Source organism: Pseudoxanthomonas daejeonensis (genome assembly GCF_022637495.1).
Classification (GTDB): Bacteria; Pseudomonadota; Gammaproteobacteria; order Xanthomonadales; family Xanthomonadaceae; genus Pseudoxanthomonas; species Pseudoxanthomonas daejeonensis.
On the sequence record NZ_CP093331.1, the window covers coordinates 1,647,493 to 1,878,178 of the forward strand.

188 protein-coding genes, 1 tRNA gene and 2 pseudogenes (2 of these 191 running past the window's edge) are annotated in these 230,686 nt (G+C 68.7%); 101 read left to right on the plus strand and 90 right to left on the minus strand.

Annotation, left to right across the window (positions count from 1 at the left end):
• The 16 genes from dtd to MNQ95_RS07505 form a co-directional block, all read left to right on the plus strand.
• A protein-coding gene (dtd, locus tag MNQ95_RS07435; RefSeq protein ID WP_162410381.1) for a D-aminoacyl-tRNA deacylase crosses the window boundary here: on the plus strand, positions 1–384 show its 3' portion. It extends 57 nt beyond the left edge of the window; only the last 384 of its 441 coding nucleotides appear in the window; its start codon lies beyond the left edge, outside the window; its stop codon occupies positions 382–384.
• A gap of 122 nt (positions 385–506) precedes the next feature.
• Positions 507–2,363, plus strand: a complete 1,857-nt coding sequence (gene rpoD / locus MNQ95_RS07440) for an RNA polymerase sigma factor RpoD (RefSeq protein WP_162410382.1) — start codon at positions 507–509, stop codon at positions 2,361–2,363.
• A 120-nt stretch (positions 2,364–2,483) separates the two neighbouring features.
• Positions 2,484–2,559, plus strand: a tRNA-Ile gene (locus tag MNQ95_RS07445).
• Positions 2,560–2,738: 179 nt separating this feature from the next.
• Positions 2,739–3,938 carry a tyrosine-type recombinase/integrase gene (locus tag MNQ95_RS07450; protein WP_241954265.1) on the plus strand — a complete coding sequence of 400 codons (1,200 nt, stop codon included), beginning with the start codon at positions 2,739–2,741 and terminating at the stop codon, positions 3,936–3,938.
• 54 nt (positions 3,939–3,992) lie between these two features.
• On the plus strand, positions 3,993–5,603 hold the full coding sequence (locus MNQ95_RS07455) for an ATP-binding protein (protein ID WP_241954266.1): 1,611 nt from the start codon (positions 3,993–3,995) through the stop codon (positions 5,601–5,603).
• Between the two features lie 128 nt (positions 5,604–5,731).
• Entirely contained in the window at positions 5,732–7,633 is a 1,902-nt protein-coding gene (locus MNQ95_RS07460; protein WP_241954267.1) for a Druantia anti-phage system protein DruA, read from the plus strand.
• Between the two features lie 946 nt (positions 7,634–8,579).
• Positions 8,580–9,326 (plus strand): hypothetical protein, encoded by a 747-nt coding sequence (locus MNQ95_RS07465; RefSeq protein ID WP_241954268.1) that lies wholly within the window; start codon positions 8,580–8,582, stop codon positions 9,324–9,326.
• A complete protein-coding gene (locus MNQ95_RS07470; protein ID WP_241954269.1) occupies positions 9,323–11,365 on the plus strand; it encodes a hypothetical protein in 2,043 nt (680 codons plus the stop codon). Before MNQ95_RS07465 ends, MNQ95_RS07470 begins: the two co-directional genes overlap by 4 nt.
• Complete coding sequence (locus MNQ95_RS07475; protein ID WP_241954270.1) at positions 11,365–12,378, plus strand: hypothetical protein; 1,014 nt, start codon at positions 11,365–11,367, stop codon at positions 12,376–12,378. The genes MNQ95_RS07470 and MNQ95_RS07475 overlap by 1 nt, the downstream gene beginning before the upstream one ends.
• Complete coding sequence (locus MNQ95_RS07480; protein ID WP_241954271.1) at positions 12,378–18,344, plus strand: DEAD/DEAH box helicase; 5,967 nt, start codon at positions 12,378–12,380, stop codon at positions 18,342–18,344. Before MNQ95_RS07475 ends, MNQ95_RS07480 begins: the two co-directional genes overlap by 1 nt.
• Positions 18,344–20,092, plus strand: coding sequence for a DNA/RNA helicase domain-containing protein (locus MNQ95_RS07485; protein WP_241954272.1), 1,749 nt, complete (start codon positions 18,344–18,346; stop codon positions 20,090–20,092). The genes MNQ95_RS07480 and MNQ95_RS07485 overlap by 1 nt, the downstream gene beginning before the upstream one ends.
• Before the next feature lie 511 nt (positions 20,093–20,603).
• Positions 20,604–21,560 (plus strand): DUF932 domain-containing protein, encoded by a 957-nt coding sequence (locus tag MNQ95_RS07490; RefSeq protein WP_338423337.1) that lies wholly within the window; start codon positions 20,604–20,606, stop codon positions 21,558–21,560.
• 81 nt (positions 21,561–21,641) lie between these two features.
• Positions 21,642–21,800: a hypothetical protein gene (locus tag MNQ95_RS07495; RefSeq protein WP_241954273.1), complete on the plus strand. Its 159-nt coding sequence runs from the start codon at positions 21,642–21,644 to the stop codon at positions 21,798–21,800.
• Positions 21,801–22,215: 415 nt separating this feature from the next.
• Positions 22,216–22,467, plus strand: a complete 252-nt coding sequence (locus MNQ95_RS15870; RefSeq protein WP_425605726.1) for a helix-turn-helix transcriptional regulator — start codon at positions 22,216–22,218, stop codon at positions 22,465–22,467.
• A complete protein-coding gene (locus tag MNQ95_RS07500) occupies positions 22,464–23,609 on the plus strand; it encodes a YagK/YfjJ domain-containing protein (RefSeq protein ID WP_241954274.1) in 1,146 nt (381 codons plus the stop codon). Before MNQ95_RS15870 ends, MNQ95_RS07500 begins: the two co-directional genes overlap by 4 nt.
• Positions 23,610–24,486: 877 nt before the next feature.
• Entirely contained in the window at positions 24,487–24,825 is a 339-nt protein-coding gene (locus MNQ95_RS07505) for an outer membrane lipoprotein (protein ID WP_241954275.1), read from the plus strand.
• A gap of 102 nt (positions 24,826–24,927) precedes the next feature.
• Here the strand turns inward: MNQ95_RS07505 and MNQ95_RS07510 are convergent, their stop codons facing one another.
• The 4 genes from MNQ95_RS07510 to MNQ95_RS07525 all read right to left on the minus strand — a co-directional run bounded on the left by MNQ95_RS07510 (position 24,928) and on the right by MNQ95_RS07525 (position 31,882).
• Positions 24,928–25,971 carry a copper resistance protein B gene (locus MNQ95_RS07510; RefSeq protein ID WP_241954276.1) on the minus strand — a complete coding sequence of 348 codons (1,044 nt, stop codon included), beginning with the start codon at positions 25,969–25,971 and terminating at the stop codon, positions 24,928–24,930.
• Entirely contained in the window at positions 25,968–27,770 is a 1,803-nt protein-coding gene (locus tag MNQ95_RS07515) for a copper resistance system multicopper oxidase (protein WP_241954277.1), read from the minus strand. Before MNQ95_RS07515 ends, MNQ95_RS07510 begins: the two co-directional genes overlap by 4 nt.
• Before the next feature lie 94 nt (positions 27,771–27,864).
• Positions 27,865–28,365, minus strand: a complete 501-nt coding sequence (locus tag MNQ95_RS07520; protein WP_241954278.1) for a hypothetical protein — start codon at positions 28,363–28,365, stop codon at positions 27,865–27,867.
• 64 nt (positions 28,366–28,429) lie between these two features.
• Complete coding sequence (locus tag MNQ95_RS07525) at positions 28,430–31,882, minus strand: hybrid sensor histidine kinase/response regulator (RefSeq protein ID WP_241954279.1); 3,453 nt, start codon at positions 31,880–31,882, stop codon at positions 28,430–28,432.
• Between the two features lie 186 nt (positions 31,883–32,068).
• On the opposite strand from MNQ95_RS07525, the gene MNQ95_RS07530 reads away from it, so the two are divergent.
• Genes MNQ95_RS07530 through MNQ95_RS07540 form a run of 3 tightly spaced genes read left to right on the plus strand, consistent with a single transcriptional unit; the run spans position 32,069 to position 36,350 of the window.
• Complete coding sequence (locus tag MNQ95_RS07530; protein WP_241954280.1) at positions 32,069–33,457, plus strand: MFS transporter; 1,389 nt, start codon at positions 32,069–32,071, stop codon at positions 33,455–33,457.
• Positions 33,454–35,826, plus strand: coding sequence for a GH36-type glycosyl hydrolase domain-containing protein (locus MNQ95_RS07535; protein ID WP_241954281.1), 2,373 nt, complete (start codon positions 33,454–33,456; stop codon positions 35,824–35,826). Before MNQ95_RS07530 ends, MNQ95_RS07535 begins: the two co-directional genes overlap by 4 nt.
• A 26-nt stretch (positions 35,827–35,852) precedes the next feature.
• Entirely contained in the window at positions 35,853–36,350 is a 498-nt protein-coding gene (locus tag MNQ95_RS07540) for a gluconokinase (protein ID WP_241954387.1), read from the plus strand.
• Here the strand turns inward: MNQ95_RS07540 and MNQ95_RS07545 are convergent.
• From MNQ95_RS07545 to MNQ95_RS07600, 12 genes are all read right to left on the minus strand, one after another.
• Positions 36,347–37,735 carry an FAD/NAD(P)-binding protein gene (locus MNQ95_RS07545; protein ID WP_241954282.1) on the minus strand — a complete coding sequence of 463 codons (1,389 nt, stop codon included), beginning with the start codon at positions 37,733–37,735 and terminating at the stop codon, positions 36,347–36,349. The genes MNQ95_RS07540 and MNQ95_RS07545 overlap by 4 nt on opposite strands.
• A gap of 38 nt (positions 37,736–37,773) precedes the next feature.
• Entirely contained in the window at positions 37,774–39,189 is a 1,416-nt protein-coding gene (gene cls, locus MNQ95_RS07550) for a cardiolipin synthase (RefSeq protein WP_162410391.1), read from the minus strand.
• Between the two features lie 141 nt (positions 39,190–39,330).
• Entirely contained in the window at positions 39,331–39,495 is a 165-nt protein-coding gene (gene rpmG, locus MNQ95_RS07555) for a 50S ribosomal protein L33 (protein ID WP_162410392.1), read from the minus strand.
• Between the two features lie 13 nt (positions 39,496–39,508).
• Positions 39,509–39,745, minus strand: coding sequence for a 50S ribosomal protein L28 (rpmB, locus tag MNQ95_RS07560; protein ID WP_162410393.1), 237 nt, complete (start codon positions 39,743–39,745; stop codon positions 39,509–39,511).
• 235 nt (positions 39,746–39,980) lie between these two features.
• The gene (locus MNQ95_RS07565) at positions 39,981–41,795 is read right to left on the minus strand and encodes a DUF885 domain-containing protein (RefSeq protein ID WP_241954283.1); all 1,815 of its coding nucleotides are present in this window, start codon (positions 41,793–41,795) and stop codon (positions 39,981–39,983) included.
• A gap of 114 nt (positions 41,796–41,909) precedes the next feature.
• Positions 41,910–42,251 carry a lipid-A-disaccharide synthase N-terminal domain-containing protein gene (locus tag MNQ95_RS07570; RefSeq protein ID WP_241954284.1) on the minus strand — a complete coding sequence of 114 codons (342 nt, stop codon included), beginning with the start codon at positions 42,249–42,251 and terminating at the stop codon, positions 41,910–41,912.
• 1 nt (position 42,252) lies between these two features.
• Entirely contained in the window at positions 42,253–42,975 is a 723-nt protein-coding gene (locus tag MNQ95_RS07575) for a glycosyltransferase family 2 protein (RefSeq protein WP_241954285.1), read from the minus strand.
• Positions 42,976–43,010: 35 nt separating this feature from the next.
• Positions 43,011–43,976, minus strand: coding sequence for an NAD-dependent epimerase/dehydratase family protein (locus MNQ95_RS07580; protein ID WP_241954286.1), 966 nt, complete (start codon positions 43,974–43,976; stop codon positions 43,011–43,013).
• A 133-nt stretch (positions 43,977–44,109) separates the two neighbouring features.
• Complete coding sequence (locus MNQ95_RS07585; RefSeq protein ID WP_241954287.1) at positions 44,110–45,027, minus strand: ParB/RepB/Spo0J family partition protein; 918 nt, start codon at positions 45,025–45,027, stop codon at positions 44,110–44,112.
• Positions 45,024–45,821: a ParA family protein gene (locus MNQ95_RS07590; protein ID WP_241954288.1), complete on the minus strand. Its 798-nt coding sequence runs from the start codon at positions 45,819–45,821 to the stop codon at positions 45,024–45,026. Before MNQ95_RS07590 ends, MNQ95_RS07585 begins: the two co-directional genes overlap by 4 nt.
• A 58-nt stretch (positions 45,822–45,879) precedes the next feature.
• Positions 45,880–46,518 carry a 16S rRNA (guanine(527)-N(7))-methyltransferase RsmG gene (gene rsmG / locus MNQ95_RS07595; protein ID WP_162410400.1) on the minus strand — a complete coding sequence of 213 codons (639 nt, stop codon included), beginning with the start codon at positions 46,516–46,518 and terminating at the stop codon, positions 45,880–45,882.
• Between the two features lie 69 nt (positions 46,519–46,587).
• Positions 46,588–47,184: a 4'-phosphopantetheinyl transferase family protein gene (locus MNQ95_RS07600; RefSeq protein ID WP_162410401.1), complete on the minus strand. Its 597-nt coding sequence runs from the start codon at positions 47,182–47,184 to the stop codon at positions 46,588–46,590.
• Positions 47,185–47,310: 126 nt separating this feature from the next.
• Here MNQ95_RS07600 and MNQ95_RS07605 point away from each other — a divergent pair, with 126 nt between their 5' ends.
• A complete protein-coding gene (locus tag MNQ95_RS07605) occupies positions 47,311–47,562 on the plus strand; it encodes a GlsB/YeaQ/YmgE family stress response membrane protein (RefSeq protein ID WP_162410402.1) in 252 nt (83 codons plus the stop codon).
• A 92-nt stretch (positions 47,563–47,654) separates the two neighbouring features.
• Here the strand turns inward: MNQ95_RS07605 and xth are convergent, their stop codons facing one another.
• Positions 47,655–48,425 (minus strand): exodeoxyribonuclease III, encoded by a 771-nt coding sequence (xth, locus tag MNQ95_RS07610; protein ID WP_162410403.1) that lies wholly within the window; start codon positions 48,423–48,425, stop codon positions 47,655–47,657.
• 75 nt (positions 48,426–48,500) lie between these two features.
• A complete protein-coding gene (locus tag MNQ95_RS07615) occupies positions 48,501–50,048 on the minus strand; it encodes a coniferyl aldehyde dehydrogenase (RefSeq protein ID WP_241954289.1) in 1,548 nt (515 codons plus the stop codon).
• 48 nt (positions 50,049–50,096) lie between these two features.
• On the opposite strand from MNQ95_RS07615, the gene MNQ95_RS07620 reads away from it, so the two are divergent.
• A complete protein-coding gene (locus MNQ95_RS07620) occupies positions 50,097–50,651 on the plus strand; it encodes a gamma carbonic anhydrase family protein (protein WP_162410405.1) in 555 nt (184 codons plus the stop codon).
• A 7-nt stretch (positions 50,652–50,658) separates the two neighbouring features.
• On the opposite strand, the gene MNQ95_RS07625 is transcribed toward MNQ95_RS07620, so the two are convergent.
• Positions 50,659–50,940, minus strand: a complete 282-nt coding sequence (locus MNQ95_RS07625; protein WP_241954290.1) for a YkgJ family cysteine cluster protein — start codon at positions 50,938–50,940, stop codon at positions 50,659–50,661.
• A 186-nt stretch (positions 50,941–51,126) separates the two neighbouring features.
• Between MNQ95_RS07625 and MNQ95_RS07630 the strand changes: the two genes are divergently transcribed.
• Genes MNQ95_RS07630 through MNQ95_RS07660 form a run of 7 tightly spaced genes read left to right on the plus strand, consistent with a single transcriptional unit; the run spans position 51,127 to position 58,096 of the window.
• On the plus strand, positions 51,127–51,807 hold the full coding sequence (locus tag MNQ95_RS07630; protein WP_241954388.1) for an RDD family protein: 681 nt from the start codon (positions 51,127–51,129) through the stop codon (positions 51,805–51,807).
• Between the two features lie 25 nt (positions 51,808–51,832).
• A complete protein-coding gene (locus MNQ95_RS07635) occupies positions 51,833–52,846 on the plus strand; it encodes a stage II sporulation protein M (protein ID WP_241954291.1) in 1,014 nt (337 codons plus the stop codon).
• A complete protein-coding gene (locus MNQ95_RS07640) occupies positions 52,836–54,353 on the plus strand; it encodes a DUF4129 domain-containing protein (RefSeq protein ID WP_241954292.1) in 1,518 nt (505 codons plus the stop codon). The genes MNQ95_RS07635 and MNQ95_RS07640 overlap by 11 nt, the downstream gene beginning before the upstream one ends.
• Entirely contained in the window at positions 54,350–55,504 is a 1,155-nt protein-coding gene (locus MNQ95_RS07645) for a DUF4350 domain-containing protein (protein ID WP_241954293.1), read from the plus strand. The genes MNQ95_RS07640 and MNQ95_RS07645 overlap by 4 nt, the downstream gene beginning before the upstream one ends.
• Positions 55,501–56,484 (plus strand): AAA family ATPase, encoded by a 984-nt coding sequence (locus MNQ95_RS07650; RefSeq protein WP_241954294.1) that lies wholly within the window; start codon positions 55,501–55,503, stop codon positions 56,482–56,484. The genes MNQ95_RS07645 and MNQ95_RS07650 overlap by 4 nt, the downstream gene beginning before the upstream one ends.
• Positions 56,485–56,524: 40 nt before the next feature.
• Positions 56,525–57,823, plus strand: a complete 1,299-nt coding sequence (locus tag MNQ95_RS07655) for a DUF58 domain-containing protein (RefSeq protein WP_241954295.1) — start codon at positions 56,525–56,527, stop codon at positions 57,821–57,823.
• A gap of 36 nt (positions 57,824–57,859) precedes the next feature.
• A complete protein-coding gene (locus MNQ95_RS07660) occupies positions 57,860–58,096 on the plus strand; it encodes a hypothetical protein (RefSeq protein ID WP_241954296.1) in 237 nt (78 codons plus the stop codon).
• Between the two features lie 23 nt (positions 58,097–58,119).
• Here the strand turns inward: MNQ95_RS07660 and MNQ95_RS07665 are convergent, their stop codons facing one another.
• From MNQ95_RS07665 to aroE, 4 genes are all read right to left on the minus strand, one after another.
• Entirely contained in the window at positions 58,120–58,905 is a 786-nt protein-coding gene (locus tag MNQ95_RS07665) for a ThuA domain-containing protein (protein WP_241954297.1), read from the minus strand.
• Positions 58,906–59,364: 459 nt separating this feature from the next.
• Entirely contained in the window at positions 59,365–60,531 is a 1,167-nt protein-coding gene (locus tag MNQ95_RS07670; RefSeq protein WP_162410414.1) for a P1 family peptidase, read from the minus strand.
• A gap of 98 nt (positions 60,532–60,629) precedes the next feature.
• On the minus strand, positions 60,630–61,070 hold the full coding sequence (locus MNQ95_RS07675) for an anti-virulence regulator CigR family protein (RefSeq protein ID WP_162410415.1): 441 nt from the start codon (positions 61,068–61,070) through the stop codon (positions 60,630–60,632).
• 145 nt (positions 61,071–61,215) lie between these two features.
• Complete coding sequence (aroE, locus tag MNQ95_RS07680) at positions 61,216–62,064, minus strand: shikimate dehydrogenase (protein ID WP_162410416.1); 849 nt, start codon at positions 62,062–62,064, stop codon at positions 61,216–61,218.
• 48 nt (positions 62,065–62,112) lie between these two features.
• Here aroE and MNQ95_RS07685 point away from each other — a divergent pair, with 48 nt between their 5' ends.
• Positions 62,113–63,006: a TolB family protein gene (locus tag MNQ95_RS07685; protein ID WP_162410417.1), complete on the plus strand. Its 894-nt coding sequence runs from the start codon at positions 62,113–62,115 to the stop codon at positions 63,004–63,006.
• Positions 63,007–63,012: 6 nt separating this feature from the next.
• Here the strand turns inward: MNQ95_RS07685 and hemB are convergent, their stop codons facing one another.
• Entirely contained in the window at positions 63,013–64,002 is a 990-nt protein-coding gene (hemB, locus tag MNQ95_RS07690; RefSeq protein ID WP_162410418.1) for a porphobilinogen synthase, read from the minus strand.
• 156 nt (positions 64,003–64,158) lie between these two features.
• On the opposite strand from hemB, the gene MNQ95_RS07695 reads away from it, so the two are divergent.
• Positions 64,159–64,665 carry a hypothetical protein gene (locus MNQ95_RS07695; protein WP_241954298.1) on the plus strand — a complete coding sequence of 169 codons (507 nt, stop codon included), beginning with the start codon at positions 64,159–64,161 and terminating at the stop codon, positions 64,663–64,665.
• Between the two features lie 97 nt (positions 64,666–64,762).
• Here the strand turns inward: MNQ95_RS07695 and MNQ95_RS07700 are convergent, their stop codons facing one another.
• A complete protein-coding gene (locus MNQ95_RS07700) occupies positions 64,763–67,009 on the minus strand; it encodes a S9 family peptidase (protein WP_241954299.1) in 2,247 nt (748 codons plus the stop codon).
• A 616-nt stretch (positions 67,010–67,625) separates the two neighbouring features.
• Here MNQ95_RS07700 and MNQ95_RS07705 point away from each other — a divergent pair.
• The 4 genes from MNQ95_RS07705 to MNQ95_RS07720 all read left to right on the plus strand — a co-directional run bounded on the left by MNQ95_RS07705 (position 67,626) and on the right by MNQ95_RS07720 (position 74,071).
• Positions 67,626–70,646: a TonB-dependent receptor gene (locus MNQ95_RS07705; RefSeq protein WP_241954300.1), complete on the plus strand. Its 3,021-nt coding sequence runs from the start codon at positions 67,626–67,628 to the stop codon at positions 70,644–70,646.
• A gap of 164 nt (positions 70,647–70,810) precedes the next feature.
• Positions 70,811–71,530, plus strand: coding sequence for a SapC family protein (locus MNQ95_RS07710; protein WP_241954301.1), 720 nt, complete (start codon positions 70,811–70,813; stop codon positions 71,528–71,530).
• Complete coding sequence (locus tag MNQ95_RS07715; protein WP_425605727.1) at positions 71,514–72,536, plus strand: cupin-like domain-containing protein; 1,023 nt, start codon at positions 71,514–71,516, stop codon at positions 72,534–72,536. The genes MNQ95_RS07710 and MNQ95_RS07715 overlap by 17 nt, the downstream gene beginning before the upstream one ends.
• An 8-nt stretch (positions 72,537–72,544) precedes the next feature.
• Complete coding sequence (locus MNQ95_RS07720; RefSeq protein ID WP_162410058.1) at positions 72,545–74,071, plus strand: tryptophan halogenase family protein; 1,527 nt, start codon at positions 72,545–72,547, stop codon at positions 74,069–74,071.
• Between the two features lie 139 nt (positions 74,072–74,210).
• Here MNQ95_RS07720 and MNQ95_RS07725 read toward each other — a convergent pair whose 3' ends face one another.
• Positions 74,211–74,897: a glutathione binding-like protein gene (locus tag MNQ95_RS07725; protein WP_241954302.1), complete on the minus strand. Its 687-nt coding sequence runs from the start codon at positions 74,895–74,897 to the stop codon at positions 74,211–74,213.
• Positions 74,898–75,086: 189 nt separating this feature from the next.
• Between MNQ95_RS07725 and MNQ95_RS07730 the strand changes: the two genes are divergently transcribed.
• The 3 genes from MNQ95_RS07730 to MNQ95_RS07740 all read left to right on the plus strand — a co-directional run bounded on the left by MNQ95_RS07730 (position 75,087) and on the right by MNQ95_RS07740 (position 78,574).
• Positions 75,087–75,707 (plus strand): TIGR00645 family protein, encoded by a 621-nt coding sequence (locus MNQ95_RS07730; protein WP_241954303.1) that lies wholly within the window; start codon positions 75,087–75,089, stop codon positions 75,705–75,707.
• A 64-nt stretch (positions 75,708–75,771) separates the two neighbouring features.
• Complete coding sequence (gene uvrD / locus MNQ95_RS07735; RefSeq protein WP_241954304.1) at positions 75,772–77,949, plus strand: DNA helicase II; 2,178 nt, start codon at positions 75,772–75,774, stop codon at positions 77,947–77,949.
• 178 nt (positions 77,950–78,127) lie between these two features.
• Complete coding sequence (locus tag MNQ95_RS07740) at positions 78,128–78,574, plus strand: universal stress protein (RefSeq protein WP_162410054.1); 447 nt, start codon at positions 78,128–78,130, stop codon at positions 78,572–78,574.
• A gap of 27 nt (positions 78,575–78,601) precedes the next feature.
• On the opposite strand, the gene MNQ95_RS07745 is transcribed toward MNQ95_RS07740, so the two are convergent.
• Positions 78,602–79,174: a manganese efflux pump MntP gene (locus tag MNQ95_RS07745; protein ID WP_241954305.1), complete on the minus strand. Its 573-nt coding sequence runs from the start codon at positions 79,172–79,174 to the stop codon at positions 78,602–78,604.
• 370 nt (positions 79,175–79,544) lie between these two features.
• Here MNQ95_RS07745 and MNQ95_RS07750 point away from each other — a divergent pair, with 370 nt between their 5' ends.
• Positions 79,545–80,486, plus strand: coding sequence for an aldo/keto reductase (locus tag MNQ95_RS07750; protein ID WP_241954306.1), 942 nt, complete (start codon positions 79,545–79,547; stop codon positions 80,484–80,486).
• Between the two features lie 10 nt (positions 80,487–80,496).
• Positions 80,497–81,807, plus strand: coding sequence for an NTP/NDP exchange transporter (locus tag MNQ95_RS07755; RefSeq protein WP_241954307.1), 1,311 nt, complete (start codon positions 80,497–80,499; stop codon positions 81,805–81,807).
• 388 nt (positions 81,808–82,195) lie between these two features.
• Here MNQ95_RS07755 and MNQ95_RS07760 read toward each other — a convergent pair whose 3' ends face one another.
• The 3 genes from MNQ95_RS07760 to MNQ95_RS07770 form a co-directional block, all read right to left on the minus strand.
• Entirely contained in the window at positions 82,196–84,052 is a 1,857-nt protein-coding gene (locus tag MNQ95_RS07760) for an ABC transporter ATP-binding protein (RefSeq protein WP_241954308.1), read from the minus strand.
• A gap of 107 nt (positions 84,053–84,159) precedes the next feature.
• Complete coding sequence (locus MNQ95_RS07765) at positions 84,160–84,594, minus strand: GNAT family N-acetyltransferase (RefSeq protein ID WP_241954309.1); 435 nt, start codon at positions 84,592–84,594, stop codon at positions 84,160–84,162.
• On the minus strand, positions 84,591–84,866 hold the full coding sequence (locus MNQ95_RS07770; protein ID WP_425605738.1) for a DUF2782 domain-containing protein: 276 nt from the start codon (positions 84,864–84,866) through the stop codon (positions 84,591–84,593). Before MNQ95_RS07770 ends, MNQ95_RS07765 begins: the two co-directional genes overlap by 4 nt.
• A 249-nt stretch (positions 84,867–85,115) precedes the next feature.
• On the opposite strand from MNQ95_RS07770, the gene polA reads away from it, so the two are divergent.
• Positions 85,116–87,929, plus strand: a complete 2,814-nt coding sequence (gene polA, locus MNQ95_RS07775) for a DNA polymerase I (RefSeq protein WP_241954311.1) — start codon at positions 85,116–85,118, stop codon at positions 87,927–87,929.
• A gap of 438 nt (positions 87,930–88,367) precedes the next feature.
• Here the strand turns inward: polA and hemF are convergent, their stop codons facing one another.
• The 4 genes from hemF to MNQ95_RS07795 form a co-directional block, all read right to left on the minus strand.
• The gene (gene hemF, locus MNQ95_RS07780; protein WP_162410047.1) at positions 88,368–89,282 is read right to left on the minus strand and encodes an oxygen-dependent coproporphyrinogen oxidase; all 915 of its coding nucleotides are present in this window, start codon (positions 89,280–89,282) and stop codon (positions 88,368–88,370) included.
• A 43-nt stretch (positions 89,283–89,325) separates the two neighbouring features.
• The gene (locus tag MNQ95_RS07785; RefSeq protein ID WP_162410046.1) at positions 89,326–89,898 is read right to left on the minus strand and encodes a hypothetical protein; all 573 of its coding nucleotides are present in this window, start codon (positions 89,896–89,898) and stop codon (positions 89,326–89,328) included.
• A gap of 195 nt (positions 89,899–90,093) precedes the next feature.
• Positions 90,094–90,519, minus strand: coding sequence for an NUDIX hydrolase (locus tag MNQ95_RS07790; RefSeq protein WP_241954312.1), 426 nt, complete (start codon positions 90,517–90,519; stop codon positions 90,094–90,096).
• On the minus strand, positions 90,516–92,951 hold the full coding sequence (locus MNQ95_RS07795; RefSeq protein ID WP_241954313.1) for a S9 family peptidase: 2,436 nt from the start codon (positions 92,949–92,951) through the stop codon (positions 90,516–90,518). The genes MNQ95_RS07790 and MNQ95_RS07795 overlap by 4 nt, the downstream gene beginning before the upstream one ends.
• Positions 92,952–93,198: 247 nt before the next feature.
• Between MNQ95_RS07795 and MNQ95_RS07800 the strand changes: the two genes are divergently transcribed.
• The gene (locus MNQ95_RS07800) at positions 93,199–94,527 is read left to right on the plus strand and encodes an AMP-binding protein (protein ID WP_277884378.1); all 1,329 of its coding nucleotides are present in this window, start codon (positions 93,199–93,201) and stop codon (positions 94,525–94,527) included.
• Positions 94,528–94,593: 66 nt separating this feature from the next.
• Positions 94,594–95,664, plus strand: coding sequence for a patatin-like phospholipase family protein (locus MNQ95_RS07805; RefSeq protein WP_241954390.1), 1,071 nt, complete (start codon positions 94,594–94,596; stop codon positions 95,662–95,664).
• Positions 95,665–95,668: 4 nt separating this feature from the next.
• Here the strand turns inward: MNQ95_RS07805 and MNQ95_RS07810 are convergent, their stop codons facing one another.
• The 3 genes from MNQ95_RS07810 to MNQ95_RS07820 all read right to left on the minus strand — a co-directional run bounded on the left by MNQ95_RS07810 (position 95,669) and on the right by MNQ95_RS07820 (position 99,548).
• A complete protein-coding gene (locus MNQ95_RS07810; RefSeq protein WP_241954315.1) occupies positions 95,669–96,961 on the minus strand; it encodes a serine hydrolase domain-containing protein in 1,293 nt (430 codons plus the stop codon).
• A 167-nt stretch (positions 96,962–97,128) separates the two neighbouring features.
• The gene (locus MNQ95_RS07815; protein WP_241954316.1) at positions 97,129–98,151 is read right to left on the minus strand and encodes a chorismate transformation FkbO/Hyg5 family protein; all 1,023 of its coding nucleotides are present in this window, start codon (positions 98,149–98,151) and stop codon (positions 97,129–97,131) included.
• Positions 98,148–99,548 (minus strand): NAD(P)/FAD-dependent oxidoreductase, encoded by a 1,401-nt coding sequence (locus MNQ95_RS07820; RefSeq protein WP_241954317.1) that lies wholly within the window; start codon positions 99,546–99,548, stop codon positions 98,148–98,150. Before MNQ95_RS07820 ends, MNQ95_RS07815 begins: the two co-directional genes overlap by 4 nt.
• 139 nt (positions 99,549–99,687) lie before the next feature.
• On the opposite strand from MNQ95_RS07820, the gene MNQ95_RS07825 reads away from it, so the two are divergent.
• The 8 genes from MNQ95_RS07825 to fabG all read left to right on the plus strand — a co-directional run bounded on the left by MNQ95_RS07825 (position 99,688) and on the right by fabG (position 106,251).
• Positions 99,688–99,957: a phosphopantetheine-binding protein gene (locus MNQ95_RS07825; RefSeq protein ID WP_162410041.1), complete on the plus strand. Its 270-nt coding sequence runs from the start codon at positions 99,688–99,690 to the stop codon at positions 99,955–99,957.
• Positions 99,958–100,057: 100 nt separating this feature from the next.
• Positions 100,058–100,753, plus strand: coding sequence for a COG4648 family protein (locus MNQ95_RS07830; protein WP_202922850.1), 696 nt, complete (start codon positions 100,058–100,060; stop codon positions 100,751–100,753).
• Between the two features lie 48 nt (positions 100,754–100,801).
• Positions 100,802–101,083 (plus strand): ApeI family dehydratase, encoded by a 282-nt coding sequence (locus MNQ95_RS07835; RefSeq protein WP_162410040.1) that lies wholly within the window; start codon positions 100,802–100,804, stop codon positions 101,081–101,083.
• Positions 101,076–102,089 carry a lysophospholipid acyltransferase family protein gene (locus MNQ95_RS07840; RefSeq protein WP_241954318.1) on the plus strand — a complete coding sequence of 338 codons (1,014 nt, stop codon included), beginning with the start codon at positions 101,076–101,078 and terminating at the stop codon, positions 102,087–102,089. Before MNQ95_RS07835 ends, MNQ95_RS07840 begins: the two co-directional genes overlap by 8 nt.
• The gene (locus MNQ95_RS07845) at positions 102,010–102,681 is read left to right on the plus strand and encodes a LolA-related protein (protein WP_241954319.1); all 672 of its coding nucleotides are present in this window, start codon (positions 102,010–102,012) and stop codon (positions 102,679–102,681) included. The genes MNQ95_RS07840 and MNQ95_RS07845 overlap by 80 nt, the downstream gene beginning before the upstream one ends.
• A complete protein-coding gene (locus MNQ95_RS07850) occupies positions 102,678–105,032 on the plus strand; it encodes an MMPL family transporter (protein ID WP_241954320.1) in 2,355 nt (784 codons plus the stop codon). The genes MNQ95_RS07845 and MNQ95_RS07850 overlap by 4 nt, the downstream gene beginning before the upstream one ends.
• A gap of 56 nt (positions 105,033–105,088) precedes the next feature.
• Positions 105,089–105,481, plus strand: coding sequence for a hotdog family protein (locus tag MNQ95_RS07855; protein WP_241954391.1), 393 nt, complete (start codon positions 105,089–105,091; stop codon positions 105,479–105,481).
• Between the two features lie 29 nt (positions 105,482–105,510).
• A complete protein-coding gene (fabG, locus tag MNQ95_RS07860) occupies positions 105,511–106,251 on the plus strand; it encodes a 3-oxoacyl-ACP reductase FabG (RefSeq protein WP_241954321.1) in 741 nt (246 codons plus the stop codon).
• On the opposite strand, the pseudogene MNQ95_RS07865 reads toward fabG, so the two are convergent.
• The 4 genes and pseudogenes from MNQ95_RS07865 to MNQ95_RS07880 form a co-directional block, all read right to left on the minus strand.
• Positions 106,206–107,508: pseudogene (locus MNQ95_RS07865) on the minus strand (cation:proton antiporter). The gene fabG and the pseudogene MNQ95_RS07865 overlap by 46 nt on opposite strands.
• A gap of 74 nt (positions 107,509–107,582) precedes the next feature.
• Positions 107,583–108,356, minus strand: coding sequence for a glycosyltransferase family 2 protein (locus MNQ95_RS07870; protein WP_241954323.1), 774 nt, complete (start codon positions 108,354–108,356; stop codon positions 107,583–107,585).
• Positions 108,349–109,119, minus strand: coding sequence for a beta-ketoacyl synthase chain length factor (locus tag MNQ95_RS07875; RefSeq protein WP_241954324.1), 771 nt, complete (start codon positions 109,117–109,119; stop codon positions 108,349–108,351). The genes MNQ95_RS07870 and MNQ95_RS07875 overlap by 8 nt, the downstream gene beginning before the upstream one ends.
• Entirely contained in the window at positions 109,116–110,318 is a 1,203-nt protein-coding gene (locus tag MNQ95_RS07880; RefSeq protein WP_241954325.1) for a beta-ketoacyl-[acyl-carrier-protein] synthase family protein, read from the minus strand. Before MNQ95_RS07880 ends, MNQ95_RS07875 begins: the two co-directional genes overlap by 4 nt.
• Positions 110,319–110,493: 175 nt before the next feature.
• Here MNQ95_RS07880 and MNQ95_RS07885 point away from each other — a divergent pair, with 175 nt between their 5' ends.
• Entirely contained in the window at positions 110,494–110,748 is a 255-nt protein-coding gene (locus tag MNQ95_RS07885) for a YcgL domain-containing protein (RefSeq protein ID WP_162410031.1), read from the plus strand.
• Positions 110,741–114,040 (plus strand): ankyrin repeat domain-containing protein, encoded by a 3,300-nt coding sequence (locus MNQ95_RS07890; RefSeq protein WP_241954326.1) that lies wholly within the window; start codon positions 110,741–110,743, stop codon positions 114,038–114,040. Before MNQ95_RS07885 ends, MNQ95_RS07890 begins: the two co-directional genes overlap by 8 nt.
• 102 nt (positions 114,041–114,142) lie before the next feature.
• Here the strand turns inward: MNQ95_RS07890 and MNQ95_RS07895 are convergent, their stop codons facing one another.
• The gene (locus tag MNQ95_RS07895; RefSeq protein WP_241952509.1) at positions 114,143–115,981 is read right to left on the minus strand and encodes a monovalent cation:proton antiporter-2 (CPA2) family protein; all 1,839 of its coding nucleotides are present in this window, start codon (positions 115,979–115,981) and stop codon (positions 114,143–114,145) included.
• A gap of 584 nt (positions 115,982–116,565) precedes the next feature.
• Between MNQ95_RS07895 and MNQ95_RS07900 the strand changes: the two genes are divergently transcribed.
• The 3 genes from MNQ95_RS07900 to MNQ95_RS07910 all read left to right on the plus strand — a co-directional run bounded on the left by MNQ95_RS07900 (position 116,566) and on the right by MNQ95_RS07910 (position 122,854).
• A complete protein-coding gene (locus tag MNQ95_RS07900; protein ID WP_162410027.1) occupies positions 116,566–119,595 on the plus strand; it encodes a TonB-dependent receptor in 3,030 nt (1,009 codons plus the stop codon).
• Between the two features lie 107 nt (positions 119,596–119,702).
• Positions 119,703–121,289, plus strand: a complete 1,587-nt coding sequence (locus MNQ95_RS07905) for a tetratricopeptide repeat-containing sulfotransferase family protein (RefSeq protein WP_241952510.1) — start codon at positions 119,703–119,705, stop codon at positions 121,287–121,289.
• A complete protein-coding gene (locus tag MNQ95_RS07910) occupies positions 121,286–122,854 on the plus strand; it encodes a tetratricopeptide repeat-containing sulfotransferase family protein (RefSeq protein WP_241952511.1) in 1,569 nt (522 codons plus the stop codon). Before MNQ95_RS07905 ends, MNQ95_RS07910 begins: the two co-directional genes overlap by 4 nt.
• A gap of 91 nt (positions 122,855–122,945) precedes the next feature.
• On the opposite strand, the gene MNQ95_RS07915 is transcribed toward MNQ95_RS07910, so the two are convergent.
• Positions 122,946–123,815, minus strand: coding sequence for a DUF2306 domain-containing protein (locus tag MNQ95_RS07915; protein ID WP_241952512.1), 870 nt, complete (start codon positions 123,813–123,815; stop codon positions 122,946–122,948).
• Between the two features lie 183 nt (positions 123,816–123,998).
• Between MNQ95_RS07915 and MNQ95_RS07920 the strand changes: the two genes are divergently transcribed.
• Positions 123,999–126,029: a winged helix-turn-helix domain-containing protein gene (locus tag MNQ95_RS07920; protein WP_241952513.1), complete on the plus strand. Its 2,031-nt coding sequence runs from the start codon at positions 123,999–124,001 to the stop codon at positions 126,027–126,029.
• 288 nt (positions 126,030–126,317) lie between these two features.
• Here MNQ95_RS07920 and MNQ95_RS07925 read toward each other — a convergent pair whose 3' ends face one another.
• From MNQ95_RS07925 to trxA, 3 genes are all read right to left on the minus strand, one after another.
• Positions 126,318–126,452: an entericidin A/B family lipoprotein gene (locus tag MNQ95_RS07925; protein WP_162410022.1), complete on the minus strand. Its 135-nt coding sequence runs from the start codon at positions 126,450–126,452 to the stop codon at positions 126,318–126,320.
• A 183-nt stretch (positions 126,453–126,635) separates the two neighbouring features.
• The gene (rho, locus tag MNQ95_RS07930; RefSeq protein WP_241952514.1) at positions 126,636–128,330 is read right to left on the minus strand and encodes a transcription termination factor Rho; all 1,695 of its coding nucleotides are present in this window, start codon (positions 128,328–128,330) and stop codon (positions 126,636–126,638) included.
• Between the two features lie 225 nt (positions 128,331–128,555).
• Positions 128,556–128,894 carry a thioredoxin TrxA gene (gene trxA / locus MNQ95_RS07935; RefSeq protein ID WP_162407554.1) on the minus strand — a complete coding sequence of 113 codons (339 nt, stop codon included), beginning with the start codon at positions 128,892–128,894 and terminating at the stop codon, positions 128,556–128,558.
• Positions 128,895–129,102: 208 nt separating this feature from the next.
• Between trxA and rhlB the strand changes: the two genes are divergently transcribed.
• From rhlB to rpoH, 8 genes and pseudogenes are all read left to right on the plus strand, one after another.
• On the plus strand, positions 129,103–130,821 hold the full coding sequence (rhlB, locus tag MNQ95_RS07940) for an ATP-dependent RNA helicase RhlB (protein ID WP_241952515.1): 1,719 nt from the start codon (positions 129,103–129,105) through the stop codon (positions 130,819–130,821).
• A gap of 133 nt (positions 130,822–130,954) precedes the next feature.
• Positions 130,955–131,641 (plus strand): cell division ATP-binding protein FtsE, encoded by a 687-nt coding sequence (gene ftsE / locus MNQ95_RS07945; protein WP_241952516.1) that lies wholly within the window; start codon positions 130,955–130,957, stop codon positions 131,639–131,641.
• A complete protein-coding gene (gene ftsX / locus MNQ95_RS07950) occupies positions 131,638–132,603 on the plus strand; it encodes a permease-like cell division protein FtsX (RefSeq protein ID WP_241952517.1) in 966 nt (321 codons plus the stop codon). Before ftsE ends, ftsX begins: the two co-directional genes overlap by 4 nt.
• Positions 132,603–133,442: a response regulator gene (locus MNQ95_RS07955; protein ID WP_241952518.1), complete on the plus strand. Its 840-nt coding sequence runs from the start codon at positions 132,603–132,605 to the stop codon at positions 133,440–133,442. The genes ftsX and MNQ95_RS07955 overlap by 1 nt, the downstream gene beginning before the upstream one ends.
• A gap of 4 nt (positions 133,443–133,446) precedes the next feature.
• Positions 133,447–134,139, plus strand: a pseudogene (gene ung, locus MNQ95_RS07960) (uracil-DNA glycosylase); the annotation flags it as partial.
• A 240-nt stretch (positions 134,140–134,379) separates the two neighbouring features.
• Positions 134,380–134,799 (plus strand): DoxX family protein, encoded by a 420-nt coding sequence (locus MNQ95_RS07965; protein WP_162410015.1) that lies wholly within the window; start codon positions 134,380–134,382, stop codon positions 134,797–134,799.
• On the plus strand, positions 134,796–135,509 hold the full coding sequence (locus tag MNQ95_RS07970) for a pirin family protein (protein WP_241952519.1): 714 nt from the start codon (positions 134,796–134,798) through the stop codon (positions 135,507–135,509). The genes MNQ95_RS07965 and MNQ95_RS07970 overlap by 4 nt, the downstream gene beginning before the upstream one ends.
• Before the next feature lie 243 nt (positions 135,510–135,752).
• Entirely contained in the window at positions 135,753–136,631 is an 879-nt protein-coding gene (gene rpoH, locus MNQ95_RS07975; RefSeq protein ID WP_241952520.1) for an RNA polymerase sigma factor RpoH, read from the plus strand.
• Positions 136,632–136,797: 166 nt separating this feature from the next.
• Here the strand turns inward: rpoH and MNQ95_RS07980 are convergent, their stop codons facing one another.
• The 3 genes from MNQ95_RS07980 to MNQ95_RS07990 form a co-directional block, all read right to left on the minus strand.
• Entirely contained in the window at positions 136,798–137,418 is a 621-nt protein-coding gene (locus MNQ95_RS07980; protein WP_241952521.1) for a trimeric intracellular cation channel family protein, read from the minus strand.
• A 121-nt stretch (positions 137,419–137,539) separates the two neighbouring features.
• Positions 137,540–138,832, minus strand: coding sequence for an NAD(P)/FAD-dependent oxidoreductase (locus tag MNQ95_RS07985; protein WP_241952522.1), 1,293 nt, complete (start codon positions 138,830–138,832; stop codon positions 137,540–137,542).
• Positions 138,833–138,852: 20 nt separating this feature from the next.
• The gene (locus tag MNQ95_RS07990; protein WP_241952523.1) at positions 138,853–140,166 is read right to left on the minus strand and encodes an MFS transporter; all 1,314 of its coding nucleotides are present in this window, start codon (positions 140,164–140,166) and stop codon (positions 138,853–138,855) included.
• An 88-nt stretch (positions 140,167–140,254) separates the two neighbouring features.
• Here MNQ95_RS07990 and MNQ95_RS07995 point away from each other — a divergent pair, with 88 nt between their 5' ends.
• On the plus strand, positions 140,255–141,013 hold the full coding sequence (locus MNQ95_RS07995) for an NYN domain-containing protein (protein WP_202922849.1): 759 nt from the start codon (positions 140,255–140,257) through the stop codon (positions 141,011–141,013).
• A gap of 72 nt (positions 141,014–141,085) precedes the next feature.
• Here MNQ95_RS07995 and MNQ95_RS08000 read toward each other — a convergent pair whose 3' ends face one another.
• On the minus strand, positions 141,086–143,323 hold the full coding sequence (locus tag MNQ95_RS08000) for a primosomal protein N' (RefSeq protein WP_241952524.1): 2,238 nt from the start codon (positions 143,321–143,323) through the stop codon (positions 141,086–141,088).
• A 435-nt stretch (positions 143,324–143,758) separates the two neighbouring features.
• Here MNQ95_RS08000 and MNQ95_RS08005 point away from each other — a divergent pair, with 435 nt between their 5' ends.
• Positions 143,759–145,150 (plus strand): hypothetical protein, encoded by a 1,392-nt coding sequence (locus MNQ95_RS08005; protein ID WP_241952525.1) that lies wholly within the window; start codon positions 143,759–143,761, stop codon positions 145,148–145,150.
• Between the two features lie 25 nt (positions 145,151–145,175).
• Here MNQ95_RS08005 and MNQ95_RS08010 read toward each other — a convergent pair whose 3' ends face one another.
• Positions 145,176–146,261, minus strand: coding sequence for a DUF3667 domain-containing protein (locus MNQ95_RS08010; RefSeq protein ID WP_241952526.1), 1,086 nt, complete (start codon positions 146,259–146,261; stop codon positions 145,176–145,178).
• A 98-nt stretch (positions 146,262–146,359) separates the two neighbouring features.
• Between MNQ95_RS08010 and MNQ95_RS08015 the strand changes: the two genes are divergently transcribed.
• Positions 146,360–147,745 carry an MATE family efflux transporter gene (locus MNQ95_RS08015; RefSeq protein ID WP_241952527.1) on the plus strand — a complete coding sequence of 462 codons (1,386 nt, stop codon included), beginning with the start codon at positions 146,360–146,362 and terminating at the stop codon, positions 147,743–147,745.
• 76 nt (positions 147,746–147,821) lie between these two features.
• Positions 147,822–149,723 (plus strand): signal peptide peptidase SppA, encoded by a 1,902-nt coding sequence (gene sppA, locus MNQ95_RS08020; protein WP_241952528.1) that lies wholly within the window; start codon positions 147,822–147,824, stop codon positions 149,721–149,723.
• Positions 149,724–149,884: 161 nt separating this feature from the next.
• Here sppA and MNQ95_RS08025 read toward each other — a convergent pair whose 3' ends face one another.
• On the minus strand, positions 149,885–150,139 hold the full coding sequence (locus tag MNQ95_RS08025) for a hypothetical protein (protein WP_425605658.1): 255 nt from the start codon (positions 150,137–150,139) through the stop codon (positions 149,885–149,887).
• Positions 150,140–150,179: 40 nt separating this feature from the next.
• On the opposite strand from MNQ95_RS08025, the gene MNQ95_RS08030 reads away from it, so the two are divergent.
• The 4 genes from MNQ95_RS08030 to MNQ95_RS08045 all read left to right on the plus strand — a co-directional run bounded on the left by MNQ95_RS08030 (position 150,180) and on the right by MNQ95_RS08045 (position 154,123).
• On the plus strand, positions 150,180–150,956 hold the full coding sequence (locus MNQ95_RS08030) for an SDR family oxidoreductase (protein ID WP_241952529.1): 777 nt from the start codon (positions 150,180–150,182) through the stop codon (positions 150,954–150,956).
• A gap of 100 nt (positions 150,957–151,056) precedes the next feature.
• Complete coding sequence (locus MNQ95_RS08035) at positions 151,057–152,106, plus strand: type 1 glutamine amidotransferase domain-containing protein (RefSeq protein ID WP_241952530.1); 1,050 nt, start codon at positions 151,057–151,059, stop codon at positions 152,104–152,106.
• Positions 152,107–152,214: 108 nt separating this feature from the next.
• On the plus strand, positions 152,215–152,928 hold the full coding sequence (locus tag MNQ95_RS08040) for a response regulator transcription factor (RefSeq protein ID WP_241952531.1): 714 nt from the start codon (positions 152,215–152,217) through the stop codon (positions 152,926–152,928).
• Entirely contained in the window at positions 152,912–154,123 is a 1,212-nt protein-coding gene (locus tag MNQ95_RS08045; RefSeq protein ID WP_241952532.1) for a sensor histidine kinase, read from the plus strand. The genes MNQ95_RS08040 and MNQ95_RS08045 overlap by 17 nt, the downstream gene beginning before the upstream one ends.
• Before the next feature lie 70 nt (positions 154,124–154,193).
• On the opposite strand, the gene MNQ95_RS08050 is transcribed toward MNQ95_RS08045, so the two are convergent.
• The 4 genes from MNQ95_RS08050 to MNQ95_RS08065 all read right to left on the minus strand — a co-directional run bounded on the left by MNQ95_RS08050 (position 154,194) and on the right by MNQ95_RS08065 (position 157,464).
• Positions 154,194–154,934 (minus strand): endonuclease/exonuclease/phosphatase family protein, encoded by a 741-nt coding sequence (locus tag MNQ95_RS08050; RefSeq protein ID WP_238390322.1) that lies wholly within the window; start codon positions 154,932–154,934, stop codon positions 154,194–154,196.
• A gap of 100 nt (positions 154,935–155,034) precedes the next feature.
• Positions 155,035–155,826: a thiol:disulfide interchange protein DsbA/DsbL gene (locus MNQ95_RS08055; RefSeq protein ID WP_241952533.1), complete on the minus strand. Its 792-nt coding sequence runs from the start codon at positions 155,824–155,826 to the stop codon at positions 155,035–155,037.
• Positions 155,827–155,897: 71 nt separating this feature from the next.
• Positions 155,898–156,548, minus strand: coding sequence for a thiol:disulfide interchange protein DsbA/DsbL (locus MNQ95_RS08060; RefSeq protein WP_162409998.1), 651 nt, complete (start codon positions 156,546–156,548; stop codon positions 155,898–155,900).
• 127 nt (positions 156,549–156,675) lie between these two features.
• Positions 156,676–157,464, minus strand: coding sequence for a c-type cytochrome (locus MNQ95_RS08065; RefSeq protein WP_162409997.1), 789 nt, complete (start codon positions 157,462–157,464; stop codon positions 156,676–156,678).
• A 160-nt stretch (positions 157,465–157,624) separates the two neighbouring features.
• Between MNQ95_RS08065 and yihA the strand changes: the two genes are divergently transcribed.
• Positions 157,625–158,230 carry a ribosome biogenesis GTP-binding protein YihA/YsxC gene (yihA, locus tag MNQ95_RS08070; protein WP_162409996.1) on the plus strand — a complete coding sequence of 202 codons (606 nt, stop codon included), beginning with the start codon at positions 157,625–157,627 and terminating at the stop codon, positions 158,228–158,230.
• Positions 158,231–158,279: 49 nt separating this feature from the next.
• Here the strand turns inward: yihA and MNQ95_RS08075 are convergent, their stop codons facing one another.
• Positions 158,280–158,993, minus strand: coding sequence for a VIT1/CCC1 transporter family protein (locus MNQ95_RS08075; RefSeq protein WP_241952534.1), 714 nt, complete (start codon positions 158,991–158,993; stop codon positions 158,280–158,282).
• A 173-nt stretch (positions 158,994–159,166) separates the two neighbouring features.
• Here MNQ95_RS08075 and MNQ95_RS08080 point away from each other — a divergent pair, with 173 nt between their 5' ends.
• Entirely contained in the window at positions 159,167–160,561 is a 1,395-nt protein-coding gene (locus tag MNQ95_RS08080) for a glutamate--cysteine ligase (protein WP_241952535.1), read from the plus strand.
• 40 nt (positions 160,562–160,601) lie between these two features.
• Here the strand turns inward: MNQ95_RS08080 and MNQ95_RS08085 are convergent, their stop codons facing one another.
• On the minus strand, positions 160,602–161,861 hold the full coding sequence (locus MNQ95_RS08085) for a hypothetical protein (protein WP_241952536.1): 1,260 nt from the start codon (positions 161,859–161,861) through the stop codon (positions 160,602–160,604).
• 168 nt (positions 161,862–162,029) lie between these two features.
• Between MNQ95_RS08085 and MNQ95_RS08090 the strand changes: the two genes are divergently transcribed.
• Positions 162,030–163,370 carry an amidohydrolase family protein gene (locus tag MNQ95_RS08090; RefSeq protein ID WP_241952537.1) on the plus strand — a complete coding sequence of 447 codons (1,341 nt, stop codon included), beginning with the start codon at positions 162,030–162,032 and terminating at the stop codon, positions 163,368–163,370.
• A 76-nt stretch (positions 163,371–163,446) separates the two neighbouring features.
• Here MNQ95_RS08090 and MNQ95_RS08095 read toward each other — a convergent pair whose 3' ends face one another.
• The gene (locus MNQ95_RS08095; protein WP_241952538.1) at positions 163,447–164,667 is read right to left on the minus strand and encodes an HD-GYP domain-containing protein; all 1,221 of its coding nucleotides are present in this window, start codon (positions 164,665–164,667) and stop codon (positions 163,447–163,449) included.
• A 172-nt stretch (positions 164,668–164,839) separates the two neighbouring features.
• Between MNQ95_RS08095 and MNQ95_RS08100 the strand changes: the two genes are divergently transcribed.
• From MNQ95_RS08100 to fghA, 3 genes are all read left to right on the plus strand, one after another.
• Positions 164,840–165,115 (plus strand): metal/formaldehyde-sensitive transcriptional repressor, encoded by a 276-nt coding sequence (locus tag MNQ95_RS08100; RefSeq protein WP_162409990.1) that lies wholly within the window; start codon positions 164,840–164,842, stop codon positions 165,113–165,115.
• A gap of 74 nt (positions 165,116–165,189) precedes the next feature.
• Positions 165,190–166,314: an S-(hydroxymethyl)glutathione dehydrogenase/class III alcohol dehydrogenase gene (locus MNQ95_RS08105; protein WP_241952539.1), complete on the plus strand. Its 1,125-nt coding sequence runs from the start codon at positions 165,190–165,192 to the stop codon at positions 166,312–166,314.
• A 154-nt stretch (positions 166,315–166,468) separates the two neighbouring features.
• Positions 166,469–167,359, plus strand: a complete 891-nt coding sequence (gene fghA, locus MNQ95_RS08110) for an S-formylglutathione hydrolase (protein WP_241952540.1) — start codon at positions 166,469–166,471, stop codon at positions 167,357–167,359.
• Positions 167,360–167,368: 9 nt separating this feature from the next.
• On the opposite strand, the gene MNQ95_RS08115 is transcribed toward fghA, so the two are convergent.
• The 7 genes from MNQ95_RS08115 to MNQ95_RS08145 form a co-directional block, all read right to left on the minus strand.
• Positions 167,369–168,043 (minus strand): Dph6-related ATP pyrophosphatase, encoded by a 675-nt coding sequence (locus MNQ95_RS08115; protein WP_241952541.1) that lies wholly within the window; start codon positions 168,041–168,043, stop codon positions 167,369–167,371.
• A gap of 19 nt (positions 168,044–168,062) precedes the next feature.
• The gene (locus tag MNQ95_RS08120) at positions 168,063–168,407 is read right to left on the minus strand and encodes a hypothetical protein (RefSeq protein WP_162409986.1); all 345 of its coding nucleotides are present in this window, start codon (positions 168,405–168,407) and stop codon (positions 168,063–168,065) included.
• An 87-nt stretch (positions 168,408–168,494) separates the two neighbouring features.
• Positions 168,495–169,436 carry a DegV family protein gene (locus MNQ95_RS08125; protein ID WP_162409985.1) on the minus strand — a complete coding sequence of 314 codons (942 nt, stop codon included), beginning with the start codon at positions 169,434–169,436 and terminating at the stop codon, positions 168,495–168,497.
• A gap of 82 nt (positions 169,437–169,518) precedes the next feature.
• Positions 169,519–170,142 carry a 2-hydroxychromene-2-carboxylate isomerase gene (locus tag MNQ95_RS08130; protein ID WP_241952542.1) on the minus strand — a complete coding sequence of 208 codons (624 nt, stop codon included), beginning with the start codon at positions 170,140–170,142 and terminating at the stop codon, positions 169,519–169,521.
• A gap of 55 nt (positions 170,143–170,197) precedes the next feature.
• Entirely contained in the window at positions 170,198–170,590 is a 393-nt protein-coding gene (locus MNQ95_RS08135) for a DUF1761 domain-containing protein (protein WP_241952543.1), read from the minus strand.
• Positions 170,591–170,651: 61 nt separating this feature from the next.
• On the minus strand, positions 170,652–171,950 hold the full coding sequence (locus MNQ95_RS08140) for an amidohydrolase family protein (RefSeq protein WP_425501324.1): 1,299 nt from the start codon (positions 171,948–171,950) through the stop codon (positions 170,652–170,654).
• On the minus strand, positions 171,947–173,389 hold the full coding sequence (locus MNQ95_RS08145; protein WP_162409983.1) for an amidohydrolase: 1,443 nt from the start codon (positions 173,387–173,389) through the stop codon (positions 171,947–171,949). Before MNQ95_RS08145 ends, MNQ95_RS08140 begins: the two co-directional genes overlap by 4 nt.
• 213 nt (positions 173,390–173,602) lie before the next feature.
• Between MNQ95_RS08145 and MNQ95_RS08150 the strand changes: the two genes are divergently transcribed.
• On the plus strand, positions 173,603–174,094 hold the full coding sequence (locus MNQ95_RS08150) for a DUF924 family protein (protein WP_238390320.1): 492 nt from the start codon (positions 173,603–173,605) through the stop codon (positions 174,092–174,094).
• A gap of 76 nt (positions 174,095–174,170) precedes the next feature.
• Here the strand turns inward: MNQ95_RS08150 and grxD are convergent, their stop codons facing one another.
• Positions 174,171–175,097 carry a Grx4 family monothiol glutaredoxin gene (grxD, locus tag MNQ95_RS08155; RefSeq protein WP_162409981.1) on the minus strand — a complete coding sequence of 309 codons (927 nt, stop codon included), beginning with the start codon at positions 175,095–175,097 and terminating at the stop codon, positions 174,171–174,173.
• A 60-nt stretch (positions 175,098–175,157) separates the two neighbouring features.
• Here grxD and MNQ95_RS08160 point away from each other — a divergent pair, with 60 nt between their 5' ends.
• Positions 175,158–175,937, plus strand: a complete 780-nt coding sequence (locus tag MNQ95_RS08160; RefSeq protein ID WP_162409980.1) for a polysaccharide deacetylase family protein — start codon at positions 175,158–175,160, stop codon at positions 175,935–175,937.
• 129 nt (positions 175,938–176,066) lie between these two features.
• Positions 176,067–176,720, plus strand: a complete 654-nt coding sequence (locus tag MNQ95_RS08165; protein WP_241954393.1) for a Rossmann-fold NAD(P)-binding domain-containing protein — start codon at positions 176,067–176,069, stop codon at positions 176,718–176,720.
• Between the two features lie 35 nt (positions 176,721–176,755).
• On the opposite strand, the gene MNQ95_RS08170 is transcribed toward MNQ95_RS08165, so the two are convergent.
• The 3 genes from MNQ95_RS08170 to MNQ95_RS08180 are packed head-to-tail and all read right to left on the minus strand — an operon-like array spanning position 176,756 to position 179,401.
• Positions 176,756–177,427: a methyltransferase domain-containing protein gene (locus MNQ95_RS08170; RefSeq protein WP_162410069.1), complete on the minus strand. Its 672-nt coding sequence runs from the start codon at positions 177,425–177,427 to the stop codon at positions 176,756–176,758.
• A gap of 17 nt (positions 177,428–177,444) precedes the next feature.
• Positions 177,445–178,116 (minus strand): SGNH/GDSL hydrolase family protein, encoded by a 672-nt coding sequence (locus MNQ95_RS08175; protein WP_162409978.1) that lies wholly within the window; start codon positions 178,114–178,116, stop codon positions 177,445–177,447.
• A gap of 7 nt (positions 178,117–178,123) precedes the next feature.
• On the minus strand, positions 178,124–179,401 hold the full coding sequence (locus MNQ95_RS08180) for an aminotransferase class I/II-fold pyridoxal phosphate-dependent enzyme (protein ID WP_162409977.1): 1,278 nt from the start codon (positions 179,399–179,401) through the stop codon (positions 178,124–178,126).
• Between the two features lie 249 nt (positions 179,402–179,650).
• Between MNQ95_RS08180 and rsgA the strand changes: the two genes are divergently transcribed.
• The gene (gene rsgA, locus MNQ95_RS08185; RefSeq protein ID WP_241952544.1) at positions 179,651–180,769 is read left to right on the plus strand and encodes a ribosome small subunit-dependent GTPase A; all 1,119 of its coding nucleotides are present in this window, start codon (positions 179,651–179,653) and stop codon (positions 180,767–180,769) included.
• Between the two features lie 94 nt (positions 180,770–180,863).
• A complete protein-coding gene (locus tag MNQ95_RS08190) occupies positions 180,864–182,159 on the plus strand; it encodes a flavohemoglobin expression-modulating QEGLA motif protein (RefSeq protein ID WP_241952545.1) in 1,296 nt (431 codons plus the stop codon).
• Positions 182,160–182,318: 159 nt separating this feature from the next.
• Here MNQ95_RS08190 and MNQ95_RS08195 read toward each other — a convergent pair whose 3' ends face one another.
• The 8 genes from MNQ95_RS08195 to MNQ95_RS08230 form a co-directional block, all read right to left on the minus strand.
• Entirely contained in the window at positions 182,319–182,714 is a 396-nt protein-coding gene (locus MNQ95_RS08195; RefSeq protein ID WP_162409974.1) for a RidA family protein, read from the minus strand.
• A gap of 41 nt (positions 182,715–182,755) precedes the next feature.
• Positions 182,756–184,249 carry an N-acyl-D-amino-acid deacylase family protein gene (locus tag MNQ95_RS08200; protein ID WP_241952546.1) on the minus strand — a complete coding sequence of 498 codons (1,494 nt, stop codon included), beginning with the start codon at positions 184,247–184,249 and terminating at the stop codon, positions 182,756–182,758.
• 1 nt (position 184,250) lies between these two features.
• Entirely contained in the window at positions 184,251–185,117 is an 867-nt protein-coding gene (locus MNQ95_RS08205; RefSeq protein ID WP_241952547.1) for a MurR/RpiR family transcriptional regulator, read from the minus strand.
• Between the two features lie 2 nt (positions 185,118–185,119).
• Positions 185,120–186,484, minus strand: coding sequence for a GntT/GntP/DsdX family permease (locus tag MNQ95_RS08210; RefSeq protein ID WP_162409971.1), 1,365 nt, complete (start codon positions 186,482–186,484; stop codon positions 185,120–185,122).
• Positions 186,485–186,515: 31 nt separating this feature from the next.
• A complete protein-coding gene (locus MNQ95_RS08215) occupies positions 186,516–187,784 on the minus strand; it encodes an amino acid deaminase (protein WP_241952548.1) in 1,269 nt (422 codons plus the stop codon).
• A 115-nt stretch (positions 187,785–187,899) separates the two neighbouring features.
• On the minus strand, positions 187,900–188,808 hold the full coding sequence (locus MNQ95_RS08220) for a LysR family transcriptional regulator (RefSeq protein ID WP_241952549.1): 909 nt from the start codon (positions 188,806–188,808) through the stop codon (positions 187,900–187,902).
• 45 nt (positions 188,809–188,853) lie between these two features.
• Positions 188,854–190,089 carry an FAD-dependent oxidoreductase gene (locus MNQ95_RS08225; protein ID WP_241952550.1) on the minus strand — a complete coding sequence of 412 codons (1,236 nt, stop codon included), beginning with the start codon at positions 190,087–190,089 and terminating at the stop codon, positions 188,854–188,856.
• 15 nt (positions 190,090–190,104) lie between these two features.
• Positions 190,105–191,748 (minus strand): gamma-glutamyltransferase family protein, encoded by a 1,644-nt coding sequence (locus tag MNQ95_RS08230; RefSeq protein WP_241952551.1) that lies wholly within the window; start codon positions 191,746–191,748, stop codon positions 190,105–190,107.
• 377 nt (positions 191,749–192,125) lie between these two features.
• Between MNQ95_RS08230 and MNQ95_RS08235 the strand changes: the two genes are divergently transcribed.
• Positions 192,126–194,885 carry a TonB-dependent receptor gene (locus MNQ95_RS08235; RefSeq protein WP_241952552.1) on the plus strand — a complete coding sequence of 920 codons (2,760 nt, stop codon included), beginning with the start codon at positions 192,126–192,128 and terminating at the stop codon, positions 194,883–194,885.
• Positions 194,886–194,971: 86 nt separating this feature from the next.
• Complete coding sequence (gene ggt / locus MNQ95_RS08240; protein WP_241952553.1) at positions 194,972–196,711, plus strand: gamma-glutamyltransferase; 1,740 nt, start codon at positions 194,972–194,974, stop codon at positions 196,709–196,711.
• Between the two features lie 195 nt (positions 196,712–196,906).
• On the opposite strand, the gene gltS is transcribed toward ggt, so the two are convergent.
• Both gltS and MNQ95_RS08250 read right to left on the minus strand, forming a co-directional pair.
• The gene (gltS, locus tag MNQ95_RS08245) at positions 196,907–198,130 is read right to left on the minus strand and encodes a sodium/glutamate symporter (protein WP_241952554.1); all 1,224 of its coding nucleotides are present in this window, start codon (positions 198,128–198,130) and stop codon (positions 196,907–196,909) included.
• 26 nt (positions 198,131–198,156) lie between these two features.
• A complete protein-coding gene (locus tag MNQ95_RS08250) occupies positions 198,157–199,767 on the minus strand; it encodes an N-acyl-D-amino-acid deacylase family protein (protein WP_241954394.1) in 1,611 nt (536 codons plus the stop codon).
• Positions 199,768–200,017: 250 nt separating this feature from the next.
• Here MNQ95_RS08250 and MNQ95_RS08255 point away from each other — a divergent pair, with 250 nt between their 5' ends.
• The 7 genes from MNQ95_RS08255 (at position 200,018) to MNQ95_RS08285 (ending at position 209,317) form a co-directional block, all read left to right on the plus strand.
• Entirely contained in the window at positions 200,018–202,312 is a 2,295-nt protein-coding gene (locus MNQ95_RS08255) for an NADP-dependent malic enzyme (RefSeq protein WP_162409963.1), read from the plus strand.
• 768 nt (positions 202,313–203,080) lie between these two features.
• Positions 203,081–205,231 carry a peptidase domain-containing ABC transporter gene (locus MNQ95_RS08260; RefSeq protein WP_241952555.1) on the plus strand — a complete coding sequence of 717 codons (2,151 nt, stop codon included), beginning with the start codon at positions 203,081–203,083 and terminating at the stop codon, positions 205,229–205,231.
• A complete protein-coding gene (locus tag MNQ95_RS08265; RefSeq protein ID WP_338015095.1) occupies positions 205,228–206,478 on the plus strand; it encodes an HlyD family secretion protein in 1,251 nt (416 codons plus the stop codon). The genes MNQ95_RS08260 and MNQ95_RS08265 overlap by 4 nt, the downstream gene beginning before the upstream one ends.
• A 193-nt stretch (positions 206,479–206,671) precedes the next feature.
• Positions 206,672–207,805, plus strand: a complete 1,134-nt coding sequence (locus MNQ95_RS08270) for an OprO/OprP family phosphate-selective porin (RefSeq protein ID WP_241952556.1) — start codon at positions 206,672–206,674, stop codon at positions 207,803–207,805.
• 291 nt (positions 207,806–208,096) lie between these two features.
• Positions 208,097–208,636 (plus strand): hypothetical protein, encoded by a 540-nt coding sequence (locus MNQ95_RS08275; RefSeq protein ID WP_241952557.1) that lies wholly within the window; start codon positions 208,097–208,099, stop codon positions 208,634–208,636.
• 36 nt (positions 208,637–208,672) lie between these two features.
• Complete coding sequence (locus tag MNQ95_RS08280) at positions 208,673–208,975, plus strand: hypothetical protein (protein WP_241952558.1); 303 nt, start codon at positions 208,673–208,675, stop codon at positions 208,973–208,975.
• A 9-nt stretch (positions 208,976–208,984) separates the two neighbouring features.
• Positions 208,985–209,317: a low molecular weight protein tyrosine phosphatase family protein gene (locus MNQ95_RS08285; RefSeq protein ID WP_241952559.1), complete on the plus strand. Its 333-nt coding sequence runs from the start codon at positions 208,985–208,987 to the stop codon at positions 209,315–209,317.
• A gap of 121 nt (positions 209,318–209,438) precedes the next feature.
• Here the strand turns inward: MNQ95_RS08285 and MNQ95_RS08290 are convergent, their stop codons facing one another.
• From MNQ95_RS08290 to MNQ95_RS08300, 3 genes are all read right to left on the minus strand, one after another.
• Complete coding sequence (locus MNQ95_RS08290; RefSeq protein ID WP_162409957.1) at positions 209,439–209,828, minus strand: STAS domain-containing protein; 390 nt, start codon at positions 209,826–209,828, stop codon at positions 209,439–209,441.
• On the minus strand, positions 209,825–212,242 hold the full coding sequence (locus tag MNQ95_RS08295; RefSeq protein ID WP_241952560.1) for a SpoIIE family protein phosphatase: 2,418 nt from the start codon (positions 212,240–212,242) through the stop codon (positions 209,825–209,827). The genes MNQ95_RS08290 and MNQ95_RS08295 overlap by 4 nt, the downstream gene beginning before the upstream one ends.
• Before the next feature lie 116 nt (positions 212,243–212,358).
• A complete protein-coding gene (locus tag MNQ95_RS08300) occupies positions 212,359–214,383 on the minus strand; it encodes a SpoIIE family protein phosphatase (RefSeq protein ID WP_241952561.1) in 2,025 nt (674 codons plus the stop codon).
• 260 nt (positions 214,384–214,643) lie between these two features.
• On the opposite strand from MNQ95_RS08300, the gene aceE reads away from it, so the two are divergent.
• Positions 214,644–217,334, plus strand: a complete 2,691-nt coding sequence (gene aceE, locus MNQ95_RS08305) for a pyruvate dehydrogenase (acetyl-transferring), homodimeric type (RefSeq protein ID WP_241952562.1) — start codon at positions 214,644–214,646, stop codon at positions 217,332–217,334.
• A gap of 50 nt (positions 217,335–217,384) precedes the next feature.
• On the opposite strand, the gene MNQ95_RS08310 is transcribed toward aceE, so the two are convergent.
• Together MNQ95_RS08310 and MNQ95_RS08315 are read right to left on the minus strand one after the other, a co-directional pair.
• A complete protein-coding gene (locus MNQ95_RS08310) occupies positions 217,385–218,350 on the minus strand; it encodes a retron St85 family RNA-directed DNA polymerase (RefSeq protein WP_241952563.1) in 966 nt (321 codons plus the stop codon).
• Complete coding sequence (locus tag MNQ95_RS08315; protein WP_241952564.1) at positions 218,337–219,275, minus strand: retron St85 family effector protein; 939 nt, start codon at positions 219,273–219,275, stop codon at positions 218,337–218,339. Before MNQ95_RS08315 ends, MNQ95_RS08310 begins: the two co-directional genes overlap by 14 nt.
• Positions 219,276–219,621: 346 nt before the next feature.
• On the opposite strand from MNQ95_RS08315, the gene MNQ95_RS08320 reads away from it, so the two are divergent.
• Positions 219,622–220,329, plus strand: a complete 708-nt coding sequence (locus MNQ95_RS08320; protein ID WP_241952565.1) for a class I SAM-dependent methyltransferase — start codon at positions 219,622–219,624, stop codon at positions 220,327–220,329.
• Positions 220,330–220,425: 96 nt separating this feature from the next.
• On the opposite strand, the gene MNQ95_RS08325 is transcribed toward MNQ95_RS08320, so the two are convergent.
• Together MNQ95_RS08325 and MNQ95_RS08330 are read right to left on the minus strand one after the other, a co-directional pair.
• Complete coding sequence (locus MNQ95_RS08325; protein WP_241952566.1) at positions 220,426–220,890, minus strand: addiction module antidote protein; 465 nt, start codon at positions 220,888–220,890, stop codon at positions 220,426–220,428.
• 57 nt (positions 220,891–220,947) lie between these two features.
• Positions 220,948–221,238, minus strand: a complete 291-nt coding sequence (locus MNQ95_RS08330) for a type II toxin-antitoxin system RelE/ParE family toxin (protein ID WP_241952567.1) — start codon at positions 221,236–221,238, stop codon at positions 220,948–220,950.
• 586 nt (positions 221,239–221,824) lie between these two features.
• Here MNQ95_RS08330 and MNQ95_RS08335 point away from each other — a divergent pair.
• Together MNQ95_RS08335 and MNQ95_RS08340 are read left to right on the plus strand one after the other, a co-directional pair.
• Positions 221,825–222,580 carry an SDR family NAD(P)-dependent oxidoreductase gene (locus MNQ95_RS08335; protein ID WP_241952568.1) on the plus strand — a complete coding sequence of 252 codons (756 nt, stop codon included), beginning with the start codon at positions 221,825–221,827 and terminating at the stop codon, positions 222,578–222,580.
• Positions 222,581–222,726: 146 nt separating this feature from the next.
• Positions 222,727–223,158 carry an alpha/beta fold hydrolase gene (locus tag MNQ95_RS08340; protein WP_241952569.1) on the plus strand — a complete coding sequence of 144 codons (432 nt, stop codon included), beginning with the start codon at positions 222,727–222,729 and terminating at the stop codon, positions 223,156–223,158.
• A gap of 132 nt (positions 223,159–223,290) precedes the next feature.
• On the opposite strand, the gene MNQ95_RS08345 is transcribed toward MNQ95_RS08340, so the two are convergent.
• The gene (locus tag MNQ95_RS08345; protein WP_241952570.1) at positions 223,291–224,139 is read right to left on the minus strand and encodes an alpha/beta fold hydrolase; all 849 of its coding nucleotides are present in this window, start codon (positions 224,137–224,139) and stop codon (positions 223,291–223,293) included.
• A gap of 167 nt (positions 224,140–224,306) precedes the next feature.
• On the minus strand, positions 224,307–224,480 hold the full coding sequence (locus MNQ95_RS08350) for a DUF1328 family protein (RefSeq protein ID WP_162409944.1): 174 nt from the start codon (positions 224,478–224,480) through the stop codon (positions 224,307–224,309).
• A gap of 262 nt (positions 224,481–224,742) precedes the next feature.
• Here MNQ95_RS08350 and MNQ95_RS08355 point away from each other — a divergent pair, with 262 nt between their 5' ends.
• The 5 genes from MNQ95_RS08355 (at position 224,743) to MNQ95_RS08375 (ending at position 229,553) form a co-directional block, all read left to right on the plus strand.
• Positions 224,743–225,228 carry a pyridoxamine 5'-phosphate oxidase family protein gene (locus tag MNQ95_RS08355; RefSeq protein ID WP_162409943.1) on the plus strand — a complete coding sequence of 162 codons (486 nt, stop codon included), beginning with the start codon at positions 224,743–224,745 and terminating at the stop codon, positions 225,226–225,228.
• Between the two features lie 127 nt (positions 225,229–225,355).
• Positions 225,356–226,372, plus strand: a complete 1,017-nt coding sequence (gene ahr, locus MNQ95_RS08360; RefSeq protein ID WP_241952571.1) for an NADPH-dependent aldehyde reductase Ahr — start codon at positions 225,356–225,358, stop codon at positions 226,370–226,372.
• 144 nt (positions 226,373–226,516) lie between these two features.
• The gene (locus MNQ95_RS08365) at positions 226,517–227,248 is read left to right on the plus strand and encodes a hypothetical protein (RefSeq protein ID WP_241952572.1); all 732 of its coding nucleotides are present in this window, start codon (positions 226,517–226,519) and stop codon (positions 227,246–227,248) included.
• 392 nt (positions 227,249–227,640) lie between these two features.
• On the plus strand, positions 227,641–228,918 hold the full coding sequence (locus MNQ95_RS08370) for a papain-like cysteine protease family protein (protein WP_241952573.1): 1,278 nt from the start codon (positions 227,641–227,643) through the stop codon (positions 228,916–228,918).
• Positions 228,919–228,938: 20 nt separating this feature from the next.
• Positions 228,939–229,553, plus strand: coding sequence for a hypothetical protein (locus tag MNQ95_RS08375; RefSeq protein WP_241952574.1), 615 nt, complete (start codon positions 228,939–228,941; stop codon positions 229,551–229,553).
• Between the two features lie 99 nt (positions 229,554–229,652).
• On the opposite strand, the gene MNQ95_RS08380 is transcribed toward MNQ95_RS08375, so the two are convergent.
• Positions 229,653–230,686, minus strand: the 3' portion of a protein-coding gene (locus MNQ95_RS08380) for a serine hydrolase domain-containing protein (protein ID WP_241952575.1). 199 nt of this gene lie beyond the right edge of the window; the window shows 1,034 of its 1,233 coding nt (coding positions 200–1,233); its start codon lies off the right edge, out of view; the stop codon is at positions 229,653–229,655.

The window sequence follows — 230,686 nt, forward strand, 5'->3', positions numbered from 1 at the left end:
GTCGGCCAGGTCGGGGATGGCCTGCTTGCCCTGGTCGGGGTCCAGCCCGGCGATGACGCGAGCAAGGTGAAGCGAATGACCGAAAGGCTGCTCGGTTATCGGGTTTTCGCCGACGATGCCGGCAAGATGAATCGTTCGCTGGCCGATACCGGCGGTGGACTGTTGCTGGTCAGCCAGTTCACCCTGGTCGCCGATACCGATGCCGGGATGCGCCCCAGCTTCAGTACCGCCGCGCCGCCCGATGCCGCTGAACGGGTTTTCAGCCAGCTGGTCGAAAGCTGTCGCAACCAGCATGCCGGCGGGGTGGAAACCGGGCGGTTCGGCGCCCATATGGTAGTCAGCCTGGTCAATGACGGCCCGGTCACCTTCCTGCTTCGGGCCTGAAGGCCGCTGAACGCGAGCCGCCCGCAAGTGGTTGACGCATAAGGAATGTCCGGCTTTCCGGCCGGCCCCCTGTTATAATGCTAGGTTCTCTTCACCAACCTGATCCCGGTGGCGCGCCGCACATGGCCAACGAACGTCCAGCCCAGCAATCCGAAATCAAACAGCTCATCAGCAAGGGCCTGGAACAGGGCTACCTGACCTATGCCGAGGTCAATGACCACCTGCCCGACGATATCGTCGACGCGGAGCAGATCGAAGACATCATCGGCATGATCAACGGCATGGGCATCGACGTCCATGAAGTCGCGCCCGATGCCGAAACGCTGCTCCTCAACGACGGCAACACCGGCAACCGCGAGATCGACGACACCGCCGCCGAGGAAGCCGCCGCCGCGCTGACCGCGCTGGATTCGGAAGGTGGCCGCACCACCGACCCGGTGCGCATGTACATGCGCGAGATGGGCACGGTCGAGCTGCTGACACGCGAAGGCGAAATCGCCATCGCCAAGCGCATCGAGGAAGGCCTGGGCCAGGTCCAGGCCGCGCTGGGCAGCTTCCCGTGGTCGATCGAGCTGCTGCTCGAGGAATACGAACTGCACAAGGCCGGCAAGAAGCGCCTGGCCGAAGTCGTGGTCGGCTTCAATGACCTTGTCGAAGAGGTGCCGGAACCGGTCGCGGCCGTGGCCGAAGACAGCGACGACGCCGAAGACGAGGAAGAAGAGGCGGCCGTGGCCGAGGACGACGAGGCCGAAGCCGGCCCGACCGGCCCGGACCCGGCCGAAGTGGCGCGCCGCATGGAAGCGCTGGCCGCCGATTACGCCAAGCTCAAGAAGGCCAACGCCAAGTCGGGCCCGCAGGCCAAGAACGTGGTGAAGATGCGCGCCGAGCTGGCCGACCAGTTCGTCACCCTGAAGTTCCCGCTGGCCCTGACCGACACCCTCGTGCGCAAGATGCGCGAGGTGATGGGCGAGATCAAGGACCACGAGCGTCGCGTGCTGCACCTGGCCACCGTCGTGGCGCACATGCCGCGCAAGGATTTCATCCGCGCGTGGGAAGGCAACCAGGTCAACCTGGAATGGGTCGACGAAGTCCTCAAGCGCAAGCAGAAGTGGTCTTCGGCGCTGCGCGAGGTCAAGGACCAGATCGTCGCCGAGCAGCAGGCCACCATCGCCATCGAGCAGGCGATGTACCTGGACCTGGCTGACATCCGCGAGATCGGCCGGCAGATGGCCTATGGCGAAGCCAAGGCGCGCAAGGCCAAGAAGGAAATGGTCGAGGCCAACCTGCGCCTGGTGATCTCCATCGCCAAGAAGTACACCAACCGCGGCCTGCAGTTCCTGGACCTCATCCAGGAGGGCAACATCGGCCTGATGAAGGCGGTCGACAAGTTCGAATACCGTCGTGGCTACAAGTTCTCGACGTATGCGACCTGGTGGATCCGCCAGGCGATCACCCGCTCGATCGCCGACCAGGCGCGCACCATCCGCATCCCGGTGCACATGATCGAGACGATCAACAAGCTCAACCGCATTTCCCGCCAGATGCTCCAGCAGTACGGCCGCGAGGCCACGCCGGAGGAGCTGGCCAAGGAAATGGACATGCCCGAGGACAAGATCCGCAAGGTCATGAAGATCGCCAAGGAGCCCATCTCGATGGAGACTCCCATCGGCGACGACGAGGACTCGCACCTGGGCGATTTCATCGAGGACACCAACGTGGAGTCCCCGATCGAGAACACCACCAACATCAACCTGTCGGAAACCGTCCGCGACGTGCTGGCCGGCCTGACTCCGCGCGAGGCCAAGGTCCTGCGCATGCGCTTCGGCATCGACATGAACACCGACCACACCCTCGAGGAAGTGGGCAAGCAGTTCGACGTCACCCGCGAGCGCATCCGCCAGATCGAGGCCAAGGCGCTGCGCAAGCTGCGCCATCCGTCGCGTTCGGAACAGCTGCGCAGCTTCCTCGACATCGATTGACCGGGCTGTTCGACGTCACGCGACACCGGAAGGCCCCGCATGCGGGGCCTTCCGCTTTTCCGGTCCGGGAGCCGGCGGCTGGGCGCGGATGCGTGCGCTCCACTACACTTTCCCTGCTACGGGCCTATAGCTCAACGGTTAGAGCAGGGGACTCATAATCCCTTGGTTCCAGGTTCGAATCCTGGTGGGCCCACCACGTTCAAGTCCGACAGAGTCCGGCGAAGTCCATCCATACGCCGGGATTGGCCTAAACAAAGGCTCTTCGGTGTCCAGACTCATCCGGCGGCGTTCATCTGCATCCGGCTGGCGTGTGAGTATCGGTGTGAGTAAGATCAGAGCGGACCCCGCCCTTACTCACATTTGCCTTACTCACACATGCTGACTGACACCAAGCTGCGCAGTCTTAAACCCAGGGAGGTGCTCTTCCGCCTTGCTGACACAAATGGGCTGTGCATTGAGGTTCGTCCCGCGGGGTCGAAGATCTGGCGCTACCGCTATCGTTTCGCTGGCAAGGCAAACATGCTTACCGTAGGCGAGTACCCCGCGGTATCGCTTTCAGCGGCCCGTGCGGAACGCGACAAGGCCCGCGCCCTCCTGAAAGCCGGCTCCGATCCGGCACAAGTCGCCCGCATCCAGCGGGCCGCCCAGGTCGAGCAGGCGGGCAACACATTCGCCGTGGTGGCGACGGAGTTGATGGCGAAGCGAGCCAAGAAGCTGACTCCAGGGTCCGTAGTTCGGGAGCGACGAATTCTCGAAAAGGATCTCGGCGCCTTCATCGGGGACCTCCCGATCCAAGACATCACTGCGCCGCTGCTACTGATGGCGCTCAGGAAGATCGAGGCCCGGGGGGCGATCGAGACGGCGCACCGGGCTCGCGCCGCCGCATCGTTGGTGTTCCGGTATGGAATTGCCACGGGTCGGGTCAAAAACAATCCCGCAGCTGACTTGGCCGGGGCACTGACATCGACGCAAACAAAGCACTTCGCGAGCCTCACCGAACCCGGCGAGGTCGCGAAGTTGCTCAAGTCGATTTATGGCTACCAAGGTTCGCCGATCGTGCTGGCAGCCCTCAAGCTGTCTGCCTTGTTTTTCGTGCGACCTGGCGAATTGCGTCACGCGCGCTGGGAGGACATCAATTTGGAGAAGCGCGAGTGGCGTTACGTCACCAGCAAAACCAAGACGCCGCACATCGTTCCGCTCGCCAAGCAGGCCGTAGAGGTCTTGCGCGGCGTCCAGCCGTACACGCGCCGGAATCAGTATGTTTTTCCGGGCGTCCGGAGCGCCTCCAAGCCCATCAGCGAGAACACGATTAATGCTGCCCTTAGGAACCTCGGCTTCGACAACACCATGATGACGGCTCACGGGTTCCGTGCCATGGCCAGAACACTGCTGGATGAAGTCCTTGGCTTCCGGCCAGACTTCATCGAACACCAGTTGGCGCATGCAGTGCGAGATCCGCTCGGCCGTGCTTACAACCGCACATCCCATTTGGAGGAGCGCGCGAAGATGATGCAGGCCTGGGCAGACTATTTGGATTCGCTGCGTTCATTGGACATAACCGCGATCGGGTCTTAGCAGTCATTCAAGAACACAGCAATTCTGGCTCTCCTGCTACCAGGTAAAAAGAACATGAGTACAGCCACGGACGCCAAGACCCAGGATTGCTCCATCATTGCGCTGGACAAGTTTATTCAGGCCACGCGCGACTCGGGCTACAAAAGTACCGCTGCCGCGCTGTCTGAGCTGGTGGATAACTCAATCCAAGCGGGCGCCACAAGGATTGCGATCAAAATCGCGATGACGGATGCAGAGAGTGGCAATGGAATTGAGGTTTCGGTTTTGGACAACGGTTGCGGCATGGACCCCTTCACGCTTCGACAGGCGCTGCGGTTTGGAGGTAGCACGCGCTTCGGAGATCGCAGTGGACTAGGGCGCTATGGCATGGGTCTTCCCAATGCCTCGCTCAGTCAGGCGCGCCGCGTAACCGTTTATGCCTGGCAGTCAATTGGGTCTGACGCAACTGCTGCGACAAGAATGACCACCTGCGGTGGGTTGGCTAAGCGTGTCTACATGTCCTACCTGGACGTAGACAAAATTGTGCAAGCCAAGATGGTTGAAATCCCGCGACCCATAGTTGTCAAAAGCGCGCCTCAAGAGTGTGTCGCCCCTTCAGGCACGTTCATCAGGTGGACGCATTGCGATCGGCTCGACAATCGGCGCGTTTCAACCATCGTGCGAAAAGTCGAAACAGAGCTTGCGCGCCGCTTCCGTCACTATCTGAGGAAGCGATTGAAGATCACGATCAATGGTGAGGCCATCAAGGCCTTCGATCCGCTACACCTCTATTCCGACGCAGAACTCAGTGGGGCCAGCCTCTTTGGTGAAGAGCTTCGGTACGAAGTTCCGGTAAATCCAAGTGACCCAAAGAATACGGGTTGGGTGAAAGTGCGTTTCTCAGAATTGCCAGTTCACGAGTGGCACAAGCTCTCGAACGATGAGAAGAGGCGCTTTGGAATCTCCCGCGGATCAGGCGTGTCAATCGTCCGTGCAGGCCGGGAGGTTGACTACGGGTGGTTCTTCATGGGCGGAAAGAGTCGTGAAAACTATGACGATTGGTGGCGGTGCGAGATCCAGTTCGATCCAGTGCTGGATGAGGCCTTTGGAATTACGCACACGAAGCAGCAGATTCGTCCCCTGGCCCACCTGATCGAGGCTATTACGCCGGATCTAGAGGCAACGGCCCGCGAATTGAGTAGACGAGTGCGCAGGGCTCATCAAAAGGTGAAGGCTGGAGACGACCGTTGCTCGGATTCGGAGCGCAAGGCTAGTGAGCGCGAACACTTATTGCGGCCATTGCCGCGCGAGGTAAGTTCTTCCGCCAAGACCCTGATGAGGGACTTGAAGAAATCTCACCCGCTCCTGCGGAGAAAGCACCTCCATTCAGTGCGACGGTACCGAATCATCGAGGCTCCCACTAAGGACAAGAGCTTCTTCTCCTACGCGCGTGACGGCGAGCAACTGATACTTGTCCTAAACCCGTACCACCCCTTCTACCGGGACATCTACAAGCCGCTGGCTGAAGGTGAGAGTCGCCGTGATCAGCAGTTGCGTGCAAGCGTAGAGCTGCTGTTGCTGGCAGCAGCCCGCAGCGAGGCGGCTGCTGGGTCGGATGGCGCGACGATCGCTAGGCAGCGCTTGGAATGGAGCCATGCGCTTGCCGCATTCTTGAACGACAAATGACCAATACGAATAGACCAGTTTGGACACCACTAAAGCCCCCGCTTCGCAGCGCGGCTTCACGTCAGTCTTTTGCCGCGCATGCTCGTTCTCTGGTTAGGGCACAGAGGGCTCAGGATAGCGGGGAGGCATTGAGTCGCAAGCGCACGGAGTTCGCAAAAGCCGCCCTTGCCTCGGGTTACATCGACAAGCAGGTGTTGCTTGCCGTCGGCCTCATCCTGTCGGACTTAGCGATCCAGGGTTGGCGAATCCGCGTACGCAGCCAAAGCGTTGCTGTTTGCCCGCCGTTGATCGAGTCCGAGAATCGCGGCGCGGAGAAGGCTCGCATTCGGAGGCAGGAACTGGTGAAGCGCGATGCGCAACTGCGTCAGCCTTCTGTGCAGGCGTTCCTGCGATCTATGGAGCGATCGCGGTTGTTTGACCACAACTTCGTTTCTATTTTCTCTTTGATGAGAGATGGGCGAGAGCTTGCAGACAAGTTGCGGGCGGCGCGTTTGCATCCGGCGAACGGGCGGGACGTTGCCTTGAGCGGAGTAGTCGATCCGTACATCGAATTTGTGAAGACGGAAGCCTCCAAGTGCGCGCATACGGGTATGCGCCTGATGGATATCTGGCGCTACTTCAGACACAACTGGAGCAATCAGTACACCAGCGTCCCGGGTCGAAGCATGCTGTTCATGGTTCGCGATAAGGCAGCGCCGCTTCACCCGGTTATCGGAATCGGGGCGCTGTGTAGCCCTATCATGCAACTGCGGGAACGCGACGAGTGGATTGGGTGGCAGCCAGAGGCATTTTTGGCGCACGTGCGGGCCAACCCTTCGCAGCGGCTGGCCAAGTGGTTTGTGGAGACACTTGACGGCGCCATATCCGAGGTCTACATCGACGACTTCATTGAAGACGGAATTCTTACCGCCCGCGATCTAACGGCGCCTGGAGAGGGTGCGATCGGTCGTCTCTTGGCAGAAGGGCTAGAGCAGCGCGAGTCTCACCACAGATTCGCGCGCCAGCGTGAACACAAGCGCTTCCACTCCAACGTTGAGGATAAATGGGTAGAACGTGCGCGTTCACACTTGTTCCGTAGCAAGCGAGCACTGGCCCTCGCATCCTACCTACGTATACGCGCTGTCCTAAAGGAAGCTGGTAAAGGTCCATTTACTGCAGAGCGGTTGGAAACCTTGGCCGGTTCCCCACGTGGTGTTGATGCCATCAAGAAGATTCTGCGCAAGGCAAAAGGCGATCGCGTCGGCATCTGTGTGGCGGACATTAGCGTTTGCGGTGCGGTCCAGCCTTACAACGCGATCTTGGGTGGCAAGTTGGTGGCCATGTTGGCAGCGAGCCCCGAAGTCGCCCTCGAGTACCGACATCGCTACAGTGATGCGCAAAGTGAAATTGCGTCGGCCATGGCTGGTCGGCCGATCCGGCGGGCGCCGCATCTCGTTCTCCTCGGGACGACATCGCTCTATGGAGTAGGCTCCAGCCAGTACAACCGCATCCGCGTGCCCTGTGATCGACTGGGCGGGGCTACCGATGAGAACTTGCGATACAAGGAGCTAGGCCACTCTGAGTCCTTCGGGACATCGCAGTACGCGGATGATACGGTCGAAGCTCTGACCGAGCTTGCACAACAGAGCGCTAATGGCTCGCGTGTCAACAGCATTTTTGGAGAGGGCGTAAGCCCAAAGCTGAGAAAGGTTCGGCGGGGCTTGGAACTGCTTGGGTTGCCGGCAGACGTCCTGCTAAGACACTACCGACACCGCATCGTCTACGGCGTCAGCCTTATACGAAACCTAAGAGACTATCTGTTGGGCCTCGATCCCGAGCCCAGCTACTTTGTGCCCGTCGACGCAAGTGCGTCTGCGACGGCGCAGATCGGAGCTTGGTGGCTTGAGCGCTGGCTGCGAAATCGCATTGAGTCCGACGAGGTATTGGCCGAGGTCGAGCGCCACACGCTGATAAGGCCTGTGCAGCATGGGGCGCGAGTGCCCGTTCTGCCAGAGGGGAATCAGGCTTCGCTGCTCTCGGTTTCCGAGTAAGGCCGGGGGCGGCGACACGGACTAAATATAGTCGTTAGAATCGAAAGAGGGGGAGGGGCATGTGGACGAAGCGAGGGACCTTTACAGCAGAAAAGTCGTAGCGGCTAAGGACGCTTCGCCGCTACGCTTTTACGAATGTCCCGGATGCGGTGGTCGAGTTTATCTGCCGGACGTGTCCAGTCAGCGTCCGCATTTTCGCCACTACCCTGGCGAAGGTACCCCCGCATGCGACCAGTACTTCCCGGGCGCTGGCAGTAATGGCGAAGGCCGTGCGCAAGTCGTTGTCGCCGTTGAAGAGGATCCGTCTCAGCTGGGCCTTCTTTTGGCCCAGTTTGATGGCTGTTGGGGTTTGGGCCTCCGCTTGCCAGAAATCCCACACGAAGAGTTGGGAGAGATCTCGCTGGGCGCGCTGCGATCAGGTTTTGTAGACGTCTATGCGGGAAGCGATCACCTCCGGCGAGTTAGTGCGTTAGACCTGCGGTCCGGGGTAGGCATGGCACGCGTCGATGTTATGCCGTGCCTACAGATGTTCCGCACCGAGCCGGCCGGTTCATGGCCGAGCACCATTGATACGCAGCGCTGGCACCTGAAGTCCGAAGGCCTGGAGGCCACGGGAACGCTTTTCCGCCTTCGCCGTGGAGAGTGGGTGCGCCTTCTCGCCGGCTCAGGAGTTCATCAAGAGGAGACGCTCCTCGTACTCGCCGACACGCGATGCTCGCTTCCTAGTTCAATCGTGTCCGAAACCCACGCCCAGATTCGCAGCAGGGGCCTGCATTGGGCCATCTGGGAGGTCCGGCTTCCGATTGAGCCCGTTGACAGCGTGACAACATGGCTTGCTCGACTTGGTCATGAGTTCGTTCCCAGGCCCTGGAGCGTAGAGCTCGCTACTCCGCCGCGCGCGCGCGGAGAACACGGCGAGCCCATTTTCTGGGTTGGGGACTCTCCAGTGCTTACGCTGGATGCTCCTCAAAGCGATGCGGAGGCTATGGTCTCCTTCAAATTCGCTACAAATTCTCAGAGCGCCAACGTCAAGGTCTCCGAGAGCCGATGCGCTCGTGTGGCGATCAAGTCGCAGGAAGCCGGACTCACGCGCTTTGCAGTCTCCGCTGAGCGAAGCGCGAACCTCGACGTCACGTTCGTGCAGCGACCCTCCCGCGTCACGTTGCTTGACGAGTTAAGAAAGACGCCAAGGCTCCGCGTCTGGATCGGCGAGCAGATCATCGAAGCCTGGCGGGGCTCGATGCACAAGGTTTTCGTAGCCTCGCGTTCCCTTCCGGAAGTTCGCGTCGACTTGGGAACGGACGGCGGGCGAATTCGCGTCACGCTGTTGGTACGCGGGAAGCATCGCTCCATCCGTGGCCTTGATGCTCGCAATGCGGCGAGAACCATCGAAGCCGCACTTTCTACCGCTTCGCGCATCGAACTTGATGCAGGAAATCTTGGGCGAGTGGAGATCATCCCCAAGCTCGAAGGTGCTGACGGTGCTCGAAAATGTCCCGCGAGCGACCGCTTGTCTTGGCACCACCACGTAGTGAGCCTTGAGACTCTCCCGAAAGAACTTACAACGCCAACGATCTATGCGCTGCCGAGCGACGGTTCATCGCTCGTCGCCAGATCAGTGGGTGCATCCGTACTTATTCCTACTCGACTAGCTCTACGGCGAAGCCGTAAAGATGGAGGTTCTCGTTCATGAAATTGGTTGGCGTCGTGCAGTGGAAGACACGAGATAAGACCGGAAACCCAATCGCAGGAGTGCGCCCCCTTGTCGAACTTCAGAAGGCCGACTGGCGGGCCGTTGATGCGGACGATGAATTTCCGTCGCAGGGCCAGGTCTTTTGGCCCAATGCGCAGTCCGCCGTAGAAGGGGCCCTGGTCATCTTCCGCGCCGAGCCGAACCTTGGTCAAAAGGACGAGTTTAAGGTTGTCGATCCGAAGTCCGTCTGCGAAGTGCTCGACTTGAGAAGTTACGGCACCGCGGTCGATGTCCGAGCAGCGCTGGCTTCTGGAATCAAAGTGTCTGTGCCCATGGGAACGACGGCCCGCGTTTTCGCATGGTGCAAACCCGACGAATTGGTCGGACCAATCGAATTGACCCTCGGGACAAATGGCTCCGTTAAGCTGAGTGGTGCAAATCTTCACCACCTGCCGGCGTCCTCTGGAGCCCATGTTAGATCGGTAATGGTTGATCGCAGCGAGCGTCTGTTGCGCGTCGACGATAGCGCTCCTTCGAGATACGTCGACTGGGACGACGATCATTTGGTTCTGCGTCGAGCACTTGAAGCTGCAGTTCGGGTGGAGAAGCAGGCAGGGCGCGAGAAAGTCCTGACGAAGAAGCAGATCGAGGATGCTGCTCGCGCGTTAGTCACGCAGGGCGTTGGTCCTGACGCGCAGTTGGACCGCTACCGCCTCGAACGGGCGCTCGCACTGCTCGAGGACACCGAACTAGTCACAAGTCAGGCTAGCGATCTGACAGAACTCCTGCGCGAACATCCGGCAATCAAACTGGCACTCGATGCGCTTAGCGCCAAGGTGCGAGCGGACGTAGAGCAGATCGCTCGCGATGACCTCGAGCAGCAACTTGCGCGCGAGCGAGCTGATCTCAAGACGACAACGGAGAGTCGCGATCGAGCAAAGGCGCAACTCGACGCGAGCGAACGGGAAGTCCGTAGTGCGGAAGAGCGGCTTACGGAGCTCCGGAGTCAGGTTGCAGTCGCCGGTAGCGAGATTGAGGCGGCGGTTGATGCGCGAGTTCTTGCAGCGCTTGATCGCCCACTGGAATTGCTCGCGGAGGTCGGAGTATTACGGCCGCTATTGGGTGCCGTCGGAAGCCGCATTTCGACCAACCCGACCGCGGGGGCGCCAACGAATATTCACTGGCCCAGTTCGCGAGGCGAGGACATCAAAGACAAAGCCATGCTTCGGCGAATGCTCACGAATGCAGCGCGCGTCCGAGGTGTCGAACCTTCGTTGATGCTGCAACTGCACGCGTCAGTCTCGGCGGCGTTAGTACCAATTACGCTCGGCCCTAGCTCGCTTTCGGCGCTTACGGCTTACGCGCAGGGAGCATGTGGCGGCCGACTTCTAGTCATCCATGTCTCGCCTACAGCACTACAGCCGCGAGATTTCGAAGAGGTTCCGGGCGGCGGTCTCCTGGCTGCCGCCAGAGCCGCAATGGACGTCGACGGGGTTTCTCTCGTTATCCTTGAAGGGGCAAATCGCTCGCCACTCGAGGCCTCGATGTTGCCGCTCCTCCAGATGTCAGAAGCTGGCCTCTCTCCGATTTCTTCCGCTCGCGGTCTTCGAATTGCCGCTACGCTGGTCGCTGGCGCAACAACGGTCCCCGTCACCTCGCAGTTGTGGAGTCACGCAACCGCCATATATCCAGAGCCCGGGTCCAACTCTGGGCAGTCTGCGATCTCGCCGGGGACTATCTCTCTGTCAAGCGAACTCTTCGCTCTTGGCGATGTGCCGACCGAAGTTGTCGATGCGCTCATCGACGTTTGGCCGGACTGCGGTGAATTGCGCCCTGTTCTCGGGCGCTTTGGCTCGGCGCTGAGCCGACTTTACGACGAGGAGCCACGCGTCACCGAAGCACTCTTACACGGCCTCATCCTGCCGTACGTCGCAACCTCGCTGAGTGCTGAAGAGCAGGTAGATGCGCTAGGCAGGGTGGAGGATAAGGATGGGGCTATCGCCCTTGCGCTACGGCGGCTGCGACGGAGACTCTGCTAGTGGGCTTTGATGTCCTTCGTACGCCGCAACAAGCTGCCCAAGAAATACAGCTCAACATTGGGTCCGAGAGCCGCTTCGAGGCCCTACGGGCAACAATTTGGGGCAACGCCGCCGCCGCGAGCAAGATCCATGTTAATCGCGTGCTCAACTCGGCTCTTCCGACGTGGCGAGTCCTCTCTCAGCGCGCGAGCCTGAGCGAGGAGGCGCTTCGTGCTGAACTACGCGATGCACTTTCAACACTGCAGGAGACGGGTGATCTGCTCGAGTTCAGCGGTGGCTACTGGGCACCGGCGACGGCGCGATTCGTTGAGCTTCCAGACGGAGCCGGGTATCTCTTAATTGGTGGAGTCCCATCAGCGTTTCTACCGATCGACCCAGAGACCATTCAGTACCACGGGCCACACCGTTATTTTTCAAAAATTCCCACTGAGTTGGCCACCGCCCTTCCCATAGAGGATCTCAAGGCCTGGTCGGGACTACCGAACTCCTCTCTTGAGCACTGGCACCGAGAGCTGATCGAGTCCATAGATCGCCAGCCATACGCACCGACTGTCGCCGATGTGTTCGAGTTCTACCTGCCGGAGAACGTCAAGCCCGGAGCCCCTCAGTTCACGCGTTGGTTCGAGAGTGCCGGTAGCACCAGTTCCACGCTGTTGGCACGTCGCGCCAGGATCTATGGCGCGCGCGAATACCGACTGGTGGACGTTCGCTCGGGTCGGATTATCAGCGCGTGCGAACTCCACGACATCGATGTCCGGCGTCTGATGTACGCGATTGACCTCGCCGCGAAGAATCCCGTCCGCGCACGTCCCGTGGATCACCAGACATGGTTGTTTATGAGCGAACTTCCGCGCGCTGAGCAACGCACGTTCGCCGCTTTCGGAACACTAACAATTCCCGAAGACCGACCTTTCGAAAGAAGGTGGACGTTCTTGCGAAACGAAGAAATCGCGCTCGACATGCTGCGTTCCCTTGGGATCGAGCTCGGGCAACAATACCGAGAGAATCGCTGATGAGTAAACAGATCGAGCTTGGCGTCAATGAGGTCGCGCAGAGAATCCACCTACGACTGCGCAGGTATCTCGAGGCCCAGTACCACATTCGGAACTCCGCGCTCATCGAAGAGCGGCGTCTGCTTCTCGAGGAGCCCGGCGGAATCTCGCAGCGACCGTTCATTGAGGTCACACCGTCGTACGCCGTGGCGGGAAGCTTCTCTGGGCTGAGTGCGCCTACGCTGATAACGGAACTCTTGCAGGAGTTGGTCGGGTGGGGGATAGGCGTCTATCCGCCGTACCGTCATCAGGCCGACGCCCTCGAGCAGTTCTTTGCGAAGGGAGCGGAGAGCGACGATCTTGTCGTAGCGACGGGCACGGGCTCCGGCAAGACAGAGACCTTCCTCTACGCCATCCTCGGCGCTCTCGCGCTCGAGGGCACGGAGCGGCGCTCGTCTTTCGCGCGGTATGGCACGCGCGCCTTGCTGTTGTATCCGATGAACGCCCTCGTCAGTGACCAGACCGCGCGCTTGCGTCGCCTCCTGGGCAACGAGCGGCTCGCAAGCATGATCGAAGAGCGTTGGGGACGACGCGCACGCTTCGGCATGTACACGAGTCGCACGCCGTATCCGGGCGTACGCTCCGGCACGAAGGATCAGCGCCACCTAGACGCCCTAATTGGCTACTACGAAGGGCTCGAGACGTCCCCGAACGCCGAGGAACAGGCGCTCGTTGCCGAGTTGAAGAAGCGCGGGCGCTGGCCCGCCAAGGATGTCGTGAGCTTCTATGGTCGGGACCTCGAGGAAACGGTCCTCGTAAAGAGCGGGAAGCGTGCCGGAAAGGAGAACACACTTCACCACTGGAATCAGCGCTTCCTGACGCAGCCCAACGACCGCGAGCTACTCACGCGGCACGAGATGCAGAAGCAAGCTCCCGACCTTCTCATCACCAACTACTCGATGCTCGAGTACATGCTGCTCAGGCCTATTGAGCGACCCATGTTCGAGCAGACGCGCGCATGGCTGGCTGCCGATCCGAGGAATCAGTTCCTCCTGGTTCTCGACGAAGCGCATATGTACCGTGGCGTCGGCGGCGCTGAGGTTGGACTCCTGATTCGCCGGCTCCTGTCGCGTCTTGGCATTGGGCGCGATCGGCTTCGCTGCATCCTTACGAGCGCCAGCCTTGGCACGGGCCCGGATGCAGAAGAGGCGGGGCGTAAGTTCGCCCGGGACCTCACTGGCGAGACAAGCAAGAAAGGCTTTGCCGTCATACGCGGCACGCGCGAAGCGCGATCCGGTGTTCGACCTGGCACCCGCGAAGAGGCGAGCGCCCTTGCAGCCGTGAGTCCGACGATCTTGGCAGCGGCGGGATTCGCTCCTGATGAGGCCAATGCAACGCTGGTTGAAGTGGCCGGGCGCCTTGGCTGGACTTCACCACCCACCATTCTGGAAAAGGATGATCTCGCGACGCGCCAACACGTATGTCGCTCGCTCACTGGCTTCGGCCCACTCGAACTACTACTGGAGTTAGCGTCAGGAAACGCGACCGCATTCGCGGAACTGGCCAGAACACTCTTTCCTCAGAGTGAATCTGCGGAGGCCGAGCGGGCCACTGACGGCCTACTTGCACTCGGCACCTTTTCTCGACGCACAGAACCAGGACGAGAGGAGCAGCCGCTCCTCCCGACGCGTGTTCACCTCCTCTTCCGCGGACTCCCACCGCTTTACGCCTGCATTAATTCAAATTGCACTGCGCGGCGCACCACGTCACAAGAGACGCTCCTTGGTCGCCTCTATGTCGAACCGCGCACGCAGTGCGAGTGTGGCAGCCGCGTGTTCGAAATCTTTACGCATCGCGATTGCGGGGCTGCCTACCTGCGCGTATTCGCAACTAGCCCCACGCCCGACTTCCTCTGGCATGAGCGAGGCGGAACATTGACCGAGTTTGGTCGCCCACTCCACGAACTTCATCTGTTCCTCGAAGAGCCACACCCAGATCAGCGAGGTTCGGTTGCCCCATTGGTTATCGACGTCCAAACCGGGCGAGTGCTTTCCACCGCGAATGCAGAGACCACCGGTACGCGACTTTGCTATCGAGCCCACACGCCCGCTGAAAAGGTCACGAACACAACGACGTTTGGTGTCTGTCCGGCGTGTACGCGGAGGACGCAGTCCGGTGGCTCCCTGAAAATTATGGACCTCGCGACGAAGGGCGAGCAGCCGTTTGCGAACCTCGTGAGGGAGCAGTTCGTCTCGCAACTCGCCACCAAGGAGTCGAGCGAGCAACATCCGAACGAAGGTCGTAAGGCACTCCTCTTCAGTGATGGACGGCAGAAGGCGGCTCGCCTTGCGCGCGACCTGCCGCGAGAAGTTGAGCGCGACTCGTTCCGCGAGGCGCTAGTCCTGGCTTGTCAGGAACTCGCCAAGCTCCCAACACCCCAACCTGCGATCCTCGACGAAAACCTGTACGCAGCGTTCGTAGCGGTTTGCGCCCGTCATCACCTTCACTTCTTCGATGGCCACAATCAGAAGGCATTGCTCGAGGAGTGCGCACGGTTCCGCAAGGACTACGACGATCTCGACATTGCCCTCGCCGACAAGTGGCGTCCGGCGCCGCCGACGCGGTTCCGCACCGCACTCCTTCGTCAGATCGGCGATCCGTACTACTCTCTCGTAGCGGCATGCGCGGCCGTAGTTGATGCCGCCCCCGGGAAGATCCGCGTCCTACAGAAGCGACTTGCCGGCGTTGCCAACACCTCGGTTATTGAAGAGGCCGCGAACGCATGGCTTCGCGAGATGCTTGGTCGCTACGCCTTCGACCCCGCCCTCGGTAAGGACGCGCGTCTTGATGAATTCGGCTACTTCCAACCGATTCGAGCCGCTGATGGTCTAAAGCAGTTCTTTGAGCGCCTTCGCGCGCGAGCCGCACTAAGCAGCAGTGCCGTGGACCGACTTCGTGAGGAGTTGTTCGAAGTCTTCACTCGAGAGGCCCCTTCCGGCGACGACTCGGGCCGTCTCGTCGTGACTGATGGAGTGATCCTTAGGCTTGCACTCGACGATGTTTGGCTGCAGTGCGCCATCTGCGGTCACCTTCAGGACAGGCCGTTTCTCGGTGCCTGTGGGAATTGCCAGGACAAGCGACTCGAGCAGCGCCCACCGGACCACGAGTACATGAGCTCTAGGAAAGATTTCTTCCGCGAGCCGCTACGCGCAGTTCTCCGTGGGGAGAGGCCGGTCCATATCACAGCCGAGGAGCACACCGCGCAGCTCTCCCAGCGGGACGCAGGTGTCGTCTACGCAACGACAGAGGAATTCGAGTTGCGCTTCCAAGACGTGCCGTTGGGACCCGACAAGCCGCCCGTCGACATCCTAAGCTGCACAACGACGATGGAGGTCGGCATTGATATCGGTTCGCTCACTGCCGTCGGGCTCCGAACGGTTCCCCCCCAACGCGAGAACTACCAGCAGCGCGCAGGCCGAGCTGGCCGTCGCGGCACCTCGGTCTCGTCTGTCCTGATGTTTGCGCAGGGCGGCGCCCACGACGCGCACTACTTCGCCAATCCTGAAGCGATTATCAGTGGGCCGCCGCGAGAACCTCGACTGAAGGCCGACAACCCCCGCCTGGCGCGTCGACACGTTAACTCGCACCTGCTGCAAACGTTCTTTCACTCGCGGCTGGATGAGCTCTCTGCAGAAGAACAGGCGGAAATTGCTGCGCACCGGCCCGGCATCATGAGCGCGTTCGGCGATGCCAGAGAGTTCTTCGATGGAGCTAGCGAGTTCTCTTTCTCGGAGTTCGAGCAGTGGATGCGAAAGAGTGTACTCACTCCGAGGAGCGCTGTAGTGGACGAGGTGGCGGACTGGCTTCCAGTTGCCATCTTCGAGACGGGGCTCCCTGAGGAGAAGCGGAAGTTCGTGCGAGAGGTGGCTGACACGCTGCTTCGTGCTCTAACGCAGATTCGCGACGAGCGTCTCGGATCGGCGAATGGCCAAGGGAACGTCAGCGGTGCTGATGCGAACGACGATGCCGAGGGGCTCCTCGACCTCTGCTTCGACCGCGGGCTTTTGCCGTCTTACGCGTTCCCCACGGACCTTGCTAGCTTCGTCATTCACGAGTGGGACAAAAGCAACTCGCGCTGGCGAGTCAATGTCGCCGAGCGGCCTCAACTCGCAAAGGCACAAGCGCTGAGCGAGTACGCACCCGGTCGCCTACTTGTGGTGAACAAGCGGACCTATCGCGTCGGGGGCATCTTCGTCGACGGACCACCGTCGGCCGCGCCTGCAGCTGCGCTGTTCGCACAGCCGCTAAGTCGCTACGTCGGATGCTCGCGCTGCTCCTTCATCTCAATCGAGGGGGGGAATGCTCCTGCTCGCACAATCGAGGGGTCGCCCTGCCCAGTGTGTCGGACGCCACTTTTCGTGCGCGACTACCTCGACCCGCCTTCGTTCTCGCCGGAGGATGGGCGCGCGTTGCGCGAGGGCGATCGTGAGCAGGACATCACCTTCGCGTCGACGGCGCAACTTCCCGAGATTACTGGACGCGAGGAGTTCGACTGGAGCGAGGGACCGGGCGTTAACCTGAGTCATGCGTACGGCGAGGATGTCCTACTCGTCGTCGCAAATAAGGGTAAGGATGCCGCGGGATTCAGCGTTTGCGAGAGCTGTGGCGGAGCGTGGATTGACGGCGACGAGCCAGAGGGTTCACACGCGCGTCCATTTCTCGTGCCAAGTCACATCCTCGAACGGGAGGGGGCGGGCAAGAAATGCAACGGAGACGTGCGACGTGGGCTATTCCTAGTACACGACTTCCGAACCGACTTGTTGCTGCTGCGCGGCGTATTCCGGCTGCCCTTAGCCTTTCAGCCGGAACAGCCCTGGCTCTACGATGGTCTTGCGACGCTAGCAGAGGCGCTTGCTCTCGGCGCCAGCCTCCATCTCGATATCGATCCCGGTGAGCTCTCGGCGGGGTTTCGATTGCTGCCGGCGCTTGTCGACGGAGACGAGGGGGTCGCCGAGCTCTATCTCTTCGACACAGCCTCCGGTGGCGCGGGCTATGCCGCGGATGCAGGCGAACAGTTGCGGCAGGTGCTCGACAGGACGGACCAGTTGCTGCGCGAATGTCCTGGGCACTGCGAGCGTTCCTGTACGAAGTGCCTCCGTCATTATGGCAACCGCTTCCTGCACGGCCGTCTAGACCGTCGCCTTGCACTTCAGTTGCTTCGGTACTTTCGCACAGGCACGGCCCCGCCATTTGCGGCTGCAGCGGAGCAGGCTCGTGTGCTGCGCCCTCTGGCGCGCTTCCTTGAGTTGGAAGGGTGGACGACATTAACGGACTCGAGCGGTGCCCTGCGCTGCGATGGACCGCGCTCGATGACTATCGGCGTCTACCCCGCGCTACTTGCGAGTGAAACTGCCGTTGCTTCTCTGGGAAACACTCTGAGTGTCATTCTGCCCGACTACCTCGTCGAGCACGATCTGCCTTCGGCATACCAGCGAGCCACGGGACTGAGCACCGCAGCGAGCAGTACAACGCAGCGTCCGGCGCCAACACTGGCGAAGGGACGTGTCGTGGAACTGCCGGTGAAGGATCTCAGGAGAGCGGACCAGGCAGTCACAGTTGGCAAGGTTCGACTCGTGGCTGACGTCGACCCAAATGAGGGAGCATTTGCCGTTCGCGTCCCAAATCCTGGACTCAAGAACGCGGGGTACAGCGGCGGAGGATGGCTCGTCGTTCGACCGGTCGCTCCAGCAGATTTGGGTCCAGCGTCGTGGCTAGTCGTCCTGAGGGCGCGCGGGAAGTTTTGTGCCACGGGTGCGGACTGGACGATCGCGCATGTCAAGGAACTGCCCGGTGATGAGACTACGCCGTCGCGCTTGCAGGTGTCCTATGGGAGTGCAACCGGTAAGGAGTTCCGCCCCGAGCGACTCGATCATGCGGAACTGTCACTTGCCGCCACGGTCGTGTGCCACGCCGATGAGGGCCACTGATGGCGCGCTTCATTCCTGACGTATCGAGTGAAGACATCCTTCACGATTCGGAGCGGGTTGTGTACGAGGCGCTGCGCGGGCTGCCGGCGGGTTTCGTGGTCCTGCACTCGTTTCCCTGGCTTCGCCAAGCACGTGACCTTGCGGGCGAGCCGCTGCGCGAAGGCGAGGCCGACTTCGTCATCCTGCACCCCGAGCGGGGTCTTCTGGTCCTCGAGGTAAAAGGTGGCAGACCTGAGTTGGCAGGACGCACCTGGTCGCGCGGAAGAAAACCGCTTCGAGATCCGTTTGACCAGGCGAGGCGTAACCGTTACGCGCTTCTCGACGCTATCGAAGAGCGAACTCGTAAGCGAGTCCACAGAGGGATGTTTGCGCACGGCGACGTAGTTGTGTTTCCCCACGCCAAGTTCACGGGAGATCTGCCCGTCAACAGCGATCCTCGAATTCTCGTAGATGCTTCAGACATCTCGAATCTTCCAGCGCGAATTGAGGAAGCGTTCAAGGCATGGGCCCGTTGCGAGACACACCTTGCCCCGCGCCAATTCACGGAAATGCTCGATGCCCTGATGCCAAAACTGCGCCTCATGCGGTGCGCCGGGGCGGACGTAAGTGCGGAGCGCCATCGGATCGTTCAGATCACGCTCGACCAACGCGCGACGCTGTTGGGGCTGCTTGAGAACGAGCGAGTGCTCGTGGAAGGAACCGCCGGCTCGGGTAAGACCCTTCTCGCCCTCGAGTTTGCCCTCACACTCGCTGACCGCGGCGAGCGCGTCCTGTTTCTCTGTTACAACCGACATCTCTGCACATGGCTACAGGAGCAGGCGAAGCAAGATCCGCGAGGTCAACGGAACGGCGGACGTCTCGAGATCTCGACGTTCCACTCTTGTGCACGGAGCTTTGCGAAACGCGCGCGCGTTGATTTCGATGTGCCGAGCACCAATGAGCAGGCGTTCTGGGATGATGAGGCGCCGCTAATCATGGAGCAGGCTCTAGAGGTCCTTCGCGCGCGAGGTCAGGCCGAGTCTTTTGATGCCATCGTCGTCGATGAGGCACAGGACTTTGCGCCCGACTGGTGGGTGACCATCGAGTCGCTGTCCCGAGCAGGACAAGCGGGGCGCCTCTATGCATTTCTCGACTTAAGCCAGAGCCTACGTGGCATTGGGAAACTGCCCCCGGTCCCCCTCCCGGCTCGCTTCCGGCTGGCGACAAACTGCAGGAACACTAAAGCCATTGCTCGAAGCGGGGCCTCGCTTGCCCGCGTCGATGTGCGCCTTCTACCTGGCTCACCTTCAGGAGAGGCACCCGGAATTCGGCGAGCGGCGTCGACCGCTGCCGAGGCTGGCCTCGTGCTGGCCGAGGTGCGCCAATTGCTGCAGCAAGACATCAAGCCCGAGCAACTCGCGCTCATCGGTCCTGCGTCCTACGCGAGGGGTTCCCTCGCGCGTCACGCTGAGGTGGACGACGTTCCGCTCATTGACGACGCCACCGATTGGAGGCGAGGAGCTGGAATCCTCGTGACGACCGCCCGCGCCTTCAAGGGGCTCGAGGCTGATGTCATTATCGTCTACGGCCTCGGTGACTTCGGTGCGCTGTTCACACCAACGGATCTCTACGTGGCGTGGACAAGAGCGCGACACCGCCTCGTCCTGGTGTGCCAGGCGGGCGATGTGCGCGCGGAAGCCGAAGCAGCACTGGCAGAGGCCGAGCGTCTAGCCCGCGCCGAGCAAATTTCGGATGAGGCGATGCGGTAGTCACTCGCGCGCTCTTGGCCGAGCATTCCAGCGATTCTCACAAGAGTTCGACGAACGATCAGGCCGCACCTCGAGACGCTATTCGTGCTTTGACACCCAGGTCTTCCGCCCAAGAGCGACTTTTTCCTCCCGCCGGTGAATATCGATGCGAGTCCGCGAGTTTCGCCCACGAGCGCAATTGGTGCTCCTCGTCGAAAGCCGTCGCCTGAACTGCCGGCAGGTCCGTTCCAAGTTTTTTCATCCACATATCACCCCAATGAAGCCGGAGGGACTGGCTTAGCGTTTGGACGCTCCGCGTCGACCGTCCATCAAGGGTGATGTTGAAATGAAGCATAAGGTTGAGGCGATCTACTGCGTCCTTGTCGTAAGCGCAGCCGTGCTGGTTGGTATCGTCAAGTGCGCCAACTGCGCAGGCCTCAAGGCCTCGTAAGCCATCCATCGCAGCTAGCCGCAATAGGCCCGGCATGTCCGGGTCTTCTGCGTTTATGCCGCCAAGAAAACGGAGTCGAAGATGCACTTAGTAGAAACGATGGCGTACACCGGCGAGAAGCCGTGGCATGGATTGGGGCAGAGGCTTGCAGCTAGCCAGTCGATTGATGTTTGGAGGAAGAGCGCAGGCATGGACTGGAGCATTCAGGAGTCCGAAGTCCGCTTTGTCACTGGGCAGAACGGTGTCGGCATGATCAATGCCTTCCCCGAGCAGAAGGTCTTGTATCGCTCGGACACCAAGAACCCTCTGGCTGTGGTTTCCAAGCGCTATCAGGTCGTCCAACCTGGCGAGATCCTTGAGTTCTATCGGGACCTTACCGAAGTGGGCGGCTTCGAACTGGAAACTGCCGGCGTGCTGCGCGAGGGGAGGAAGTTTTGGGCGCTGGCGAAGACTGGCCAAAGCACCACGCTCAAGGGCCGGGACAGAGTGGAGGGCTATCTGCTTCTGGCCACCGCCTGCGACGGCACACTCGCGACAACTGCCCAGTTCACGTCGGTTCGGGTCGTATGCAATAACACGCTGACGATCGCCTTGGCCGATAACAGTGGTGCCATCAAGGTGCCGCACCGGAGCCAGTTCGATGCCAATGCGGTCAAGCGTCAGCTCGGCATCACTGTCTCATCCTGGGATGGCTTCGTCGCGAGGATGAAGGCGCTGGTGGATCGCCCGGTCGATCCGGATTCCGTCGAGGGGCTGCTCCGGCGCGTTCTCACTTATCCGGCCCCGAACGGGAATAGCAACGTCGTCAATGAGAAGGCACTCAAGGTCGTCCGCTCATTGTACGAAGGCAGTGGGAAGGGCGCTGCGCTCGAATCCAGCCGCGGCACCGCTTGGGGGCTGCTCAACAGCGTCACCGAATACGTGGACCACCACCGTCGCGCCCGTAGCGACGACTATCGTCGAGATGCGGCGTGGTTCGGGCAGGGTGCGCAGATCAAGCAAAAAGCGTGGGACGAAGTGATCAGTCTCGTTGCTTGATCGCAGGTTTCGACCGGCCTGCGGGTCAGGGTGGACGTTTCGTTTTAAGACAGGGTTGGTTGCGATGAAGAGGAGTTCGACATGTTCAAAATGATTGGTGGCGGGGTTGTCTTCGGCTTCGCGCTGTATGGCTTGGTCAAATATCTGGATCGCGCGAAGTTCGATCTTGCTCCGAGGACGGACGACCAGGTAGCGACAAAGCAACGGGAGTCGTGCGAGGACGCGTCAGCACAGGCATGACGCGTTGTCAGCCAAGAGGCGCAAGGGAGGGGAGCCATGAGCTCCCCTCCCGCCGGGGAACCGATTTTTTTGTTGCATGGCCAGCAGCTCTAGTCATGAGCTGGCCGCGGTGGCTGGCGCCAGCTGGCTCCCTGATCGCCTGTCTAATCCAGGAAGAGCGACGTCCCCTGAGGTCTGACCGGGCGCCAGGCACCTGGAAAGTTAGGGCGCCCGGGTGAAAGTTAGGGCGTGTTCTTTGATTCATAAGGCGAGGGGGCTGGGCCGATTGAGAACCGGGCTCGGGAAACCGGCGCGCCAGCTCTCTAGTTCAAAGCCCGGCAAATAGCCCTATAACAAGTTATAGCGGCTAAATCACATATCTCCTTCCGGCGTTGGTCCGTAGCGTGGGGGCATCTCCCAAGCACGGCTTAGCGCCATGAGTTCTCCCGCTCCAGTCACCCTCCAGATCCTTCGGCGCCCAGAAGTTGAGGCGAAACTCGGTGTCAGCAGGTCGACCCTATATGCCATCCAGGGCCAAGACCCTACGTTCCCAGCGGTCGTCCGCCTTTCAGCGTCGGCATGCGGCTTCTTCGAGCACGAGGTGGATGCGTGGCTGCGCGCCCGCGCGGCGAAGGGGGTGAATCCCCGCACGAGCACTAACTCTCCCCTGGTGGGAGCTCGTCCTTGAACCCCGAGAATCGGGGTGTGGCCGCGGGAACTGCCCCGAAATATGCCGCTCGTTGGGCGCACCTTCGAGGTGGATCGTACGTTGTTGGTAAGCGTAAGCAGCAGAACAAGTGGGAAAAGAAGTACACGCTGCATGACGCTCTGGTCGAGCAGTCGCTCATCTGGCATGAGGGGAACCATCTCCGAACTGGCTCTGAGGAACCCGCCTTCGATGTTGTGCGTGTTGTTGACGTGATGGCGGCGGTGGTACGAACGCAAGAGCCCCTCTTCTCAGTCACGCAGGAGCGCGGGCGTCCACGCTTCAGCGAGACTGCATTGGGACAGGAACTTCGCTGGTGTCTTCGACATTGCAATGCAAGGCTCATCCGGAGCCAGTATCCCGATCATCGGTTCAATCCGATGTTCGATCTGTTCGAAATGTTTCTAGGCCTGACCGAAGCCGCCAGCAAGACAACTGCGCGCGAGGTCCCTCTGTTGAACGAGCGAGTTCGCGAGATTCGAAAGAGGGCCTCTGAAGAGGGAATTGCCCGCGTAATCCGAAACAATCGGCGGACGATGCTCAAGAATCGGCGTGCCCTTCTTGGGGATTTGAAGGCGCTCCGGCGTAAGTACTCTCGCATGGTCGCTGTGCGGATCGATTGCGGCTACACGTCTGAATACGTTCGAGCAAACTTCCGGGGGAAGGTTATTCGATACGAAGACGTTGCCGAGCATCGCGCCCAGTTCATTCGCTACCTGATGCGTGGCGGTTTCAGGAAGTCACTGCTGTGGTACGCATGGAAACAAGAAAGTGCATTCCAGAAGGGGCCACATACCCATTTCCTAGTCATGTTCGACGGCCGGCGGATCCGTAAGGACAGCGCTGTGGCATACCTCCTCGGCCGACATTGGGTGGACGTGATAGCTCCTGGTTTCGGTACTGCCTTCAACTGCAACGCGAACAAGAAGCAGCGCTACAGCAGGATCGCCATCGGACAGCTGCGTAGGGACGATGACAAGACTTGGAACGCCTTGAAGGAGATTGTGGTCACTTACATGACCAAGGTCGACGAGTACTTCCGGTTCGATGCCCCTGGGCGCGCGCGTTCCTTCGGGCGCAGTGCGCTGCCTAAGTCCTCCCTTTGGCGAGGTCCTTCACGCTGACGTACTTAGGTAGCGAATCGATGAAGATTTTGACATCTGGCCTTTCGTCAAACAGCTTTGTGCGTGCCCCGGCGATATCGAGCATCGAGTTCCTGGAAATCGCACCATCCAGTTCTTGTCGGGCCTCAGCTTGAGTCCGGAAGCTGTCTCGGCGAGCCATGAAGTCGTCTGCTGCCTTTGCGCGGCGCTGCCGGAAGTTGACACCTTTCCCGCGACCCCCTCTCTTCCCTATCGCTACCGGGTCTCTTTCGGGACGAGCCCAAGTGCCGCTCAGGCTCGCCGCAGCGGAGCCCGCGAATCTGGCTGCATGTATCAAGTGTCCCCATGCGGCCTCGGCGTCCCCCCGGGCGCGAACGGAACGGGCTACTCGCAATGCTGCAAGTCCACTCCGTGCTTCGAGCAAGACTTGGTCCCGGCTGTTACTCATTTCCTCTGCCTGCGCATCCTCCATGACACCGATAAGCTGTATCTCGATGTGAGCGCACGTGGCTTCGAAGGTGGGTACGCTGTTCTCTGGCGGCATGTGGGGCGTGTGCAAATGGGACAACCTCAGCTTAGCCGGGCGGCCCCGGCGCGGCCTATGCGGATAGATGGTTTGTGAGTAACAAAGTGAGTACGCGTTGCCAAGTCGAATTAGCTGATCATTTTAGATCAATAGCTTAGCTTCTGAATTTGGTTGATGGTGGGCCCATGTCCCGGCGCCAGCGCCTCACGCGCAGGTCTGCCCCGAAAAGGGGCTCGCCTTGCAGATGCATCCTGTCGTCGGCACTCCCGGTGGTACGTTAGGCACAACCCGCCGCGGATGCCGTCCTTCGTCCAGCCAGCGGGTCGGATGCAGTTCCGTCCCAACCCGGAAACGAACATCAGGAGTGGAACCATGAACAGCAGTTCCAGCAGGGCAGTACTGGTTTCGATCGTCGTGGCCGCCGCCGCGATTTCAGGATGTGCGAGCACGCCCAGGGACGCCGACACCTTCGGGCGCGGTGTCTCGGGCGAGGTGCAAAGCGTGGAGTGGGGCACCATCCAGGCGTTGCGCCCCGTGGCGATCGAGAGCGGCCGCAGGCTCACCAGCGATACCAGTGCGGTCGAATTCACCGTGCGCCTGGAGTCGGGGAATTCCATCGTGGTCGTGCAGCCGGGCACGGTCGGGGACTACCGGGTCGGCGACCGCGTCCGCGTCACCAACGACGGCACGCAGACCCGCGTCGCGCGCTGAGTCCCGCCCGCTCCGACGGTGGTGCGGTTACCGGGCGCGTGGCTGGCTTTCGCAGCCGGCCACGCGCTTGTCCGTTTCCGTGCAAGGCGACGCGCGCAACCGCTAGAACCACCAGCGCACGCCGGCGACCCAGCGCGTTTCATGTGCCGCCTCGCCCGCGCCTCGACGGTGATCGGCGGTGCCGCCATAAGTGCGCTCGTACGCGAGCCCGACATACGGGGCGAACTGGCGGTCGACCTCGTAACGCAGCCGTAATCCGGCTTCGACCGAGGACAGGCCCGAGCCGGTACCACGCTCCGGATCGGCACGGCCCATGAACTCCACTTCCACCAGCGGCTGCAGGATGAGGCGGCTGGTGAACAGCAGTTCGTACTCGATCTCGGCGGTAAACATGCTTTGCCCGCCCGCGCCGAGGTATGCGGTGGCCGCGACTTCGAACTTGTATGGGGCCATGCCCTGCACGCCGACCGCCGCCCAGGTCTGCGAGGGCCCAGGATTGAAGTCGTGGCGTACGCCGGCCAGGAAGTCCCACCACGGGCTGATGCCGCGCCCGTAGAGCGCTTCCAGGTCGGCAGATGCGGTGCGGCCGTGCTCGCGCTCGCCTTCGCTGCGCAGCCACAGGCGCTGGACGTCGCCGCCGATCCAGGCCTTGCCTTCCCACGCCTGGCCGGTGCCGGGATCGGCATCCCATGCCTCGAAGCGGTTGAAGCGCACCAGGCTGTGGATGTCGCCGCCGTGCGCGTGGCCATGCTGCAGCGGAGCGAAGGCGGCGGCGCGGTCGGCTTCGGTAGGGGTGGGAATGGGCTCGCGTGGTGCCTGCTCCCGCACCTGCGCGCGCGGGCTGCGTGGCGTGCAATGCCCCATCGCGGCGTGTTCGGGAGGGCAGGCCGGGTCGTTCGCATCGAATGCCGCGGAGCCGGCCTGTGGACGCGTGCAGTGACCCATGGCGGCATGCTCTGCCGTGCAGTCGTCGACGGCTTGTGCAGAAGGCGCCTTGGCTGGAACTGCGGCGGGCACCGGCGCGGACGCGGGCAACGTGCAGTGGCCCATCGCCGCATGCTCCGCCGTGCAGCCGGCCTGCGCCTGCGCGAACGCGGGCGCGCCGAGGGCCAGCGCCATGGCGATGCGGAGTGTCGCGCGGCTCATGCGCTTTCCTCCACGCGCACTTCGCGCATCATCCCGGCTTCCATGTGGTAGAGCAGGTGGCAGTGGTAAGCCCAGCGGCCGAGAACGTCGGCGCGCACGCGGTAGCTGCGACGCGTGCCGGGCGGCATGTCGACGGTGTGCTTGCGCACCTGGAACGCACCATCGGCATCTTCCAGGTCGCTCCACATTCCGTGCAGGTGGATCGGGTGCTGCATCATCGTGTCGTTGACCAGCACGATGCGCAGGCGCTCGCCGTAGTTGAGTCGGAGCGGTTCGGCGCCGGCAAACGGAATGCCGTCGAAGGACCAGGCGAACTTCTCCATGTGCCCGGTGAGGTGAAGCTCGACTTCGCGTCCAGGTTCGCGGCCGTCGGGATCGTCGAAGACACTTTTCAGGTCGGCGTAGGCGAGCACGCGGCGGCCGTTGTCGCGCAGGCCGATGCCCGGGTCGTCCAGTCGCGGGCCGCTGGGCGAGGACTGCATGTCCACCAGCGGATTGCCGCGTTCGCTGTCCGGATGGGTGACGGATGCAGCCGCGTGGCCGTCGTGACCGCCGCCGTGCATGGTCGCGCCGCAACCGCCCTCGGTGCCGTGCCGCATCATCGCGCCGCAGCCGCCTTCGACAGGCGCCACCGCACCGCCGTGCGCACCGTGGCCCATGTCATCCATGGTCAGCAGCGGTCGCGGGTCGTTGCCGGGGACCGGCGCGGCCAGGCCGTGGCGAACGGCCAGCGTGCCGCGGGCGAAGCCGGTGCGGCCCATGTCCTGGGCGAAGATGGTGTACGCGTCCTGGCCCGCGGGCTCGACGATGACGTCATAGGTTTCGGCAGCGGCGATGCGTAGCTCGTCCACCGTCACCGGGTGCACGTACTGGCCGTCGGCCGCGACCACGGTCATCTTCAGGCCCGGGATGCGCACGTCGAAATAGGTCATCGCTCCGGCGTTGACCAGTCGCAGCAACACCTTCTCGCCGGGCTGGAACAGCCCGGTCCAATTGCCCGCCGGTGGCAGGCCGTTGAGCAGGTAGGTGTAGGTGTGGCCATTGACGTCGGACAGGTCGCTGGGTGTCATCCGCATCCGCCCCCACATGCCGCGGTCGGCGAGCGTGGCGCGCAGGCCGCCTTCGCCGGCATCGCGGGCGAAGTCGCCGACGGTGCGCTTGTAGTGGTTGTCGTAGGACGGGGCCTTCTTCAGCCGGCGGAACAGCGCGTCCGGCGCCAGGTCGGTCCAGTCCGAGAGCAGCAGCACGTGTTCGCGGTCGTAGTGGAACGGCGGCGGCTGCGAAGGCTCGACGATAATCGCGCCGTAGAGGCCGGCCTGTTCCTGGAACATCGAGTGGCTGTGGTACCAGTAGGTGCCGGACTGCCTGAGGGTGAAGCGGTACAGCCAGCTCTCGCCGGGCGCGATGCCGTCGAAGCTCATGCCCGGCACGCCATCCATGTTGGCCGGCAGCAGGATGCCGTGCCAGTGGATGGAGGTCGGTGCGTCGGCGAGGCGGTTGGCGACGCGTACGGTGACCGTGTCGCCCTCGCGCCAGCGCAGCAACGGGGCGGGCAGGCTGCCGTTGACGGTGATCGCCTGGCGCGCGCGGCCGGTGATGTTGACCTCGCGGGCACCGATGGCCAGGTCGAACGTGGTGCCGCGCAGCACCTGCGGTGACGTGCCGGGCGCGGCGAGCGCCGGCGTGCGAAGCAGGCCGCTGCCGCCGGCGAGGCCGGCGAAGGCGAGGCCCTGGACGAAACGGCGACGCGGCAGCGAAGCCACGCCGGGAGAGTGGGGGAAGCGGGTATGACGGCTCATCTGGATTCCAGCGGAGGTCGAAGCCGCAAGCCGCGGCATCGATACAGGCAGGCACTGCGCGCAGACATCGCGCGACGCGGAGGATTGCGTCCCCTCAGCCGATCGGGGGGCGCCTGGGCGGTCCTTCGGCGAAGCGGTCACGGCCTTGAAACCCTACGGCCTGCCACCGCTGCTGCAACATCGGGTCCGATGCGCTGGAGGACGAAAGCGGCAGCGCCGCGAGCGCCGTCGGGCATGGACAGGCACCCGAGCAGCTGTCCTTGGCGTCGGCATCGCCGCAGCATTCACCGGCGTGCGTCGCACCGCTGGCGGGCCCGGGGTGATGGCCCGCGTCCACTGTGTCGGTAGACGGCGGCATGGACATCGCCTGGTGACAATCGCCGGTCGCTACCGTCGACGAAATCGCAACAGCATCACGCACCGACGTCGATGACATCTGCGCCTGCAGCGTCGCCCCCGGCAACAGGGCCAGGGCGAGCAGGCAAAGCGAAAGGCGGCGGATCAGGGTCATCGTGCGGATATCGGCAGGCATCGCCACGTTAAGCGACGAATGGCGGCGGTTCAACGGATGGTGGATGAACGCCGGGTGCGGCACGTGATTGCACACCCTGGAGTCAGCCCAGGGTCAAGTCATGCCATTACCGGGCCAAGGGGGAGTCCTAGGGCTCGGCACGCTCGGCCGCCGGCACCTGCGCGGCCAGCCAGGCGCGCAACGAAGCCGGCTTCACCGGCTTGGTCAGCAGGCGGTAGCCGCGCTGGCGCGCCAGCCGCTTGAGTTCGTCGCGGCCATCGGCGGTGAGCAGCGCGCCGGGAATCCGCCCGCCCGCATCGCGCAAAGCATCGAGCGTGTCCAGGCCATCGAGGCGATCGTGCAGGTGGTAGTCGACCAGCATCGCCTGCGGCGCGCTGTCGGCCATCCGCGCCAGGGCATCGTCCACGGTGCTGGCGGTGATCGCGGTCGCCTGCCAGCGCGTGAGCAGCACGCGCATGCCGTCGAGGATCTCCTGGTCGTTGTCCACGCACAGCACGCGCAGGCCGGCCAGCGAACCGGAGTCGGGCAGGAAGGTGGCTGGCCGTTCGATCGGCGTCGGCAAGGCCGCGGCGCGCGGCACGGTGATCGAGAACATGCTGCCGCGACCGACCGAGCTGCGCGCATCCAGCCCATGGTCGAGCAGGCGCGAGATGCGCTGGCAGATCGACAGGCCCAGGCCCAGGCCGCGCTCGCCCCAGTCGAACGGCTGCTGGTAGCGATGGAACTCGTCGTAGATCTGGCGCATGTGCTGGAGCGGGATGCCCGGGCCGGTGTCCCACACCTGCAGCGCAACGGCGTCGCCGTGCGCGCGCATGCCCAGCACGATCCGCCCCTGCCGGGTGTAGCGCAGCGCGTTGGCGAGGAAGTTCTGCAGCACCCGGCGCAGCAGGCGGCGGTCGCTGCGTACCGGCCACGGGCGCGCGTACACCCGCAGGTCCAGGCCGCGGCCGGCTGCCACCGGGGCGTACTGCGCGGCGAGTTCGCGCAGCAGTTCGCCCGCATCGAACTCGCGGACATCGGCCTGCAGGGCGCCGGTATCCAGCCGCGAGACGTCGAGCAGTCCGTCGAGCAGTTCTTCGGCCGCGCGCAGCGACGCATCCACGCGTTCGGCCAAGTGCTGCTGTTCCTGCGGTTCGCCGCTGTCGCGCAGGGCCGAGGCGAACAGCCGCGCGGCATTGAGCGGCTGCAGCACGTCATGGCTGATCGCCGCCAGGAAACGGGTGCGCGACTGCTGCGCTTCCTCCGCCTCGCGGGTGCGCTCGGCCACGCGTTGCTCCAGCGTCTCGTTGGCTTCCCGCAAAGCCTGCTCGGCATGCTTGTAGGCGGTGATGTCGTTGTAGCTGGTGACGTAGCCGCCGCCGGGCAGGGCTTGCCCGCGCATCTCGATCACGCTGCCGTCGGCGCGCACGCGCTCGAACACATGCGGGTTGCCGGCGCGCATGTGTTCGATGCGCTTGCCGACCTGTTCGTCGGTGTTGCCGTCGCCCAGTTCGCCGCGCTCGGCGTTGTAGCGGATCAGGTCGGCGACCGGACGGCCGACATAGAGCATGCCGGCCGGATAGCCGAACATCTTCTGGTAGCGGCGGTTCCAAGCGACCAGGCGCATGTCCGGGTCGACCACGCTGACCCCGGCGCTGATGTTTTCCAGCGTGGTGGAAAGGATGCCGCGATTGAAGCGCAGCTCCTGTCCCGCTTCGTCCAGCAGCGCCATGACCTCGCTCAGGTGCATGCCCGAGCCGCGCAGCACGCTGGTCAGCACCAGTCGCGCGGACGCCGCGCCGATCGAGGCGGCCAGCAGGCGCTCGGTGAACTGGATCCAGGCGCGGTCCGCCGCCGCGGCCGGCTGCAGTTCGCGACCCAGCGAGATGGCCTGCTCGGAGAACGCGCGCCGTGCATGGCGCTCGCCGACGATGCGCACCGCGAGCGCGAGCAGGTCGCCGACACTGACATTGCCCGGCCACTCGCCCTGCGCCAGGGTCTGGCGCTCCGCGTACGGGTCCAGGAACGGGGCGATGCGCAGGCGCTCGTCCACGCCCGGCCGCCAGCGCGCCGAGACCAGCATCATCACCGAGCCGTTGAGCAGCAAGGACCAGAACGTGCCATGGGTGAGCGAATCCCAGCCGCTGAGGCCGAACAGCTGCTGTGGCCGCAGCCAGTGCAGGCCGAACGGGCCCTCGTGCATCCACGCCGGATCGAAATGCCCGGAACTGGACAGTGCCGGCAGCAGCAGCGTGTAGATCCAGGTGACGAAACCGACCAGCAGGCCGATCTCCACGCCGCGGCGGCTGGCCCCGCGCCAGTACAGGCCGCCGATCAGGCCGGGCGCGAACTGCGCGACCGCGACGAAGGCCATCAGCCCGTAGGCGGCCAGTGTGGTGTCGCCGCCGATCCAGCGGTAGTAGGTGTAGGCGGCCAGCGCCAGCAGCAGGATCGCTACGCGGCGCACCCACAGCACCATCGAGGCCACGTCGGCCGCCGCGTGACGCTCGCCCCAGCCGCGTCGCAGCAGCACCGGCATCACCAGGTCGTTGCTGACCATCGTCGCCAGCGCGATGCTGGCCACGATGACCATGCCGGTAGCCGCGGAGAAGCCGCCCACGTAAGCGGCCAGCGCGAGCGCGTCGCGGCCCTCGGCCAGCGGCAGGGCCAGCACGAAGGTGTCGCTGGCCACGTCGCCCGAGGTCCCGAACAAGGCCACGCCGGCGCCGGCGATCGGCACCACCATCACCGAGATCACCAGCAGGTAGGCGCCGAACAGCCAGCGCGCCTTGCGGATGTCGGCCACGTCGCCGCACTCGACCACCGCCACCTGGAACTGGCGCGGCAGGCAGACGATGGCCAGGAAGCCGAGCAGGGTCTGGGCCACGAAGCCCATCGGCGGCGATGCCTGGAACAGGGTCCGCGCCGAGTCGGCGATGCGGATCTGGTGCCCGCCCAGCCAGGCCCACGCGAACACGCCCACGGCGATCATCGCCACCAGCTTGACCAGCGATTCCAGCGCGATGGCGAGCATCATGCCGTGGTGGTGCTCGGTGGCATCGACCTGGCGGGTGCCGAACAGCGCCGCGAACAGGGCCATCAGCAGCGCCACGTACAGCGCCGGATCGGCCATCACCCCGACCTGCCCGGCGTCCTGTCCGGACAGCACGGTCAGGCTCATCGCCACCGCCTTGTATTGCAGGGCCACGTACGGCACCACGCCCACCAGCGCGATCACCGTGACCAGCGCGGCCAGCCTGCGCGAACGGCCGTAGCGCGCCGAGATGAAGTCGGCGATTGAAACCGTGTTCTGGCTGCGCGCGATCAACGCCAGGCGCTCGATGATCCGCCAGCCGAACAGGAACAGCAGCAAGGGGCCCAGGTAGATCGGCAGGTAGCCGATACCGTTGCGCACCGCGCTGCCGACGGCGCCATAGAACGTCCACGACGAGCAGTACACGGCCAGCGCCAGGCTGTACACGGCCGGGCGCAGCCACGGACGGTCGGGATACATCGGACGGCGGTCGCCCCACCACGCCACCGCGAACAGCAGTGCGGCGTAGCCGACCGATACCAGTAGCAGGATCCAGCTCGGGACCAAGGCGGCCCTCCTCATCCGGAGGCGGCCAGTGTACTGCGACGCATGGTCTGGCCGCGTCCGCCGCATGCGCTGCGCGCTTGCCTGCGCGGCCCCATGCCGGCAAGCTCGACAACGCTGTCAACCAGGCGCCGGGCCGGGTGTGGCCCGGTGGCCACGCGCGCTTGCGCCCCATCTCGAGGCGAAGGCATGCAGCACTCCGTACAGGCCGGTCATCCAGGTGCGCGCGAGGCCGATGCGCGACTGCCACTCCGCGAAAAGGTCGGCTACGGCATCGGCGATTTCGGCTTCAACCTCTACTGGGCCAATATCTCGGCGTTCCTGCTGATCTTCTACACCGACGTGATGGGCCTGGCGGCGGGCGCAGTCGGGACCATGATGCTGGTGACCAAGCTGGTCGACGCGGCGACAGATCCGTTCATGGGCGCGGTCGCCGATCGCACGCGCAGCCGCTGGGGACGCTTCCGCCCGTGGATGCTGTGGGGCGCTTTGCCGCTGGCCTTCGCCGGCGTGCTGACCTGGACGGTGCCCGACCTGGATGGCGGCGGCAAGCTGCTGTGGGCCTATGCCACCTTCACCCTGATGATGCTCGCCTACACCGTGCTGAGCATGCCGTATTCGGCGCTGTCGGGCGTCATGACCGCCGACAGCCAGCAGCGCACCACGCTGATCAGCTTCCGCTTCATCGCCGCCTTCGCCGGCACCACGGTGGTCAACTGGTTCACCCTGGACCTGGTGCGCTGGCTCGGCCGCGGCGACGAGCCGCTGGGCTGGCAGCTGACCCTGGGCCTGTACGGCATCGTCGCGGTCGCCTGCTTCGCGGTCGTGTTCGCGACCACGCGCGAGCGCATCCAGCCGCAACTCCAGCACCAGGGCACGATGCGCCAGGACGTGGCCGACCTGCTGGACAACCGCCCGTGGCTGGTGCTGTTCGCACTGGCGCTGATCATCATGGTCACGATCGTGATGCGCAGCGGTTCGCTGGTGTACTACCTCAAGTACTACGTTGCGCGTCCTGAACTGACGGGGCTGTTCCTGGGCAGCTACTCGGTGGCACTGGCGGTGGGTGCGGCATCGACCCCGCTGCTGACCCGGTTCGTGGAGAAGAAGCGCCTGCTGATGTGGCTGATGGCGGCGGTCGGCGTGCTCAGCTGCGCGATGTACTTCATCCCGCGCGAGCAGATCTGGACCATGCTCGCGCTGAACATCCTCATCGGACTTCTGCTCGGACCCAAGTCGCCGCTGGCGTTCTCGATGTACGCGGACTGCGCCGACTACACCGAGTGGAAGACCGGGCGCCGCGCCACCGCGATGACCTTCGCCGCCGCGGCCTTCTCGCAGAAGTTCGGTGGTGCGCTGGCCTCGGCGGCGATCGCCTGGATGCTGGCCGGAATGGGCTACGTGGCCAACCAGGCCCAGTCCGACGCGTCGCAGCTGGGGATCGTGCTGCTGCTGACGGTCATTCCCGGCGTAGTGGCGTTGCTTGCCGCCTGGGTGATGCGCTTCTATCCGCTCGATGATGCGGCCCTGGGCCAAGTGCAGGCCGAACTGCAGGCGCGCCGCGAGGCCGTGGCATGAGCCAGGCCTGCTGGGGTTTCGAGGAGCAGGGGCGTCGCTTCGTCCTGCACAGCCCGCTTGCCATGCCACAGGCGTCGACGTTCCTGTGGAACCGCAAGCTGCTGCTCCAGCTCAACTGCCGCGGCTACGCCACCGCCCAGTTCATGCAGCCGGAGCCGGCGAAATACGCGCATGCGCCGACGCTGGAGGCCAGGACCTTCATGCAACCGGAGCAGCCGTACTACGCGCACCACCCGGGTCGCTTCTGCTACGTGAAGGACGAGGAGAGCGGCCTGCTCTTCTCCGCCCCGCACGCGCCGGTGAACCATGCGCCGGATGAATTCGCCTTCTCGGTCGGCCGGGGTGACGTGGCCTGGACGGTGTGCCGCGACGGCATCGAAGTCCAGTGGCAGGTATCGCTGCCGCTCGATGACGCCGCCGAGCTGTGGACGCTGCGCGTACGCAACCGCTCGGGCCGCGAACGCAGGGTCAGCCTGTATCCGTACTTCCCGGTCGGCTACATGTCGTGGATGAACCAGTCCGGCGCCTGGCGCGCCGACCTGGGCGGGATCGTGTGCGACAGCGTCACGCCCTATCAGAAGGTGCAGGACTACTTCCGCAACCGCGAATTCAAGGATCGCACCGTGCTGCTGCACGAACGCGAGCCGCATGCCTGGGAGGCGAACCAGGCTGCGTTCGAGGGCGAGGGTGGCCTGCAGGCGCCGGACGCGATCGTGGGTCGTGAGCGGCTTGCATGCGGCGAAGCGCTTTACGAGATGCCGGTCGCCGCGCTGCAGTACCGCGCCACCCTCGCCGCCGATGCGGTCGAGGAATACCGCTTCGTGTTCGCTCCGGCGCGCGACGATGCGGAGGTACTGGCCCTGCGCGCACGGCTGCTCTCCGCCACCGGCTTCGCGATGGCGCGCACGGACTATGCCGCCTATCTCGACGAGGGGGGTGGCTGCCTCCGGATCCAGACGCCGGATCCGTGGCTGGACGATTTCGCCAACCACTGGCTGCCGCGGCAGGTCTACTACCACGGCGACTCCAACCGCCTGACCACCGATCCGCAGACGCGCAATTACCTGCAGGACCACATGGGCATGGCCTACCTGCGGCCGGCGACGGCACGCGCAGCGTTCCTGCATGCGCTGTCGCAGCAGGAAGCCAGCGGCGCGATGCCCGACGGCATCCTGCTGCTGGAGGGCGCGGAACTGAAGTACATCAACCAGGTGCCGCACACCGACCATTGCGTGTGGCTCCCGGTGTGCCTGCAGGCCTACCTGGACGAGACTGGCGACGACGCACTGCTCGACGTCCAGGTCGGCGACCGCGAGGGCGTGCGCGCCAGCGTCGCCGAACGCATCGATCGCGCGATGGAATGGCTGCTGGCGCAACGCGACGGACGCGGCCTGAGCTACATCGCCCAGGGCGATTGGTGCGATCCGATGAACATGGTCGGGTGGCAGGGGCGCGGCGTATCGGGCTGGCTGTCGCTGGCCAGCGCGCATGCGCTGTCGTTGTGGGCCGGAATCTGCGAGCGCCGGGGCCGGGCGCGGCAGGCGTCCGCCTTCCGCGAAGGCGCCGCGGCTTTCAACGACGCGGTCAACCGGCACCTGTGGGATGGCGACTGGTACGGCCGCGGCATCACCGACGATGGCGTCGTGTTCGGCGTGCGTGCCGACGGCGAGGGTCGCATCTATCTCAATCCGCAGAGCTGGTCGATGCTCAGTGGCGCCGCCGATGCGGACCGGCGCGACAGGCTGCTTGCATCGATCGATGCGCAGCTGGTCTCGCCCTCCGGCGTGGCCATGCTCGATCCCCCGTACACCGGCATGCGCGAGGACGTCGGCCGTCTGACCCAGAAGTTCCCCGGTTCGGCCGAGAACGGCGCGGTCTACAACCATGCCGCCGCGTTCTACCTGCACAGCCTGTATGCGGTGGGCGAGTCGGACCGCGCCTGGCAGGTCATGCGCGCGATGCTGACCGGCCCCGATCCTGCGGACGGCCTGCAGCGCGGCCAGCTGCCGGTGTTCGTGCCCAACTACTACCGCGGGGCCTGGCGGTCGCACCCGCGCACCGCTGGCCGGTCCAGCCAGCTGTTCAACACCGGCACCGCGGCCTGGCTGTATCGCTGCATGGTCGAGTCCCTGTTCGGCCTGCGCGGAGACGGCGACGGACTTCGCATCGCGCCGCAGCTGCCTTCGCACTGGCCGCGCGCATGCGCATCGCGGCAGTTCCGCGGCGCGGTGTTCGAGGTGGGGATCGAGCGTGTCGAAGGACTCCGTGAGCGCCGCATCCTGGTGGACGGGATGCCGCTGCAGGGCGAGGTGATCGCCGCGGTCGAGGCCGGGCGCCACTACCAGGTACGCGTGGAGTTGCCGGCGTGAATGGCGGCGTCCGCGTCGCCGTGGTGATGGGCGTGTCCGGCAGCGGCAAGACCACGCTCGCACGCGCGTTGGCCGATACCTGGCCGGCGACCTTCCTCGATGCCGACGACTTCCACAGCACCGAGGCGAAGGCGCACATGGCCAGCGGGCAACCGCTCACCGATGCGATGCGCCAGCCGTGGGTGGAACGCATCGCGAGCGACCTGGTGCGCCGCGTGGAGGCGGGCGAACGCATCGCCCTGGCGTTCTCCGGCCTGCGCCGGCGGCATCGCGATGCGCTGCGCGTCACGGGGCTGCCGCTGCGCTTCGTCTACCTGCAGGGCGAGGCTCGCCTCATCGCCGCCCGGATGCACGCGCGCAGCGGCCATTACATGCCGGTGTCGCTGCTGGACAGCCAGTTCGCCACCCTCGAGGATCCACGCGGTGAGCCGGACGTTGTCGCACTGCCGGTCGATCTCGCGCCGGAGGCGCAACTGCAGAGGGCCCTGGCCGCGCTGGTGCCGGGAGCGCGGGCCGACGCCTAGGGCGATGCGTGCGCGCCGTCGCCGAGCCAGTCGCCGGCGATGGCTTCGGCCTGGACCCGCAGTTCCGGCACCGCGATGCTTTCCCAGGCTTCACCGATGCGCAGGCTGCCGATCACGCGCAGCGCATCCTGCGCATGGCCGCTCGCATCGACCAGGCGGCCCGAGGCATCGGTAGCCACCCCGATGCCGTGCGCGCCCGGGCCTGCGAGGCCGTCGCCCAGCAACTGCACGAGCAGCGCACTGCGCATGGCCTGCACGCGCATCTCCACGCCGGTGGCATTGACCACGTGGTCGACGTCCAGGGCGAGGATGCGCTGGTCGTGGGTCCGCGCGGTCAGTTGCACGCAGCGCTGGCCGGCGGTGGCCATGTCCAGACGGGCGCGGTGCACGTGCAGGCGCCCGCTGTCGCGCAGGTCCTGCAGCACGTCCCGCACCGCGGGGGCGATGCGATGCCGGTGGATATCCCAGTGCCGCACGGCGTGGCGCAGGAACCGACGCTGCTCGATGGTGGGCATCGAACGCCAGAGGGCCTGCACGTGCGGGCGCAGCCTTTCCATCACCGCTTGCCACGGCAGGCCGCGCGCCGCCGCGTCGCGCGCCTGCCGGCGCAGCTGTCGCAACCGTGCGCGCACGCCCAGCACCTTCAGGCCGTCGACATCGAGCTGGTCGTCCACCTGGTGGACGGGCTCATGCGCCAACGGCAGCAGCGCATGCCGCGACAGCAGGTGGATCCGACCCCGGTGGCCGTTGGCCTCCAGGGTCAGTACCGCATCGACCATGCTCAGGCCCGTGCCTACGATGCATACGTCGGCTTCCGGCCCGATCGCCGCCACGCCCGCATAGTCCCAGGCGTCGACCAGGCGCGGTCGGGTCAGCGCACCGGAACCGCGCAGCGGCAGGGGCCGTGGCGCGTTGCCGACCGCCAGCAGCACGCGTCGTGCGCGTGCCTGTCCGTCGTTCCAGGAAAGGCGCCAGACGTCGCCGTCGCGTGCCAGCGCATCGATCCGCTGCGGCACCACGTCCAGCGTCGCCACGCTGCCTGCGCGCGCCTGCTCCAGGCGATCGCGAAGGTAGTGCGCGTACTCGCGGCGCGGCGCATAACTGCGCGCCAGCGCTTCGCGTGCGGTGTCGCGGTGGCCGTCCCGAAGCGCAAGCCAGTCCAGGAAATCAGCGGGACTTCCCGGCAACGCGCTCATGCGGCCGGTCGGAACGTTGAGCAGGTGCTCGGGGCGGTCGGTCGCGTAGGCCACGCCTTCGGCCAGGCGCGGCGCCGGCTCGAACAGGGCGATCCGCACGGGCTCGCGCGCCTGGCGCAGGCACTGGATCGCCGCCAGCGTGCCGGCGGCGCCGCCGCCGATGATCGCGATGTCGAAGCGGGACTGCATGGATGCGATTCTACCCGGCCGCCGTTGCCGGGCCGCGCTCACATGAACGAATCGGCCAGTCGCGACAGGCCTTCCAGGCTGCGCCGCCACGAGGGTCGCCGCTGCCATTGCTCCAGGGACAGCATCTGCGAATGGGCGAGGTAGTCGGTTTCGATCTCGTGCATGCGCGCCACCACGTCGCGGTCGTAGCACAGCAGGCCGATCTCGGCGTTGAGCGCGAAGGAGCGGATGTCCAGGTTGATCGAACTTACCAGCGCGACCGAATCGTCCACGCTCAGGTGCTTGGCGTGCATGAAGTGCGGCTGGTACAGCGCGATCTTGACTCCGGCCTGGAGCAGTTCCTCGTAGTAGGACTGCTGGGCCAGCAGCAGCACGCGCTTGTTGTTGGTCGCCGACAGGACCAGCTGCACGTCCACGCCCGACAGCGCGGCGATGCGCAGCGCGCTCATGGTCGCGTCGTCGGGCACGAAGTAGGGCGTGGTCAGCACCAGCCGGTGCTGGGCCAGGTGGATCAGCGAGTTGACCGTCTCGCCGGCGTTTCCGAACGGATACGCCGGACCGCTGGGCAGCAGCTGCGCGGCCACGTCCTCGTCGTGCACCGGCCGCGCCGGCGAGACCTCCAGCATCTGCCCGGTTTCCAGGTACCAGTCGCTGGCGAACACCGCTTCCATGTGCGAAACGATCGGCCCGCGCACGCGCGCGACCAGTTCGCGGTTGGGGTGGCCGCGCACGAAGACCGCGTCGGCCAGGTTCTGCGAACCGACGTACCCGACGTGGTCGTCGATCACAGCGATCTTGCGGTGGTTGCGCAGGTCCATGCGGCTGCTGCGGCGCCAGCGCAGTCCACCAGGCATCATCCGCTGGACCTCGACCCCGGCGGCACGCAGCGGGCCGGCGAAGCGCCGGTAGCCGCGCTTGGCGCCGACCGCGTCCAGCAGCAGCCGGCAGCGCACGCCGCGTCCGGCCGCGCGCACGAGCGCAGCCGCGACCGCCTGGCCCACGGCGTCGTCGAACATCAGGTAGTACAGCAGGTGCACGCGTTCGCGTGCGGAATCGATGTCGGCGATGAGGGCGGCGATGGATCCGTCGTAGTCGTCGAGCAGCTCGACCGCGTTGCCGCGCACCGGCATGAAGTCGCCCATCCGCTCCACCAGCGGCACGGTCTCGGCGGCAGGGCCGATGGGCGGCGGCTGCCAGCGCAGCGCGCTCTGCGGGATCTGGCCTTCGCGGACGGCGAGCGAGGCCCGGTCCTGGCGCCGCCGCCGCTGGCCGGAGATCCATGGCTGGCCGACCAGCAGGTACAGCGGCAGCCCCAGCAGCGGCAGGAAGAACACCAGCAGCAGCCAGCTGCGCGCGGCGGCCGGCACCGAGCGGCTGGGGATCCACCACAGGGCGGCCAGCCGGATCGTCCAGTCCAGGGCCAGCAGGGTGGTGCCGATCGTCCAGTAGTCCATGGCGCTGCCGGGTCCGTTCGCTGAACCGGATTCTGCACGGTTTCCGCATGGCGCCGGCGCCACAACGCAAAAGCCCGCCGGAAGGCGGGCTCTGCGGATCTTCGTCCTTGCATCCCGGGGCGGACCCCGGAGGCGGAAGGCTTACTTGATCTTGCCTTCCTTGTAGATCACGTGCTTGCGGATGGTGGGATCGTACTTCTTGATCTCCATCTTGGCAGGCGTGTTCTTCTTGTTCTTGTCGGTGGTGTAGAAGTGGCCGGTACCGGCCGAGGAGATCAGGCGGATCTTGTCGCGCTTGGAAGCCATGGTCGATTACTCCTCAGATCTTTTCGCCGCGTGCACGCAGCTCGGCCAGGACGGTATCGATACCGTTCTTGTCGATGGTGCGCAGCGCAGCAGCGGAAACACGCAGCTTCACCCAACGGTTCTCGGAGGCCACCCAGAAGCGGCGCTCGTGCAGGTTGGGGAGGAAACGGCGGCGGGTCTTGTTGTTCGCGTGCGAGACGTTGTTGCCGCTCTGCACGCCCTTGCCGGTTACTTGGCAAACTCGGGACATACGCACCTCGAAAGGTCTGGTGTCGCCCATAGCCCGGGAGACGGCGGCCCCGCGGCCTTTCCATGTGGACGGGCCGTACGCGATGCGGGAAGGGATTCGACCGCGAAGGCAGCCCCGGATCGCGCTCCCGGGCTACCGATCCGGACATGCCGGACGCAGCGAGCCGCGCATTATGCCGGGGCAAGTAGCTGATTGCAACCGGGTTTGACCCTTCAGGGTGGGCGTCCGCCCCCGCTCAGGGCGCCCGGGAAGCCCCGCCTGCCGGGCCGGCGGCCCTGGCCGCGTCGATGAACGCCCCGATCCGGGCCTCCAGCACCGGCAGCGGCACCGAGCCCTCGGCCAGGACCGCGTCATGGAAGGCGCGGATGTCGAAGCGGTCGCCCAGCTCGGCCTCGGCCCGGCCGCGCAGGCCGACGATGGCGATCTCGCCCAGCTTGTAGCTCAACGCCTGGCCCGGCCAGGAGATGTAGCGGTCGACCTCGGTGGTGATCTCGTGCTCGGACAGGGCGGTGCGCTCGCGCAGGTAGGCCAGCGCCCGGTCGCGGCTCCAGCCGTAGTGGTGCAGGCCGGTGTCGATGACCAGCCGGCTGGCCCGCCACATCTCGTAGGTCAGCCGGCCAAAGTCCTCGTACGGCGTCTCGTAGACGCCCATCTCCTTGCCCAGCTTCTCGGTGTACAGCGCCCAGCCCTCGCCATAGGCGGAGATGTAGCTGTCGCGGCGGAACGCCGGCAGCGCCTTCTGCTCCTGGCTCAGTGCCGCCTGCACGGCATGGCCGGGCGAGGATTCGTGCAGGGTCAGCGCCGGCAGGTTGTACAGCGGCCGCGAGGGCAGGTCGTACGTGTTGACCCAGTAGGTGCCCAGCCCGCCACGGCCGGCGGTCCAGAACGGGGCGATGTCGTCGGGCACCGGCACGATGGTGAAGCGGCCGCGCGGCAGGGTACCGATGTAGCGGCCGATCTGTCCGTCCACGCGCTTGGAGATCCAGGCGGCGCGGTCGAGCAGCTGCTGCGGTTCGGTGACGTAGAACTGCGGATCGGTGCGCAGGAAATGCAGGAAGTCCTGGAACCGGGTCTGCTCGCTTTCGCCCTTGAAGCCGACCCGGTCGATGATCGCGTCCATCTCGCCCTGGATCCGCGCCACCTCGGCCAGGCCGATCCGATGGATCTCCTGCGGGGTCAGGTCCAGCGTGGTGTAGCGGCGGATCTGCTGGCGGTAGTAGGCCTTGCCATCGGGCATCGCGCTGGCGGCCAGCGTGGTCCGTGCCTGCGGTACGTACTCGTCGCGGAAGAACCCCTGCAGCCGGGCGAACGCGGGGATCACCGCATCGCCGATCGCTGCCTGCGCCGCTTGGCGCAACGCCTGCTGCTCGGTGGCCGGAATCTGCGTCGGCATGACCTTGAACGGGGCGTAGAGCGCCGACGCAGTCGGATCCTCAAGGCCAGCGACGGCGGCGATCGAGCCTTCGCGTCCTTCCAGTACTGCGCGCGGCACGCTGAAGCCCCGCGCCAGGCCCGCGCGCATGTTGTCGGTCTGCTGGTCGAAGTAGCGCGGCACGTCGTTCAATCGCGCGATGTAGGCGCGATAGGCGGCGGCGGTGTGCATCGGCCGCCGCGCCATGAAGTTGAGGTTGGCCCAGAACGAGCTGTCGGAATTGAACGGCATCTCGTAGCCGCGCAGCCGGGTCTCGTCGGCCAGGTCCTGGACCTGGGCGCGATAGATCGCCAGGTTGACCTGGTTGGCGGCGGACAGCTGCGCCGGATCCAGCGCGTCGAGCTGGCGCAGCACGTCGGTCCAGGCCGCGAGCCGGGCCTGTTGCGCGGCCGGCGATACGTCGGGCAGGTCCGGATTGAGGTTGCCTTCCGTGGCGGCGCTGTCCTCGTCGCCCAGCCCGTTCTGTGCCTGCCGCCAGGTCCATTCCTTCTCGTAGATCGCCTGGAAACGCTTGTCCGCGTCACTGGCGACGGCCACCGGAGCGGTATCGGCGAATGCCGCGCCGGCGATGGGCAGGGACAGGGCGAGCAGCAGGGCGACGGAAAGTGGACGACTCATGCGGGGCCGGGATGCTCGGGGGAAACGCCGATCATCCCATCCCGGCGCGCCCGGTCCATGTCCCGGAAGTCGGGTCGGCCCGTGACGACGGTCGCGGCGCCGCGCCGAACGTCGTCAGTGCGTGGCCCGGTCGCGTCGCCAGCCGCGGTGGCGGATGTCCAGCACCAGGTTGTAGAGCGCGACGAAGGTCGGGAACAGGTTCTGCAGCACGCCCACCGAATCCTGCTTGGCCGAGAACAGGAAGTAGCTCAGCGTCATCAGGCTGCCGACCACGCTCATGTACCAGAACAGGCGCGGGATCACCGGCCTGCCGGCGCGACGCGTGGCCACGAACTGGACCAGCCAGCGGCCGCCGAACATCAGCGCGCCGGTATACCCGATCAGCTTCCAGCCGGTGACGTGCAGGCCGGTCCAGGCCAGCCACTCCAGCTGCTGGTTGAGCTCGAAGAATTCCATCTCAGCGCTCCTCGACCGCCGTCCGGCGGCTGCGGGTGATCAGCCAGGCCACCCCGCGCAGGTCGCGGATGCCGACCAGCGCGCGGCCCAGGTTGTTGTACTTGGACACGCCCGCGGTGCGTGGCCGGTGCGCGACCGGCACGCTGACCGTCTGCCAGCCCGCGCGCTGGACCAGCGCCGGCAGGTAGCGGTGCATGTGGTCGAAGTAGGGCAGGTCGAGGAACACGGCGCGCTCGAACAGCTTGATCCCGCAGCCGGTATCGGGGGTGTCGTCGCGCAGCATCCGGGCGCGGATCGCGTTGGCCCAGCGGCTGGCCCAGCGCTTGGAACCGGAGTCGCGCCGGTCCACGCGCCAGCCGGCGAACAGCTTCACCTCCGGTGCGGCCGCATCGCGCGCGGCCAGCAGCTTCGGGATGTCGGCCGGGTCGTTCTGGCCGTCGCCGTCGAGGGTGGCGATCCACGCCCCGCGCGCCGCCTTGACCCCGTTGCGCACCGCGGTGCTCTGCCCGCTCTGGGTCACGTGGCGCAGCACGCGCAGTTCCGGCACCTGCGCCTTGAGCGATTGCAGGACCGCCAGCGAGTCGTCGCGCGACTGGTCGTCGACGTAGACGATCTCGAACGGCGTGCGGCCACGCAGCGCGGCGACGATCTCGCCGACCAGCGGGGGAATGTTGTCGCGTTCGTTGAAGACCGGGACGACGACGGAAAGCTCGGGTGGGGTCATGGCGTCGTTCGCAAGGGGAGGTGGGAATCAGGGGGTCAGGCCGCGTCCCCGAAATAGTCGCGGCACCAGTGCACCACCGGCGGCAGTCCGGTTTCGATCGGAGTGTGCGGCTCGAAGCCGAATGCCGCCTTCGCCCGCCCGGTATCGGCCATCGTCTCGACCATGTCGCCCGGCTGCATCGGCCGGTACTGCCTGCGCGCCGGCTGGCCGGCGGCCTGCTCGATGACCGCGATGAAATGCTCGAGTTCGACCGGGGTGTGGTTGCCCAGGTTGAAGACCCGGTGCGGCACCGTCCCGGCCGGCGGATGGTCGAGCGCGCCGAGGATGCCGGACACGATGTCGGAAACATGTGTGAAATCGCGGCGCATGCGGCCCTGGTTGAACACCTCGATCTCGCGCCCGGCCAGCACCGCGCGCGCGAACAGCAGCGGCGCCATGTCCGGGCGGCCCCACGGGCCGTACACGGTGAAGAAGCGCAGGCCGGTCGCGGGCAGCCCGTACAGCTGGGCGTAGGTGTAGGCCATCAGTTCGTTGGCGGCCTTGGTCGCGGCGTACAGCGAGCGCGGCTTGTCGATGCGCTGGTCTTCGGAGAACGGTGGCGTCGCCGAGTCGCCATACACCGAGCTGCTCGAGGCGTAGACCAGGTGGCCGATGCCGCGATGCCGGCACAACTCGAGCATATTGACGAAGCCATCAAGGTTGCTGGCGACATAGGCGTGCGGATTCTGCAGGGAGTAGCGCACGCCGGCCTGCGCGGCGAGGTGGACGACGCGATCAGGCTTCACCTCGTCGAACAGCGCGGCCAGTCCGTCGCGATCCACCAGGTCCAGCGCGCGGATGTCGATGCCCGGGCACAGCGCGGCTACGCGGTCGCGCTTGATCGCCGGGTCGTAATAGGCGTTGTAGTTGTCCAGGCCGACGACGCGTTCGCCGCGAGCGGCCAGCGCCTGGCAGGTGTAGGCACCGATGAAGCCAGCGGCGCCGGTGACGAGGACGGTCATGGGGGAGCCCGTGTCAGCTGGCGGCATTGTCGCAAGCGCCGGGTGAACAGGGAATCGCCGCCCGGCACGCCGTCGTCGACCGGCCTGGGCCATCTCGCGTTGGCCGGCATGCGTCGCCGGCCGCGGCCCGATACTAGGACGGACGGACCCGCAGCCGCTCCAGCACGCCTTCCAGCGAGTCCAGGTCGGCGTAATGGATCACCAGCTTGCCCTTGCCGCCCTTGCCGTGGGCGATGGCGACCTTGGCGCCGAGCGACTCGGACAGTTCGGTTTCCAGCGAGGCGATGTCAGGCTGCTGCGCGCGCGCGGCGGTGGCCTTGCGCGCGGCATTGCCGCTGGCCGGCACCTTGCCGGCGGCGAACTGCTGGGCGCGGTGTTCGACCTCGCGCACCGACCAGCCATGTTCGGCGGCCTCGTAGGCCAGCTTGCTGGCCAGCTCCGGCGACAGGGTCAGCAGCGCGCGGGCGTGGCCCATTTCCAGCCGGCGCGACTCGAGCAGCGCGCGTATCGCGGGTGGCAGGTCGAGCAGGCGCAGCAGGTTGGACACCGCCGCGCGCGAACGCCCGACCGCGGCGGCGGCCTCGGCGTGGGTCAGCGAGAACTCGTCGATCAGCCGCTGCAGCGCCTGCGCTTCTTCCAGCGGGTTGAGGTCTTCGCGCTGGATGTTCTCGATCAGCGCCATGGCGATGACGGTGCGGTCGTCCAGCTCGCGCAGGACCACCGGCACTTCGCTCAGGCCGGCCAGTTGCGAGGCGCGCCAGCGGCGCTCGCCGGCGACGATCTCGTACTGCCCGGGTGCCAGTTCGCGCACGACGATCGGCTGGATCACGCCCTGCGCCTGGATCGAGGCCGACAGCTCCTCGAGCTTGGCCGGGTCCATGTCGCGCCGCGGCTGGTACTTGCCCGGCTGCAGCTGGCCCACCGGCAGGGTGCGCATCACGTCGCCCGGCTGCGGCTGGTCGGCCTGCTCGGGCGGGGTGGCCGCCGCGCCCTTGGGGCCGAGCAGGGCTTCCAGGCCGCGGCCCAGGCCGCGCTTCTTCGCCGTGCTCATGCGGCCTCCACCGGGCGCAGGCCGCGTTCGCGTTCGTGCTGGCGCCGGATCACTTCGCCGGCCAGGCCCAGGTAGGCGACGCCGCCGCGCGAGGCGGCATCGTAGCCGACGATGCTCTGGCCATGGCTGGGCGCCTCGGCCAGGCGCACGTTGCGCGGCACGATGGTCCGGAACACGCGGTCGCCGAAGTGCTCGGTCAGTTCGGCCGACACCGCATTGGCCAGGTTGTTGCGCACGTCGAACATGGTCCGCAGCACCCCTTCGATCTCCAGTCCCGGGTTCAGGCGCTGGCGCAGCGCCTCGATGGTTTCCACCAGCGCGCTCAGGCCTTCCAGCGCGTAGTACTCGCACTGCATCGGCACGATCACCGAGTCGGCCGCGGTCAGCGCGTTGAGGGTCAGCAGCGACAGCGCCGGCGGGCAGTCGATGATGATGAAGTCGTACTCGCCGCGCAGCGGTTCCAGCGCGATCTTCAGCTTCTGCTCGCGGCCGTCGACGTCCATCAGCTGGATCTCGGCGGCGGTCAGGTCGATGTTGCCCGGCAGCAGGTCGAAACCTTCGGCGGTGGTGTGCAGGATCGAGCGCGCATCGCGCTCGCCCAGCAGCATGTCGCAGGTCGATGCCTCCAGCTCGCGCTTGTCCACGCCGCTGCCCATGGTCGCGTTGCCCTGCGCATCCAGGTCCACCAGCAGCACGCGCTTGGGAGTACGCGCCAGCGCGGCGGCCAGGTTGACCGCCGTGGTGGTCTTGCCCACGCCTCCCTTCTGGTTGGCGACGGCGATGATGCGAGCCATGCGGGAACTGCCTTGGTTGCGGGACGCCGAGGGTCCGGAACGGGCCATTATGCGTATTTCAAGTCGCCCGGCCCACCTCGACCAGGTGCCGCTCCGCGTCCAGTCCCGGCACGGCGAGCGGGTGTACTGCCAGCGAGGTCCAGCCAGCCGGCAGCGCGGCGATTTCCTCGACCGGGTTCACGCCTTTCATCGCCAGCAGGCGGCCGTGCGGGGCGAGCAGGTGGCCCCCGACCTCGAGGATCCCGGCCAGGGTATCGAGCGCGCGGGCGGTGATCTGGGCATAGGCACCCGGTTCGGCGACCGCCTCGGCGCGTGATTCGGCCACCCGCGCGTTGCCCAGCTTGAGCTGGCGCACGGCCTCGCGCAGGAAGCGCGCCTTCTTGCCGTTGCTCTCGACCAGGGTCACCTGCAGGTCCGGGCGCACGATCGCCAGCGGGATGCCGGGCAGCCCCGGCCCGGTACCCAGGTCGGCCAGCGCGCCGGGCTGCACGAACGGGTGCATGGCCAGCGAATCGAGCAGGTGGCGCACCACCATCTCGTCGGGATCGCGGATCGCGGTGAGGTTGTAGGTCCGGTTCCAGCGCAGCAGCAGGGCCAGGTAGTCGAGCAGGGGCCTGGCCAGGGCGCGGTCCAGGTCGAGCGTGGCCAGGCCGTCGTCCAGGCGCTGGCGCAGGGCGGGGGAGAAGGGAGTGTCCATGGGCAAAGTATCGCCGATGGTGCGTCCTCGCCCGCGATCCGTTTCCAGGAACGCCGGGGCGACCGCAGCCTATGTGCCGCGCGGGTACCAGGCCACTGCGGCGTGGTAGCCGGGTTCGGGGGTCCATTCGCGCAGCTGCCATTCCGCGGCGATGCCCAGTGCCGGATCGCAGGCGAGCAGGCGCACCGGCGCGCCGTCTTCGTCGATGCCGAACTCCAGGCGGTCCAGGCCGAAGGCCAGGCCACGTCCATGCGCCTTGAGCAGCGCCTCCTTGGCGCACCACAGGCGCAGGAACGTCGCTTCGCGCTGCGCCGGTGCGGTCGCGCGCAGGCGCGCGGCTTCAGCCGGGGCGAAGTAGCGTTCCGCCAGCTCCAATGCACGCGGTCGTGGCCGCAACCGCTCCAGGTCCACGCCCAGGGTGATATCGCGGCCCATCGCCAGCAGCAGGCGTTCGCCGCTGTGGCTCCAGCCGGCATCGCGATCCTCGTAGGGCGCCAGCAGGCGCGGCCGCCCCCACGCATCGCGGGCCAGGATCGTCGCGGCATCGGTTTCGCCGAGCCAACCGGCGAGCAGTCCACGGACCTGGGGTTCGCCGCGCAGCCCCGGCACATGCGGCAACGCCTGCACCTGGACCGGGCCGAACTGCCAGCGCACGGGCGTGCTCATGGTGCCCGTCGGGTGGGTCGCGCGACGGCCGCGAGGTATACGGCCGCTTCACGCCATGGCGGGTCTGATGGCCCGGCCCACCCCGGGTATGGGGGTGACAATCGTGGACCTGAGGAGACACAGAGCATGGGCATCATCATCTGGTTGATCGTGGGCGGCATCGTCGGCTGGCTGGCCAGCCTGATCATGAGGCGCGACGGACAGCAGGGCATCCTGTTGAACATCATCGTCGGCATCGTCGGCGCGCTGCTGGCCGGCTGGATCTTCGGCGGCGGCATCAATGAAGCCATCACCATCCGTACCTTCCTGTTCTCGATCATCGGTGCAGTGATCCTGCTTGCGATCGTGAATCTGTTCACCCGCGGCCGGGTGCGCTGACGCGCCCCGGAAGCGCCGTGCGACGAGGAGACGGGGCCCGGCCATCGCCGGGCCTTCGTCTTTCCGGCAGTCGCTGCGGAGCAGCACGCGACTCAGGGCGCCAGTTCGATCCATGCCGGCGCATGGTCGCTCGGCCGTTCCCAGGTGCGCGGTTCGCGATCGATGCCGGCCGCGACCGTGCGCGCGCGCAACGCCTCCGAGACCAAGGTCAGGTCGATGCGCAGGCCGAGGTTGCGCCGGAACGCGGCCTGCCGGTAGTCCCACCAGCTGAATTGCCCGCCTTCCTCGTGCAGCAGGCGATAGCCGTCGTGCAGGCCGAGCGCGAGCAGGTCGCGCAGCGCGGCGCGCTCGGGGGCCGAGGTCAGGATGTGGGTGTCGTTCCACACGGCCGGGTCGTGCACGTCGCGCTCGTCGGGGGCGATGTTGAAGTCGCCCAGCACCACCAGGTGCGGATGCGCGCGCGCTTCCTCGCGCAGCCATTCGTGCACCGCGGCCAGCCATTGCAGCTTGAGCTCGTACTTGTCGGTGCCGACATCCTGGCCGTTGACCACGTACAGGTTGATGATGCGCGTGCCACCGATCGTGGCGCTGATCGCGCGCCGGTGCTCGTGCTCGAAGCCGGGCACGCCGACCAGCACGTCGCGCGGCTCCTCGCGCGCAAGGATCGCCACGCCGTTGTAGGTCTTCTGGCCGGAGAACACGCTGCGGTAGCCGAGCCCGGCCAGGGCCGTGTCCGGGAACTTGTGGTCCTCGAGCTTGGTTTCCTGCAGGCCGACCACGTCCGGGCCGAACGCGCGCAGCCACTGTTCCAGGTGCGGCAGGCGCACGTTGAGCGAGTTGACGTTCCAGCTGGCGATCTTCATCGGGCGGTCTTGATGGGAAGCGGTGCGCCGGGTGACGGCCGCATAGCATAGCCCCGCGCCGGCGCAGCGCCCCGGTCAACGCAGCAGCAGGTCGATCACCCGGCGGATGCGCGGATACGGCGGATGCAGCAGGTCGGTCGCGCTGCGCCGCGCCTGCCACAGCACCGGCAATGGCTTGGAAAGCGCGTCGAATCCGGCGCGGCCGTGGTAGGCGCCCATGCCGCTGGCACCGACGCCGCCGAACGGCAGGTTCTCGGCCGCGAAATGCAGCAGCGTGTCGTTGACGGTGACGCCACCGGCCAGGGTGGAGCGCAGGATCGTCTCGACCTGGCCGCGCTCGTGGCTGAAGGGGTACAGCGCCAGCGGCCGCGAACGCGCGTTGACGAAGGCGATCGCCTGTTCCAGCGAATCCACGCAGACCAGCGGCAGGATCGGGCCGAAGATCTCCTCGCGCATCAGCGCCAGGTCATCCGGTGGATCCAGCACGAGGACCGGCGCGAACAGGCGCTGCGCCGGATCATGCGTGGGCGCCAGCGGCAGCACTTCGCAGCCGCGCGCGCGCGCTTCGTCGAGCCAGCCCTGCAGCCGGTCGAACTGCGCGTCGTTGACGATGCGGCTGTAGTCCGGCGCGCCGTCGCCCAGGTCGCCGTAACGGGCCGCCACTTCCGTGCGCAGCGCCTGCACCAGCGCATCGCGTCGCGCGCGGCCGACCAGCAGCAGGTAGTCCGGGGCCACGCAGGTCTGGCCGGCGTTGAACCACTTGCCGGTGGCCAGGCGCGCGGCGGCGCGCTCGATCGGATAGTCGGCGCAGACGATCGCCGGCGACTTGCCGCCCAGCTCCAGGGTCAGCGGGGTGAGGTTGGCCGCGGCGGCCGCCATGACCTTGCGTCCGACCGCGGTCGATCCGGTGAATACCAGGTGGTCGAACGGCAGCGCGGCGAAAGCGCCGGCCAGTTCGGCGCCGCCATCGGCCACCGCCACGCGCGAGGCGGGGAACACCTCGGCCAGCAGTTCCTGCAGGAAGCGCGTGGTCCTGGGCGTGTGTTCGGAGGGCTTGAGGAAGACGTGGTTGCCGGCGGCGATCGCGGTGGCCAGCGGGATCAGCGCCAGGTTCACCGGGTAGTTCCACGGCGCGATCACCCCGACCACGCCCAGCGGCACGTGGCGCAGCTGCGCGCGCGCCGGCCACAGGCGCCAGCCGGCGCCGACGTTGCGCGGCTTCATCCAGCCGCGCAGGTGGCGCAGCAGGTGGTCGATGCCGGCCAGCACGGTCATGCCGTCGGCCAGCAGGCTTTCATCGTGCGAGCGGTGGCCGAAATCGGCGGCGATGGTGCGGGCCATTTCCGGGAGCCGGCGCTTCAGGGCCGCACGCAGCCGCAGCAGGTCGGCGCGCCGCTGTTCATAACCGGGCGGCTGCGCCTGCCAGGCTTCGCGCAGGCGGTGCAGGGTCGGGGCCAGGGCGGCGACGGTGGTCGCGGCCTCGTGCGCCGTGTCGTTGCCGGGGCCTTCGCCGGCGGATTCCGCCGTGGCCGTGGCCGCGGCGATCGCGGCATTGGCGGCAGTGATCGTCGCGGTCGCGGCGGTGGTGGCCGCCGTGGCGGAAGTGGTCGCTGGAGTGGTCATCGCCGCAGTCTACGGCCAGGTATGGAGGGGAATTCAATACAATGGGCCATGACCGGATTTCCCCCCTTGCTGCGCCCCTACCTCGACCAGGCTCCCCGCCTGGGCGAGCGCGTCTATGTCGATCCGGCCGCCACCGTCATCGGCGATGTCGAACTGGCCGACGATGCCTCGGTCTGGCCCGGCTGCGTGCTGCGTGGCGACGTCAACTACATCCGCGTCGGCGCGCGCACCAACGTGCAGGACGGCACCATCGTCCATGTCAGCCACCACAGCCCGTTCAACAAGGCCGGCTATCCGACCCTGATCGGCGCGGACGTGACCATCGGCCACGGCACGATCATCCACGCCTGCACGATCGAGGACCTGTGCCTGATCGGCATGGGTGCGTGCATCCTCGATGGCGCCACGGTGAGGAAGTACGGCTTCCTCGGCGCCGGCGCCGTGCTCGGGCCGGGCAAGGTCGTCGGCGAGGCGGAGCTGTGGCTGGGCAACCCGGCGCGTTTCGCCCGCAAGCTGACCGATCGCGAGATCGAGAGCCTGCATTACTCGGCCGCGCACTACGTGCGCTTGAAGGACCAGTACCTGGGCATGGCCGGCGCCTGACGGGCGCTCAAGGCGCGGTCGCCGATTCGAGCGTGGCCAGGATCGCCATCGCCTCGGCGCGACTGGCCCCGCACATCTCCGGGCCCGGCTTGAGCGAGGCGCAGAACGGCGGCCGTTCGGGTTTTCCGAACAGGCGGCAGCGCAGCGTGTCGTCCAGCTGCACGCAGGGCACGCCGGCGGGTTTGCCATGGGGCATGCCCGGGATCGGCGAGGTGATCGACGGGGCCGTGCAGCAGGCAGCGCAGCCGGCGCGGCAGGCGAATGGGCGATGGTCGGAACGTGCATCCATGCGCGCAGTCTAGGCCCCGCCTCCCGGCTGTGGTTGCGCTGCTGCAGGCGCCGCGCGCGCTGGGCAAGCGCGGGCACGGCCGCTACAGTCGGCGCGGGGAAATACCACGAGGACCGCATGCCGCCACGGGAGGTTGCCTGGCAGGAACGCCAGTCGCGCGCCGCCACGGATGCACCGGCGGCGGGGATGCTCGACACCTATCGCGAAGTGCTGACGCCGGAGGGCGTGGCCCTGCACCTGCCGGCCGCCGGTCCGGTGCCGCGCGCGCTGGCCTGGCTGCTGGACCTGGTCGTGCGCCTGGGGGTGCTGCTGGCGCTGGCGATGGTGCTCGGGATGCTCGGTGGCCTGGGCGAGGGCCTGTACAGCGTCGGCCTGTTCCTGGTGTTCTGGGCTTACCCGATCGTGCTGGAGGCGGCCTGGAACGGGCAGACGCCCGGCAAGCGCGCGCTCGGCCTGCGCGTGGTGGCCGGCGACGGCGCGCCGGTGGGCTGGTTGCCCGCGGTGGTGCGCAATCTCATGCGGGCGGTGGACATGCTGCCGTTCGGCTACGCGACCGGGCTGGCCAGCTGCCTGTACGACCGCCACAGCCGTCGCCTCGGCGACTTGGTCGCCGACACCGTCGTGGTGCACGTGCTGCCGCGGCAACTCGATCCGCAACTGCCGCCGGCCACTCCCCTGGCCCCGGCGCAGGCGCTGCTGCCGGACGAGCAGGCCGCGATCGTCGCCTTCGGCGAACGCGCGCCGCGGCTGTCGGCCGGGCGCCAGGCCGAACTCGCCGCGCTGGCGCATCCGCTGACCGGCAGCACCGGAGGCGAAGGCGTGCGCAGGCTGTACGGCATGGCCAACTGGCTGCTGGGGCGGCGCTGATGTCGCGTCGGAGCGGGGCGCACCGATGAAGCAGGAGCAGTTCGTCGCCCGCCACCAGGCCGAATGGGATGCGTTCGAGCTGTGGCTGAAGGCATGCGGCGGCGTGCGCGTGACGGCGCGCATGAAGGCCGCGCCGATCGGCCTGGACGACGGCGACGTGCCGGCCCGCTATCGCCGGCTGTGCCAGCAGCTGGCCCTGGCGCGGCGCCGCGGCTACAGCACGCCGCTGCTGCAGCGCTTGCAGGCGCTGATGCAGCAGGGCCATGCGGTGCTCTACCGCGCGCCACCGCCGCGCTGGCACCGGGCCGCCGAATTCCTGGTCGCCGGCTTCCCACAGCTGGTGCGCAGCCAGGCCGGCTGCATGGCTGCCGCGCTGGTGCTGTTCGCGTTGCCTTTGGTCACCCTGTTCGTGCTGCTGCAGTTACGCCCGGAGCTGGTCCACCAGATCCTTGACCCGGGCCAGATCGCGCAGATGGAGGCGATGTACGACCCAGCCGATCCGCGCCAGGCGCTCGGACGCGACAGCGGCAGCGACTGGCAGATGTTCGGCCACTACGTGATGAACAACATCAGCATCGGCCTGCGCACCTTCGCCGGCGGCTTGCTCGCCGGCGTCGGCACGATCCTGGTGCTGGTCTTCAACGGCGTGAGCATCGGCGCGGTGGCCGGGCACCTGCACGCGATCGGATACGGCGAGACGTTCTGGCGCTTCGTTGCCGGCCATGCGCCGCTGGAGCTGACCGCGATCGTCATCGCCGGTGGCGCCGGATTGCGCCTGGGCCTGGACCTGATCGCGCCGGGCCGGTACCGGCGCCGCGATGCGCTGGTCCGCGCCGGCCGCATCGGCGCACGACTGTGCCTGGGCGTGGTGGTGATGCTGCTGCTGGCGGCCTTCGTCGAGGCGTTCTGGTCGTCCACCCATTCGATCCCGGCGTGGGCCAAGTACACGTTCTCGGCCGCGATGTGGACGCTGGTGCTGGGCTGGTTGTGGCGCGGCGGCCGCGGTGCCGCGGGCGCGGAGGGCGACGATGCGTCCTGAAGACCTGGACGTCGCCCTGCGCCCGCGCTCGTCGTGGGAAGCGATGGAGCTGGGCACCGCCCTGCTGCGCCGCCATGCCGGCGCGGTGTGGCGACCGTGGCTGCTGGCGACGCTGCCGGTGCTGGTCGTGCTCAATGCCGCCGCGTGGATGCTCGACCGGGTGTGGCTGGCGGCGCTGCTGATGTGGTGGCTCAAGCCGCTGTTCGACCGGATCCCGCTGTACGTGCTTTCGCGCGGCGTTTTCGGCCACACGCCGGGCACCGTGGAAACCCTGCGCGCGCAGTGGAGCTTCGGCCGCGGTGCGATGGCGGCCCACCTGCTCTGGCGCCGCCTGTCGCCGGCGCGCTCCCTGCTGATGCCGGTGGACCTGCTCGAAGGCTCCGCCGCGGCGCAACGCCGCGCGCGTCGTCGCGTGGTCGGCGGTCCGGCCTACGGGCAAGCGGCGCTGCTGACCTGGACCTGCTGGCACTTCGAGCTGGCGCTGGCGCTGGGCGTGGTCGCGGCGGTGTTCCTGGCGGTCCCGCCGGAGCTGCTGCCCGATTCGCTCAATTCGTTCTGGATGCTGCTGCGCGCCGGGCCGCCGCCGTGGCTGGAGCTGGCGTTCAACGCAGTCGCATGGCTGGCGGTGTCGGTGGTCGGACCGTTCTACGTGGCCGCCGGCTTCGGCCTCTACCTCAACCGCCGTACCGAAACCGAAGCCTGGGACGTGGAGCTGGCGTTCCGGCGCCTGCGCGAACGCCTGCTCGCCCAGGCCGCCGCGCCACTGGCCCTGCTGTTGCTGGCATGCACGCTGCTGTCGCCCGCGGAGGTGCTCGCGCAACAGCAGGGCGCAGACGACGCGAAGCCGGCAACACTGGAACAGGTGTTCGGCCAGGACCATGCCGATGACGCGCGCTTTCGCGATGCGGTCGCGCGCACCTATCGCGATCCGCTGCTGGGCGGCGAACGCACCGTAGTGGAATGGCGGCCCAAGTCGCCGCCCCGGGAAAAGACCGGCGACGCGCCGGACCTGTCCGTCCTGGCCGTGCTGCTGTCGCGCATCGGCGAATGGATGCTGTGGATCGCGGTCGCCGTGCTGGTCGTGCTGGTCCTGGTGACCGCGCCGCGCTGGCTGCCGTGGCTGGGAGGCTCTGCACGTCGCAAACGCGCCGAAGCACCGGTCGTGGCGTCCACGCCGCTGGCCATGCCCGAGGCATTGCCCGAGGACATCGCCGCCGCGGCGCGCCGCCTCTGGCAGTCCGGACACCCGCGCGAGGCCCTGGCCCTGGTCTACCGCGGCAGCGTCGAGGCGATGGCCCGCGACGCGCAGGTCGAACTCCCGCCAGGTGCGACCGAAGCCCAGTGCCTTCGCGCGTCACGCAAGCTGCCGCTGCCGGCTGCCCGCGAACTGTTCGCGCAGGTGGTGCGGGTGTGGCAGTACGCCGCCTATGCCGGGCGCCTGCCCGCCGAGAGCGAGTTCGACAGCCTGCTGGACTCGGCGCGGATGCAGTGGGCGTGGCGCGGATGAAGCCCAGGGCACGCACCGGGTTGCTTGCCGCGCTGGTCGCGCTTGCGGCATGCGCGGTGGTCGCCGCGCTGGTCGCGTGGTTCCTGCACACCCACGAACGGATCGAGCACAAGCAGCCGCTGCCGCCGCAGGGCGAAGCGGCGTGGAACCCGCTGTATGCACTGCGTGAGAGCCTGCGCGCGGACAAGGTGCCCGCACAGACGCGGCAGCGGCTGGAGCCGGCGCTGTTCGTATCCGCACCGGGCGACACCGTGCTGCTCGACGGCGATCCGGCGCGGCTGCGCGCCGCCGAGGTGGACGCGCTGCTGGACTGGGTCGCAAGCGGTGGCCACCTGCTGCTGCGCACGCCGCTGGCGTCCGTCCCCGGCGATGACGACGCCGACGGCGCACCGGAGGTCCCGCCGCTGCTGCTGCGGCTCGGCGTGGAAGCCCTGCTGCCGCCGGCGTGCGTGCAGCTGCAGGTGCGCGGCGAGGAGTCCCACGTGGAATTCTGCGACGGCTGGCGCGTGCAGCTGGAGCGTGGCGTTTCGCCGCGGCGTGCATGGGGCGACGCGGAACCCGGCTACGCCTTCGTCCGCCTCGCCCACGGCCGCGGCACCGTGGACGTGGCCAGCGACTACGACATCTTCGGCAACGACCAGCTCGACGAGGCGACCCACCAGGCCCTGGCCCGGCAGCTGCTGGCGCCCAACTACGGCCGCGGCACCGTGCACCTGGTCTACGCGACGCGCATCGAATCGTTGTGGTGGCGCCTGCTGCGCGATGGCTGGATGTTGTGGTCGCCGCTGGCCTTGCTGCTGGCCGGCTGGCTGTGGCGTCGCGCGCAGCGCTTCGGCCCGTGGCTGCCGTCGCCGGTGGCCTCGCGCCGATCGCTGCGCGAGCACGTGCGCGCCAGCGGCGCTTTGCTGTTGCGGCGGGGCCAGGCGCCCTTGCTGTACGACGCCACGCGCGAGGCCTTCCTCGCCCGCCTGCGCCGGCGCGACCCCGCCAGTGCCGCCCTGGCCGGCGAGGCGCGCGTGCAGGCGATCGCCGCGCGCCTGCAGCTGCCGCACTACCTGGTCCGCGAAGCCCTCACCCGCCAGGGGGTGCAGGACCGCCATGTCTTTTTCGCGCGCGTGCGCACCCTGATCCAGATGAGGAACCGGCTATGAACGACACCGCTGCCGATGCGATTACCGGCGAAGCTCTCAGCACGCGCGTGGAGGCGATCCGCGCCGAAGTGGGCAAGGCCTTCATCGGCCAGGAGGAGGCACTGGACCAGGTCCTGGTCGCCTTGCTGGCCGGCGGCCACGTGCTGATCGAAGGCGTGCCTGGCTTGGGCAAGACCCTGCTGGTGCGCGCGCTGGGCCAGGCACTGGAGCTGGACTGGGCACGCGTGCAGTTCACCCCGGACCTGATGCCCAGCGACATCAGCGGCCATGCGGTCTACGACCCGAAGACCGAGAGTTTCAAGATCCGCCGCGGCCCGGTGTTCACCCACCTGCTGCTGGCCGACGAGATCAACCGCGCCCCGGCCAAGACCCAGTCGGCGTTGCTGGAAGTGATGCAGGAAGGGCAGGTGACGATCGAAGGCCGCTCGTTCGCGCTGGCGCCGCCGTTCATGGCCCTGGCCACGCAGAACCCGGTCGAGCAGGAGGGCACCTATCCGCTGCCGGAAGCGCAGCTGGACCGCTTCCTGCTCAAGGTGCTGATCGGCTATCCGAAGCTCGAGGACGAGAAGCGCCTGGTGGAAGCGACCACCGGCGGGCGCAGCGGCGGCGACTTCGACCTGTCGCAGGTGCGACGCGTGCTCGATGCCGGCGAGGTGCTGGCGATGCAGCAGGGCACCGCGCAGGTCGCGGTGGATCCGGCGGTACTCGACTACGCGGTACGGATCGTCGCCGCCACCCGCAAGTCGCCGGGTATCGCGCTGGGCGCGGGTCCGCGCGGCAGCATCGCCCTGGTCCGCGCGGCGCGCGCGCAGGCCGTGCTCGGCGGCCGCGACTTCGCCACGCCCGACGACGTGCGCGCGATCGCCATGCCGGCGCTGCGCCACCGCATCACCCTGGCGCCGGAGCTGCAGATCGACGGGCAGTCGGTCGACGACGTGCTGCAGGCGTTGCTGGCCCGGGTCGAGGCGCCGCGGCAGTGAGCCAGGCGCGCCCGCCGTTCCCGCAACCACGGATGCGCCGATGAGGCCGGCCCCGGCATTGCTGGTGCTGCTGGCGGCATGGGCCGTGGTCGGTGCCGCGGTGCTGGCCGGCCAGGTGCCGGCTGCCGCGTGGTGGGCAACGGGCGCCAGCCTGGTCGCGTTCGCGCTGCTTGATGGGCTGCTGCTGCGTGCGCGACCGACGCCGGACGTGCAGCGCGTGCTGCCCGAGGCCCTGCCGGTCGGCCACCGGCGCGAGGTCGAACTGAAGATCGTCGCCCCGCGCCGGCAGCGGCTGGACCTGTTCGACCTGCATCCTTCCGGCTGGCCGGTCGAGGGCCTGCCGCAGCGCCTGCGCGTCGTACCCGGGCAGGAAATCTCGGTGCGCTACCGGCTCACCGCCGCCGCGCGTGGCCTGCACGTGTTTCCCGGCACGCAGCTGCGACTGCACTCGCCCTTGCGCCTGTGGACGCAGTCGCGCCTGGCCGGCGAACCGCGGCAGGTGCGCGTGTATCCGGACTTCGCGCCGCTGGCGCGGCTGGCCCTGCTGAGCGCCGAACAGGCCTCGCGCGTGGTCGGTGCGCATGTGCGCCGCCGGCGCGGCGAAGGCACCGACTTCCAGCAGATGCGCGAGTACCGCATCGGCGACAGCCTGCGCCGGATCGACTGGAAGGCGACCGCACGCGCGCGCAAGCTGGTCTCGCGCGAGTACCAGGAAGAACGCAACCAGCAGGTCCTGCTGGTGGTCGACACCGGCCGGCGGATGCTGGCCAGCGAAGGCGGACTGACCCATTTCGACCACGCGCTCAACGCCGCGCTGGTCGTGGCCTGGCTGGGCCTGCGCCAGGGCGATGCGGTGGGACTGATGGCCGCCGGCGGCGAAGCCCGCTGGGTGCCGCCGCACCGCGGCATGGGCGCACTGGATGCCTTGCTGCGCGCCAGCTACGACCTGCAGCCCGCACCGGTGGCCACCGACTACCTGGCGCTGGCCGGCGAACTGGCGCGGCGCCAGCCGCGGCGCGCGCAGGTGATGCTGGTGACCAACGTCCGCGAGGAGGACAGCGGGGAACTGCTGGCGGCCGTGCGCCTGCTGCAGCGCCGCCACCTGGTCTGCGTGGCGAGCCTGCGCGAACAGGTGCTGGATGCGACGCTGGATGCGGACGTGGCGGACCTGGATGGCGCGGTGACCGCCGGCGCGGTCGCCCATTACCTGCAGCAGCGCGCCGCCGCGCACGAGGCGCTGCGCCAGCACGGCGTCATGACCCTGGACGTGGCCCCGGCCGACCTGTCGGCGGCACTGGTCGAGCGCTACCTGGCGGTCAAGCGCGACGGACTGCTGTAGCCTGTGGTCCACATCCACGAAATGGCGGGAAAGGCGATGGCCCAGGGATCGACCGGCAACGTGATTGCCGCACTGTGCAGCTTCTTCGTGCCCGGGCTTGGCCAGCTGATCCAGGGCCGCCTGCTCTCGGCGATCCTGTGGTTCGCGGTGGCCTGCATCGCGTTCGTGGTGACCTGGCTGATCACGCTTTCGCTGTTGCCGTTCGGCTGGTTCGTGGTCAGCGTCTTCTCGTGCATCAACGCCGCCGTCTACAAGGGCGCGCGCAGCGCCTGAGCGCGTAACACCGGCCGGCGTCCTCAGCGGCTGTCGCGCGCGGCCGCTTCGATGCCCTTGCCGGTCGCGGCCCACCACAGGCCGCCGTACAGGTGTTCCAGGTACAGGCGATCCTCGTACAGCGCGGGCGTATGCCCCAATGCGGTGGCGAACACGCGCCCGCCGTCGTAGGCGTGGTACCAGGCCACCGGATGATCGGCGCCCATGCCGCGCGCGGTCTGTCCCGGCCAGATGCGGGTCGGTTCGTAGCTGCGTTCGTCCACCGACAGCACGGTGCGCAGGCCCGGCACCAGCGCTTCGTTGAACTCGTACCACTCGTCGGTCCAGATCCAGCGCGCCGGCAGGCCGAACGCGGCCGGAAACGCCGGATCGTCCACGCGCACGGTCGCCGTCTGCACCATCGGATGGATGCGGAACGTGCGCCCGACCAGCTTCTCGAACCACGGCCAGTCGCCGGGCGGATTGAAGATCAGCGCGCGGTGCACGGCGACCACGCCGCCGCCGGCGCGCACGTAGGCTTCCAGCTTCGTACGCTGCGCACCCTTGAGCTCGTCGCCGGGGGTGTTGAGCAGGACGATCGCGGCGTACTTCGACAGGTCGCCGTCGAACGGCGAGGTGTTCCAGCTCCAGTCCATGTCGAAAGCGTGGCGCTGCGCCATCTGCTCGAATTGCGGCCGGGCCACCACCGCGTAATCGTGGTGGTAGCGGTTGGGAATGGCGACGACCAGCACCTTGAACTGGCCCTCGGCGAAGGCGGGCGCGGCGAAGGTCGCGGCGAGCAGCAGGCAGGCGAGCAGGAAGCGTTTCATGCGCCGATCGTAGCCGCACGCCCGTCGTGGCGGAGGCCGCCGGCTATTCCGATTGTTCCCGGGCCGATGCCGGCGCGCGATGCGCACGCCATCGGCAACGGGGTTTGCCGCGACCGATGGCGAAGTCGCGCGCCGTCAGTGCCGCGGTTCGGTACCGCCCGGTGGGCGCTGCTGCGGGGCGCGATGAGCGGCGTCGGCTGCCCATCGCATCCACTTGCCACGCGCAGCGCGGATGCCAGGCTTCGGCTTCCGGAGGCGCGGCTGCACGGCGCGCGCACCAGGAAGACCCGCGTTGGCCGGGAAACCACTATGCCCGGGCACGGAGCGTGCCAATCGCAAGCCTAGAAGCCTTGCGATCCGGGCGCCAAGCTCCGGCCGTCGGGATGGAGGCCGGGCGATCCGCGCCGGCGTTCCGCATGCAGACCCGCCAGCCAGGGATGCGCCCCTGGCGACATCCCGCTACGGCGTGGCTGTGCGCGCGCCGGCGGCGTCCAGCGCCTGCAGCAGCGGCGCCAGCGGCAGCTCCGGGGCCGTGCCCTGGTGGCCGCGCACGGTGTGGGCGCGCAGCAGCGAGTTGAGGATCGCCTCCTCGGTCGCTTCGGCAGTGGCCTGGAACAGCGGGGTCATGGCGTCGTTGGCGACGCTGGCGGCCGGCTGCACGGCCACATCGCGCCGACGCCGGTTCTGCTTCGCGGTCGAGAAGGCGATGACGTAGTCGCCCGAACCATTGGACATGTCCGAGCCGGTGCGGGCCAGGCCGGTCAACGCGCGGCTGGCCAGGCGGCGCAGCGCGGCCGGGTCCAGCGGCGCGTCGGTGGCGATGACGATCATGATGCTGCCGTCGCCGGTCGAGGGCGCCGGCTGCAGCGCGCGCGCCACCTGCGCCGGATCCGGAAGCGACTTCCACACCGGGACGCCGGCCACGGTCAGGTGGCCGCCGAAATTGCTCTGCACCAGCACGCCGACGGTATGCCCGCCCTGCGTGGCCTCGAGCCGGCGCGAACTGGTGCCGATGCCGCCTTTCCAGCCGAACGCGACGGTGCCGGCGCCCGCACCGACGGCGCCTTCCTCGACTCCGGCATACGACAGCCGGGCGAGCGCCTGCTCGACCTGCGCGGGCCCGACCGGTCGCGCACGGATGTCGCTGAGGTAGCCGTCGTTGGTCTCACCGACGACCGGGTTGATCGAGCGCACCTGGGCCATGCCCGGCTGCGCGAGCAGGTGCGTGGTCAATGCGTCGGCCACCTTCCACACGCCCAGCGTGCCGGTCAGCAGCACCGGTGATTCCAGTTCGCCCAGTTCCTGCACCTGGGTGACCCCGAGCAGCTTGCCGAAGCCGTTGCCGACCACGATCGCCGCCGGCACCCGTTCCAGGTAGGTGTTGCCGCGATGCGGGACGATCGCGGTCACGCCGGTGTTGAAGCGCGTGCCCTGGGCCAGCGTGGCATGGCCGACGCCGACGCCATCGACGTCGGTGATCGCGTTGTGCGCACCGGTCGGCAGCGTGCCGATGACGATGCCGGCATCGCGTGCGCGCGGTCGCGCGGCCGGCGTGTCCGCGGCGTAGGTGCTGGCGGTGGTGGCGGAGAGGCAGGTGAGCAGCAGCAGGATCGGCAGGGGTTTCATGCCGCCATGCTAGCCCGGCGCAGCGCGGATGCGTGCCGCCGCCGGCGGACGTGCCGCCGCCGGCGGAAAGGTCCTCCCGGGGCGGCGGCCGGCGCCGGTCAGCGGAAGATGTCGCCCATGACCTCGACGATGAGGCCGTTGCCCAGCGACACGAGGATCAGGTCGTCGCCGGCGACGCGCCATTCGTGGCCGGAATAGACCGGGAGCTCGCGCAGCATCGGAGCGGGCACCATTTTCTTGGCGATGCCCGGCGGCAGCGGCTTGCCGCGCGCGAGGTTCTTGCGGATGCCCGGAGGCAGGGCGGAATAGCCCACGTATCCGTGGCGCTCGGCGATGCGCCGCGCGTCACCGGTGCTGATGGAGATCGACCCCAGGCCACCGATGCCTGCGTCGACATGGACGCCGCTGGGCTCGCTGTAACTGTGCGTGTGGCCGTCCTTGTCCTTCTTGTGCCCCTTGCCTTCCGGCGGCGCGGCGAGCGCCGGCAGGGCCAGCAGGCTGGCCAGGACGAGGGACGGAATCGTGATGGCGCGATGCATGGTGGTGCTCCGGTTGGCGGTTGGCGACGGACGGCCGTCGCTGCGTACGCGCTGATATACCGCGCATCACCGCGCAGTGCAGTGAACGGAGTCGAAGAATCCACGCCCCGCTGCGGGACGGTTCAGGCTGCGGCGATGGCGCGGCTCAGTCGGCGGTGACCAGCACCGGATCGCGTTCGCGCAGCGCGGCGTAGACCGCATCGGTCTGCGGCCGCACGCCGTGCCACTGCTCGAAGGCCTCGGCGGCCTGTTCGACCAGCATGCCCAGGCCATCGACCACGTTGTGGCATCCGGCCGAACGGGCCCAGGCCAGGAACGGGATCGCGACCTCGCCGTAGTTCAGGTCCACGGCCAGGGTGCGGCTGTTGACCAGCGACAGGGGTGCGCTGAACGTGGCATCCGCATCGCGGCCGGCGGAGGTGGCGTTGACGATCAGTTCGAAATCGCCGAGCTCGCGCAGGTCCTGCCAGTAGCGCGAGTGCGCGCGGGCCGGTTCGCCCAGGGCGTCGGCCAGCGCATCGGCGCGCTCGGGCGTGCGGTTGACCACGACCAGCTCCTCGATGCCCGCGTCCAGCAGCGCCGGGGCGACTCCGCGCGCCGCGCCGCCGGCGCCGATCAGCAACGCGCGTCGCGCGCGCAGGTCCAGCGCGTGGCGCCCGGTGAGGTCGCGGACCAGGCCGGCACCGTCGGTGTTGTCGCCCTGCCACTGGCCATCGTTGAGGGTCAGCGTGTTGACCGCGCCGGCCCGGCGCGCGCGGTCGCTGACCTGCGAGCAGAGCGCGAACGCGGCTTCCTTCAGCGGCAGGGTCACGTTGGCGCCGCGTCCGCCGCCGCCGGCGAAGCGTGCGAGCGCCGCCACGAACTCCTGCGGCGGCGCGTCGATGGCGGTGTATTCCAGCGCGATGCCGCACTGGCGGGCGAAAGCGGCGTGGATGCGGGGCGAGAGCGAGTGTGCGATCGGATGGCCGAAGACGGCGTATCGGGCGATGGACATGGCGTGGTATCAATCCGCGGGTTAGTGAACCTGCCTGGAGCGAACACCATGAAGCGTGCACTGGGCGTCGCCATCGTCGCCAGTCTACTCTGCGGCCCGGCCTGGGCGCAGCTGGCCGAGTACGGCATCGAGGGCATCTGGACCGTGTCCACCCGCGACGCCGAACTGCGCGGCAGCGTCGCGCCGGACGGCAAGCGGATCGTGTGGGGCAGCGATCGTGCCGGTGGCGCCGGCGGTGGCGACCTGTGGCAGGCCCGCAACGAGGGCGGCCGCTGGCTCGATCCGCAGCCGTTGGCGATCAACACGCCAGCGTTGGAAGCCGAGCCGACCTTCAGCGCCGACGGGCGTTGGCTGTACTTCGTGTCCGACCGCGCCGGTGGGGCCGGGGGGCGCGACCTGTACCGCGTGGCGGTGCGCGAAGACGGCTACGGCCAGCCGGAGTGGCTGGGCGCGGCGGTCAACACCGATGCCGACGAAGGTTCGCCCCTGCCGGGCGCCGACGGCCAGTGGCTGCTGTTCGCCAGCAACGGCGGCCAGGGCCAGGGGGGTTACGACCTCAAGCTCGCGCGCCGCTCGGGTGCGGAATGGGTCCTGCAGGGGCCCGTGCCCGGGGTGAACAGCGGCCACGACGAATTCGATGCGGCCTGGCTCGATGGCGGGCGGGCGCTGGCGTTCGCGCGCGGCGATGCGCAGGCCGGAACCGCCCGCGTATACGTGGCCACCTGCGATGGCCGGCAGTACGCCAACGCGACGCCATGGACGCTGTCGTTCAATACCGAGGGCGGCTACACCCGTGCGGTCGTCGCCGATCCCTCGCGCCCGGGCGAAGGCACGGTCACCGGCACGGCGCGTTCGCCCAAGGCCGGCAAGTCCGACCTGTACCGGATCGTGCTGCCGACCGTGCGCGGCCAGGACGGGTGCCTGGCCGGGCAGGGCGGCTGAGCGCGCTCAGCCCTCGCGCAGCCAGCGCGCCGCATCGAGCGCGTAGTAGGTCAGCACGCCGTCGGCGCCTGCCCGCTTGAACGCCAGCAGCGCTTCCATCGCGCAGGCCTTCTCGTCGATCCAGCCGTTGGCCGAGGCGGCCTTGAGCATCGCGTACTCGCCACTCACCTGGTAGGCGAAGGTCGGCACGCCGAACGCGTCCTTCACCCGGCGGATCACGTCCAGGTAGGGCAGGCCCGGCTTGACCATGACCATGTCCGCGCCCTCGGCGATGTCCAGCTCGACCTCGCGCAGCGCTTCGTCGGCGTTGGCCGGATCCATCTGGTAGGTGAACTTGTTGCCCTTGCCCAGGTTGCCGGCGCTGCCGACCGCGCTGCGGAACGGGCCATAGAAAGCCGAGGCGTACTTGGCCGCGTACGACATGATCCGGGTGTTGATGAAGCCGGCCGATTCCAGCGCTTCGCGGATCGCGCCGATGCGCCCGTCCATCATGTCGCTGGGCGAAAGGATGTCCGCGCCCGCGGCGGCATGGGCCAGCGACTGCTTCACCAGCGCTTCGATGGTGGCGTCGTTGAGGATGTAGCCGGTCTCGTCGATCAGTCCGTCCTGGCCGTGCGTGGTGTAAGGATCCAGCGCCTGGTCGGTCATCACGCCCAGCTCGGGGAAGCGCGACTTCAGCGCGCGGATCGCGCGCGGGATGATCCCGCCTTCGTCCCAGGCGATGCGGCCGTCGGCGGTCTTGGCCGCGGCATCGGGCACGCCGAACAGGTCCAGCACCGGCACGCCCAGCTCCAGCGCCTGCTCGCCCACGCGCAGCAGCTCGTCGATCGACAGCCGCTCCACGCCCGGCATCGACGGCACCGGCGCCCTGCCGGCAGCCTCGTGCACGAACACCGGGTAGATCAGGTCGTTCGTGGTCAGCACGTGCTCGCGCATGAGCCGGCGGGAAAAGTCGTCGCGGCGCATGCGCCGCAGGCGGACGTGGGGAAAGCTCATCGTCGACTCCAGGAAAAACAGGCGTCCATGATACGCCCCGGTCTCCGGCCGCCTGAGCCGTTCAGCGCCTTGCCGCGGCGCCCGGGCCGGGTTAGTGGCCGATTCACGCCCGGCGGAGGATGATGCGGCCATATCGCCAATACCCGGGGGACCGCCATGCGCCTGCAGATCGCCGCGTTGACTGCCGTACTGCTTCTGTCCGGTTGTGCCGGATCGTCCAAGGTGATGGTCGGCCAGGCGCGGCCCCCGATCGATCCTGCGCAGGTCCAGATCTACACCGTGGTCCCGGCCGGTGCGCAGGAGATCGCCCAGATCGAATCCAGCAGCGCGATCGGTTTTGGCACCCAGGGCCAGACCGATTCGGCGGTGGCGCGGCTCAAGGCCGAGGCCGCGGCATTGGGGGCCAACGGCGTGGTGCTGATGGGCGTGGGCTCGTCCGGCTCGTCGGGCGGCGGCGTCTCGGTCGGTGGCGGCAGCTGGGGCAGCAGTTCCTACGGCGGCGTCGGCGTCGGCATCCCGACCCAGCAGAAGAAGGCGGTCGGCATGGCGATCTGGGTGCCCGCCGGCGCGGTGCCGGTGATGCCGTCCACGATCCCGGTGCCGGCCCCGGCCCCGAGCTCGGCCCCGACTCCCGCGCCGTCCCCGACAAACCCGCCCCTGTAGGAGCGGGCACGACCGCGACACCTGGGGCGCCGCAGCCACGAGGCCGTCACCCGGGCCGCCGTCGCCGGTGTCCCGGCCATCCCCGCTCCCGTAGGTTTCAGTGCCCCGGCTTGAGGCAGCGCGCGAAGAAGTCTTCGGCCAGCCGATAGCGGTGCAGCGCATCCTTGCCCGCCAGGCCATGCTTGGCGCCCGGGTAGGCCATCATCTCGAACGGCTGGCCGTGCTTCTGCAACGCCGACATCACCACGGTGGAATTGGTGAACAGCACGTTGTCGTCGGCCATGCCGTGGACCAGCAGCAGCTTCGGTGCGTTCTCGCCGACCAGGCCGTCGATGTGGGTCAGCACGCGCGCATCGCGGTAGCCGTCCGGATTGGTCGCGGGCAGGTCCATGTAGCGTTCGGTGTAGTGGGTGTCGTACAGCCCCCAGTCGCTGACCGGCGCGCCGGCCACGCCGCAGGCATACGCGTCGGTGCGCGCGAGCAGCATCAGGGTCATGTAGCCGCCGTTGGACCAGCCGTGCACGCCGATCCGCGCCGGGTCCACCCACGATTGCGACTTCAGCCAGTCGACACCGCGCAGCTGGTCGTCCACTTCCACCGTGCCCTGCCTGGCGTACAGCGCGCCGCCGAAATCGCGGCCGCGGCGCGGCGTGCCGCGGTTGTCCAGCGAGAACACCACGTAGCCCTGCTGGGCCAGGTACTGGTTGAACAGCGCGTCGTTGCGGGCCGGCCATGCGCGGGCCACGGTCTGGGTCGCCGGGCCGCCGTAGACGAAGACGACCACCGGGTACTTCTTCTTCGGATCGAAGTCCGCCGGCTTGACCAGGCTGTAATGCAGCGGCGTGGTGCCATCGGCGGCGGTGAGCGTGCCGAATTCGACCGGGCGCTGGGCGTCGCGGTACTTCGCGTATGGATGCTGCGGATCGGCCAGCTCGTTGCGCAGCAGCGTCGCCAGTTTCGTGCCGTCGTTGCGGAACAGTTCGATCTGCGGAGGCGTGCCCGGCGCCGACCAGCTGTCCACGTAGACGCTGGCATTGCGGGCGAAGCTGGCCGCGTGCATGCCGGCGGCCTGCGAGAGCTTCTCCACCGTGCCGCCGGCCAGGGGCACGCGGTAGAGGTGCTTCTCCAGCGCCGAATCCTGCGTGCCGGTGAACCAGACGTAGCCCGCCTTCGGATCCACCGCCACCAGTTCATCGACGATCCACTCGCCGGACGTGAGCGGAGCCAACGTGGCGCCGTCCTCCGAAGCCAGGTACAGGTGCTGGAAGCCGCTGCGCTCGGACGACCACAGGAAGCGGCCGTCCGCCAGGAAGCGCAGGCTGTTGTGCAGCGGCACCCAGGTCTTCGAGGTTTCCGTGGCGAGGACGCGCTGCGCGCCGGTGGCCAGCGTCGCTTCGACCAGTTCGAGGGTCTTCTGGTCGCGTGACTGGCGCTGGAAGGTGAGGCGCTGCGGATCGCGCCAGTCGACGCGGGCCAGGTAGATGTCCTGCTCCGGACCCAGGTCGACCCAGTGAGGCTTGGCGCCGACCCGCGGAGCAATGACGCCGAGCTGGATCGCCACGTTGCGGTCGCCCGCCGCCGGATAGCGTTGCTCGACCACGTCCGTGCGGTCGGCATAGACCTCGTAGCGCTGCTGCACCGGCACCGGCGATTCATCGATGCGGGCAAACGCGATCGCGCTGTCGTCCGATGCCCACCAGTAGCCGGTGTGGCGATCCATCTCTTCGTCGGCGACGAACTCGGCCACGCCGTTGCCGATGGTGGCGCCGCCGTCGAAGGTCAGCTGGACTTCCTTGCCCGTGGCCAGTTCGACCACCCACAGGTTGCGCGCACGGATGAAACTTGCGAAACCGCCCTTCGGCGATAGCCGCGCATCGGTGGCGAACCCGTTGCCGCTGGTGAGCTTGCGCACCGCATCGGCGCCGCTGCGGTCGAGGTCATGGAAATAGAGCTCGCCGCCGAGCGGGAACAGCAGTGCGCGTCCATTGGGTGCCCACTGGTACTCGACGATGCCCGAATAGGCGGCGATGCGCTGCCGTTCGCGGCGCGCCTTCTCTTCGTCGCTGAGCGTTTCGTTGCCCGGCAGGACCACGCTGGAATCGACGAGGACGCGGGTCTGGCCGCTGGCGACCTCGTATTCCCACAGGTCCAGGCGGTTGCGGTCGCTGTCCTTGCCGCGCAGGAACGTCACACGGGTGCCGTCCGGCGAGACCTGCGGCTTCATCAGCGTCGGGCCGGACAGCGGCGCGGGGCCGGTGATCGCCTCCAGGGTGAGTTTCGCGGCGTGGGCGGGGGCGGTGGCGAGGATCGTCATCAGCAGGACCGGTAGGGCGAACAAGCGCATGCGGGTGTTCCGGGGTGAGGCTCGAACAGGAGGCGGATTGTAGGGGGCGCAGGAGAGTGACCGGATCGGCCATCAGGCAGGGGGTGGACGTCATGGCCGGGTCATTGGATGTCCCGAGTCATGTCCGACCGGGTCCTGATGCATGACAGCGTTGTCTCGCTGGCCTGCACCGAAATGATGCAATGTCTCTATTTGCGTCGTTATGTAGATATGTTCGCCAATCGTCAGCAATCGCGAAACTGGTCCGGCGCGCAGCACACTGCGTGGGCAGAGCCATCAGGGGGTACGACTGGCGCCAGGGACCGACATGGAACGTGCCGCGAGAAAAATGCGGTTTCGACAATGACCTTTGTGCGGGACCTCGGGAAATCAGTAAGTTAGCGCTAACATTACGGCATACCCCCGTGCCGTTTTGCGCATGACAGCGCTGTTCTTTGTTGCCGCGCAACATCGAATTCCGGCGGTTCTTGTAGTTTTCCGGCGTTTTAGTGCCGCCCGCGCGCTCCTGTTTGACAACGCTGTCAAGCGGATCCCTAATCCGCCGCGTCGACGCTGTCCGGGGACAGCGGCTGGCCACAACTCAATCAAATTCGTGTGATTCCGGGAGGGAAGATCCATGAAGCACGTGCAAGCCATGCCCAAGAAGCGGCTGCTCGCGTCGGCCCTGTTGCTGGCGCTGGCGCCGGCGGGCCACGTCATAGCGCAGGAACAACCCGCGCAGGCCGCGCAGACCGCCAACTCCAACGCCGATGCGGACCCCACCGAGCTCGATACGGTGGTGGTAACCGGCATCCGGGCCAGCCTTACCTCGTCGATGAACCTCAAGCGCGACGCGCAGGGCATCGTCGACGGCATCGTCGCCGAGGACATCGGCAAGTTCCCCGACACCAACCTTGCCGAGGCGCTGCAGCGCATCTCCGGCGTGTCGATCGACCGCACGTCCAGCGGCGAGGGCTCCAAGGTCACCGTCCGCGGCGTCGGCCCTGACTTCAACCTGGTCCTGCTCAACGGCCGCCAGATGCCGGCGTCCAATCTGGGCCCGGGTGGCGGTGGCACCTCCAACTCGCGTTCCTTCGACTTCGCCAATATCGCAGCCGAGGCGATCGCCGCCATCGAAGTGCACAAGACCGGCCGCGCCGAACTGCCCGCCGGCGGCATCGGCGCGACGATCAACGTCAAGACCGCGCGTCCGCTGGAGATCGGCGAGCCGCTGGCCAGCATCGGCTTCAAGGCGGTGCACGACACTTCGGCGCGCAACCTGCCGCAGAGCTATCCGGGCGCGATCGTCACCCCCGAAGTCTCCGGCATCTTCAGCAACACCTACGCCGACGGCACCTTCGGCATCATGCTCAGCGGCAGCTACCAGGAGCGCGAGTCGGGCTACAGCCAGGCCAGCGTTGCCGACGGTTGGATCACTTTCCCGGGCGACTCCAACAGCTGGAACGCGCTGCCGCAGCCTGGCCAGGGCTATTCCGACCGCATCACCAACATCCCGACGCCGGACAACATCTACGCGCGTCCGCAGAACACCGCGTACAGCGTCAACGGCGTGCAGCGCCAGCGCACCAACGGCCAGCTGACCATGCAGTGGGCGCCCAACGACAGCGTCACCGCGACGCTGGACTACGCCTACATGGAGAACAAGGTCCAGCAGCAGCGCAGCGAACTGTCGGTGTGGTTCAGCCAGACCGCCGGCGACAGCTCGTGGACGGACGGCCCGGTTTCCGCGCCGATCATCTACGAAGAGGAATACAACAACGCCGACCTGTCGATGGGCGGCATGCAGCTGGCGACCAAGAACAGCGGCGATTCGCTGGGTTTCAACGTCGCGTGGGAAGTCAACGACGCGCTGAGCCTGTCGTTCGACTACCACAACTCCACTGCCGAATCGCGTCCCGACAGCCACCTCGGCTCGGCCGGCGTACTGGGCGTGGCTGCCTACGTGCGTGGCAACACCACGGTCGACTACAGCGGCGAGATTCCGATCATCAACGTGGTCCTGCCGCCGGGCATGACTTCGGTGCCGCCGTCCACTGCGCTGGTCACCGGCTCGGTCTTCCAGAACAGCTACAACAAGTCCGAGGTCGAGCAGTTCCAGGCCGACGGCCGCTTCAAGTTCGGCGACTACTCGGGCCTGGATTTCGGCGTGGCCGCGACCGAGGTCAACAACCGCACCGCCGCGGCGGTGATGCAGCGCGACACGTGGGGCGGCGTGGGCACGCCGGCAGACTACGACGACAGCATCTTCACCCCGGACAACATGTCGCGCTACTTCGACAGCTTCAGCAAGCCGGGCAACATCGAGTGGACCGACAGCTTCCTCGTGTTCGACTTCGAGCGTCTGCGCCAGGCCGCCATCGCCGCCTCCGGTTGCGCGACCTGCTACGAGATGCCGACCCAGTTCACCGACGACCTGCGCACCACCGAGAAGTCCAAGAGCGCGTACGTGCAGTGGACGACCAGCTTCGACTGGTCGATGCCGCTGGACGTGGCGGTCGGCGTCCGCTACGAGCAGACCGACGTCGACTCCTCGGCGCTGGTCCGCATCGCCAACGGCATCTCCTGGGATTCGGCCAACGAGCTGTATGTGACCTACCAGCCGGGCCAGGGCTTCACCGAGCTGGAAGGCGACTACGACTACTTCCTGCCCAACGTGGACCTGGCGTGGCACCTCAACGAGGACATCGTCGCGCGTGCCAGCTACAGCGAGACGATCGGACGGCCGGGCTGGCAGCAGATCCAGGGCGGACAGCGCCTGGCCAACATCGTCCGCGTCGACGGCGGTGACGGCAGCGCCGGCAACCCAGCGCTGGAGCCGCTGCTCTCGAAGAACTTCGACCTCTCGGTCGAGTGGTACTACGGCGAAGCGAGCTATGTGTCGGCGGGCTACTTCCGCAAGAACATCGACAACTTCATCAGCGACACGATCGTGCGTGACACGCCGTTCGAGCTGCATACCCCGGTGGGCGGTGCGTACTGGAACGCGGCCCTTTCCGCCGGCGGTTGCGCGGCCGGCGACATGGTCTGCATCCGCAACTACATCTTCACCAACTACGCGGGCTCGCCCGGCGTGACCGTGACCGGCACCGATTCGACCGGCGCACTGACCGGCAGCATCGTCGGCCAGCCGGGCGACCCGGTCGCCGGGTTCGACATCACCACCCCGGCCAACCAGCGCTCCGACCATCTCGACGGCTTCGAGATCAACGTCCAGCACGTGTTCGGCGAGTCCGGCTTCGGCTTGGCTGCCAACTACACCAAGGTGGACTCGGGCCTGACCTTCGACAACGCCGACCTGGGTACCCAGTACCCGATGATCGGCCTGAGCGACTCCGCCAACCTGGTGGGCTTCTACGACAAGAACGCCTGGCAGGTGCGCGTGGCCTACAACTGGCGCGACGAGTTCCTCAACGGCATCGGTGGTGGCGGCACGCCGCCGAACCCGAACTGGACGGAGGCCTATGGCCAGGTCGACGCGATCGTCAGCTACGAGGTCATGGAGAACCTGACCCTGAGCCTGGAAGGCATCAACCTCACCGACGAGACGCAGCGCATCCACGCCCGTCACGAGAACATGGTGCGGTTCGCCACCCAGACCGGTCCGCGCTACATGTTCGGGGTCCGCTACCGGTTCTGACGCACCTGGTGTGTGGGGTTCGCGCGATGCCTCCCAGGTCGCGCGAACGGGGAGCCGCCGGGAAACCGGCGGCTCCTTCTTCTCCCTGCGCCTGCTTTCTTCAAGCCAATGGATCGGGCACGATGCCGCAGGACGCGGCGTCCCGCCCTGGTGACCGAGAGTCGATGAGCAACAACGTCCTGCTGAACAACGTCGACCACCGCGACCTGCGGGTGGATCCGCGCCGCGGCGCTGCCTTCGGCGACGACGTGATGTACGCGCCGACCTTTCCGGACGAGTTCCGCAACGTCCAGGCGCATTACCCGATCGTGTTCCATCGCGATGCCTCCGGTGGCTTCCATCCGCTGGCCCTGTTCGGGCTGCAGGAGGGCGCCAACCTGTTCCTCGAGGCGAACGGCGAGGGCGAACGCTGGGACGCGACCTATGTCCCCCTTTCGATACAGCGGCAGCCGTTCCTGATCGGCATGGCCGGCGAGGAGCGCCTAGTCCACGTCGACCTCGACCACCCGCGCGTGCGCGCAGGTACCGGCGAGGTGCTGTTCCAGGATCCGGGTATCGCCACCGAATTCCTGGAGCGCGCGCGCTCGATCCTGCTCGCGCTGCACGATGGCATCGTCGCCACGTCGCCGTTCATCGAGGCGCTGCTGCGCCACGAACTTCTCGAATCCTTCGTCCTGGATATCCAGCTTGACGACGGATCGCTCAACCGCCTGGCCGGCTTCCACACCATCGACGAGGCGCGCCTGCAGGCACTCGATGGCGCCGCGCTGGAGCGGCTGGCCCGCGACGGACACCTGCTGCCCATCTACATGGTGCTGGCCTCGCTGTCGCGTTTCCGCGACCTGATCGAGCGGACGAACCGCCGCCGTGCTGCCGGTCGCTGAGTCCATCCGCGAAGTCACCGGACTGGTGCCGGAGGCACTGCCGGAAGACGTGCTGCGTTCCCCCGAACCGCTGGTCCTGCGCGGCGTGGTCGGGCAGTGGCCGATGGTGCGCGCCGCGCGCGAATCCGCTGCGGCCGCCATCGCCTACCTGAAGCGCTTCGACCACCGCGGCATGCCGGTGGTGGCGACGGTGGCGCCGCCCGAAGCGGCCGGCCGCGTGTTCTACGCCGAGGACATCAGCGGCTTCAACTTCCGCCGCGAGAAGATCCCGCTCGCGGTGGCGCTCGACACGTTGCGCAAGTACCTGGACGACCCGGCGCCGCCCTCCATCTACGTCGCCTCGACCACGATCGACACGTTCCTGCCGGGGTTCCGCGACGAAAACGCCATCGACTTCGGTGCGCGCGATCCGCTGGCCAGCATCTGGATCGGCAATCGCAGTCGCATCCCGGCCCACCAGGACGTGCCCGACAACCTGGCCTGCGTGGTCGCCGGCCGGCGCCGGGTCACGCTGTTTCCGCCCGACCAGCTGGAGAACCTCTACATCGGCCCGCTGGACCACACCCCCGCCGGGCAGGCGGTCAGCCTGGTGGACTTCCACGCGCCCGACCATGCGCGCTTCCCGAAATTCGCCGAAGCAATGCGCCACGCGCGCGGCGCGGTGCTGGAACCGGGCGATGCGGTCCTCATCCCGAGCATGTGGTGGCACCACATGGAAGGGCTGGACGGCTTCAACGTGCTGGTCAACTACTGGTGGCGCCAGGTACCGGCGTGGATGGATACGCCGATGAACGCGCTGATGCTGGCGATCATGTGCGTGCGCGACCTGCCGCCGGCCGAACGCGCCATCTGGAAGGACGTGTTCGACCACTACGTCTTCGATTACGACGAGGCCGGCGTCGCCGGCCACATTCCCGAGGCTGCGCGCCGCGTGCTTTCCTCGCCGCTGGACGAGGCGCGTGTCCGCCACCTCCGCACGCTGCTGCTGCAGCGCCTGAACCGATGAGTATCCCGATGCAAAACCCTGCTTCCTCCATCACCCCCCGTCCGGTCAAGCGCGTGGTCATCGCAGGCGGCGGCACCGCCGGCTGGATGGCGGCCGCCGCGCTGTCCAAGACCCTGGGCAAGGCCGTGGACATCGTACTGGTCGAATCGGAGGAGATCGGCACCGTCGGCGTCGGCGAGGCCACGATCCCGACCCTGGTCACCTTCCATCGCCTGCTCGACATCAAGGAGCAGGAGTACATGGCCGCCGTGCAGGGCACGGTCAAGCTCGGCATCTCCTTCGAAAACTGGAAGGACGTCGGCCACCGCTACATCCACTCCTTCGGCATCAGCGGCAAGGACCACTGGTCGGCGGGCTTCCAGAACTTCTGGCTGCGCGGGCGCGCCGAGGGCGTGGCCACCGACTACAGCGACTACTGCATCGAACTCCAGGCCGCATTGCAGGACCGTTTCTCGCACCTGCCGCGCTACCACGTGAATTACGCCTACCACATGGATGCCGCGCTCTATGCCCGCTACCTGCGCGGCTTCAGCGAGCAGCACGGCTGCAGGCGGATCGAGGGCAAGATCGTCGACGTGGCCACCGACGCGGAAGGCTGCATCACGTCGCTGAAGCTCGAGCGCGGCGAGGTCATCGAGGGCGACCTGTTCATCGACTGCACCGGCTTCCGCGCGCTGCTGATCGGCAAGACCCTGGGCGTGGGCTTCACCGACTGGTCGCACTGGCTGTTCAACGACAGCGCGCTGGCCACCCAGACCACCGCGGTGCGCGACGCGGTGCCCTACACGCGCGCGATCGCCGGCAAGTCCGGCTGGCAGTGGCGGATCCCGCTGCAGCACCGGGTCGGCAACGGCATCGTCTATTCCAGCCGGCACATGGGCGACGACGAGGCGCGCGAGGAATTCCTCGGCAGCCTCGAGGGCGAGGTGATCAAGCAGCCGTGGCCGGTGCGCTTCCAGCCGGGCCAGCGCCAGCAGTGCTGGGCGAAGAACGTGGTGGCGCTGGGCCTGGCCGGCAGCTTCATCGAGCCACTGGAATCGACCACGATCCACCTGATCCAGCGCGGCATCGTGCGCCTGGTGCAGGGGTTCCCGCACACCATCACCCAGCCGGCGATCGACGAATACAACGCACGGCTCAACGAAGAACTGCAGCACGTGCGCGACTTCGTGGTCATGCACTACCACATCAGCGACCGCCGCGATTCGCCGTACTGGCAGGAGATCGCGGAGATGAAGATCCCCGACACGCTGCGGCACCGGATCGAGCTGTTCCGCGAGACCGGCAACGTGTTCCACGTGCCCGGCGAGCTGTTCGGCGAGAACTCCTGGGTCCAGGTCATGCTGGGGCAGGGCATCGAGCCCAGGCGCTACCACCCCACCGCCGATGTGATGACGCAGGCCGACCTGGTCCGCTTCCTCGGTGACATCCGCAACAACGTGCTCGGCACGGTGCGGCAGATGCCCACGCACATGGATTACATGCGCAGCTACGCACCGGCACCGGTACCCGAGGCGGTGCGCAAGGCGGGGTGAGGGCAGGGACGCAGCGCCTTGAGTGGTGAAGCGTCCGGGGGCACGCGTCGTTGCGGGTGCCCCCGGCACCGGCCTGCCGGCGACTCTTCCACCGCTTCGCCGCATCAGGCCACGCGGCGAACCCTCCGGGTGACCGCGCTCAGCGGCCGAACAGCTGCTTGCGCTCTTCTTCGGTCAGCGGCTTGCCCGCGTCCGGGTTGACCTGTGCCGTCAGCGCGTAGGCGCGCTGGGTGGCAGGGCGCGCGGCGATAGCGGCATGCCAGCGACGCACTTCGGGGTAAGGCTCCAGGTCCAGCGGTGCCTTGGTGTACGGATTGATCCATGGATACGCCGCCATGTCGGCGATGGTGTAGTCGTCGCCGGCGATGAACGCGCGACCGGCCAGGCGCTTGTCGAGCACGCCGAGCAGGCGCTGTACTTCACGCGTGTAGCGGTCGATCGCGTAGTCGATCTTTTCCGGCGCGTACACGGTGAAGTGCCCGTACTGGCCGGTCATCGGCCCCAACCCGGCCGTCTGCCACATCAGCCACTGGTTGACCTCGACCTTCTGGCGGACGTCGTCGCCGAAGAAGCGGCCGGTCTTGTTGGCCAGGTACAGCAGGATCGCGCCGGACTCGAACACGCTGACCGGCTCGCCCAGGTCGTTGGGCGCGTGGTCGATGATCGCCGGCATCTTGTTGTTGGGCGAGAAGGCGAGGAAGTCCGGCTGGAACTGGTCGCCCTTGCCGATGTTCACCGGCTTGATGGTGTAGGGCAGCCCCGATTCCTCCAGGAACAGGGTGATCTTGTGGCCGTTGGGCGTGGGCCAGTAGTACAGGTCGATCATGCTCGCGGCTCCGGGGGCTGGATGGGGGAAGCGCCTGGCAGTGTAGATCCGCACCTGTAGCGGGCGCGGCGCAGTGCTGGATCGCTGCGTTGCAGGAGGCCGCCAGCGTCGCCCCGTGGCCACTCCGCCGTGCTTGGCAGCCTGCTGGCGGCCCGTTACCCTGCGCCGTCCCCCATTCCCGGCCCGCCCATGTCTGCCCCCCCGCCCCCCCGCCTGGGCCTGCTGCCCACCCTGATCTTCGCCTCGCGCTGGCTGCAGCTTCCGCTGTACCTGGGCCTGATCGTGGCCCAGTGCGTGTACGTGTTCCTGTTCGGCAAGGAGCTGTGGCACCTGATCCACCGCGCCCCGGCGCTGGGCGAGCAGGAAATCATGCTGATCGTGCTGGGCCTGATCGACGTGGTGATGATTTCCAACCTGCTGATGATGGTGATCGTCGGCGGCTACGAGACCTTCGTCTCACGCCTGCGCCTGGAGGGCCACCCGGACCAGCCGGAATGGCTCAGCCACGTGAACGCGTCGATGCTCAAGGTGAAGCTGGCGATGGCGATCATCGGCATCTCCTCGATCCACCTGCTCAAGACCTTCATCGCCGCCGGCTCGCTGAAGGGCCTGCCGTTCTGCACGCCCGAGCAGCTGGCGCTGATGAAGGCCGAGATGGCGATCACCAGCACCCAGTGCACGCAGATGACGCCCGACGGCGTGCTCTGGCAGACCATCATCCATTGCGTCTTCATCCTGTCGGCCATTGGCATCGCCTGGACCGACCGGCTGATGACCCATGTCAGCAAGCCCGGCCACGCTTCGCACTGAACGTGACGGCCCGGCGCCACGCCGATCTCAAGGTGTGAGCGTCGCCGCCGCGTAGAATGGCGGCATGGATGTCTCACACCTTCTCGATGGCCTCAACGGCGCCCAGCGCGAGGCCGTATCGGCCGCGCCGGGGCACTACCTGGTCCTGGCCGGCGCCGGTTCCGGCAAGACCCGGGTCCTGACCCACCGCATCGCCTGGCTCAATGAGGTCCTTGGCGTTCCGGCGCACGGGATCCTCGCGGTCACCTTCACCAACAAGGCGGCGGGCGAAATGCGCGCGCGCGCCGACCTGCAGCTGCGCCACGGCTCGCGCGGGATGTGGATCGGCACGTTCCACGGCATCGCCCACCGTCTGCTGCGCCTGCACTGGAACGAGGCGCGCCTGCCCGAATCCTTCCAGGTGCTCGACAGCGACGACCAGCTGCGCCTGGTCAAGCGCGTGGCCCAGCAGCTGGAACTGGACGACGGCCGCTTCCCGCCGCGGCAGATCGTGTGGTGGATCAACGCACAGAAGGACGAGGGCCGCCGCCCGCAGCACATCCAGCCCGGTGACGATCCGTGGACCGATGCGCTGCGCCGCGCTTATGCGCTATACCAGGAGCGCTGCGACCGCGCCGGCCTGGTCGACTTCGCCGAACTGCTGCTGCGCGCGCATGAATTGCTGCGCGACAACCCGGCGCTGCTGGGCCACTACCGCGCGCGCTTCCGCGACCTGCTGGTCGACGAGTTCCAGGATACCAACGCGATCCAGTACGCCTTCATCCGCGTGCTGGCCGGCGACAGCGGCCGGGTGTTCGTGGTCGGCGACGACGACCAGGCCATCTACGGCTGGCGCGGGGCCAAGGTCGAGAACGTGCAGCAGTTCCTGCGCGACTTCCCGGGTGCGAAAACGATCCGCCTGGAACAGAACTACCGCTCCAGCGCCAACATCCTCAACGCCGCCAACGCGGTGATCTCGCACAACCCGGACCGCATCGGCAAGCAGCTGTGGACCGACAGCGGCGAGGGCGAGCCGGTGGACGTGTACGCGGCCTACAACGAGATGGACGAGGCCCGGTTCGTGGTCGAGCGCATCCGCCAGTGGATGCGCGACGGTGGCAGCTGGCGCGAGGCGGCGGTGCTCTACCGCAGCAACGCGCAATCACGCGCGCTGGAGGAAGTGCTGCTGGCCGAGCAGGTGCCGTACCGGGTGTACGGCGGCATGCGCTTCTTCGAGCGCGCGGAGGTCAAGGACACGCTGGCCTACCTGCGCCTGGTCGCCAACCGCGCCGATGACGCCGCGTTCGAGCGCACGGTCAACACGCCGGCGCGCGGGATCGGCGATCGCACCCTGGACGAGGTGCGGCGCCGTGCGCGCGAGGCTTCGGTCTCGCTGTGGCAGGCCGCCACCGCCCTGGTTTCGGAGAATGCGCTGGCCGCCCGCGCGCGCAATGCGGTGGCCGGTTTCCTGGGCCTGATCGAGGCGCTGGACGCGGAGACCACCGACCTGGCGCTGAAGGACCGGGTCGACCATGTGCTGGGCCGGTCCGCTTTGCGCGAGCACTGGTCCAGCGAGGCGCGTGGCCAGCTCGATGCCGAGTCGCGGCTGGAGAACCTGGACGAACTGGTCTCGGTCGCGTCGCGGTTCTCCCGCGCCGAACTCGAAGACGACCAGGAAAGCATGAGCGAGCTGGTCGCCTTCCTGTCGTACGCGGCACTTGAAGCCGGCGAAGGCCAGGCCCAGGCCGACGAGGACGGCGTGCAGCTGATGACCCTGCACTCGGCCAAGGGACTGGAATTCCCGCTGGTGTTCCTGGTGGGCGTGGAGGAGGGCGTATTCCCCAGCAGCAAGTCGCTGGAGGAGAGCGGCCGGCTCGAGGAAGAACGGCGCCTGGCCTACGTCGGCATCACCCGCGCACGGCAGAAGCTGGTGCTGACCTACGCCGAGAGCCGGCGCATCCACGGCATGGACATGTACGGCATGCCGTCGCGCTTCCTGCGCGAGATTCCCGGTCACCTGCTCAATGAGGTTCGTCCGCGCGTGCAGGTGGCCCGGCCGATGGCCGCGCCGCCGCGCGCGGCGCATCCGGTGCTGGAGACGCCATCCCTGAGGCTGGGCCAGGGCGTGGCGCATGCCAGCTTCGGCCGCGGCGTGGTCACCGACTACGAGGGCAGTGGCGCGCATGCGCGCGTGCAGGTCAACTTCGATGACGCCGGCAGCAAGTGGCTGGTGCTGGCCTTCGCCAACCTCAAGCCGCTTTGAAACGCCGCGCGGGCCGGCATCGCGCCGGTTCGTGCTCCCGCAGGACTTGGATCGCTCCGCTGTTCTTCGCCACCCGCCGAAGGGAACCGGGCAGCCCTGTTCCACGAGGGCGGGTCCTGGCATTGCCCCGGCGCGCGCGCGGGTGTGCAATGGGCATGGACAGTCCGAGGAGTGCGCCATGTACGACCGCATCCTGATCGCCACCGATGGTTCCGAACTGGCTGCCAAGGGGCTCAGCCATGGCCTGGCGCTCGCCGCCAGGCTGCACGTGCCGGTGGTGGTGGTAACCGTGACCGAGCCCTGGATGCCGGCCTTCGACGACGCGCTGGCGCTGTCGGCCGATCCGGCCATGCAACAGGAGTATCGCGAAGGCTGCGCCCATTCGGCGCAGCGGATCCTCACCGATGCGGTGGCGCAGGCCACGACGGCCGGCGTCGCCTGCGAAACCGTGCACGTGCCCGATGGCTATCCCTCCGAGGCGATCGTGAAGGCCGCTGCCGATCACCACGTCGGGCTGGTGGTGATGGCCTCGCATGGCCGACGGGGCCTGGGCCGGGTGTTGCTCGGCAGCCAGACCCAGGCGGTGCTGGCGAAAGCGGCGGTGCCGGTGCTGGTGGTGCGCTGACCGCGCCGTCGCGGGCGGGTGCGGCGCCTATGCCGCGCCGGTCAGGTGCTCGTGCAGGATCGCCGTACCGATCACGATCATGATTACGCCACCGACGATCTCCGCGCGCTTGCCGGCCAGTGCGCCAAGGACGCGGCCGAGCATGATCCCCGCGGTGACCATCACCAGCGTGCACAGGCCGATCACCGCCGCGACGAGCATGATCGGCGCGTCGAGGAAGGCCAGGCTCACGCCCACCGCCATCGCGTCGATGCTGGTCCCCAGGCCGGTGGCGGCCAGGCTCCAGAAACCGTGGTGGCGGGGCGGTTCGTCGCCGTCGCCGGCGTCGGGCTTGAAGCCGTTCCAGATCATGTGCAGGCCGAGCAGGCCGAGCACGGTGAAGGCGATCCAGTGGTCCCACGCGGTGATGTAGCGCGCCGCGGCGTGACCAAGCAGCCAGCCGATGATCGGGGTGACCGCTTCGATCGCACCGAAGATCAGGCCGGCGCGCAGGGCCTGGGAAAAGCGAGGCCGCTGCATCGCGGCGCCCTTGCCGACCGCCGCGGCGAAGGCATCGGTCGACATCGCGACGCCGATCAGCAGTATCGAAAACGGGTTCATCGGGTGCACCGGGCTGGAAGGGCGGACACGACCCGCCAGCGTCCAACCACGGATGCACCGACAGGCCGTTGGTCTCGCCAGTCCCGGCGGCGTCCGGATCGAGGTTCCAGACCGCGGGTTGCCCACGCCACGGCCGCACGGGGCCGAGTATGTTGACGTGGACGCTGCGCGCGGAGTGCGCGGAGCAGGCTACTCCCCAAGGGGGATGCGCAGGATACCACGCCGTCTCCCGGGCCCCTGCCGCGCCACGGAGGGTCCAGGCGGATGTGCGTGTGAGGGTTCATGTGCCGATGTGCACATGCGCGCCGGGACGGGGGCGTTAGGATCGGAACCCGGCCGCTCCGCGCCGCCAGTCCACGGAGTCACGACCATGCACTCGCCTTCGCGCCGCCGTTTCCTGGATTCCGCCCTCGCCACCTCCATCGTCGCCGGCCTCGGCGCCACGGCAGGCATGGGCCCGCTCTTTGCAGCGCCCGCCGCGGGCGGCACGTTGCTGACCCGCCCCATCCCCTCCAGCGGCGAGCGCCTGCCGGTGATCGGGGCCGGTACTTCGGGCAGCTACGACGTGGCCCTGGATTCGCCCGAATACGCGCAGCTGCAGCAGGTGGTGAAGATCTTCTTCGACGGCGGTGGCCGCCTGATCGACACCTCGCCCAACTACGGCGCGTCCGACACGGTGGTGGGCAGCCTGCTGCACGACGGCGGCTGGCGCGACAAGGCCTTCATCGCCACCAAGATCGCCGCCGACAGCCGCGAAGCCGCCGAGGCGCAGTGGGCCGAGTCGCTGCGTCGCCTGCGCACGGACAAGGTCGAGCTGCTGCAGGTCCACAACCTGCGCGACTGGCAGAGGCAGCTGGCCTATGCGCGCGAACTCAAGGCGCAGGGCAGGACGAAGTACGTCGGCGTGACCCACTACACCGATGCCGGCCTGCCGGAGCTCGAGAAGATCCTGCGTGGCGAGAAGCTCGACTTCATCCAGATCCACTACTCGGTCAACTCCACCGGCGCGGCGCAGACCGTGCTGCCGCTCGCGCAGGACAGGGGCGTGGCGGTGATCGTCAACCGCGCCTTCGACGACGGAAAACTGTTCGCCAAGGTCAAGGACGTGCCGCTGCCGGCGTGGGCTGCGGAAGCCGGCGTCACGTCCTGGGCGCAGATGTTCCTCAAGTTCGCGATCAGCCATCCGGCAGTGACCGTGGTGATCCCGGCGACTGGCAAGCCCGAACGCCAGCTCGACCAGCTCAAGGCCGGGCGCGGTCCGATGCTGAGCCAGCCGCAGCAGCAGGAACTGGTCCGGCAGTTCGCGGCCTGAGGAAGGACGGATGAGCGCACCGCAGCCGTCGCCTGCCATGGGTCCGGCGCACTGGCTTTCGCGCGTGTTCGGCCTGCGCACGCACGAAGCGCCGGCAGTCATCGCCGGCCTGGCCATGTTCTTCCTGCTGTTCACCGGCTACTTCATGCTGCGGCCGGTGCGCGAGACGATGGGCGTGGCCGGTGGCGTGGACAACCTGCAATGGCTGTTCACCGGCACCTTCGTGGTGACCCTGGCGGTGCTGCCGCTGTACGGCTGGATCGCATCGAAGGTCGCGCGGCGCAGGATCGTGCCGTGGGTGTTCGGCCTGGTGGTGGCCAGCCTGCTGGGCTTCGCCGCCAGCCTGGCCCTGCAGCCGGACAACGTCTGGGCCGGGCGCGCGTTCTACATCTGGGTCTCGGTTATCAACCTGCTGCTGATCTCGCTGGCCTGGAGCGTGCTGGCCGACGTGTTCGCCAGCGCCGAGGCCAAGCGCCTGTTCGCGCTGATCGCCGCGGGCGCCAGCGCCGGTGGCCTGCTCGGACCGCTGCTGGCGACCGTGCTGGTGGGAACCCTGGGCCATGGCGGCTTGCTGGTGCTGTCCTCGCTGTTCATCGCCGGCAGCTCGGCGATGGCGCTGTGGATGCACCGCTGGCGCGACCTGCACCCGTTCGACAGCGAGGAGACCCCGATCCAGCGCCGCCAGCCGCTGGGTGGAAATCCCTTCGCCGGTGCGACCGCGGTATTCCGCTCGCCTTACCTGCTCGGCATCGCCCTGTTCGTGGTGCTGCTGGCAACGGTCACGACATTCCTGTACTTCGAACAGGCGCGGTTCGTCGCCGAGCTCTTTCCCGAACGCGAGCGGCAGACCCAGGTCTTCGGCCTGATCGACACGGTGGTGCAGGCGCTGGCGATCCTTACCCAGCTGCTCGTCACCGGGCGCCTCGCGCAGAAGCTCGGCGTGGGCGTGCTGCTGGTCGGCGTGCCGCTGGTGATGGCGTTCGGCTTCCTGTGGCTCGCCCTGGCGCCGGTGTTCGCCGTGTTCGTGGTGGTGATGGTCGCGCGCCGCGCCGGCGAGTACGCGTTCGTGCGGCCGGGCCGGGAGATGCTCTACACCGTCGTGCCCGCCGAGCAGAAGTACAAGGCGAAGAACTTCATCGACACGGTGGTGTACCGCGGCGGCGACGCGCTCAGTGCCTGGGTGAAGCGGCTGCTGGACCTGATCGGCGAGCACCCGGCGCTGGCCATGTTCATCGGCGCGGGCGTGGCGTTGGCGTGGGCGGGAACCGGCTTCGCCCTGGGTCGCGCGGAGCGGAGGCGGGAGACCGCGTCGCGCTCGTAGGGCTTGCCGGAACCACCCCCGCGGGCGATTGCGCATGCCGGGCCGGGGATGAGTCGCGTCCGCCGGTGTCGTCGGTGTCGCGGTCGTGCCCGCTCCTGCAACGTCCCCGTCGCGTGCGAAACCCATCCGAAACCAGCACCCGCTTTTGTAGGAGCGGGCATGACCGCGACACCGAGGTCGTCACAACCACCGGGTGTCACCATGCCCACGGTATCCACGCCGGGCCGAACGCCGTCCCCACAGAACCAGCCCACGTGCATCTGCGGGGCGGGCACCACGACGACACCGACGCCATAGCAGCCCACCAGCACCGCTCCCGCGCCTACCTCACCCCGTCACGTTCCGCAATCCGTCCCGCAAGACCTGCGAGGCCGGTTGCGCGATGCCATCACTCCGCCGCAGGCTCCAGCTGTTCCGCTTCCAGCTCCAGGAACCCGCCCGACTGCCGCTGCCACAGCTTCGCGTAAAGCCCGCCATGCGCCAGCAGCTCCTCGTGCGAACCCTGTTCGACGATCCGGCCCTGGTCCATCACCACCAGCCGGTCCATCGCCGCGATGGTGGACAGGCGGTGCGCGATCGCGATCACCGTCTTGCCCTGCATCAGGCGGTACAGGTTCTCCTGGATCACCGCTTCCACTTCCGAGTCCAACGCCGAAGTGGCTTCGTCCAGCACCAGGATCGGCGCGTTCTTCAGCAGCACCCGGGCGATGGCGATGCGCTGGCGCTGGCCGCCTGAAAGCTTGACCCCGCGCTCGCCCACCTGGGCGTCATAGCCGTGCCGGCCCTTGCCGTCGACCAGTTCCTGGATGAATCCGTCGGCGTTGGCCTGGCGCGCCGCTTCGACCATCTCCGCTTCGGTCGCGTCGGGGCGTCCGTACAGGAGGTTGTCGCGCACCGGACGGTGCAGCAGCGAGGTGTCCTGGGTGACGACGCCGATCGAGGCGCGCAGCGAATCCTGGGTCACCGTGGCGATGTCGGTGCCATCGATCCGGATCGCCCCGCCTTCGCGGTCGTAGAAGCGCAGCAGCAGGTTCACCAGCGTCGACTTGCCCGCGCCCGACCGGCCGACCAGTCCGACCTTCTCGCCCGGGCGCACGTGCAGGTCCAGGCCTTCGATCACGCCGCCCTGCTTGCCGTAGTGGAAGGTGACGTGGTCGAAGCGGATGTCGCCGCGGACCGGACCGATGTCCTGCGCACCCGGCGCATCGTCGACGGTGGCCGGCAGCGCGATCGAGTTGATCCCGTCCTGCACGGTGCCGATGTTCTCGAACAACGCCGACATCTCCCACATGATCCACTGCGACATGCCCATCAGCCGCAGCACGAAGGCGATGGCCACGGCGATCGCACCGACGCTGACCGCATCGTTCATCCAGAGGTTGATGCCGGTGGCCGCCACCGCGAACAGCAGCAGCATGTTCAGTGCGTCGTTGCTGACGTTGACGATCGTGGCCAGGCGCATCTGCCGGTGCACGGTGCCGAGGAACTGGTCCATCGAATCGCGCGCGTAGTCCTCCTCGCGGTGCGAATGCGAGAACAGCTTGACCGTGGCGATGTTGGTGTAGCTGTCGACGATGCGCCCGGTCATGGTCGAGCGGGCATCGGCCTGTTGCTGGGCGACCTTGTTCAGGCGCGGGATCGCATAGCGCAGCAGGAACGCATAGGCCACGATCCAGCCCGCGAACGGCAGCATCAGCCGCCAGTCGGCCGCGGCGGCCACGATCAGGGCGCCGCCGAAATAGACGATGACGTAGTTGCCCACGTCCAGCAGCTTGATCACCGTCTCGCGCACCGCCAGCGAGGTCTGCATCAGCTTGGTGGAGATGCGCCCGGCGAACTCGTCCTGGAAGTACCCCATCGACTGCCGCAGCAGGTAGCGGTGCACCTGCCAGCGGATCCGCATCGGGAAGTTGCCGAGCAGGGTCTGGTGGATGACCAGCGCGCTGAGCAGGTTCAGCGCCGGCATCACTACCAGCACCACCAGCGCCATCATCACGAAGTTCCAGCCTTCGGCCTGCAGGAAGGTGGCCGGCGTGTGGCTGGACAGGCGATCGACGATCGACCCGGTGAACGCGTACAGCGACACTTCGGTGACCGCGATGGCCGTGGTCAGCACCGCCATCAACGCCAGCCAGGGCTCGGTGCCGCGCGTGTAGTGGCGGCAGAACGCATACAGCGAACGCGGTGGCTGGGTGGCGGGGGCGGCCGGATACGGGTCCAGCCGGGTTTCGAACCAGCGCAACATCGGGAAGATCCTGTCCAGGGGCATGGGCTGCCGGGCCACGCGGCCAGCCATTGTCGTGCAATCGCAAGGTGGCGGCATCGCGACCGGCGGGACGCAGTGGTTCAGGCCTAAAGGTCGGCCTTGAAGTGGAACGAGGTGATCCGCAAGCGTTCACGCAGGTAGAAGGCATGCGCATCGATGCGCTGGGTGCCCGAATCCAGTTGCAGGCTGGTGCAGTCCAGGCGCCGCGCCTGTTCCTTCAGCCAGTCCAGCAGTGCTTTGCCGTGGCCGGCGCTACGGGTGCGCGCATCGGTCACCAAGTCGTCGATGTACAGGAAGCGGCCGTGGGCCAGCATTTCCTGAACGCGCCAACCCGCGAACGCGCGCGGCACGCCGGCGTCGTACAAGACTGTGGCCTTCCATCCTTCCGCCTGCTGGCGCACCGCGGCGGCGACGAAGGATTCTTCATCCAGGTGCGGACGCAACTGCGCCACCACCGGCCAGGCGGCGCGCAGGGTGGCTTCGTCGGTGGCCTCGCGAATGTCGGGCGCGGCAGTTTTCACCACGAAAACAGTTTCCAGTACGTCTGCGGCACCTTGTCGGCATCGTCGCGGTCGAGTGCGCCGTCACCATCCCGGTCGTACAGGTAGTACGGCGCGCCGCGCAGCGGAGTGATCTTGACCATCCGCAGCTGGCCGGCGACCCGGTACTCCTCGAAGGTGTCGCCGTTCTCGAGCGTGCGCGTGGCGACGTCGGCACCGTTGACGTCCACGGGCGCGCCCGTGCTGGCGCAGCCGCCCATGAAGAGGGCCGCAGCCACTGCCGCGGCGGTCAGGATCGGGTGCATGTCGGCTCCTTGTCTTGCGTGCCCGCATTATGCGCCGGCAGCGCGCACGTGGCGTGGCACGTCAAATCGCACCCCACCCGATGGGCATGCCCCGCGCCTCCATGCCCGAGTGCCCGCCGGCGAGCCGACGCCGCGCGCAGGTACCGCGTTGGCGGGATCCACTGGCAGGCACGGGATTCCGGCGCCTCCTCCGCAGCGCGCCCGCGGCCCCGGCACCTGTGGACGTAGAATGCCGGCATGACACGCCTCGTACTCATCGACGGTTCCAGCTACCTGTACCGCGCCTTCCACGCGCTGCCGCCCCTTACGAACGCCGCCGGCGAGCCGACCGGCGCGCTGTTCGGCGTGGTCAACATGCTGCGCGCCACGCTGAAGGAAAAGCCCGACCACGTCGCCTTCGTGGTCGACGCGCCCGGCAAGACCTTCCGCGATGACCTGTATCCGGCCTACAAGGCCAACCGCCCGCCGATGCCGGACGAACTGCGCGCGCAGGTGCAGCCGATGTGCGAGATCGTGCACGCGCTGGGCATCGACATCCTGCGGATCGACGGCGTGGAGGCCGACGACGTGATCGGCACGCTCGCCGTGCAGGGTGCCGGCGCCGGCATGGACGTCACCATCTCCACCGGCGACAAGGACTTCGCCCAGCTGGTGCGCGCGCCGGGCGTCGGCGCGGGCTCGATCGCGCTGGTCAACACGATGAGCGGCAGCCGCATGGATTCGGACGCGGCGGTGATGGAAAAGTTCGGCGTGAAGGCGGGGCAGATCGTCGACCTGCTGGCGCTGATGGGCGATGCCATCGACAACGTGCCCGGCGTGGAGAAATGCGGGCCCAAGACCGCGGCCAAGTGGCTCGGTGAATACGGATCCCTGGATGGCGTCATCGCCCAGGCCGCCACGATCAAGGGCAAGATCGGCGACAACCTGCGCGCGGCGCTGCCGCGGCTGCCGCTGAATCGCGAGCTGGTGACGATCAAGACCGACGTCGCCCTGGAACAGGCGCCGGAGACGCTGCGCTTGCGCGAGCCGCATGTGGATACGCTGCGCGGGCTGTACGCGCGCTATGGCTTCAACCAGGCGCTGAAGGACCTGGAAGCCGGTGCGGTTGCCGGTGGCGGCAGCGGCCCGGCCGGTGCGGTCGCCGAGAAGGAGCCGGGGCGCGCCCGCAGCGGGGGTTTCGCCGCGCCCGCCCAGGCGGCTGCGATCGACCTGGATCCGGCCCTGGCCGCACCAGGCGAATACGAGACCATCACCACCGTCGAACGGCTGCAGGCCTGGATCGCCGAATTGCGCGACGCCGGCCAGTTCGCCTTCGACACCGAGACCGACAGCCTTGATCCGATGCGCGCCAACCTGGTCGGGCTGAGTTTCGCCGCGGTGCCGGGCAAGGCCGCCTACGTGCCGCTGGCGCACGATTATCCTGGTGCGCCCGTGCAGCTGGAACGCGGCCTCGCGCTGGACCTGCTGCGTCCTTTGCTGGCCGATGCCACGGTGCGCAAGCTCGGCCAGCACGGCAAATACGACCTGCACGTCCTGCGGCGGCATGGCATCGAACTGGCCGGCTACGACGACGACACGATGCTGGAGAGCTTCGTGCTCGATTCCGGCAACGCCCGCCACGACATGGACAGCCTCGCGCGCCGGCACCTGGGCTACGAGACGGTCAAGTACGAGGACGTCTGCGGCAAGGGCGCCAAGCAGATCGCGTTCTCGCAGGTCGCGATCGACGACGCCACCCGCTACGCCGCCGAGGACGCCGACATCACCCTGCGCCTGCATCGCGTGCTGGCGCAACGCCTGGTTGCCGAGCCGGCGCTCACGCGTGTCTATCGCGAGATCGAGATGCCGCTGGTGCCGGTGCTGGAGCGGATCGAGGCCAACGGCGTGAAAGTCGACATGGACGAGCTGCGCCGGCAGAGCGCGGACCTGTCCAAGCGCATGCTCGCCGCGCAGCAGAAAGCCACCGGCCTGGCCGGGCGCGCGTTCAACCTGGATTCGCCCAAGCAGCTTTGCGCGCTGCTGTTCGAGGAACTCAAGCTGCCGGCGCTGGTGAAGACGCCCAAGGGCCAGCCTTCGACCAACGAGGAAGCGCTGGAGGCCATTGCCGACCAGCACGAACTGCCGCGGGTGATCCTCGAGTACCGCGGCCTGGCGAAACTGCGCAGCACCTATACCGACAAGCTGCCGGAGATGATCAACCCGGACACCGGGCGCGTGCACACCAGCTACCACCAGGCCGGTGCGGCCACCGGGCGGCTGTCGTCGTCCGATCCCAACCTGCAGAACATCCCGATCCGCACCGACGACGGCCGCCGTATCCGCCGCGCCTTCGTCGCGCCGCCGGGACGCAAGCTGGTGGCCTGCGATTACTCGCAGATCGAGTTGCGGATCATGGCCCACCTGTCGCAGGACCCGGGCCTGGTGCGCGCGTTCGAATCCGGCGCCGACGTGCATCGCGCCACCGCGGCGGAAGTGTTCGGCCGCACGCTCGAAGAGGTCACCGGCAACGAGCGGCGCGCCGCCAAGGCGATCAACTTCGGCCTGATGTACGGCATGAGCGCGTTCGGCCTGGCCCGGCAACTGGGCATCGGCCGTGGCGAGGCGCAGGACTACATCGCGCTGTACTTCAGCCGCTACCCGGGCGTGCGCGACTACATGGAGCGCACCCGCGAACAGGCGCGCGAGCAGGGTTACGTGGAGACGGTGTTCGGCCGCCGCCTGTACCTGGAGTACATCCGCGCCGGCAACCAGGCCCAGCGCGCCGGTGCCGAGCGCGCGGCGATCAACGCGCCGATGCAGGGCACGGCGGCGGACATCATCAAGCGGGCGATGATCGCCGTGGACGGCTGGCTGGCCGGGCAGGGCAAGCCGGGCGAGGGCCCGGCCCTGATGATCCTGCAGGTCCACGACGAACTGGTATTCGAGGCCGACGAGGCCTTCGTCCCGACCCTGGTCGAAACCGCCGGCCGGCTGATGGCCTCGGCTGCGGAACTGAGCGTCCCGCTGGTGGTGGAGACGGGCATCGGCGACAACTGGGACGAGGCGCACTGACCGCGATTCAGGCACTTGGCGCGCTTAGCCGCGCAGGCCGCTCGCGTTACATTTTGTTCCATCGCGCGCGGATGAATCCGTGCTAAATCCAAGCTTTTTTTAACCTTATTCTTCACGAACCATCAATGTGCAGGGTGGTGTTATAGGTCCCGACAGGTGCAACGCCTGTCGCGGATCTCTCCCTTCCCCTGGAGCAGATCTACCGGAACGGGGCTACTCCCCAAGTCTCCGTTCCCAGCCCCGTCGACCTCCCCCTGGTCGGCGGGGCTTTTTATTTGTGCTCACCGCACGCTGGCGCGAGTGCGACCTGAATGGGCGGCCCGTCGCCGGGCTCGACCCGACCCGATCCAGTACTCGCGCGCTTGCGACCGCCGGCGGCGCGACCCCGCGCTGGCAGGCGCGGGTCCGGGCGCGGCAAGGGCGCGTGTTCGCCTGCGGCTACGCCCAGTCGCGCGGGACGAGGTAGTCCTGCAGGCGGGCTTCCGGGCTGTCCGGCTCGGGCTGGTAGCCGTACTCCCAGCGGACCCGGGGCGGCAGGCTCATCAGGATCGACTCGGTCCGTCCGCCGCTCTGCAGGCCGAACAGGGTGCCGCGGTCGTAGACCAGGTTGAATTCCACGTAGCGACCGCGCCGGTACTGCTGGAACTCGCGCTCGCGCTCGCCGTAAGGGGTGTCCTTGCGGCGGTCGACGATCGGCAGGTAGCCGTCGAGGAACCCCTCGCCGACCGCGCGCAGGTAGCTGAAATCCCGCTCGAAGTCGCCGTGCAGGTCGTCGAAGAACAGCCCGCCCACGCCCCGGGTCTCGTTGCGGTGGCGCAGGAAGAAATACTCGTCGCACCAGCGCTTGTGCTCGGCGTAGCGGTCCGGCCCGAAGGGCGCGCACAGGTTCTTCGCGACCCGGTGCCAATGGACGATGTCCGCATCGAACGGATAGAACGGGGTCAGGTCGAAGCCGCCGCCGAACCACGAGGCCACGGTCTGGCCATCGCGCTCGGCGCGGAAGTGGCGGACGTTGGCATGGGTGGTGGGCAGGTAGGGGTTGCGCGGGTGGAACACCAGCGAGACGCCGCAGGCGCGCCAGGAGGCGCCGGCCAGTTCGGGGCGGGCGGCGGAGGCCGACGGCGGCAGGCGGGTGCCGGATACGTCGGAGAAGCCGATCCCGGCCTGCTCGAACACGGCGCCCTCGCGCAGCACCCGGGTGCGGCCGCCACCGGCGTGGCCGCCGCCCTCCGGATTCCGGCTCCAGGCGTCCTCGGCGAACGTGGCCTGGCCATCGGCCGCCTCGATGGCGGCGCAGATCCGGTCCTGCAGTCCGGTCAGGTAGGTGCGTACGACGTCGAAATTCGGGTCCATGGACGCATTCTAGCCGCGCCTCCCCGGCTGCCCTTGATCGCGATCAAGCCCGGTCGGCGCTTCGGCCGCCGAATTCGGCGCGGACCGCCGCCGTGCACAGCTTCCAGGCGATCCAGCCATGCAGGCCGGCGAAGACCACCGCGCCGGCCAGGCTGCTGGCGAACGTGAGCTGGCGGTTGAAGTGCATCTGCGCCACCAGATCCCGCCCGTCGGGCGTGTCCAGCATCTGCGCCGGGAACATGCCCAGGAGACCTTCGAAGAACGGGCCGATCAGGGCCAGCCCGGCGAAATTCATCGCCGCACCCGCGACCAGCAGGCCGATGAAGGCCAGGCGCGCCCACTCGCGCCGCTTCAGCAGCCCCCACGCCACCGCCAGGCACAGCAGCGAAAGCAGCAGCAGGGCCAGCGACAGCACGTGCCGGCGTTCGAGCGTCCAGACCAGCCCGGCCGGCACTCCGGGTTGGGCTGCGATCCGGAGCACCGCCGCATCGGGCATGAGCAGGGCCAGGACCATCTGGGCCAGTGACCAGGCCAGGCCCAGTGCGGCCAGGACGAAGGAAATCCGGGCCAGGACGGTGACGAAGCCGGAAGCGGGCAGCGGGGGCGGAGCGCTCATGGGTGGCCTGATGGAGGTCTGCGGCCATTGTGCCGGTGGCGGACGCTTGCGGAGGGTCCCTTCGCTATCCGGTGCAACAACGGGAGGCGCCCTGCGTCACGGCTCCTGCGGGAACGGGCATGAAGCGCCACAGGCGGGCCGGAACCGCGTGCACTGCCGGCTGCCTGGGCGCCGTCGCGCACGGGAGTCCGCTCCCTACCCTGACGGGAGGGCGGGCAGGATGTGGCCGGCGCTGAGCGGGGCGACGGTGACCGGGAACGGCGGCCGCGGCACGATCCACGCCAGTTCGGCGATCTCGGCGCGCGCCTGGGGTACGCCCTCGACTTCCACCGCGAAGGCCTCGGCCCTGACCCGGCGCCCCGGTTCGTTCACCGCCGCGTCCTCGAATTCGCCCAGCCGCCGCGCGCTGCCTGCGAGCAGCCGCACGCCCAGTTCCTCGTCCAGCTCGCGCGCCAGGGTAGCCAGCGCGTCCTCGCCCGGCTCGCGCTTGCCACCGGGCTGGATGAACGTCGACGACCCGTGCTTGCGCACCAGCAGCACGCGGCCGTCGCCGTCGCGGATCACCGCCGCCACCGTGCGGATCGGTTCGGCCGCTGCGGTGGCATCGGTGCCGCGCGTCACTTCAGCGTGCGCTCGAACAGCTTGAGGATGCGCTTGTACTCGTCCAGCCAGGAATCGGCGCGGGTGAAGCCGTGCCGCTCGAGCGGATAGGGCGCGATCTCCCAGTCGTCCTTGCGCAGCTCGATCAGGCGCTGGGTCAGCACCACCGAATCGCGGAAGAAAACGTTGTCGTCGATCATGCCGTGGGCGATCAGCAGCTCGTCCTGCAGGCCCTGCGCGTACTCGATCGGCGAGGACTTTTTATAGGCCTCCGGGTCGAGCTCGGGCGTGTTGAGGATGTTGGACGTGTACTCGTGGTTGTACTGGGTCCAGTCGACCACCGGGCGCAGCGCGGCGCCGGCCTTGAACGTGCCCGGCGAACGGAACAGCGCCATGAAGGTCATGAAGCCGCCGTAGCTGCCGCCGTAGATGCCGGCATGGTCGCGGTCGCCCTGGTGGTTGGCCACGACCCAGTCCAGGCCATCCAGGTAATCCTCCAGCTCCGGGTGGCCCATCTGCCGGTAGATCGCGGTGCGCCAGTCGCGGCCGTAGCCTTCGCTGCCGCGGTAGTCCAGGTCCAGCACCACGTAGCCGCGCTCGACCAGCAACTGGTGGAACATCTGCTCGCGGAAGTAGTTCGGATAGCGCGCCGAGACGTTCTGCAGGTAGCCGGCGCCGTGCACGAACATCGCCACCGGGTATTTGCGGCCGGGCTCGTAGGTCTTCGGGCCGTAGAACTTGCCCCAGACGGTGCCGGCGCCATGCTTCGAAGGCACCTGCACGTACTGCGGCTGGATCCACTCGCGCGCCTTGAACGCGGCATTGCGGGTGTCGGTGAGCACGCGCGCCTCGCCGCCCGTCGATGGCACCACCGCCAGTTGCGGTGGCAGGTAGCTGCCCGAGTAGCGCACCAGCACCTGGCGTCCGTCGGGCGAGAGGCTGAAATCCTCGACGCCGTCGAGCGCGGAGATTTCCTTCACCTGGCCGCCGGCCAGGTCGAGCGCGCAGACCTCGTAGTCGCCCGGCCTCGCGCGGTTGCACAGGAACAGGAAGCCGCTGCCATCGGCGGTGGGAACCGGCGAGGAAGCTTCCCACTGGCCAGAGGTGCGCTGGCGCGGGCGTTCGCCGCCGGCCTGCGTGTACAGGTGCGAATACCCCGATTCCTCCGACAGCAGCCACAGCGTGCGGTTGTCCGGCAGGAAGCCGAAGTCGTTGAAGTTCCAGTTGATCCAGGCCGGGTCGGTGAGGCGGTGGCGCGACTGCAGCTTCGCGCTGTCGAGGTCGACACCGGCAATCCAGCGGTCCTTGTTGTCGATCGCGCGCAGCATCACCGCGGCCTGGCGGCCGTCGCCGCTCCACTGGATGCGCGGGCCGTCGCCGTTGTCGCCGCTGGTGGTCACCTGGACGCCACGAAGTCCCTTCAGCGGATCCTTGCCGGCGGCGCGGCGCATCGCGGCGAGCGGATCGACGCCGATGCCGGGCAGCGGGTCGAACTTGAGTTCGCGCACGCTGCCGTCGCGCGCATCGACCAGCCACAGCGCGTGCGGCAGTGGATCATTGCGGCCGACGCGGGTGCGGACGTCCTCGAATTCCTCATAGCCGGACTCGGTGACGTACATCGGCATCTTGCCGTCGCGGCCGGCATCGGCGCCCTTCTTCTTCGTCACCACCAGCAGGTGGCGCGCATCCGGCGAAAGGCTGCTGTCGACGATCTCGACCTCGTCGCCAAGGAAGGCGGGCGCGGGCGCACGGGTCGAGTCGGCCTTGCGCCAGGTTTCCTCCTGCGCGCGCTGTGCGTCGCGCTGCTCCTTGTCGCGACGCAGGGTGTCGATCGTGCGCAACTGCTGCTCGCGCAAAGCGTCGGCCTTGGGCGGCGCGGCCGGATCCTTCTCGGCCTTGAGCGAAGCGACCTGCGCGGCCCCGGCGCCGGAGGTCCACTTGAACCAGTCGTTTCCGGCGCGCCAGATCACCCCGCCATCGGCGGCGAAACGCGGCTGCGATTCGGCGGCGGCACTACGGGTGAGCTGGCTCAGCGCGCCGCTGGACAGGTCGCGCAGGAACACGTCGCCGTTGCGGATGAAGGCCATGCGCCGGCGCAGTGCGTCGTAGACCGGGTTGGCCGCGTCCAGGCCGGCGCGTTCGGCATCGCCCACCTTCTGCAGAGCGCCGCCGGCCACCGGCTGGCGCCAGGTGTCGCGGATGGCGCCGCCTTCGCGCCGCAGCTGCAGTTGCGCCTCGCGGCCGTCCCAGCTCCACCACGCGCGTTCGACCGGCGGGCCGATCCAGTCCGGATCGGCCATGGCCTGTTCGATCGTCAGCGGGGCCGTCGGCGCGATCAGCGGCGCGCTCGTGGACGCGGCCGGCTTCGGCGCCTGTGCGGCGGCCGGCAACGCCAGGACCAGGGCCGAGGCGAGCATGACGAGGGGCAGGGCAAGGGGCAGCGATCGGGTCATGTCGAGGCGGTAGCGGGAGTGAAGCGGGGCAGGTTAGCAGCCCGGTCCGCCCCGGCCACTGTGGAAGGTCATGCCCGGGCGGACCTGCGGCACGCATCGGCGGCGCAGGCGGTCCGGCTTGCCTGCCCGTGCCGCCGCGGCCATGCTGGCCGGATCGCAGGGCGGGCAGCGGGCCGGCCGCAGGAGCAGGTCAGTACCGATGTCGGCCGTCGTCCAATCGCATTCCCCGGCACCGGGACGCCTGGCGCTGGCCGTCGGCGATCCGGAACGGGTGCTGGTATTCGGCGCCGGCACCCCGGTCACCCTCGGGGCGTTCCTTGCCCAGGCCCGTGCACTGGCTGCGACGCTCCCCGACGCCCGCCACGTGGTCCACCTGGCCGAGGACCGGCACCGTTTCCTGCTCGGGTTCTGCGCGGCCGCGCTGCGCGGCCAGGTCGCCCTGCTGCCGCCCTCGGGGGCGCCGGGAACCGTGGCCGAGATCCTTGCCCAGCATGCCGGCGGCGGTGCCTATCGCCTGGAGCCGGTGGACATGCCGCTTGTCGCCGATGCCGGAGAGGCGCCGCCGGCATGCGTCGAAGCCGCGGCGTTGGCCGCGATCGGCTACACCTCCGGCAGCACCGGGCGCCCGCAGGCGCACGCCAAGAGCTGGGCCGCATTCGCAGCCGGCACCGCGCAGAACCTGGCCGCCCTGCAGGACCTGTGGGGCGCGGCGCAGCCGCAGATCGTGGCGACGGTCCCGCCGCAGCACATGTACGGGATGGAGCTGTCGGTGCTGCTGCCCTTGCTGGGCGGTGCGGCCGTGCATGCCGGCCGGCCGCTGTTGCCGGCGGACGTGGCGCGCGCGCTGCAGCAGGCGCAGGCACCGCGCCTGCTGGTCACCACGCCGGTGCACCTGCGCGCTCTGCTGCAGTCCGGGGTCGAGCTGCCGCCGCTGGCAGGGATCGTCTCGGCCACCGCGCCGCTGTCGCAGGAACTGGCGGCCGAGGCCGAAGCCCGCTACCGCACCGAGGTGCGCGAGGTGTTCGGCTCGACCGAGACCTGCGTGTTCGCGCGCCGCCGTACCGCACAGGAGGCGTCCTGGACGTTGTTGCCGGGCGTGCGCCTGGTGCCGCAGCCGGACGGCACGCTGGTGCATGCACCGCACCTGCCGGCTCCCGTCGCGCTGGCCGACCTGGTCGAACTGGAGGCCGACGGACGCTTCCGCCTGTGCGGCCGCCAGTCCGACCTGCTGGAGATCGCCGGCAAGCGCGCCTCGCTCGGCGACCTCACCCGCCGCCTCCTGGCCGTGCCGGGCGTGGAGGACGGCGTGGTGCTGCAGCTGGCACCGGACCACGCCGGCGGGGTAGGCCGCATCGCCGCGCTGGTGGTGGCGCCGGGAATGTCGGCGGTGGACGTGGTGGATGCCCTGCGGGGTTCGGTCGACCCGGTGTTCCTGCCGCGCCGCCTGCGCCTGCTGGACCGGCTGCCGCGCAACGAGACCGGCAAGCTGCGCCGCGACGCACTGCTGGCCTTGCTGGACGGGCCGGCGCAGGCGCATTCATCCGCCATGCCGGAACGCGGCCGGGACGCACCCTAGAATCACGCCGCCGCCTCCGCGGTTCCGCCGCCGCTCCGGTTCCCCGTGAAATCACGCTTCTCCTTCCTGGTATCCCCGATGTCTTCGCGCTCCCTGCTGCCTGCCCTGGCCGGTTTCCTCGTGGCCGCGACGGTCGCCGCCTGCGGCGGTACGCGTCCGGAAGCGCCTCCGGAAGTAGCGGTGGCTCCGCCGCCGGCACGCGTCGACCCGATCGTTCCGCCGGTGAAGATCGGCCTGGCGCTCGGTGGCGGCGCGGCCAAGGGTTTCGCCCACATCGGCGTGATCAAGATGCTGGAGGCGAACGGCTTCAAGCCCGAAGTGGTCGCCGGCACCAGCGCCGGCAGCGTGGTCGGCGCGCTGTACGCCAGCGGCCTGGACCCGTTCCAGCTGCAGGAAAAGGCGGTCGCGCTCGACGAGGCCAGCATCCGCGACGTGCGCCTGTTCTCCGGCGGACTGGTGCAGGGCCTGAAGCTGCAGGATTACGTGAACCAGAGCGTGGACAACAAGCCGATCGAGCGCATGCGCAAACCATTCGCCGCGGTCGCCACGCGCCTGGAAACCGGCGAGCGCACGGTGTTCATCCGCGGCAACACCGGCCAGGCGGTGCGCGCGTCCAGCAGCGTGCCGGGCGTGTTCGAGCCGGTGACGATCGGCAACTACCAGTACGTCGATGGCGGCGTGGTCAGCCCCGTCCCGGTGGATGCGGCGCGCCAGCTCGGCGCCGATTTCGTCATCGCCGTGGACATCTCCAGCAAGGCCAGCGGCAAGCGCCCGGACGGCATGCTCGGCATCGTCAACCAGTCGATCGCGATCATGGGCCAGCGCCTGGGCGAGCAGGAACTGGCGCGCGCCGACGTGGTGATCCGGCCCGACGTGCTCGACTACGGCTCGGCCGACTTCACCCGCCGCAACCAGGCGATCCTGCAGGGCGAGAAGGCCGCGCTGGCGGCGCTGCCGCAGATCCGCGCGGCCGTGCAGAAGCTGCAGGCGCAGCGCCTGGCCGATGCGCGCGCCGCCGCGGCGCGGCGCGAGGCCGCGCTGGCGCCGGCACCGTCCCCACAGCTCGCGTGCAAGGACGAGGGCTCGCGCTGGAATCCGCTGCGGCGCAAGGATCCGGCCTGCACCGCGTCGAACTGACGGGTCAGTCGCGCGGCGCCGCGGCCGAGCTGTCGTCGAGGTAGACCGCGTCGCGGAACGCCTTGTGCAGCGGCACCTTGCCGAACGGCAGCCACTGCGCGAACAGCACGGCCGCGATCCGGTTGGTCGGATCCACCCAGAACAGGGTGTTGGCCGCGCCGTCCCAGAAGAATTCGCCGACTTCGCCCGAAGCCTCGTCGCTGCGCGACGGCGACGCGGTGCGTACCGCGAAATCGATGCCGAAGCCGACCTGGCCCTTGCCCGGCAGCCATGACCGGTCCGTGGTCCTGGCCGGCATCGCGTCGCTGGCCATCAGCCGGAGGGTGGCGGGCTGCAGGATGCGCGCGCCGTCCAGCTCGCCGCCATCGAGCAGCATCCGCGCGAAGCGCATGTAGTCGTCCAGGCTGGAGACCAGGCCCCAGCTGCCAGGGGTCATCGCCGTATCGCGGCCGTTGAGCTTCCACGCCTCGTGGTCGTCGCGCGTCATCACCCCGTCGTCGCTGCGTCGGTACAAAGCCGCCACGCGCCCGCGATCGCCGTCGGCCACGCGGTAGCGGGTGTCGCGCATCTTCAGCGGACCGAGCACGTGCTGGTCCAGGTAATGCTTGAAGGATTGCCCGGACAGCACTTCGACCAGTCGCGCCTGGATCTCCACCGCCGGCGAATACACCCAGCGCGTGCCGGGCTGGTAGAGCAGGGGCACGCTGGCGATGCGCCGCGACTGCTCGGCCAGGGTGTTGTCGTAGCTTTCCGGGGCGGCCTGCCGGTAGAGCGCGCCGACCGGTCCCGGCGCGCCTTCGCCGTCGACGAAGCCTGCGGTGTGGCGCATCAGGTCACGGATGCTAATAGGGCGCGCCGGCGCTTCCAGCAGGGGCTGGCCGTGCACGTCCGTGCCGGCGTAGACGCGCACGCCGGCGAACTCGGGCAGGTAACGCGACACCGGGTCGTCGAGCTGGAACTTCCCCTGCTCGTACAGCTGCATCAGCGCCACGCCGGTCACCGGCTTGGTCATCGAGTAGATGCGCACCAGGGTGTCGCGCGTCATCGGCTGGCCGGCTTCGCGGTCGGCCAGGCCGAACGCGCCGGCGTAGGCCTCGCGCCCGTCCTGGTAGACCAGGGCCGATACGCCGATGACCTGGCCGGAATCGACGAAGCCGCGCAGGGCCTGGTCCAGGCGCGCGCGATCGATGCGGGCGACGCCGGCATGGCGATCGGTGGGATCGGTCGCTGTCGACGCCATCGTGGGCACGGCGAAGGCGCAGGACAGCAGTACCGCAAGACGCAGGCGATGGCGCATCGGAACTCCCCGGTATTCGTGGCGGCGCACGGGTCGCGTGCCGCCGTGCAAGCGGCTGGTCGCCGACGGCGTTGCAGTATGGCAGCGCGCGCCGGTGGCTCGACGACCCTTGCGGGGGAAATCGACTCGGACTTCAGCAGTGCGCCCGAAGCGTCACGCCGCGCGCTTCAGGCCGACGCCGCACCGTGCACGCCGTCGATCTCCACCAGCAGTTCACGCCGGCACACCTGCGCGTGCAGCAGCAGGCGCGGCACCGACGGATCCAGGCTCGCATCGAGCCGGGCCGCGACCGCTTCGGCGTCCGACGGGTCGCGCACATAGACCTTCAGCGGACTGCCGGCGCCCAGGACCGCGGGCAGCTCGGGCGACTGCCGGCGCGCGGTATCGACCAGGCTGGCGAGGTTGGCGAGGGTTTCGTCGACCTGCGCCTGCACCGACCCGGAATGCTGCGAGGCGTGGCCGACGATCGCGGCGGTACCCGACAGCAGCAGCGGCATCGAGGCCCCCGCGGGCGGCAGCATCGCCCGGGCGAAGCTGGGCGCCTGCGGCCCGTACTGGCGCGGGTAGCGGTAGGCGCTCACTTGCCGCGGGTTCTCTACCGGCCGGCCGGGTTCGCGGGCGGCCAGCCAGTACACCTGCAGCCGGCGCACGCCATCGTGACGGCCGATCGCGGTGGCGGCGGGCAGGCGTGCCGCATCGAAGGCTTCCATGCCGGCCACGCGGCCGACGCAGAAGCGGCGGTAGCGCTCGGCGTCTTCCTCGCCGAGCGTGATCGCATCCATGTAGTTCCAGATGCGCAGCAGGTGCGGCATGTCGCCACCGGCGAGGAACGCGCCCAGGCGCGCGTAGGCGCGGCGCGCGGCGGCTTCCAGGCCGTCGTCCAGTTCGTCGATTTCCAGTGCGCCGAACAGCAGGTTGCCGTCGGTGGACCACGCCACGTCGCCGTCGCGGCCGCTGCGCACCGGCGCGGCGCTGCGCCAGACTTCGATCGGCGCGGCCTGCGCGCCCAGCGGCTGCAGCGGTACGCGCAGCCAGCGTGGATCGTCGAGCACGGGTGCGTGCGCGCCGAAGCCGAATACCGCCAGCACGTGCGGGTCGGCCAGTTGCCGCGCCCGCGTATCGGCGGGGGCGTAGCCGAACTCAAGTCCGGGAAGCGTCGCCGCGCCGGCGAACGGTTGCGGGCGGCTCACGGATTGCCACCCTGCAGCGTGTCGCCGCTGAAGCCTTCGCCGACCTGGCGGCGGCGGCGCAACCAGCCGGCCAGCGCGCGCGGCGCCATGCTGACGGCCGTAAGCGCATAGACCAGGCGGAACACGCGCAGCCGCCAGCGCACGCCGCGGTTGTCGAACACGTCGCCGGCCAGCATCGAGATCACCGCCTGCTCGAGCTGCAGGTGGTTGCGCGGTTCGGCGAACAGCGCCTCCATCACCGGCGTGGTGAACCGGTAGATGAACCAGGAGAAGTAGCGCAGGCCGCGGCGCAGGCGCTTGTCCATCGCGCGCTGCTCGGCGGCCTCGCGCGACGGGTCGCGCAGGATCGCGTCGACGGTCTTGGCCGCCTGCTCGCCGCCGTTCATGCCCAGGTAGACCCCGGAGGAGAAGACCGGGTCGATGAAGGCGAACGCATCGCCGGCCATCACCCAGCCCGGGCCATGCATGCGCGAGCAGGTGTAGGAATAGTTGCCGGTGGCGTGGACCGGGGCGATGCGCTCGGCATCGGCCATGCGCACCCAGACCGAGGGCGTGGCGCGCAGGGTGTCCATCAGGAACGACTCGTTGTCGCCCTTGCGGGTCTTGAGGTATTCGGGGAAGCACACCGCGCCGACGCTCATCACGTCGTCGCGCAGCGGGATCAGCCACATCCAGCCGTGGGAGAAGCGCTCGACGGTGATGTTGCCGGCCTCCTCGCCCGGGCGCCGGGTGACGCCGCGGAAATGGCTGAAGATCGCCGCCGACTGGTGCGCCGGGTTCTTCTTCTTGAGCTTCAGCTTGCTGCCGAGGAAGGTGTCGCGACCGCTGGCATCGACCAGGTAGCGCGGGCGGAAGACCAGCGCGTTGCCATCGGCGTCGCGGGCGCGGACCTGCGCCGGGCGTTCGCCGGCATCGAAGTCGACGCGTTCGACCGTGACCCGCTGGCGCGCATCCACGCCATTGGCCAGCGCGTTGTCGAACAGCAGCGTGTCGAACTCGGCGCGCTTGACCTGGTAGGCATAGCCGAACTTCGCGTCCAGCGCCCGGTCGAAGCGGAACACGTTGACGCTGTCGCCGTCGCCGCGCATCGGGAAGTCCGCACCGGGCTTGTGCACGCCGATCTGCCTGACCTGCTCGAGCACGCCCAGGCGCTCGAGGATCGGCAGGTTCATCGGCAGCAGCGACTCGCCGATGTGGAAGCGCGGATGGACGTCCTTCTCGAGCAGGGTCACCTTCCAGCCACGCCGGGCCAGGAAGGTCGCCGCGGTGGTGCCGGCCGGGCCGCCGCCGATCACAAGGACGTCCACGTCGGCGCTGGCCGCTCCGGCCGCCACGTCCGTCGCCTGCCGCAGCGCGTCGGGCGCGTACGGTGGATTCGGCGGATCTGTGCGGGTCATGCGGAGGTGGCCGGCCGGTCGCGTGGAGGGACATGAATGATAGCCCGGGCGCTCGCGGCCGGGTTCACGGTGCAATGGACTTGCGCGGCGGCGGCCGATGCCGGATCGTGGCCGGCCTTGCGCAGTCCCGGAACCAAAGATGTCGCAGCAGACCGACGCCGAACGCGAACTGGCCCAGCTCCTGGTGGAAAGCCTGAACCTGGAGGGCGTGGACCCGCACGCGATCGACCCGGAAGCGGCACTGTTCAACGACGGCCTGGGCCTGGATTCGATCGACGCGCTCGAGCTGTCGCTGGCGGTGGCCAAGCGCTACGGCGTGCAGTTGCGCTCGGAGGGCGAGGACAACCGGCGCATCTTCGCTTCGCTGCGCGCGCTGTCGGCGCACGTCCAGTCCCAGCGCGCGAGCTGACGTGAAGGCAGGACCGGCGGCGTCTGACAGGCGCGACCCTGACAGGCCCGACCCCGACAACCGCGAGCCCGATTCGCGCGGCGCTGCCGCTCCCGCCGAGCTGGCCGACAAGGCCGCCCTCCCGGTCCAGCTGGTGCTGGGCGTGGCCTATCCGTTCCTGGCGCATCTGGCCGGCACCCGCGGAGGCGCCTGGACGGCGCTGGCGCTGGCAGACCTGGCCGTGCTGATGCTCGCCGCCCCGCTGTTGCGCCGGCGCTGGTGGGCGTTGGCCCTGCTGGCCGCGGTGCTGGCGGGCCTGTCATGGTGGGTCGGAACGCTGTGGCTGGATCTGCTGCTGCTGGCGCCCCCCGTGCTGTTCACGGCCTGGCTCGCCTGGTGGTTCGCGCGCAGTCTCGTGGCGACTCGCACGCCGCTGGTCACGCGGATCGTCTGCGCTTTGTATGCGCAGGCCGGCTGGGAGACGCCGCCCGGACTGCTGGCCTACGCACGCCGGCTGACCGCGGCCTGGGCGCTGCTGCTGGCGTTCCTGGCCGTGGCCAACGCATTGCTGGCGCTGTGGGCGGTGCCCGGCGGGGTGCTGGATGCGTTCGGCCGCACGCCCTGGATCGCGGTACCGCATTGGGCCTGGTCCTGGTTCGCAAACCTGCTCAACTACGGCCTGGTCGGCGGTTTCATGGTCGCCGAGTTCAATTACCGCAAGCGCCATTTCCCGGTGAGGCCGTACCGCAACGGCGTCGATTTCGCGCGGAAGATGGCCGCGCTGGGCCCGGCGTTCTGGCGCGACCTGCTGAACTGAGCGGCTCCTCCACACCCGGCGGCGCGACCGGCCGATTATCCTTGGCCGATGCATTTCTCCATTTCCCCCGACGATCCCTGCCTGGACGGGCATTTCCCCGGCCGGCCGCTGGTGCCCGGCGTGGTGGTGCTGGAGCGTGTCCTGGCCGCGGTGGAGGCCACGCACGGGGCGACCGGCCCGCTACGCCTGCCCCAGGTGAAATTCCTGCGTCCGCTGCTGCCGGGTCGCGAGGCACGCATCCTCCTGGAAGGCGCCGCACCACGCTGGCGCTTCGAGGTACACGGCGACGAGGGCGTGCTGGCGCGTGGCGAGATCGTGGCGCATGACTGAGTCGCGTACGCAGGCAGCTGCCTGGAAACACCGTCCGGAAGGCGGCACGCGCCACTCGCTGGCGCTGATCGTGGGCATCGCCCGGCATGGCGGACGCGCGCTGGCGCGCCTGTGCCTGTACCCGATCACGCTGTACTTCCTGCTCGTGCGCGGACCCGAGCGCGAGGCTTCGCGCGCCTGGCTGTCGCGGTCGCGCGGACGCCAGGCAGGCACGTGGGCCGTGGCGCGGCACATCCACACCTTCGCCTCGACCATCCTGGACCGCGTGTACCTGCTGGGTGGGCAGACTTGGCGCTTCGACATCCGCGTGCACGGCCTGGAGCCGCTGGTCGAACTGGTCGACCAGGGCCAGGGCGTGCTGCTGTTCGGCTCGCACCTGGGCAGTTTTGATGCGCTGCGGATCCTGTCGCGGCGCCGGCCGGGCCTGAAGGTGCGGATCGTGCTCGACCGCACCCAGAACCCGGTGCTGACTGAAATCTTCGACACGCTCGATCCCTCGCTGGCGCGCGGCGTGATCGACGGCAGCCAGCCGGGTGCGGCCATCGCGCTGGAGATCCAGCACGCGCTGCAGTCCGGCGAGCTGGTCGCGTTGCTGGTGGATCGCGCGCAGGCGCATGAGGACACCGCGACGGCGCCCTTCCTCGGGCATCCGGCGCGGTTTCCGCTCACGCCGTGGCGCCTGGCGGCGGCGCTGCATGCGCCGGTGCTGCTGTGCTTCGGCCTGTATGCAGGCGGCAACCGCTACGACCTGCACTTCGAGCGATTCCTGGATCCGGCCGATGGGAGTTCGCCGTTACCACCGCGCGGCGAACGTGGCCGCTGGCTGCAGCAGTGCGTGGCCCATTACGCGGTCCGCCTGGAGCACCATGCGCGCCTGGCGCCGTTCAACTGGTTCAACTTCTTCGATTTCTGGAGCGACAGCCCCGATGAATCCACGCACGACCTCGCGCCTGCGCCTGGCGACCCTGCTGTGCGCGGTCGCGCTGCCCTGCGCCGCGGCGCCTGAGCCGGCCCCCGTCGCGCTGGATGCCGGCTGGGTGCTGCAGGCGGTGGCGCGCCCCGCGCCCAGCCACACGCCGTTCGTCGAACTGCGCGATTCGCCGATGCTCAAGAAGCCCCTGCGGCTGGAAGGCGAGTACCGGCGCCAGGTGGACGGCAGCCTGGTGCGGCAGGTGAACGCACCCTATGTCGAGACCACCACGCTGGCGGCCGGGGAAGCGGTGGTCGAGCGCCAGGGCCGAGCGCCACGACGCATCGCCCTGCAGCAGGCGCCGGAGCTGGCCGCGATCCAGGCCGGGTTCGGCGCTTTGCTGGCCGGTGATCGCGACCTGCTGCAGAAGACCTACACGGTGCAGGCCGGTGGCGCGCGCGAACAGTGGACGCTGCGGCTGGTGCCGCGCGATCCACGCCTGGCCACGTCGCTGCGGCACATCGACCTCTACGGCCGCGGCATCGAGCTGCGTTGCGTGGAGAGCCACCCGGCCAAGGGCGAGCCGCAGCGCACGCTGATGGCCGGTGCGGCCGCCGCGGCGACCGGCATCGACGATGCGGCCGCGCTGGCCGCGCTGTGCCACGGCACGGGCGGCGCGAAGCGATGACCGACGCCGGGACGCGCACCCGCTCCCGCCTGGCTTTGCTGGTGGCCTGGCTGCTGGTGCTGGCGGTGGCCGGCTGGCTGCTCGGCCGCGGGCTGAAGGTCGAGGAAGACCTGCGTCGCTTCCTGCCCACGCCACGCACGCCGGCCCAGGTGCTGCTGGTGGACGAACTGGGCGAGGGCCCGGGTTCGCGCGTGCTGCTCCTGGCACTTTCCGGCGCCGAACCCGAAGCGCTGGCCGCACGCTCCCAGGCAATGCGCGGCGCACTGGCGACGTACACGGAGATCGCGCTTGCGGCCAACGGCGACAGTGGTGGCCTCGACGCGGTGCCCGTGCACCTGCGTCCCTACCGCTACCTGCTTTCGCCGACGTTGGACACCCAGCCGCTGGATGCGGCGTTCCTGCGCGACGAGCTGGAGCAGCGCGTGCAGGACCTCGGCTCACCGGCCGCCGACCTGGTCGAGCCACTGCTTGCGTCCGATCCGACCCTGGAAACCCTGCGCCTGGCCGAACGGTGGCAACCGGCGAATGCGCCGCAGCGGCGCCACGGCGTCTGGTTCGATCGCGACGGCAGCCAGGCTTTGCTGCTGGTGCAGACGCAGGCCGCCGGTTTCGACAGCGCCGGCCAGCAGGCGGCGGTGGCGGCGATCCAGGCCGCGTTCCGCGCCAGCGCGCAGGACGCCCCGGAAAGCGATCACGCCCGCCTCGAAATGTCCGGCCCGGGTGCCTTCGCCGTCGCGATCCGCGACCGCACCGAGCGCGAGATGCGCTGGATCGGCACCGCCGACACGATCGGCCTGCTGCTGCTGCTCGGGCTGGCCTACCGGCGCTGGAGCATCCCGCTGCTCGGCGCGCTGCCGCTGGCCAGCGGCGGCCTGGCCGGGTTGGGCGCGGTGGCCCTGCTGTTCGACGGCGTACACGGGATCACGATCGCCTTCGGCTTCACCCTCATTGGCGTGGCCCAGGATTATCCGATCCATTTCTTCAGCCACCTGCGCCCGGGCCAGTCGCCGCGGGCCAGCGTGCGTGCGTTGTGGCCGACGCTGGTGACCGGGGTGCTGTCCACCTGCATTGCCTACGCGACCTTCCTGTTCTCGGGCGTGGAAGGACTCAAGCAGCTGGCGGTGTTCACCATCGCCGGCCTCGCGGTCGCGGCCGCCAGCACGCGCTGGCTGCTGCCGCGGCTGGTGACGCCTGCGCGGCGCGATCCGGCGCATTCGCTGCTGCTCGCGCGGCTGTGGCGAGGCGTGGAGCGGCTGCCGCGCCCGCGCGTGGCGCTGGCGGTGATCGCCGCGCTGGCATTGGCCGTGATCGCCTTCGCGCCGGGCACGTTCTGGCAGAACGACCTGTCGAAACTCACCCCGGTGCCGCCGGCCGACCTGGCGCGCGACGCGCAACTGCGCGCCGAACTGGGCGCGCCCGACGTGCGCTTCATGCTGGCGATGCAGGGCGCCGATGCCGAGGCGGTGCTGCAGGCATCCGAGCGCCTGGCGCCGATGCTGGCGCGCCTGCAGGAGGACGGCGTGCTCGATGGCTACGACCTGGCCGCGCGCTACCTGCCCAGCGTGGCGACCCAGCGTGCGCGCCAGGCCGCATTGCCCGATACGCCGGAGCTGCAGCGCTCGCTCGACACGGCGCTGCTGGACCTGCCGTTCCGCGGCGATGCCTTCGCGCCGTTCGTGGAGGACGTGGCCATCGCCCGCGCGGCCGAACCGCTCACCGCGAACGACCTGGCTGGAACGCCGCTGGAGCTGGCCGTATCCGGCCTGCTGCTGCAAGGACCTGAGCATGCGACTGCGCTGGTCTCGCTGACCGGCCTGCACGATCCGGCCGCGCTCGCCGCGGCGGTGGCCCCCGCCGGCGCGCAGCTGCTCGACCTCAAGCAGGCATCCGAATCGCTGGTGGCGCAGTGGCGGGTGCGCCTGCTGGCCGCGCTGGCGGTGGCGGCCCTGCTGCTGGCCGGCACGGTCTGGCTCGCGTTGCGCGCTCCGCGCCGGGTGCTGCGCGTGCTGGCGCCGATGGCGCTGAGCACCTTGTTGATCCTGGCGGTGCTGCGGGTGATGGGCGTCGAGCTCAACCTGTTCCACCTGGTCTCGCTGATCCTCGCCGCCGGCCTGGGCCTGGACTACGCGCTGTTCTTCGACCACGCCGGCGATGATCGCGACGAGCAGCTGCGTACGCTGCATGCGGTGATCGTGTGCAGCCTGACCACGCTGCTGGTGTTCAGCCTGCTCGCGCTGTCCTCGATCCCGGTGCTGCGCGCGATCGGCGGCACCGTGGCGCTGGGCGTGCTGTTCAATTTCGTGCTGGCGCTGCTGGTGGCGCGCGCACCGGCCAGCAGGCCGGCACCGTGACCGCGCCGGTGCTCGATCGCGCGGGCATCCTCGCCCTGGTGCCGCACCAGGGCCGCATGTGCCTGTGGGACGAGGTCACGGAGTGGGATGCGCAGGGCATCCGCCTGCGGGCCTGGAACCACGCCAGCCCGACCCATCCCCTGCGCGCGCGCGGACGCCTGCATGCGCTGGCACTGTGCGAGTACGGCGCCCAGGCGATGGCGGTGCACGGCGGCCTGCTGGCAGCCGGGGAGGGTGGCCGTGCCGCAGCGGGCGTGCTGGTCGCGCTGCGCGACGTGGTGCTCGCGGTCAGCCGCATCGACGACCTCGCCGGCGTGCTGGAGGGGGAGGCCGAACTCGTCGCCGCCTCCGAAAGCAGCCAGCAGTACGCGTTCCGCATCCACCACGATGGCCGCCTGCTGGCCAGCGGCCGCGCCGCGGCGATGCTGGGCGGCGACCTGTTGCGCTGAGGCCGGCAAGGCGCTGGCACAATAGGTCGATGGAATCCGCGCAGACCTCTTCCCGACGCGCGCTGGTCACCGGCGGCAGCGGTGACATCGGCGGCGCGATCTGCCATGCCCTGGCCGACGCCGGCATGGACGTCGTCGTGCATGCACACGGCAACCTGGCACGCGCCGAAGCGGTGGCCGAGGCCATCCGTGCACGCGGCGGCCGGGCCACGGCGGTGGCCTTCGACGTCGCCGACGGTGCGGCGGTGGCCACGGCGCTGGAGGCGCTGCTGGGCGAGGTCCGCATCGACGTGGTCGTGAACAACGCCGGCGTCCACGACGATGCACCGATGGCCGGCATGACCGACGCGCAATGGCAGCGCGTGATCGACGTTTCCCTGCACGGTTTCTTCCACGTCACCCGGCCTTTGCTGCTGCCGATGGCGCGTGCGCGCTGGGGCCGGATCGTCAGCGTGTCCTCGGTGGCGGCGGTACTGGGCAACCGTGGCCAGGCCAACTACGCCGCGGCCAAGGCCGGACTGCATGGGGCCAGCAAGTCGCTGGCCCGGGAAATGGCCAGCCGCGGCATCACCGTCAATGTCATCGCGCCCGGCGTGATCGAAGGCACGATGGCCGATGCACAGTTCCCCGCCGAAACGCTGAAGCAGCTGGTGCCGGCCGCGCGCGCCGGCCGGCCTGAGGAAGTGGCCGCGCTGGTCGCGTTCCTGTGCTCGGATGCCGCCGGCTACATCAATGGCCAGGTGATCGGCATCAACGGCGGCATGGCCTGACTACGCGCGTCAGCGTTCGCCGCCCGGATCGCGCCCGGCGTGCGGTGTCGAGCCGCGGCCCAGCAGGCTCAGCAGCGGCCCGGTCATCAACGTGGTGGTCAGCGCCAGCAGCAACAGCAGGGTGAACATCTCCGGCCCGATCAGGCCGGCGTCCAGGCCGACCTTCATCACGATCAGTTCGATCATCCCGCGTGCGTTCATCAGCGAACCCACCGCCAGGCTGTCGCGGGTGCCGTAACCGGACAGCCGCGCACCGAGGCCGCCGCCGGCGACTTTGCCGACCACCGCCACCAGCAGGATCAGCACGAACGCACCCAGCCCGGCCAAGGTGAAGGCGTCGGCGGTGGTGCCCATGCCCGCCAGGGCGAAGAACACCGGCATCAGCAGCACCAGGGCCAGGTGCTCGATGCGCTCGACCAGGCTGTGCACCAGCCGGTCGTCGCGCGGCAGGCAGGTGCCGAACACGAATGCGCCGAACACCGCATGCAGGTGCAGCCACTCGGTCGCCGCCGCGCAGGCGAACAGGCCGACCAGCAACGCGGCCAGCACGGTGCCCGACGGGCGGCCATCGCTGGCGTGGTGTCGCAGCAGCCACGCATACAGCGGCCTGAGCCCGGCGTAGACGACCACCAGCAGCAAGGCAAGTCCGGACAGCGTGCGCACCAGCGTGGACCAGCCGCCATCGCCGGTGAGCGCGACCAGCAGCGCCAGGACGATCCACGCGCCCACGTCCAGCAAAGCCGCCGCCGACAGCGCGAGCCGCCCGATCGGGCTCTGCTGCAGGCCACGGTCCTTGAGGATCCGCGCCAGCACCGGGAATGCGGTGACCGACAGCGCTACCGCCAGGTACAGCGCGAACGGCCAGAAGCCGACACCTGCCGGTGCGAGGTTGCCGTGCAACAGGGGCGCGACCAGCAGGGCCAGTCCGAATGGCAGCAGCGCCGACAGGCTGGCCACGCGCGTGGCGGCCAGCACCTGCGCGCGGGCGCCTTCCGGTGCACGCAACTCGGCGCCGATCACGAACATGAAAAGCACGATGCCCAGCGTCGCCAGGCCCGACAGGGCCGGCTGCGACGCGACCGGGAACAGCGCCGCATGCACGTCCGGCAATGCCGCGCCGAACACGACCTGGCCGAGCAGCACGCCGGCGGCCATCTCGCCGATCACTGGCGGCTGGCCGAAGCGGGCCAGCAGCAGTCCGCACAGGCGTGCGGCGACCAGGATCACGGCGATCTGCAACAGCAACAGGCCGGTCATGCGTCCCCTCCCCAGGGAATCCAAGGAAAAACCTCTACCGCGACATCGAGCCCGCAGCCGGTGCGGTGCCCACCTCAGCCACCCGCATCCAGGCGTGGCGCCTGCGCGCGCACGCGCCGATATTCGTTCCACACGTCGCCGTGCGCCAGCACCTGGCGCACCACGTGCGAAGTGATCCGGTACAGGTCGCGCAGCGGACGGAAGTGGCTGCGCCGCAAAGGCCCGCCATCGTCGCCGCGGTAGCGCGTCTCCACCGGCACCGACACGCAGTGCACGCCGAGCCGGCGCGCCGCGGTGATCAGCAGTTGCGCCTCGAACACGAAATCCTCGCCGGGCACGTCGCCCAGCGCGATGACGCTGGCCGGGTAGTAGCGCTGCCCGCTCTGGGTGTCGGCGATGCGGTGGCCCGCGGCCCAGGCCACGCCCCAGTCGCCGAAGGCGTTGGCCATGCGCCGGTGCGGCGGCGCGGCGGCGCGATGGCGCAGGCGCGCGCCGATCACGATGCAGCGCGGATGCCGCGCCGCGGCTTCGAGCAGGCGTGGCAGGTCGGCCGGGTCGTGCTGGCCGTCGCCGTCGAGGGTCAGCACGCCGCGCGCGCCACGGGCATGCGCCTCGGCGAAGCCGCTGCGCAGCGCAGCGCCCTTGCCGCGCCGTTGCGGATGGCGCAGCACGGTCACCGGCAGGTCGCGCAGCTGCTCGCCGGTGCCGTCGTCGGAGCCGTCGTCGACCACGATCACCCAGGGGCAATGGCGCAACGTCTGCTCGACCACTTCGCGGATCCGCAATGCTTCGTTGAGCGCCGGGATCACCACCGCGACCTCACCGGTGCGCATGCCGTGTTCAGCCATGGACCAGCTCCACGTGCAGCACGCGCCCGTCCCCGGCCGGCAGGATCGCGTGGCCGGCGCCACGGGCCAGAGCCTCGAAAAGCGCGAGCATCGGCGCCATGGCATTGCCCGGCGCAATGGGCGTGACGGGGGCGGGTGCTTCGCCATCGGCAAGCGATACGCTCAATCGCGGGCGGCCGGCGGCGGGCGGTCCCAGCACCAGCGCCGCGCCAAGCAGCCCCTCGGTCGGCGCCACTTGGCGCAACAGGCCGGGGGCACTGCCGTCGTAGCCGACCAGCAGCACGCCGGGCGCGCCGGTCGCGAGCTGCGCCACCGCTTCGAGGAGGCCCATCGAGAATTCGGCGCTGATCGCGGTGGCCGGCGCCATCGCGCCACTGGCGATCGTCCAGTAGCCGGCCGCGGCGTTGTGCACCGAGTTGTGGAAACGGGTCGGCGACAGTTCCAGCGGTGCGCGGGCCAGGGTCTGGCAGAGGTTCTCGGTGATCGCCAGGTCGCCATAGGTGGACACGAACACCGAAGGCAGCGTCGCCGGATCGCGCCCGGCATCGATGCAGGCCGCCTGTGCGGCTTCGAGCGCGACCAGCACCGTATCCGGGGCGCGCCGACGCTCGTTCGGTGGCAGCAGCGCCGGTGCCGGCCGCGAGCCGGCTTCGTCGGCCAACGGCGCGCCGTGCAGCACGGCGCGATACGCCGCCCACGAAGGCGCCTGCGCGGCCCACAGGCCGATGCCTTCGATCCCGACGCTGGGCGGCGTGCGGTTCATGCGCGGCCGAACACCAGGGAACAGTTGTTGCCGCCGAAGCCGAACGCGTTGTTCATCGCATACCCGATGGTTTGCTGCACGGTCTGGAACCGCACCTGTGGACCGCAGGCCGGATCAGGCTCGCGGCTGTTGAGCGTGCCCGGCAGCAGGCCGTCTTCCAGTGCGAGCAGCGCGATCACCGATTCGACGATCCCTGCCGCGCCCAGCGTGTGTCCGGTCCAGCCCTTGGTCGAACTGGCATGCAGCGTCTCGGGGAACAACGCGGCGATCGCCTGTGCCTCGACGGTGTCGTTGGCCGGCGTGGCCGTGCCGTGCAGGTTGAGATAGCCGATCGCGTCCGGCTCGAGCCCGGCGCGGGCCAGGGCATCGGCCATCGCCCGCCGCGCGCCCAGGCCCTGCGGATGCGGTGCGGACATGTGGTGGGCGTCGCTGGATTCGCCGTAGCCGCACAGCCAGGCGCGCGCGTCGCCGGCGTGTTCGAGCAGGGCGAAACCGCCGGCCTCGCCCAGCGAAAGCCCGTCGCGCCGCGCGTCGAACGGCCGGCAAGGCTCGGGCGAGACCAGCTGCAGGGCGTTGAAGCCGTAAAGCACGCTGCCGCACAGGGTGTCCACGCCGCCCACGATCGCCGCGTCGGCCAGCCCGGCGTGCAGCAGCCGTGCGGCGAGTGCGAAGACCTTCGCGCTGGAGGAGCATGCGGTGGCCACGGTCATGCACGGACCGCGCGCGCCGGTGGCCAGTGCGACGAAATCGCCAAGCGCGTGTGGTGAGTGCACCAGCAGGCGCACCAGCGCGTCGGGGATGCGGCCATCGATCTGCTGCGCGTACGCCGCTTCGGTTTCGCCGATGCTGGAAGTGGAGGTGCCCATCAGCACCGCCACGCGGGTGGCGCCGTGGCGCGCGACCGCGGCGGTGGCCGCGTCGAGGAAGCCATCCTGGTGCAGCGCGTGCCAGGCCAGGCGATGGTTGCGCGATTCCCACTCGCCGAACGCGGCGGGCAGCGCGACCTGCTCCAGGCCGTCGACCCGGCCGATCCAGCAGTCCAGGCGCGGTTCGGGGCCGAAGTCGTTGCGGCGCAATCCGCTGCGACCGGCGCGCAGGGCCTCGCGTTGCGCACGCAAGCCCGCCCCGAGCGCGGTGGTCGCGGTATGGGCGGTGATGGCGAGTGGAGCGCCGCTTCGCGGTGGAAGGACTGGTTGCAAGCGGGACGGGCTGGCGGACTGGCCGGCGAGTATAGCCACAGCCCCGCGTGCGTCCGGTGTGGAGGAACATGAACGGTCGCAGTGCGAGAAGCAGCGGTCGCGCGCTTCCGCGCCTGCCGCATTTAATCCACAATCCCCGGGTTCCTCCACACAGGGCAGGGCGCGGCACGCGCGCATGCAAGCCTACGTCTACAAGAGCCTCCGCAAAGCCGACACCTATGTGTTCCTCGCCACCCGCGACGACTTCACACGGGTGCCCGAGCCGGTGCGCGCGCAGCTGGGCGAACTGGGCTTCGTGCTCGAGGTCATGCTGACTCCCGGGCGCCGTCTCGCCCAGGCCGATGCGGCGGTGGTCCGCACCAATCTCGCCGCACGCGGGTTCCACATCCAGTTCCCACCGGGCACGCCGCCGGTGCGTGACGATGGCTGAGGCCCTTCCACGCTCGCGGCGTTTCGCGCTGGGCGCCGGTGTCGCCGGCATCGCGCTGGGCGTGCTGGCCGGTATCGAGGGACCGGTGTCGCTGTTGCCCGGACTGCTGGCCCAGCTGCTGCTGGCGCTTGCGGTGTCCTGGTGGACCGGCACCCGGCCCGTGCCTGCGGACCTGCGCGCGCTGAAGCCGGCGCTGTCCGGCCTGTCGCTGCTGTGGGGATTGGGCCTGCTGTTCACCCTTGTGCTGCTGGCCTGGCCACTGCAGGCCCTGCGCCAGAGCGGCGGCCTCGGTGCCGCGCTGGGCGCCAGCGCGATGGGCGCGATGGTGCTGCTCGGCCTGTGGCGGACCTGGCCGGTCTGGCAGGCCCTGGAGCGCGAGGCCGTGCACCTTGGCACCGCGTGGCGGCGGCTGGCGCAGCAGGAGACCGGCACCTGGGCCGGGCTCGGCGCCGCCGGCGCCGTGGCCGCGATCCTGGGTGGCCTGCTGCTGTTGGGCTGGCCGGGCCTGCTCGACTCCCCTGCACGCTGGGCCGTGGCCGCGGTGCTCGCCCTGGCGCAGCCGGCCCTGCACCTGGTCCTGCAGCGGGCGCCCGCGCCGCGCACCCTGGCCGGGCCCCTCGAATTCCTTGCCGCGGCCGACGCGCCGCCGGCCGAATCCCTGCCCGAGGTCCTCACGGGTGATCCGGGTGCGCTGGCCGCCGAACTGCATGCCGCCGCCCGCACCGGGCGCGTCGATCGCGCCCTGCAGCTGCTGGATGCCGGCGCCGACGCGCATGCCGCGCCCCCGGCCGGCGAGCGCGACCAGCGCAGCCTGGCTGCGCTGGCGGCGGTACTGCCGGACCTGCGCCTGCTGCGCGCGCTGATCGTGCGTGGCGTGGACCTCAACAGTGGCAGTGCGGGCATGACCCCGCTGCTGGCCGCGACCCGCGACAGCTGGCATGGCCGTCCCGAGGCGGTGATGACCCTGCTGGCCAACGGCGCCGATCCGCGGGCCGCCGACACCGAGGGCAATACCCCGCTGCACCACGCCGCGCGCAGCACCGATCCGGGCGTGGCCGCCTTGCTGCGCGACGCCGCTGCCGAGATCGATGCGCTCAACCACGAAGGCTTCTCGCCGCTGGGCGTGGCCTGTGCCAGCGGCAACTGGCGGCTGGCCAGGTTCCTGCTCGAACGCGGCGCCAGGCCCGAACCGGTGGACGGCCAGCCGGCCCTGCTGGCCGCCGCGGCGACCGAAGAAGACGACACGGCCGGCGTGCAGCTGCTGCTGAAGTTCAAGGCGAAAGTCGCCATGCCCGGCCGCAACGGCCGCACCGCGCTGCACGAAGCCGCGCTGGCCGGGCATGCGGACATCGTCGCCGCCTTGCTGGCCGCCGGCGCCGACCCGCAGGTCCGCGACGCCGCCGGGCGCACGCCCTGGCTGGAGGCGGCACGCGCGCTGCGCGGGGGCGTGGTCGAACATCTCGCCGCGCAGCGGATCGACGTGGCCGCCACCGATGCCGAGGGACGCAACGCCCTGGCCCTCGCCGCCGGCGCCGAACAGGCTTCGCTGGCGCTGGTGCGGCGCCTGCTCGAGCTGGGCGTGGATCCGGCGCAGGCCGACCACGGTGGACGTCGCGCGATCGATATCGCCGCAGAATCCGGACGCTGGTCGATCGTCGCCGCGCTCGATCCGGCCTATCCGCTGCCCGCGGCGGTGGCCGAGGCCGCGGCGGAAAATCCGGTCGACGAGCGGCCGCCGCTGGCGCTGCTGCGCGATGGCCTGCAGGCGGGACGCATGGAAGGGCTGGCGGCGCTGGCCCGGCTGTGCGCGCCGTCCGAACTGGGCGGCCTGCTGCACGACCCGACCTTGCGTACGCACGCGGGGATGGTCGAGTGGCTGCTGGCGCACGGCGCCGACCCGGAAGTGGCCATCGACGGCGAGACCGCGTTGACCGCGCTGCTCGGTGAGGGAGGCGATGCCGCCGCCGCGATCCAGGTCCTGCTCGGCCATGGCGCCTCGCCGGCCGGTGCCGGCGGACTGGCGCGCCTGCTCGCCGCGTGCGTGCAGCGCGACCAGGCCCAGCGCAGCCACGAGCAGCTGGCGCTCGACCTGTTCGCGCAGGGTGCCGATCCGTTCGCGCCTTCCGCCGGTGGCGACCCCGCGCTGTCGCTGGCGGTGCGCCTGGGCTGGCTGCGCCTGCTCGATGCCCTGCTCGACGCCGGCGTGGACCGCGAGGTCCGCGACAGCCACGGCATGACCGCGCTGCACCTGGCCGCGGCATTGGGCCGCGAATCCGCGTTGCGCCGGCTGGTTGCCCAGGGCGCCTCGCCCGATGCGCGCGCCGCCGACGGGCAGACGCCGCTGGGCGTCGCCCTGGCCAGCGGCCGCCGCGATCTTGCCGACTGGCTCGACTGGCGCGTATGGCCGCTGCCAAAGCGGCCCTTGCGCGAAGCCGACGTGGTGTCGGCGGCGATGGCCGGCGATGCCGACGCGGTGCGGCGCTTGCTCGAGCTCGGTTTCCCGGTCGATGCGGTCGATGCGCAGGGCTGCACCGGCCTGCTGCGTGCAGCCGGCGGTGGCCATGCCGCGGCGGTCGACCTGCTGCTGGCACGCGGCGCCGACCCGCAGCACGCCGCGCACAGTGGCGCCACGCCGCTGTCGGCCGCGGTGAGCATGCGCCAGACCGCGATCGTGACCGCGTTGCTGGATGCCGGCGCCGATCTCGAACACCGCCTGCCCGGCGGCGTGACCGTGCTGATGCTCGCTTCGGCGCTGGGCCTGGCCGACATCACCGCGCGCCTGCTCACCGCCGGCGCCAACATCGATGCAGGCGACAGCCAGGGCCTGGCACCGCTGCACTGTGCCGCGCTCTACGGATTCACCGGCCGCGACCGCACCCGCCTGCTCGCATTGTTCGACACCCTGCTGCTGGCCGGCGCCGAGGCGGACATGCCGGCCGCCGGCGGCGTGACGCCCCTGCTGCTGCTGCTGGGTGCGCGTGCCGAACCCGGCGGTGCCTGCGACGAGAACGTGGTCCTGGCCGGCCTGGAACGGCTGCTGGAGGAGGGCGTGTCGCTGGAAGTGCAGGATCCGCGTGGCTTCGGTCCGTTGCACCTGGCCGCACTGCATGGCCTGCGCGGCGTGGTCCAGCGCCTGCTGCGCGCCGGCGCCGACCCGGACCTGCGCGATACGCTCAACCGCAGTCCGCGCGAGATCGCGGTGATGCGCGGCTTCGTCGATGTAGCCGGCGAATTCGCACCGGCCCAGACCGGCGTTTCCATGGCCAGGTTCCTGCGCGAACCACGCGGCTGAGGCGCCCCTGCGGAGCGCTGCCTGCGCTTCCTCCTTGCGCGAAACGCCTGCCTGGGCGGGAGGCTGCCGGATCGCCGCGTGCGACGCGGTCGAGCCGTATGGCTACCGGGTCGGATCGGTGCTTTCCGGCGAATCGCCGGAATCCGGCGCCAACCCCGGGCCATCGCCCGAATCGGCCTCGAACAGCCGCTGCAGGTCCCTGCGTGCCTCGCGTGCGTTCTGCACCACCGCCGCGTCGTCGTCGTACACCAGGTACTGGTCGCGCAGCAGCGTCTCGTCGTGTTCGCGGAAGCGCTGCACATGATCAGCGGCGACATCCGCCGGCACGCCCAGTTCCAGCAGCACGCGCTCGCCCACTTCCAGGCTGGTCCCGAGCAGTTCGCGGAAGGGCTCGGCGCCGAGGTCCATCAATCGCCATACATGCTGGCGGTTGCGCGCCCGCGCCAGGATCTTCGCGTGCGGGTAGAGGCGGCGGATCAGGCGCACCGCGCGCAGGTTGCTGTCCGGATCGTCGGTGCAGATCACGAACAGCCGCGCATGGTCGGCGCCTGCCGCGCGCAGCAGGTCCGGTCGGGTCGGATCGCCGTAGAAGATGCGGCCACCGCTGCGGCGCACGTCTTCGACCTGTTCGGCGCTGCTGTCCAGGGCCACGTAAGGAATGCGCTGGGCGGCCAGCAGCCGCGCCACGATCTGGCCGAAACGGCCGACACCGGCGATCACCACTTCCGGCGGGTGCGAGGCCGCGTCCGGGACGTCGAAATGCCGGGGTTCGGGTTGCGGATGGTGGGCCTCGAGGCGACGCATGCGTCCGTCAAGCGCCAGCAGCAGCAGCGGCATCAGCGCCATCGACACACCGACCACCGCCACCAGCCGGTCGTGGTTCTCGGTCGACACCAGCCCCACGCGCAAAGCCTCCTGGAACACGACGAACGCGAACTCGCCGCCCAGCCACAAGGTGCCGCCCAGCATCAGTGCATGGCTGGCCGACAGGCCGGCGGCGCGGCCCACGCCGAACAGCACGGTGAACTTCACCAGCAACAGCAGGGCCACGCCACTGGCGACCAGGCCGGGCTCGGCGGCGATCCGGTCCAGGTCGATGCCCATGCCCACGGCGATGAAGAACAGTCCCAGCAGCAGGCCCTTGAACGGCTGGATCTGCGATTCGAGTTCGTGCCGGTATTCGGAATCGGCCAGCAGCACGCCGGCGATGAAGGCGCCCAGGCCCGGGCTCAGCCCGGCCTGCTGCATGATCCAGGCGCTACCCAGCACCGCCAGCAGGGCGGTGGCGGTGAACACTTCCGGCGCCTGCGTACCGGCCACGATCCGCAAGGCACGATGCATCAGCAGGCGGCCGCCGAAGTAGACCAGCGCCAGCGCGCCGAGCGCATGGCCGACCATCGTCCAGGTCAGCGTCTCGTTCTTCACCCCGCCCAGCAGTGGGATCACGGCCAACAGGGGAATCGCGATCAGGTCCTGGAACAGGAGGATCGCGAACGCCAGCCGGCCGAAGTCGCTGGCCAGCTGCTTGCGCTCGGCCAGCAGCTGCAGGCCCACGGCGGTGGAAGACAGGGCCAGCCCGATCCCGGCGACCAGCGCGCCCTTCCAGTGCACGTGGTAGGCGAGCAGCCCGGCACCCAGCAGCAGCGCCGACAGCAGCACCTGCGTAGTTCCGGCACCGAACACCTGCCGCCGCATCAGCGCCAGCCGTTTGGGCGACAGCTCCAGCCCGATCACGAACAGCAGCATGACCACGCCGATCTCCGACGCCGCCAGGATCCGGTCCGGCTCGCTGACCACCCCGATCCCGTCCGGCCCCAGCAGCACGCCGGTGGCCAGGTAGGCCAGCACCGCGACCAGCCCCAGCTTGCGGAACAGCGGCACCGCGATGATCGCGGCGAGCAGCAGGACCAGCGCCAGTTCCAGGCTAAGGGAGGAGGTCATCGAGGTGTCCATCGCCCGGGATTATGGGGCGCGGCGCCGTGCACACCATGGGTGGGCCGGGTCCATTCCCGCGCGGCCCACGCCGGCCTGGCCACACCCGGCTATGGCGGCCCCGGCCGCCCCGCAGGCAGGGTCGCCCCCCGGGTCCGCACTCGTGGCCCGCGGCGCGCTAACGGAGGCTCCTCCTCGGGGTGTGCGGCGGCGTTCGAACCAGCGATCAGGTCTGGGTGGCGAAGATGCGCAGCCAGGCCGGGCACTGGATGGTCAGCACCGTGATGCGCACCGTCGCCATCGATGCCGGGATGTCACACCACCGCGCTTTTCCATACCGTTGCGTCCGGAATGGTCTGGTTCCGGGCCTGTAATTCCCAAAAATCATAAGGGCTCATTCCTCCGGATCTCAGATGGACGGCTTGAATCGTTTGATTTTTGTTAATCAAGGCGTACATTTTCATTAAATTCGTGACTTAAGTCACGATTTAAACAAATATGTAACGTGAACCTTCCCTGACTATTGACCATGACCCCTGCCATAAGTCACGGTCTGGAACGCCCTTCCGGGCCACTTCTTATTCGGGGAAAACATGAAACGCTCATCTCTGAACCGCAACTTGCGGCGCAGCGCGCTGACCGTGGCGCTGGGTTTGTGCTTCACCTCGGCAGTACATGCACAGCAGGCCACCGGCGCGTTGTTCGGCCAGGCGGCGTCCGGCGAAACGGTCGTCATCGAGAATCCGGCCACCGGCTTCCGGCGCGAGCTCGTGGTCGGTGCCGATGGCGGATACCGGGTGCCTTCGATCCAGCCCGGCAGCTACCGCGTCACCCTCAAGCGCGCCGATGGCAGCACCGCGGTGCGCGACGTCACCGTCAGCGTGGGTACCGGTACGCCGGTCAATTTCGCGGCGGGCGGCGGAACCACTCAACTGGACGGGGTAACCGTGGTGGGTACGCGCGCGGTCAACCCGATCGACGTGTCCTCGGTCGCTTCCACCAGCATCCTCACCGCCGAGCAGATGGCCAAGATCCCCGTGTTGCGCGATGCGACCTCGGTCGCGCTGCTGGCGCCCGGCACGGTCCGTGGCGACACAGCCTTCGGCAACCTGGCCTCGTTCGGCGGCTCCTCGGTCGCCGAGAACCAGTACTACGTCAACGGCTTCAACATCACCAACTCGTACCGCAGCCTGAACTTCGCCCAGGTGCCGTTCGAGGCGATCGCCGAACAGCAGACCATGACCGGCGGCTACGGATCGGAGTTCGGCCGCTCGCTCGGTGGCGTGGTCAACCAGGTGACCAAGCGCGGCACCAACGACTTCCAGGCCGGCGGCAACATCTTCTGGTCGCCCGATTCGCTGCGTTCGGAGGTGGCAAACACGTACTACTCCAACCCGCTCGTGCCCGGCGACCTGGGCAAGCTGCGGCAGGACAACTCCAACGACACGCTGGGCGGGATGCAGGCTGCGGTCTGGGCCGGCGGCGCGCTGGTCAAGGACAAGCTGTTCGCCTATGGCGTCCTGACCTACAGCAAGGTCGACCGGGAGGACTGGGGTACGGTGCTTTCGCGCACCAATACCGATGAGTCGGAGAAGGGCGATCCCACCTGGCTGGTCAAGCTGGACTGGAACATCACCGACGACCACCACCTCGAATTCACCGGCCTGTCGGACAAGCGCACCACCACCACCAAGACCTACCTCAACACGGTGGGCGAGCTGGATCGCGGCAACCTCGTGGGCACCTCATACGCCGAGTCGGGCGGCGAGAACTACGTCTTCCGCTACACCGGCTACCTCACCGAGGCTTTCACGGTGTCCGCGCTGTACGGCACCAGCGACTACTCCCGCTCGCGGCGCCTGGTCACGGCGGACGGACAGCAAGTGGAATACGGTGGCGACCTCAACCAGCCGGCGACCGGTTGCCCGGTCATCACGGATATCCGTCCCGGCTATCGCCAGGCGATCACCGGTGCCTACTCCAGCTCGTGCAACATCACCGGCACTTCGATCGACCGTGTCGACTCCAAGGACACCCGCGACCAGTTCCGCCTGGACTTCGACTGGGAGATTGGCGACCACCGCGTCGGCTTCGGCTACGACACCGACGACTTCGAGTCGGTGGCCGGCACGTCGCTCGAGGGCGGTCGCATCTGGCGCTATTCGACCAACAACGGCCCGGACGGGCTGGCCAATACCGGCGACGAGTTCGACATCGTCCGTGAGCAGATCGTCAACCAGGGCTCGACGGTGCGAGTCGAGCAGCACGCCTACTACCTCGAGGACAACTGGCAGGTGACCGACACCTTCCAGGCCTATATCGGCCTGCGCTGGGACACCTTCGAGAACTTCAACGGCGAAGGCGATGCCTACGTCAAGATCGAGAACCAGTTCGCCCCGCGCCTGGGCTTCTCCTGGGACGTCAACGGCGACTCCAGCTGGAAGGTCTACGGCACCGCGGGTCGCTACGCGCTGCCGCTGACCTCCAGCGTGGCCGTGCGCGGCGCCAGCGCCTCGCTGTTCACCCGCCAGAACTTCAACTTCACCGGCGTCGACCCTGTGACCGGCGCACCGATCGGGCTGACGCCGCGCGCTGCGCTGAGCTACATCAACGGCGAATTCGGCGAGCCGAAGAACGCGGCGACCATCGCCTCGAAGAACCTGGATCCGATGTACCAGGACGAGTACATCCTGGGCACCCAGTACCAGCTGACCGAGCACCAGTCCGTCGGCGTGAAGGGCACCTACCGCAAGCTGAAGGCGGCCATCGACGACAACTGCGACTACACGCCGATCTTCGACATGGCCGTGGCAGATGGCCTGGATCCGGTTCTGCCGAGCAGCGGCTTCCCGTACTGCCGCATGTTCAACCCGGGCGCCGATTCGGTCTTCGTGACCGACATCGAGAACAACGGCGTGATGACCGAGTACACCATCCCGGGCGAACTGCTGTCTCCGCCGGCCAAGCGCAGCTACGAGGCGCTGGAGCTGTTCTGGGACGGCAGCTGGGACAAGTGGTTCGCCAGCGCGTCGTACACGATGGCCTGGAACAAGGGCAACACCGAGGGCGGCGTGAAGTCGGACATCGGCCAGTCCGATACCAGCGTCACCCAGGACTTCGACTACAAGGAACTGGCCGTCGATTCGTACGGCTACCTGCCCAACGACCGCCGCCACAGCCTGAAGGTATTCGGCAACTACCAGATCAACGACGAGTGGTCGGCGGGTGGCAACCTGCTGGTGCAATCCGGCCGTCCGATCAACTGCCTCGGCGTGCTGTACCCGTACCACGGCGGCATCCATCCGTACGGCGCTTCGTTCTTCCGTTGCGGCACCACCGAGGCTGGCGGCGTCAACGGTCCGTCCGAGCCGGTGCCGCGCGGTACCGCCGGGCGCCTTCCCTGGACCAACTCGATCGACCTCAACATCGCCTATTTCCCGAAGTGGGCGAGCGGCCTGGCGTTCAAGATCGACGTGTTCAACGTGTTCGACAGCCAGAAGGTCACGTCGGTCACCGAAGTGGCCGAGGACGGCACCACGGGCGTGCCGCTCAACACCTACCTGGTGCCGCGCAGCTTCCAGGCGCCGCGCTCCGTCCGCTTCATGGTCCAGTACGACTTCTGATCCAGAAAAAAACCACTTAGCGGTACTTACTCTCCAGGCCGCCGCAAGGCGGCCTTTTTTTTGTTGGTATAGCGCCCGGTGCCGCGCGATCGCCCATGGAGCCGGCTATGCTTGGGCATCCAATCCAGATGGGCGCCATGCAGTCGGTCACCGAATCCTGGCAGGCGGCCCAGCGGCTGGAGGCGGCCGCTGCGTGGCAACAGGCCCAGCCCTTGTATGCGTCGATCCTGGCCCAGGAGCCGGACCACGTTCCGGCGCGTTTGCGCATGTCCCGACTGGAGCAGTTCGCCGACCGCTACGGACCGGCGCGCGCCCATGCGCTGCATGCGGCCGGGGCCGTCCGCCGCGGTATCGGCGTGCGCAATATCGGCTATGTCAGCGGCCGGTTGCTGGACTTCGCCGAGGAAGGCGAAGTCGCCTTGCTGATCATGTCCGCGGACTGGCGCGACCCGGAGGTGATCCGACATTCGCCGGCGCTGGCCCAGCACCTGTGGCTGTCCGGCCGCTACGCCGACGCATTGCGCCTGCTCGACGCGATCGAGCCGTTGATCACGCCGCATCCGCTGTTGCACCTCACCCGCGCCAACGTGCTGCGCTACCTGGGTGACATGCCGGCCGCCGAACGCCACTACGAGGCCTGCCTCGCCCTGTCGCCCGGAATGGCCGACGCACATTGGGCGCTGGCAACGCATTCGCGCGCGAATCCGCCGCTGTCGCGCCTGCCACGGCTGCAGCGTGCGTTGCAGGACGCCAGTGATGACGCCGCCCGCGCGCACCTGCTCTATGCCCGGTTCCGCGAGCATGATGACGCCGGCGACACCGCCGCGGCGTGGGACGCCCTGTCGAGCGGCGCGGCCCTCATGCACCGCCGCGATGCCTTCTGCGCGCGCCTCGAAGCCGAGATGCTCGAGACCCTGATGGATGCCCCTGTGGCGTCGCCCGGATCCGGCGACGCAACCGGGCCGCGCCCGGTATTCGTGGTCGGCATGCCTCGCACCGGCACCACCTTGCTGGACCGCGTCCTCGGCAACCATCCACAGGTGCATTCGCTGGGCGAACGCAACGACCTGGCCGCGGCCATTTCCGAGGCGAGCGGACACTTCTTCCATCCCGCATTGCGCAGCGGCGTGCCGGAGTTGATGGAAATGGCCGCGCGCGCGGACGTGGGCGAGCGCTACCTGCGACGTGTGCGTCGCGACGCGCCGTCCGTCAGTCACCTGGTCGACAAGAATCCGCTCAACCTGTTCTGCATCCCGGCGATCCTGCGCGCGCTGCCACGGGCGCGCGTGCTCGTCCTGCGCCGCGAGCCGATGGACGCCTGCTTTTCCAACCTCAAGGAGCTGTTCCAGGGGGGCGCCTACCCCTACAGCTACGCGCTGGAAGACCTGGCCGGTCACTGTCGCAACGTGCGGCGCTGGACGGCGCATTGGGCGCGCGTCGCTCCGGAGTCGGTCCGCGTGGTCGACTACGAAGCGCTGGTACGCGATCCAGCTTCGGTGGCCGCCTCGTTGTTGCCGTTCCTCGACCTGCCAGCGCACGCCAGCCTGCATGACATCGCGGGCAACACCGCGCCCGTCTCCACCGCCAGCAGCAGCCAGGTCCGCGAAGGCGTGCACCAGCGTGCGGTCGGCGCGTGGCGTCGCTACGAGGCGCAGCTGCAGCCCTTGCGCGAAATGCTGGGCGAGCACGCATGACGTTTCCCGCGCCGCCCGAGCTGTGGGCGCTGCTTTCGACTGCCGAGCAGCGCGCGTCGGGCCAGGATTGGCAGGGTGCGATCGCCGCCTACCAGCAGGCGCTGGACCGGGTCCCCGGCGACGCCTACACCCTGGTCCAGCTGTCCTACGTGCATTCGCTGGCGGGGCACTACCGCCTGGCGCAGGAGCATGCGCTGGCGTCGGCGCGAAGCGGCGCCAGCGATCCGGCATTGCTGATGGAGTTGCTGCCGCGGCTGCGCACCTTCAACCAGATGCAGGCGATGCTGGCCTGCATCGAACGGCTGCTGCCGATGTCGCGCATGCCGATCCCCTTGCTGATCGCCGTGGCCGCGCAGCTGAGTTACGCGAACCTTCCGGACCGGGCCATCGGGTTCCTGGACGAAGCGCGCCGCGCCGATCCCGATTTCCCGCCCACGCTGCTGTCGCGCGCCCAGGTGCTGACCTACCTGGGCCGATTCGACGAAGCCGGTGATGACCTGCAGCGGGCGCTGCGGCGCGCGCCGGAGATCGCGCAGGGCTACTGGCTGCAGGCCTGGATCGGCCGCCAGACCGCCGGGCGGAACCACGTCGATGCGATCCGGCGCGAACTGGCACGGCCGGGGCGCAAGCCCGAGGACGTGGCGTTGCTGGGTTTCGCCCTGCACAAGGAACTGGACGATCTCGGGCAACACGAAGAGGCATGGCAGGCGCTGGTGCTGGCCTGCCGCGCCAAGCGCTCGAGACTGGTGTACGACACCGCGTCGACTACCGTGTTGTTCGGCGCGCTCGCGCGCTTCCGCCCGAAAAGAGAGAGTGCGGGGACGTCGGATGCGGCGACCGGGCGCTGTCCGGTCTTCATCGTCGGCATGCACCGCTCCGGAACCACGCTGCTGGAGCAGTTGCTCGACCGCCATCCGGACGTGCAGGGACTGGGCGAGCTCTACGATTTCACCAGCGCCATGCGCCATGCGACCGACCATCATTGCAAGGGCGTGATCGATCCCGTCGTGGTCCAGCGTGCAGGCGATGCGGACCTGGCCCAGGCAGGGCAACGCTACCTGGATGGCCTGGAGTGGCGGCTCGGGCCGGCGCGCTGCTTCGTCGACAAGCTCCCGTCCAATTTCCTCAACGTCGGTTTCATCCTCGAGGCCTTGCCGCACGCGCGCATCCTGCACATGGCCCGCGATCCGGTCGAAACCTGCTTCTCCAACCTGCGCGAGCTGTTCTCCGAGGCCAATGCCTACAGCTACGACCCGATCGAACTGGCCGACTACCATCGCCTGCAGGCGTCGCTGATGGCGCAGTGGCGCAGCCGCCATCCCGACCGCATCCTCGAGGTGGACTACGGTCGCCTCACCCGCGATCCCGCGGGCGAGATGCAGCGGGTCGCGGCGTTCTGTGGAATCCCGTACGACGCGGCGATGCTCCTTCCGGGCTCGGGACGTGCGGTGGTCACCGCCAGCGCGGTGCAGGTGCGCGACGGAATCCAGGTACGCGAGCAGCCCAAGTGGGCACCCTACGAGCGCTGGCTCACGCCCATGATCGAAAGGCTGCACGCGCCCTGAGGGACGATGTGAGGCCATCGCGGATCGGAACGCCAGCAGGCCATGGTGCCGATGGCGGGTCGATCCAGCCGGAGTGCGTGGATAGATCCCGTCAGCCCACCACGGCCTGCAGCAGGTGCTTGCCGAACTTCCCGCTCGCGGTCGCGCTGACCATGACGATCGCATAGGCGAAAACCACGCCCATCGCGCCGAGCGCGGCCACCAGCGGCCATCGCAGGGTGCGTGGGAGCGCGAGCCGCTTGTGCTTGTTGCGGATGAAGAACTCGGCGACCAGCAGGTTCGGGACGAAGAACAGGTACAGGATCGCGTAGTCGAACAGGCCGAAGACGTTGCCCCTGCCCACGCCGATGCCGCCGGTGATGTCGTTCCATGCGCGGATCTCGAGGTCGAACACCCACGAGCCCAGCACCATCGCGAACAGGCGGATGGCCCATGCCCGGTGCAGGTCGAATCGCTTCGCCCGGGCGTGGACGTAGGCCATGACGGCGCTCGAAGCCAGTACTGATCCCCATACGGCGAACGCGATCGACGCGGCCGGCGCATACGCGCCGCGGGTGAGGATGAACGACATGCCGCCGACCCCGGCGAGGAAGCCTGCGGTCACATAGACCCGGCCCGTCCAGCGGTGCACGGCGCGATGGCGCGCGCGGATCCGGGCCGAAAGCAGGATCGGCCAGGCCAGCACCAGGATCGTGCCCATGACGAAATGCAGGCCGATGCCGATGTTGGCGATCCAGTCCGACGCGCTCGGCATCGGCAGGCCCGCCGCCAGCTCGTGCCACTGTTCGAAGTTGCGGTGCGTGGCGCCGGCGGCGCGCAGCACGATGTAGATGCCGAACGTTCCCAGTCCCAGCACGGTCGCCCCGTAGAAGAACCGGCCGAGCCAATGCAGCGGCTCCTGGTCGGCTGTCGCCGGCCGCGACCGGGGCTGGCCCAGGGCCAGCCTGCTCTGCTCGTTCATGGCATCCATCCCTTCGTGGCGGGCGCCGGATCGTGCCGGCGTTACCAGCTTCGCGCCGCCGCGCGACGCAGTCCTGAGGGCAGTCGCAGGCTTGGCGCAGGCCGGGCGGGAAAGCTTGGGACAGGCTTAGGCGATGGCCGGGCGCGCCTATACTCGATGGAGGTGAACGATCGCCGGGGGCGTATGTCGCAGCCTGTTCCAAGCAACCTCGTCCTGGACGGCCTGGTCATCGACTTCTCCGGCCGCCGCCTGGTGCGCGACGGCGAAACGCTTGCGTTGGAACCCAAGGCGTTCGCCGTACTCGCATTGCTGGCCGGCTCGCCCGGCCGGGTATTCACCCGCGACGAAATCCTGGACACGGTCTGGGGCCATCGTCACGTCACCCAGGGCGTGCTGAACCGGATCATGAGCCTGCTGCGCCATGCGCTCGGCGAAGATGCGATGCATCCGCGCCTGCTGCACACGGTGTACGGGATCGGCTACCGCTTCGACCTGCCCGTCGTGGAGGCGGTCTCCGCCACAGCGGCAGGAAGCGAGGTCGACGCGCCTGCGGCCGCTACGGCGAACGGGATGTCGGGAATGTCGACGGCGGCCACGCAGCCGCCACCGCGACGTGCCTGGCCCATCGTGGCCTTCGTCGCGTTGCTGCTGGCGGTCGCGGCGGTCTGGCTGGCAGGAAGGGAAGGGCGAATCCAGCCGCCAGCGGAGGCAAGGGTTTCGGCCGTCGGCGAGCCGTCACTGGCCGTGCTGCCGTTCGCCGATCTTTCCCGCGCCCGCGACCAGGAGTACCTCGCCGACGGCCTGGCCGAGGACATCCTCAACCAGCTTGCCCGGTCGCAGTCGTTGCGGGTGGTGGGGCGCACGTCGAGCTTCTCGTTCAAGGGCAGGCACGAAGACCTGCGTTCCATCGGCCACAAGCTCGGCGTCGACCACCTGCTGGAAGGCAGCGTCCGCCGCGACGGCGACCAGCTCCGCGTCACCGCGCAGCTGGTACGCGCCGATGACGGCACCCACCTGTGGTCGAAGACCTACGCGCGAGAACTGCGCGATGTCTTCGCGGTGCAGGAGGAAATCGCGCGCGACGTGGCGCAGGCGCTGAGCGTGAAGCTGGACGTGGCCCCTTTCAATCGGGAACAGGGCGGCACCACCAGCGTGGATGCCTACGACCGGTTGCTGCGCTGGCGCAGCATCGTGATGCGCGGACAACTGGACTTCGAGCACGATCGCGAACGCCTGCAGCTGGCGCGCGAGATGGTGGCGCTGGACCCGCGATGCATCCTGTGCCGGGACCTGCTGGCGCGTTCGCTGGATTCCATGGCGCTGGAGCTGGGCGATGCGCGCGGCGGGCCGCTGCGGGACGAGGCGCTCCAGGTTCGCACGGAGATCGCACGCATCGCACCGGACAGCTGGGTCGGCAAGCTGGTTCGCGCCAATGCGCTGTGGCGCGGGGGCAGGCGCGCCGAAGCCATCGACCTGGCCAGGCAGGTCGTGGATTCCGGGCCGCCGACCAAGGAGCGGGTCTGGGACTACGCCTACATGATCTACGCGATGGGCCACCTGGAAGAGTCCATCGCGCTGGTCGAGCAGGTGCGTGCGGTCGAGCCCATGGCCTTGTACCTGTCGCGCGACCTGCAGTACGACTACACCGCCGCGCGCCGCTACGAGGATGCCGAGGCCGAGTACCGGCGCGCCCGCGCCCTGGAGGGCAGCCAGCTGTCGCCGGATTCCCTGGCCTTGTTCCGCCAGCTGGCGGGCAAGCGGCCCGGTGCGCCGGAAGACCTGCGTGAACTGCACTCGCGCCTGCTGCGGCAGGGTCGCGAGTTCGACACGCCGTTCTTCCGCGACCTGGGGGCGGTGCTGGACGACCGCGAGGCGATGCTCGCCCTGGTGCGCAGGGCACTCGCCGACGAGGCCTACGGCGGTGGCAGTGGTGTCGCCTACCTGTGGACCAGCGTGGCCGACGCGCTGGGCGATGCCGACCTGGCCGTGGCCGCGATGCGCCGGGACCTGGCCGGCTGGGAAGGATTCCAGCAAGGCGCCATGGCGCCGCCGCCGTATGTCGCGCTCTGGAACGCGCCGTATTCGAACGTGCGCGCGCATCCGGACTTCAAGAAGCTGCTGGCGGAAACCGGCGTGGTCGACTACTGGCGGCAGACCGGTCGTTGGGGTGACGGCTGCGGTCCGCTGGGCGAAGACGACTTCCAGTGCCGGTGAGTGGGCGGGCAGGGACGACAGTGCCGGCAGTCCCGTGGACGTCCTTGCCAGTCCGGACCGTGGCCCAGCGCCAGGGCGTGTGATCCGCCCCCGGATCCGCGCTGCGAAAGGGTCCATCCAGCGAATGACGACCCGGGCGGGTTGTGCCTGGTTACGCCGCCGGCAGCGGGCAGCCGAAACCGTTGCGGCGCGTACGACGGTCGGGTGCCGCACCGGGACTGCGTCCGGGAATAAAGAAGAAGGCCGGCAGGCCGGCCTTCGTCATGCGTGATCGGGCGGTCCCGACCCTCAGTTGCTGGCCTTCTCCTCGACCTTCTGGCCGAGCTTCTTCACGTCCTTGCCCAGGCCTTCCATGGTGTTGCAGGCGGAGAGCGTGGCGAGCGAGAACATGGCGAGCAGCAACAGGGCAACGGAACGCTTCATATGTCTCTCCTGGAGACGAGGTCGGTCATGGCGCAAGGATCGCATGCCGGGCCGTCCGTCGCGACCATGGAGACCGCCGGCAGGGCGTGACGCCAGCCGCGGTTCACGAGCGTGGCGCGGCATCCGGCGGGCAAAAAAAAGCCCCGCGATGCGGGGCTTTTCTCAGGATGGCCGTTGCGGGGCTCAGCGCTTCATCGAGCTGAAGAACTCGTCGTTGGACTTGGTGTTCTTCATCTTGTCGAGCATGAACTCCATCGCGCCGATCTCGTCCATCGGGTGCAGCAGCTTGCGCAGGATCCAGATCTTCTGCAGCAGTTCCGGCTCGATCAGCAGGTCTTCGCGGCGGGTGCCAGAGCGGTTGATGTCGATGGCCGGGAACACGCGCTTCTCGGAGATGCGACGCGACAGGTGCACCTCGGAGTTGCCGGTGCCCTTGAACTCCTCGTAGATCACCTCGTCCATCTTGCTGCCGGTGTCGATCAGCGCCGTGGCAATGATCGACAGCGAGCCGCCTTCCTCCACGTTGCGCGCCGCGCCGAAGAAACGCTTCGGGCGGTGCAGCGCGTTGGCGTCCACGCCGCCGGTCAGCACCTTGCCGGAGCTGGGCACGACGTTGTTGTAGGCGCGCGCCAGGCGGGTGATCGAGTCGAGCAGGATGACCACGTCCTTCTTGTGCTCGACCAGGCGCTTGGCCCGCTCGATCACCATCTCGGCGACCTGCACGTGGCGCGCGGCCGGCTCGTCGAAGGTGGAGGAGATGACCTCGCCGCGCACGGTGCGCTGCATTTCGGTCACTTCTTCCGGGCGCTCGTCGATCAGCAGCACGATCAGGTGCACGTCCGGGTGGTTGGTCGTGATCGCCGTGGCGATCTGCTGCATCATCATCGTCTTGCCCGCCTTGGGCTGGGAGACGATCAGCGCGCGCTGGCCTTTGCCCTGCGGCGCCATCAGGTCGAGGATGCGGCCGGTGATGTCCTCGGTCGAGCCGTCGCCGCGTTCCAAGCGGAAGCGCTTGCGCGGGAACAGGGGCGTGAGGTTCTCGAACAGGTTCTTGTTCTTGGACGCTTCCAGCGGCTCGCCGTTGATGGTGTCGACCACCGACAGGGCGAAGTAGCGCTCGCCGTCCTTGGGCCAGCGGATGCGGCCACTCAGGTGGTCGCCCGTGCGCAGGTTGAAGCGGCGGATCTGGCTGGGCGAGATGTAGGTGTCGTCCGGGCCGGCCAGGTAGCTGGCCTCGGCCGCGCGCAGGAAGCCGAAGCCGTCGGGCAGGATTTCCAGCACGCCGTCGGCGGCCACGCCTTCGCCATGGCGGGTCAGCACCTTGAGCAGGGCGAAGATCACGTCCTGCTTGCGGGCACGGGCCACGCCTTCGTGGATCTGCAGCTGCTCGGCGATCTCCATCAGCTTGTGCGCCGGCATCCGCTTCAGGTCGCCCAGCGAATACTGCGGGAAGCCTTCCGGCACGCTCGGATGCGGCCGCGGCGGATGCGGCATCTGGTTGTTGTTGTTGTCGTCCTGCATGCCGCCGTCGTCGCGCGGGCGGTTGCGATCGCGGTCGCGGCGGTTGCGGAAGCGGTCGCGGCGGTTGTTGCGGCCGCCCTCGCGGGCTTCATCGCCGCCGTGCTGCGGGTTGTTCTGGCCATGCTGGCCGCCGGCGTTGTCGCCTGGCGCATGGGTTGACGGGGCGTCGCCGCCGGACGGGGCCGGGGCGGAGGCCTGGGGAGCCTGGGGCGGTGGCGGGGCCGGAGCGGCGGGCGGCGGTGCAGCGGCAGCCTCGCTGGCGCCGGCGTCGGCCGGCTTGCTCACGCGCTTGCGTGCACGCTTCTCGGCGGGTGCGTCATCGCTCCCGGGCGTTTCAGGCAGGGTGTTCTCGGACAAGATTGCGATTCCTCGCTGGTAGGCGCGAGCGCCCGGTGCGGGCGTTGGATCCTGGTGGGATGGGTGGTCCGGCGATAGCCCCGGACAGGACGCGACCACGGATCTGTGGCCGGTCTTGGAGACACTAACACCGCTCCCGGGGCGCCGGCAAGCAGGCCGCCGCGAGGGTTCAGGTCAGGGTTCAGCGCAGGCGGGAGGGCCGTTCCGGCGCCCCCGCCCGACCACTCAGGCCGCGGCGCCGAGGGTTTTGTCGATCATCTGGGTCAGCTGGCCCTTGCCGACGGCGCCGACCTGGGTGGCCTGGATCTGGCCATCCTTGAACAGCAGCAGCATCGGGATCGAGCGGACGTGGTACTTGATCGCGGTCGCGCGGTTCTGGTCGATATTGACCTTGGCCACTTTCATCCGGCCATCGTAGGCCTGGGCCAGTTCATCGACGATCGGCGAAATCATCTTGCACGGACCGCACCATTCGGCCCAGAAATCGACCAGGACCGGTTCCTGGGACTGCAGCACGGCGCTGTCGAAATCGGCGTCGCCGACGTGCATCACCTTGTCGTTCACTTGGTATCTCCGTGGATTGCCGGCGCCGGCCCGGCAGGCCGGATGGCGCCTTTAGGTTAAACTGGGGCGTTCCGCGGAGAAGTCAAGGGGTCAATCGCCCCCCCGACGCCCGCGTGATGCGACGCCGCGGCGCAGTGTGCGTCGCACTGGAAACCGATGCAAGACCGCCGCGCGCCACGCAGTGTGCCGGCCTCATGAAGACTGGATGATGAGCGACAAACCGCTGACCGATGTAGCTTTTTCCTCTTTCGACCTGCACCCCTCGCTGCTTGCGGGACTGGAAGCCGCAGGTTTCACCCGTTGCACTCCGATCCAGGCGCTGACCCTGCCGGTCGCGTTGCCCGGCCGCGACGTCGCCGGACAGGCGCAGACAGGCACGGGCAAGACGCTCGCGTTCCTGGTCGCGGTGATGAACCGCCTGCTGACGCGGCCCGCGCTGGCCGAACGCAAGCCCGAGGATCCGCGCGCGCTGATCCTCGCGCCGACCCGCGAACTGGCGATCCAGATCCACAAGGACGCGGTCAAGTTCGGCGACGAACTGGGGCTGCGCTTCGCCCTGGTCTACGGCGGCGTGGACTACGACAAGCAGCGCGAGCTGCTGCAGAAGGGCGTGGACGTGATCATCGCCACCCCGGGCCGGCTGATCGACTACGTGAAGCAGCACAAGGTCGTGTCGCTGCACGCCTGCGAGATCTGCGTGCTGGACGAAGCCGACCGGATGTTCGACCTGGGCTTCATCAAGGACATCCGATTCCTGCTGCGGCGGATGCCGATCCGCACCGAGCGCCAGACCCTGCTGTTCTCGGCCACCCTTAGCCATCGCGTGCTGGAGCTGGCGTATGAGCACATGAACGAGCCGGAAAAGCTCGTCGTGGAAACCGAGTTCATCACTGCCGCGCGCGTGCGCCAGAAGATGTATTTCCCCGCCGACGACGAGAAGGTGCCGCTGCTGCTGGGCCTGCTGTCGCGCAGCGAGGGCGCGCGGACCATGGTGTTCGTCAACACCAAGGCGTTCGTCGAGCGCGTCGCGCGTGCGCTGGAGCGCGGCGGCTACCGGGTCGGCGTGCTGTCGGGCGATGTCCCGCAGAAGAAGCGCGAGAGCCTGCTCAACCGCTTCCAGAAGGGCCAGCTTGAAATCCTGGTCGCCACCGACGTGGCCGCGCGCGGCCTGCACATCGACGGTGTCAGCCACGTCTACAACTACGACCTGCCGTTCGACGCGGAGGACTATGTCCACCGCATCGGCCGCACCGCGCGCCTGGGCGCCGAGGGTGACGCGATCAGCTTCGCCTGCGAGCGCTATGCGATGGGCCTGCCGGACATCGAGGCCTATATCGAGCAGAAGATCCCGACCGAGCCGGTGACCCGCGAACTGATGACCCCGCTTCCGCGGGCACCGCGCGAGCGGGTCGAAGGCGAGGACGCGGGCGAGGAGAACGAGAGCATCGGCTCGATCTTCCGCGAGGCACGCGAGCAGCGCGCCGCCGACGAGGAGCGTCGTGGTGGCGGGCGTCCTTCTTCGCGTGGCGGCCCGGGTGGCAGCCGCGGTGGCGGCGAGCGTCGCGAAGGCGAGCGCAAGCCACGTCGCAAGCCGGCGGCCGCGGTCTCCACCGGGGAAGCGGTAGTGGCCAGCGGCGCGGCCGGCGAGAGTCCGCAACCGGCCGCCGACACGCGTCCGCCGCGCTCGCCCCAGGGCGCCAGGCCGGCAGGCGAGGCGCAGGCCGAAGGCGATCGTGGTCCGCGCAAGCGCCGTCGCCGGCGCAATGGCAAGCCGGTCGATGGCGTAGCGCCTGCCGGCGGAGCGGACACCGCACCGTCGCAGGTACCTGCCACGCACCAGGCGCCGGTTGCCGCGCCTGCCGGCAAGAAGGATTCGTTCCTGACCCGCATCGGCCGCAAGCTGCGCTCGCTCGTACCGGGCGGCTGATCCGCGCCACCATGGAGGCCGGCCTTGATACCGCCGGCCTTTCCGGTCCCTGCAGCGCACGCATGCCTGCGGGGAACCGGTTCGCAGGGAGCAGCCCCTGTCGCGCAGGAAGGCGCTCCGACATAATCGCCGCATGAGCGTCCTGCGATTCGAGAACGTCAGCAAGCAATATCCCGGCGGCCACCAGGCGCTGGTCGATGTCAGTTTCGACGTGGCCGAAGGCGAGATGCTGTTCGTCACCGGACATTCCGGAGCGGGCAAGAGCACGCTGCTCAAGCTTATCCACCTGTCCGAGCGGCCCAGCCGCGGCGCCGTGCTGTTCGGCGATCGCAACCTGCAACGCACCCGCGGCGGCAAGGTGGCCCTGCACCGGCGCGACGTCGGCGTGGTCTACCAGGACCATCGCCTGCTCACCGACCGCACGATCGGCGAGAACGTCGCCCTGCCGTTGATCCTGCGCGGTACCCGTCGCGCCGAGATTGGCAAGCGGGTGCGTTCGGTCCTCGAGCGCATGGGCCTGGGCCATCGCGAGAAGGCACTGCCGTCGCAGCTGTCCGCCGGCGAGCAGCAGCGCGTGGGCATTGCCCGGGCGATCATCGCCGAGCCGCAACTGCTGGTGGCCGACGAACCCACCGGCAACCTCGACCCGACCCTGTCGGCCGAAATCATGGAGCTGTTCGCAGGCTTGCCCGAGCGCGGCACCAGCGTACTGGTGGTCAGCCACGACCTGCCGCTGCTGCGGCGCATGCGGCGGCGCGTGCTGGTGCTGGACCATGGCCGCCTGGTCGACGACATCTCGCCACAGGACCTGGCCGAATGAGCGCGGGCACGACGAAAGCGGTTCCCGCACCGGCGTCGCCATCGCGCCCGAGGGTCTGGTTCGACCAGCACCTGCATGGCCTGGCCTTCAGCCTCGGCCGCGTGCTGCGCAAGCCGTGGGCCACGCTGCTGACGATCGCGGTAATGGGGGTGGCGCTGGCGCTGCCGCTGGGCCTGTCGATCGTCATGGACAACCTTCGCCATTTCGCCGGCAGCGTGCAGCAGTCGCGCGAGATCAACGTGTTCCTCAAGGTGGACGTGGATGCGGGCGCCGCGACGAAGCTCGCGGGCACGCTGCGCGACCGTGGCGACGTGGCCGCGGTGGAAATCCGCACGCCCGAACAGGCAGTCGCCGGGTTCCGCGAAAGCAGCGGGCTGGGCGAGGCCCTCGATGCGCTCGGCGAGAACCCGCTGCCGACGCTGCTGATCGTGACCCCGAAGGGCGACGACAGCAGCGGCGATACACGCCTGGCGGCCGCCCTCGAGGCGCTGCCCCAGGCCGACCTGGTCCAGCACGATGCGGTCTGGCGGCAACGCCTGGACAACTGGCTGGGCTTCGGCCAGCGCGTGGTCCAGGTGCTTTCGGTCGTGCTGGGCCTGGGGGCGCTGCTGGTGGTCGGCAACACGGTGCGACTGGACATCCAGTCGCGGCGCGAGGAGATCGGCGTGCTGCAGCTGCTCGGCGCCAGCGACGGCTTCATCCGCCGCCCGTTCCTCTACCTGGGGGTGTGGTACGGGTTCGGCGCCGGAGTGCTCGCGCTGGGCCTGATCGCCGCCGCCGGATGGGCGCTGCGCGAGCCGCTGGCCGCCCTCAGTGCCAGCTATGGGAGCCAGTTCGCACTCAAGGGTCTGGATGCGCTGCACTCGGCAGTGGTATTGCTGGCGACTGTCCTGCTGGGGTGGCTGGGGGCCCGGGTGGTAACCGGACACTTCCTGCGCCAGACCCGGCCCACGGAGACCTGATGGCCGCCCAAGAACTCAAGCACCTGATCAGCGAAGCGCCGCGGGTGATGGTCGCCGACGGCTCCAAGCTGGTGCGCAAGCTCATTGCCGACGTGCTCGCGCGCGAACTGCCGGGCGTGCAGGTGGTCGGCTGCGCGAGCATCGCCGAGGCGCGTGCGGCGCTGGAGGCCGGCTCGGTCGACCTGGTCACCACCGCGCTTTCGCTGCCTGACGGCGACGGCCTGGAATTGGCCCGCAGCGTGCGCGAGGCGGCCGGGCAGGCCTACGTGCCGGTGATCGTGGTGTCCGGTGACGCGCAGCAGCACCTGGTCGAACGCCGCTTCACCGAGTTCGTCACCGATTATTTCGACAAGTCGCTGGGCCACGACGCGCTCGCCGAATTCATCCGCGGCTACGTGCAGCCGCAACCGATCGTCGGCGCCACGGTGCTGTACATCGAGGACAGCCGGGTTGTCGCCGAGGCGACCAAGCGCATGCTCGAGCGCCAGCAGCTCAAGGTCATCCACGTGATCACCGCCGAGGAGGCGTTCGGGCTGCTGACTGCCGAATCGCTGGGTCGCCTTCCGGACCGGATCGACCTGGTACTGACCGACGTGACCCTGAAGGGCGAGCTGAGCGGGCGCGACGTGGTCGAGCGGGTCCGTATCGACTTCGCCTACGGCAAGCGCCGCCTGCCGGTGCTGGTGATGACCGGCGACAGCAACCGGCACAACCAGTCCGAGCTGCTCAAGGCCGGCGCCAACGACCTGGTGCAGAAGCCCATCGAGGAACGGCTGCTGGTGACCAAGGTGCTGTTCCAGCTGCGCGTGGCGCGACTGGACGGCAGCCGTTCGAACTGATCCCGTGACCGGCGCGGATCGCGTCCGGCTCGAGCCTTCGTGGAAGGCGCGCCTCGGTGACTGGCTGTCGCGGCCGGAGATGCAGGCGTTGTCGGACTTCCTGCGCGAGCGCAAGGCCGCCGGGGCCCGCGTGTATCCGCCGGGCCCGCAGATCTTCGCCGCCTTCGATGCCACTCCGTTCGACGCGGTGAAAGTCGTGATCCTGGGCCAGGACCCCTACCACGGCCCCGGCCAGGCGCATGGACTGTGCTTTTCGGTGCTGCCGGGCGTGCCGGTGCCACCGTCGCTGGTCAACATCTTCAAGGAGATCGAGGCCGAGCTGGGCCTGCCGCGACCGGGCCACGGCTGCCTGCTGCCGTGGGCACGGCAGGGCGTGCTGCTGCTCAATGCGGTGCTGACCGTGGAGGACGGCCGTGCTGGCGCGCACCAGGGCAAGGGCTGGGAGGGCTTTACCGACCACGCCATCGAAGCCCTGGCCAGCGAGCGCGAAGGTCTGGTGTTCATGCTGTGGGGCAGCTACGCCCAGGCCAAGGGCAAGGTGATCGATCCACGCCGGCACCGGGTGCTGAAGGCACCGCATCCGTCGCCGCTGTCCGCGCACCGCGGCTTTTTCGGCTGCGGGCACTTCGCTGCCGCCAACGAGTACCTGGCCCGGCGCGGGCAGGCGCCTATCGACTGGTCGCTGCCGCCGCGGGCCGAGGTCCGACCGGGATCCGGCGTCGCCGGCCCGCAGTCCGGTCGAACCTTCATAACCAATAGCGACGATGCCAGCCGCGAGTCACCAGAGTCCGGAAGTGCGCTTTAATTTCATTAATAGAACAATCAATGGATAGATAGCCTGTTTATTCCATAATTGTGCAGGTTCATCCTGTCGGCCAATCGCAGGGCTTACCCGATCCGCATTCCGCGCATCCGCCCGGCGTCCCTTGAGGCCACCATGAACCACCTTTTTGCGCTGTTGGGCCGCATCGGCCTGTCCCTGATCTTTGTCGTCTCCGGCTGGAGCAAGCTGGACGCCTACGCCGGCACCCAGCAGTACATGGAGGCGATGGGCGTGCCCGGCGCGCTGCTGCCGCTGGTGATCGCGCTGGAAATCGGCGGCGGCCTGGCCGTGATCGCTGGCGTCTTCACCCGCAGCACCGCGCTCACCCTGGCCCTGTTCTCGCTGGCGGCGGGCGTGCTGTTCCATGCCGACCTGGGCGACCAGAACCAGTTCATCCACCTGATGAAGAATGTCGCCCTGGGCGGCGGCTTCCTGATGCTGGCCGCCAATGGCGCCGGCGCCTTCAGTGTCGATGCCTGGCGTCGCGACCGCCAGCAGTCCATTCCCACCCTCAGCACCGGAGGTGCCCTGTGATCACCCTGCGTCCCGCTGCCGAGCGCGGCCATGCCAACCACGGCTGGCTCGATTCCTGGCACAGCTTCTCCTTCGCCGAATACTTCGATGCGGACCACGTGCACTGGGGCCCGTTGCGGGTGATCAACGAGGACCGCGTGGCCGCCGGCCAGGGCTTCGGCACCCACGGCCACCGCGACATGGAAATCATCAGCTACGTGCTGGAAGGCGCGCTGGGCCACAAGGATTCGATGGGCAACATCGAAACCATCACCCCGGGCGAGGTGCAGCGCATGAGCGCCGGCACCGGCGTGACCCACTCCGAGTTCAACTACGACAGCACCGGTACGACGCATTTCCTGCAGATCTGGATCCTCCCCGAGCGCAACGGGATCGCCCCCGGCTACGAGCAGAAACGCTTTGACGACAGCGAGAAGCGCGGCCGCCTGCGGCTGGTGGTCAGTCCGGATGGCGCCGACGGTTCGGTGAGCATCCACCAGGACGCGCGGATGTACGCGGGGCTGTTCGAGGGCCAGGAGGCCGAGACCCTGGCCATCCAGCCGGGACGCCTGGCCTACGTGCACCTGGTCCGCGGCACCGCCACGGTCAATGGCCGCGTGCTGGTCGCCGGCGACGCGCTGCTGTACCGGGACGAGGCCCAGGTGCGGATCGAGGCCGGGCAGGGCGCCGAGGTACTGGTGTTCGACCTGCCCGAGCTGGCCCGCCACTGAGGCCCGGAAGGGCCGCGACCCAAGGTCGCGGCCCCCCTTGAGAACCTGTCATCCCGACCTCACACCCCTGTAGTGGCCGGTGCGGCACGATCGCGTTCCGCTGCTTGGTTTGCGTTCAGTTCGTGCGTCGCAAGTGATTGATTTGAAAAGTGCTTGAGGGCACTTTTGTTGTTGCACGGATGCAATGCTGGGAACCATGTCCGGCGTTAGCAGTCCAATCTCCCGATTGCTAAGATGACAGCCATGACCCAGACCCTGCGCTCCACCAGTCTCGTTCCCAACAACCTCCCGATCCCCAGCCCGCTGGGGTCGCTGGATGCCTATATCGGCGCGGTGCACCAGATCCCGGTGCTGAGCGTCGAGGACGAGCAGTCCCTGTCCCGCCGCTTCCGCGAGGGCGAAGACCTGGACGCCGCCCGTGAGCTCGTGCATTCGCACCTGCGCTTCGTGGTGCACGTGGCCCGTGGCTACAGCGGTTACGGCCTGCAACTGGGCGACCTGATCCAGGAAGGCAACATCGGCCTGATGAAGGCGGTCAAGCGCTTCGACCCGGACATGGGCGTGCGCCTGGTGAGCTTCGCCGTGCACTGGATCCGTGCCGAGATGCACGAGTTCATCCTCAAGAACTGGCGCATCGTGAAGGTCGCCACGACCAAGGCCCAGCGCAAGCTGTTCTTCAACCTGCGCAAGGCCAAGACCCGCCTGGGCTGGATGAACGCGGCCGAGGTCAGCGCCGTGGCCCGGGACCTCAATGTCTCCGAGCGCGAAGTGCTGGAGATGGAAGCGCGCCTTTCGGGCCGCGACGTCGGCTTCGACGCGCCGGCCGACGAGGACAACGAACACGCGCCGCCGTCGCCGGCTGCCTACCTGCGGGCCGCAGAGGAAGATCCGTCGCAGGCCTACGAGCGTGCCGACAGCGAGGACAACCAGCTGCAGCTGCTGCGCGAAGGCCTGGCGGTGCTGGATGCACGCTCGCGCGACATCATTGCCCGCCGCTGGCTCGATGCCGACAGCAAGGTCACGCTGCAGGAGCTGGCTGACGAATACGGCGTGTCGGCCGAACGCATCCGCCAGATCGAGGCGAACGCGATGAAGAAGATGAAGGCGCTGCTCGCCGCCTGAGCGGTCGCGTCAACCAGAAAGTGCAACGGTCCGGGCCAAAAGCCCGGGCCGTTTGCGTTGGGGAGGATGCATCCGATGCGGTGCGGCCGGTCGGATGAAAGTGCCACCCGTGTCGAACGCGTCAGCAGTGCATGCGCGCCGATACGCGCGGAGAAGCGGTGGAGTTTCAGGGCTCTTCTGGCACCCGCGCCACCGGCAGGTGCCAGCCGTGGCGGATTGCCATGTAGCGCAAGCCGAAGCAGGCCAGCGCACCGGCCGCCATTGCCGGGTACTGCGGCAAGCCGGTGACGTGCGCGAGCGCGACCACGCCACTGCCGAGCAGCGCGGCGACCGCGTACAGCTCGGCCTGCAGGACCACCGGCGTGCGTGCGACCAGCAGGTCGCGGGCGATGCCGCCGCCGATGCCGCTCATCATCCCGAGCAGGGTCGCGGCGAAGGGGGAAAGCCCGAAGGCCAAGGCCTTGCTCGTACCCAGCACGGCGAACAGCGCCAGCCCGGCCGCATCGAACAGCTGCACCGGATTGCGCAGGCGCTCGATCACGGCGCTCCAGTAGAAGGTGGCCACGCCGGCCAGCATGGCGACCGCCAGGTAGCTCCAGTCGGCCAGTGCCGCGGGCGGTTGCGCACCGATCAGCACGTCGCGCGCGATGCCACCGGAGACCGCCGCCGCGCAGGACAGCACCAGCACGCCGAACAGGTCCAGCCGCTGGCGCACCGCCAGGGTGGCGCCGCTGAGCGCGAACACGAACGTGCCGAGCAGGTCGAATACGAGCAAGAGGAAGGACACGGCCGTCGCGTTCGCTGGATGACGGGGAAAGGATCGCAGCGCCGGCGCCGATTGTCATTCAGCCCGGGCCACAGAGCGGCTCGCCGCGAGGACGTGGCGAGGTGGGCGGCGAGCGCGTCGCCTACCCCGGGGCGTCACCCGAGGGCTCACCCTCCCTCCGGCCCCCGAGGATGATCCGCGCCGCGCGCTGGTAGCTCCAGTAGGCCCAGGCCCAGTTGAGCAGCACCACCAGCCGGTTGCGGAAGCCGATCAGGAAGAATACGTGCGCCGCCAGCCAGAACCACCATGCGAGCAGCCCCGAGAGCTTGAAGCCGTGCACGTCGACCACCGCGGCCATGCGGCCGATGGTCGCCAGGTTGCCGAAGTCGCGGTAACGGAACGGACGGGCCGGCGCACCCGCCAGCCGTGCCCGGAGCGATGCCGCCACGTGCCGTCCCATCTGCTTGGCCGCCGGCGCCACGCCCGGCACCGGCGGTCCGTCCGCGCGCTGTACCGCGGCCAGATCGCCGGCGACGAAGACGTGCGGATGCCCGGGCACGCTCAGGTCCGCCTCGACGGATACACGGCCGGCGCGGTCCAGCGGTACGCCCAGCGAACGCGCCAGCGGAGAAGCCGCCACGCCTGCCGCCCAGACCACGGTGCGCGCGGGCACGTAGTCCTCACCCAGGCGATAACCGCCGTCGTCGATCGCGGTCACCGGCACGCCGGTCGAGACTTCCACGCCGAGGCGTTCAAGCTGCCGCCGCGCCTTGTCAGACAACTCCTCTGGAAACGACGCCAGCACGCGCGGCCCGGCCTCGACCAGGCGCACGCGCGCGCTGGCCGGATCGATCCGGCGGAACTCGTCCTTCAGCGTGTGGCGCGCGATCTCGGCCAGGGTGCCGGCCAGCTCCACGCCGGTAGGACCGCCGCCGACGACAGCGAAGCTGAGCCAGGCCGTGCGTTCGGCCGGATCCTCGCAGGCTTCCGCGCGCTCGAAGGCCAACAGCAGCTTGCGGCGCAGGTGCAGCGCGTCGTCGAGCGATTTCAGGCCCGGCGCGTGCGCGGCCCATTCGTCGTGGCCGAAGTAGGCGTGCGTGGCACCGCTGGCCAGCAGCAGGTAATCGAACCCGAGCACGCTGCCGTCCGCCAATGTGACCTGCCGGGCGGTCGCATCGATGGCGCTGGCTTCGCCCAGTCGCACCTCGACATTGCGCTGCCTGCGCAGGATGTGCCGCAGCGGTGCGGCGATGTCGGGCGCCGACAGGCCGGCGGTGGCGACCTGGTAGAGCAGTGGCTGGAACAGGTGGTGGTTGCTGCGATCGAGCAGGGTGATCCGCAGCGGCGATTTCGCCAGCGCACGCGTGGCCCAGAGGCCGGCGAAGCCGCCGCCGATCACGAGCAGGTGGGGCGGGGAGGCGGGCGTGTGGTCCATGCGGTTCCTTCGTCAGGGGATCAGCGTGCGTGGTCCATGTCGATGCGCGAATGCCGACGCGTATCGGGCATCAGCACGTACACCACCAGCGAGATTGCGATGCACGCGGTGACGTACCAGTAGAAGCCGCTCTCCATGCCGGCGCGCTTGAACCACAGCGCCACGTACTCGGCAGTGCCGCCGAACAGCGCCACGGTCAGCGCGTACGGCAGGCCCACGCCGAGCGCGCGTACCTCGACCGGGAACAGCTCGGCCTTCACCACCGCGTTGATCGCGGTGTAGCCGCTGAGCACGACCAGGGCCAGCAGCACCAGCCAGAACGCCTGAGTCGCGCTGCCCACTTCCTGCAGCCGGCTCAGGATCGGCACCGTCAGCAGCGTACCGAGCACGCCGAAGGCGATCAGCACCGGGCGCCGCCCGATCCGGTCGGAGAGCGCGCCCACCAGCGGCTGCAGCAGCATGAACACGAACAGCGTGGACGCGTTGACCAGCGCAGCCGCCTGGCTCGACAGGCCGGCGCTGTTGACCAGGAATTTGTGCACGTACGTGGTGTACGTGTAGAACGCCAGCGTGCCGCCCATGGTGAGTCCGACGACAGTGAGCAGCGCGCGCGGATGCCGCAGCAAGGCACGCATCGTGCCCTGCCGCTGCTGGTGCGCGGCCGAGGTGTCCGCTTCGCTGCGCACGAACGATTCGGTTTCGGCCATGGTCCGCCGCAGCCACAGCGCCACCAGCGCCGCCAGCGCGCCGATCGCGAAGGGGATGCGCCAGCCCCATTCGCGCAGCTGGTCCGCATCCAGGACCCGTTGCAGCACCAGCAGCACCGCCAGCGCCAGCAGGTGGCCCATAACCAGAGTCACGTACTGGAAGCTGGACCAGAAGCCACGGTGTTCGCGGCTGGCCATCTCGCTGAGATAGGTGGCCGACGTGCCGTATTCGCCACCGACCGACAGGCCCTGCAGCAGCCGCGCCAGGACCAGCAGCAGCGGGGCGAACACGCCGATGCTGGCGTAGCCGGGCGTGAGCGCGATCACCAGCGAACCGCCGCACATCATCCACACCGACAGCAGCAGCGCGGCGCGGCGACCGTGCCGGTCGGCGTAGCGCCCGAGCAGCCAGCCGCCCAGCGGTCGCATCAGGAAGCCGACCGCGAAGATCGCGGCGGTCTTCAGCAGCTGGCTGGTGCGGTCGCCGCCGGGGAAGAACACTTCGGCGAAATAGAGCGAGAACGCCGCGTACACGTACCAGTCGTACCACTCCACCAGGTTGCCGACCGAGCCGCTGAAGATGCTGCGCAGGCGGCGGGCCGGGGTGAGTTCGCGATGCGGGTCCATGGGGCGATTCTGGCATGGGCAGGATGCCGGTCGCAGCCCGGGCGGTGTGCAAGACTGCAGCCCTGGGCCGTCTTTGGCCGCATGGAGAATCACGATGACGGAACCCGAGAAGCGCATCGCCCTGCTGATCGATGCCGACAATGCGCCGGCCAGCAAGATCGACGTGATCCTGGCCGAGGTCGCGCGCTACGGCGTGGCCAACGTGCGCCGCGCCTACGGCAACTGGAAGAGCCCGCACCTCAAGCAGTGGGAAGCGGTGCTGCACGAGTACGCGATCCGGCCGATCCAGCAGTTCGCCTATTCGACCGGGAAGAACGCTTCCGACATGGCCATGGTGATCGACGCGATGGACCTGCTGTACGCGCGCAACCTCGACGGTTTCGCCATCGTCACCAGCGACGCCGACTTCACCCCGCTGGTGATGCGCCTGCTTACCGACGGCGAGAAGGTCTATGGCTTCGGCGAGAAGAAGACGCCATCGCCCTTCGTCAACGCCTGTTCCAAGTTCACCTACCTCGAGGCGCTGGGCGCGCCGCCGGACAACGGCAAGGTCGAGGCCAGCGCGCCGAAGAAGGCCGCACAGGACCTGCGCGGCGATGCGCGCCTGGTGCAGATGCTGCGCAGCGCGGTGGACTCCGGCAGCGGCGACGACGGCTGGACCCGGCTGGACGTGGTCGGCAGCCAGATCGGCAACCAGGCCTCGTTCGACCCGCGCAACTACGGCTACCGCAAGCTCAGCGACCTGGTGAAGGCCAGCGACCTGTTCGAGGTCAAGCAGGAAGGCAAGACGATCTGGGTCCGCGACAAGCCGCGCAAGCGAGTCGCGGCGAAGAAAACGGCGGTCTGATCCGGCTGTCACGCGCGGGTCGGTGCGGCTTCCCGGCCCCGCGCGCTCCCCGCGTAACTGGGTGACGATCCGCTAGTAGAGATCCACCGGGTCCACGTCCAGCGACCAGCGCGTGCGTCGCGCCTCGGGCAGGGCATGGATCGCGGGCAAGGCGGCGTCCAGCAATGCATGCAGCACGGGGCGGGTACTGGCCGACAGCACCAGCTGCATCCGGTACAGGCCCGCACGACGGGCCATCGGTGCGGTCACCGGGCCATGCAGTTGCACCGCTGCCTGCATGGCACCGGCACCGGCACCGGCACCGGCTTCATGCAGGATCGCCTTCGCTGCGCGCAGGAAAGCACCCGCCGTATCGACCTGCTGCGCTTCGGCGCGCAGCATTGCCAGGTAGGTGGAGGGCGGGAAGCCGGCCGCTTCGCGCTGCACCAGTTCGTCGCGGGCGAAGGTGTCGTAGCCGCCGTTGATCAGGTCGTGCAGCAGGCGATGGTAGGGATGGTGGGTCTGCCACCACACCTCGCCCGGGCGCTGCGCGCGGCCGGCGCGCCCGGCCACCTGCACCAGCAGCTGGGCCAGCTTTTCGCCGGCGCGGAAATCGGAGGAGAACAGGCCTTCGTCCACGCCGACCACGACCACGCGGGTCAGGTTGGGCAGGTCGTGGCCCTTGGCCAGGATCTGGGTGCCGACCAGGATGCCGGGCCGGTCGCCGAGCTCGTCCAGCAGCTTGGCCAGGCCATCGCGGCGCTGGGTGGTGCCGCGATCGATGCGCAGGACCGGCCAGTCGGCGAAGCGTTCGGCGAGCAATTCTTCCAGCCGCTCGGTGCCGATGCCCTGGGGCTGCAGGGCCAGGCTGGCGCAGTCCGGGCAGGCCAGCGGCCGCGTCTGCCGGTGTCCGCAGTGATGGCAGACCAGCTTGCCGCCGCCAGCGTGGACGGTGAGGGGCGTGCCCTGCGCCGGCGTGCTGCAGCGCGGACACTGCGCGCTCCAGCCGCAGTCGTGGCACAGCAGCACCGGCGCGTAGCCGCGACGGTTCTTGAACACCAGCACCTGGCCGCCATCGCGCAGCGCCGCGCCGATCATCTCCAGCGTCTCCGGTGCCAGCCCTGCCTGCAGTGGCCGCTTGCGCACGTCGAGGATGCGCACCGCCGGCGGCCGGGCTTCGCCGGCACGACGGCGCAGGCGCATGTGCGCGAAGCGACCGGCCAGCGCGTTGTGCAGCGTCTCCAGCGAGGGCGTGGCGCTGCCGAGCAGCACCGGCACGCCCAGTGCCTTGCCGCGGACCAGGGCGAAGTCGCGCGCGTGGTAGCGGATGCCGTCCTGCTGCTTGTAGCTGCCGTCATGCTCCTCGTCGACCACGATCAGTCCCGCGTCGGGCAGCGGGGTGAACACCGCCGAACGCGTGCCCACGATCACGCGCGCCTCGCCGCGCCAGGCGGCCGTCCACACCCGTGCGCGCTCGTTGTCGGTCAGTCCCGAATGCAGCGCGTGCACCGGCACGCCCAGGCGTGCGCGGAAGCGGGCCAGCGTCTGCGGGGTGAGGCCGATCTCCGGGACCAGCACCAGCGCCTGCCGGCCGCGCGCCAGGCAGTCGGCGATGGCGTGCAGGTAGACCTCGGTCTTGCCGCTGCCGGTCACGCCTTCGAGCAGGGCCGGGCTGAAGCCATCGGCCGCCGCGATCGCCGTGATCGCTGCCTGCTGCTCAGCGCTGGGAAGCGGACCCGGCTGCGGTGCCGGGGCGCGCGCGACTGCCGGCGTGGCAATGCGCTCGGCGAAGCCGCGCCGCGCCAGCGACCGCGCCGCTTCACGCCAGCCATCCAGTTCCCGCTCCAGCCGATCCTCGTCGCACGGTCCGCCTTCCAGCAACTCGGCCAGCCGGCGCGGACGCGTGTTGCGCCGCAGCCCGGCCAGCCCGGTGATCCCCGCTTCGGTCAGCAGCCAGGCCCAGGCATGGGTATCGGGCAGGGGGCCGCCCGCGCGCAGCGACGCGGGCAGCGCGGTGGCGAACACTTCGCCGGCCGGGGCATGGGTGTAACGGGTGAGCCACCGCAGCGACTCCAGCAGCTCGCCGGTGAACACCGGCTCGGCGTCGGGCAGGGCATGGGCGCGGCGCAGCTCCACCCCGGGCTCGGCGGCGCCGGTGCCGGCCACCACGCCGAGCAGTTCGCGGTTGCCGAACGGGACCCGGATCCGCTGGCCGGCCTGGATGGCGGTGAGGGACTGGCCTTCGGGGGGCAAATAGTCGAACAGCCGCGGGACGGGCACCGGAAGGGCGACCTGGAGACAGGTGGGCGGGGCGGATCCGGGTGCGGGCATCACGCCAGTCTACGGCCCGCCCGTGGCCCGCGCAGCGATGCCCGCTTGCGAGTCATTGTTGTAGTGGGTCCGACAAACCGGAGGTAAACGCCCGTCACAGTTGGATATTTGTGCTTATCCACACTGGGTGTGGATAAGCTTGTGCATGAGCGCGATGCTTCACGCGGCAAACACGGGGATTCAAGCCTGTCAGTCAGGTTGGTCAAAAAAGCGCCATATGCAAAAATACATATAAATCATATGTTTAGGCGTGAAACACAGATGTAGCAAAGTGGTGGAAGGCGAAACATGCGGTTTTAGGCCGAAAGTAATTGCGCTGTGCACAACCGCGCAGGTGGCAGCCCTTGTCGTGGCGCGCTGGAACAGCGTCGACGGCGCTGTCAAGAGCGAAGCCGGGTGCGGTGCCGCGTATCCTCGGCACATGCCGGAGTCCCGATGCGCAACGAGCCAGTGAACCGCGGCGCCGAACTTCCGGCGGCCCTGGCCGCGTTCCTGCGCGGTGCCGAGCGGCGGGCGTTCGTGTTCCTGTGGCTGCAGGGGGGCGACGCGGCGGCGGCCGAGCGGGCACTGGCCGCGGCGATCCGGGCTTTCCCCGGGCCGGCCGAACGGATGCCGATGGCCGAATGGCCGACCCGCTTCTGGAAACTGCTGCTGGCGCTGCCGCTGGAGGCCGGCGCGGGCGACTGGCCGCCGGCGCTGGCCTTCCTCGGTCCAATGCGCCCGTCGGTCCGGCGTGCACTGCTGCTACGCCAGGTCGCGGGCCTGGATGAAGCCACCGCCGCGGCGGTCCTCGGTACGCAGATGGCGGATTACCAGCAGGCGCTGGCCGAAGCCTGCCCGCGCGACGCGTCCGGCGGGCCGGATGCGGCCGGCTGGCGCCAGCAGGCCGAGGCCATCGCACAGGCCGGGCGCGAGCTCGATCCCGCCCAGCAGCAGCGCCTGTTGCAGCTGCGCGAATCGGCGCTGGCAGGACGGGCCATGCCCGCGCCGCCCCGACCGGTGGAACCCGCAGAGGACCGGCGCCCGGCCCGTGGGCCGGTGCGGTCCGGGCGTCGCCGGCGCGGGGGATGGATCGCGGCGGCCGTGGCTGCGGTTGTCCTCGCATCGGGCGCCGCCTGGTACGCCTGGTCGCCGACGTCGCCCGCGCCGTCGGCGAACGGCGACAATGGCGTGGCGCCGGTGGACGACCTGCGCGTGCATGACAACGAACCGGTCGTGGTCGAACCATTGCCCGAGGCCGACCCGCCCGCGCTGCCGCCGGACTGGCCGGCCGCGCTGGCCGAGCCGGTCCAGGATCCGGTGGTGGCAGGACTGCCATTGCTGTCGTGGTATGCGGCCGGCGCACCGGCGTCGCACATCGAGCGCGAAGGCGATGCGAGCGCAACCCCCATCGACGGCGACAGCGGCGAGCCTGCCGATGCGAACGTCACCGCCGCCGCGGCCGAGGCCTGGCAGCAGCTCGATGCGTTCGAGCAGGCGCGGGTGCGCGCCGCCGCCCTGGCATTGCAGGAGCTGGATCCCCCGGCGCGCGCCGCGTTGCGCACGCGCTTCGCTTCGCTCGATGCGATGGAGCGCAACGGCTGGATGCTGGGCCCGGCGTTGGGCGCGGACTACGCGGCCCTGCAGCCGCTGCTGGGTTTCGTCGGCGAGGGCGAGCGCGAACCGTTGCTGGCCGCGCTTCGTGCAATGACCCCGGAGCAGCGGCGCCAACTGGGCGACCTGTCCCGGCGCACGCCACCGGCCGAACGCGAGGCGTTGCGACGCGAACTGCTGGCGACGCCGCCACCGCAGCGCGGCGCCTGGCTGGAGGAGCGGGGCAGGCGGTAGAAGGCTGCCGGAGCGGCGCGGCGCGTCAGGTGCGCGCGAGGCTCACCAGGGCCAGGGCGACCGCTGTGAAGAAGAGCATCGTCGCGTAGGCGCTGCCGAGCACCATGAACTTCAGCGTCGTCAGCAGCCAGCCCTGCGCGTAAACGCGCTTCTGCATCAACAGCAGATAGGCGGGCATCCACAGCCACAACAGTGCCGATATCAATCCGGTGACCACCCCGGTCGCGGCCAGGTGGGGCGACAGGCCATGGTCCAGCGCCAGCAGCGCGAACTGCCCGAGCAGGGCCACGCAGAGGAAGGCATGGCTGTAGAGCGCCACCACCAGGTGCTCCAGGTACATGCGCCCGGTTCCCACGTAGAACAGCTTCAGCAGCAGCGCGAAGATCGGAACCAGCATGAACAGCACGGTGGGCACGCTGCCCATGAAGGCCGCCTTGAAGGGAGCCGGGTTCTGCAGGAAGCCTCGCCAGCCCTGCTCCAGACGCGAAGCCTGGTGCTCGAGCCAGGTGCCGGGTGGCGCATCGGTGGAGATCACGAGCGCATCCGAGGGAAGCACGTCGGCGCGCGCGGCGGGCGTGCCGCCCAGTTCGCGTATGCGCCGGTCGGCCTGCCGGCGGATGGTCCCGATGCCGTGATCGAAGCCAGCTCGAGCCGGTGCGAGCGTGGCCGGCAGTTCCGCCCGCGCCTGCTCGAGATTGGCGATCGTGCTGTCGCGGATCTTCTCCACTTCCGTGATCGAAGTGGCTTGCGACAGGGCTTCGTTCATGTCCGCGTTTTCCACGTCGATGGTCGGCGCGAAGGCGTCGCCGAAATCCACCAGCCTTCCGACGAAGAACGTCAGCACGCACAGGATCACGAACAGGCGCATCGGCGCCACGTAGGGCGCGCGCATGCCGGCAAGGTAGTCGCGCGCGAGTGCGCCGGGCAGGAGCAGGCGCCGCATCGTGCGGAAGATGCGGCCGTCCAGGTGCCAGAACGATTCGAACACTTCCTCGAGGGCATGCGCGAAGCTGCGCACCGGGCTGTGCGCGGCCTGGCCACAGGCGTGGCAGAACGCACCCTGCAGCGGCGCGGCGCAGTTCTCGCAGGCGGCGGTAGGGTGGTCGCTCATGTGTCGTATGGATGTCCCCGTGCAGCGGGTAAGATAGCGGCCTGCCGGAGCCCGGTGCCAGTGCCCGAGGCACGACCGCAGCCCGCACTGTGCCCCCCATGACCGCTTCCGAAACGCGCCCGCTGGGCCGCGAACTGCGCGCCACCGCCACGCTCGCCCTGCCGCTGGTGCTGGGCCACGTGTCGACCGGCCTGATCAACTTCGTCGACAACGTCATCGCCGGACACCACGGCACGCGCACGCTCGCGTCGGTGACGGTCGGCACGGCGTTGCTGTGGCTGCCGATGATGGTGCCGATAGGCACGCTGATCGCGCTGACCGCCTCGGTGTCGCAGCTCGACGGGGCCGGTCGCAGGCACGAGATCGCGCCGCTGTTCCGCCAGGCGCTGTGGCTCGGACTGGGTCTGGGCTTGCTGATGTTCGCGTTCCTGAGCGCAGTGCCGTTGGCGCTGGGTGCGTTCGGGATCGCCGCCGACATCATTCCCGGTGCGACCGCGTTCACCTACGGGGTGCGTTGGGGCGTGCCGGCGCTGACGTTGTTCTTCTGCATGCGCTACCTGAGCGAAGGCCTGCACTGGACGCTGCCGACGATGCTGCTCGGGTTCGGCGGCCTGGCCGTGCTGGCGCCGCTGGGCTACGTGCTGACCTTCGGCGTCGGGCCGCTGCCGGAAATGGGCGCGGCGGGGCTGGGCGTGGCCTCGGCCACGGTGATGTGGCTGCAGGCGCTGGGCTTTGCCGTGTACCTGTGGCGCTCGCGCAGGTTCGCGCCGCTGGGGCTGTTCTCGCACCTGGAGCCGCCACGCTGGAACCAGATCCGCGAGCTGCTCGCCACCGGCCTGCCGATCGGGGTGACCGTGCTGATGGAGGGCGGACTGTTCATCGTCACCGCGCTGCTGATCGCACGGCTGGGAGAAATACCGGCCGCGGCGCACCAGATCGCGATCAACGTCTCGGCGCTGTGCTTCATGGTGCCGATGGGGCTCGCCGAGGCGACCACTGTGCGGGTCGGGCGCGCGCTGGGCGCCGGCGACCCGCACGGCGTGCGCCGCGCCGCACAGGCCGGCTACGTGATCGTGCTGGCGACGCAGAGCCTGTCGGCGCTGGTGCTGCTGACCGGCCACGATGCGATCGTCGCCGTCTACACCCGCGACGTGGCCGTGGCCGCGATGGCTTCGACGCTGCTGCTGTACGCGGCCACCTTCCAGTTCCCCGACGGCATCCAGGTGATGTCGGCCGGCTCGCTGCGCGGCCTGCGCGACACCCGGGTGCCGATGTTCCTGGCGATGGCCGCCTACTGGGGCCTGGGCATGCCGCTGGGCGCCGGGCTGGGCCTGGGGCTGGGCTGGGGGCCGCAGGGCATGTGGACCGGGTTGATCGTGGGCCTCACCGCAGCCGCGGTGCTGATGGGCTGGCGCCTGTCCTGGCGGTTGCGGCACCTGCCGCCGGCCGTGGAACCGGCTAAGCCTGTGGGCACCCTGACTTAAGGCGTATGAAAGGCTCTGGCGCAGCCGCTATCCTGCATGTCGTAACCCGTATCCCGCCTGCTGGAGCCGCTGTCCGATGAATCCGCCCCCCCTGCCGCGCTCCAATCCCGTCGGCCGTTTCTTCGTCGGCCTGTGGGACGTGATGAATTTCACCCGCCGGCTGATCCTCAACCTGCTGTTCTTCGGGTTGCTGTTCCTGATCCTGATCGGCTTCATCGCCGCGGTGGGCAAGGGAGGCGGCGTGCAGCCGCTGCAGGAGCGCACCACCCTGGTGATCGCGCCGGAAGGCCGCCTGGTCGAGCAGTTCACTGCCGATCCGGTGACCCGCGCCCTGGCCCGCGTACTGGGCGACCGCTCTGCCGAGGAAGTGCAGCTGCGCGACCTGCTGCGCGCGATCGAGGCGGCCAAGGACGACAAGCACGTCGAACGCGTGCTGCTGCAGCTGGACAAGCTGCAGCCATCGGGCATGGCTTCGATGCGCGAAGTCGCCGAAGCGCTGCGCGAGCTGCGCGCCTCGGGCAAGCAGGTCGTCGCGTTCGGCGAGAACATCAGCCAGGGCCAGTACCTGCTCGCCGCGCAGGCCGACGAGGTCTACCTGGACCCGATGGGCAGCCTGATGCTCGAGGGCCTGGGCCGCTATCGCCAGTACTTCCGCACCGGCCTGCAGGACAAGCTGGGCGTGGACGTGCACCTGTTCCGCGTCGGCGAGTTCAAGTCCGCCGCCGAGCCGTACATCCTCGACGCGGCCTCGCCCGAGGCCAAGGAAGCGGACCTGTACTGGATGAACGACGTGTGGCAGCGCTACCTGGCCGACGTGGGTGCCGCGCGCAAGCTCGACCCGGCCCAGCTGGCCGCGCAGATCGACGCGCTGCCCGAGGGCATCGAAGCCGCCGGCGGCGACCTGGCCAAGTATGCGCAGTCGATGAAGCTCGTCGACGGGCTGAAGACGCGCGAGGAAATGGAGACGCTGCTGACCGAGCGCGGCGTGGCCGACGAGGATGGCGACCTGGGTTTCCGCAGTGTTTCCCTCGATGCCTACCTGGTGCAGCTGGATGGCAGGCGCCTGCCGGTGGACCGGCGTCCGCAGGTGGCGGTGGTCGTGGCCGAGGGCGAGATCAGTGGCGGCGACCAGCCGGCAGGGCGCATCGGTGGCGAGTCCACCGCCGCACTGCTGCGCCAGGCGCGCGAGGATGAAGAGATCAAGGCCGTCGTGCTGCGCGTGGACTCGCCCGGTGGCGAGGTGTTCGCCTCCGAGCAGATCCGCCGCGAGGTCGAACTGCTCAAGGCCGCGGGCAAGCCGGTGGTGGTGTCGATGGGCGACCTGGCCGCGTCCGGCGGCTACTGGATCAGCATGAACGCCGACCGGATCTACGCCGATGCGTCGACGATCACCGGCTCGATCGGAATCTTCGGCCTGATCCCCAATTTCACCCGCACCCTGGACAAGATCGGCGTGCACACCGACGGCGTGAGCACGACCCGCTTCGCCGGCGCGTTCGACGTGACCCGGCCGCTGGACCCGGAAGTGGGCCGCGTCATCCAGTCGGTGATCGACAAGGGCTACGCCGACTTCACCGGCAAGGTCGCGCAGGCGCGCGGCAAGCCGGTGGAAGAAGTCGATGCTGTCGCGCGCGGTCGCGTGTGGAGCGGCGCGCAGGCCAAGGAGCGCGGCCTGGTCGACGAACTGGGCGACCTGGGCGATGCGGTGGCCGATGCGGCCAAGCGCGCGGAGCTGGAGAAGGACAAGTTCCGCGTGACCTACATCGACAAGCCGGCCACGCCGTTCGCCCAATTCATGGCGGGCTTTGCCGGCAGCAGGATCGGTACGGCGATGCTGCAGGATTCGGGCATGGCCCGCGCCGCGCTGGCCCGGACCATGCCGGAAACCGAAGCGCAGCTGCGTTTCGTCGAGAACGCGATCAAGGACCGCAGCGGTGCACCGGTGAAGTCGCTGGCTTACTGCTTCTGCGGGTTGTAAACCTGCTCACGGGGCGCGCTTTGCGCGTCCCGTTCCGGCGAGGCGCCGCGCGACTTCTGTTTCCGCCCGGGATCCAAGCGCCGTAGAGCGGGGCTCGCCCGCTGGCCGTCTTCATTCGCGGGAAAAGTAGCCGGGCAAGCCCGGCTCGACACGGACCGGCGTCAGCCGCCTTCCGCCTCGTCGATCTGCGCCTGCTGCCTGTCGGCGGCTTCCTGCACGTTCTTCTCGACGGCACGCGCCTTGTCCTGCGGCGCCTGGATCGCATCGCGCAACTCGGTGTGCGCCTGGGCCTGCGGCTCGGGCGGTTGCTCGGTCGGCGGCGGTTCGGGCCGGCACGCGGCCAGTGCGGCGAGGCACAGCATCGGCAGGCAGGCGTGGCGCAGGATGCGCGGCAGGAAACGGACGGACTCGTTCATCGATGCGCTCCGCGGGAAGGCCCGGCGTTATCCTACGCCCATGCAGAAGAACCGGTGGCGGCTGGACGGGCAACTGGCGCTGGTGACCGGCGCCAGCGCCGGCATTGGCCTTGCGATCGCGCGCGAGCTGGCCGCGCTGGGCGCGCACCTCCTGCTGGTCGCGCGCGAGGAGGACCCGCTGCAGGACATCCGCGACGAACTGGCCGACCGCCATCCCGCGCAGGACATCCTGGCCATGGCCGCCGACGTCGCCGATGACGAGGACCGCCGCGCGATCCTGGACTGGGTCGAGGACCAGGGCGAAGGCCTGCACATCCTGGTCAACAACGCCGGCGGCAACGTCACCAAGGCCGCGGTCGACTACACCGAGGACGAATGGCGCGGGATCTTCGAGACCAACCTGTTCGCGGCGTTCGAGCTTTCGCGCTACGCGCATCCGCTGCTCGCACGCCACGCGGCCTCGAGCATCGTCAACGTCGGCAGCGTGTCGGGCATCACCCACGTGCGCAGCGGCGTGGTCTACGGCATGAGCAAGGCGGCCTTGCACCAGATGACGCGCAACCTGGCCGCCGAATGGGCCGAGGATGGCATCCGGGTCAACGCGGTGGCGCCGTGGTACATCCGCACCCGGCGCACGTCCGAACCGCTGTCCGATCCGGACTACTACGAGGAAGTGGTGGGGCGCACGCCGATGCGGCGGATCGGCGAACCGGAGGAAGTGGCCGGCGCGGTCGCGTTCCTGTGCCTGCCGGCGGCCAGCTACGTCACCGGCGAATGCATCGCGGTGGACGGCGGCTTCCTGCGCTACGGGTTCTGAGTCGGAACAACCGGCGCGTTCGGCGCGATTGATCCTGGATCTACATGGCGGCCCCAGCATCCGATCCATCGAAAAGGGTCGATGCGACCGGGAGGCTGTCATGTGGAAGTGGGGCAAGCGCGTTCTGGTCGCGTTCCTGGGGCTGGTGATCGTCCTGGCGGCCGTGGGTGGCCTGTGGTGGCAGGCCCTGGACCTGGACAGCCAGCCGCCGGCAGATCCCGGCAGCACCGCCGCCCAGTTGGACTTCCTGAAGTCGCCATCGCCGCCGCGCGGCAAGGTGCTCGCCGTGGTGACCAGCACCGCCAGCCTGGGCGACAGTGGCAAGCGTGGCGGTTACGAGCTGACCGAGCTGTCGCGGGCGTACTACACCTTCCTTGCCAACGGCTACGAGGTGGACATCGCCAGCCCGCAAGGCGGCGAGCCGCCGATGCGCACCGACGACGACATGGTCGCGGCCGACTACGCGTTCCTCAACGACCCGCAGGCGCGGCGCAAGCTCGCCACCACCCTGAAGCTGGCAGAGGTCGATTCGTCGAAGTACGCGGCGGTGTATTTCGTCGGCGGCAAGGGCACGATGTTCGATTTCCCCGACGACCCATCGATCCCGCACATCGTCCGCGATATCTACCGGTCGGGTGGCGTGGTCGGCGCGGTCTGCCACGGGCCGGCGGCACTGCTGCAGGTCGTCCTGGATGATGGCACGCCTTTGCTGCGTGGTCGCCGCGCCACCGGATTCACCAATGCCGAGGAGCTGTTCCTGATCAAGGACGCGCAAACGGTGTTTCCGTTCCTGCTGCAGGAGCGGATGCAGCAGGCCGGTGCACGCTTCGTCGAAGGTGCGATGTACCTGGACAATACCGTGGTCGATGGCCGCCTCGTCACCGGCCAGAACCCGTGGTCGACCTGGTCGGTCGCCGAGGCGATGGTGCAGGGACTGGGGCATGCACCGGTCGCCCGCGCGCGCAGCGGCGAAGAGCTGTCCGTGCAGGTGCTGGACACCTACCGGCGCGAGGGCATCGATGCCGCGCTGCGACTCAGGCAGCAGCTGCCCGATGCGGACAGGCGGCTGTTGCTTATGCATGCGCTGGTCGCCGCCATGCAGGGCGGCGTGGTCGATGCCTGGCACCTGCAACGGCTTGCGCGCGGATGACGGTCGTGCGGGCCCGCGGGACGCGCACGGAAGATCGTGCGCGAGCGCACCTGGTTACACTGCCGATGGCGCCTGCGTGCGGCGCCAAGCGGCCATGGGCGAGGCGTGATGCGGACTGACGAGCGACCATTGCGGCTGCTGCTGGTGGAGGACGACGCCGACATCGCCGCCGGCATCGGCGACTACCTGGGCGTGCATGGCGTGGAGGTGGATTTCGCCTACACCGCCACGCAGGCGCGCTCGCACCTGCAGGAGCGCGCATTCGACCTGGTGGTGCTGGACGTCAACCTGCCCGGCGAGGATGGCCTGTCGCTGTGCCGGTCGCTCAAGCACGAGTCCGGCTTGCGCTCGCCGGTGCTGTTCCTGACCGCACGCGGCGCGCTGGCCGACAAGCTGGTGGCCTTCGAGGCCGGTGCGGTGGATTACATGGTCAAGCCATTCGCGCCCGCGGAGCTGCTGGCGCGTGCGCGGGCGATCATCGCGCACGCGCCGGCCAGTGGCGGCGCGCAGTTGCGCGCAGGCGCGTACGTGCTGGAGCTGCAGGGGCGCCTGCTGGTCCGCGGCGACGTGTCGCTGCTCTTGCAGGCCACCGGTTTCGCGCTGTTGCGCCGCTTGATGGAGGCCAGTCCCGGCTGCGTGTCGCGCGAAGACCTCTGCTCGCTGCTCTGGGAGGACGGGCCACCCGGCAGCGATCCTCTGCGCATGCATGTCTACCAGCTGCGCCAGCAGCTCGTGCGCAGCTTCGGGCGGCCGCTGATCGATACGGTGCGTGGCGTGGGCTACCGCTTCGTCGCGGAGGCGGGCGATGGCGCGACGGCGTAGCCTGCAACGTGCATTGGCGCGGCGCTGGATGGCGTTCGCAGCCGTGCTGTCGCTTTCCTTCGCCGGCAGCGCTTTGCTGCTGCTGTTCCTGCTGGAGGACAGCTTCATCGACCGTCACCTGCGCGCGGTCAGCGCGACGGTCGTGGACGTGGCCGGTGCATCGGCCACCTTGCCGGCGAATTTCCAGGCCCTGCCCGGGCCGGCATTGCCGGAAGACATCGCCACGCGGATTTCCGGGAAGAAGCCCGGCACGGTCATCGAATTCCGCCGTGACGACGGCCGCTACGTGCACGTGCTGTCGGCGCGGACGGCGACGGGGCAGCCATTCGCGCTGGTGTACGACGTGACCGGCGAGCTGACGGTCAATCCGCGGCTTCCCGGCGGGCTGGCGTACGCACTGGCATTGCTGGCGTTGTCGTTGCTGTGCGCCTATGTGCTGGCCTGGGCGTTCGTCTCGCGCACGGTGCGGCGCGCACGCGCACTGCTGGGCGAGGTGCTGGCCAGTCCCGATCCGCGCAGCCTTGAAGCGCTCGCACAACGCGAACCCATCCGTGAATTCGGCGAGCTGTTGCACCTGCATGCCGGGGTCTGGCGCGAACAGCAGGCCGCGGTCGAACGTGAACGCGAAACCCTGGCGTTCCTGGCGCACGAACTGCGCACGCCACTGCAGTCGGCGCGCACCAGCCTGGCACTGCTGGACGAATCGCCGGCGCATGCCCCCGCACTGGCCAGGTTGCAGCGGGCGGTGGAGCGACTGACCCGTGCCAGCAATGCCATCCTCTGGCTGGCCAGCGATGCCGCGATTCCTGCTGGACGCACCTTGGCTGCGGCACACCTGGAGGCGCTGGTCGAGGAATTCCGTCCGCTTGCCCAGGCGCGCGGCCAGTCGATCGAACTGCAGCTGGTGCCCGGTCTGTCATGGGATGCGCCATGGGAGGCGGTCGAGGCCCTGCTCGCCAACCTGCTGCTCAACGCGATCCAGCATGGCAGCGAAGGCGTGATCGAAATCGATGCCGGAGTTGAAGCGTTGACCCTGCGCAATCCGGACGAGCCCGCGGCCTCGGCAGGCTTCGGGCTGGGGCTGCGGATCGTGCAGCGGCTGGCGGCCCGACTGGGCTGGCGCGTCGTGCTCCAGCAGCAGCAAGGCATGGCGTCCTGCGAGGTTCGCTGGCTTCCGGGCGTGGTTTCGAACTAGCCGCGATGGCCGGCCGGTGGCCGCGGTTGCCGTCAGCGCGGCCCGGCCCTGGCCTATCAGATGCGCACGATCAGGTGCGCAGTGCGCCTTCCGGTACTTCGATCTGCATCGCCAGCGCGAGGTGGTCGGAGAACGCGGCCGGGAACGCCTGCGAGCCCAGGCACTTCAGGTCGCCGCTGACCAGGATGTGGTCGATCGCGCGCTGCGGCTTCCAGCTCGGGAAGGTCGGCACCGCGCACTCGGGCGGACGCAAGGTGGTGTTGCGGTAGAGCACGTCCATTTCCGGCTGGTCGGGCAGGCAGTTGAAGTCGCCCATCAGCACCGCGTTGGGATGGTCCTTCAATACTTCGGCGATGAACGACAGCTGCGCATGCCGCGACTTGGCGCCCAGCGACAGGTGCGCGACCGCCACGGTGAGGCCTTCGCGGTGGTCGCCGAAGTGGGCCAGCAGCACGCCGCGGCCCTTGATCCGGCCGGGGAGTGCGTGGTCGGTGGTCCGCACCGGTTCCAGCTTGCTGAGCAGGCCGTTGGCGCTGGAGGCCACGCCGCCCATGCTGCGGTTGGGCTGGTGGGTCCAGTAATGGAAGCCCGCGCGCTGGGCCAGGTAGTGGGTCTGGTTGGTGAAGCCCGAGCGCAGGCTGCCGGGGTCGCTTTCCTGCAGGCCGACGATGTCGTGGCCGCTGGCCAGCTGCGCGATCGCGTCCAGGCTGGTGCGCTTGCGCCCCGCCGGCAACGCGTGCGACCAGCTGCGGGTCACGTAGTCGCTGTAGCGGCGGGTGCTCGATCCGGCCTGGATGTTGGCGCTGAGCACGCGCAGCGTGCGCGTGCCGGCCGCCGCGTCGGCGGCAGCCGGCGATGCGCCGGGAACGGGTGCGGGCGTGGGGGAGCCCATGGCGGGGTGCAGCGGCGCGTCAGTCGGCGCCGCCACGCTCCTTGGCCACCAGCCATTCGACCGTGTTGAGCATCTTCTCGAAGCCCTGCGGGTCCACGTTCACCGTGTACTTGCCGTTGACCACCAGCGACGGGGTGCCTTCGATCCTGGCCTTCACCGCGAACTGCTTGGCGCGGTTGATCTTGGCGTCCACGCCGAAGCTGTTGTAGGTGTCGGCGAAGCGCTTGGCGTCCACGCCGTACTGGGCATAGAACGGCGCGATCTGCTCGGCGGTCACGTTGGCGTTCACCGGCAGGGAGCGCTGCACGTGGACGGCATTGAACATCGCGTCATGCGACTGGGCCAGCACGCCCAGCGCCTCGGCGGCGTAGAACGCGCGCGCATACGGCAGCCAGTAGCCGCCGAACGCCGCCGGCACCTGGGTCACCGCCACGTCGGCCGGCTGGCGCTGCTTCCACGCCTGCAGCACCGGCTCGAACTGCGCGCAGTGCGGGCAGGTGTAGCCGAACACTTCGGCAACCTCGATCTTGCCGGCGGCGGGCTGGAAGGCCTGGCCATTGGGGATCTCGACGTAGTCCACGCCGGCGACCGGGGCCGGGCCACTCGGAGCGGTCGGCGCCGGGGCGGGAGCAGCCGGAGCGTCGGCGGCCGGAGCAGCAGCTTCGGCCGGCGCCGGAGCCGGGGTGGCCGGTGCGGCGGTTTCCGCAGGGGCCGGGGTGGCGGGGGTGTCGGCCGGCGCCGGGGCCTGCTTGCCGGAGCAGGCGGTCAGGGCCAGCAGCAGGGTCAGGCTGACGAGGTGGCGCTTGGTCATGGTGGTCTCCTGGAGGATGAAGAGGATGGAGCAAGGGCCGTCAACGCCGGGTCGGCGCGGCGGCCAGCGGATCAGGGCTTGGCCGCGGCCTGGCGCTCGCGTGCCACCAGCCAGTCGGTGATGCGCAGCATGTCCTGGAAATCCTTGCCGAGGACGCGATAACGGCCGGCGACGACCACGCTGGGCGTGCCTTCCAGCTCCCAGGCGCGGGTCAGTGCCGCGGACTGCTGCAACTGCGCATCGACCTTCGGGTCGGCCATCGCTGCCAGGAAGCGCTCGGATGTCACGCCATAGCTGGCGTAGAACGTGGCCAGCTCCTGCGCGCTCGGATTGCGCGGCAAGTTCCCTCGCTCGTGGATCGCGGCGAAGACCGCGTCGTGCGTGCGCGCCAGCAGTCCGAGGTTGGAGGCGGCGAAGTAGGCCCGCGCCCAGGTGTCCCAGGGGCCGCCGAAGGCCGCCGGGACCGCGACGAAGTCCACGTCGCGCGGCAGCTTGGCCTTCCAGGGCTTGAGCAGCGGCTCCAGGTGCGCGCAGTGCGGGCACGAGTAGCCGAAGACCTCGGCCACCTCGATCCGGCCCGGCTTGGCCGCCCAGGGCTTGCCGCCGGCGATCTCGACATAGTCGCGCCCGGCCTGCGGGGTGGACGCGGCCTGTGCGGCGACCGGCCCGGCGGGGAGCCAGGCGACGGCGGCAAGCAGCAGTGCGGACAGGAACGCCTTCATCGATGGTGTCTCCCGGGTGGGGCCGGTCGCCTTGGCATCCGGCGGAAAAAACGACGCCGGCCATGGGGCCGGCGCAAATATGGAGAGAGGGACCGCGTGGGTCAGACCGCGCCGGCGCCGCAAAGTTTCACGAGCGCGGTTCGGCGCTGGCGACCTCGGCGTCATCGGCATGGTCGTGCAGGCCCTGCAGGTAGCTGGCCAGGGCGCCGATCTCCTGCTCGGTGAGCTTGCCGGCGACCTTGGCCATGATGTGGAACGAAGCCGGGTCGCGCTCGCTGGTCGTGCCGGCCTTGTACTCGGTCAGGCGCTGGACGGTGTAGTCCGACATCTGCCCGGCGATGTGCGGGTACGGCGGTCCCGGGTTGCCGGTACCGGTCGGGCCGTGGCAGGCCGAGCAGGCCGGGATGCCGCGTTCGGCGTCGCCGGCGCGGAACAGCCGCTGGCCGATCTCGAAGTACTTCAGGCCTTCGTACGGGCCGTCCGCGACCACGGTGTCGTCGGCCACGCCGGCGCCGGACTTCTGGCTGGCGAAGAAGGCGCCGACATCGCGCATGTCCTGCGGGCTCAGCGCCTGGGCGAACGGCGCCATCACCGCGGCCATGCCGCTGTGGCGCTCGCCGCTGGCGAACAGGGCCAGCTGCTTGGCGATGAAGCGCTCGCTCTGGCCGGCGATGCGCGGGTAGACCGGGATGGCCGGGTTGCCGTCGGCGCCGTGGCAGGCCGCGCAGGCGGCGGCCTTGCCGGCGCCGGCTTCGGCATCGCCCCAATGGGTCTTGCTCAGGTCGACTTCGAGCGGGGCGGACTGCACGGGCGCGTTGTCCGGGACCGGCACCACCGTGGTCTGTGCGGCATAGGCGGCGACGGCGGTGACCGCGAGGGCCAGTCCGGCAAGGGTGAAAACGCGAGCGTGGCGCATGGGCTAGAGCTCCGGAGACCCGATCAAAGGCGGTCACGCCAGTGGAATGGCGGCCGCGAAACGTCCGGATTATCCCTGTCGCGGGGCGCGACGGTCAACGAAACAACCCGCCGCGGCCGGTCGCGGCAACGCCAGGCCCGTGCCGTGCGATCCTATGCCCATGTCCAATCCACTCGAAAAGGCCCACTACCTGGGCTCGGCGCACACGCTTGCGCAGTTGCCGGCCGACGGCGGCCACGAGGTCGCCTTCGCCGGCCGGTCCAACGCCGGCAAGTCCAGCGCGCTCAACGCGCTGACCCGGCAGAACGCCCTGGCCCGCGTCTCCAAGACCCCCGGCCGGACCCAGCAGCTGGTGTTCTTCGAGGTCGTGCCGCAGCGCTACCTGGTCGATCTGCCCGGTTACGGCTACGCCAAGGTGCCGATGGAACTGCGGGCGCACTGGCAGGGCTTCATCGACAAGTATTTCCGCCAGCGAGAGGCCCTGCGTGGCCTGGTGGTGGTGATGGACATCCGCCATCCGCTCAAGGACTACGACCGGCAGATGCTCACCTACGCGGTGACCCGCGGCCTCCCGGCGCATGCCTTGCTGACCAAGGCCGACAAGCTCGGTCGCGGCCAGCAGGCGCAGGCCTTGCAGGCGGTGCGCAAGGAACTGGCATCGGCCTTCGGCGAAAGCAGCGTCGGCGTGCAGACCTTCTCGGGCGAGAGCAAGCAGGGCGTCGACGAAGCGCGCGCCGTGGTCAACGGCTGGCTCGAGCTGGCCTAGCGCGGCCCGTCTCCGGCGGGGCTTCCCGGCGACGCTTCCCGCGGGGTCGTCAGACCGCCACGTGGAACAGGCCGCCGATCGCGTGCGAGGCGGCCATCGCCAGCGCACCCCAGAAGCCGACCCGCAGCGCGCCGCGCAGGACCGGTGCCCCGCCCAGCCACGCCGCCACGCCACCGGACAGCAGCAGTCCGGCGAGGGTGACGGCCGTGGTGGCCACAGTGACCCGCTCGATCGGTGCCAGCAGTGCGGCACCGATCGGCAACGCCGCTCCGACCGTGAATGCCGCCGCCGAAGACAGCGCCGCCTGCAGCGGGCGTGCCCGCAGGGATTCGGTGATGCCGAGTTCGTCGCGGGCATGGGCGGCCAGGGCGTCATGTGCGGTGAGTTCGTCGGCAACCTGGCGGGCCAGTGCAGGCGACAGTCCGCGCTGAACGTAGATATGGGCCAGCTCTTCCTGTTCGAGCCGTGGCTCGCTCGCCAGTTCCTGGCGCTCGATCGCCAGGTCGGCCGCTTCGGTATCGGCCTGCGATTGCACCGAAACGTATTCGCCGGCGGCCATCGACATCGCACCGGCGACCACCGCGGCCACGCCGGTGGCCAGGACCACCTGCGCGCTGGCGCCACTGGCGGCCACGCCCACGACCACGCCGGCCACCGAGACGATGCCGTCGTTGGCGCCGAGTACGGCTGCGCGCAACCAGCCCACGCGCTGGGTGCGGTGGCGCTCGGCATGGCGGCGGGAAGGTGCGTGGCTGCGCGGCATTGCGGCAGGGTAACCCGGTGGCGGCACCGGGAGCCATCGGCGCGCGTGCACGGAACACTCAAACCCCGTGCCGGGACACCGGCGGGAGGGGGCCACAGGCTATAGTGCGCCCCTTGCGAGGCCGGCCGGCAGGCCCCATCCATCGCAGCCCGTCCGTCCCGTGCGAGCCGCCCTTGTCGAGCCCCAGCCACGTCGCCGATACCCCGATCACCCAGCGCAACCAGCTGGTCGATTACATCGCGTCGGGGGAGAAGCCCAAGGGCGACTGGCGCATCGGCACCGAGCACGAGAAATTCGGTTTCCGCCTGGATGACCTGCGCCCGCCGACGTTCGATGGTGATCGCGGCATCGAAGCGCTGCTCACCGGACTGACCCGCTTCGGTTGGACGCCCGTGCAGGAGAGCGTCGACGGGCTGCCGCCGCGCACGATCGCGCTGCTGCGCGACAGCGCATCGGTCACCCTGGAGCCGGCCGGCCAGCTGGAACTTTCCGGCGCGCCGCTCGAAGACATCCACCAGACCTGCGTGGAACTGGGCACCCACCTCAACGAGGTGCGCCAGGTCTCCGACGAGTTGCAGCTGGGCTTCCTCGGCATGGGTTTCCAGCCCAAGTGGCGCCGCGACGAGATGCCGTGGATGCCCAAAGGCCGCTACCGGATCATGCGCGACTACATGCCCAGGGTCGGCAGCCTCGGCCTGGACATGATGACCCGCACCTGCACGGTGCAGGTCAACCTGGACTACGCCTCCGAAGCGGACATGGTGAAGAAGTTCCGCGTGTCGCTGGCTTTGCAGCCGGTGGCGACCGCGCTGTTCGCCGATTCGCCGTTCACCGAAGGCAGGCCCAACGGCTACCTCAGCTACCGCTCGCACATCTGGACCGACACCGATCCGGACCGCACCGGCATGCTCGATTTCGTGTTCGAGGACGGCTTCGGTTACGAGCGCTACGTCGATTACCTGCTCGACGTGCCGATGTACTTCTCCTACCGCGATGGCGTCTACGTCGATGCCTCCGGCAAGTCGTTCCGGAAATTCCTCAAGGGCGAACTCGACGTGCTGCCCGGGGCGCTGCCCACGCTGCGCGACTGGTCCGACCACATGACCACCGCCTTCCCCGAGGTGCGGCTGAAGAAGTTCCTGGAAATGCGCGGCGCCGATGGCGGTCCGTGGAACCGGCTGTGCGCGTTGCCGGCCTTCTGGGTCGGCCTGCTGTACGACGACGCGGCGCTGGATGCGGCCTGGGACCTGGTCAAGGACTTCACCACCGCCGAGCGCCATGCGCTGCGCGATGGCGTGCCGGAGCGCGCGCTGAAGCTGCCGGCACGGCTTGGCAACGTCCGCGGCGCCAGCGTGCGTGAGCTCGCGGTCGAAGCGCTGAAGATCTCCATCGCCGGCCTGCGTCGCCGCGCGGCGCGCAATGGGGACGGGATCGACGAAACGCGCTTCCTCGATCCGCTGATCGAGATCGCCGAGAGCGGCCAGACCGCGGCCGAGCGCAAGCTCGAGCTGTTCAACGGTGCGTGGAACGGCGACATCGACCGGATCTTCGGCGAGTTCGCCTACTGAATCGCGGCGATGGCCGTTGCCGGCCATCGCATGGCCGGGCTCAGAGGTTACGCAGCAGGCCCTTCAGCAGCTTCTTGGTTGCGCCTTCCTCGGGCTTCTTCTGCCCCGGGTCCTGCGGCGATGCCGCGTCGCCGGCGTCCATGCCCTCCATGCCCGACAGGTCCATGCCCAGCAGGGCGCCGGCGGTGGACTTGGTGCGGACGCGCACGTTCCATTCCGGATCCCAGGGCTGCTTCGGATCGGCCGGCTTCGGCGGCCAGGTGATGTGGGTCTCGGGGCCGTAGGCGATCATGCTCAGGATGCCCGGGCTGGCCTGGCCGGTGCTGGCGTCGGCGAAGATCCCCTTCGGTATCGCGCATGACGTGGTGGACGGCGGCAGCAGCACTTTTTCCTTGAGCCAGCGGTCGACCTGTCCACCGGTGAGGAAGTCGACCACGCCCTGGCCGGCATCGGGGACTTCGGCGCTGCTCCAGATCACGATGGTCTTGTCCTGCATGCTGAGCCCGTGCAGGAAATACGCCTTGGCCCGGTCCACCGGTTGCCAGCCCAGGGTCAGTCCGGACGCGAGCTGGCCGGACTGGGTCAGGGCGATCTTCGGCATGAAATCGGCGGCCTGCTGCAGCTCGAACGTGAGCGATTCGGGCACGCCCGGGCCGGTGATGCGGTGCTGGCCCACCAGCGACGCGTTGGCCGGTGCGCGGTTCTGCGTCTTCGGGTTCGGCCACAACACGTAGGACGGATCCGGATCGATGCCGCGATCGGGCGCATAGCGGCCCTGCATGGGATCGCCGCTCATTTCGAACTTCCCGTCCTTGGCGCGCATGTGCACCTCGCGCGGCTGGCCGGCACGCACCTCGCTGCCGCAGCCCCAGTAGTACTTGAGGTGGATCTCGCCTTCGGGCACGCCCGATGTTCCGCCCGTCTCGCGCCCGCGGCTGGCCACCGGCGGCAACAGCGGCAGCGATGCGCCCAGGCCCAGCCCGGCCGGTACCTGCTGCTCGGCATCCTTGCCCGGCGCCAGGCTGTTGCGCATGGCGATGTCGAAGAACTTGCCGGTGAACACCGGATGGCGCGCGTCGGGATAGCCGATCGTGCCCTGCGCGCCACCCATCATCTTCGCGGCGATCCCGCCCATGCCGCCCATCATCTGGCCCATGTCGGGCATGCCGGCCTGGTTGTGGGTGGCCACGTCGATCCAGACCTGGGTTTCCGGCCCGGCGGATGGCGCGCTGCTGGCGGGCAGGGCGACGAGCAGGGTGGCGACGAGGGAGAGGCTCAGCGGATGGCGGGTGGTGTTCATGGCGGTATCGGCTCGGCAGTGGTCTGGGCATGCATGGGGACGCACGCAGACAGGACACGCCGGAAGCAGGGCCGCGAGGACAATCCAGGCGTGGGCACCTCGCCCCTGTCCTTGGTCGCCGCCGGTATCGCCGGTTAGGCTGCGGCTTTACCGGATCGGGAGCAGGGCATGCGGGAGGTATGGGTCAAGGGCTGGTGGCTGGTGGCATGCCTGCTGGTTGCGCCAGGCGCGGCGGCGCAGAAGGTCGCGCTGGTCGGTGGCACCCTGGTCGATGGCAGCCTCAGCGATCCGATCCGCGACAGCGTGGTGCTGGTCGAAGGCGAGCGCATCGTCGCCGTCGGCACGGTCGAGACCCTGCCTGTGCCGGCCGACGCCACGGTGATCTCGACCGAGGGCATGACCGTGCTGCCCGGGCTGTGGGACATGCACGTGCACCTGATGATCAATGGCCACGCCGATTACGAGCACTGGGACAGGACGTACCCGGCGCAGTTCCGCGACGTGATCATGCCGGCCTCGGCCCGGCAGTTGCTGCTGGCCGGGGTCACCGGTGCGCGCGACCTGGGCGGGCCGCTGGAGGACAGCATCGCGGTGCGCGATGCGGTCAACAGCGGCCGCATCCCGGGGCCGACCCTGTTCGTGTCCGGGCCCTTCATCCAGAAGAAGCCCTATCCGGGCACCGAGCAGTTCCGCTGGGGGGTGGATTCACCGGCCGATGCGCGGGCCAAGGTGCGCAAGCTCGCGCAGGCGGGCGTGGACGTGGTCAAGCTGATCGACCAGGACGGAATGAGCGACGCCGAAATCAAGGCGATCGTCGACGAGGCGCACCGCCATGGCCTGCCGGTGGTGGCGCACGCGCACCGTCCCGAGGAGATCCGCCGCGGCCTGGAGGCCGGAGTGGACGGCTTCGAGCACACCGGCCTGGCGGCAGCGCCGGAGTACCCGCCGGACGTGATCGCGGCGCTGCGCGAGCGCACCGCCAACATGGCGGCCGGTCCGCTGTTCTGGACGCCCACGATCGAGGGCCTTTACAACTTCCCGTACACGGTGAAGAACCACGAGTTCATCGATGGCGACGACTGGCACGAAGGATTGCCGCCGGAGATCGTGGCCGACATCAAGGCATCGCTCGCGCACCCGGAGCGGATCGGCTATTTCCAGCAGACCCCGCAGCGCTGGCCGACCCTGCAGCGCAAGTTCGAGCAGCTGCGCGAGAGCGGCGCGATGCTCCTGGTGGGCACCGATTCGGGCATCCCCATGAAGTTCCACAGTGGCAGCACCTGGAACGAGCTGGACGTGTGGGTGAACCGGCTGGGCGTGCCGGCGATCGATGCGATCCGCGCGGCGACCTACTGGCCCGCGGTGGCAATGAAGGCCGACAAGGACTACGGCACCGTGGCCGAGGGCAAGTACGCCGACATAATCGCGGTCAAGGGCGACGTGCTGAAGCAGGTCGCGCTGCTGCAGCGGGTGGACATCGTGCTCAAGCACGGTCGCCGGGTGAAGTGACGGCCGCGTAGCCGGGCGAGTTGCGCGCAGCCGGAACGGGAGCGTTCCAGCTGCGCGCGCTCGCACACCGCGCCGCTCACGACACCCAGAGTTTCTCCAGCTCGCGGAAGCCCCACTGCTGCGGCGACTCCACGCCGATGATGCGTTCACCGCAACCGGCTTCGGCCAGGTCCAGTTCGTGCTGCAGGATCTGCGTCCGCGACCTGGCCGAGAAGAACACCTTGACCCGCGGTGCGGACAACGCGCCGGGGCGCTGTTCGACCACCACCGCAAGGCGGTCGCTGGAAAGTCGTACCAGCGAGCCGACCGGATAGATGCCGACGCTGGCGACGAACGCCTTGAGCACCGCCGGGTCGAAGTGGCCCTTCCACGACACCATGCGTCGCAACGACTCACCCGGGTCCCAGCCTTCCTTGTACGGGCGGTTGGACGTGATCGCGTCGTAGACGTCGCACACCGCGCTCATCCGGGTCAGCAGCGGCGTGGCGTCCGCCTCCAGCTGCGCCGGGTACCCGCCGCCGTCGTACTTCTCGTGGTGGTGGCGGACCATGTGCAGCACGGCGGTGTTCTCCAGTCCGCTGTCGCGCAGCAGGCGTTCGCCTTCCTCCGGATGCGTGCGCATGACCGCGTACTCGTCGTCGGTCAGCCGCCCGGGCTTGTTGAGGATGTCCACGGGCATGCACGCCTTGCCCATGTCGTGCAGCAGGCCGCCCATCGCCGCCTCGCGGCATGCGTCTTCGTCCAGGTCCAGTTGCCGCGCCAGCGCCACCATCAGCGCACTGACCGCGACCGAGTGCATGTACGTGTAATCGTCGGCGGTCTTGAGCCGGGCGATGCTGATCAGCGCGCCGGGATGGCGCTCGACCGAGGCGGTGATCTCCTCGGCCAGTGGCGCCATCCGTTCCGGTTCGATCATCCGGCCCATCCGCACCTCGCGGAACATCGCCGCGACCGCGTCGCGACCCTCTTCGCAGATGCGCCGTGCGCGTCCCAGTTCCGCGTCCATGGTGGCCGGGATGGCTGCAGGGGCCGCCGGCGATCGCGCCGGTGACTCGATGGCATGCACGCCTGCTGGGATGGGGGGCGCGTCCCCGCCGGCGGAAGCAGCCACGTCTGCATCCACTCCGCGGCGGATGTCGATGTCGACCGTTTCCACCTCGCTGGCGAGCAGCCGCTCGATGTCGCGCTCGGTAGCCAGGAACGAGGAGCGCCAGAACGGATGCTTCAACCAGGGGCCGTTCAAGCGCTGCACGTGCATGCCCGGGCGCAGCTGGTCGACGTGGATGGTTCTGAGCATGGGGGTTTCCGCCGTTCCCTGTGCGCGTCCACCGACAGGTCGGCGGGACATGCCTGTACCACGCTATCGGCCCCCGGGCCCGCGAACTTTAGGGTGCCCGCACGTGGTGTCGCGGCGCCGCTGTTGATACTATCCCCCAGTATCGACAGGCCGACCCGGCCGGGAGTGCGTCGTGCCCCACACCGCCCACGAGAAGAAGCGCGTGCTCACCCGTGTCCGCCGGATCATGGGCCAGGCCGAAGCGCTGGAGCGCGCGCTGGAATCAGGCGCCGACTGCGGCCCGGTGCTGCAGCAGATCGCGGCGATCCGCGGCGCGGTCAACGGCCTGATGTCGGAAGTCATGGAAGCGCATATCCGCGAGGAATTCGGCCAGCCGGCCACCTCCGAAGCGCAGCGCCAGGCCCGGGTCGAGGAAATGACCGGGCTGGTGCGTTCGTACCTCAAGTAAGCGGGCCAAGCCCGCCGGCGCGCCGCGCCGCAACCGCCCACGCAATCATCCGTTGCATAGCAGGAGTCCATGCCATGAAATCCCGTGCCGCCGTCGCCTTCGCCGCTGGCGAACCTCTCAGGATCGTCGAGATCGACGTCGAACCGCCGCGCAAGGGCGAAGTGCTGGTGCGGATCACCCATACCGGCGTCTGCCACACCGATGCGTTCACCCTGTCCGGCGACGATCCGGAAGGCCTGTTCCCGGTCGTGCTCGGCCACGAAGGCGCCGGCATCGTGGTCGAGGTGGGCGAGGGCGTCACCAGCGTGCAGCCCGGCGACCACGTGATCCCGCTGTATACCGCCGAGTGCGGCGAATGCCTGTTCTGCAAGAGCGGCAAGACCAACCTGTGCGTGGCCGTGCGCGCCACCCAGGGCAAGGGCGTGATGCCGGACGGCAGCAGCCGCTTTTCCTACAACGGCCAGCCGATCTACCACTACATGGGCTGCTCGACCTTCAGCGAGTACACGGTCGTGGCCGAGGTTTCGCTGGCCAAGGTCAATCCGGACGCCAATCCCGAGCATGTCTGCCTGCTCGGCTGTGGCGTCACCACCGGCATTGGAGCAGTGCACAACACGGCCAAGGTGCAGCCGGGCGATTCGGTCGCGGTGTTCGGCCTGGGCGGTATTGGTCTTGCCGTGATCCAGGGCGCGCGCCAGGCCAAGGCCGGGCGCATCATCGCCATCGACACCAACCCGTCCAAGTTCGAGCTGGCCAGGGAGTTCGGCGCGACCGACTGCATCAATCCGAAGGACCACGAGAAACCCGTGCAGCAGGTCGTGGTCGAGATGACCGGCTGGGGCGTGGACCATTCGTTCGAATGCATCGGCAACGTCAACGTGATGCGCGCGGCGCTGGAATGCGCGCACCGCGGCTGGGGCCAGTCGGTGATCATCGGCGTGGCCGGCGCGGGGCAGGAGATATCCACCCGGCCGTTCCAGCTCGTCACCGGCCGCACCTGGAAGGGCACCGCGTTCGGCGGGGTCAAGGGCCGCAGCCAGCTGCCGGGCATGGTCGAGGATGCGATGCGCGGCGACATCGAGCTGGCCCCGTTCGTGACCCACACCATGCCGCTGGAAGACATCAACGAAGCCTTCGAGCTGATGCACGAGGGCAAGTCGATCCGTTCGGTCGTGAGGTACGGGGAGGGCAGCGCCTGAAAGCAGGCGCTGCCTCCCGCGCTTGCGCCCATGGCGGAAGCGCGGGCCCCGTTTTCCTTTACCTACGAATCCCCGCGGCTGCCGCCGCGCCCCTTTACCAAAGGGGCTGTCCGATTGGATGGTTGGCAGGAGCGCACGAACTGAGGAATTTCTGATGGAACGCATCGAACATCGCGCCTGCTTCGGCGGCTGGCAGGACGTGTACCGGCACGAATCGGAGGTGCTCGGCTGCACGATGAACTTCGCCGTCTACCTGCCACCGCAGGCGGCGCAGGGCGCGAAGCTGCCGGTGCTTTACTGGTTGTCCGGCCTGACCTGCAACGAGCAGAACTTCATCACCAAGGCCGGTGCGCAGCGCTATGCGGCCGAACACGGCGTGGTGATCGTGGCGCCCGACACCAGTCCGCGTGGTGATGGCGTGGCCGATGCCGACGGCTACGACCTGGGCAAGGGTGCCGGTTTCTACGTCAACGCCACCCGGGAGCCATGGGCAGCGCACTACCGCATGTACGACTACGTGGCCAGCGAGCTGCCAGCCTTGGTCGAGGCGCACTTTCCGGTAAGCGACGCGCGCGCGCTCAGCGGTCATTCGATGGGCGGCCACGGCGCGCTGGTGGTCGCGTTGCGCAATCCCGGTCGCTACCGCAGCGTGTCGGCGTTCTCGCCGATCGTGGCGCCGTCGAAGGTGCCGTGGGGCGAGAAGGCGTTCTCCGCCTACCTGGGCGAGGATCGCGAAACCTGGAAAGCCTGGGATGCCAGCGAGCTGGTACGCAGCGCGGCCGAGAAGCTGCCCCTGCTGGTCGACCAGGGTGGCGACGACGAGTTCCTCGACGGCCAGCTGCGCCCGCAGCTGCTGCAGGCCGCCGCGGTCGCCGCCGGGCATCCGCTGCAGCTGCGCATGCGTCCGGGTTACGACCACAGCTACTACTTCATCGCCAGTTTCATCGGCGAGCACATCGTCCACCATGCCGCCGCGCTGCACGGCGAGGCGAAGATGCACGCCGGCGTGCCGCACGAGCACCACGCCGGGTGCGGCCATCACTGAGCGCGCGACCTAGATCGCCCGGGGCGTGGCGAGACTGAAGTCGGTGTAGGCGAAACGCTCGTCGCGCAGGACCGTCTCGCCGCACCGCAGGTCCAGCGGCGAAGCGAACATCGGCCCGGCCTGCACGCAGGTGTGGAACTCGCCGTTCTCGCCGCAGGGATCGACGCCTGCCGGGAGTTCGCCCAGCAGGACGTCGTCGAAGGCGCGACCGGCGAAACGCGCATCCAGCTGTTGCGTGTCCACGCAGCACAGGTGCGCGCGCAGGCCGCCGGCCTGCATCTGCCGGGCCAGTGCCGCGGTATCGGCGCCGAACAGGGGCGTCAGCAGCTCCCAGCCGGCCGCACCCAGCCGCTGTTCGCGATACGCGCGGATGTCGGCCAGGAACAGGTCACCGAAAGCCGCAGTGCGCAGTCCCGGCCAACGCGATCCGGCCTCGGCCAGCGCCTGACCCATCGCGGCGTCGTAGTCGCCGTTTCCACAGCGGGCCGGGATGTGAGCCTCCAGCAGCGGCAGGCCCGCGGCGGCCGCCTGTGCCCGCAGCACGTCCACGCGGATGCCCTGCATCGAGGCGCGCGCGTACTCGCGGGTCACCGTGGTCAGCAGCGCGACCACCTCCACGTCGTCGCGCTGGCGCAGGTCGTGAAGGGCCCATGCCGCGTCCTTGCCGCCGCTCCAGGCAAGCATTACCTGCGTGGCTGGCATCTCAGGCGCGGGTGACGTTGCGCAGTTCCCAGCGGCTGCCAGCCAGCAGGCGCAGGCGATGCTTGAGGATGTCGCCGGGAATGGCGGTCAACGCGACCAGGTCGATCGACAGGTCGCGCTGCTCGCCGCTGACCTGGGCAAGCGGATCGGTAACCCCCAGGGCCGGGTCGACGTCGTCGGGCTCGGCCTGCAGGGCGCGCCAGCGTTCGAACAGGCCCGGCGTGCGCAGCGCGTCCTGCAACTGCGCGGCAAGGCCTTCGGCGCCGTGCGCGCTGAAGGAAAGCGAAGGTTCCTGGCCGCGCGCCTGCGCCGCGTCGGGCAGGCGGATCTGGTAACGGACGGGCATGGCTCGGCTCCAGGTGACGATGCCGGCAATCTAGCAGTCCGTCCGCGAAGCCTGCGTGGGCGCCACGGGCGCGGCGCCGCGTCCGGCTCAGCCGAACTTGTGCGGGGCGGCCGCGAAGCCGACCACCACGGCGCCCTTGCCGACGTTGACCATGCCGGTCAGGCTCATCACGCTTTCCAGCAGTTCGATGCTGTTGGAAGCGCAGGCGTCGCGCAGGCGCGCATAACCGGGCAGCGCGCGCAGTTCGGCCAGCTCGCCGCCATAGCTGATGCACAGGGTCGGGGTCATCAGCCCGGCCTTGATCCGCTCGATCGTGAAATCGAACAGTTTCTGCACCGCCGGCTCGAAGCCCTTGATCTTGCCCGCGGGCGCGGTCGCGCCCCGGTAGCAGTGCAGGATCGGCTTGATGTCCAGCGCGGTGCCCAGCGCGGCGCTGAACAGGCTCACGCTGCGGTCGCCCTTGGTGCGGGCGCGGTTGCGCAGGTAGTACAGGTCCGGCGGCACCATGTAGCCGTGCGTGTTGAGCGCCAGTTCCTCCAGCCGCTCGCGGATCTTCTGCACGCTGTCGCCTGCCTTGCGCATGCGCACCGCCTCGACCACGCCGATGCCCTGGGCGGCGAACAGGTTCTGGCTGTCGATCACCCGCAACGCGAACGGCGAGTTGTAGCCGGCGGCCTGGCGCACGGGCTTGTAGTCGTTGAGGATCGCGAAGCTGGCCTGGACCGCGTGCTCGTGGATCGGGCTGCGGCTCTTGGTGACGGTCAGGCAGAACACGTGGTCGTAATCGACGACCAGCTTGCCCAGGAACAGGTCGCGGATCTGGTCGACCGAATAGGGAATGGTCTCGGCCTCGTGGCCGTGCTCGGCCACGTGCGCGTGCAGGAAGCTCAACGTGGCCTCCTCGTCGCGGTGGTCTGCGAGCACCGCGTCGCCGATGCGCACGGTGATGGGCAGCAGGACGACGTTGTTGCTTTCGATGTAGTCCGACGGCAGGTCGCAGGTCGAGTCGACCACGATTCCGATGCGCATAGCCCCTCCCGTGTAGGCCCGCACTTCTTGAGTGTGAACCCTATCGCAAAACCGGCGCGCGTGGCGACTGCCGGAAGCCGGTTCAGCGGCGGCGTTCGATGCCCACCGGCAGTGTGGCGGCCGCCGCCATCGGCCCTTCGCGCAGCAGGCCAGGGTCTTCGAGCACCGCCAGCATCAGCGCGTGGCTGTCGTTGCCCCAGAACAGCTCCCCGTCCACGGCCAGGGTCGGTACGCCGAATACGCCCGCGGCCAGCGCCGCGTCGGTGTTCGCGCGCAGGCGCTCCTTCACGCCCGGGTCGGCGAGGGCGGAGGCCGGATCGTCGATGCCCAGTCCCGGCGCGGCCGCCGCCACGGCATCGTCGCCACTGCGGCCTTCGCGCCAGATGGCATCGAAGATCGTGGTGATCGCCTGCGGGGTGGACCCGGCCGCCACGCACAGCCGCAGCGCGGCCAGCGGGTTGAACGGGTGCGCCGGCGGGAATGCCAGCGGTACGCCCTCGCGAGCGGCCTGCCACAGCGCCTGGCGGTAGATGAACTCGCGTTTCTTCGGGATCTCGGCCGGGCCGCGGATGCCATGGGCATGCAGCACCGCGCCGAACACGATCGGCACCGCGTCCACGCGCCCGGCCTCGGCCAGCGGACGGATCTTCTGCCAGTGCACGTAGGAGAACGGCGAGACGAAATCGAAGTACCAGCGCGGCGACATGGGCGAACTCCCGGCGGAATGGATCAGCCCGGCCAGCACCTGCGGCCGGGATCGTTCAGTGCCACAGGCCCAGGACCAGTCCGTACAGGGCGAACTGCAGCGTGTGGTAGCCACCATCGATCAGCCACAGCTTCAGCGAGCGGCCCGCGAACAGGTAATTGATGCCGAAACTGGCCGCGACCCAGCACAGGCCGGCAGCGATGCCGGCACCGACCGCATGCGCGAGCGCCGGTGCCGGGCCGAGGAATACCGCGAACACCGCTGCGGCGACCAGGCTGAGCAGGAACGCGCCGCCGAAGATCGCGGCCGGATGGCCGTTGGGCTTGTCCGGATCCACGCCGGCTTCGCGGCACCAGGCCTGCTTGAACAGCGGTCCGTACCAGAGGCCGCCGAGCAGGAAAGCGGAGGCGGCGGCAGCCAGCACCGCCCAGATATTGATGTCGGCCATGTCACGACTCCGGGGTGACGACGCGCGCCAGCGTGTGCCGGCGCGCGCGGGCTTGCAAGGGTCAGCGCGAGTACGCCGGCGGCAGTCCGCTGTCGCCGGTGCCGCGTAGGTAGCGGTCGCGCAGGTCGGTCTGGCGCGAACGCATCGGCATGGCGCGGCCACCGAGCCAGACCTGCTGCGCGGTGTTGATCACGTCCAGCGGATCGCCGGTCCACAGCACCAGGTCGGCGCTGCGGCCAACGGCAATCGTGCCGATGCGGTCGCCCACGCCCAATGCCTGCGCCGGGATCCGGGTCAGGCCGGCCAGGCCTGCCTCCCACGGCAGTCCGTGGGCCACCGCGTTGCCGGCCAGCTGGCGCACCTTGCGCGCGTTGTGCGAGGCGTCGCCAGCCTGGGTGAAGCTCACGTCCACGCCGGCCTGTTCGAGCATCGCTGCATTGCGCAGGGTCGCGCCGATCTGGTCGAAGTTGCCCGGCAGGTCGGCCAGCGCATCGACGAACACCGGCACCTGGGCCTGCGCGATCTGCGGCGCCAGCTGCCAGGCTTCCGCGCCCCCGGCGATCGCGATGCGGACGCGCTCGCGTGCGGCCCAGCGCAACAACTGGCGGATGTCGGCGGCGCGGTCGACCTTGACCACGATCCGGCCCTGCCCGTTGAGGAAGCGCGCCAGCACGGCACGTCCGGCAGGGGTGAGCAGGGCATGCGGTGAATCGGTCGGCACGCGGCCACGCGCCTCCGACACCATCTGGTCCAGCAGCATCCACTGCGCCGCGCGCGACTTGCCGCTCAGGTCGGCTGCACCGGCACCGAGGCGGATGAAGAGCGCGCGCGGACCGATCGGGTCGGCGCTGCCGTCCAGCCGCATGACTCCGCCCTGGCCGGCGACGAAGGACTTGCCGCTGCCGGCGGCCAGCAGGGTGAAGCCCAGGCCTTCCACGCGCGCCACCGGGATGAGCACCGAGGCAGGGTTGTAGGCCAGGGTCACGTCGAACTCCGGCCGCACCGGCTGGTCTTCCAGCGACAGCTCGCCGTCGACGGTCGGTGCTTCGCCGGAGACTTCCTCCAGGCCGATGTCGGTGATGCCGCCGAACAGCGCCGGGGTCAGCGGCTTGCCGCCGGCTTCGACCGTGGTCACGCCGGCGGGGGCGGTCAGTCCTTCGCCGACCGCGCGGATGGTGCCGCCCTGGACCAGCACGTCGGCGTTCTGCAGCGTGCCCTGCGCACCCGCGGTGTGCACGGTGGCGTTGCGGATCAGCAGGTCCTGGGCGAAGGACGGCAGCGATGCCGCAGCGAGAAGACCGGCGGCCAGGCCGGCCCGGACCAGGCGGGCGAGCGGGTGCATGCGATGGCGGCGGCTCACAGCACACCTCCCGGGGCGGCGGCGGGCTGGCCGAGCATGAAGTCCGAACGCGGTTGCCGTGCAGGGTCGTCGCGGTCGTAGATGCGCGCGCCATCTATGTAGACCTGTTCGGCATGCGCATAGGAACTGAAGGGCGACTGGTTCCAGACCACCACGTCGGCCAGCTTGCCGGCCTCCAGGCTGCCGGTGCGGTCGGCCACGCCCAGCGAGCGCGCGGCGTTGGAGGTCAGCCAGGTGATCGCGCGTTCCGGCGGGATATCCATCCCTGCACGGCGGGCGTTGGCGACGACCTTGGCCGCTTCCTGGTTGAGCCGCTGGATGCCTTCTTCCGAATCGGAATGCACGATCGCGCAGCCGTTCTTCGGGCGGTCCACCAGGGCGATGTTCTCCTGGATACCGTCGAAGGCCTCCATCTTGAAGCCCCACCAGTCGGCCCACAGCGCGCCGCAGATGCCCTCCTCGGCGAGCCGGTCGGCGACCTTGTACGCCTCCACGCCATGGTGGAACGCGGCGATCCTGAAGCCGAATTCCTTGGCCAGGTCGATCATCGTGGTGATCTCGTCGGCGCGGTAGCAGTGGATATGCACGAGGATGTCGCCGTTGATCGCGCCGGCCAGCGTATCGAGCTTGAGGTCGCGCTTGCCGCCGGCGTCGCCGGCGCTGTCGTTGCCATCACCGGATGACTGCCACCACTTGCGCTTGGGCTTTTCCTGCGGCTTGCCGCCGCCGTTCTTGCGCAGGTATTCGCTGGCGTCGATGAAGGCGGCGCGGTAGCCGGCGACATTGCCCATCCGGGTCGACGGCGCGGTGCCCTTGCCGCCGTACACGCGCTTGGGGTTTTCGCCGCAGGCCATCTTCAGGCCCCATGGCGCGCCGGGGAATTTCATCGCCTGGTAGCTGGTGGCCGGCACGTTGCGCAGGGTCACGCCGCGGCCGCCCACCAGGTTGGCCGAGCCGGGCAGCACCTGCAGGGTGGTGATGCCGCCCGCCAGCGCGGCGGCGAAGCCCGGGTCCTGCGGCCACACCGAATGCTCGGCCCAGACATTGGCGGTGACCGGCGCAGTCATCTCGTTGCCATCGCTGTGCGCCTTGACGCCCGGGCTGGGATACACGCCCAGGTGCGAATGCACGTCGATGATGCCGGGCGTGATCCATTTGCCGGTGGCGTCGACCACGCGCGCGCCTTCGGCGGACAGTCCGGCGCCGACCTGGACGATCCTGCCGTCGCGCATCAGTACGTCGGCGCCGTCCAGGCGCTGGCCGGTGCCGGTGAGCACCGTCGCATTGCGCAGCAGCACCGCTTCGGAGGGCAGCGGCTTGTAGGTGCTGGGATACGGATCGTCGGTGAAACGCGACGCCGCGTTGGCGGCCGGAGCGAGGCCGCAGGCGATCGTGCCCATGACAGCGAGGCCCGCGGTGGCGAGCAGAGGGTGGCGCATGGTTTTCCCCGAGGTGAAGCCGTGGCCACCGAACCTAAACGGCTGGCGCCCGGCATGCAATGTGCCGATGGAGGGGTGTGGCCGATCGCGGTCACGGAACTGCCCGCTGCACGTGCCGGCAACGCGCGATGGCGCATGATTGGCGGAAATTCGCGGAGGCACGACGTGGCAACGACGATCGAAGAGGTGGTGGGATTCTGGCGGCAGGCCGGCATGCAGGCCTGGTTCAACGGCGACGCCGGCTTCGACCGCGAGTGCGAGGCCCGGTTCCTCGATGCGCACCTGGTCGCGGCGCGGCGCGGCCATGAAGACTGGCGGGAGACCGCCGAAGGCGCGCTGGCGCTGCTGGTCCTGCTGGACCAGATCCCGCGCAACGTGTTCCGCGGAACCGGGCACGCCTTCGCCACCGACGGCCTGGCGCGGCACTACGCCGAAGCTGCGCTGCAGGCCGGCCACGACCGCACGGTGGAACCGGAACTGCGCGCGTTCTTCTACATGCCGTTCGAGCATTCCGAAGACCTGGCCGACCAGCGGCGTGCGGTCGAACTGTTCGAGGGACTCGGCAACGAGGTCTATACGAAGTATGCGATCGCCCACCAGGAGGTGATCGAGCGCTTCGGTCGCTTCCCGCACCGCAACCGGGCCCTGGGCCGGCAAAGCACGCCCGAAGAGCAGGCCTGGCTCGACGCCGGCGGCGGCTTCTGACGCGGCGGAAAAGAAAACGGAGCCACGAGGGCTCCGCTTCCGGGCGCTGCGCGGGCCGGGCTGGCCGGCCGCCGGCTCAGTACTTCGGTACGCTGCCGTCCACTTCCGTCGCCCAGCGGTCGATACCGCCCTCGATGTTGAAGACGTTGCCGAAGCCCTTGCCGCTGAATTCCGTCGCGGCCTGGCCGCTGCGGCCGCCGTGGTGGCACAGGAACGCCAGGCGGGTGTCCTTCGGCAGTGCTTCCAGGTCCTCGCGGCCGGAGCCGTCGAAGGTGCGATGCGCCACCGCGACCGATGCGATGGCGCGCTCTTCCGGCGGACGCACGTCGACCAGCACCAGCTCGCCAGCGCGGACCTGGCGGTCGGCTTCGGCCGGGGTGATCGCCTGCACGGACTTGGGCGCGTTCGGGTTGTCGATCGCCAGGCCCTGGCCGCGGACGTCGTCGACCCAGTCAATGGTGATGCCGTTGGCGCGGCGCGCGCTGGCCGGGTCGAACTGGATGCGCAGGCCCTGCACGTCCACCGCGATGGCGTTGTCGTTGCGCGGGGCGATCTGGAAGCGCGGCTGGAAGCGCGCGTCGATCGACAGCGACAGCGCCGCGTTGCCGGCATCGCCCAGTGCGCCGGCCAGCTTCTCGGCGGCGGCCGGCGTGACCGTGACCTGCGGGGGCGTGCGGTCCTGTGCGGGCAGGCCCAGCAGCTGCGACAGCTCGCCGCTGGCCGACAGCTGCTCGATGATGTCGCTGCCGCCGACCAGTTCGCCGTCGATGTACAGCTGCGGGATCGTCGGCCAGTTGCCGAACACCTTGATGCCCTCGCGGATGTCCTGGTCAGCCAGCACGTTGACATGGGCGTACTCGATGCCCAGGTCTTCCAGCACGCCGGTAGCCTTGGCCGAGAAGCCGCACTGCGGCATGCCGGGCTGGCCCTTCATGAACAGCACGACGCGGTTGGCCTGGAGCAGCGATTCGATGCGCGAACGCAGGGCGGGATCGAGGGACATGGGGGACTCGCAAAGGGGGATTCCGGGCCCGCCATTCTACCCCCGTGGCATCATGCGGCGATGAGCGCCCCGGCAACGCTGCATCGCATCCCACGCACCCCGCGAAGGTGGTGGGCATGGCTTCTGCTGTCGCAGCTGGCGGTGCTGGCGTTGTGGGGGTGGCTGGGCTGGGCCTGGGGCTTGCCGGCGCTGGTGCTGTCGCACATGGCGTTCATCGTGCCGGTTTTCCTGCCGCGCTCGCGGCTGTACGCACCGGTGCTGGTGCGGTTGCCCGGCGCCGATCGCGCGGTGTGGCTGACGATCGACGATGGTCCTTCCGACGACACGGCCGCCATCCTCGATGTGCTCGACCGCCACGATGCCCGCGCCACGTTCTTCCTGGTCGGCGAACGCGCGCGGGCGCGCCCGGCGCTGGTCGCCGAGATCGTGCGCCGCGGCCATGGCATCGGCAACCACAGCCAGACCCATCCGGCCGCGCGCTTCTGGCGGCTGGGACCGGCGACCATGGCGCGCGAGATCGAAAGGGCGCAGCAGGCACTGGCCGAAGTGGCGGGAACGCCGCCGCGCTGGTTCCGTTCGGTGGTCGGGCACACCAATCCCTTCGTCGCCGCGCCGCTGCACGCGCACGGCCTGGCACGGGTGGCGTGGACCGCGCGCGGCTACGACGCGGTCGACGGCGACCCGGTGCGCGTGCTGCAGCGGATCACCCGGGGCCTGCATCCCGGTGCGATCGTGCTGCTGCACGAAGGCGCCGCGCACGGTCGCAGCGTTGAGATCATCGAGGCCATGCTGTGCCTGCTGGCCGAAGAGGGGTACGGGGTCGTCGAACCGCCGCAGTAGCTGTGTCTCGCCCACAGTGCGAAGGCCAGCGAGGTCGCGCCGGGCCTGCCGGCCGAACCGGGTACGGGTTCTCGGACCCCGCAGTCACCAGCGCCTTGCACCACCGCCGTGATCGGCTATCGTGCGGCGATGGACGCATCCGGTCATCCACCCAAAACCGTGCTGCTCGCCGGCGCCACCGGGCTGGTCGGCCGCCACGTGCTGGACCTGCTGCTGGCCGATTCGCGCGTGGGGCGGGTGGTCGCGCCCTCGCGGCGGCCGCTGCTACCGCATCCGAAACTGCAGGACGTACGCGTGGACTATGACGCCCTGCCCGTGGATGCCCCCTGGTGGGCAGTGGATGCGGTCATCTGCACGCTCGGCACCACGATCAAGGTCGCCGGCAGCCAGGAGGCGTTCCGCCGGATCGACCACGACTATCCGCTGCAGGTCGCCATCCTGGCGCGCCGCCATGGCGCCGGCGCGTATGCGCTGAACTCGGCGAAGGGCGCCGACGCCGGTTCGCGCATCTTCTACAGCCGGGTCAAGGGTGAGCTGGAACGTGACCTGGCCACACTGGATTTCCCATCGCTGACCTTCGTGCGGCCAGGACTGATCGGTGGCGAACGCGCCGAGACGCGCACGGGCGAGGCGATGGCCTCGGTCGTGTTGCGCGCGCTCGGCGCGGTCCTGCCGCGAGCCTGGCGGATCAATCCGGCGTCGCGCATCGCCGCCGCACTGGTGGAGGCTGCGTTGCAGGCACCGCCCGGGCAGCACGTGGTGGAATCGGCGCAGCTGGCCTGAAGCGGGGCCGCGACGGCCTGGCGAGGCAGGCGCGCTCAATCGCGCGAAGCGACCACCAGCCAGTTGTTGAACGGGGTATCGCCGGCCAGCGGCGAGAACTCGCTGCGCAGGCCGGCCGCGTCGAAGCATGCACGCAGCTGCGCCGCATCGGGATAGTGGCGCGGCGCCGATTTCATCCAGCCCAGCAGGTGCGACAGGCGGTCGGTGATCCGGGTGACGTGGCCGCGGCCGCTGCCATCGTCCAGGCCGGTGCGGATCACCAGCTTCGTGCCCGGTTCGAGCATGCCGATCATGCCGTCCACGATCGCCTGCTGGCGCTCGGGGGTGAAGAACTGCAGCACGTCCAGCATCGCCACGCTGCCGCGGTGCGGCGGCAGGGTGCGCGACAGGTCCTGGGTCTCGAAGCCGGCATCGGCCAGGCCGCGGCGCGAGGCGGCGCGGCGGGCATCGACGATCTTGCGCGCATCGTGGTCCACGCCGAAGTAGCGCAGACCCAGGTCCTCCTCGTGCAGCGCATGGGCGAGCAGGCCCAGGCCGCAGCCCAGGTCCAGCAGAGGCGCGCGGGTACCGCGCAGCGCTTCGCATACGCCCGGATACAGCGGGTCGCTGCGCAGCTTGGCCCGCGCGTAGTAGTAGTGATAACGGTTGCCCAGCGGCCAGTCGGGGAGGAACGCACTGGCGATGCGCTTGGCGCGTTCGGCCGACAGCGGTGGCAGCGCGGCGCTCATCGGGCAAGGGTTCCGTGTGCCAGCGCCGTGCGTGCCGCCGGCAGCGCCAGCGCGCTCCACAGCGCGTACATGGCCGCCGAGGGATGCAGGCCGTCGTCGGCCAGCATCCGTACTTCGCCGCCGTGCTCGCGGCTGGCCGGGGCGATGTCGATCCAGTGCGCACCCGCGCGCAGGCTTTCCTCGCGGCAGGTCGCGTTGAACGCGTCGATCTGCGTGGCCACCAGCCCCGCATCGCGCGACTGCGCGATGGCGAACGGGGTCACGCCCCAGTCCGGGATCGCCAGCACCAGCACCCGGCGTGGGTCGCTACCGGCGAAGCCGATCGCGCGCGCCAGCAGCGCGGCGAACTGCACGCGGAACTCGTCCAGCGGGCGGCCGCGGTACTGGTTGTTTACGCCGATGAGCAGGCTGACCAGCGCGTGGTCCGTGCCCAGCGGCGCCTGCGCGTGCGCGGCGTCGATGCCCGCGTCCAGTTCATCGGTGGTCCAGCCGGTGGTGGCGATGACGTGTGGTTCGCCCAGGTCAAAACCTTCATCGCGCAGCGCGCCAGCCAGTTGTACCGGCCAGCGCCCGGACGGGTCGACGCCTTCGCCGATCGTGTACGAATCACCGAGCGCGAGGAACGCCGGTGCGTGGGGTGCGTCTGCGGAACCGGTGCTCGCCGTCATCGACTGGTCAGGCCGCCGCGTTGCGCGACTTGGCCTTCAGTGGCACGACCTTGGTCGCGGCTTCGGCACGCCGCGCCAGGGCGCGGTCGATGCGCCCGAACACCTCGCCCATCACCTCGGCCTGCGGCAGCAGGGTCACCCGGAAGTGGTCGCGGTAGGGCACGTTGAAGCTCGAGCCGGGCACGATCAGCACGCCTTCGGTTTCCAGCAGTTCCAGTGCGAAGGCGTGGTCGTCGAAACCGCGCGCGGCCGCGCCGACCACCGACGGGAACGCGTACAGCGCACCCTTGGGCTCGACCAGCTGCAGATGCTCGCTGGCGGCGCAGGCCTCGATCACCGCGCGGCGGGTTTCGTACAGGCGCCCGCCCGGCGCGCACAGCGCACTGATCGTGTCCGGGCCACCGACCGCCGCGGCGATCGCGTACTGCCCGGCCACGTTCGCGCACAGGCGCAGGCCCGACAGCAGGTCCAGCGCATTGCGGTAGTCGGTGGTGCGCGACGGTGCACCGGTCAGGATCGCCCAGCCCACGCGCCAGCCGCAGGCGCGGTGCACCTTGCTCAGGCCGCTGAAGGTGATGCACGGGTGGTCGCCGGCGATCGGCGCCAGCGGCTCGAACGCGGCGCCGTCGTACAGCACCTGGTCGTAGATCTCGTCGACCAGCAGCAGCAGGTTGTGGCGCTGGGCGACCGCCACCAGGCGCTCGAGCAGTTCCTTCGGATAGACCGCGCCGGTGGGATTGTTCGGGTTGATCAGCACGATCGCGCGGGTGCGCGAGGAGACCAGGCCCTCGACCTCGACCGGGTCGGGGAGGAAGCCGTTCTCCGGCGCGCAGCGGTAGTACACCGGGCGGCCGTCGTTGAGGATGGTGGCGGCCGACCACAGCGGGTAGTCGGGCGAGGGCACCAGCACTTCGTCGCCCGGGTTGAGCAGGGCGCGCAGGGTCATGTCGATCAGCTCGGACACGCCATTGCCGACGAACACCCGGTCGCTGTCCACGTGCGGTGCGTTGCGTGCGCGGTAGGCGGCGGCCAGCGCCTCGCGCGCGGCGGGCAGGCCGAGCTGGTGGGTGTAGGGATCGGTGTGGTCGATGTCGTCGACGATGGCGCGCTGCAGGTGCGCCGGGGCACGGAAACCGAACGCGCCGGGATTGCCGATGTTGAGCTTGATCAGCGTGCGTCCCTCCGCTTCCAGCGCGTGGGCTCGCCGTGCCAGTTCGCCGCGGATCTCGTAGCGGACTTCTGACAGGCGCTCGCGGACGCTGAGCGGTTTCTCGGTGGGGGACATGGCGGCAAGCAGGAAGGAGGGGGTGGGCTGGCATGTTAGCGGAAAAAAACCGCGCAAGTGCCTGTCTGCCAAGGGTTGTCGGGGGACGTGACCGGGGTTTCGATTTCACCGGAAATCGTCCCGTCAGGGGGGGCACGGGCAGCCGGTTGCTGCCGCGGGACGGGTCGCCGCAGCGCGCCCTGCCCGCGATGAGGCTAGCCGGGCGAACGCGCGCCGGCGCAGCCGGGGGCGCCGCGAATACAATGCCGCATGGATCCTGCCGACATCGATTACACCCCCCTGCGCCAGATCGGTTGGCCGTGGGCGGGCCCGTCCGAGGATCCGGCGTGGCACTCCCTGGCCCACGCCCATCCCGGCGCGCGCCCGGCACGGGTCAGCGAGCAGCACCGCACCGGCTATGTGCTGGCCGATGCGCCCGATACCGGCTTCCGGGTCGAGTCGCCGCCGGAATGGCAGCGCCGCCCGGTGTTCAAGGCCGACGGCGTGCCGCTGCACGAGCGCGCCGCGGTCGGTGACTGGGTGCTGCACGACGGCCGCCGCATCCTGGCCATGCTGCCCCGGCGCAGCGCGATCAAGCGCGCCGCCGCCGGTGAGCACTACCAGCAGCAGGTGATCGCGGCCAACGTCGATACCGCCTTCGTCGTGTGTGGCCTGGACGCCGACTTCAACCCGCGCCGGATCGAGCGCTACATGATGCTGGTCGGTGGCAACGGCGTGCAGCCGGTGGTCGTGCTGACCAAGGCCGACCGCGACGGCGCCGATGTCGATGCCGCGCTGGACATGCTGGCCGAACTGCGTGCGCAGGGCGTGCCGGTGCTGGCGCTCAATGCCAAGGATGCCGATGCCGTGTCCGCGTTGCGACCGTGGATCGGCCCGGGCCAGACCGCGGTGCTGGTCGGTTCCTCCGGTGCCGGCAAGTCGACCCTGAGCAACAGCCTGCTTGGCGAGCAGAGGATGAAAACCGCCGAGGTGCGCGAGCACGATTCGCGCGGCCGCCACACCACCACCCACCGCGCGCTGATCGCGCTGCCCTCCGGCGCCTGCCTGGTCGACACGCCCGGCATGCGCGAGCTCAAGCCCACCGGCGAGGAGGAACTGGCCGACGGCGGTTTCGCCGACGTCGAGGCGCTGGCCACCCAGTGCCGCTTCAACGACTGCGCCCACCAGAACGAGCCCGGTTGCGCGATCCTCGCGGCGATCGAGGCCGGCGAACTGGACGGCGCGCGCGTGGCCAACTACCTCAAGCTGCGCGACGAGATCGCCGGCGCCGCCGACCGCCTGGCCACGCGCCTGGCGCAGAAGTCCGACGCGCGCGTGCAGAACAAGTCGCTGCGCAAGCGGCTGGACGAGAAGTACCCGCGGCGCTGAGCGCGCGTGCTGCGGGCGGAATAGACTCCACGGACGGTGGCCGGCACTCCACTGCCGGAACGCAGGCAGGCCACGCGCGGCACGCATCCGATGCATGGCCGCTGGATTCCCGAGGAGGCACCCCCTGGCCATCCCGACCGACATCGCCCACCACGCCGCACTCGACGAGCGCATGGTCAAGGCGGTGCGCGGGATCAGGTTGCTGGCGCTGGCCAGCTGGCCGGCCAGCGTCCAGGTCGAATTCCTCGAGCGCTGGCACCGCGGCCAGGCCGTGCTGCCGGTGGTCACCTATCCCCGCCTGGACTTCACCGACGTACGACGCGAGCTGGACGGCATCGCTGCCGCCGCCGACCCGGAACATCCGCTGGGCCTGTACCTGCACGATTCCGCCGAAAGCTGGAGCCGTGCGGCGGCACTGCTCGAGGCGCTGGGAACGCCGCAGGCCTGCGTCGAATCGGCGGCGCTGTTCGGTCGCCCCGACCAAGCGCTGCCCGGCGATGGGCCGACCACGCGCGAGGCCGCCAGCCACTTCATCCAGATCGCCAGCGAGCTGGACCACGAACTGATCGCGCCGGAAGAACAGGTGCCGGTGTCGGCCACCGCTCTGTCGCTGCAGCTGCAGTCGGACCTGGACGACTTCTTCAACGCGCGCGTGATCACGGTCGAACTGGATCCGGACATGATCGCCAAGGCCGCCGCCGGTGCCACCCGCATCCGCCTGCGTGCCGGTGCGGCATTCAACGACTACGACCGCCGGCAACTGTTCCACCACGAGGCCCTGGTGCATTCGCTGACCGCGCTCAACGGCCAGGAGCAGCCGCACATGCGCAGCCTGGGCCTGTCTTCGCCGCGGATCACCGCCACCCAGGAAGGACTGGCGACGTTCGCCGAGCAGATCACCGGCAGCATCGACATCGAACGGCTGAAGCGGATCAGCATGCGCATCGAGGCGATCGCCATGGCCCTGGAGGGCGCCGATTTCCTGCAGGTCTTCCGCTATTTCCTCGACGGCGGCCAGAACGAGACCGAAAGCTTCGTTTCGGCGCAGCGCGTGTTCCGCGGCATGCCGGTCACCGGCGGCAGCGCCTTCACCAAGGACGCGGTCTACCTGCGAGGCCTGGTCGGCGTGCACACCTTCTTCCGCCATGCGCTCAAGCAGGACCGCCTGCGCCTGTGCCGCTGGCTGTTCGCCGGCAAGATGACCCTGCGCGACGTGGTCCGCTTCGAACCGCTGTTCCAGGACGGCACGCTGGCGCCCCCGCGCTGGCTGCCGCCCTGGGTCGAGCGCGCCAACGGCCTGGCCGGCCAGCTGGCGTTCTCGCTGTTCGCCAACCGGATCCGCATGGACCGGATCCGGGACGAGCCGGTGCGCGACCCAAAGAAGCCGTAGCGAGGCATCGCAGCGCCGCTGCCCGCCGGTTTTTGTAGGAGCGGGCATGACCGCGACCGCCACGGTGGACGTGGCGACGGTGCCCGGGGGTTTCCCGAATTGTTCCGTTGCCCGGTCGCGGTCATGCCCGCTCCTACAAAAGGAGGGGCAGCGATGCGGTCAGTCCGACTGGCGCTTGTACGCCACGCAGTCCACCTCGACCTTGCAGTCCACCACCATGCGCGATTCCACGCAGGCGCGCGCCGGCGGATGCTCACCGAAGTAGTGCTTGAACACCTCGTTGAACGCGGAGAAGTCGCGCGCGTCGTCCAGCCATACGCCACAGCGGACGACGTGCTCGGGACCGTAGCCGGCCTCGGCCAGGATCGCCATCAGATTGCCGATCACGACGTGGGACTGCTCGGTCACGTTTCCGGCAACCATCTGGCCGTCGCGCCTGGGCACCTGGCCCGACACGTACAACCAGCCGTCGGCCTGGACCGCGCGTGCGAATGGCATGTGCTGCCGGCCCTGGCCAACACCGCCTTCGGCTCCGTAACGCTTGATGTCGCTCATGTGCTTCTCCGTTTGAAAACAGGGTCTTTCGAAAGGGGATGTCAGTGTGGCGCGAGGAAGCCGCCGTGGCGTTCGCAGGCCACTTCGCGCCCGTCCCAGGCGAGCCGGCCGTTGACCCACACCGCGTGGATGCCCGCCGCCGGCCGCACCGGATCGTGGAAGTCGGCGACGTCGCGCACCGTGGCCGGGTCGAACAGGACCAGATCGGCGCAAGCGCCCTCGCGGATCGTCCCGCGGTCGTGCAGGCCGAAGCGCGCGGCCGGCAGCCCGGTCATCTTGTGCACGGCGGTGTGCAGCGGAAAGAGTTTCTCGTCGCGCGCGTAATGGCCGAGCACGCGCGGGAACGTGCCCCACAGGCGCGGATGCGGGCGCGGATCGCGCGGCAGTCCGTCCGACCCGATCATGGTCAGCGGATGGGCCAGGATCCGGCGCACGTCGGCCTCGTCCATGCAGTAGTAGACCGCGCCGGCCGGCTGCAGCCGCATCGCGGCGCCGAGCAGGGTGGTGTGCCAGTCGCTGGCGATCTCGGCCAGCAGGCGGCCTCCCTGGTCCGGATGCGGCTGCGACCAGGTGACCAGGATGTCGTAGTCGGCGGTGACCTGCTTGAGGTCCAGGGTCGAACTGCTGGCCGCGTATGGATAACAGTCGCAGGCCACGTCGTGGCCGCGGGCGCCGTGCTCCAGCGAGGCCTGCTCCAATGCGGCCAGCACTTCGCCGCTGCGCCCCCAGTTGTCCACGCCGGCGCACTTGAGGTGCGACACACGCACCGGCGCGCCGCTGTGGCGGCCAACCGCGACCGCCTCCTCCAGCGCCGGGACGATCTGTTCGAACTCGTCGCGCAGGTGGCTGGCGTAGGCATGGCGCCGGTGATCCAGTTCCTCCGCCAGGGCGAGCACTTCGGTGTCCGGCGCCTGGAACGCGGAGGCATAGGCCAGGCCGGTGCTCAGGCCCAGCGCGCCGGCGTCTAGGCTTTCGCGCAGCTGCACGCGCATGGCGGCGATCTCCGCGTCGCTGGCGGCACGGCCGACGCGGTCCATGTGGTTCTGGCGCAGCGCGGTGTGGCCGACCAGCGCCGCCACGTTCACCGCGGGACGCGCCGCATCCACTGCGGCGCGGTAGTCGGCGAAGCGCGGGTAGGCGAACTCGTCGTCGTCGCCAAGCAGGTTCATCGGATCGGGCACGCGGCCGCCGGGCGTTCCGCCGGGCAGGACCGGGCTGGCGCTGATGCCGCAGTTGCCGACGATCACCGTGGTCACGCCCTGGCTGAGCTTGGCCGGCATCGCCGGATTGCGGATCACCTCGAGGTCGTCGTGGGTGTGCGCATCGATGAAGCCCGGCGCCAGTGCCAGGCCTTCGCCCTCGACGACCTGGGCATTGCCGGCCGCGAGCGTACCGGCCGCGGCGACCGCGACGATGCGGCCGTCGCGCACGCCGACGTCGCCGCGCATACCGGGCGTGTCGCTGCCATCGAGGACCAGCACGTCGCGCACGACGAGGTCGAACGCGGGCACGCCATAGCTTGCGCCGACGTCCATCTCAGTCTCCCAGCGGCAGGCGTTCGTCGCCGCCGCCGCGCCAGGTGTCCAGCGCCAGCTTGATCCGGCGCAGTCGCTCGCGGTTGCCCGCCGGATCGAGCAGGGCCACCGTGGTGGCGAGCACGTCGATCGCCAGCAGCACCGCATAGCGCGAGGCCGAGGGCTTGAACACGAAATCGGTCTCTTCCAACGCCAGCGGCAGCAGCCATCCGGCCTGCGCCGCCAGCGGCGTGCCGGCGCGGGTGATCGCGCCCACCCGGGCGCCGTAGCCGCGTGCGATTTCCACTGCCTCGCGCAGTTCCGGATTCAATCCGCTGACCGAAAGCGCCAGCACCACGTCTCCCGGCTCCAGCGTGGCGGCGAGCATGCGCATCGCCACCGCATCGCTACAGGCCGCCGCCGGCAGGCCGAGCCGGGTCAGCCGGTGCTGCAGCTCCTGGGCGAAGACCGCCGAACTGCCGCCCATGCCCAATACGTGGATGCGGCGCGCGCTGGCCAGCGCTTCGGCCAGTGCGCGCACGACCGGCTCGGAGAAGCCGGCCAGGTTGCGGCGAAGGACGCCGTCGATATCGTCGGCAATCTGGGTGTGCAACGCCGGCAGCGGGGGCGCGCCGGCATCGTCGAGGAAACGGCGCCCGACCGCACCGGCTTCGGCCAGTCCGGCGCGCAGTTCGCGCACGTGCGCGCAACCCAGCGCCTTGGCGAAGCGCGACACCGCGGCGACGCTGACGCCGGCGCGCGCCGCCAGCTCGCCGACGCCGGACTGCGCGGCGGCCGGGATGTCGGCCAGGATCGCATCGGCGATACGGCGTTCGACCGGGCTGAAACCGTCACGGCGCTGGCGCAGCTGGTAGACGAGGTCGTGCATGGTCATGCCGCCGGCAACACGCTGGCCAGGAGCGCGGTCAGTGCCAGGGCGACCACCGAGATCAGCGTTTCCAGCACCGTCCAGGTCTTGAACGTCTGCGCCACCGACATGTTGAAGTACTCCTTGACCAGCCAGAAGCCGCCGTCGTTGACGTGCGACAGGATCAGCGAGCCGGCGCCGGTGGCCAGCACCAGCAGCTCCGGGTGCGGATAACCGGCGGCCAGCGCGATCGGCGCCACGATCCCGGCCGCGGTACTCATCGCCACCGTCGCCGAGCCGGTCGCGATGCGCATCAGCGCGGCCACGGTCCAGCCCATCAACAGCGGCGACAGCGCGAAGTGTTGGGACAGCGCGGTGATTTCCGCGGCCACGCCGGTCTTGACCAGGATCCCGTTGAGGCCGCCGCCGGCGCCGACCAGCAGGGTGATCGCCGCGGTCGGAGCCAGGCAGTCCTGTGAGAATTTCAGGATCTGCTCGCGGTTGAAGCCGCGCATCAGGCCGAGGGTGACGAAACTCAGCAGCGTGGCCAGCAGCAAAGCCACCACCGAATTGCCGATGAAGCGCAGGAGTTCGTTGGCCTGCGTGCCCGGCGTGGCCAGCACGTCGGCCCAGCCGCCCAGCAGCATCAATCCGACTGGCAGCAAAAGCGTGGCGATGGTGATGCCGAAGCCGGGCAGCGCCTCGTCGGGCACGTGGCCGTGGCCGGCATCGAGCAGGGCCGCTTCCATCGGGTTGTGCGCAGGAAGCTGCACGCGCGGGGCAACGAATTTCGCGAACACCGGCCCGGCCAGCGCGGCGGTCGGCAGGCCGACGATCAGCGCGTAGGACACGGTGCGGCCGACGTCGGCCTGGTATTCCTTCACCGCCAGCATCGCGGCCGGATGCGGCGGCACCAGCCCGTGCACCACGGACAGGCCGGCGACCATCGGCAGGCCGACCAGCAGCAAAGGCACGCCGGTGCGGCGGGCCACGTTGAACGCGATCGGCACCAGCAGGACGAAGCCGACCTCGAAGAAGATCGGCAGGCCAATGCCGAACGCCACCAGCATCATCGCCCAGTGCACGTTCTTCGGGCCGAACCAGGCGATCAGCGTGCGCGCGATGCGCTCGGCGCCGCCGGACTCGGCCATCATCTTGCCGAGCATCGTGCCCAGCGCCACGATCAGCGCGATGTGCCCCAGCGTGCGGCCCACGCCCTGCTCGTATGCGGCCACGATCTCGCCGGCCGGCATGCCCGCGGCCAGGGCCAGGCCCAGCGAGACCAGGGTCAAGGTGATGAACGGATTGAGCCGGTAACGCGCGATCAGCACGATCAGCGCGCAGATCGCGATGGCGGCGTAGACCAGCAACAGGCTGCCCGGGGTCATGCGCGCTTCCGTGCGGGTGTCTGGACCGCGATCAGAAGCACGTGCGCACCACGCCGGTCACGCGCCACGCATCATTCACGCGCAGCAGGTGCCGCCACTTGTCGAAGGTCAGGCACGGATGGGAGATGTCGAAGCACAGCAGGTCGCCGACCTGCAGGTCGTCGTCGGCCTGCAGCTGCAGGAACGCGTGCTGGTCCATCATCGCGCCGAGCTGCCAGTGGGCGGGAGTGGCGCGCGGCGCGTCGTCGCCGGCGCGGTAGTGCAGCGCCGGTACGGGCAATCCCGCATCGAACGCCGCATCGCGCTTGCCCAGGCCGACGATGGCGCGGCCTGGCTCGGGCCGCGACTGCACGCAGGCCCACAGCTGCAGCGCCGGCCGCAGGCCTTCGGCCATCTTCCGCGCGACCGGATTGGAGGCGTGGATGCGCGCTTCGGCCTCGCGGTAGGCGCCCACGTCATGGGTCAGGTAGCAGCCCGGGCGCAGCAGCACGCGCACGCCCGGATCCCGGGCCGCTTCGGCGAACTCCTCGGCGACCACGTCGTACCAGGCCGAACCGGCGCCCGACAGCAGCACGCGTTCTTCGGCGAACGCGCCCTCGGCGCGCAGCGACTTCAGCGTGGCGAGCGTGCGCTGCAGCAACGCACGGATGCCCGCTTCGTCCTTGAGCACGCCCTCGTAGGTCTCCACCCCGACCAGCGCCAGCGACTGGGGCCAGCGGGCGACGGCGGCGGCGACCTCGCGTACCTGCGCCTCGTCGCGCACGCCGGTGCGGCCACCGGCCACGCCGACTTCCAGCAGCAACCGCAGGCGTTGCCCGCTGCCGGCGAAGAATGCGCCCAGCACCTCCGCATTGGCGGCCGAATCGACCAGGCAGCAGAACTCGAAGTCCGGGTCGGCCAGCAGGCCGGAAACAATGGCCATGTTGGCCCGGTCGGCCAGCTGGTTGGCCATCAGCACCCGGCGCACGCCGTGCCGGTACGCATCGCGCACCTGTGGCGCGGTCGCCAGGGTGATGCCCCAGGCGCCGGCCTCCAACTGCATCGCGAACAGCTCCGGGCTCATCGTGGTCTTGCCGTGCGGGGCCAGCTCGACCCCGTAGGCATCCATGAACCCGCGCATCCAGTCCAGGTTGTGCCGCAGTGCCGAGTCGCGCAGGACCGCGGCCGGCAGGCTGACGTCGCCGCCGAGGATCGACCAGCCGTAGCTGCCGACGTGTTCGTCCTCCGCCGGATCCGGAGCCGGGCCGAGCCCCTTGCCACGCAGTGGCATCGAGATCGCGTGAATGGAATTATCAGTCATTCGCTGCGTCCCCGATTGATTGGTAGGTGCGTCACCCCGAATTTCGGACAATACATGAAAATTAATTTCATAGCGTCCGGCACGCTTCCGCCCCTGCGCCACCGCGCGCGGGCCGTCAGCTTTCGAGGCGAGCTACGGACTGGCCCTTGGCCTCGGCCAGGGTGGCCTGGAAGATCTCGATGAAGCGCTCGGCGGTCCGCGATGGCGGCCGGTCTTCGAGGTACACGCACTCGATCCGGAACCTGATCGGCGGTTCGAGCGGCAGGAATCCCATCCGCTCGTCCGCGCTGGCGCGTGCGGTGAATTCGTCCACCACGGTCATGCCCACGCCGCATCGGGTCAAGGCCGCTGCCAGGTAATAGGTCTGGTTGGAGACGACCTCGTGGATGTTGACCCCGTGGTGCTCGAGCTCGCCCGCCAACAGGTCGCCGATCGGCCCGCTGCTGGCCAGGCCCACCATGTCCCGCCCGTCGAGCTGGCCGATCGGCACCGATGGTCCCGGCGCTGGCAGGTCGCCGTTCTGGAAGAGCAGCATCAGCAAGCCCTCGTCCAGGATGCGTTGCTGCATGCGCGGATGGTGCGGGGGGTTGTAGGCGAACGCGATGTCGCATTCGCGTTCGTAGAGCGCCTGGAACAGGTCGTCGTGGTGCAGGGTTTGCACTTCGAACGTCACCTGCGGATGGGCGCGGCGGAACAGCGCGATCGCGCGCGGGGCCACGTGCAGTCCGAGCGAAGGCACCACCGCCAAGCGAACGTGGCCGCCGCCGCTGTTGCGCAGGTTGGCCACCGTCTTCTGCAGGGAGCCGATGCGTTCGAAGATCTCCTTGATCTCCACGAACAGCGCGTGCGCCTCGTCGGTGGCCACCAGCCGCCCACGCACCAGCGCGAACAGCTCGAAGCCGAGCTGGTACTGGGTGTGGTGGAGCACCTTGCTGACCGAGGGCTGCGAGACGTGGAGCGAGCGCGCCGCTGCACTGATCGAGCCGGTGGTGTAGACCGCGTGGAATACTTCTATCTGGCGCAACCGCATGAGTCATCTTAGGCCAGACCGGAGTCGGACGGCCACCCTTCAACGTGGCGGGAACAGCGCGGCGACGCGCTCGGCGCTGCCCATCGCCAAGGTCCAGCCGAGCATGCCGTGGCCGATGTTGAGCACCAGCCCGGGTGCGACCTGGCCGATGATCGGCGTGGAAAACGGCGTGACCGGGCGCAGGCCGGCCCAGTGGCTCGTGACGCGCCCATAGTCGGCCGCTTCCGGCAGCGAGGCCCGGGCAAGCGACACCAGCTCCTGCACGCGAGACGGTTCCGGCGACGGATCCCAGTCGTTGACCTCGGCCAGGCCGGCGACGCGGATGCGGTCGCCCAGCCTGCAGAACACCAGCTTGCGCGCCGTGTCGGTGATGCTGGCCGACGGGGCGGCTGCGCCGCATGGCGCGGTGAAGGAATAGCCCTTGACCGCCATCACCGGGACCCGGATGCCCAGTGGGCGAAGCAGCCGGCCGCTGTCGATGCCCGCGCACACGATCACATCGCGCGCGGTGGCGGTGCGACCCTCGGCATCCTCCAGCCGCCAGGACGTCCCATCGCGCCGCAGCTGCTTCAGGTCGAACCCGAAAGAGCAATCGACGCCATGCTGGTTGCGTGAAACTTCGAGCAGTCCGTTGCTGAACGCCCAGGGATCACCGACTTCCTCGTCGGGCGAATACACCACGCCGGCCATGCCACTCGCACCCGCCAGCGCGGGCTCGATCGACATCGCTTCGGCGGGGTCGACCAGGCGCTGGCGCATGCCCCGCTCGCGCTTGAGCGCGATCATCGTCCGTGCCGCGGGCAATGCGTCGGCGCTGTAGTAGACGTGCAGCTTGCCCGCCGTCCGCTGCCCGAATGCGATCGGGTGGCTGTCCAGCAGGGCGTCCATCGCCGCACGCGACTCCAGTGCCAGTTCAAGCGTGGACAGGGTGTTGCGATGCAGCCGCGCGGTGGTCGCATTGCGCAGGAACGACAGGCCCCAGCGGAGATAGTCGGGATCGAGCGAAGTGCGTGCGCGGAACGACGGGTCGCGCCCGGTCAGCAGGCCAGGAAGCTGTTTCCACAACGCAGGGCCGGCCATTGCATCGGTATAGGCGTAACTGAGCTGCGCGCCATTGGCGAACGAAGCGCCCAGGGCCGGACCGGCGGCGCGGTCGAGCAGATGGACGTGGTAGCCGCGTCGCGCCAGTGCATAGGCCGTGGCGACGCCGACGACTCCGGCGCCGATGATGGCGACATCGGCGTGTCCGCGGGCGGAAGCAGGAGCTGGGGACATGGGACTGGCGCTTCCTCAGGGTAGGGGTGCTGCGGTGCCTTCGCGACGGGGATCGGCGCCCCATTGCCAGCGCCCGTCACGCAGCAGGATGCCGTGCAAGCCGGAGTCCTCGCCAGCGCCGGGACGCACGTCCACGCCACGCGCATGCAGGCCGTCGAGGATGTGCGGGGCAAAGCCACCGGCCTCGCCATCGAAGCGCCGGCCGCGGGCGACCAGGTTGGGCAACGCGATGGCTTCGTCCAGGGCCAGGTCCCAGTAGAGCGCGCCGACCAGCGCCTTGCCGATGTAGGCGGGGATCGCGGAGCCGCCAGGCGATCCGATCGCGCCGGCCAGGCGGCCATCGGCGTCGAGCAGGATCGCCGGCGTCATCGACGAGCGCGGGCGCTTGCCCGGGGCGATGGCGTTGGCCATTCCCGGGCGGCCCTGCGCATGGTCCCAGGCGAAATCGGTGAGCTGGTTGTTGAGGAAGAAGCCGTCGACCATGCGCCCGGAGCCGAAGTACGACTCGACGGTCGAGGTCACCGACGCCGCGTTGCCATCGCGGTCGACCACGACGAAATGGGTAGTGCCGGCCGCTTCCGCGGTCTCGTCGCGGCCCGCTTGTGGCGCGCCGGCGGGCGTGCCGGCCGGGTAACCATCGGCCGCGGCGCGCGCGCCGATCAGCGCGATCCGCGCACGCACGTAATCAGGCGCCAGCAATCCGTCGACTGGAACCGGGTTGAAGCGCGGATCGCCCACGTAGCGGTCGCGGTCGGCGTACATGATCCGGCTGGCTTCGGCGAACAGGAACCACGCGTGTGGATCCTGTGGCCCGCGTGCACCGATGTCGGTCTGCTCCAGCAGGGCCATCAGCTGCAGCAGCCCGACTCCGCTCGACGGCGGCGGTGGCGTGCACAGGCGGTAGCCCCCGATCGGCCGGCACAGCGGCTCCGCCTTCTCGGCGGCGTAGCTGGCCAGGTCTGCCGTGGTCATGCCCCCCGGCAGCGGCGCCTGGAGCGTACGCGCGACGATCCGGCTGGCCAGTTCGCCTTCGTAGAAGGCACGCGGACCGCGTTCCGCCAACGTCCGCAGCGTCGCCGCGTAGGCGGGATTCCGAAGCGTGTCGCCGGCGTCCAGCACGCGCCCGTCGGCCGTGCGGAAGAACGCCTGCACATCCTTGGTCCGGGCCTGCGGGAACGTGCCGTGGATATGGCGCGCCATGCGTGGACTGATGGTGAATCCGGCTTCGGCGGTACGCGCGGTGTGCCCGAACAGCTCGAACCACGGCAGTCGCCCATGATCCTGCAACGCCAGCGCGAACACGGCCACGGTGCCGGGCACCCCGGTGGCGCGTCCGCTGAGCATGGCCTGGTCGCGCGGCAGCGGCTGGCCATCCTCGTCGTCGAACATCGCCGTCGATGCCGAGGCCGGCGCCTGCTCCCGCCCCAGGTACGTGGTGACCTGGCGGGTGCGCGCATCGTAGGCAGTGATGAACGCGCCGCCACCCAGGCCAGAACTCTGCGGCTCGACCAGGCCCAGCATCAGCTGCACCGCCAGTGCCGCATCCATCGCGCTGCCGCCGCGCGCGAGGACTTCGGTCCCGGCTTCCACCGCCAACGGATGGGCGGCCACCACGATCGCCTGCCCCGTAGCGGAACCGGCAACGGCCGGAGGCGCCACGCCGGCCGTCGTCCGGCATGCGGCGATGCCAAGACAAAGCGCCAGAAGCGCCAGCTGCCGCAGCGGCGCGCGCAAGGAGCCGGCGCGGCCAGGGTCGGATGCGAGGGGAGGGGAGGCTGCGGCAACCGGCATGGGACCAGCTTAAGCGGCCACTTCCGGTGCACATGAGTCACTTTGCATGGGTCGCCAATAACTCGCAGCTATGGGTCGCTTCGAGCCCGGGACGGGATGGTGCGTGGCGGAGGCCTGCCATAGCCCGCAGCTATACCCGTCCTCCCGAAACATGCGGGACAAGCCCGAGACGGTGCCGCCACTCTGGGGAACGCAGGCGCAGCGGCGGCCTGACCATCGCGAACCTTGGGGGACGACACTCGATCATGAGCGTACACAGCAAACCATTGAGCCTGATTTCCGGCACCGTACTGCTCGCCGGCACTCTATACGCTGCCTCGGCCATCGCCGCCGAGAACGGTCAGAGCCCGCCCGCCGAAGCCACTGGCGACGCGACACCCGCAACACCGACGACCCTGGACGCGGTCAGCGTCACGGGCTCGCGGGTGATGAGCGCCGGCTTCGAGTCGCCGACCCCGGTCACCTCGATCACCCAGGAGCAGATCCAGGCCGAGGCACCCAACAGCATCGTCGACTACATCAACACGCTGCCGGCCATGGCCGGTACGCGCTCGCCGACACAGGGCAACAATGCGATCAGCTCCGGCGCCACCGGCATGAGCCTGCTCGACCTGCGTGGCCTGGGCGCCGAGCGCACCCTGGTACTGGTTGATGGCCGCCGTTACGTCGGCTCGACGCTGACGGGCAGCGTCGATGCCAACGCGCTGCCAACCGGCCTGATCAAGGGCGTGGACATCGTCACCGGCGGTGCGTCATCGGTCTATGGATCGGACGCGGTCGCCGGCGTGGTCAACTTCATGCTCGACAAGTACTACACGGGCACCAAGGGCTACGTGCAGGCCGGACGCTCGCGCCATGGCGACGACGATCAGGCCAGCGCGGGCATCACCTTCGGCCAGGCCTTCGCCGATGATCGCGGCCACTTCCTGATCAATGCCGAGCACGCGACCTCCGACGGCGTCGGCGCGGTCCGCGACCGGCCGTGGTTCCGTGGCTGGGGCACGATGGTCAATCCAGGGTGGACCGCCACCAATGGCGAGCCAAACCGGATCATCGTCCCGTTCCTGAACCGTCCCAATGAAGCCGTGGGTGGCCTGATCACGTCAGGCCCGCTCAAATGGATGGCGTTCTCGCCCGACGGCACCCCGCGCACGTTCGATCCCGGCATGCTCGATCTGACCGGCAGCAGCAGCTCCGGCGGTGAACTCGATGGCCACTTCGCCAGCGTCTCGCTCAAGGGCGCCAGCGAGCGCCAGAACCTGTTCGCCCGTGGCTCGTTCTGGATCAACGACAACTTCGAGGTGTTCGCCGAAGCCGGCCATGCCAACTCGGTGGTGCGCACCAACTCGTCGTACAACTACTACGGCGGCTCGCTGACCATCTCCCGCGACAACGCCTATCTGCACCCGCTCGTGGCCCAGGCCATGGACAACGCCGGCGTGAGGAGTGCCGCCTACGGCCTGCTGCTGGGTGACGCCAGTCCGCGCGTGGAGACCACTACCGACCGCGCCGTGGTCGGCCTGTCCGGCCAGTTGGGCCAGTCGTGGACGCTGGATGCCTATTACCAGTACGGGCGCAGCAAGCTGCACACCCAGGTGCAGAACACTTCCAACACCACCCGCCTGAAGCTGGCGATCGATGCAGTGGTCGATCCGGCCAGCGGCCGCATCGTCTGCCGTTCCTCGCTGGCCAATCCGGGGAACGGCTGCGTTCCGCTGAACACCTTCGGTGGCGCCAACATGTCCGAGCAGGCCCTGGCCTATGTGCTGGGCTCGCCGGAGCTGCGCCAGACCATGAAGCAGGAGGTGGTCTCCGCCATCCTGCGCGGCGAGCCGGCGCAGTTGCCGGCCGGTCCGCTGGTCACCGCGTTCGGCGTCGAGGCACGTCGCGAAAGCGTCGAGGGTTGGGCCGACCCGGCCGGACTCAGGCGCGAGTGGCTGTTCGGCAACTTCCTGCCCACCAATGGCGAGAATGAAGTCAAGGAGGCCTTCGTCGAGGCCCTGGTCCCGCTGGTAGCGGACGAGCTTTCGCTCAACGCCGCCGCGCGCGTGGCCGACTACGACTACTCGGGCACCGCCTTCACCTGGAAGCTCGGCGTGACCTGGAGCCCGCTGGATGCGTTGACCGTGCGTGCCGCGCGCTCGCGCGACATCCGTGCGCCGAACCTGGCCGACCTGTACCAGGCCGGCGTGACCCAGCGCCAGAGCGTGACCGATCCGTGGTTCAACAACACCCTGCGCAACATCGAGCGGGTGATGACCGGAAACCTCAACCTGAAACCGGAAGAGGCCGATACCACCAGCCTGGGCATCGTGTTCTCGCCGTGGGACAACTTCCAGGGTGCGGTCGACTACTACCAGATCGAGATCAAGGACGCGATCACCTCGTTGAGCAACCAGCAGGTGATCCAGCGCTGCTACGACGGTGACACCGAGGTGTGCCGCCTGGTCCAGCGCGATGCCACCGGTGCGGTTTCCGGATTGACCATGAGTCCGGTCAACGTCGCCAAGCGTGTCATCCGCGGCATCGACACCGACCTGATCTACAGCCAGCCGCTGGAGGGCATGGGCGACAACACCTCGCTGGAGATGCGCCTGATCGCCACCCGCCTGCTGGAAAGCACGAGCGAGAATCCGTTCGCCAGCTACGACTATGCCGGCGAGAACACCGGCAGCTCGCCCAAGTGGCGCGCGCTGGCCAACGCGACCCTGCGCAGTGGCCCGGCCCGCATAGGAGCCTCGGCGCGCTTCGTCGGGTCCGGCGTGCTGGACAACACCTGGGTCGAAGGCGTGGACATCGACGACAACCACGTGCCGAGCACGTGGTACCTGGGCCTGTCCGGCGCCTATACGTTCGGTGGCGAACGCTTCGAGGCCTATTTCAACGTCGACAACGTCCTGGACAAGGCGCCGGTGCGCATCGGCAACAACAACAACGGCATCAACGGGGTCCTGTACGACCTGGTCGGCCGCTACTACAGCGTCGGCCTGCGCTTCAGTTTCTGACCGGCGATGCAGCCTGCACGGCGGCGGCGGGTGATCCCCGCCGCCGCCGTGCGTCATACGTCCCAAGTCGATACAGGAGTAACGCGATGAATCTCCATGTCCTGGGTACCGGGCTGGCACGTTGCGCCGCGCTGGCACTGTGCGCGCTGTTGGCCAGCCCCGCCGCGTTGCAGGCGCAGACTCGGCAGCTGCTGAACTACGAGGCCATCCACAAGCCGGTGCATGGCGAGCGCGGCATGGTGGTCAGCCAGAACGAGGTCGCCAGCGCGATCGGCGCGCAGGTGCTGCGCGACGGCGGAAATGCGGTCGATGCCGCGGTGGCCACTGCCTTCGCCCTGGCCGTGCTGCTGCCCCGCGCCGGCAACATCGGTGGCGACGGATACATGCTCGTGCACCTGGCGGGCGAGGGCCGCACCGTGGCCATCGACTACCGCTCGGTGGCGCCTGCGGCGGCCACGCTGGAGCGCTTCTTCGACGCCGACGGCAAGCTCGGCGGCGACAAGGCCGGCTGGATGGCCGCCGGCGTACCCGGCACGGTCGCCGGCCTGGCCCTGGCCCATCGCCAGTACGGGCGCCTGCCCTGGGCGAAGCTGGTGCAGCCGGCGATCGGGCTGGCCGAGGAAGGCGTGGTCCTGACCCGCGACGAAGCCTTCGCCCTGGACTGGGGGCGCGAGCGCCTGGCGCGCAGCGAGGCGGGCGCGAACGTGTTCCTGCGCCCGGACGGCAGCGCCCTGCGCGCGGGCGAGCGCCTGCGCCAGCGCGACCTGGGCTGGTCGCTCCGGCAGATCGCACGCCACGGCGGGGACGCGTTCTACCGCGGCCCGATCGCCGATCGGCTGGTCGCGGCGATGCAGCGCCACGGGGGGCTGATCACCCGCGCCGACCTGGAGGCCTACCGCGCGCTGGAGCGCGAACCGCTGAACACGACCTATCGCGGGCACACGGTGGTGACCATGCCGCCTTCCAGCGGCGGCGGTACCAGCATCGTGCAGATGCTCAACCTGCTCGAGCACGTGGACATGGGCGCGCACGGCGCCGGCTCGGCGGCAGCACTGCATGCGATGACCGAAGCGACCAAGCTGGCCTGGGCCGATCGCGCCCGCCATGCCGGCGATCCGGCCTTCGTCCAGGTGCCTGCGCGCGCGCTGGCGTCCAAGGCCTACGCGGCCGAACGCTTCGTCCTGTTCTCGCCGGAGCGCACGCTGGATGCGACCACCCTGGCCGCCGGCGATCCGATGCCCTACGAGAGTCCATCGACCACGCACTTCTCGGTGATCGACGCGGAGGGAAATGCGGTCAGCAACACCTATACCGTGGGCTCGGACTTCGGCGCCGGGGTGATGGCCGAAGGCACCGGTTTCCTGCTTGGCAACCTGGTCGGCAACTTCTCGCTGCAGGCGCAGCGCGACATGGCCACCGATCCTTCGCGGGCGACCAACAACGTGATCGGTGCAGGCCGTCGCCCGGTGTCGAGCATGTCGCCGACGCTGCTCCTGCGCGATGGCAAGGTGCGCATGGTCACCGGCAGCCCCGGCGGCAACACCATCCCGGGCACGGTGATGCAGAGCATCGTCGACGTGGTCGACTTCGGCATGAACATCGCCGAGGCCACCAGCCAGCCGCGCATCCACCAGGACATGCGCAGTGGCACGCTCCAGGTCGAGCGCGGCATCAGCCCGGACACGCTGGACCTGCTGCGCGCCCTGGGCCACCGCATCGAGACCGGCGAGACCATCGGCAGCACCCAGATCCTCATGGTCGGTGAAGACGGCATCGAAGGCGCCGCCGACCCGCGCCGGCCGGGCGCCGGCGCGGTCGCGCAGTAGCCGTCGCTACCCCGTTTTTCGCAAACGGGAGCTGGCCGGGCTTCCCCGGTCAAGTTCCCGGGGCATCGGCCCGACGCGTTGCCACGCGCCGGGCCGGGGGCACGTCACCGCGCTGGGCGGGGATGGGCCCATGGCAAAGGGCCCGCTTCGGAAGAAGCGGGCCCTGCGTCTTTCCGGGTGCGGCGCAAGATCGGGTCAGTGCGGCCAGAAATTGATGAAGCCGGTGATGATCAGCGCGTTGCTGAAATCGATGAAGAACGCACCGACCAGCGGCGCCACCAGGAACGCGCGCGGTGCGATGCCATAGCGCTGGACCAGGGTGCGCATCACCGCCATCGCGTTGGCGGTGGTGCCGAGCATGAAGCCGATGAAGCCGCCTCCCATCACCGCCGCGTCGTAGTCGCGGCCCATCAGCCAGAACACCGGCGCTACGAACAGCGCCACCAGCCCGACCTGCAGCACCAGGTTGACCAGCAGCGGCAGGCCCATGCCGGCCAGCTCCCACAAGCGCAGGTTCATCAGCGCCACGGCCAGGAACAAGGCCAGGCAGACGTTGCCGATCAGCTCGATGGTGTGCACCGGCAGGCGCAGCCAGCCGGTGTAGTCGTCGATGTTGCGCAGCGCCGCGCCGACCAGCATCGCGCCGATGTAGGCCGGCAGGGTCAGCCCCAGGGCCTGGAAACCGCGGCCCACCCAGGACCCGGCCCACATCGCCAGGAGCAGCAGGACGATGCACTTGAGCGCATTGAACTCGCGCGCCGAATCGGTCTCTTCGTGGATCACGTTGCCGCTGACCACGTCGGCGACCGGGGTGGGCGCCTGGCGGCCGGCGTTGTGATTGACGATGCCGAAGCGACGGATCAGCACGGTGACCGCCGGCCCGCCGATCACCCCGCCGCAGATGATGCCGGCCATCGCGGCAGTGACCGCGATCGACTCGGCGCCCTGCAGGCCCGCGGCCTCGAACATCGGGGCGAAGGCCAGGCCGGTCGCTGGACCGCCGGTGAGCGTGGCCGAGCCGGCCAGCACGCCGAACATCGGATGCAGTCCGAACAATGAGGCCACGCCGATGCCCACCAGGTTCTGCATCACTGCGAAACCGCTGGCCAGCAGCAGGAACAACGCCACCTGGCGGCCGCTGACCTTGAGCAGCGACAGGCTGGCGTTGACGCCGATGGTGGTGAAGAAGGCGATCATCAGCGGCGATTGCAGCGAAGTATCGAGCTGGTAGAACTGGGTGCCACGGCTCTGGCCCCACCACGCGAGCAGGGCGAACAACAGGCCGCCGAGGACAGGTTCGGGCAGGTTGTAGCGGCGCAGCACCGGGATCGCCCGCGTCAAGGCATAGCCGGCGAACAGCGCGAGGCCACCGAAGGCCACGGTTTGGACGGCATCCAGTTCGATCATCTGGGAGGTCACCTCTGCAACGGAACGGGAAGTATCGTTTATGGGCACGCGCCCGGAGTCGGCTCGTGGCGCAGGAAGCGGCCGGCCAGTGCATCGGTGGCCTGGCCCTCGTCGATCGCCAGGCGGCCATTCACCAGCAGCACGTCCACACCGTGGGCCAGCTCCTGCGGGGCGAGATAGTCGGCGCCGGGCGAATACGCCTCCGGGTCGAACACCACCACGTCGGCATGGGCGCCGGGCTGCAGGCGCCCACGGTCGGCCAGGCCAAGGATCCGCGCGGTCAGGCCGGTGGAGCGGTGGATGAAGGTATCCAGGTCGATCACGCCCTGGGCGCGCACGTAGCGCGCGTACTTCTCCGGGAAACTGGCGTACTGGCGCGGGTGACCGTCGGTGCCGTCGGAGCTGGTCACCATCCACGGTTGCCGCATCAGCAGTCGCACGTCGTCCTCGTTCATGTTGAAGGAGGCGATGGACTCGGCGGCACGGCTGTCGGGCAGCCCGTCACCGCGGATCACGCGCAGTGCCGCCTCCACCGCATCGACCCGCCAGTACTCGGCCATCTGCGCCAGCGTGCGGCCGCGCCAGCGGGCGCCCGGGGAGGTCAGCAGGATCGCTCCCGCGCCGCCGCGCCGGTCGAGGTTGGCCTGCAGTTCGGCGGCGATGCGCGCGGATTGCCCGGGATCGGCCAGCCGCCGAAGCAGCGCCGGGCGACCGCCATCCTGGGCCCAGCGCGGCAGCACCGCGGCAGACAGGCTGGTGCCCGAAGCCAACCATGGATACTGGTCGGCGGTGACGGCCATGCCTTCGGCGCGCGCGGCATCGATCATCGCGACCAGTGCCGGTGCCTGGCCGTGCACGTCGGCACCCAATGCCTTCAGGTGGGCGAAGTGCACGGGTATGCCGGCCTGGCGGCCGATGTCGAGGGCCTCGGCGGTGGAAGCCAGCAGCCCCATGCCGTAGGACGATTCGTCGCGCTGGTGGGTGTCGTACAGGCCGCCGCGCCGCGCCGCCTGGCGGGCCAGCGCGATCACCTCGGCGCTGCTGGCGAAACTCTGCGGCGCGTAGAACAGGCCCGTGGAGAAGCCGAACGCGCCCTCGCACATGCCCTGGGCCACAAGCGCCTCCATCCGTGCCAGTTCGGCGGCATCCGGCGCGCGGGCGGATTCGCCCAGCACTTCGCGCCGGACCGGGCCGAAGCCGACGAAGGCCACCAGGTTCACGCCCACGCCGCGCTGTTCGAACCAGGCGCGTTGGTCGGCCACGCGCGGGTTGCCTCCGCCATCCACGCCAATGCCGATCGTGGTCACGCCCTGGAACAGCCAAGGCAAGGCGCGGCGCTCGGCCGCCACTTCCGAGCGGATGTAGGTGTTGGGATGGGTATGCGGGTCGATGAAACCGGGGGCCACCACCTTTCCGTGCGCGTCGATCACCCGGGCCGCTTCGTAGCCACGCGCGGCGCCGGCGCCGACGGCGACGATCCGGCCGTCGCGGACCACCACGTCGCCGATGCGGGACGGATCGGTGCCGCCGTCGTGGACGCGGCCGCCGACGATCGCCAGATCGGCGGTTTCACGCGCACCGGCCGGCGCAAGGACGGCGATTCCGGCGAACAGGGCCAGGACGAGGGAGGGACGCGAGCAGGGACCCATTGGCAACCTTGGATTCACGGGGGTGGAAACACATCGCGGGCTTCATGCCGCATCGTGCGAACCCATCATCGACAGGCCGGCTGCGTCCGGATACCGAAAAGATGCGGGTCGTCCATAGCTGCCGGCTATGCGGCTGCATCGCGCCTGCAGGGGCGGGGGCACCTGCGGATCGGGACCGCCGTGCCGCGCCACGGTTAGAATCGGCCCATTCCCGTGCGCCCAGCGCCACCCGAGCCCGAGCACCGATACGATGTCCGAACAAGAAGACTTCAAGCAGGCCGCCCTCGACTACCACCGCCATCCGCGCCCGGGCAAGATCAAGGTCGCCCCGACCAAGGCGATGCTGACCCAGCGCGACCTGGCGCTGGCCTACTCCCCCGGCGTGGCCTACGCCTGCGAGGCGATCGTCGAAGACCCCAAGCAGGTCAGCGAGCTGACGGCCCGGGGCAACCTGGTCGCCGTGGTCACCAACGGCACCGCGGTGCTGGGCCTGGGCAACATCGGCCCGCTGGCCAGCAAGCCGGTCATGGAAGGCAAGGGCGTGCTGTTCAAGAAGTTCGCCGGCATCGACGTGTTCGACATCGAGATCAACGAGAACGACCCGGACAAGCTGGTCGACATCATCGCCAGCCTGGAGCCGACCTTCGGCGGCATCAACCTGGAAGACATCAAGGCGCCGGAATGCTTCGTCGTGGAGCGCAAGCTGCGCGAGCGGATGAACATCCCGGTGTTCCATGACGACCAGCACGGCACCGCGATCATCGTCGGTGCGGCGGTGGTCAACGCGCTGCACGTGGTCGGCAAGAACATCGCCGAGGTCAAGCTGGCCACCACCGGCATGGGCGCGGCCGGCGTCTCCTGCGTGGACATGCTGGTGTCGCTGGGCCTGAAGAAGGAGAACATCACCGCGTTCGACCGCGGCGGCGTGATCCACTCCGGCCGCACCGACCTGGACCCGGACAAGCAGCGCTACGCCCGCGACACCGATGCGCGCACGTTGGAGGAAATCGTCAACGGCGCCGACATCTTCCTGGGCCTGTCGGCCGGCGGCGTGCTCAAGGCCGAAATGGTCGCGACCATGGCCGATCGCCCGATCATCCTGGCCCTGGCCAATCCATACCCGGAGATCCTGCCCGAGGACGCCAAGCGCGTGCGCCCGGATGCGATCGTCGCCACCGGCCGTTCGGACTACCCGAACCAGGTCAACAACGCGCTGTGCTTCCCGTACCTGTTCCGCGGCGCGCTGGACGTGGGCGCCACCGGGATCAACGAGGCGATGAAGGTCGCCTGCGTGCAGGCCATTGCCGCGCTGGCCCGGCGCGAAGCCTCGGACCTGGGCAGCGCCTATGGGGACGACATCCCCTGTTTCGGCGCCGAATACCTGATCCCGCGCCCGTTCGACCCGCGCCTGCTGGTCGAGCTGTCCTCGGCCGTGGCCCAGGCGGCGATGGACTCGGGCATTGCCGAGCGCCCGATCGAGGACATGGCCGCCTACCGCGAGAAGCTGGGCCAGTTCGTCTACCGCACCAGCCTGATGATGAAGCCGGTGTACGACAAGGCCCGCGCCGACAAGAAGCGCGTGGCCTACGCCGAGGGCGAAGAGGAAGTGGTGCTGCGCGCGGTGCAGACGGTGATCGACGAAGGCGTGGCCTTCCCGATCCTGATCGGCCGCCCGGACGTGATCGAGGCGCGGATCGAGCGCTTGGGCCTGCGCATGAAGGCCGGCGTGGACTTCGAGATCACCAACCAGGACGACGACCCGCGCTTCAACGATTACTGGCAGCACTACCACGCCATCACCGAGCGCCGCGGCGTCACCGTGCAGGCGGCCAAGAACCTGATGCGCTCGCGCCCGACCCTGATCGGCTCGGTCATGGTCGCCCGCGGCGAAGCCGACGCCCTGCTCACCGGCGTGGTCGGCCGCTTCCACAAGAAGTTGGGCTACGTGCGCAGCGTGATCGGCCTGGATCCGGGCGTGCAGTCCACCGCGGCCATGACCGGGGTGATCAACAACCAGGGCGTGTGGTTCTTCCTGGACACCCACGTGCAGGACGACCCGACCGCCGAGCAGATCGCCGAGGCGACCCTGCAGGCCGCCTACCGCCTGAAGCTGTTCGGCATCGAGCCACGCGTGGCCCTGCTGTCGCATTCCAACTTCGGCAGCCACGAGACCCCCGGCGCGCTGAAGATGCGCAAGGTCCGCGAACTGCTGCTCAAGCGCGTGCCCAAGCTCAACGTCGATGGCGAAATGCAGGGCGACACGGCGTGGGACGAACTGCTGCGGCAGAAGATCATGCCCAACAGCACCCTCAAGGGCCGCGCCAACCTGTTCGTGCTGCCCAACCTGGACGCGGCCAACATCGCCTACAACATGGTCCGCGTGGTCACCGAGGGCGTGGCCATCGGCCCGATCCTGATGGGCATCAGCAAGCCGGTCCACATCCTCACCACCAGCGCTACCCCGCGCCGGCTGCTGAACATGACCGCCATCGCCGCGGTCGATGCGCAGATCCGGGCGCAGATGGAGGGGGAGCGGAAGGGGTGATGCGAGTCTTCGGGAATCGCAAAGTCATCCACCCTGGTGAGTAGGAATATTCCTACAGAACAACGTGGAGAAATCCGATTGTTTTACCCCGGTTACGGGCCGAGGATTGATTTGCGCTAAAGCATGGCGCAGCACTTCATGGAGGAAGTAGCGATGAGAGAGTTGACATCAACCGAGTGCGACTCCGCGTCTGGCGGTCTGCGCGTCGTTATCGTGGTTGGGGGTGTGCTTGCATGGGCGTTCGCGAATCGCGCGGATCTAGTAGAGATCGGACAAGCCGCAAGCGAACGTCATGAACAACTAAACTCCGAGCATTGAGGATGACGCCATGAGAGTTATTTCAGAAGAAGAGGTAGCCCGGACGGTCGGCGCAGGCGTGACTGACTCGCAAGCAAATCAGGTTATCGGGAATGCGCTGGGGGAGGCCTGGCATGGCATCAGCTCAACCGAGGGCCAAGTTGGCTTGGTGTTTGGACTGGGCGGAGCTATTGCGGGTGCAATAATTCACTACAAACTGCATCACTAGGCTAAACGCCGCCTTCTTATCGGGGGCGGCTTTTATACTGAGCGAGGCTTTCAATGTCCAAGTTCAAAAACTCGTTTTTGCTGTGGGCTATCCTTCTTGGCATGGCCTATTTCACGTGGCACTTTCGATCTGATTTAATCGAAATTGGTTTTTTCGCAGCAGAAAGAGGCGCGACACTCGTAAAGGAGTGCTCGAAAACTTGACGCAATCGGCGTCATTTCTGCTTGGCCGGCAGGATCTTTATGACACGGACTGTCATCCAGCAAGCAGAGCCAGCTGAGTGTGGCTTGGCTTGCCTCGCAATCTTGGCGTCTCACTACGGGAAAACTCTCCCGTTGCGTGAATTGCGTCGACGATTTCCGCTATCACTCAAGGGCGCAAACCTCTCCCGAATCATCGGCATCGCTCGCCAGCTCGGCCTAGCTGCGCACGCGTTACGCCTAGATGTCGATGAGCTGCCGCGCCTGCGTTTGCCTTGCATCCTGCATTGGGACCTCAATCATTTTGTGGTTCTAATAGCGATGTCGCGATGCGGAGCGGTAATAATTGATCCCGCGAATGGCCGGAGGGCTGTAAATTCCTCAGAGATATCCCGACGCTTCACCGGGGTAGCCTTGGAGGTCGCGCCTGATGCGGGGTTCCGACCGGAGAGGCAATCGCTTTCAGTACCCGTACGGCGCTTAGTCGGCTCAATCTCCGGTGTGTGGCCCAGCATGGGCATGGTCCTGCTGCTCTCCCTGGCCTTGCAGGTATTCGTCCTGCTTGCGCCGTTCTTCATGCAGTGGGTGGTCGACCAGGTCCTGGTTTCGGCGGATCGCCAGTTGCTGGTCGTGCTCGGCATCGGCTTCCTCCTGTCGATGTTGCTGCAGGTTTGCATCGGCGCCATGCGTGGCTGGGCAGTGGTCCGGATATCCGCGCAGATGGGCATGCAGTGGATGGCCGGAGTGTTCGGGCACCTGCTGCGCCTTCCAATGGGCTATTTCGAGAAACGCCACCTGGGTGACGTGGTGTCGCGCTTCGGCAGCGTGCAGACGATCCAGCGCACGATCACGACCGGATTCGTGGAGGCGGTGATCGACGGGATGATGGCCCTGGCCACCTTGTCGATGATGCTGCTCTACAGTCCCCGCCTGGCGATCGTCACCCTCGTTGCCGTGGCACTGTACCTGTGCATCCGGCTGCTCGCCTACCGTCCGCTGCGCGAAGGAACCGAGCGGCAACTCGTGGCGGCGGCGCGTCAGCAGAGCCACCTGTTCGAATCGATTCGTGGCATGCAGTCGGTCAAGGTCGCGCGCTGCGAAGCCTTCCGCCAGTCGGCCTATCTCAACCTGATGGGCGAGACGATCAACGGCGAGGTGCGGCTTGCGCGGATGGCGCTCGGCTTCAGTTCGGCCAGCCAGCTGGTGTTCGGGGTCGAACGGATCGTGGTGATCTGGATCGGCGCGCTCCTGGCGCTGGACAGCGTGTTCTCCGTCGGCATGCTGATCGCCTACCTGGCGTACAAGGACCAGTTCTCCCAGCGCGTGGCGGCGCTGATCGACCGGGGAATCGAGTTCCGGATGCTGCGTCTCCATGGCGAGCGCCTGGCCGACATCGTCCTGACCGAGCCGGAAGAGGGGTTGCACCAACCGGAGCAGCCCGCCCCTGTGCACGCGGGCATCGAGGTGCATGGACTGGGCTTTCGCTACGCCGAGGGAGAGCCCTGGGTCCTGCGCGATTGCAGCTTCCAGGTAACGCCGGGCGAATCTGTCGCCATCGCCGGTGCCTCGGGATGCGGGAAGACCACGCTGGCCAAGCTGCTGCTGGGACTGCTGCCGGCCGCCGAGGGTGAAATCCGGATCGGCGGACGCGAACTGCGACAGCTTGGCGCCTCCGGTTACCGTCAGATGGTCGCGGCGGTGATGCAGGACGACCACCTGTTCGCGGGCAACATCGCCGACAACATCGCACTCGGCGAGGAGGATCCCGATCTACCCCGCGTCGAGGAAGCGGCCCGCCTGGCTTCCGTGCACGACGAGATCATGGCCATGCCGATGGGATACCACAGCCTGATCGGTGACATGGGAACGACCCTGTCGGGCGGACAGAAGCAGCGCGTGATCCTGGCGCGGGCCCTGTACCGGCAACCGCAACTGCTCGTTCTGGACGAGGCGACCAGCCACCTCGATGTGGGTCGCGAGCACGCGGTCAACGAGGCGGTGCGGGGCTTGCACCTCACCCGCATCATCATTGCGCATCGACCCGAAACCATCGCCAGCGCCGACCGTGTGCTGGAGCTGCGCGATGGCCGGATACGCGAACGGTCACGCGCTGCCGCCGATGGTGCCTGCGGTGCATCAACCTCGGGGGCGCGTGACCGGGACGAGCAGCCGGCCGCTGGCCTGCCCGCGTGAACGAGCCGCTCTTCCGCCCCGAGGTGATGCAAGCGCGGCGGCAGGCCTGGCTGGGCACGATCTCGCTCGCGCAGCCGCTTCCCCTGTGGGTGGGTGCGCTATTCGCGGGGCTGGCCGCGGCCGCCGTACTGTCCTTCCTGCTGCTTGGCGACTACACGCGCCGCTCGCGCGTGGGCGGACAGCTGGTGCCGGACCTGGGCGTGTCCACGGTGGTCGCGCCGGTAACGGGGGTGGTGGCGCGGCTGACGGTCGAGGAGGGCGCCGACGTCGCGGGTGGCCAGGCACTGGTGCGGATCGAGCTGCCGCGCGTGGCCGCGACCGGTGCGGATGCGCACACGGTCATCGGTCGGGGGCTGGACGACCGCGACTTATCGAGCACGCAACTGGCCCAGGCCCAGATCACGCAACTCTCGATCCAGGAGCACGGCCAGCGTCGCCAGCTGGCCACCTTGCGTCTCGAACTTGGCCAGGTCCGGGTCTCGATCGCCACCCGCGGCGAACAGGTCGAACTGGGACGCGAAACCGCCGAGCGCTATCGGGCGGTCGCCGAGTCCGGCTACGTGAGCCTTGTCCAGGTGCGTCAGCAGGAACAGTCGGTACTGGAGATGCTCAATGCCAGGCAGGCACTCGAGCGCCAGGCGACCGTGCTGGTGCGCGAGATCGCCCGCCTGGAGCAGTCGTTGGCCGAGCTGCCCGCGCAACGGCAAGCCATCGACGCCACGGCCCGGCGCGAACATGCCTTGTTGGCGCAGGAGCGTTCACGCCAGGATGCGGAAGCGGGTTTGCTGGTGAAGGCACCCCTGGGCGGCGTCGTGGCCAATCGCTTCGTCGAGCCCGGCCAGGTCGTGCAGGTCGGACAACCGCTGCTGAGCGTGCTGCCGCGCGGGGCGCGTCTCCAGGCGCAACTGCAGGTTCCCAGTCGCGCGATCGGCTTCATCCGTCCCGGTGACCGGGTGCAGCTGCGCTACCAGGCTTATCCGTTCCAGAAGTTCGGCCACCAGGGCGGCCGCGTGCTGCGCGTATCGCGCAATGCGATCGCGGGCGCAGCGGCCACGGGTTCGACCGAGCCCTACTATCGCGTCCTGGTCCAGCTTGATCGCCAGGACCTGCTCGCCTACGGCCACGCCGAACCGCTGCGCCCCGGCATGCTGCTGGAGGCCGACATCCTCGGGGAGCGTCGCCGCCTCTACGAATGGCTGCTGGAGCCGCTCTACGCGCTGCGTGGCCTGCAGGCGTCCGCGGGCTGAGGCCCCCATTGCGACCTGCCGCGGGTACGGCCGTAACCCCCGCCGGTTCAGTCCCGGGCCGCCGCGCCGCTAACGATGGTGTCGCCGCATCGCCGCATCGCGGCACCGCCGTTCCGTCCGTGCCGCCGTGCCCATGCGCGGGTCGTCACAATGGCGTGGCCGCCGTTCCCCCTTCGATTCCGCAGACCGACCCATGACCTTCTGTTTCGCCGCCCATCCCCGTCGCTTGGCCATTGCCGTCGCCCTGCTGCTCGTTACGCCCGTCGCCTTGGCCGCCGGCGTCCCGACCTCCTTCACCGCCGGGGGCGTGGAGTACGGTGCCAAGGGCACGCTGCAGTACGACGTGAACCGTTTCGGCGACGATGCAGGCCGGTTCGAGGACGCCGACGACTGGCGCCGGCAGGAGCTGTACCTGTTCGCCCGCAAGAAGGGCAGCTTCGAGCTGACCGCCGGTTACGACTTCGAAGCCGAAACCTGGGGCGACGCCTACCTCAAGCTGGAAACGGCGGCCGGCGACTTCCGCGGCGGCCAGCAGAAGACCCTGGTCGGCTGGGAGGACTACGGCTACGGCACGTCTTCGACGATCTACCTGGAGCGCTCGGCCGCGGAGAACGCGTTCTACCAGGGCCGCCGTGTCGGCCTGGAGTGGACCTGGAACAAGCTCAAGAACTGGCGCTTCGCCCTGGCCGGCTACAGCGGCCCGGACCTGGAGGACGAGAACGAAGGCACCACTTTCGCCGGCCGCGTCGTGCACACGCCCATCGCCGACGACACCCGCGTGCTGCACCTGGGCGCCAGCGCCTCGCGCGAGCGCCGCGATGACGGCATCGCCCGGTTCCGCGCGCGGCCCAACGCCGCGCTCACCGACGTGCGCCTGGTCGACACCGGCCGCATGGCCAGCGACGCGATCGATCGCGTCGGCCTGGAAGCGGCCTGGCGCGACGGCCCGCTCCTGCTGCAGGCCGAGTACCTGGTCGGCCACAACGACGCCCCCTCCGGGCGCCCGGACTTCGACGGTCGCGGCTGGTATGCGCTGGCTTCGTGGTCGCTGACCGGCGAGACCCGCCCGTACACCAATGCCGCGTTCGGCAACCTCAAGCCGTCGCGCGATGCCGGCGCGGTGGACGTGCAGTTGCGCTACGCCGACCTGGACCTGGACGACGGCGTGATCCGCGGCGGCCGCCAGCGCGACTGGACCCTGGGCACCAACTGGTACTGGGGCAAGCACCTCAAGCTGCAGGCCAACTACGTGTGGCTGCGCACCGAACGCGCCGGCGTGACCCTGGACCCGGAAATCTTCGAGGCACGGGTGCAGGTCGCGTTCTGATCCGCACAGCGGACCGCTTTCTGTAGGAGCGGGCATGACCGCGACACCGACGCCGTCGGCACGGGCGACGCCCTCCGTGATTCCAGCCACCTCGGTGTCGCGGTCATGCCCGCTCCTACAAGAGCCGGATGCCGCGCTTTCTGCGTCGCTACCGATGCGGGGCCGGGCCTCGCTCTGGACGCGCGCTGCCGCTCCGGTTGACGGGCATTCGCCCGCCGGACCACCATCGCGCGGTGCATCCGCCCGCGGCGTCCCGCATGCGGACGTGCACGACCACGCAGGGGTCCATGCATGTCCGCACTGCCGCAACGCTCGACGTTCGTCACCGTGCTGGCCTGGGTCTTCATCGCCATGTCCGGCTCGGGCACGGTCATTTCGATCGCGCAGAACCTGATGATCCACGCGCTGCTGGACGGCGAGCTGGGCCAGATGCTGCACCAGGCCCCGCCGGAAGGCGTGCCGCCGGTCGTCGCGTTCCTGGTCGGGCATGCGCAGCTGTTCTTCATCGGCGCGCTGCTGGGGTCGATCGCCACGCTGGCCTGTTCGATCGGCCTGCTGCGCCGCCAGAACTGGGCGCGCCTGGGATTCGTCGGACTGATGCTGCTGGCGATCGCGTGGCTGCTGGCCGGGCTGTGCATCCAGGCCAGCGTGCTGGCCGGGATGCGCGCGCAGTTCGCCGCCGCGGGCGAGCTGGGCGGTCCGGACATCAGCGCGGTATTGCCCGTCATCGGCGTGATGGGCGTGCTGTTCGCGCTGGTCATGGGCAGCGTGCACGGCTGGATCGCGTGGAAGCTGCTCACGCCGGCCATCGCCGCCGAGTTCCGCCGTTGATCCGCGCCAGGCCACGCGCAGTGCGATCATTGCGCCATGAATGAGGAAACCCCGTCGATGCCCGCGCGCAGTGTTGCGCCCAGGCCATTCCTGCAGCGCTGGCTGATCGGCACCGCGGCCGCGGCCGGGCTGGTCGTGGCCTGCACCGTGTCCTTGCAGATGCACGTGCTGCGCGATCCGGCGCAGCTGCTGGCCGTGTGCGTGGGCGTGCTCATGGTCGCGATTCCGTCGGCGGCCGTCGTCGCGCTCGCGGTGCGGCGCAGCGAGCTGGGGCTGGTGCTGGGTTCGCAGCTGCTGGTGGTGGCCTTCCTCGCCGCCTGGTCCGGGATGCGGATCTAGGGCCGACACGTGACCCGCCACGTCCTGTTCCTGTGCAGCCGCAACCGGCTGCGCAGCCCGACCGCCGAGCAGCTGTTCGCCGACTGGCCGGGCATCGAAACCGCCTCGGCCGGCCTGGCGCCGGACGCGGAGACGCCGCTCACCCCGGAACTGCTGGCCTGGGCGGATACGGTACTGGTGATGGAGCAGGTGCATCGCACGCGGTTGTCGGCGAAGTTCGGCGCGCACCTGCGTGGTACGCGCATCGTATGCCTCGACATCCCCGACGATTACGACTTCATGGCGCCGGCACTGGTGGAGCTGCTGCAGGCGCGGGTGCCGCGCCATCTGCCGTCGCGTTGAGCGGGCGGCGCCTCACCCTTCGATCGCGACACGCCGCGCGTAGGGCCGGGCTTTCCCGGCTGCCGTACGCGTGGCCACGTCGCAGTGGGGCACGCCGCGCTCCACGCGGCATGCGCTGCGATCAATCCTCGTCGTCGCCTTCGACGATCTTGCGCTGCATCGCGTCGAGGTAGGCGTCGGCTTCGGCGACCGAGGTGAAGATCTCGTTGAGCGGCACCGCCTTGACCATGTCGAACACTTTCTGGATCTGCGGCTGCGGGTTGGCCACCAGCACCTTGCCGGCGCGGGTGGAGAGCGCCTTGCGCGCCTTGAACACCGAGCGGATGCCGGCGCTGCTGATGTAGTCCAGGCCGGCCAGGTCCAGCACCAGCGAGGTCACCGCGGGGTTGGCCAGCACCGGTGCCAGCGCCTCGTCCAGCGCGCCGTAGGTGTGCGTGTCCAGGCGTCCGCCGATGGCCACGCGCTGGACGCCGTTGGCGGGCGGGGTGGTGTCGATCCTCAGCAGGCTCATGCGCGGCTCTCCATGTCGTGGGCGGCATCCAGCCGCAGGGTGATGCGAAGCACGTTGCAGTCGTCGATGCGCTGGTACTCGATCCGGTCGGCCAGTTCCTGGACCAGGAACACGCCCAGTCCGCCGATCTCCCGTTCCCCGATCTCCGCGTCCAGGTCCGGCGCGCTGCGTGCGGTCGGATCGAACGGCTGGCCGCGGTCGCGGAACTCCAGCCACAACTGCCGGCCGTCCACCCGCGCATGCATCTCCAGCGGCGCGTCGGGCGCGACCGCATGCTCGACGGCATTGCAGGCCACTTCCTCCACGATCAGCCGGGCGTCGTGCATCGCCGCCATGCTGGCGCCGTGTCGTGCCAGCAGGGCATCGATCGCGTTGGTCATGCGCAACACATCGTGTGATGTATGCGCCACGCTCATGTGCACCGACGTCTCCCCTTTCGCGCCGACAGCATGCGCCTCGGCCCCGGGGTTGTCGAGGTCGTGGGTGCGGCTCAGGGCCAGGATCGTGGTGTCGTCCGACGGCGGCGCTTCGCCGACGAAAAGCTGCACGTCGGCGAGTACCTGCGCGCAGGTTTCGGCCGCGCCGACGCCGGCGCGCACCACCGCCTGCAGGCGCTCCATGCCGTAGGCCTGGTTGCCCAGGTCGAACGCCTCGGTGACGCCGTCGGTGTAGGCGAGCAGGCAATCGCCCGGCGCCAGCGTGCCGCGCCACAGCGGGAATTCGTCGCTGACCTCGAAGCCCAGCGGCGGACCGTTCTCCAGCGCGATCAGTTGCACGCGGCCATCGCCATGCAGCAGCAACGGCGGTTCATGGCCGGCGCTGGCCAGCCACAGGTCGCCGCTGCGCACGTCGATGCGCCCGCACAGCACGGTGGCGAACATGCAGGTCTCGTTGCCCCGCTCCAGCCGGCGCGAGCCTTCGGCCAGCGCGTGCGAGGGCGTGGCCGCGGTCTGGATCGCCACTTCCAGCATGGTCACCGCGCGGGCCATGAACAGCGCCGCCGGCACGCCCTTGTCGGAGACATCGCCGATCACGAACCACAGCTCGCCGTCGCCGCGCTCGATGAAGTTGTAGAAGTCGCCGCCCACCGCCTTGGCCGGCTCCAGCAACGCCTGCGCCTGCAGGTGTTCGTGCCCGCTGTCGATGGTGCGGCCCTGCGGCAGCATCGCCCGCTGGATGTCGCGCGCGATCGACAGTTCGCTTTCGAGCTTCTGCCGCGCCGCGCCCATCTGTTCGATCTCGCGCAGCTGGCGGCGGATCGACACGCGCGCCCGTTCCAGCGTGCGCGCGAGCACGCCGACTTCGTCGCGGCGCTGCTGCTGCGCCAGCGGGATGTCCTCCTCGCCGGCGATCGCCTGCACCGCCGAGCGGGTCAGTTCCTCCACCGGCCGGCTGATCTGCTTGCCGACCTTGCGCACCAGGAAGGTCCCCAGCAGCGCCAGCACCAGGCTGATCCCGACCAGCAGCAGCAAGGCGCGGTCGAAGCGGGCGATGACCGGGTCGTAGGTCTGCCCGACCAGCAGCACCCAGCCGCTGTCGCCGACCGGCTCGACCGCGGTGAAGCGCAGCTGCCCGGTCTCGGCGTCCTGGTGCGACAGGTGCGACGGCCGTCGCTGGCGCGCGGCATCGGCGGCCCACTGCAGGTCGTTGCGGCCGGCGCGGGTGATGTACTCCTGCAGCGTGTCGCGCAGGGCGATGTCGGGGATGGTGCTGAAGGCGACCGTGCCTTCGGGCGCGACCAGGGTCACCCGCACGCCCGGCAGGTGGGCCAGGCTTTCCACCGGCGCGACGATGTCGTCCAGCTGCATGTCCAGGCTGGCCATGCCGCGCGAGGCCGGTTGCAGCGGCACGTTGTAGGTCGCCATCCAGACCGCGCCGGCGGTCTGGTTGAGGTAGGGCTCGGACCACCAGCCGGCGTCACCGCCAACCGTGCGCCGGTACCAGGCCTGCGCGCGGTAGTCGTAGCCGTCGCCGACGAGGTCGCGCTGGCGCCCGTCGATGCCGGCGTAGCGCGCATACGCCGGTGCGCGCGGGCCGGCGGGTTCGACGATCACCAGCGCACCGGCGGTGCCGGGCACGGATTCGAGCACCGCCACCTGCGCGTGGCGCAGCTGCGCGTCGGCCAGTCCGGCGCGCGAGACCAGCCGCGCCAGGTTGTTGGTCGCCAGGGTCAGCGTGCGCAGTTCGTCTTCCAGCCGGCCGGCCGCTTCGATCGTGGAGGCGCGCGTGTCGCGCTGGGCGCTGTCCAGGATTTCGCGGCGCAGGTACCAGGCCGTGGCCAGGGTCACGCCGAGCAGGAACAGCAGCGTGGTCAGTCCCGACCACAGCGCGATGCGCGTGCGCAGGCTGTGGTACCAGCGCACGGTTTCGGGCGTCGCCGCGGCGTTCGGCATATCGGCAGCGTCGTGGCTCATGGTCCCCGTGCCCCTGCCGCCTTCCCGGGGCGGACCGCCGCATCATAAGCCCGGCCCGCACCCGCCGCGGCGTGGATCCCGTCGCAGCCCGGACGTCGCAGTCCGGACGTCGCAGCTCAGTCCTCGCGCTGGCGGCTGATCGCCAGGATGGTGATGTCGTCCGACTGCGGCGCATCGCCGGCGAAGCGGCGCACGTCGTCGAGCAGGCGCTGGCAGGCGGCTTCGGCGCTGTCGCCCTGCACCAGCGCAGCCAGCAGGCGCCCGGTGCCATAGGCCCGGTCCTGCGCGTCGAACGCCTCGGTCACCCCGTCGGTGTAGCCGACCAGGGTGCTGCCGGCGGCGAGCACGCCTTCGTACAAGGGGAAGTCATCGCCCGGCTCGAAGCCCAGCGGCCCGCCGCCCTCCAGCGAGAGCAGTTCGCTGCGGCCATCGGCGTGCAGCAGCAGCGGCGGCTCGTGCCCGGCGCTGGCCAGGCGGAAGCGGCCGCTGGCCACGTCCAGCCGCCCGCACAGCACGGTGGCGAACATGCAGGTCTCGTTGTTCTCGGCCAGCCGCACCGAGGCGGCGGCGAGGATCTTCTCCGGCGAGCCGTGCCGGCGCGCCTGCTGTTCGAGCACGGTCAACGTGCGCGCCATGAACAGCGCCGCCGGGATCCCCTTGTCGGACACGTCGCCGATCGCGAACCACAGCACGCCCGGTTCCAGCTCGGAGAACTGGTAGAAGTCGCCACCCACCTCGCTGGCCGGTTCCAGCAGGGCGTGCGCTTCCACGTGCATGTGCGCGGTGTCGAACGCGCGCCCGGCCGGCAGCATCGACTGCTGGATGTCGCGCGCGATCGACAGCTCGCTTTCCAGCTTCTGCCGCGCACTGGCCATCTGCCCGATCTCGTGCAGCTGGCCCTTGATCGAACCGCGCGCCGCGTCGAACGCGCGCGCCATCACCCCGACCTCGTCGTCGCGCTGCACGTGCGGCAGCGGGTAGTCGAAGTCGCCCTGGCTGAAGTGGTGCGCGCTGTCGGTGAGCTGTTCGATCGGCACCGCCAGCGCGTGGCTGTAGCGTCGCGCCAGCCACAGCGCCAGCAGCAGGGTGAGCAGCCCGGCCAGCGCCACCGCCAGCGCGATCCGGTCCAGCCGGTGCAGGAAGTAGCGCTCGGACACGCCCAGGGCGTAGCTCCAGCCGCTGTCGGCCACCGGCAGCACCACGGTGCGGCGCGCGTCGCCGTCCAGGCCGCGGTGTTCGAGCGTGGCCGGTGTATGCGTGGCGATCGCCTGCACCAGCGGTGCCAGGTCTTCGCGCCCGGGCATCGCCGCCAGTTCGGCCGCGCTGCGCCGCATCTGCGTGTCCGCATCCGGGTGCACCACCGCCAGGCCTTCGGGCGAGAACAGCATCGACTGCAGGCCGGCGCCGCTGGACCCGGCGAGCAGATGCGCCAGCCGCTCCATCGGCACGTCCAGGCTGACCATGCCCACCGCCGGTGCGTTCGGCGGGTCGCCCGGCCGGCGCAAAGGCAGGTTGTAGGTGGCGAAGTATTCGCCGCCGGTCGCGGCGTTGGCGTAGGGCTCGCCCCACCACGGCCGCGCCGAGGCCACGGTGCGCACGTACCAGGGCATGGTCCGGTAGTCGTAGCCCAGGTCGGCGACCGACTGTTCGACCAGCGTGTCGCCGTCGCGGCGGATGTACCAGGTGAACCCGTCCGCATCGCCCGGCATCGCCTGCGGCTCGACGATCACCATCGCCCCGGTGATGTCCGGGTCGCCGGCCAGGCTGGCGACCAGCAACGAGCGCAGGTTGGCCGGCTGGGCGCCCACGCCCGTTGCGCTGGCGGCCAGGGTGCGGCCGCTGACCTGGACCGATTCCAGGGTCGCTTCCAGGCTGCGCACGGTCTGCCGGGCCAGGCTGTCGGCCTCGGCGCGGGCGTTCTGCACGATCAGGGCGCGGGCGCCGGCATAGAAGGCCAGGGCGGTGACCAGCAGCAGCCCGGCGTTGAGCACGCTGGACCACAGCACCATCCGCGTGCGCAGGCTGTCGCGCCAGCGGACCCGCGCGACCGGCTCCGGCGCCTGCGCTCCCGCCGCCCGTTCTCCCGCAGGCGGGCCGGCAGGTGCATGGGCATCGGGACGGCCGTTCAAGGAGGCGGACATGGGCGTCCGGGCAGGGAGGTCGCCTGATCATAAGCAGAAGCGTTGTGGGGACGGCCCTCACGCGCGGCCGCGTCCTGTCGCGCGGTGTCGCCTGGGTGTCCCGGGACTGTCCCGGACAAGTATCGATTGCACGCGCAACCATCGGCGAAACAGCCGCAATACGCACCCGTAGCGAGGCGGGAAACAGGGCCGGTGCGCTAAACTCCGGGGTCCACGAGATCAAGTAGGCCGCGACCCCTGCGCGCGGCGAACGGAGTGATATGAACTGGCTGAACGAAGTGCTGCAGAACGATCCGGATCCGGTCGAGACCCGGGAATGGATCGAGTCGCTCAAGGCGGTCATCGACCGTGACGGCCCCGAGCGTGCGCATGGCCTGCTGGAGGACATGGTCGAGCTGACCCGCCGTTCCGGCGCCTACCTGCCGTTCTCGCCGACCACCGAGTACGTCAACACCATCGCCCCCCAGCTCGAAGCCAAGAGCCCGGGCAACGCCGACCTCGAGTGGAAGATCCGTTCGATCATCCGCTGGAACGCGATGGCCACGGTCGTGCGCGCCAACCGCAAGCCCGGCGACCTGGGCGGCCACATCGCCTCGTTCGCCTCGGCGGCGACCCTGTACGACGTGGGCTTCAACCACTTCTGGCGCGCGCCTTCGGACAACCACCCGGGCGACCTGCTGTTCATCCAGGGCCACAGCGCGCCGGGCATCTACGCCCGCTCGTTCCTGGAAGGCCGGATCACCGAGCAGCAGCTGGACAACTTCCGCATGGAAGTGGACGGCCAGGGCATCTCGTCCTATCCGCACCCGTGGCTGATGCCCGACTACTGGCAGACCCCGACCGTGTCGATGGGCCTGGGCCCGCTGGCGGCGATCTACCAGGCGCAGTTCATGAAGTACCTGGAGCACCGCGGCCTGATCGAGAAGTCCGACCGCAAGGTCTGGTGCTTCATCGGCGACGGCGAGTCCGACGAGCCGGAAACCCTGGGCGCCATTGCCCTGGCCGGCCGCGAAGGCCTGGACAACCTGATCTTCGTGGTCAACTGCAACCTGCAGCGCCTGGACGGCCCGGTGCGCGGCAACGGCAAGATCATCCAGGAGCTGGAAGGCGTGTTCCGCGGCGGCGGCTGGAACGTGATCAAGCTGCTGTGGGGCGGCTACTGGGACGCGCTGCTGTCCAAGGACACCAACGGCGTGCTCAAGAAGCTGATGATGGAGACCGTCGACGGCGAGTACCAGAACTGCAAGGCCTTCGGCGGCGCGTACACGCGCGAGAACTTCTTCGGCAAGTACCCGGAGACCGCGGCCATGGTCGCTGGCCTGTCCGATGACGACATCTGGCGCCTCAACCGCGGCGGCCACGACCCGCACAAGGTGTACGCGGCCTACCACCAGGCGGTGAACACCACCGGCATGCCGACCGTGATCCTGGCCAAGACGGTCAAGGGCTACGGCATGGGCAGCTCGGGCGAGTCGCTCAACCCGACCCACCAGACCAAGAAGCTGGACGACGACGCGGTGCGCGCGTTCCGCGACCGCTTCAACATCCCGCTGACCGACCAGCAGCTGCAGGCCGAGCAGGTGCCGTTCTACCACCCCGGCGAGGACTCGCCGGAAGTGCAGTACCTCAAGGAACGCCGCGCCGCGCTCGGCGGCTACCTGCCGCAGCGTCGCCGCAAGGCCGACCAGTCGTTCACCGTGCCGGGCCTGGACAAATACGAGCGCCTGCTCAAGGACAGCGGCGAGCGCACCTACTCGACCACCATGGCCTTCGTGCAGACCCTCAACATCGCCCTGCGCGACAAGGACTCCGGCCCGCGCCTGGTGCCGATCGTCGCCGACGAGGCCCGCACCTTCGGCATGGAAGGCCTGTTCCGCCAGATCGGCATCTACGCCCCGTTCGGCCAGAAGTACAAGCCGGTCGATTCGGACCAGCTGATGTACTACCGCGAGGACCAGGCCGGCCAGGTGCTGCAGCAGGGCATCAGCGAGCCCGGCGCGATCGCGTCGTGGATGGCCGCCGGCACCAGCTATTCGGTGTCCAACGTGCCGATGCTGCCGTTCTACATCTACTACTCGATGTTCGGCTTCCAGCGCGTGGGCGACATCGCCTGGCAGGCCGCCGACATGCGCACCCGCGGCTTCCTGCTCGGCGGCACCGCCGGCCGCACCACGTTGAACGGCGAAGGCCTGCAGCACGAGGACGGCTTCAGCCAGGTCATCGCCGGCTCGATCCCCAACGTGCGCAGCTACGACCCGACGTTCGGCTTCGAAGTGACGGTGCTGCTGCAGCAGGGCATGAAGAACATGCTCGAGGACCAGATCGACGAGTACTGGTACCTGACCCTGATGAACGAAAACTACGCGCACCCGGAAATGCCGGTCGGCGCGGAGCAGGGGATCATCAAGGGCATGTACCTGCTCAAGGAGGCCGGCAAGCCGAAGAAGGGCGAGCTGCGCGTGCAGCTGCTGGGCAGCGGCACCATCCTGCGCGAGGCCATTGCCGCGGCCGAGCTGCTGGACAAGGACTTCGGCGTCACCGCCGACATCTGGTCCTGCCCCAGCTTCAACGAGCTGCGCCGCGACGGCTTCGACGCCGAGCGCTGGAACCGCCTGAACCCGGAAGCCAAGACCCCCCGCAAGGCCTACGTGACCGAGCTGCTGGAAGGCCGCCAGGGCCCGGCCATCGCCGCCACCGACTACGTGCGCGCCTACGCCGACCAGATCCGCGCCTTCATGCCCGGCCACTACACCGTGCTGGGCACCGACGGCTTCGGCCGCTCCGACACCCGCGCCAACCTGCGCCGCCACTTCGAAGTGGACCGCTACTACATCGCGCACGCCGCCATCGCCGCCCTGGCGAAGGACGGCAAGATGACCGGCAAGGACGTGGCCCGGGCGATCAAGCAGTACAAGATCGATCCGGAGAAGGCGAACCCGATTGGGGTTTGATCGGAAGGAAAGCTGGAACAAAAGAAGGCGGCCTACTGGTCGCCTTCTTTTTATCTGCTCACTTCTTCTATCTCGCGCGAAGTCAAGAATGATTCGAGACGCTCAACCCCGAACTTTTTACTCAGCGAGTCCATAAAGGCCGGTTCGACACTCGCCACGTGAGCAATCATCCCCCGTAGGGCTGACAGTTCCTCTGGGGCAATTTGGCCCAATAACGCGAGGTGGACTTTGGTTTTCAGGCTTCGCTTCAGGTCGCGCCCAACGGACAGCTTGCGTTGAGGCGTCACATTGATACCCGTGACAGCCATTCGGCGCTTTCTTGAAAGGCGTTGAGTCTTTCTTTCGTTGATCTTGAGGTAAGGAAGCAGCTTCGAAGTCTCGCGGATAAAAGCCTTTTCTAGGAGAGCAACAGTCTCCTTTGTACGCCCAGAGACATAGATGTCATCGGCGTACCTGGTATACATCCCGCCAGCGATTCGGGCACTGGATTCCATCACGTGGTCAAAATCATGGAGGACTGCGTTCGACAGGTGCGGAGAGGAAGGCGCGCCAATGCTCAAAACTAATTTCCCTGACTTGTCTTCCGCGCGGCAAACTAGTCTGACAATCGCATTAATTGCGGCAGTGTCAAGGTCGATAGTGCCCTTCATCGTCTCTTCAAGGAGAAATCTCCTTATCGTGGTAGCAGTGATGGAAGGGAAGAAGTCTGAGAAGTCGAATCTTGTTATGTAATTGGATTCGACGTGCATAGCGGCATGCATGGCGATATTTCGCCCCTTCCTGTACGAGTAGACGCAATCGTGCACAGGAAGATTGGCTAGTGGAGTGCTGACCAACCAGCGTTGAATGGCCTTAAGCGCAGGAGTAGGGTGATGAATATCCCTTTGTCCTCCATTACGCTTTTCGATTTTATAGTGCTTGTATCGATAAGGGGCCGTGATAATGATGCGCTCAGCTTCGATGCTGGACGTCCTGAGTAACTTGGCCGCAGAGGATAGAAGGTCAGAGTAATTCAAGATTCCTCTCCTCCACTTCTCGTTGTGCATCAGGGACGTGTCCGCGATAGGTGTCCGCCCAAGCTGCTTTTACCTCGGCCGCCTCCTCTCCGCCCCCATCGATGAAGGGCATCTTCGAGTTCTTTAGTATGCGGACAATGTCCCCCATGTCCGTTCGCTCGGCTCTGCCGAGTGTTGTGAGAAGGGCAACCAGAAGGCGGATATCAGACTTCTCATACTTGCCGAATATCTTATTTATGAGATCGAACAGATCGTCTTCGGTGAGTATTCCGGTAAGGTCGATTATCTTATCTATTATGGCGAGCTGCTCCCTTGGCGAATACGCCTTCCAGTCGCCATGTGAATAGCGTTTTGCGTAGCTCTTGCCTCGCTGCTCTTCTTTCAGTAAGCGAGTTCTTATCTGGGCAAACGAAGCCTCAGGCTCGGATATGACGATAGGCAATGGGGTGAATGAGCTAATTGCGTTTATTCTCTTAACTGGACCGAGAATAATGAAAGAGTCACCTTGGTACTGATGCTCCACAGCAACTAGCATTTTTCGACCGATAGCATCGTTCGCTGAGAACAATCCAAGTTCCGCAAAGGAACCCGGGCTCTCTGGAAACAGAAGGAGGCTATCGACGGTATCCGCAATGGTCTCTTCGATGATCGATAGGTCTTTCGAAGTTCTTCTCTCGTCTACTTCACGAAGAAGATCAGTGACGGCGTTTTCTGCTTTAACGCAGATAATCTTTCCTTCGTTAACAGCAACCCAGTCAAGAAACTGGCGACGCCATTTAGGCGGCTCGCCTTTTAGAGGGTCAGCTGCGCCACAAACGAAACAAAGATGGATGTCAGTTCGAAAATGAAGATCCCCCCGCCTGAAAAAGCTCACAATCCTTGAGCGCGGGGGGTCGAAGGCCTTGTTTTCCTTAATTACCTGCAATAGCTATCTACCCTGATAGCGGCGAATCCCTTTGGGGTTTGCCGTAGGCGAAGCCCAAAGGGATTCGCCGCAACGATGACGTTCAAACTGATCGGCCTGGCTGTACACCCGGCACGGAACCCAACATGGAACAGGTTGAGTCCAGCTAGATAGCTCGCCGGAGTCTAGGACGGAGAGGTCGCCTTCACAAGCCTTAACCAGCCACGTAGGCGAAGGAGTAGTGAAATCGGTGTCAGAGTGCACTTTGATGGCGGGCTATAGGGGTGTCCCTTGGTCAGCCAGCGCCGTCCCGCCCGGCGCTGGCATTGGGTGGATACGTTGACGCACCCGCCCCCGATGAATCCCCATGCACCCCGATGATCTGAAGTCGCTGTTCGACCAGCAGGCCGCCGGCTACGACCGGCAGTGGGAGAAGACCGCGCCGATCCGGCAGTGCCTGCAACTGCTGCTGGAGCCGCTGTTCGCCGGCCTGCCGGAGCAGGCGCATGTGCTGTGCGTGGGCGTGGGCACCGGCGTGGAGATGGCGCACCTGGCGCGACGCTTTCCCGGCTGGCGCTTCACCGCGCTCGATCCCTCCGGGGCGATGCTGGAGGTGAGCCGGCAGCGTGCCCAGGCCGAGGGCTTCGCCGCGCGCTGCCGCTTCCACGAAGGCTATGTCGAGGACCTGCCGGCCGAGGCGGTGTTCGATGCCGCCACCTGTTTCCTGGTGTCGCAGTTCATCGTGGACGTGGACGCGCGCGCGGCCTTCTTCCGCGACATCGCCTCGCGTCTGCGGCCGGGCGGGCGCCTGGCCAGCTCGGACCTGTCCGCCGACACGGCCTCGCCCGAATACACGGTGCTGCTCCAAGGATGGATGGCGATGATGGCCGGCGCCGACGTGCCCGCCGAGGCGCTGGAGCGCATGCGCCACGCCTACGCGCACGACGTCGGCGTGCTGCCGCCGGAACGGGTGGAAGCGATCCTGCGCGCCGGCGGCTTCGCCGTGCCGGTGCGGTTCTTCCAGGCCGGCCTGATCCATGCGTGGATCTCGCAGGTGGCGCACCGGAACGCGTAGTAATCACTGTCGACCAGGCATGCCCGGTAGCGTCTTTCCCCAAAGCGTGCCGGTGCGGCGATGCCGTCCGTTGGAGACAGATGACCTGGTTGCAGGTTACGCAGTCGCCCTTGATCGAGGTGCAGCGGATTTGGCGGCTGGCTTCTTCGGCGGCGCCTTGCCGGCTGCTTTCTTGCGGCCAGCTTTCTTCACCGCAGCCGGCTTGATGGGCATGCGCTTGGCCGTCATCGATGGCGTGGCGGACTTTCCACCCTTGGAGGCGCGAGCGGCCTCCCGGGTTGGCTCAAGCCGAAGGGTCACGCCCACCGCCTTGAGGATGCGCTGCATCGTATCGAAGCGGGGCGCTGCTTCAGGGCGCAGCGACTTGTACAGGCTCTCGCGGCCCAGGCCGGACTCTTCCGCGATCCTGGCCATTCCCCTGGCGCGGGCGACGGTCTGGACGGCTTCCTGGAAATGGGTGGCATCGCCACTTTCCAGCGCCTCGGACAGATAGCTCGCCATCGCATCCACATCGTCCAGATACTCGGCGGGATCGAACTTGAACGTAGAGGTTTTGGTCATTTCGTCACTTCGTGTCTTGGGTGTTTCGTTGCTTGTGATCTAGCATGCCGCAGAAAGCTAGAGGTTCTTTGCCAGCTCCCTCGCTTTGGCAATATCGGAGCGTTGCGACCCTTTGTCGCCACCGCACAGGAGGATCACCAGGTCGCCACTGCGTTCCGTGAAGTAGACGCGATAGCCCGGGCCGTGATGAACGCGCATCTCGAACAGGCCGCCAGCCAGCGCTTTTACGTCTCCCGCCAACCCGCGGGCTATCCGCACAATGCGTTCAGTGATGAGCGCCTTCGCACGTGTGTCGCGCAACCTGCGCAGCCATTGGGCGAAGTCCTCGGTTTGCTCGATCTTCTTCACTGCTGGATTGTATCCTGATGGATACATGGTGCAAACGCCGACCTGGAGGCGCAGGAGCCGGGGCGGGGGCCGCTTTCCGGTTGAGTGAAGCCCCGGACTGGCCTCAGGTCGTCGGAGCAAAGAGCTCCGACGTCGGAGCGTTTTGCTCGGGCCGCCGAGCTCCGGGCTCCGATGATGGTGAAAATTTGTCCGGCGCCCGAGCTTTTTGCTCCGGCCGCCGAGCTCCGGGCTCCATCGATGGTGAAATTTTGTCCGGCGCCCGAGCTTTTTGCTCCGGCCGTCGAGCCCGGAGCTCCGGCGTTGGTGAAATTTTGTCCGACGTCGAGGCTTTTTTCTCCGCGTGTGAGGCAAAAAGCTCCGTTTCTGTGGATAACCCGGGCTGCGGGAGGTTCCACGTGGCCGCCTTGCCTGAGGTTCCACGATCGAGCGCCGCAACCGGACCGCGACAGGCCGGCCGCACGCGTACACGGGCCCGTAATCGCGCGGCACCTACGCTCCAGTCTTCGGGCGGACGCCGTCAATGCGTAAAGACGCGCCGCGCACCGACCGCATTGGCGCCAGCGGGCGTCACGACTGGAGAAGGCTCATGGCAGGGTTCGAAGGCAAGGTCGCGCTGGTCACCGGCGCCGGTTCCGGGTTGGGCGAGGCGATCGCCAGGGCGCTGGCGGCGCGCGGCGCGAAGGTCGTGGCGACCGACATCCACCAGGAGGCGGTGGAGCGGGTGGTCGGCGAGATCGTCGCCGCCTCCGGCACCGGTATTGCGATCCGCCAGGACACGGCGCGGCCCCAGGACAACGCCGCGGTGGTGGAGCGCGCGGTGTCCGAGTACGGCGCGCTGCATTACGCGGTGAACAACGCCGGCATCGGCGGGGCGCAGGCGCCGGTGGGCGAGCTGGACGTGGCCGACTGGCAGCGGGTGATCGACATCAACCTCAACGGCGTGCTGTACGGGATGCGTTACCAGATCCCGAAGATGCTGGAGGCCGGCGCGGGCGAGTGCGCGATCGTCAACATGGCCTCGATCCACGGCATGGTCGCGGCGCCCGGCAACAGCGCCTACACGGCCGCCAAGCACGGCGTGGTCGGGGTGACGCGCAATGCGGCCGCCGAGTACGGACCGCAGGGCCTGCGCATCAACTGCATCGGCCCGGGCTACATCGACACGCCGCTGCTCGATGCCCTGCCTGCCGAGCAGAAGGCGGCGCTGGTGGCCAAACATCCGCTGGGACGGCTGGGCCGGGCGGATGAAGTCGCCGCGCTGGTGGTGTTCCTGCTCTCGGCCGAAGCCTCGTTCATCACCGGCGGCTACTACCTGATCGATGGCGGCTATACGGTGGTGTGACGCCGAATCGGTCCCGGCACGGCGTCATCTTCGACTGTCCGCACCGTCCGCACGGTGTCCGCTTTATCGGACACGACTTGCGGCACATGGGAAGGACTTTTGCGGCTCCTAGACTGCGCCGGAACTCAACGAAACGGAGTGCATGCATGCGCAGGATGCAGGGCTGGATCGCGTTGCTGGTGCTGTTGGCCGCCGGGCCGCTGCGGGCGGCCGAAAGCTGCCCGGATACAAGCGAGCGCTTTGGCGATGCGTGCAGGATCGTGGCCGATCTCGGTCGCATCGTCGCGCCGGAGGGCGTGCAGGAAGCCTGGACGCAGGAGGCCGGCGGCATCGCCCAGTGGGTGACCGCGCGCGGGCAGGACCGCGCCAATCCGGTGATCCTGTTCGTGCATGGCGGGCCGGCCTCGCCGCTGACGCCGACGCTGTGGCAGTTCTCGCGGCCGCTGGAGGAACACTTCACGCTCGTCACCTACGACCAGCGCGCCGCCGGCAAGACCTTCCTGCGCAACCCGCAGGCGACCATGCGCGCCAGCCTCGCGGAACTGGATCGGCAGGGCGTGGAAGCCATCGAAGACTGACGCAGGACGCGGTGTCTGACGTCACGACCCGTTCGTCGTTGCGCGGGCGGTAACCCCGAGGCCGGCATTGCGCCTGGCCCATCCGGCGCGACACGTGTTGGCCCCCGGGGGGCGCCGGAGCGCGCGGCGGAACTACTCCGCCGCCGTCCCGGCCGCCTTGGCGCTGGCCGCCGCCGCACCAACAGCGCGGTTGCGATCGTTGACCGACGCCTCGATCAGCGTCGCCACGCCACGCGGGTCCTCCTGCTGGGCCACGTGCCCGCCGGGGAAGGTGCGCATCGTCCAGCCGCGCGCATCGGCGTTCTGCCAGCTCTTGTCGGTCCTGGCGCGCTCCTCGATCTTCTGGTCCTTCGGCACGAAGGCCACGTACGTCACCGGCAGCGCCAGCGCGGCCGGATTGCGGTACGACACCGGCTGCTCGAAGCACTTGATCGACTGCTTGACGCTGTACGGCGGCTTGTCGCCGGGCTTGACCCACGGCACCTGCATGAAGCCGTCGCGGAAGCGGTCGGCCGGAAGCGGACCGCGGCTGCCGAACAGGTCCCAGATCGACTGGCCGTCCTGCGGCACGGCCGCATCGAGGAACACCACGTGGCGGATGCGCTCGGGGATCCGGTCCATCACCCCGGTGACCACCATGCCGCCGTAGCTGTGACCGGTGAGCACGACGTCGTGCAGGTCCTCGAACAGGATCAGGTTGACCACGTCGTCGATGTGGGTCTGCAGGTCGATGGCGGCGCTGTTGAGGTGCTCGCGCTCGCCCAGGCCGGTGAGGGTGGCGCGGTAGACGGTGTGGCCGTCGTCGGTGAGGAACTGGCCGGTGCGCTTCCATTCCCAGGCGCCGGCAGTGGCGCCGTGGACGAGGACGAAGGTCTGCTTCGGCGCGGGCGGAGCGGCGTGTGCGGCGGTCGCAAGCAGGAACAGCAGGCCCAGGAGCAATGCCGTGGGCCGGAACGGGGGGCGGAGCGGGCGGAAGGTCATCGGGGCATCCATCGGGCCGGGGAAGTCGGAGCCTGCAAGAGTGCCAGCCTGACGCGCGCCAACCCATGGCCAAACATGTCGTCCGCGATAACCGTTCCGGTATCCGAAACCGTGCGCTTGGACGGGGAAACGCTGCCCCGGTTCTTCGGCCGCTTCCCGCCCTCGCGTTACGTCACCTTCTTGAAGATGGTCACGCCGAGCAGGAACAGGACGGCCGCGATGACGAGCGCGGCGATGAACAGGAATTTCGCAATGCCCATGGCGCCGCCGGCAATGCCGCCGAAGCCCAGCACCCCGGCAATGAGGCCGATGACGGCGAAAATGATGGCCCACTTGATCATGGTGTTCTCCTGTCGGGGTGGCGCTCGGCGGCGAACGAGGTTGTGGATGGCATCGAGGCGATGCTGGAGGAGAACCTAGGGACTCGCGCGTCTTTCGTCCGTGAAGCGGTGGCGCGGGCGAAAACCTGTCAGGCAAGTGCACCGTGGCCACGGTTCGCCGATCCCGGTCTGGTACGCGCGTACATCTAAGGCGCAAAACTTCACGGCGCCTCCCGCCCGGGTCGCCTAGCGTGGTCGTCCAATCCCGACGGGAAACCCCGCCATGACCGACAACGCCGAACTTGAAAAGAAATTCTGGAAGACCCTGAAGTCCGACATGACCGTGATGCTCGGCGTGGACGGGCTGGAGGGCGGCCACACCCGCCCGATGACCGCACAGCTCGAACACGACGAACGCGGTCCGATCTGGTTCTTCACCTCCACCGACAATGCACTGGTACGCCAGCTGTCCACGCCGCAGCGCGCGACCGCCGCGTTCGCAGGCAAGGGCCACCACCTGTTCGCCAGCATCGGCGGCATGCTCGTGGTCGACACCGACCGTGCGGTGGTCGAGCGCTTGTGGAATCCGTTCGTGGCCGCCTGGTACGAAGGCAAGGACGACCCGAAGCTGGCGCTGTTGCGCCTGGACCCGGACCAGGGCGAGGTCTGGCTCAACGAGAACAACCTGCTGGCCGGGGTGAAGATGCTGATGGGCATCGATCCGAAGAAGGACTACGAGGACAAGGTCGGCAAGGTCGACTTGCGCTGAGGCTGGAGCCGAGGCGCCTGGAAGCGGAGTCCGGGTGCGCCTTCCCGGAAGGTGCCTCGGCGGCGGCGCGCGCCTTGTCCAGGCGGAGTATCTTCCGCTCCATCCGCCAGCCGCAGGAAGGAACGTCATGACCCGCTACCGCGCATGGGCCGCCGCGAAACCCGGTGCCGCCCTCGAACCCTTCGAATACGACCCGGGCCCGCTGGGCGCCGAGGACGTCGAGATCACGATCGAGCACTGCGGCATCTGCCACTCGGACCTGTCGATGCTCGACAACGAATGGGGCTTCACCCAGTACCCGTTCGTGCCCGGCCACGAGGCGGTGGGACGGGTCACCGCGCTGGGCGCGAACGCCAAGGGCGTGGTGATGGGCCAGCGCGTGGGCCTGGGCTGGAACGCACGCAGCTGCCTGCACTGCGATCCCTGCCTGGCCGGCAACCAGCACCTGTGCCGCGAGCTGCAGCCGACGATCGGCGGTCGCCATGGCGGCTTCGCCGACAAGGTGCGCGCGCACTGGGTCTGGGTGATGCCGATCCCCGAGGGCCTGGATCCGGCCGAATGCGGGCCGCTGCTGTGCGGCGGCATCACCGTGTTCGCGCCGTTGCGCGAACTGGGCATTTCGCCGACCGCGCGCGTTGGCGTGATCGGCATCGGCGGCCTGGGCCACATGGCGCTGAAGTTCTGCCGCGCCTGGGGCTGCGAGGTCACCGCATTCACCACCAGTGCGTCGAAGGAAGAAGAGGCGCGCGCGTTCGGCGCCCACCACGTGGTCACCACCGGCGATGCCGCCGCGCTGGAAAAACTCGCAGGCACCTTCGACCTGATCATCGACACGGTGAACGTGCCGCTGGACTGGAACGGCCTGCTCGCCGCGCTGGCGCCCAAGGGCCGGCTGCACGTTGTCGGCGCGGTGCTGGAACCGATCGCGGTGTCGGTGTTCCCGCTGCTCATGGGCCAGAAGGCGGTCTCGGGTTCGCCCACCGGCTCGCGCGGCGCGATCGACACCATGCTCGGCTTCGCCGCACGCCACGGCGTTGAACCGAAGACCGAACACTTCCCGATGAGCCGCGTCAACGAAGCGATGGACCACCTGCGCGCCGGCAAGGCCCGCTACCGGATCGTGCTGGACGCGGATTTCAGCTGAGCGGGCAGGTCGCGGGGCAGGGGCGTACTTCTCCGGGCGCAGGGTCGTGCGGAAAGCCCACCCTGACCCCGGCCCCTGGTCCTTCCGGCCTGCCGGTGGTTTAGAGTCACCGCAGGCCGTCAGGGGGCGGAACGCGGGGAGCCGATGTCCGGGAAGATGCTGTTGGGCGCCATCGCTGCGCTCATGCTGTCGTCGTGTGCCACGACGTACTCGATCACGCCGGTCGATACCGGCGCTGCGATGGTCACTTATGGCAATGGCCTGCCGACCACGGACCTGGAGCGCGCCAACGGCGCCGTCCAGGTCACCCCGCTGGGCGTGGCGTCCAATGGCCGCCTGACCTTCGCGGTCGCCGGCTACAACAAGCTTGTCGTCCCCAGCGATTTCGGCCCGGAGCACTTCGCCGCCCGCGCCGGTGTCGCGGAGCTGCGGCTCTACACCTACGACCAGCTCGAACAGGAAGCGCAGAGCGCCGCGGCCTGGGCCGCGTTCGCGGTCGCGCTGACCGGTGCCGCCGCCGTCTACGCCGCCAACGACCAGGCCTGGCAGACCACGGACACCACGCTGTACACGCCCGACGGCGCCTACACGGTGAGCACCACCACCTACGATCCGGCGCTGGCCGCCGCGGGCACGGCCGCAGCGACGGCGGCGACGATGGCGGGCATCGACTTCGTCGGGCAGCAGCTGGATGCGGCCCGTGCGCGCCTCGGTGACACGATCCTGCAGTCGACGACCCTCGATCCGCAGCAGGCCTATGGCGGCTACATCGTGGTCGCCCGACCGAAGGTGCGGCCGCCCTACGTGGTCGAGGTGTCCGCCCGCTGGAACAACGAGGACTACCGCTTCCGCTTCAACGTCGCCAAGGTGGAATGAAGTCCTGCTGCTGAGCGAACCCGGCACTGCTGGGGGCCGGCGGCGTTCCGGATACGGCGGCCGTGGGAGCTCTTCGATGCCTTGCGCGCTACGCATCGAACCGGGTGACGCCGTTTCCATCTGCGCACCGGGCACGCCGCGTTGATCGCATCGCGGCGCACGAAACGGTCAGGTTCAGCACCCTCATCGCCGAAGGCGCTGTGCCACGCGCCAGGTGGGAAAACTCCACGCGCCGCGTCCGGACGACGCGTGCACACAGTCTGCGACGGCACCGCGGCACGCAATCCGCGCGCCGACAGGACAGTTCCTTGTGCAAAAAAATGTGCGCCGATTCTGGCCGGCCCGTCCTGCCACCGTCGTAAAGGGGACATGTGCATTCAAGGAGGAGAGCAATGGCACAGCTTCTATACATGGCGAGTTTCGAATCCGGTTCGGGTCCTGCGTTCGTGGCGCGGCATGGACAGACCGGCGCGCAGTACCAGGCGACCTTCGACGAGGTGGTGAAGCAGGGTTACCGGCCGGTCTGCATCAGCGTCGGACGCGATGGCTCCACCGCGCGCTACGCGTCCATCTTCCACAAGGTCTCGGGCGCGGGCTGGGTCGCACGCCACGGCATCAACGGCGCGCAGTACCAGGCTGCGGTCGACGAGTGGGCGCCCAAGGGTTTCCGTCCGAAGAGCCTTTCCGCCGCTACCGTCGGTGGCAACACGCTGTTCGCCTGCGTGTACGAGCAGGGTGGCAGCGGCGAATGGGCCGCGCGCCATGGCCTGACCGGCGCGCAGTACCAGGCCGAATTCGACAAGTGGGTCGGCAAGGGTTTCCGCCTGCGTGGCGTGTGCCCGTATGCCACCGGCGCCGGCGTGCGCTACATCGCATGGTGGGAAAAGAGCACCGGGCCGGCGTGGGTCGCGCGGCATGGGCTCAGCGAAGCCGGCTTCCGCCAGGCCCACGACAGCCTCGCCGCGCAGGGCTATGACCTGGTCTCCGGTGGCGCCGCGCTTTCGGGCACCACCGATTCCTACGCAGGCCTCTGGGAAAAGCGCACCGCGACCTCCATCGGCCACCACGGCCAGACCGGCGGCGCCTACCAGGCCAACTTCGATGCGGCGATGGCCCAGGGCCGGCGCCCGGCGTTCGTCGCCGGCTACTGGGCCGAGCGACCGGTGGACGTGAACCTGCGCTTCCGCATCCAGCGCCAGCAGCAGTCGCAATGGTGCTGGGCGGCGGTCAACGTCAGCGTGCGCCGCTACTACCAGCCGGCGTCCACGCTGACCCAGTGCCAGCTGGTCAACACCCGGCCCGGGCGCAGCGGCTGCTGCACGAACGGCAGCAGCACCACCTGCAACCAGCCCGATGACACCTCCGGCGTGCTGGATGGACTGGGTCATCGCAATACGCATACCGATGGCATCGTGTCCTACGCCACGCTGCGCGACCAGGCGGCTGCCGGGCGACCGCTGTTCATGCGTATCCAGTGGTCCGGCGGCGGCCGTCATGCCGTGCTCGCCACCGGCGTGGAAGATGGCGGTAACGTCATCGTCTGCGACCCGGGTGCGTCGAGCGCGGCGGACGCCAGCCTCGGCACCACCTCGGTGTGGGATTACGACACCCTGCAGACGGCGTACAACACCACTGGCAGCTGGATCGCCACCGCCACCACCGAACCCTGAGGTCGCTAAGGAGAGCTGCCATGCCCATCACCCTCGCCACCCCGCCCGAAGCGGCGGCCGCCGAACTCGGCCAACGCCTGCCGCCGCTGGCCCGATCCGCCGCGCTCGAAGCGCGCGCGCCCGCGATCGGCCGCGCCGCCGGCCGCTTCGAGCTCAAGGGCAACATGCGTGTCGCCCGCAGCCTGGCCGAGGTCGCCGATGCCGATGTCGTCGCCAGCCCGGTCTATGCGCTGGGCCTGGACCAGCTCGCCAAGGGCAAGCTCGGCGACGGCGCCAGACTCACCGCCTGGTCCTGGGTGATCGCCACCGAAGCCGGTGCCGTCTCCGCCGAGACGCTGGCCGAGACCAACCGCTTCGCCCAGATCACCAACGCCGCCAGCGCCGGCCGCTTCCGTCGCGCGCTGCTCGACATGGCCGCGGGCAATGCCGACGCGGATGGCGAAGCGGTGCAGCTGCGCATCCCGGCGCTGCACACCAGCCTTTTGTGGATCAAGGGCCGGCGCGAGGTTTACGAAGTGCTCGACACCAGCGTCGCAGGCCTGCAGACCGGTCGCCGCTACACCGCCGCCGAGCTGCTGAAGGTCCTCAAGCCCGAAGCGGAATCGCGCCTGCGCAACGACACCCTGGACGGCTGATCGAAGCCTCGCAGGACGACGGCTCGAAACTGTGGGCGGAGCGTTCGGGCTCCGCCCTCCCGGACCGGCGTGCGGAACGCTCGACACCCATCCCCGGCGTCATTCCCCTCGCGCCAGCGTCTCCTCGATCGCACTGAACGACGAGTGCGTGCCCGGTCCGGGCTTGTCGTTGCCGGTGGCGAAATACACCACGCCGGTGCCGGCCTTGCGGTCCAGCCACAGGCCGGCGAGCAGGCCATAGGCATTGCCGCTGTGGCCCACGCGCGGTATGCCGTCGCCGAACGGATCATCGCCGCACCCGGGCAGGCCGGTCGCGAGCGTGTGCACGGCCAGGCCATAGCGGCAGGTGAAACCGCCGCGGGCGCGGACCGGGTCGTCCTCTTCCCGGGTCAGGCCGTTGCGGCCGTCGAAGCTCCATTCCGGGCCGATCATCGCCGCGACCGACGCGGGCGTGAGCAGGCGCACGCCGTCCACTTCGCCGTCGCCCAGCAGCAGGCGGCCGATCTTCGACAGGTCGTTGGCCGAAATGCGCAGGCCGCCCTGCGGGCCGAACACGTTGGAACTGGTGCCGGCGCGCCACTGCGACAGGTCGCAGCTGCCGTCGCGCGCCTTGGTGATGCCGCAGGCCGGCTTGCGGCCCTGGTGGTCGTCCACCTGCGGCTTGCCGTCCGCATACAGCACTATCGCGCGCGCGGCGGTGGCGGCGTCGCAGCTGGGCCAGCCGTAGCAGGCACGCAGGCCGAGCGGCGCCAGCACCAGGCGCTGCATCAGCAGGTCGAAGCGTTCGCCAGTGGCGCGTTCCATTACCCCGGCGATGAGCGGGAAGCCGGCATTGGCATAGCGCCAGTACGCGCCGGGCGCGTTCGCGGCGTCCCACGCCTTCGGATCGTCGAGCAGGTCCTTGAAGTGGCCGTCGAACGGCACCTGCCAGTAGCCGGCGCCGTCGGTCAGGCTGGAGGTGTGCGAGAGCAGCAGGCGCAGGGTGATCGGCGTGTCGGGGAAGGCCGGGTTGCGCACGGGGTAGCCGAGCGTCTTCGAGACGTCCGCATCCAGGTTCAGCGTGCCGGCCTCGACCAGCCGCATCACCCCGATCGCCAGCACCAGCTTGGAGATGGAAGCGATGCGCACCGGGT

Coding starts and splice junctions, on each gene's coding strand:
- rpoD (WP_162410382.1), top strand. CDS start 507: ATGGCCAACGAACGTCCAGCCCAGCAATCCGAAATCAAACAGCTCATC.
- MNQ95_RS07450 (WP_241954265.1), top strand. CDS start 2,739: ATGCTGACTGACACCAAGCTGCGCAGTCTTAAACCCAGGGAGGTGCTC.
- MNQ95_RS07455 (WP_241954266.1), top strand. CDS start 3,993: ATGAGTACAGCCACGGACGCCAAGACCCAGGATTGCTCCATCATTGCG.
- MNQ95_RS07470 (WP_241954269.1), top strand. CDS start 9,323: ATGAAATTGGTTGGCGTCGTGCAGTGGAAGACACGAGATAAGACCGGA.
- MNQ95_RS07480 (WP_241954271.1), top strand. CDS start 12,378: ATGAGTAAACAGATCGAGCTTGGCGTCAATGAGGTCGCGCAGAGAATC.
- MNQ95_RS07485 (WP_241954272.1), top strand. CDS start 18,344: ATGGCGCGCTTCATTCCTGACGTATCGAGTGAAGACATCCTTCACGAT.
- MNQ95_RS07490 (WP_338423337.1), top strand. CDS start 20,604: ATGCACTTAGTAGAAACGATGGCGTACACCGGCGAGAAGCCGTGGCAT.
- MNQ95_RS07495 (WP_241954273.1), top strand. CDS start 21,642: ATGTTCAAAATGATTGGTGGCGGGGTTGTCTTCGGCTTCGCGCTGTAT.
- MNQ95_RS15870 (WP_425605726.1), top strand. CDS start 22,216: ATGAGTTCTCCCGCTCCAGTCACCCTCCAGATCCTTCGGCGCCCAGAA.
- MNQ95_RS07505 (WP_241954275.1), top strand. CDS start 24,487: ATGAACAGCAGTTCCAGCAGGGCAGTACTGGTTTCGATCGTCGTGGCC.
- MNQ95_RS07510 (WP_241954276.1), bottom strand. CDS start 25,971: ATGAGCCGCGCGACACTCCGCATCGCCATGGCGCTGGCCCTCGGCGCG.
- MNQ95_RS07515 (WP_241954277.1), bottom strand. CDS start 27,770: ATGAGCCGTCATACCCGCTTCCCCCACTCTCCCGGCGTGGCTTCGCTG.
- MNQ95_RS07530 (WP_241954280.1), top strand. CDS start 32,069: ATGCAGCACTCCGTACAGGCCGGTCATCCAGGTGCGCGCGAGGCCGAT.
- MNQ95_RS07535 (WP_241954281.1), top strand. CDS start 33,454: ATGAGCCAGGCCTGCTGGGGTTTCGAGGAGCAGGGGCGTCGCTTCGTC.
- MNQ95_RS07540 (WP_241954387.1), top strand. CDS start 35,853: ATGGGCGTGTCCGGCAGCGGCAAGACCACGCTCGCACGCGCGTTGGCC.
- MNQ95_RS07545 (WP_241954282.1), bottom strand. CDS start 37,735: ATGCAGTCCCGCTTCGACATCGCGATCATCGGCGGCGGCGCCGCCGGC.
- cls (WP_162410391.1), bottom strand. CDS start 39,189: ATGGACTACTGGACGATCGGCACCACCCTGCTGGCCCTGGACTGGACG.
- rpmG (WP_162410392.1), bottom strand. CDS start 39,495: ATGGCTTCCAAGCGCGACAAGATCCGCCTGATCTCCTCGGCCGGTACC.
- rpmB (WP_162410393.1), bottom strand. CDS start 39,745: ATGTCCCGAGTTTGCCAAGTAACCGGCAAGGGCGTGCAGAGCGGCAAC.
- MNQ95_RS07565 (WP_241954283.1), bottom strand. CDS start 41,795: ATGAGTCGTCCACTTTCCGTCGCCCTGCTGCTCGCCCTGTCCCTGCCC.
- MNQ95_RS07570 (WP_241954284.1), bottom strand. CDS start 42,251: ATGGAATTCTTCGAGCTCAACCAGCAGCTGGAGTGGCTGGCCTGGACC.
- MNQ95_RS07575 (WP_241954285.1), bottom strand. CDS start 42,975: ATGACCCCACCCGAGCTTTCCGTCGTCGTCCCGGTCTTCAACGAACGC.
- MNQ95_RS07580 (WP_241954286.1), bottom strand. CDS start 43,976: ATGACCGTCCTCGTCACCGGCGCCGCTGGCTTCATCGGTGCCTACACC.
- MNQ95_RS07585 (WP_241954287.1), bottom strand. CDS start 45,027: ATGAGCACGGCGAAGAAGCGCGGCCTGGGCCGCGGCCTGGAAGCCCTG.
- MNQ95_RS07590 (WP_241954288.1), bottom strand. CDS start 45,821: ATGGCTCGCATCATCGCCGTCGCCAACCAGAAGGGAGGCGTGGGCAAG.
- rsmG (WP_162410400.1), bottom strand. CDS start 46,518: ATGGACACTCCCTTCTCCCCCGCCCTGCGCCAGCGCCTGGACGACGGC.
- MNQ95_RS07600 (WP_162410401.1), bottom strand. CDS start 47,184: ATGAGCACGCCCGTGCGCTGGCAGTTCGGCCCGGTCCAGGTGCAGGCG.
- MNQ95_RS07605 (WP_162410402.1), top strand. CDS start 47,311: ATGGGCATCATCATCTGGTTGATCGTGGGCGGCATCGTCGGCTGGCTG.
- xth (WP_162410403.1), bottom strand. CDS start 48,425: ATGAAGATCGCCAGCTGGAACGTCAACTCGCTCAACGTGCGCCTGCCG.
- MNQ95_RS07615 (WP_241954289.1), bottom strand. CDS start 50,048: ATGACCACTCCAGCGACCACTTCCGCCACGGCGGCCACCACCGCCGCG.
- MNQ95_RS07620 (WP_162410405.1), top strand. CDS start 50,097: ATGACCGGATTTCCCCCCTTGCTGCGCCCCTACCTCGACCAGGCTCCC.
- MNQ95_RS07625 (WP_241954290.1), bottom strand. CDS start 50,940: ATGGATGCACGTTCCGACCATCGCCCATTCGCCTGCCGCGCCGGCTGC.
- MNQ95_RS07630 (WP_241954388.1), top strand. CDS start 51,127: ATGCTCGACACCTATCGCGAAGTGCTGACGCCGGAGGGCGTGGCCCTG.
- MNQ95_RS07635 (WP_241954291.1), top strand. CDS start 51,833: ATGAAGCAGGAGCAGTTCGTCGCCCGCCACCAGGCCGAATGGGATGCG.
- MNQ95_RS07640 (WP_241954292.1), top strand. CDS start 52,836: ATGCGTCCTGAAGACCTGGACGTCGCCCTGCGCCCGCGCTCGTCGTGG.
- MNQ95_RS07645 (WP_241954293.1), top strand. CDS start 54,350: ATGAAGCCCAGGGCACGCACCGGGTTGCTTGCCGCGCTGGTCGCGCTT.
- MNQ95_RS07650 (WP_241954294.1), top strand. CDS start 55,501: ATGAACGACACCGCTGCCGATGCGATTACCGGCGAAGCTCTCAGCACG.
- MNQ95_RS07655 (WP_241954295.1), top strand. CDS start 56,525: ATGAGGCCGGCCCCGGCATTGCTGGTGCTGCTGGCGGCATGGGCCGTG.
- MNQ95_RS07660 (WP_241954296.1), top strand. CDS start 57,860: ATGGCCCAGGGATCGACCGGCAACGTGATTGCCGCACTGTGCAGCTTC.
- MNQ95_RS07665 (WP_241954297.1), bottom strand. CDS start 58,905: ATGAAACGCTTCCTGCTCGCCTGCCTGCTGCTCGCCGCGACCTTCGCC.
- MNQ95_RS07670 (WP_162410414.1), bottom strand. CDS start 60,531: ATGAAACCCCTGCCGATCCTGCTGCTGCTCACCTGCCTCTCCGCCACC.
- MNQ95_RS07675 (WP_162410415.1), bottom strand. CDS start 61,070: ATGCATCGCGCCATCACGATTCCGTCCCTCGTCCTGGCCAGCCTGCTG.
- aroE (WP_162410416.1), bottom strand. CDS start 62,064: ATGTCCATCGCCCGATACGCCGTCTTCGGCCATCCGATCGCACACTCG.
- MNQ95_RS07685 (WP_162410417.1), top strand. CDS start 62,113: ATGAAGCGTGCACTGGGCGTCGCCATCGTCGCCAGTCTACTCTGCGGC.
- hemB (WP_162410418.1), bottom strand. CDS start 64,002: ATGAGCTTTCCCCACGTCCGCCTGCGGCGCATGCGCCGCGACGACTTT.
- MNQ95_RS07695 (WP_241954298.1), top strand. CDS start 64,159: ATGCGCCTGCAGATCGCCGCGTTGACTGCCGTACTGCTTCTGTCCGGT.
- MNQ95_RS07700 (WP_241954299.1), bottom strand. CDS start 67,009: ATGCGCTTGTTCGCCCTACCGGTCCTGCTGATGACGATCCTCGCCACC.
- MNQ95_RS07705 (WP_241954300.1), top strand. CDS start 67,626: ATGAAGCACGTGCAAGCCATGCCCAAGAAGCGGCTGCTCGCGTCGGCC.
- MNQ95_RS07710 (WP_241954301.1), top strand. CDS start 70,811: ATGAGCAACAACGTCCTGCTGAACAACGTCGACCACCGCGACCTGCGG.
- MNQ95_RS07720 (WP_162410058.1), top strand. CDS start 72,545: ATGCAAAACCCTGCTTCCTCCATCACCCCCCGTCCGGTCAAGCGCGTG.
- MNQ95_RS07725 (WP_241954302.1), bottom strand. CDS start 74,897: ATGATCGACCTGTACTACTGGCCCACGCCCAACGGCCACAAGATCACC.
- MNQ95_RS07730 (WP_241954303.1), top strand. CDS start 75,087: ATGTCTGCCCCCCCGCCCCCCCGCCTGGGCCTGCTGCCCACCCTGATC.
- uvrD (WP_241954304.1), top strand. CDS start 75,772: ATGGATGTCTCACACCTTCTCGATGGCCTCAACGGCGCCCAGCGCGAG.
- MNQ95_RS07740 (WP_162410054.1), top strand. CDS start 78,128: ATGTACGACCGCATCCTGATCGCCACCGATGGTTCCGAACTGGCTGCC.
- MNQ95_RS07745 (WP_241954305.1), bottom strand. CDS start 79,174: ATGAACCCGTTTTCGATACTGCTGATCGGCGTCGCGATGTCGACCGAT.
- MNQ95_RS07750 (WP_241954306.1), top strand. CDS start 79,545: ATGCACTCGCCTTCGCGCCGCCGTTTCCTGGATTCCGCCCTCGCCACC.
- MNQ95_RS07755 (WP_241954307.1), top strand. CDS start 80,497: ATGAGCGCACCGCAGCCGTCGCCTGCCATGGGTCCGGCGCACTGGCTT.
- MNQ95_RS07760 (WP_241954308.1), bottom strand. CDS start 84,052: ATGTTGCGCTGGTTCGAAACCCGGCTGGACCCGTATCCGGCCGCCCCC.
- polA (WP_241954311.1), top strand. CDS start 85,116: ATGACACGCCTCGTACTCATCGACGGTTCCAGCTACCTGTACCGCGCC.
- hemF (WP_162410047.1), bottom strand. CDS start 89,282: ATGGACCCGAATTTCGACGTCGTACGCACCTACCTGACCGGACTGCAG.
- MNQ95_RS07785 (WP_162410046.1), bottom strand. CDS start 89,898: ATGAGCGCTCCGCCCCCGCTGCCCGCTTCCGGCTTCGTCACCGTCCTG.
- MNQ95_RS07795 (WP_241954313.1), bottom strand. CDS start 92,951: ATGACCCGATCGCTGCCCCTTGCCCTGCCCCTCGTCATGCTCGCCTCG.
- MNQ95_RS07810 (WP_241954315.1), bottom strand. CDS start 96,961: ATGCGCCATCGCCTGCGTCTTGCGGTACTGCTGTCCTGCGCCTTCGCC.
- MNQ95_RS07820 (WP_241954317.1), bottom strand. CDS start 99,548: ATGACCCGCACAGATCCGCCGAATCCACCGTACGCGCCCGACGCGCTG.
- MNQ95_RS07825 (WP_162410041.1), top strand. CDS start 99,688: ATGTCGCAGCAGACCGACGCCGAACGCGAACTGGCCCAGCTCCTGGTG.
- MNQ95_RS07835 (WP_162410040.1), top strand. CDS start 100,802: ATGCATTTCTCCATTTCCCCCGACGATCCCTGCCTGGACGGGCATTTC.
- MNQ95_RS07840 (WP_241954318.1), top strand. CDS start 101,076: ATGACTGAGTCGCGTACGCAGGCAGCTGCCTGGAAACACCGTCCGGAA.
- MNQ95_RS07845 (WP_241954319.1), top strand. CDS start 102,010: ATGAATCCACGCACGACCTCGCGCCTGCGCCTGGCGACCCTGCTGTGC.
- MNQ95_RS07850 (WP_241954320.1), top strand. CDS start 102,678: ATGACCGACGCCGGGACGCGCACCCGCTCCCGCCTGGCTTTGCTGGTG.
- MNQ95_RS07855 (WP_241954391.1), top strand. CDS start 105,089: ATGTGCCTGTGGGACGAGGTCACGGAGTGGGATGCGCAGGGCATCCGC.
- fabG (WP_241954321.1), top strand. CDS start 105,511: ATGGAATCCGCGCAGACCTCTTCCCGACGCGCGCTGGTCACCGGCGGC.
- MNQ95_RS07870 (WP_241954323.1), bottom strand. CDS start 108,356: ATGGCTGAACACGGCATGCGCACCGGTGAGGTCGCGGTGGTGATCCCG.
- MNQ95_RS07875 (WP_241954324.1), bottom strand. CDS start 109,119: ATGAACCGCACGCCGCCCAGCGTCGGGATCGAAGGCATCGGCCTGTGG.
- MNQ95_RS07885 (WP_162410031.1), top strand. CDS start 110,494: ATGCAAGCCTACGTCTACAAGAGCCTCCGCAAAGCCGACACCTATGTG.
- MNQ95_RS07890 (WP_241954326.1), top strand. CDS start 110,741: ATGGCTGAGGCCCTTCCACGCTCGCGGCGTTTCGCGCTGGGCGCCGGT.
- MNQ95_RS07895 (WP_241952509.1), bottom strand. CDS start 115,981: ATGACCTCCTCCCTTAGCCTGGAACTGGCGCTGGTCCTGCTGCTCGCC.
- MNQ95_RS07900 (WP_162410027.1), top strand. CDS start 116,566: ATGAAACGCTCATCTCTGAACCGCAACTTGCGGCGCAGCGCGCTGACC.
- MNQ95_RS07905 (WP_241952510.1), top strand. CDS start 119,703: ATGCTTGGGCATCCAATCCAGATGGGCGCCATGCAGTCGGTCACCGAA.
- MNQ95_RS07910 (WP_241952511.1), top strand. CDS start 121,286: ATGACGTTTCCCGCGCCGCCCGAGCTGTGGGCGCTGCTTTCGACTGCC.
- MNQ95_RS07915 (WP_241952512.1), bottom strand. CDS start 123,815: ATGAACGAGCAGAGCAGGCTGGCCCTGGGCCAGCCCCGGTCGCGGCCG.
- MNQ95_RS07920 (WP_241952513.1), top strand. CDS start 123,999: ATGTCGCAGCCTGTTCCAAGCAACCTCGTCCTGGACGGCCTGGTCATC.
- MNQ95_RS07925 (WP_162410022.1), bottom strand. CDS start 126,452: ATGAAGCGTTCCGTTGCCCTGTTGCTGCTCGCCATGTTCTCGCTCGCC.
- rhlB (WP_241952515.1), top strand. CDS start 129,103: ATGAGCGACAAACCGCTGACCGATGTAGCTTTTTCCTCTTTCGACCTG.
- ftsE (WP_241952516.1), top strand. CDS start 130,955: ATGAGCGTCCTGCGATTCGAGAACGTCAGCAAGCAATATCCCGGCGGC.
- ftsX (WP_241952517.1), top strand. CDS start 131,638: ATGAGCGCGGGCACGACGAAAGCGGTTCCCGCACCGGCGTCGCCATCG.
- MNQ95_RS07955 (WP_241952518.1), top strand. CDS start 132,603: ATGGCCGCCCAAGAACTCAAGCACCTGATCAGCGAAGCGCCGCGGGTG.
- MNQ95_RS07965 (WP_162410015.1), top strand. CDS start 134,380: ATGAACCACCTTTTTGCGCTGTTGGGCCGCATCGGCCTGTCCCTGATC.
- rpoH (WP_241952520.1), top strand. CDS start 135,753: ATGACCCAGACCCTGCGCTCCACCAGTCTCGTTCCCAACAACCTCCCG.
- MNQ95_RS07985 (WP_241952522.1), bottom strand. CDS start 138,832: ATGGACCACACGCCCGCCTCCCCGCCCCACCTGCTCGTGATCGGCGGC.
- MNQ95_RS07990 (WP_241952523.1), bottom strand. CDS start 140,166: ATGGACCCGCATCGCGAACTCACCCCGGCCCGCCGCCTGCGCAGCATC.
- MNQ95_RS08000 (WP_241952524.1), bottom strand. CDS start 143,323: ATGCCCGCACCCGGATCCGCCCCGCCCACCTGTCTCCAGGTCGCCCTT.
- MNQ95_RS08005 (WP_241952525.1), top strand. CDS start 143,759: ATGCGCAACGAGCCAGTGAACCGCGGCGCCGAACTTCCGGCGGCCCTG.
- MNQ95_RS08010 (WP_241952526.1), bottom strand. CDS start 146,261: ATGAGCGACCACCCTACCGCCGCCTGCGAGAACTGCGCCGCGCCGCTG.
- MNQ95_RS08015 (WP_241952527.1), top strand. CDS start 146,360: ATGACCGCTTCCGAAACGCGCCCGCTGGGCCGCGAACTGCGCGCCACC.
- sppA (WP_241952528.1), top strand. CDS start 147,822: ATGAATCCGCCCCCCCTGCCGCGCTCCAATCCCGTCGGCCGTTTCTTC.
- MNQ95_RS08025 (WP_425605658.1), bottom strand. CDS start 150,139: ATGAACGAGTCCGTCCGTTTCCTGCCGCGCATCCTGCGCCACGCCTGC.
- MNQ95_RS08030 (WP_241952529.1), top strand. CDS start 150,180: ATGCAGAAGAACCGGTGGCGGCTGGACGGGCAACTGGCGCTGGTGACC.
- MNQ95_RS08035 (WP_241952530.1), top strand. CDS start 151,057: ATGTGGAAGTGGGGCAAGCGCGTTCTGGTCGCGTTCCTGGGGCTGGTG.
- MNQ95_RS08040 (WP_241952531.1), top strand. CDS start 152,215: ATGCGGACTGACGAGCGACCATTGCGGCTGCTGCTGGTGGAGGACGAC.
- MNQ95_RS08045 (WP_241952532.1), top strand. CDS start 152,912: ATGGCGCGACGGCGTAGCCTGCAACGTGCATTGGCGCGGCGCTGGATG.
- MNQ95_RS08055 (WP_241952533.1), bottom strand. CDS start 155,826: ATGACCAAGCGCCACCTCGTCAGCCTGACCCTGCTGCTGGCCCTGACC.
- MNQ95_RS08060 (WP_162409998.1), bottom strand. CDS start 156,548: ATGAAGGCGTTCCTGTCCGCACTGCTGCTTGCCGCCGTCGCCTGGCTC.
- MNQ95_RS08065 (WP_162409997.1), bottom strand. CDS start 157,464: ATGCGCCACGCTCGCGTTTTCACCCTTGCCGGACTGGCCCTCGCGGTC.
- yihA (WP_162409996.1), top strand. CDS start 157,625: ATGTCCAATCCACTCGAAAAGGCCCACTACCTGGGCTCGGCGCACACG.
- MNQ95_RS08075 (WP_241952534.1), bottom strand. CDS start 158,993: ATGCCGCGCAGCCACGCACCTTCCCGCCGCCATGCCGAGCGCCACCGC.
- MNQ95_RS08085 (WP_241952536.1), bottom strand. CDS start 161,861: ATGAACACCACCCGCCATCCGCTGAGCCTCTCCCTCGTCGCCACCCTG.
- MNQ95_RS08090 (WP_241952537.1), top strand. CDS start 162,030: ATGCGGGAGGTATGGGTCAAGGGCTGGTGGCTGGTGGCATGCCTGCTG.
- MNQ95_RS08095 (WP_241952538.1), bottom strand. CDS start 164,667: ATGCTCAGAACCATCCACGTCGACCAGCTGCGCCCGGGCATGCACGTG.
- MNQ95_RS08105 (WP_241952539.1), top strand. CDS start 165,190: ATGAAATCCCGTGCCGCCGTCGCCTTCGCCGCTGGCGAACCTCTCAGG.
- fghA (WP_241952540.1), top strand. CDS start 166,469: ATGGAACGCATCGAACATCGCGCCTGCTTCGGCGGCTGGCAGGACGTG.
- MNQ95_RS08115 (WP_241952541.1), bottom strand. CDS start 168,043: ATGCTTGCCTGGAGCGGCGGCAAGGACGCGGCATGGGCCCTTCACGAC.
- MNQ95_RS08120 (WP_162409986.1), bottom strand. CDS start 168,407: ATGCCCGTCCGTTACCAGATCCGCCTGCCCGACGCGGCGCAGGCGCGC.
- MNQ95_RS08125 (WP_162409985.1), bottom strand. CDS start 169,436: ATGCGCATCGGAATCGTGGTCGACTCGACCTGCGACCTGCCGTCGGAC.
- MNQ95_RS08130 (WP_241952542.1), bottom strand. CDS start 170,142: ATGTCGCCGCGCTGGTACTTCGATTTCGTCTCGCCGTTCTCCTACGTG.
- MNQ95_RS08135 (WP_241952543.1), bottom strand. CDS start 170,590: ATGGCCGACATCAATATCTGGGCGGTGCTGGCTGCCGCCGCCTCCGCT.
- MNQ95_RS08145 (WP_162409983.1), bottom strand. CDS start 173,389: ATGCGCCACCCTCTGCTCGCCACCGCGGGCCTCGCTGTCATGGGCACG.
- MNQ95_RS08150 (WP_238390320.1), top strand. CDS start 173,603: ATGCAGGCCTGGTTCAACGGCGACGCCGGCTTCGACCGCGAGTGCGAG.
- grxD (WP_162409981.1), bottom strand. CDS start 175,097: ATGTCCCTCGATCCCGCCCTGCGTTCGCGCATCGAATCGCTGCTCCAG.
- MNQ95_RS08160 (WP_162409980.1), top strand. CDS start 175,158: ATGAGCGCCCCGGCAACGCTGCATCGCATCCCACGCACCCCGCGAAGG.
- MNQ95_RS08165 (WP_241954393.1), top strand. CDS start 176,067: ATGGACGCATCCGGTCATCCACCCAAAACCGTGCTGCTCGCCGGCGCC.
- MNQ95_RS08175 (WP_162409978.1), bottom strand. CDS start 178,116: ATGACGGCGAGCACCGGTTCCGCAGACGCACCCCACGCACCGGCGTTC.
- MNQ95_RS08180 (WP_162409977.1), bottom strand. CDS start 179,401: ATGTCCCCCACCGAGAAACCGCTCAGCGTCCGCGAGCGCCTGTCAGAA.
- rsgA (WP_241952544.1), top strand. CDS start 179,651: ATGGATCCTGCCGACATCGATTACACCCCCCTGCGCCAGATCGGTTGG.
- MNQ95_RS08190 (WP_241952545.1), top strand. CDS start 180,864: ATGGCCGCTGGATTCCCGAGGAGGCACCCCCTGGCCATCCCGACCGAC.
- MNQ95_RS08195 (WP_162409974.1), bottom strand. CDS start 182,714: ATGAGCGACATCAAGCGTTACGGAGCCGAAGGCGGTGTTGGCCAGGGC.
- MNQ95_RS08200 (WP_241952546.1), bottom strand. CDS start 184,249: ATGGACGTCGGCGCAAGCTATGGCGTGCCCGCGTTCGACCTCGTCGTG.
- MNQ95_RS08205 (WP_241952547.1), bottom strand. CDS start 185,117: ATGCACGACCTCGTCTACCAGCTGCGCCAGCGCCGTGACGGTTTCAGC.
- MNQ95_RS08210 (WP_162409971.1), bottom strand. CDS start 186,484: ATGACCCCGGGCAGCCTGTTGCTGGTCTACGCCGCCATCGCGATCTGC.
- MNQ95_RS08215 (WP_241952548.1), bottom strand. CDS start 187,784: ATGACTGATAATTCCATTCACGCGATCTCGATGCCACTGCGTGGCAAG.
- MNQ95_RS08225 (WP_241952550.1), bottom strand. CDS start 190,089: ATGTCCCCAGCTCCTGCTTCCGCCCGCGGACACGCCGATGTCGCCATC.
- MNQ95_RS08235 (WP_241952552.1), top strand. CDS start 192,126: ATGAGCGTACACAGCAAACCATTGAGCCTGATTTCCGGCACCGTACTG.
- ggt (WP_241952553.1), top strand. CDS start 194,972: ATGAATCTCCATGTCCTGGGTACCGGGCTGGCACGTTGCGCCGCGCTG.
- MNQ95_RS08250 (WP_241954394.1), bottom strand. CDS start 199,767: ATGGGTCCCTGCTCGCGTCCCTCCCTCGTCCTGGCCCTGTTCGCCGGA.
- MNQ95_RS08255 (WP_162409963.1), top strand. CDS start 200,018: ATGTCCGAACAAGAAGACTTCAAGCAGGCCGCCCTCGACTACCACCGC.
- MNQ95_RS08260 (WP_241952555.1), top strand. CDS start 203,081: ATGACACGGACTGTCATCCAGCAAGCAGAGCCAGCTGAGTGTGGCTTG.
- MNQ95_RS08270 (WP_241952556.1), top strand. CDS start 206,672: ATGACCTTCTGTTTCGCCGCCCATCCCCGTCGCTTGGCCATTGCCGTC.
- MNQ95_RS08275 (WP_241952557.1), top strand. CDS start 208,097: ATGTCCGCACTGCCGCAACGCTCGACGTTCGTCACCGTGCTGGCCTGG.
- MNQ95_RS08280 (WP_241952558.1), top strand. CDS start 208,673: ATGAATGAGGAAACCCCGTCGATGCCCGCGCGCAGTGTTGCGCCCAGG.
- MNQ95_RS08290 (WP_162409957.1), bottom strand. CDS start 209,828: ATGAGCCTGCTGAGGATCGACACCACCCCGCCCGCCAACGGCGTCCAG.
- MNQ95_RS08295 (WP_241952560.1), bottom strand. CDS start 212,242: ATGAGCCACGACGCTGCCGATATGCCGAACGCCGCGGCGACGCCCGAA.
- MNQ95_RS08300 (WP_241952561.1), bottom strand. CDS start 214,383: ATGTCCGCCTCCTTGAACGGCCGTCCCGATGCCCATGCACCTGCCGGC.
- aceE (WP_241952562.1), top strand. CDS start 214,644: ATGAACTGGCTGAACGAAGTGCTGCAGAACGATCCGGATCCGGTCGAG.
- MNQ95_RS08320 (WP_241952565.1), top strand. CDS start 219,622: ATGCACCCCGATGATCTGAAGTCGCTGTTCGACCAGCAGGCCGCCGGC.
- MNQ95_RS08325 (WP_241952566.1), bottom strand. CDS start 220,890: ATGACCAAAACCTCTACGTTCAAGTTCGATCCCGCCGAGTATCTGGAC.
- MNQ95_RS08335 (WP_241952568.1), top strand. CDS start 221,825: ATGGCAGGGTTCGAAGGCAAGGTCGCGCTGGTCACCGGCGCCGGTTCC.
- MNQ95_RS08340 (WP_241952569.1), top strand. CDS start 222,727: ATGCGCAGGATGCAGGGCTGGATCGCGTTGCTGGTGCTGTTGGCCGCC.
- MNQ95_RS08345 (WP_241952570.1), bottom strand. CDS start 224,139: ATGACCTTCCGCCCGCTCCGCCCCCCGTTCCGGCCCACGGCATTGCTC.
- MNQ95_RS08350 (WP_162409944.1), bottom strand. CDS start 224,480: ATGATCAAGTGGGCCATCATTTTCGCCGTCATCGGCCTCATTGCCGGG.
- MNQ95_RS08355 (WP_162409943.1), top strand. CDS start 224,743: ATGACCGACAACGCCGAACTTGAAAAGAAATTCTGGAAGACCCTGAAG.
- ahr (WP_241952571.1), top strand. CDS start 225,356: ATGACCCGCTACCGCGCATGGGCCGCCGCGAAACCCGGTGCCGCCCTC.
- MNQ95_RS08365 (WP_241952572.1), top strand. CDS start 226,517: ATGTCCGGGAAGATGCTGTTGGGCGCCATCGCTGCGCTCATGCTGTCG.
- MNQ95_RS08370 (WP_241952573.1), top strand. CDS start 227,641: ATGGCACAGCTTCTATACATGGCGAGTTTCGAATCCGGTTCGGGTCCT.
- MNQ95_RS08375 (WP_241952574.1), top strand. CDS start 228,939: ATGCCCATCACCCTCGCCACCCCGCCCGAAGCGGCGGCCGCCGAACTC.